This is a genomic window from Pandoraea anhela, from assembly GCF_902459655.1.
GTDB lineage: Bacteria > Pseudomonadota > Gammaproteobacteria > Burkholderiales > Burkholderiaceae > Pandoraea > Pandoraea anhela.
Map to the genome: position 1 here is coordinate 1 of NZ_CABPSB010000013.1, position 171,229 is coordinate 171,229.

Here is a 171,229-nt window from a genome sequence, read left to right on the forward strand (position 1 = left end):
TGATGTCTTCTTCCATCGCCTTGCTCATCGTCTTTTCCTCGATTATGACTTGAGCAGGTTTTCACTGGGTCAATACACATCTTCCTTGCGGAACTCAAAAAAGGAGCGCCACGGCCCCCCAGCGCGTGGCGCCCCACACCGGATATCAGAACTTCAGGCCAACGCCGACCCCGACGATCAGCGGGTCGATGTGAAGCGTGCCGAGATCGGTGCCGGCGAGCGACGTATCCGTCTTCATCCAGAGCTTCTTGATGTCGATGTTGAAGAACAGGTTCTTGGTCATCTGAATATCCACGCCGGCTTGCAGTGCCGGACCGACGCTGTGGTTCTTGATCTCGATGGGCGTGCCGCCCGCATTCAGATTGCTATTCCAGAAGCGCGTGTAATTGATGCCCGCGCCCACATAGGGGCGCACTTTGCCTGCGTGATTGAAGTGATACTGCAACAACAGCGTCGGCGGCAGAACGTTGACGCCGCCGAGATGTCCGAGGCTCGACGTGAGCTGGTGGCGCGACATGCCGAGAATGAGTTCGACGCCGACGTTGTCGAGGATCATGTACGTGAAGTCGAGCTCCGGCACGATGGCGTTGTTCACGCTCACGCCGAGCGTGGGCAGCACGCTCCCGCTGGCATGCGAGTCCGGCAGGATGCCGATAGCGCGCACGCGCGCCAGAATGTCCCCGGCATAGATGCCTTGCGAACTGTCCTTGATGAAACCGAACGTCTTCGGGGCTTCGGGGGCGGCGCTCTGCGCGTTGGCGGGGGCGCTGAGCGAGGCGGCGCCGGTGATCAGCGCGGCTGCGAGGGCCGCGGCGCCGAGTGAGTGCTTCATGATGGTTTCCAAAGTCGTGAGTGAGCAGGAGCGATGGTAGAAGCACGGGGCGCTGCCGAATTTGACGCGCGTCAAGCACGTGAAAACGCGAGCGGCGTGTGCGACAAACTGTCGCGAACGCCCTCGGATTCAATGTCGGCACGCAATGTCGAGTCGGAAGACGGTGCCGCGGCCGTCATCGCATGCGACGCTCGACGAATCGGCTGCGTCGGTGTTTCTCGTGCGGCGGCCGTCCCGGCAGCCAGGGGAATGCCCGACGGTTTTGGTAGGATGCGGACTTTGCCACGCTGTCCCTCATCGTGAAGCGCCCGATTTCGTCGCTGTATTCATCGTTGTTGCATGCCGTCGCCCAGGTGGGCCGGCAAGGTCTGCGCCTTTTGCAGCCGCTGCATCCGTATGTCACCCGCGGTTGGTACCACCTGCGTCATCCCACGCGTCGCGGCGTGCTCATCGCCATCGCTGCGTTGCCTTGTCTGCTCATCGCGTACACGCTGGTCCTGATTCCCTTTACGCCGGGCATCCGGGATATCCGACGAGCGAAGATCGACCAGCCCGCACAAGTGTTGTCCGCCGACGGCAAGCTGCTCGCAGAATTCCGGCCCTCGAATCGCGAATGGGTGTCGCTTAACGACGTGTCGCCCAACGTGGTCAAGGCGCTGGTGTCGACCGAAGATCACCGCTTCTACGAGCACCACGGTATCGATCTGAAACGCACGGCCGGCGCAGCGCTTCGTACCTTCTCGGGGGATCGCCAGGGCGGCTCGACCATCACGCAGCAACTCGCACGCAATCTGTATCCGGACGATATCGGCCGCGCGCCCACGCTCACCCGCAAGATCAAAGAGGCCATCACCGCGCTCAAAATCGAAGCGCTGTACACCAAGCCCGAGATTCTCGAGACGTACCTGAACACCGTGCCATTCCTGTACAACGCGTACGGCATCGAAATGGCGGCGCGTACGTATTTCGATAAATCGGCCGATCAGTTGGATGTCGTCGAGGCGGCCACACTTGTGGGCATGCTCAAGGGCAACAGCTATTACAACCCGGTGATCAATCCCGAGCGGGCGCTGCAACGCCGTAACACCGTGCTCGCACAAATGGTCAAATTCGGCGATCTCGATGCGTCGAAACTCGCCACGTTGCAAAAGCGTCCGTTGCGCATCGACTTCGAAAGGCAGACCGAGGAGCCCGGCCCGGCGCCGCATTTCGCGCAGCAACTGCGCAAGTGGTTGATCGGCTGGGCGGATCGCAACGGCTACAACATTTACTCGGACGGCCTGGTGGTGCACACCACTATCGATTCACGTTTGCAGACCATGGCGACGCAGGCCCTCACGCGTCAGGCGAACCAGTTGCAGGCGATTGCCGACGCGAACTGGTCGGCGCGCGGCGGTTGGCGCGACAGTGCTGCGCTGGTGCAAGCGTTTGTGCGGGAATCGACGGAGTATCGCAATGCCATCGCGGGCGGCGAGGCACCGGAGGCGGCGATGAAGCGTCTGCTCGCGGACAAGACGTTCATGCAGACCTTGCGTGCGACGAAGACCCGTTTGCAGGCCGGTTTCCTCGCTGTCGACCCGCGCACGGGCGGCATTCGCGCGTGGGTCGGCAGCCGCGACTTTACGACCGACCCGTTCGATCACGTTCAGCAGGCGCGCCGCCAGCCGGGGTCCACCTTCAAGCCGTTCGTCTACGGGGCGGCCTTTATCAAGGGGCGCTCACCTGACGACACCATCGTCGACCAAGCCGTCGAAATCCCGCTTGCCGGCGGAGAAATCTGGCGGCCCAGCGACGACACCGCTCCGACCAACAAGCCTATGAAGTTGAGCGACGCGCTCGCGCAGTCGCGCAACACCGTCACCGCACAGTTGATGCAGGATGTCGGGCCGTCTCGCGTGGTTGGGCTCGCGCGAGCGATGGGCGTGAGAGACAGCAAACTCGATCCGGTGCCCTCCCTGGCGCTCGGCACCAGCCCCGTTTCGCTCAAGGAGATGGTGGCCGCCTACGGCACGATCGCGGATGGCGGAGAGTATCGGGAACCGACGATGGTGACGGAGATTACGAATGGCGAGGGCGAGGTGCTGGCGACGTTCTCGCCGGCGCGTCCGGAGCGGGCGCTCTCGAGAAACGACGACTACACGTTGCTCGATACGATGCGCGGCGTCGTCAATCGCGGTACGGGGAACGCCATTCGCACGCGCTTCGGCATTCGTGCCGACGTCGCCGGCAAGACCGGGACGACGCAGAACAACACCGACGGATGGTTCATCCTCATGCAGCCGCAGTTGGTCGGGGGGGCGTGGGTCGGATTCAACGACAGCCGAATCACGCTGCGCAGCGACTACTGGGGCCAAGGCGCGCATAGCGCATTACCGATCGTCGGCGATGTGTTCTCGCGCGCGTTGCGTGCCAGGATCATCGACGCGAATGCGAAGTTTGAGGCGCCGGACAACCGCCATTGGTATAGCGAGCTTTGGACGAAAGCTTCCGACTGGGTGAGCGGTCTGTTCGCGAAGCCGCAGGAGCCGAAACCCAAAGCGCCCGTGAAGCGTCCGGTCGCACCTGCGCCGACGTCGTCCGACGCTACGGTGCCGTTACCGGACGCCGCCAGCGACGGCGGGCCGCTGCCGGTGCCGGTCGCTTCGGCCGTACTGGCGCAGCCGGAGTACCAGCCACCCGCCAGCGCGCCGCATGGCGCCACGATTCCCGGTGTACCGGGGGAATGGAACGGGCCGGGGGGGAGTTCGACATCGCCGTCGGCGCTCCCTTCGACGCCGTCCTCCGCGTCGTCCTCCGCGTCGTCCTCCGCGCCGGTGCCGGCCGGCAGCGCGCCGGTCTCGCCTTCCGGTATGCCCCCGCCGGGCGCGTCCTCCACCACGCCCGGCGCAAATTAGCCATAACAGTTATGCGATATTCTCATGACTGATGCGTGATGACTTGCGCTATATTTCAAAAAATATAGCGATGGCGGTACGGGGCTGCCGCAGTCTCGGCCTCTTCGATGTCGCCGGGGCACAAGGGGGAGACACCAGCCATGTTCATTCGGCAGTTGAGCTATCTCGTGGCGCTTTCTCAGGCGCAGCATTTTCGGCGTGCCGCCGAGTTATGCAATGTGTCGCAGCCTACGCTGTCGGGCGCGATCCGAAGCATCGAGGAAGAGTTCGGCTTACCGATCGTGCGGCGAGGCCGTCGTTTCGAAGGCTTTACCCCTGAGGGGGAGCGAGTGCTCGCGTGGGCGCGTCAGGTGCTGGCCGATTGCGAGGGACTGCGTCAGGAGGCAAGCGCCATTCGTCGCGAAGTCAACGGATGTCTGCGTATCGGCGCGATCCCCACCGCCTTGCCACTGGTGCCGCTGCTCACCGATGCGTGCCTGCGTGAATTCCCCGGCATGCGCCACGAGGTCTACACATTGTCTGCGACGCAGGCGCTGCGGCAACTCTCGGAACTCGATCTGGATGTCGGGCTCAGCTATCTCGACGATCCGCGTCTGCGTGAATTCGAGACGCTCCCTCTTTTTCGCGAGCGCTATGTGCTGATTGCCCGTGACGAGTCTGCGCTGGCCGGGCGCTCGTCACTGTCGTGGCATGAGGCGGCAAAGCTGCCGTTATGTCTGCTCACGGACAATATGCAGTGCCGTCAAGGGATCGACGCAGCGCTCGCGAGTGCGGGCACGGCGGCGTTGCCGCGAGTCGAGACGGATTCGCTCATGGCGTTGTACGCGCATGTGCGATGTGCCGGGCTTTTCAGCATCGTGCCCCACAGCGTGCTGTGTCTGGCCGAGATGCGCGACGAATTGCACGCGGTGCCGCTGCAACCGGCGTTGCATCGCGAGATCGGCCTGATCCTGCGCGAACGGCAGCCGCGTCCGCCCTTGCTCGAAGCGGCGGTCGCCGCCTTCCGGGCGGTGGACCTGCAAACGCGGCTGGACGCCCTCCTGCCGCTCTGACACATCCACCACACCCGCCACCAACAACGCGCCCTGCGTGTTCATCGTGCGGGTGAACCGCCGGCCTCACCATGCGCCGGGGCAGTTCGCTCGTGCCGACCACGAGTGCGTCACCGATATTTCGACACCACCGGATCACGGTGCCGCATTGATAGGGCGCACCGATCAACCGATCAGCCGGAACGATTTTCCACGCGAGCCCCCTACACGGATCATTGGCCTCAATGCAGCGGCGCTGGCATGCGCCGCCAGCAGACATCTTGCAGATAACCCTTCAGGAGCGAGACACCATGGCCAAGATTGTTTGTGTGCTGTACGACGACCCCATTGCCGGATACCCGGAGCGCTACGCCCGTGACGATCTGCCGAAGATCGAGTGCTACCCCGACGGTCAGACGCTACCCACGCCGCGCGCCATCGATTTTCAGCCGGGCGCACTGCTCGGGAGCGTGTCGGGCGAACTCGGCTTGCGCAAGTATCTCGAATCGAACGGCCATCAACTTGTCGTGACGTCGAGCAAGGATGGCGACGACAGCGTGCTGGATCGCGAACTGGCCGACGCCGAAATCGTGATCTCGCAGCCGTTCTGGCCCGCTTACATGACGGCTGAGCGTATCAAGCGTGCGAAGAAGCTCAGGATGATCGTGACCGCCGGCATCGGTTCGGATCACACCGATCTGCAAGCTGCGATGGCACACGGCATCACCGTTGCGGAGGTCACGTATTGCAACAGCAACAGCGTTGCCGAACACGTGATGATGACGACGCTCGCGCTCGTACGTAACTATCTGCCGTCCTACCAATGGGTGCTCAAGGGCGGTTGGAACATCGCAGACTGCGTGGAGCGCTCGTACGATCTGGAAGGGATGCATATCGGTACGGTGGCCGCAGGGCGTATCGGCCTGCGTGTGCTGCGACTGATGAAGCCGTTCGGCACACATCTGCACTACCTCGATCGTCACCGCCTGCCGGAATCGGTTGAGAAGGAACTGAACCTCACGCACCACACGAGTCTGGAAAGCCTCGCCAAAGTGTGCGACGTGGTCACACTGAACTGTCCCTTGCACCCGGAGACGGAGCACATGATCAACGCCGACAGCCTGAAGCATTTCAAGCGCGGCGCGTATCTGATCAACACGGCGCGCGGAAAACTGTGCGATCGTGACGCCGTCGCCGCCGCACTCGAAAGTGGTCGACTCGCGGGCTACGGCGGCGACGTCTGGTTCCCGCAACCGGCGCCGGCCGATCATCCGTGGCGTCATATGCCGCATCACGGCATGACCCCGCACATCTCCGGCACAAGCCTCTCGGCGCAAACGCGTTACGCGGCGGGGACGCGCGAAATTCTGGAGTGCTATTTCGAAAATCGCCCGATCCGAAACGAGTATCTGATCGTGCAGGACGGCAAGCTCGCCGGCGTGGGCGCGCACTCGTACAGTGCCGGCAATGCCACAGGCGGCTCGGAAGAAGCGGCGCGCTTCAGGAAGTCGGCCTGACGTCCCTGTAGTTCCTGTGAAGTGCGCCGAACGGTCAGGTTCGCCCGGCAGCGTCTCCCAACCGGAGTGGTCTCACGTCGCAACGCCGCGACGCCGCATTTGTCGTGCGCGTCTTGCGATTCCTGTCGTACCCGTCGGGTCGTCGTTCCGACTCCCGGCGGGGTAGTACCTCCTCGTGCAACATCGCGACCTCAGGCCGGTGCCTCTCGCCGATGCACCGGCCATTTTTCCAGACCTTCGGACTTTGCGATGTCGAAATGCGGCAATGCCGCAATGCTTGCCGCTCAGGCAGGGCGCTTCGGAATATCCAGACCGCGGATCACCGCAGGACGTGCGACGAACGCGCTCAACGCACGCTGCACGTGCTTGAACTGATCGAAGCCGATCAGGTCGCCCGCCTCATAGAAGCCCACGAGATTGCGAATCCACGGGAACGTGGCGATGTCCGCAATCGTGTACTCGTCGCCCATGATCCAGCGATGGTCGGCCAGCCGCGCATCGAGCACGCCGAGCAGACGCTTCGACTCGGCAACGTAACGGTCGCGCGGACGCTTGTCTTCGTATTCCTTGCCGGCGAATTTGTGGAAGAACCCGAGTTGGCCGAACATCGGGCCGACGCCGCCCATCTGGAACATCACCCATTGCAGCGTTTCGTAACGGGCTGCCGGATCGACGGGCAGCAACTTGCCGGTCTTCTCCGCGAGGTACCAGAGGATCGCCCCCGACTCGAACAGCGGCAACGGCTTACCGCCGGGACCGTTCGGGTCGAGAATCGCGGGAATCTTGTTGTTGGGGTTGAGCGACAGGAATTCCGGCGAAAGCTGATCGTCGGTCTGGAAGCTCACGAGGTGCACTTCATACGGCAGCCCGATTTCCTCGAGCATGATCGACACCTTCACACCGTTGGGCGTGGGCAGCGAATACAGTTGCAGTATTTCCGGATGCACAGCGGGCCACTTGCGCGTGATCGGAAACTGGGACAAATCGGTGGACGGATGGGACATGGGAGTCGGCGCATTCGAGATAAGCGGCCATCAACGCCGCGGGACGCCCAATATAACGCCAAGCGCGCAGACCTGCTGACGAGCCGATCGGGCCGACGCGTGCCGGATGTGGTGAACGTGCGTCGAACATCAGGCTGCCTTGCATGGCGGATGCGGGATGGTTTCGTGAATGTCACTCATTTGCGCGTCAAAAATTCTCACCTTGCAACGGGGCTCATCGACGCCTTAAATTGAAAGCCTTCGCTGACGTTGACCAACATGCCGACGTGCGAAGTCCCGTCACACTGGCCGGCCGTTGATTTCGCTGCTGCGCTCAGATCGTGCGAGTCGTTTGAGCAGTTATTTCAATTACGCTGCGCCTTCAGTCGTGTCGTGACGTGGCATCCCCCGCCGTTTGCCGTTACAGGCGCCACGTCGCGACGCCCCTCGCTATCGTTCTTAGGTTCTATCGCGCTTTGCGCAAGGATGACACCATGAGCACGTTCAAGACGAAGGATGGCACCTCGATTTTCTACAAAGACTGGGGCAAGGGTCGCCCGGTCGTGTTCTCCCACGGTTGGCCGCTCTGCGCCGACGCCTGGGACGCACAAATGCTGTTTCTGGTACAGCACGGCTTTCGCGTCATCGCTCATGACCGTCGCGGTCATGGCCGCTCGGATCAGCCGGGCATCGGAAACGATATGGACACCTACGCAGACGACCTCGCGGCCCTCGTCGAGCATCTCGATCTGAAGGACGCCACATTCGTTGGCCATTCGACCGGTGGCGGAGAAGTTGCCCACTATCTCGGACGCCACGGCACGCGGCGCGCCGCACAGGCGGTGCTCATCGGCGCCGTACCGCCGGTCATGGCCAAGTCGGAGAAGAACCCGGGCGGTCTGCCCATTAGCGTTTTCGACGAGATTCGCGCGAACGTCGCGGCCAATCGTTCGCAGTTCTATCAGGAACTGGCTTTGCCGTTTTACGGCTACAACCGTCCGAACGCCAAGAAGTCGCAGGGCGTGATCGATTCGTTCTGGTTGCAGGGGATTTGGGGCTCGCACCTCGGCCACTATTTGTGCGTGAAGGAGTTTTCCGAGGTCGATTACACCGAGGATCTGAAGAAGATCGACGTGCCGATGCTCGTACTCCATGGGGACGACGATCAGATCGTGCCGATCGACGCCGCCGGCAAGCTCACCGCGCAGATCGTCAAGAATGCGACGCTCAAGGTGTATCCGGGCGGCTCGCATGGCATGTGCACCGTCGAAGCGGACAAGGTGAACGCCGACCTGCTGGCGTTCCTGCGCAAGGCGTCATGATTCGCCTGAATTCGCGTGAACGCATGACGTACGACGCATGAAAAAGGGACGGCGCTTGCCGTCCCTTTCTCTTCCGGGGTCTCGGTCATTAGCCCTGGGGCACTCAGCCCTCGGGCATTCGCCGATCTTCAGCCGTTCAGCACCTTGGCGATGCTCTCTGCCACCACGGCGACGTTGCTTTCGTTCAGACCGGCGACGCACATACGGCCCGAGCGAATGAGGTAGACGCCGTGGGTCTCGCGCAGCACATCGACCTGTGCGGCCGTCAGACCCGTGTACGTGAACATGCCGCGCTGTTCCAGATAACGCGTGAGCATGGTCTCCGGCACGTGGCCGCGCAGACCTTCGTGGATCGCGCCGCGCATGCGGGTGATGCGCTGGCACATCGCCGAGAGTTCGTCTTCCCACGACTTGCGCAGCGCCGGCGTGCTCAGCACCTTGGCGACGATCTTCGCGCCATGCGTCGGCGGGTTGCTGTAGTTCGAGCGCACGGCGCTCGTCAACTGTCCCAGCACACGGTCGGCGGCGTCCGGCGATTCGCAGATGACCGACAGGCCGCCACAGCGCTCGCCGTACAGCGAGAAGTTCTTCGAGAACGAGTTGGCGACGAATGCCGGCAGGTCCTGACGCGCAAGCTCGCGGATCACGAAGGCGTCCGCGTCGATGCCCGAGCCGAAGCCCTGATACGCCATGTCGACGAAGGGCAGCAGTTCGCGCTGCTTGATCACCTCGATCAGTTGCACCCACTGCGCGTCGTTCAGATCGACGCCGGTCGGGTTATGGCAGCACGCGTGCAGCAGCACCACGCTGCGTGCCGGCAACTGGTCGATGGCGTCGACCATCGCTTCGAATTGCAGGCCGCCGGTGGCTTCGTCGTAATACGGATACGTATTCACGGTAAAACCGGCGCGCTCGAAAATGAAGCGGTGGTTGTCCCACGTCGGGTCGCTGACCCACACCTGCGAGTCCGGGAAGTAGCGCTTGATGAAGTCGGCGCCGACCTTGAGCGCGCCCGAGCCGCCGAGCGTCTGCACCGTGGCGATGCTGCCGTTCCGGCGCGCCGGCGAGTCTTCACCGAACACGAGGCCCTGCACGGCGTCGCGGTAATTCGCGAAACCGGCCATCGGCAGATACGGCTTCGGACCGACTTCGGCGAGCAGCAGGGCTTCGGCCTGACGCACCGCGTTCATGACCGGCAGACGGCCGGCGTCATCGTAGTAAATGCCGATGCTCAGGTTGACCTTGTTGGCACGCGGGTCCTTTGCGAAATTCTCGTTCAGCGAGAGGATCGGGTCGCCGGGATAAGCATCGATGTGTTCGAACATGGCAGGTCCTGAAAAAACGAAAGAAAATCGGTGATGCGCACGCCGGGGCGCCCCGTCGGCACATGCCGGATCGATCGGGCGGGGCGCGTGCCGACGCCGGAGCCAGAGCGTCGGCGGTGCTTCAAACGACCGATGATACCGCTAGTGCGGCACTGCCGGGTGCGCTCCGGGCGACAGACCCCCGGAGCGGCATGGGGTGACGCGTTGACTTATTTAACGCGTTGCGCCCGCCGGAACCGGGGCGGCGCTGTTTTTCTGGCGCAGGCGATAACCGATAGCCAGCAAGACCAGCCATACCGGGATCAGGTACACGGAGATGCGCAGGTCGGGAATCAGGTACATCACGACCAGAATACCGGCGAGGAACGCGAGACACAGATAGTTGGTGAGCGGATAGCCGAGGCTCTTGAAGATCGTGGTCTGACCCGTGCGCGCTTTGGCACGACGGAACGCGAGGTGGATCACGCTGATCATGGCCCAGTTGATGATGAGGGCGGAGACGACCAATCCCATCAGCAGTTCGAACGCCTTACCCGGCATGAAGTAGTTGATCACCACGCATACGGCGGTCGCCGCGGCCGAGACGCCGAGCGCTGCCAGCGGAATGCCGCGGGCGTTGACTTTGAGCAGTGCGCGCGGCGCATTGCCCTGACCGGCCAGACCGTAGAGCATGCGGCTGTTGCAGTACACGCAACTGTTGTAGACGGACAGGGCGGCGGTAAGCACTACGGCATTGAGCACGTGTGCGACGAAGTTGCTGTTCAGCTCATGGAAGATCAGCACAAACGGGCTGCCGCCGGTCACGACTTTTTCCCACGGGTACAGCGAGAGCAACACGCCGAGCGCCCCCACGTAGAAGATCAGAATGCGATAGATGACCTGATTGGTGGCGCGCGGAATGGTGCGCGACGGATCGTCGGCTTCCGCCGCTGTAATGCCGACGAGTTCGAGTCCGCCGAAGGAGAACATGATGACGGCCATTGCCATCACGAGACCGGAAACGCCGTTGGGAAAGAAGCCGCCGTGTTGCCACAGATTGGCCACCCCGGCTTCGGGGCCGGCCTGGCCGGAGAAGAGCAGATAGCCGCCGAATCCGATCATGCCGACGATGGCGGCGACCTTGACGATGGCGAACCAGAATTCCATCTCACCATACGATTTCACGCTGGAGAGATTGATGGCGTTGATGAGGCCGAAGCACACGAGCGCCGAGACCCACGTGGGAATCGCCGGCCACCAGTACTGTACGTAGATCCCGACGGCAGAGAGCTCGGCCATCGAAACCAGCACGTAAAGCACCCAGTAATTCCAGCCGGACACGAAGCCCGCGAACTGGCCGCAATACTTGTTGGCAAAGTAACTGAACGAACCGGCGACCGGCTCGTCGACGACCATCTCGCCGAGTTGTCGCATGATGAAGAACGCGACAATGCCAGCGATGGCGTAGCCCAGCAAAACGGACGGGCCGGCAGTCTTGATGGTTTGAGCGATGCCTAGAAAGAGGCCGGTGCCGATCGCGCCACCGAGCGCGATCAATTGGATGTGACGATTCTTCAGGCCGCGGTGAAGCGAGCCGTCTTGTGCTGCGTTGGCGGACATGTTGTTCCTTACCCTATCGTTGCCTCGCGGCGCGGTGCTCTGTTTTCGTTCGGTAAGAACGAACCGGAACCGTTGAGCCGCCACGGCGCGACGCTTATGGCGCCGTCGCCGTGTCCTTTGGGATCATCTGCCCGATGGCACGGGCAGATGACCGCGTCTCCCCCGGAACTCAGACCTTGAGCGTGCCGCGCTCGATCTGGTCGCGTTCGAGCGATTCGAACAGCGCCTTGAAGTTGCCTTCGCCGAAGCCGTCGTCGCCTTCGCGCTGAATGAACTCGAAGAACACCGGGCCGAGCAGCGTCTTCGAGAAGATCTGCAACAGCAGGCGCGGCTTGCCGCCTTCGGTCGTGCCGTCGAGCAGAATGCCGCGCGACTTCAGTTCGCCGACCGGCTGACCATGACCCGGCAACCGCGTTTCGAGCGCATCGTAGTAGAAGTCGTTCGGGGCGGTCATCAGATCGACGCCCGCCATTTGCAGGTTGTCGATGACCTGGATCAGATTGTCGGTGAGGAAGGCGATATGCTGAATGCCTTCACCGTTGAAGGCCATCAGGAATTCCTCGATCTGGCCGCTGCCCTTGGCCGATTCCTCGTTCAGGGGAATGCGAATTTTACCATCGGGCGCCGTCATGGCCTTGGACGTCAGGCCGGTGTATTCGCCCGAAATGTCGAAGTAGCGGATCTCGCGGAAGTTGAACAGCTTCTCGTAGAAATTCGCCCAATAGGCCATGCGGCCGCGGTACACGTTGTGCGTCAGGTGATCGATGAGCCGCAGGCCGTGGCCGACCGGATGACGCTCGACACCTTCGAGGTATTCGAAATCGATGTCATAGATCGACTTGCCTTCTTCGAAACGGTCGATCAGATAGAGCGGGGCCCCGCCGATGCCCTTGATCGCAGGCAGACGCAGTTCCATCGGACCGGTTTCGATCTCGACGGGCTGCGCGCCGAGTGCCAGCGCACGGGCGTAGGCTTTGTGCGAGTCCTTCACACGGAACGCCATGCCGCACGCACTGGGGCCATGCTCGGCGGCGAAATAGGCCGCTTCGCTGTTGGGCTCGCGGTTCACAATGAAGTTGATGTCGCCCTGGCGGTAGAGCAGCACGTCCTTCGAGCGGTGACGTGCCACGAGCGAGAAGCCCATTTGCTCGAAAATGGGTTCGAGCACGTTCGGTGTGGGCGAAGCGAATTCCACGAATTCGAAGCCCATCAGTTGCATCGGATTGTCAAACAGGTCGGCCATGATCGTCTCGGCTTGATGAGGTGATTTGCAGGGATGACAGCGTTCTGGGACGCGCGCACTGACCGGGGAGTGTCTACGGGCAAGCCGTCGTGACGTCGAATATGAAACAAAATTGTGTATCTCGGACCCGTGAGTCGGGATATCAGAATCCGTTCGTTCCGTTCGTCAGAACCCTTGCCGTTTCTCGCATCGTGCGTGAATTTGCGTCATTTCACGAGGGGCAGTGTAAGTGCGGGAGGACAAAATAGGATTTCGTAAGCATGCTAGGGAAACCCTAGGTTATGCACTAATATTTCATAATGTGTATTCGATAGGAAATAAAAGTGCACAACATTGAGATCGATCGAATTGACGTACGCCTGCTGGGGATACTGCAGTCCAACGGGCGGATTTCGAATCTGGAACTCGCCGAGGCGATCAAGCTTTCACCGGCGCAGACGCTGCGGCGTCATCGCCGTCTCGAAGAGATGGGCGTGATCAGGGGCTACGACACCCGGCTCGACGCCCAGCGGCTCGGATTCAGCGTCGTGGCGTTCGTCCATGTGACGATGGAGCGCGGCCATATTCGCGACCTGTCGAATTTCAAGGGGCTGGTCGCGGAACTGGCGCAGATTCAGGAGTGCTTCTCCGTGACGGGCGACATCGACTACGTGCTCAAGGTCGTCGCCCGCGATTTGAAGGCGTTGTCGGACTTTCTGCTCGATACGCTGATGCGCATTCCTGGCGTGAGCGCCGTGAAATCGAGCGTGTGCCTCGATGAGATCAAGTGCACCTCTGCCGTGCCGCTCGATGTGCGCTGAGCGCGCGCGATGGAAGCCGGGGCGGCGCGACGCCGTCAGCAACGACGCGTCGCGCCCCAAGCGCACACAATGGCCAGTGCCACCAGCGCACAGCCGGCCCACGGCGTGAACGCCAGCGCACCGGCATCGACGAGCGCGCCGCCGGCGCCCGCGCCCAGCGCCACACCGACGTGCATGGCTGCGACATTCACGCCGACGTTGGCATCGGCGTCCTGCGGCGCGGTGCGAATCAGGAAGTTCTGCACCACGGGCGAGATCGACCACGACAGTGAGCCCCACACCATCATCGCAACGAGAAAGACGACGACCTGCCACACGTCGCCGCCCTCGCCCATCGCCGCGAGCGGCACCCCCGTCATCGCAACGAGAAACAACGCGGGACAACCGCGCAACGATGTTGCCGCACCGGCGCGATCGGCCGCCCATCCCCCAAGCCATGCGCCTGCGACGCCCGCCACGCCGAATGCGAGAAACAGCAGGCTCAGGGCATTGGAAGATGGCGCGAAGCGCGACTGGAGGTAAGGCACAAGATAGGCGAACAACGTGAAGTGCCCGCCGAGCATGGCGATCGTTACGCCTTGCGCCGCGAGCCGTCGGGGGTGGGCCAGCGCACGCAGGTACGCGCGCAGGGTCAGCCCTACAGGTGGCGTGCCCGACGGCAAGGCGCGCCAGAGAACGAGGACAAGCGGCGCGCTGGCGAGCCCGATGCCCGCGAAGACGGCGCGCCATCCGGCGCGGTGTTCGAGCAACATGCCGAGCGGCACACCCAGCACCAGCGATGCGCTGATGCCCATGAAGATGATGCCGACGGCGCGTCCGTGATAGTCGGGGGGCGTGATTTCCGTGGCGAGGCGCGAGCACAGCAGCACGATGGTCGCGCAACTTGCCGCCATGGCGATGCGCATGACGAACAGTGCGGTGTAGTCGGGCGCGAAGGCTGCCGCGAGATTGCTGAGCGTGAATGCCGCGAGTGCGGCGACGAGCGCTCGCCGTCGCGAGTAACGCGAGAGCCACGCCGCCATCGTGAAAGCCCACAAGGCGAACACTGCCGAGAAGACGGTCGTGAGTTGTCCTGCGGACGCCACGGAAACGTTCAGGCCACGGGCGATCGCCGGGAGAATGCCGGTGCAGATGTTCTCGTCGATGCCGACGAGGAACACCGTCAACGCAAGCAGCCAGACGTGTCCGGTGCGCGGGCGTTCGCGTGCGGTAGCGCAGTCCGCATGGGTCGCTTGGGCCGGCGAGGACACCGTCGAGGATGCCGCAGGAACTGGTGCCGTAGAGGAAGGCGAAGCCGACGAGGGTGACGCAGAACGGTGGGGAACGGGCGCCAAGGCGATCTCCGATGTCGAGACATGCGCCGTACGACACCGGGATTGGCGCCGACAGACGAGCATGTCGATCCGTCGGGTTTCGGGACTGGCCCTTGGTTATCCCAAGCCGGCACGATATCGGAAACACCGCCGCCGGACAAGCCGCTACGGCCTCTGATGAGACGGGACGCCCCCGCATCTCACCCGCCGCGCCGTGACATCCCGCATCATGGAAACGTCGCGAGGCCACACATCATGGTTGACAGCGTTTCAAATTGTGTGATTTCATGTGGCACATGATCACCGCGCAATTCACCCTCTCGCTACGACTACTAGCCCGCTCCACCGGGCTTGGTCCGTTGCTGCGCGCGTGCATCGTCTGAATTTCTCACTGAAGCACCGCTGATTTTCCCCAGTTACGCCGACCTGAGCCCCGGTTCATCCAACCGGAGGTCGTAGCTTATCTGCGTCTGTGCGTCGTCCGGTTGACACTTTTGCTGACAATCGAGACACCGCCATGTTGAAGAACCCCGCTACGAAGTACCGTCCGTTCACCCCGGTCGACATCCCTGACCGACAGTGGCCGAGCCGCACCATCACGCGCGCCCCGATCTGGATGAGCACCGATCTGCGCGACGGCAATCAGGCGCTGTTCGAGCCGATGGACGCACAGCGCAAGATGCGCATGTTCAAGACGCTCGTGGCGATCGGCTTCAAGGAAATCGAAGTCGCGTTTCCGTCGGCCTCCGACACCGATTTCAACTTCGTACGCGAGCTGATCGAAGGCGGTCACATCCCCGACGACGTGACCATCGAAGTGCTCACGCAAGCCCGCGACGATCTCATTGAACGCACGTTTGCGGCTCTCAAAGGCGCGCCGCGCGCCATCGTTCACCTCTACAACGCCACCGCGCCGGAATTCCGTCGCATCGTGTTCAACCTCGATCAGCCGGGCGTGAAGGCGCTCGCCGTGTCGGCGGCGAAGACGATCAAGCGCTGTGCCGAGGCCGCACCGCAAACGCAATGGACGTTGCAGTACAGCCCGGAAACCTTCACGGGTACCGAACTCGAATTCGCCAAGGAAGTCTGCGACGCAGTGTTCGACGTATGGCAGCCGACGCCCGAGCGCAAGTGCATCGTCAACTTGCCGGCGACCGTCGAAATCGGCACACCGAATTACTACGCCGACCAGATCGAGTGGATGCACCGCAACCTCGCGCGTCGCGATTCGCTGATTCTCTCCGTGCACCCGCACAACGACCGCGGCACCGCCGTGGCCGCTGCCGAACTGGCCGTGATGGCCGGCGCCGACCGCATCGAAGGCTGCCTGTTCGGTAACGGTGAGCGCACGGGTAACGTCGACCTCGTCACGCTCGGTCTGAATCTGTACACGCAGGGCGTGGATCCGGGGCTCGACTTCTCGAATATCAACGAAATCGCCCGCACGTCGGAAGAATGCACGCAATTGCCGGTGCACCCGCGTCATCCGTATGTCGGCGACCTCGTGTTCACTGCGTTCTCGGGCTCGCATCAGGACGCCATCAAGAAAGGCTTCGCCGCGCAGCAGCCGGACACCGTATGGGAAGTGCCGTATCTGCCCATCGATCCGAGCGATCTCGGCCGCACGTACGACTCGATCATTCGTGTGAACAGCCAGTCTGGCAAGGGCGGCATCGCTTACTTGCTGGAGCAGACGTATGGCGTGCAGATGCCGCGTCGCCTGCAAGTCGATTTCAGCTCGGCGGTGCAGCGTTACACCGACGAGACGGGCGCGGAAGTGACCGCCTCGCAGATCTGGCAGTTGTTTCAGAAGGAATACGTGGCGTCGAGCGCACCGCTCGCCTACGTCGGTCACACGCTCTCGGAGCGCGACGGCCGTCAGCACATCGCCGTGACGATCGACATCCATGGTCAGCGCACGACGGTATCGGGCGCCGGCAACGGCCCGCTCGACGCGTTGATGAACGCCATGCGTACGCCGGTTCGCGTGCAGCACTACGAAGAGCGCGCATTGACCCAGGGCGCGGATGCTCGCGCCATTGCGATCGCGGAAATGGCGGGCGACACGATCGTGGGCAGCGCGTTCGGTGTGGGCATCGACGCCAATCTGACGACGGCGTCGATTCGCGCCGTGATCAGCGGCATCAACCGTGCGTACGGGCGCAGCGATGCCGATGCGCAGGCGAAGTTCTTCGACGCCGTGATGCGCGACGTTGCGCAGGCTGTCTAAGCGTCTCGCGCGTCTCGCGTGTCAGGAAACATCGAAAGCAACAGGCAGGATGGAAGGAGACGTAGGGCAGAGGCGTCCCGTCGGGCACTGATCGTGCCCACGGGGCGTCGGGAGCGACGTGGCGAGATTTACCGGATCCCGCACGCGCTCCCGGCCCTCAGACATCGGCGGGGTAGCTGTCTTACACCGCTTCGATGGCGATAGCGATGCCTTGGCCGACCCCAATGCACATCGTACACAGCGCGAAGCGCCCACCCGTGCGCTTGAGTTGATACATCGCCGTCGTGACCAGACGTGCGCCGCTCATGCCGAGCGGGTGGCCCAGCGCAATGGCGCCGCCGTTCGGATTGACGCGCAGATCGTCGTCGGCCACACCGAGTTGTCGCAACACGGCCAGGCCCTGGCTCGCAAACGCTTCGTTGAGTTCGATGACGTCGAACTGATCGAGCGACATGCCGAGCCGCGCGAGCAGTTTTTGCGTTGCGGGAGCCGGACCGATGCCCATGATGCGCGGTGCCACCCCTGACGTCGCCATGCCCAGGATCCGGGCACGCGGCGTCAGGCCAAAGCGCGCCGCACTCGCCTCGTCTGCCAGCAGCAGTGCGCAGGCGCCGTCGTTGACGCCAGAAGCGTTACCGGCGGTCACGGTGCCATCAGGGCGTACCACGCCCTTCAGTCTGGCGAGCGCTTCCATGCTCGTCGCACGCGGGTGTTCGTCGCGATCGACAATGATCGCTTCGCCTTTCTTCTGGGCGATGGACACCGGCGTGATTTCCTCGGCCAGCGTGCCGTTCGCCTTAGCGCGTGCCGCCTTCTCCTGCGAGCGCACCGCGAAGCGGTCCTGATCTTCACGGCTGATGCCGAAATCCGTGGCAACGTTCTCGCCCGTCTCGGGCATCGAATCCACACCGTACTGCGCCTTCATCAGCGGATTGACGAAACGCCAGCCGATGGTCGTGTCGTAAATCTCCGCCTGACGCGAAAACGCGCTCGCCGCCTTACCCATCACGAACGGCGCACGGCTCATGCTTTCCACGCCGCCCGCAATCATCAGACCCGCTTCGCCTGCCTTGATGGCGCGTGCGGCGGTGCCGATGGCGTCCATGCCCGAACCGCACAGGCGGTTGATCGTCGCGCCGGGCACATCTTGCGGCAGGCCGGCCAGCAGGGACGACATGCGCGCCACGTTGCGGTTGTCTTCGCCGGCCTGATTGGCGCAGCCGTAGATCACGTCGGCCACCTGCGTCCAGTCGATGTTGCGGTTGCGCGCCATGAGCGCTTTGAGAGGAATGGCGCCGAGATCGTCGGCACGCACCGACGACAGGGCGCCGCCGTAGCGACCGATGGGGGTGCGGATTGCGTCGCAGATAAAGACTTCACTCATTTGTCTACCTCACCGAAGGGGGCGTAGGGAGATTCGCGGGCGAACCTCTCACATCAAAAAAATCGCCGGGTGACATCAACGGATGTCCCGGCGGGAGTGTCTGGCCTGTGGCGTGTGCGTCAGGCAACCGCCGGTGAGGGCAGCAGCGTCACACCGGTCAGGCGTTGCAGTTCGTCGAACGACAGACCGTCGACCATGTCGATGACGCGCAGTCCCTCGGGCGTGACATCGATGACCGCGAGATCGGTGTAGATACGCGTGACGCACCCCACGCCGGTGAGCGGATACGTGCACTGCTCGACGATCTTGCTGTCGCCCTGCTTGGTCTGGTGCTCCATCATCACGAACACCTGCTTCGCGCCGCTCGCGAGGTCCATCGCGCCGCCGACGGCCGGAATGGCATCGGGGGCGCCGGTGTGCCAGTTGGCGAGATCGCCCGTCTTCGAGACCTGGAAGGCGCCGAGCACGCAGAAATCGAGGTGTCCGCCGCGCATCATCGCGAACGAATCGGCGTGATGGAAGAACGCGCCTCCCGGTTTGAGCGTGACCGGTTGCTTGCCGGCGTTGATGAGGTCGTCGTCCTCTTCGCCCTTGGCGGGCGCCGGGCCCATGCCGATCACACCGTTCTCGCTCTGGAGAATGATTTCCTTTTCGGCGGGAAGATGATTGGCGACGGCCGTGGGCAGGCCGATGCCGAGGTTCACATAAGCGCCGTCGGGAATGTCCTGGGCAACGCGGGCGGCCATCTGGTCGCGGGTCAGTCGGTTCATGTCTTGCTCCGGTTCAGATGGGGATCAGGCGCGCGCCGCGCGCGGCACCGCAACGACGCGCTGCACGAAGATGCCGGGCGTGACCACGGCCTCCGGATCGAGGTCGCCGAGCGCCACGACTTCATCCACCTGAACGATGGCGCACTTCGCCGCCGTGGCCATGATCGGGCCGAAGTTGCGGGCGGTCTTGCGGTACACGAGGTTGCCCCAGCGGTCTCCCCTGAGCGCCTTGATGAGCGCGAAGTCGGCGTGAATCGGCGATTCGAGCACGTACGACTTGCCGTCGATCACGCGCGTTTCCTTGCCCTCGGCGAGCAGCGTGCCGAAGCCGGTCGGCGTGAAGAAACCGCCGATGCCTGCGCCCGCCGCGCGAATGCGCTCGGCGAGGTTGCCTTGCGGCACCAGTTCCAGCTCGATCTTGCCCGCGCGGTAGAGGCCGTCGAACACCTGCGAATCGGTCTGACGCGGGAACGAGCAGATGATCTTGCGCACGCGGCCAGCCTTGAGCAAGGCCGCGAGACCGGTTTCACCGTTTCCGGCGTTGTTGTTGACGATGGTCAGATCGCGCGCCCCCTGTTCGATCAGCGCGTCGATGAGCGCCGAGGGCATCCCGGCGTTGCCGAAGCCGCCAATCATGATCGTCGCGCCGTCGTGAACGTCCGCGACCGCGCTGGCGAGCGAGTCGTAAATCTTGTTGATCACACGTGCCTCCTGGGCAATTCCGTCACTTCCCTCGGGCTGACGGGCTTGGACCCGCGCCCCTGTTGGCTGTCTCCCGGGCGATGGCCTCTTGTGCGGCGGCATCGTCTGGTTCACAATGTTCTTATAGCAAACAAATATTCGCTATAAGAACAGCGTAAGCGTTCCCTTGTCGGGCGTCAAGCGAGGGGTGCCCCGGGGCGCGGGAGACGGGCGCATGGCGAGACTGCCTGTCTCGTGCGGTAGAACAGGTGACGCAAATCCATTACGCTTGCCGTTCACGCGAAGATAGCCAACCACCCGATACATGACCTCTGTGACGAACGACCCTACCGAACCGACCGACAAGAAGCCGGGCGACTCTTATGTGCAGTCGTTTGCGCGTGGGCTGGCTGTGGTCAAGGCGTTCAATGCGGCGCGTCCGGCGCAGACGCTCTCGGAAGTCGCGCAGGCGTCCGGTCTCACGCGCGCGGGCGCGCGTCGCATTCTGCTCACGCTCGAAGCGCTGGGTTACGTGCGCAGTGAAGGGCGGCTGTTCCGGCTCACGCCGCGCATTCTCGACCTTGGGTTTTCCTATCTCACGTCCATGCCGCTGTGGAATCTGGCCGAGCCGTTCATGGAGGCGCTGGTGCAGGAGGTGCAGGAGAGCAGTTCGGCTTCGGTGCTCGATGGCGACGACATCGTCTACGTGCTGCGGGTGCCGGTGCGCAAAGTCATGTCGATCAACCTGTCGATCGGCAGTCGCCTGCCGGCATGGTGCACGTCGATGGGGCGGGTGATGCTCTCGGCGCTGCCCGACGGCGAACTCGACGCCGTGTTGCGCCGCGCCGACCTGCGTCAACACACGGGGCGCACCGTCACGGACATCGATACCCTGCGCGCGCGGATTGTCGACGTGCGCGCCAGGGGATGGGCGCTCGTGGATCAGGAACTGGAGGAGGGGCTGATTTCGATTGCCGCGCCGATCCGCAATCGCGCGGGGCAGGTGATTGCCGCGATGAACGTGAGCGGTCAGGCCAACCGAACGTCTGCCGCCGAAATGGAAGCGAAGTTTCTGGCGCCGCTTCAACAGGCGGCCCAGAAGATTTCACAGATGGTGGTCGTGTAACGCCTGCCTGCGACGGCGGTGGCGCGCCGTTGCGCAAACGAAGAAGGGACGCCCGAAATGGCGCGCCCCTTTTTTGCGCTATCTGCCCGACAGACGGCGATTTGCCGCAGCCTTCCGCCGTCTACCGCCCACCGCCTACCGCCTACTGCCTACTGCGTGCTGGTATCCCGATGGCCAAGTGCCCCGGCGCGTGCGAGCCGTATCGCCGAGAGCAGCGTGTCGTGATCGCCGACCTGATTGGCGAGCAACAGAATGAGTTGTGCGTTGGCGGCCTGACTCTGTGCCTCGTCGAGATCGCGATGCATGTCGATCAGCGCTTCGTAGAAATCGTCGGGGCGCGTCAGACGCGGTTGTGTGTCCAGTGCCATGAAGTGTCTCCTTCCTGCCCAATACGGGGGATTCAGTGAGTCGTCGCGCGATCTCTCGTCACGCCGCACATTGCAGCGGTGCGACCTGCGGCACCGTGCGACCCAGCGCGCGTTCGCGTGCCGCAGCGATCGCGCTGGCGTCGACAGTGCGCCACCGTGCGCACACGTGCTGATCCGGACGAATCAGATACACCGTGCCGGGCGCGGCGTCGTAACGCTGTGCCGCCAGGCCTTCCGTGTCGTGCCACACGCTGTGGGTGTCATGTGCATCGAGGGCGGCTTCGGCGTCCGGTGTGACGAACACGGGCATGACGGGCACGCTGTCGCCTGCGAGCGACTCAAGCGCCGCGAGCACCGGGGCGTCGAGCGACGACGGCGAGCCGAACACCAGTGCGACAAAGCGTCCGCCCAGGCGTGGCAGCAGCCAGCCGCTTTGTCCGTGGCGTGAGAGCGGCGCATCGACGCACGCGGCACCCGGCGTCATGCGTCCGGCGAACGTATCGGACGCTGCCGTGTTCAACGTCGACGCATGCAAGACGGCCGGTACGGACAATCGTCCGCTGTTGACGAGTTGACGCGCAAACGCATGATCGCGGGCGAGCGTGAGCACGGCATCGCGAAAGACCCGCGACACCGGGCTCTTGGGCGTGATGAAATCGGTCGAGCGCGTCGAGTTGCGAATGTTCTCGTCGGCGGCGTATTCGCGCTCGCGGGCATAGGTGTCGAGCAGTGCGTCGGGCGCATGGCCCGACAGCACGAATGCGAGTTTCCACGCGAGATTTTCGGCGTCCTGCACGCCGCTGTTCGCGCCGCGCGCACCGAACGGCGACACCCCATGCGCGGCATCCCCGGCGAAGAGCACATGGCCGTGACGGAAGTCGTCCATGCGCAGACAGGAGAACGTGTAGACGCTGACCCACTCCAGCGTGAACTTGGCGTCGGGGCCGAGCAGCGCCTGTACGCGCGGAATCACCCGCTCGGGCGCTTTCTCGGCGACAGGGTCGGCGTCCCATCCCAACTGGAAATCGATGCGCCAGACATCGTCAGGCTGACGATGCAGCAACACCGATTGATTCGGATGAAATGGCGGATCGAACCAGAACCAGCGTTCGGCCGGGAAGTCCGCCGTCATTTTCACGTCGGCGATCAGGAAACGATCCTTGAACGTGCGTCCGTGGCTGTCCACACCGATGAGCTTGCGCACGGGGCTGCGCGAACCGTCGGCGGCCACGACATAGCGGGCGGTGGTCCGATATTCGCCATCGGGCGTCTCGACGGTGAGCGTGACGCTGGCGTCGGCCGTGCCCGGTGTGCCCTGCTGCGTGAGGCCGACGACTTTGTTCTTCCAGCGAATCTCGATGTTCGGCAACTCGCATGCGCGCTCGAACAGATAGCCTTCGACGTAATACTGCTGAAGATTGATGAACGCCGGGCGGTGATGCCCTGCCTCGGGCAGCAGATCGAAGTTGTAGACCTCCTGATCGCGCAGGAACACCCGGCCGACATTCCACCGCACGCCTTTTTCCACCATGCGCTCGCCGCAGCCGAGACGGTCGAAGATATCGAGCGTGCGCTTGGCGAAACAGATGGCGCGCGAGCCGGTCGAGAGCGTGCAGTCGTCGTCGAGCACGATCACGCGCACGCCCTGCTGCGCGAGATCGATGGCGGTGGCGAGGCCAATCGGGCCGGCGCCGACCACGATGACCGGATGTATTGCGTTCGCGCCGTCGCCCGACTGTTCCGCGCACGGCCGGTAATCGAACGTGAGGCGCTGGTAATCGATACTGCTCATGCAAAGTCTCCGTCGTCGGCACCGCACCGGCGTGCTTACTCCGGTGGGTGACGTTTTTCTACTTCTGCTTTTGCTTTGTGCTTCTCGTTGCCGGCGCGACATTTCATGCCGCGCCGATGTTCGTTCTGACGAACTCAGTCTTGCAAGGCGGCCCACATTTCCTTGTCGCGCTGCGCCGTCCAGATGCGCGGATGCGTGATGCCCGCCGCTTCGTCGAACGCGCGCGTTACGTCGAACGGCAGGCAGTGTTCGTAGATGAACACGTGGCCGAACTTCGGATCCATTTTGCTGCGCGTGAGCGCCATCGCGCCCTTGAGGTCGAGCTTCTGCTCGACGGCTTGCTTGCCGGCGTCGAACAGCGTCGTCACGAAATCCTTGGTGTACGCGAGTCCCTTGGCCACTTCGTCGGGCGTGGTGAGTGCCGGACCGCGTCCCGGCACGAGCTTCTCTGCGCCGAGGGCGGCGAGGGCGTCGAGCGTGGCGGGCCACTCGGCCAGTTGGGCGTCGCCGGTGTAGCAGGCGGCGTCGTACTCCACGAGGTCACCCGAGAACAGCACCTTCTGCGACGGCAGCCATACCACCGTGTCGCCCTTTGTGTGACCCGAACCGAGGTGCGCGATCTTCACCTCCAGCTTGCCGAGGAACAGCGTGATTTCCTTCTCGAAGACGAGCGTCGGCCACGTGAGGCCCGGCACCGTCTCGACGCCTGCGAACAGACGCGGGAAGCGCTCGATTTCCGACTTCATATCGGCTTCGCCGCGCTCGACGATCATCTCGTACGTGCCACGGCTGGCGATGATCTGCTGTGCGCCTTCGGCGAAGTAGGCCGAGGCGCCGAGCACGCGCACCGCATGATAGTGCGAGAGCACCACGTACTTGATCGGCTTGTCGGTGACGGTGCGGATCTTGGCGATCAGGTCCTGCGCCATGGCGGGCGTGGCCGTCGTGTCGACGATCATCACGCCGTCGTCGCCGATGATGACGCCGGAGTTGGGGTCGCCTTCGGCGGTGTAGGCCCAGGCGTTTTCCGACAGTTGCGTGAACGTGACCTTCTTGGCGTCCAGGTCGGCTTGCGAGGCGAATGCTTTGGCCATGCTTGTCTCTCTCTCTTGTCTCGTCTGCGGGGAGGTGCTGCGGGATGAGGGCATCTTACGAAACGCCCTGAATATTTGTCAATGACAAATGTTATTGTTATTTGCTAATGTTGCGGCGTGCACGACCAATGAGGGGTTTCGCTGCGCGTTAGCCCGCCGCCGATGGACCGATGCGGGAGAATCCGCGCGTCGACTTGTATAAAATCTAGGCCATTTTTCTGACGGAGCCGGTCTCCCGGCATTGCATGAACCGAATTCCGATGGACGGTGCGGCCGATGCCGCCAGCCAGCCCGGGCGCGCCTCGCGAGGGGTGCAAAGCGTAGATGTGGCCGCGCGCGTGCTTCAGGCGCTCGCACAAGCCCGCTGCCCGCTGGGGCCGGGCGATCTCGCCGCGCTCGCCGGATTGCCGCCGGCGCAGGCGCACCCGTATCTGGTGAGCCTGACGCGCCTGGGGCTGCTCAAACGCGACCCGATGTCGGGGGATTACGCGCCGGGTCCCATGACGCTGCGCCTCGCCCTGCTGCATCTCGAAAACGATCCCGCGTATCGCGCGGCGGTGCCGCGCGTGGTGACGTTCGCGCGCGAGACGGGCTTTTGCGTGGCGATCTGCACCACCGCGCCCCAGGGGCCGGTCATCGTTCATGTCGAGCGCGCCGCGTTCCCCTTGCACGTGAACCTGCACGTCGGCTCGGTGATGTCGCTCACGACGACGACGACCGGACGCGCGTTCTGCGCCTTCACCCCGGCCGACCGATGGCCGCAGGCATGGCGCGAGCAAATGCCTGACCTGCCCGCCGATCGCCGGCGTTTCGACACGTTGCTCGATGAGACGCGCGAACACGGCATGTCGCGCAGCGTCAACACGCCGAGTCCGTCGGTGAGCAGCCTGTGCGCGCCGGTCTTCGATGCGAGCGGACGGCTGCGACTGGCGCTCACCGCCATCGGGCCGACGGCGGCGCTCGACGTCGCATGGGACGGCGAGGCGGCCAATGCGCTGCGTGCGACGGCGATGGAGGTCGCGTCGCGAATCGAGGTGTCGGGCGGTGGCATGGAGACGGCGTCATGAGCGCAACGCGAAACCGTAGCGAGCCGGAAGTGGGGCGTGACGATACCGCGACTGCGAAGCCGCAGCGCGGCATTCAGGCGCTGGAGAGCACGGGGGTGTTGCTCGAGGCGTTAGTGACGGCCGGGCGTCCGCTGCCGCTCAACGCCTTGGCACGCGAGGCCGGTATGGCGCCGGCGAAGGCGCACCCGCATCTGGTGAGCTTGCAACGCGCGGGGTTGCTGTCGCGCGATGCAAACGGCAATTTCGAGGCGGGCGGACTGAGTCTGGATCTCGGACTGATGGCGTTGCAGCGACTCTCGCCCACGGGGGAGGCCGAGCCGGAGGTGCTAGCGCTTGCGCAGGCCACGGGACTGTCGGCCGCGATGGCCGTGCTCGGACCGCTGGGGCCGACGGTCGTTCGCCTGGAAGAGGCGATGCGTCCGCAGCACGTGAGCTTGCGTATCGGCACGGTGCTTTCCCTGGTGAACACCGCCATCGGGCGGACCTTTGCCGCCTTCCTGCCGGCGCGCGTGCTTGACGGCCTGCTCGTGCAGGAGCCGGTTCGCATGGCGGGTTTGGGGGCCGAATCCAGGGCGGAAGGTCACACGGCGAAGCCATCCGCCGATTATGTCGGCCAGCTCTCGACGATCCGCCACCGACGTTTCGATACGGCCCTGAGCAACCCGGTGCCGGGCATCGACACGATGGCGGTCCCGGTGTTCGACCATACGGGCGAAGTCACGCTGGTCCTCGCACTGATGGGATCGACGGGCAGCTTCGAGGTGTCGTTCGACGCCGCGCCGTCGCAGGCGCTTCGCGCCGCCGCGCATCGGCTGTCGTGGCGGTTCGGCGCGGTGGGGCGGGCAGACGGCGCGGCGTGCGAAGGGCGTTGAGCGACGCCACGGCCGGGGGATCGATCGCACCGGCGAGCACGGCCCGGGCAGCGACGTATTTCCGCCACGATCGTCAGACGGTTTCGGTGATGCCGAGGCACGCACGGTAAGATGGACGCCAGCGCTGTCCCCATCACCCCGACCTGTTGCCATGACCGCCGCCATGCCCCGCGTGATGACTCGTGATCCCGTTCGATCTTCCGAAGTGCCAAGTCATGGCGATAACGCTGCGGCCCGCAGGCTGCGTACACGGCGTGGGGGCCGGTGGCAGGCCCGCATGGCAGGCGTCGCCGCGTTGGCTGCCGTTGTGGCGCTGAGCGCCTGTACGACGCCGAGTCCGCCGCCGTCGGGGCCTGCGAAACCGCCCGAATCGGCGGCCCGCATCGACGGCATGCCCGCAGACTGGACGCTCGTGTCCACCGTGATCGTGAGCCGCCACGGCGTTCGCTCCCCGACCCACGCGCATCCCCCGTTGGACAAACTGAGTCCGGACGCCTGGCCGGGCTGGCCGGTCCCCGCGGGTTATCTGACGGCACGCGGCGGTTCCTTGGCCGAGCGCATGGGGCGCTATTACGGCGACTGGCTGCGCGCCCGGCGCGTGTTGCCGGACGATGCGTGTCCCGCGCCCGGCACCGTGTACGGATGGGCCGACATCGATCAGCGCACGCGCGAGTCGGGCAATGCGCTGCTGCAAGGCATCGCGCCGGGCTGCGATATGCGAACGTCCCATCAGGCCGATCTCACGACCTACGACGCCGTCTTCCAACCGGTCGCCGCAGGCGACTGTCCGCTCGATCCGGGCGCGGCGCGCGGGGCGATCGAGGCGCGTCTGGCCCCGGACGGTGTTGCCGGGCTGAACAAGCGCTACGCCGCAACGATTGCCCGCGTGGGCGAGGTGCTGGACTACGCCCACAGCCCCGCCTGCGGCGCACCGGGCGGCTGCAAGCTGGAGGATGTGCCCACGCGTTTGCGGGTGGAAGGCGACGGCAGCGGCGTGACGTTGCGCGGTGCGCTGGGCAGCGCGGCGACGGCATCGGAAGTCTTCCTGTTGCAGTACGGCGAGGGGCTGCCGGAGAACGCGGTCGCGTGGGGACGGATTCGCGACGAAAAGGATTGGGCGCTTCTGCTCGAAGCCCACAACGCCCGGCGCGACCTGCTGAACAAGACCCCGTATCTCGCAACGACGAACGGCACGCCGCTGCTGGCAAGCGTGCTCGATGCGCTCACGCGCGCGCAGACGGCCGACGCACCGCCGGCGGCGTCGGTGCGAGGGCCTGTCGTGCCCGCCGGCAATCGTGTCTACGTCCTCACGGGGCACGACACGAATATCGCCAACCTCGCGGGCATGCTCAAGCTCGATTGGCAACTGTCAGATCAACCGGACAACACGCCGCCCGACGGCGCGCTCGTCTTCTCGCTATGGCGCAACCCGGCAGGAGAGCCGTTCGTGCGCGTGGAGTTCGTGTATCAGTCGATGCATCAGTTGCGTCATCTCACGGCGCTCTCGCTGGACGAGCCTGCGAAACGCGAAACGCTGGCGATTTCCGATTGCGCCGAGGGGCCGGACGCGAAGTCATGCAAATGGTCGACGTTCGCACAGCGGGTGAAGACATCGTTGTCACCCGCCTGTCTTGAGGGAGTGAAGTAACACACCTGGAGGGGGAGTCGGCGATGCACAAAACGATTCGAATTACGCTTGCTGCCGTCATGTCGTTTGCCGCTGTGGTCTCACTGCCGGGGTACGCCGATACGACGATCGGTTCGACGGCCGAATTGGTGAAGAGCGAAAAGGCGATGCAATATGTGTTCTCGGAGAGGGCGATGCTGGTGATGTATCAGCTCGGCGTAGAAGAGGACAAGAAATTCAATCTGCAAACCGACTGCAAATCGAAGTATCAAGTCCGGCCTGTCGGGGCGGTGTTGCTCAAGCCGATGACGTTGCCCGACGGCGCACAGAACCCGAAGTCGGGTGTCTGGCTCACGCGTTATCGGCTGGAGCGCTGCGGCGACGCCAAGACTTACAACGCGGTATTCGTCGCGGACCCGAATGGCGGCTATCCGGCGCCGACGCCCTTCTATCCGGGCAGTCCTCTGGGTGGGCCTGTCCTGGTTCAGGACGCGGTGATGTCGGCGGTCACGACGGCGCTGGCGAAGTCGGGACAGTCCGGCTGCCGCAAAGTGGAAGCCTTCGATATGCGCGTGAAGCAGCCACCTCACGATCGGATCGATGGCGGCACGACCGTCAAAGGCGTCTGGCGTGAAGTCTGGACGTTCCGGGTCTGCGGCCAGATGGTCGACGTCGATATGGTCTTCACACCGGATGCCGACGGCGGTGGTACGTCTTTCAAGACGGACGGCGTGAAGGCCACGCCGGGCATCGCGCGGTGACCCGGCGCGCGCCGGCTCGAAGCCAACCATTCGCTGCCCCGTATGTGTCGGGGCTGCCTACGCGTATTGCGCAATCCCCTTGCCGAGCGACCAGTTTTCCTTCTCGACCTCGACGAGGCTCACGAACACGTCCTCCTGCCGGATGCCGGGGCTTTCGCTGAGCAGCGCCGCGATTCGTCGAAACAGCGCTTTCTTTTGCGCCACGGTGCGCGTGTTGTTCGCGGTGATCTGAATGAACACGAGATCGTCGCTTCGACTGACATCGAGATACGACTTGCCGTAGCGGAAGTTGGCCGCGTCGTGCTCGGTTAGCACCATGAACTGGTCGTCTTCCGGAACGTTGAACGTTTCGCGCAGGGCGTCGTACACGCCGTCGAAGATGGCCTGCCGATAAGCATCCGTCTTTCCCGTGCGCATTGCGATATGAACGAGCGGCATCGTGGGTTCTCCTCTTGTTGACGCGCTTCATCTTAACTATTCTGTTTGCTTATTAACGATTATTTCAAAGATAAGCATCGAAAATGATCGCGCGCCCTCTCGACCTGGATGCCGTCAAAGCGTTCGTCTGCGTTGCCGAACTCGGCAGTTTCACGCGTGCTGCGCAAGCCATGCAGACCACACAGGCCGCCGTCAGTCTGAAGCTCAAGCGTCTCGAAGACAGGCTCGGTCTTCGACTTGTCGAGCGAACGCCCCGCTACGTGGAGCTTTCCGCTCACGGGGTGACGTTTCTTGAACACGCGCGCGAACTGCTGGCGGCCCACGATCGCGCACTCGGCGCATTTGCCGGAACCCGGCAGCGGCTGACGATCGGTATCAGCGATCACGTGGCCGGGCCCGAGCTGCCCGCACTGATCGCGCGAATGAATGCGCAAGATCCGGAGTTGCTGATCGAAGTGCGGATCGGCTCGTCGGGCGACCTGCTGCAAAGCTTCGACCGGCGTGAGCTGGATACGGTCATTGCCCGTTTGGATGTCGGACGCAGCGACGGGGAAGTGCTGACCGAAGAACACCTCGGCTGGTTCGCTGCGCCGCACTGGCAACACCGGGCGGACGAACCGCTACCGCTGGCGACGCTCGCGCTGCCTTGCGGTGTGCGTGCCCTGGCCGGCAGGCTTCTCGATGCGGCGGGCGTGCCGTGGCGAGAGGTCTTCGTCGGTGGCGGTGTCGCTTCGGTGGCGTCGGCCGTCATGGCCGGCCTCGGCGTCGCGGCGCTGGCGCCGCGAATGTTGCCTTTCGGCGCCGTCGACGTCGGCGTCAGACTCGGGCTTCCCGACATTCCCCGGCTGCCCGTCTTGCTTCACACCCGGGTCAAAGAGGGGCGTGCGCATGACGCGCTGGTCGCACTGTCGGCGGCGTTCCGCAGTGTGGCGCGGGGGTAGGGGCGAGGCGGCAGGGGCGAGGCGGCGTGGGTGACGTGGGTGACGTGGGTGGCGAGGGGCATCAACGTGCGCGTCGGCGAGCGATCGTACGTTTCCTCTAATTTAGTTCGTTAGCGAAATAAAAATAAAAATATACTTCGTGAACAAACTAAATTTCTCGTTGGAACATTCCACCGCAAGGCGCTGCATTCCCCCGGGCATGTGCGTGCCGGGGAGTTGCGTCATGTTGTCGCTCGCTGTCGAAATTCCTGCCGTCGACGGGTATCCGCTCGGCGCGCACGTCTGGTATCCGGACGATCTGCCCGCACGGGGCCTCGTTCTCATCCATCCGGCAACCGCAGTGCCGGAGCGGTTGTATTTCGCGTTCGCGCAGTTTGTCGCGCAGCGTGGGTTGATTGCCGTCACGTACAGTTATCGGGGGATCGACGGGTCGCGCCCCCGTTCGTTACGTGGCTTCAAGGCGCGCATGCGCGACTGGGCCGATCTGGACGTCGAGGGGGTCACGCGCTGGGCGGCGGCGCATTACCCTGCGTTGCCCCGCTATGCCGTGGGGCATAGCTTCGGCGGACATGCCATCGGGCTATGCGAAAGCTCGAATCTGCTGCGCGCCGCCGTTCAGGTCGCGTCGCACGCCGGTTCGATGCGCGTTGTGACGAACCGGCGGGAGCGGGCGCGCATCACCTTGCTGCTTCATGGGATCGCGCCGCCGCTCGCGCGCGTGGTAGGGTTCATGCCGGGCAAACGGCTGGGCATCGGCGAAGACCTTCCGAGGGACGTATTGCTCGAATGGAGTGCGTGGACGCGGCTGCCGAACTACTTCTTCGACGATCCGACACTGGACGCCGAATCCCGCTTTGCCCGTGTCCGAACCCCGATCCTCTCGCTCGGCTTCGACGACGACCTCTGGGCGACGCGCCCCGGTATCGACATGCTCGTCGCACGCTTTCATCACGCGCCTGTGACACGTCGCGAAATTTCGGCGACTCTTTCGGATTCCGGAGCGATCGGGCATATGGGATACTTTCGCCAACGTTCCGGCGCGTTTCTCTGGCCGGAAACCGTCGACTGGCTGTTGTCGGCGGGCACGGTGAATGGCGTGAATGGCGTGAATGGCGTGAATGGCGGCATTGCAACGGACATGCCCCCGCACGACGCGTCTGCCGACGCCGTTGCATTGACATCGAACCCCTCAGACTGACAAGACGGAATGCCAAAAAGCCAAGCGTCCCTTGCTGCCAAGGCCGCTAACAAGACAACGTCCACCACGAAGCCGGCGAAGGCCGGAACGTCGAGATCGGGCGCGACGAAGCCCGGCGCAACGAAACGCAAGACGGGCCAGCCGGCGTCGGTGAAGTCGGAAGCCGCCGACCGTCGCCTGTTCTTTCTGCTCAACGTCGGTCAGCGTCGCGTTCAGCAATGGATCGATGCCCGGGCCGCCGAAGGGGCCGGCGTGAGCGCGGCGCAGGCGGGTGTGCTGTTCTATTTGCTGCATCATGACGATGCGCTCGTGGGCGAAGTCGGCACGGCGCTGCAACTGTCGCCCTCGTCGATGACGGGACTGGCGAACCGTATGGTGGGGGCGGGGCTGCTCACGCGCCTGGCCGATGCCACCGATGGCCGCGCCACGCGACTACGTGTCACGCCGGCCGGACACAAGGCCATCGCTCGGGCGCGCAGCGTCCTTGCCGAACTCAACGACCTGTTACACGACGACTTCACGCAAGCCGAATTGCGCGTTGTGGCACGTTGGCTCGGCAATCTGCAAAAGCAGTTCCCGGCCGAGAACTGATCAATGAATCGCCAGCGCGTTGGCTTGCGCGTTGGCGACACCTGCGGCCACGTTCACACCGATGTTGCCCGAGGCGCCCATCAGCGCGCGATCGCCCAGCGAGGCGTTCATCGCGCCCGTCACCGTCGCGGCATTGCGAATCGTCTGACGCGTATCGACGGCAACGTTCGAGGCGTTTGCGAGCACGATCTGATTCGACTGCACGTTGTGCGCGCCAGCGGCGAGGTTCACGCCGAAGTTGCCATGGGCTTCGCGCAAGGCATCGGTGCCCAACGTCGCGACGCCGGCGACAGTGTCCGAGCGCGCGTTGAACACGGTGTCGGTCGCGATGGTTTGGCGGGTGGAGAGGTGGACGACGTTGACGTCGTCCGTGGGAGCGGCGAAGGCCGGTGCGCAGACGACGGCCAGCACTAAAGCACTCAGCAAAGCGAGACGCGGCATGTTGGTCTTCCCCAGATCGTCCGTTGGGACGGATATCTGGATAACGGCGCCTGAGGCGCTCGGGTTGAATGATTTTCGTGCGTTGCATGCGCGTCGGCCAATCATGCATGTGCCCCTGCACCGACGCGTGCTTCACCGAAAGCCGCAGTCGTTCCCGTGACCGCTGCGGCGCGCATTTTCGCATGGCGGCACGCCGCTGTGCCGCCATGCTGTCGCGCGTCGGATTCCCATGCCGGCGGGCTTGACGCGCGAGATCAGGCCGGTTCTCCCGCGCCGTTCGCCAATTCTGCCGAAGGGTTTCTCGATTGTGCTGCGGCCTGTTGCTGCACGGACGCCGATTTCCTGTGGTCGATGAGCAACACGGCGATCACGGCAATCACGGCGGGAATGGCGATCGCCATAAAGTTTTGGTGCAACGGCAGCGACATGCTCACCAGCACGCCGATCACGATGGGCGCGAGAATGGCGCCGCTGCGTCCCACACCGGAGGCCCAGCCGATGCCCGTGCCGCGCGCGGCCATCGGATAGAACTGACCCGCGTAGGCGTACGTCACGATCTGCGTGCCGATGGTCGACGCCCCGGCGAGTCCGACGAGCACGAACAGCACTGGCGTCGGCACTTTTACGCCGAGCAGGGTGATCGAGACGGCGGCGAGCGCGTACATGCCCACGAGCACGTACTTGATATTGAAGCGATCCGCGAGCCAGCCGCCGCCGATGGCGCCGAGCATCGCACCGAAGTTCAGCACCAACACGAAGGTGAGCGCGGAGCCGAGGCTGTAACCGGCGTTCGCCATGAGCTTCGCGAGCCACGAACTGAGCGCATACACCATGAACAGGCACATGAAGAACGCCACCCACAGCATGACCGTGCTCAAGCCCCGACCGTCCTGAAACAGACGCGAGAGCGGCGCGGCCTGCTTGCGATCCGCACCCGGCAGCGCGAACTGATCGCCCGCTTGCGCGACGTAGTCGGGCGTGAGGCGACCGAGCACTTGCCTGAGCACGTCGAGGCGTCCGGTGCGGATGAGGAACGGCATCGACTCCGGCAGCGCTTTCATCGCGAACGGCACAAGCAGCGCGGGCAGACTCGCGGCGAGAAAGACCGATTGCCACCCATAAGATTCGATCAGCCCCTTGCCGAGCAGCGCTGCGAGCATGCCACCGACCGAATAGCCGGAGAACATCAGTGTAACGAGCGTGCCTCGCAGACGACGCGGCGAATATTCCGTCATCTGCGCGACGACGATGGGCATCACGCCGCCGATGCCGACGCCCGCGAGAAAGCGTGTGACGGAGAAGCTGATCGGTTCATGGGTGAGGCCGGCCGCCGCGGTGAAGAGCGAGAACATCAGCACGCAGATGGCGATGGCTTTACGACGTCCGAGACTGTCGGCCACCATGCCCATCACAATGGCGCCGAACATCATGCCGAACAGCGCCGAGCTGACCATGAAACCGGCGCTGGTCGCGTCGACGTTCATGGCTTTCATGATCGACGGCAGCGCAATGCCCGCGACTGCGAGATCGTAGCCGTCGAAGATGATGATGAGGGCGCACCAGAGCAGAATGCGTCCGTGATAGCCGTTAAAGCGTGCCTCGTCGGCCAGATGATGTACGTCGATGTGTCGCATGCGGGTGTCTCCATAACGAATCCGCCCTCCGTCGAAACGCGGAGGGTTCTTTGGAATCTTTTGATGACCGACGCAAGCGGCACCGAGGCCGGACCCCATCGACGCGGCCAGTGGCCACCGTCAATGAAGCAAACCACCTCTATGCACAACGAAGGGTGGTTATTTATGCAATATTGTGCATGCAGTAAACGCGAAATGTCCGGCGACTGCAAGGCAAATTTGCAGGGGCTAGGGTTTTACATGAGAAAGCGCTATTCGTAAGTGCCTGTTTAATTAAGGCTGATGGCGGCGGTGGTGGGGGAAGATGTGCGGCGACAGACCGCCGCCGCACGAATCAGACGAATCGCATTCATGCAACTTATTGCCTGGCGACCGAGAATGGCGGGAGCTGATAGCTCCACGTTTCGCTGATCGGCTTGCCGCCGGCGACGAGCGCCGCGCGCAGTTCCACAACCTTGGCCGGGTCCTTGACCATCACGCGCAGGTTCAGGCGCATGCCGCGCGTGACCGGGTTCGGTTGCAGCGTCTGCTCGATGATGGTGGCGTTGTCGCTCACGCTGACCTGCGGCGTGACCGACCCGGCGGGCAACGTGGCGAGCGGGCCGCCGTCGAAGTCCACGATCAGGCCGGTGCTGCCGTCGAAGTGACGAATCAGGTTGGCCTGCGTGATTTCGCCGGCGGTACGGAGCGTCTGCTTCACCCAGGCCAGATTGCGGTCGATGATGCCGCGCTCGTTCATGGTCCAGCGAATCGTGTAGTCGGCCTGCAACGGCTGGCCCTTGGGCGGCAACTGGTCGGGCGTCCAGAACGCGCCGATGTTGTCGTTGGTCTCGTCCGGCGACGGAATCTCGACCAGTTCGACATGGCCCTTGCCCCAGTCGCCCTGCGGCTCGACCCATGCGCTCGGGCGCAGATCGTAGCGATCCTTCAGGTCTTCGTATTGCGAGAAATCGCGCCCGCGCTGGAGCAGACCGAAGCCACGCGGATTCGTCACCTGGAACTGGCTGATGGCGAGATTGCGCGGGTTGTTCAGCGGACGCCAGATCCATTCGCCGTTGCCGGCATGGATCGCCAGGCCGTTGGAGTCGTGCAGTGCGGGACGGAAGTTGTACGGATCGCGCTGCTGATTCGGCCCGAACAGGAACATGCTGGTGAGCGGCGCAATGCCGAGCTTCGTCACCTTGTCGCGCATGAACACGCGCGCCTGCACCTTCAGCACGGAATCGTCGCCCGGCGTCAGATCGAAGCGATAGGCGCCGGTGGCGCGCTTCGAGTCGAGCAACGCGTAGAACACGAGGTGCTTGTCGCCCGCATTCGGCCGCTCGATCCAGAACTCGCGAAACGCCGGGAATTCCTCGGCGATGGGCAGACCGGTGTCGATGGCGAGTCCGCGTGCGGAGAGGCCGTAAATCTGTCCCTTGCCGATCACACGGAAGTAGCTTGCGCCGAGCACGCTCATGATCTCGTCGAGCTTGCCGGGTTCGTTGATGGGATACAGCACGCGAAAGCCGGCGTAGCCGAGGTTTTGCGTGGCGCTGCGGTCGAGCTTGAGATCGCCGAAGTCGAAACGGTTGCTGTCGTATCTGATCTCGTCGATCTTCGCGTTGCTACCGGCGCCGACGATCTCGTTGATTTTCACCGGCGTGCTGAACTGCATGCCCTGATGATAGAAACCGAGCTTGAACGCAGTGGGCTGGTCGTTCCATTCGAACGTTTCGCGACGCGGCTGGATTTTGATGTAGTCGCCGAACTGCATTTTAGCGAAAGCCGGCGTGAGGTTGCTCACGGGGGCCGTGTAAGGCTTGTCGGCGAGCGCTTTCGCGCGAGCGGTCACATCGTCGAGGGAGAACGCATGGGCATGCGCGGCGCCCAGCAGGGCAGCACCGGCCAGGAGCGTGGGCATGAGCGCACGCGCGCGTCGATGCCAGGACATGGCGGGGGAAAACAGGACCACGAATCTCTCCAGTCGTAAGGGGCCGGGCGGCCACGCGATCCGATGCGCGCCGGTTCGGCTCGGTTTGGGACAGGCGAACACCGCCGGTACGTCACGGTTTTCGCCGAAAACGAAGCGAAATCTCTCAGAAAATACCAATTGTGGCAAAGTATCGCACTTCGCGTTATGCATCCCGGCAGGTTTCGGTTTCGACACGCCGCATCGCATAACTCCAGTTGATACGGCGGGGGACGAGGATCGATGCGACGGGACATGACGTCATGTCGATAGCATCGCGGGTCACGCCCCGTCGCGCCACATTGGATCGCCATCAGATGAGAATGTTCTCCGCACTGGCCCTCGCGGCCAGTCTCGCCGCCGGCGCCGCAGTCGTCACGTCGGTGCCGGCCTTTGCCAGCAGCGCTCAAGCCTCCGACAACGCCGACAAGGGCGGCGTTCCCGTCGCCATGCCCTCGGCGTCGGACAAGTCACGATTCATCGACGACCTCATCGCGCGCATGACGCTCGAAGAGAAGATCGGTCAGTTGCGACTGATCAGCATCGGCGCCGACATGCCGCAGCCGCAACTCATCAAGGAAATCGCTGCCGGCCGCGTCGGCGGCACCTTCAATTCGGTCACGCGCAGCGAGAACCGGCCGTTGCAGGACGCGGCCGTCAGGCAAAGCCGTCTCAAGATCCCCATCTTCTTCGCCTACGACATCGTGCACGGCCATCGCACCGTGTTTCCGATCAGCCTCGGCCTCGCGTCGAGCTGGGACATGTCGGCGGTGCAACAGGCGGCGCGCGTGTCGGCGGTAGAAGCCAGCGCCGACGGCCTCGACGCCACCTTCGCCCCGATGGTCGACATTTCGCGCGACCCGCGCTGGGGACGCACCTCGGAAGGCTTCGGTGAGGACCCCTATCTGGTTTCGCAAAGCGCACGGGCCAGCGTCGCGGGCTTTCAGGGTGCGTCGCCGGCCAACCCGGACAGCCTTATGGCCTTTGTGAAGCACTTCGCGCTGTATGGCGCGGTCGAGGGCGGACGCGACTACAACGTCGTCGACATGAGCCCGATGCGCATGTATCAGGACTATCTGCCGCCCTATCGCGCCGGCATCGACGCCGGGGCGGGCGGCGTGATGATCGCACTGAACTCCGTGAACGGCACGCCGGCGACATCGAACCAATGGCTGTTGCGCGACCTGCTGCGCGGCGAGTGGGGTTTCAAGGGCGTGACGGTGAGCGATCACGGCGCGATCGAGGAACTGATGCGTCATGGTGTCGCGAAGGACGGTCGCGAGGCCGCGAAGCTGGCCATCGAAGCCGGCGTCGACATGAGCATGGCCGATCAGCAGTATCTCAAGCAGTTGCCGGACCTCGTGAAGTCGGGCGACGTGCCGATCCGCTACATCGATAGCGCCGTGCGCGAAGTGCTCGGCGCGAAGTACGACATGGGGCTTTTCGCCGATCCTTATCGCCGCATCGGCAACGCCGCCCAGGATCCGCAGGATGTGAACGCCGCGAGCCGTCTGCACCGGGACGTGGCACGCGACATCGCCCGCAAGTCCATCGTTTTGCTGGAGAACCGGCACGATACGCTGCCGCTCGGGAAAACGGGCAAGGTTGCCGTGATCGGGCCGCTCGCGGATTCGAAGCTCGACATGATGGGGAGCTGGTCGGCGGCGGGCAAGCCCGCCCAGGCGGTTTCGCTGTTGCAAGGCGTGCGCGATGCGCTGGCCGATGTGCCGGGGGGTAGCGCGCAAGTGACCTATGCGCGAGGCGCGAACATCACCGACGATCCGCGCGTGGTCGAATACCTCAACTTCCTCGACTGGGACAATCCGGAGGTCGTGCAGGACAAGCGCACGCCGCAGCAGATGATCGACGAAGCCGTGCAGGTTGCCCGCAACGCCGACACGCTGATCGTGGCGGTGGGCGAATCGCGCGGCATGTCGCACGAGGCATCGAGCCGTACGAGCCTGATGTTGCCGGGCAGCCAACTGGCGCTGTTGCAGGCGCTCAAGGCGACAGGCAAGCCGCTGGTGGTCGTGCTGATGAACGGTCGTCCGCTCGATCTGAACGGGACGAAGGCGAACGCAGACGCCGTGCTCGAAACCTGGTACGCCGGCACCGAAGGTGGCCATGCGATCGCGGATGTGCTCTTCGGCGACTACAACCCTTCGGGCAAACTGCCGATCTCGTTCCCGCGCTCGATCGGCCAGATTCCGACGTATTACAACCAGTTGCGCATCGGCCGTCCGTTCACGCCGGGCAAGCCCGCGAACTACACGTCCCAGTACTTCGAGGAAGACGCCGGTCCGCTGTACGCGTTCGGCTACGGCCTGAGCTACACGACGTTCGACGTCTCGAAGGTCCGGCTCTCGGCGAAGACGCTCGCAAGCGGTGGCAAGCTCGACGCGAGCGTGACCGTGCGCAACACCGGCAAGCGCGAGGGCGAGACCGTCGTGCAGTTGTACTTGCAGGATGTGGCGGCATCGATCGTGCGTCCGGTAAAGGAACTGAAGGGCTTCCGGAAGGTGAGCCTGAAGCCGGGCGAAGCCCGCACCGTGCATTTCTCCATCGATGACAGCCTGCTGAAGTTCTACAACGCGAAGCTGCAATACGTGGCCGAACCGGGCGACTTCAACGTGCAGATCGGGCTCGATTCGCAGCACGTCGAACAGGCGACGTTCACGCTTCAGTAAGTTCAGTAAGTTCAGTAAGCGCGCCCGGCAGGGCGGGGCGCAGGCAAGCCGCAGGTAAGCCGCAGGTAAGCCGCAGGCAAGCCGCGAAGGGGCTCACGTCTCGAAGGTCGACGTCGCAACGCCCCGCCTCACGCCTGCGTCTGGAACTCTCCCGCGAGAAATTCCACGCAGGCGCGCACCTTGGCCGACGACGCCACGCGCGACGGATACACCGCCCAGACATTGGCCGGCTGCGTGACGTCCGGCAGCACCTGCACCAGCTCCCCGCGCGCGATGAGCCCCCCCACATCCCACATCGACCGCAGCACGATGCCCTGACCGTCCAGCGCCCACTGCACGGCGACTTCGCCGTGGTTCGTCGAGAGCGGCCCCGTCACCTTGAGCGAGACCGCTTCGCCGCGCTGCTGCAATCGCCACATGCCGAACGGGTGATCGCGCTCCTTGATGACGATGCACGCGTGGCCCGCCAGATCGCTCAGCTGACGTGGTGTGCCATGCGTTTCGAGATACGCGGCAGACGCACACAGCACACGATGGTTATCCGCGAGCTTGCGGGCGATGAGATGCGGCGCGATCTCGTCGCCGATGCGAACGTCGAGGTCGTAACCTTCGGCTGCCACGTCGACGATCCGGTCGAACAGATCCAGACGCACATTGAGTTGCGGATGCAGCGCACGGAGTCGCGACATGGCCGGCGCCACGACGTGCCGTCCGAAACCGAAACTGCTCGACACGCGCAGCGTGCCGCGTGGTACCTGACGCGTGCTCGACACGTCCTCCATCAGGTGATGCACATCGTCGAGTATCTTCTCCGCCCAAGCGTAGACGCGTTCGCCCGCATCCGTAATCGCCACGCGTCGCGTCGAGCGGTGCAGCAGCCGTGTGCCAAGATCGGCTTCCAGCATGCCGACGCGCTTGCTCACATAGGCGGGCGACACACCCAGCGCCTCGGCAGCGGCGGAGAAGCTGGCGCGGCGTGCGACCTGACAGAACACGCGCAGATCGTCGAGATTCGGATTGACGGGCAGGGGTTTATTCACGATTCATGGATAGTGGATTAACCGATTGAGGGATTTTATCCGTCTTGGAATGGAATAACCTAGCGGCATCCATCAAACGTTCAGGAGACAGACATGACCGAAACGTCCCAACGCCCTCAGCGTCCGTTCAAGATCGCCGTGATCCCGGGCGACGGCATCGGTAAAGAGGTGATGCCCGAAGGCCTGCGCGTGCTCGACGCCGCCTGCAAGCGCTTCGGCATTCCGATCGAATATCAGCACATCGAGTGGGCGAGCTGCGATTACTACGTCGCGCATGGTCAGATGATGCCGGACGACTGGAAGCAGCAGCTCGACGGTGTGGATGCGATTCTCTTCGGCGCGGTGGGCTGGCCCGAGACGGTGCCCGATCACATCTCGCTGTGGGGCTCGTTGCTGAAATTCCGTCGCGAGTTCGACCAGTACATCAACCTGCGTCCGGCGCGGCTGTTCGATGGCGTGCCGTCACCGCTGGCGAACCGCAAGCCGGGCGACATCGATTTCATGATCGTGCGTGAGAACACCGAAGGCGAGTATTCGTCGGTCGGCGGCGTGATGTTCGAAGGTACGGAGCGCGAGTTCGTCGTGCAGGAGTCGGTGTTCACGCGTCACGGCACGGAGCGCGTGCTGAAGTTCGCGTTCGATCTCGCGCAGCAGCGTGAGCGCAAGCATGTGACGGTCGCGACCAAGAGCAACGGCATTTCGATTTCCATGCCGTGGTGGGACAAGCGGGCGGCCGAAACCGCCGCGAAATACCCCGACATCACGTGGGACAAGCAGCACATCGACATTCTGTGCGCGCGCTTCGTGTTGAATCCGGATCGTTTCGATGTGGTCGTCGCGTCGAACCTGTTTGGCGACATCCTCTCGGATCTTGGCCCCGCGTGCACCGGCACGATCGGCATCGCGCCGTCGGGCAACCTGAATCCGGAAGGCAAATTCCCGTCGCTGTTCGAACCGGTGCACGGCTCGGCGCCCGACATCGCGGGCAAGAATATCGCCAACCCGATCGGTATGATCTGGACCGCGGCGATGATGCTCGATTTCATCGGCCGTGGCGATCCGCGTACGCGCGGCGCGCACGACGCGATCCTCGCCGCCGTCACGCAGGTCATCAAGGACGGTCCGCGCACCGGCGACATGGGCGGTCGCGCGAACACGACCGAAGTCGGTCAGGCGATTGCGACCGTGGTGTCCGCCGGCTGATCGCGCGATGTCGTGACCTCCGGTACCCCTAGTGCCCCCGCTCCCCCCGCCGCCGCAACGTCGCGCGGCGGGAAGTGCCGGTTCGGCACCGCGGGTACGCCGAGGTTCTCGCGGAAGGTGCGGCCTTCGTACTGTGTGCGGAACAGGCCGCGCCGCTGCAGCTCCGGCACGACCAGATCGACGAAGAACGTGATGCCCACGGGCGCGCTCGGGAACATGATGTTGAAGCCGTCGGCGGCGCCCGTCTCGAACCAGTGCTGGAAGTCGTCGGCAATCGATTGCGGCGTGCCGACCAGCACCCGGTGTCCGCCGCCCGTGAAGCGCGTGTAAAGCTCCCGCACCGTCGGTTGCTCGCGTCGTATCCAGTCCACCAGCAGCTTTTGACGGCTCTTGTGCGAGTTCGTCTCCGGCACGTGGTCGGGCAGCGGCACTTTCGCGTCGAACGGCAGGCTGCCGAGATCGATGCCGAGGCTCGCGTAATTCGTGAGGGCGTTCAGCACGACCGCCGGGTCGCGATGCGAGAGCAGGCTGTCGTAAATTGCTTCGGCTTCGGCCTGGGTGCGTCCGACGATGGGCGAGACGCCCGGCAGAATGAAGATGTGTTCCTGTCGTCGGCCGTACTTCAGCGCACGCGTTTTCACATCCGTATAAAACGCGCGGGCGTCTTCGATGTCCTGCGCCGCCGTGTAGAGCAGTTCGCCCGCACGCGCGGCCAGTTCGCGTCCCGCTTCGCTCGACCCCGCTTGTGCGATGACCGGCCAGCCCTGCACGGGGCGCGGTGCGCTGAGCGGCCCACGCACACGGAAGTGCTTGCCGCGATGGTCGAGCGTGCGAATGCGCGAGGGATCGGCCCATTGGCCGGTCGCTTTGTCGCGAGGAAAGGCGTCGTCGGCATGGCTGTCCCACAGGCCGGTCACGACATCGTAGAACTCGTTGGCGCGCTCGTAACGCACCGCATGATCGACGTGATCGTCGCGGTTGAAGTTTTCGCCGCCCCCCGTAGACGTCACCAGATTCCAGCCGGCACGACCGCCTGACAGATGGTCGAGCGACGCAAATGCGCGCGCCACGTTGTACGGCTCGCTATAAGTGGTGCTCACGGAGGCGACGAGGCCGATGTGCTTCGTCGCGCCCGCCAGCCCGGCGAGCAGCACGACCGGGTCCCAGCGCGGCGCGCCGGGGCTGTGGGCGAGCGCTACCGGGTTCGTCGATACGAAGAGGTTGTCGAAGAAGAACAGCGCATCGAAAAGGCCGCGTTCGAGTTCTTGCGCGTAATGCCGATAGCGCGCGAATTGCGAATAGGCGTCGGTGTCGGTATCGGGATGACGCCAGCTATCGCCCTGCACGCCGGAACCCGACATGTAGGCGCCCAGCCGGAGTTTGCGGGCAGGTTGACTCATGAGCTTGCTCTCGTTCGGTTCGGTAGACGATCACGATACGGGAGCCGTGCGGCAGGTCGCAAACAACGAAAGTCGATAAGCAAACTCACATAAGCAAACCCACATAAGCAAACCCACATAAGCAAACTCGCGGGCGACGCGCTATGGATCGCATCAATCGATGGTTGGGGATGCGCGCGGACGTGCCTAGACTGGCGCATCCTCCACTCTTTCGGCCGCGTTTGTGCGTGGCGACATGACATGACGACATCTGCCTTCCATGCCGCCGAGCCGGTCAACCCGGTGCTCGACGCATTCATTGCGGCGTCCGCCATCGCATTCGGTCTTTACATATCGCCGCCGTCTCGCGCCGCGATGGTGCGGGCCACGCTGGCGCGTTCGGCCAAGCGTGACCTGCGCACACGGGCGCGCAAGGCGTGGCCGCTATGGCGCACCCGCTTGCGTCGCGCCACGGCGGCAGCGCTGAGCGTGGCGGCCATTCTGCCGTTTGCCGGCAAGGCCGCGGACAAACCGGTGCTGGTCGTGGGCGATCAGGCCTACAACGCACAGAGTCTTTTCGAAGCGTCCGGCGCGTTGCAGGACGCGCCTTACACCGTCTCGTGGAAGCAGTTTCCGGCAGGCACGCCCGTGATCGAAGCGGTCAATGCCGGCGCGCTCGACATCGGTCTGCAAGGCGACGGGCCGGTGCTGTTCCTCGCGGCGCAGGGCGCGCCGGTCAAGGTCATCGGCATCTATCGCGATAGTCCCGACAGCGTGGTGCTGCTTGCCGGACCGCACACGCAAATCAAGACGGTTGCCGATCTGAAGGGGAAGACGGTCGCGGTCACGCGCGGCGGCTGGTCGCAGCAGTTGGTGCAGGCGGCGCTGACGTCCGCCGGGTTGCCGCTCGACGCCGTGAAGTATTCGTATCTCGCCTCCGTCGACTCGGCGGCGGCATTGCAGGCCGGCAAGGTCGACGCGACGGCGACGTGGGAGCCGTACGTCACGCGCTTGCGTCAGGCGGGTGCCCGCACGGTGGTCACAGCGCGCGGGCTGATCGCGGCGCAGAGTTATCTGTCGACGACGCAGAAGGTCATCGACAGCAAGCGCGAGTTGCTGGGGGATTTCGTGCAACGCTATCAACGCGCACGCGAATGGTCGTTGGCGGATCCGCGTCACATCGAACGTTACGCCGACGTCTGGGCGGGCAAATCGCGCGTCGACCCGAAGCTCGCGCATCAGTGGTTCAGCACGTCGCGAATTCGCTATGAGCCGCTCACGGATGCGGCCATTGCCGAAGCGCAAAAGAGCGTGGACGACTTCGTGAAGACCGGCACGCTCACCAAGGGCTTCGACGTGCGCGGTCTGTTCGATACGTCGTTCAACAAGTTCACGCAGGCTGCGCGCTGACACGCGGTACACGCTGCACGCGCTCGCCGCCGAAGGCGCGCGGGCGCGGTGCATCGACCCGCTCGCGCAGCAGCGCTACCGCGCGCTGCGCGCGCGCCGAGAGTGGCCATTCCGCGCGATGAATCAGCCACAGGGTGTCGACGACGGGCGGGCCGCAGTCGACAACACGAATGGCGTCCTGCGACGCGAACGCCTGCCGCGCGTACTGCGGAATGACGGTGAAACCCAGCCCCCGCGCGACATATTCCAGAATCAGACTGATCTGGTTGGTGCAGCCCTTGCACGGCAGACTCTGCACGCCCGGATTGCCCGGGAAGCGACGGCTCAGCAAGCGCGTGGACATCGCTTCGCCGTCGGGATGTTCGATGAAACCGATACGCTTGAGGTCGTCCCACGTGTGAACGTCTTCCCCGGCCGGCACCACGAGTTCGAGCGGTTCCTGCGTGAACGGTGTCGCGGTGAGTCGGGGATCGTCGGGACGTAGCGTCACCAGCCCCAGTTCGAAGTGGTTCTGCAACACGCCTTCGAGCACTTCACGGTCGGGCGCGAAGCGATGACGCACGGCCATCGCCGGATTCGCCTGCTGCATGTCCAGCAGGATCGGGCATAGATACAACCCGATACTGCCCGGCGTGATGAGCGTGACGTTGCCGCATTCCTCGTTGGCGTCCTCCAGACTGGAGCGCAGATGCCGCGCCGCGCACTCCACCTGTTCACAGTAGACGAGCAGCGCCTGCCCCGCCGGCGTGAGTTCGATCGCACGCGGGCGTCGCACGAGCAACGTTCCGAATTCCTCTTCCAGATGCTTGATGTGCTGGCTCACGGCCGCCTGCGTGAGGCCGAGATGGTCGGCCGTGCGCGTGAAGTTGCCCAGCTCGGCAAGCGTGGCGAAGGATTTTAGCCACTGAGGATTCACCATAATGAAGTGTTATCGAATCGATAATTTGTGGATAGTTTCCATTATAGCGATGTGAGACTACCATTGCTGACGTCGACCCCCTGAGACGGTCGAGGTGCCGGAAAACCGTCGTGAGCCGCAGGCTCCGCCGTTGCGCACTGCTTTTCCCGACAACACCCCCGAATAGAGAAATCTCATGTCTGCCCTGTTTTCCCCGTTTGAACTCAAAAGCGTGAAGCTGCGCAACCGCGTGGCGATTCCGCCGATGTGCCAGTACAGCGCCGTCGATGGCGTGACCAACGACTGGCATCTCGCCCACTACGCAAGCCTTGCGCGCGGTGGCGCGGGTCTGGTGATCGTGGAGGCGACCGCCGTTTCGCCCGAAGGCCGTATCTCGCCGGGATGCACCGGTCTGTGGAACGACGAGCAGGCGCAGGGCATGGCGCGCATTGCGGCCGCCATCAAGTCGCACGGCGCGGTGCCGGGCATCCAGATCGCACATGCCGGCCGCAAGGCCAGCGCGAACCGTCCGTGGGAAGGCGACGATCACATTGCCGAAGACGATCCGCGCGGCTGGCCGACGATCTCGCCGTCTGCCGTGGCGTTCGGCAAGCATCTCGGCAAGGTGCCCAGAGCCATGACGCTCGACGACATCGCGCGCGTGAAGGCCGACTTCGTGGCTGCGGCACGTCGCGCGCTGGCGGCCGGTTTCGAGTGGCTGGAACTGCACTTTGCGCACGGCTATCTGGCGCAGAGCTTCTTCTCGCTGCATTCGAATCATCGCGACGACGCGTACGGCGGCGATCTGGCCGGCCGTAGCCGGTTCCTGCTCGAAACATTGGCTGCCGTGCGGGAAGTGTGGCCGGAGCATCTGCCGCTGACGGCCCGTTTCGGCGTGCTGGAATACGATGGTCGCGACGAGCAGACGCTCACGGAATCGATCGAAGTGACGCGTCGGATGCGCGAGGGCGGCCTCGATCTGCTCAACGTGAGCGTGGGCTTTTCGACGTATGAGGCGAATATTCCATGGGGTTCGGCGTTCCTCGCCCCCATCGCCGAGCGCGTGAAACAGGAAGCGGGCATCGCGGTGGCGTCCTCGTGGGGGATCGACGATCCGCACGCGGCTAACCGCGTGGTCGCGCATGGACAGATGGATCTCGTGATGATCGGCCGCGCGCTGCTGGCCAATCCGCACTGGCCGTACTACGCCGCTCGCGAACTCGGCGTGGACCGCTCGTCGTGGGTGCTGCCCGCGCCGTATGCGCACTGGCTGGAGCGGTATGCGGTGCAGCGCGCGGCATGATCCGTGCCGATAAGCGCGATCCGTATCGGCGGCATCCGCCGGCGCAGGTCGGCATGACGGCACGCCCGTGCGAAAGCACGCGCGCATGAAGTGCAACGCCCCCGGACGTTGGAAGACGCCGGGGGCGTTGTCGTCTCTTGCGACGCAGACCGAGGGATCATGAGTCCCCTGGGCCGATCCTCGTCACCAGTTGATATCCACGCAAAGCACATGCAACCCTTGCTTCGCAGGGGTGGCGATGGAGGCCGTCACGCAAAGGTGCGCTTCATTGATCGACAGATACGGCGGCGTGAAGTGCACTTCGCCCGGCGTGCGCATGGCTTCGATGAAATACGGACGTCGCGCCCAGTTCGCCCCCTCCGAATGCAGCAGCGGACGAAAGCGCTTGGCGCGCTGCGACGAGTGGCTGTGCGGCAGCACGTTATCGCCGATCTGACGCCCTGCGGCGTCGAGCAGGAAGCAACGGGCGGCGTCGGGCAGCGCCAGCAGGTCGTGCGTCGCCTGGCGGACGTCCTGCCCCTGCGCGATGCGCGCCGCTGCCGACTCGATGCCCGCGACATAAGGCGCGAGGCGCGCGTGCTCGGCCCGCTCACGCTCGACGAGCTGTGTGCGAAGGGCGGACGACAGCGCGTCCATGCGCTCTGCGGCCACCTTGGGCGGCACGGGATCGAAATCGGGCGCGGCGAAGTATTGCCCCTGCACGAAGTCGACGTTGCACTCCAGCGCGATCAACGCTTCGCGATCCGTCGTGAGGCCCCCCATCATCACCAGTTGCCCCGATTCGTGCAGCAATGACACGAGCCCCGGCAGCACGCGCGCCAGATGCGACTGCTCCGTCGCCTGCGCGAGAATGCCGCGATCGAGCACTACGATGTCGGGCCGCAGATCCCACACGCGGTCGATGTTCGAATGCTTGGCGCCGAAGCCACCCAGCGCGATCAGGAAACCGGCCTTGCGCAGACTGCCGACGATCGCGCCGAAGCGCGGTGTGTCACCCCCCGCTTGCTCCGGCACTTCAAGCACCACGCGTTGCGGCGACAGGCCGGACGCCTTGAGCGTGGCGATGAGCGCGTCGCCATACACCGTGTCCATCAACGCGGCGGGGTGCAGATTCAGAAAGAGCCACGCGTCGCGGCTGTCGAACTCATGGAAGTTGCCCAGATGCAGCGACTCGGCGAGTCGCCCCAGTTCCAGCATGTCGCCGTGACGCGCGGCCATCGTGAAGACCTCGTGCGACGGTACGTGACGGCCTTGCGCGTCATGCGCGCGCAGCGACGCGTGATAGCCGATCGCGCGCCGGTGCGAGACCGAGAACACCGGCTGGAAGACGCTGGAGATCGTGAAATCGCCGTAAATGACGATGCGCCGGCCGTCTTCGGCCGCCGTCAGTCGGGGCGGCAGGAGTCCGGGGGCGTCGAGATCGGTCATGGTCATGGTCGTGACAGGCGCGGGGGCGGCAAGGATATGTACAGAATAGGAGAGCAAGAAGCGTGCTCAAAGGCGCGCGCTATTGTCCCCGATTTTTCCCTCGTTTTCCGCCCGTGTTGTGACGCGTCGCACCAGAGCACGCCGTTGTCGCACCAAAATGGGGCGGGGTGGCGCGATCCGGCGATCCGTGCACCCGCCGCATGCCCTTCCACGTACCCTACGCAGCATGGCAGGGCTTGCGCTCCGTCAGGGCGCCTGTACCTGCGCCCGACGCGCCACGCGCGCGAGCGCCAGCGCGCACACGACGTTGAAGACATGCAGCCCGCTGGGACCGAGCACTGTCACGACCACGGAGGCGATCATCGGCCCGAGCAGGCCACCGACCGAGAACAGGATGAGCAGGGTGGCGCTCACGCCGACGCGCCGTTCCGGCTTCGTGCGGTCGTTCACGTGGGAGACGATCAGGCCGTACTGCGTGAAGTTCGCGGCGGAGAACAGGAACATCAGCACGAAGACGAGCCAATGCGCCTGAATGAAAATCAACGGGGCACAGAACACCGCCGAGGCGAGCGCCAGACGCCGCGACACCGTGCGACGGTCCATGCGGTCCGACAGGCGCCCCACAGGCCATTGCATGAGCAGCGCACCAAACAGCGCCACGCCCATCAACGTCGACAGGCTGCCGATGGAGAAGCCGATGCGCGTCAGGTAGACGGGCATCATCGCGTAGAACGCGCTGTACAGAAAGCCCGCGAGAATGCATCCCGGAATGGCGATGGGTGTGGCGCGCGCCATTTCCGTGATGCTGTCGAACAGGCTCATCGCCGGCTGCTTGAGGAGGCGCTCGTCGGCCACGCGCGTCGGCCAGCCCTGCATGAGCGTGATCGGCAAAATGGCGGCCACGAACAACCCCGCGACGAGCAGCAACTGGCCCTCGCTGCCGGCGTCACCGATATTGAGCAGAAATTGCCCGGCACTGACGGCGAGGTAGTTGATGGTGAGATACGAGCCGAAGACACGCCCGCGCATCGTATTCGGCACCGAGCCGTTCAGCCAGCTCTCCACGGTGGTGTACATGCCCATGAGCGCCAGCCCGGTGCCCACGCGCAGCAGACACAGCAGGAGCATCGATTCGCTCACGGCGAAGCCCATCACGAACAACGCCGCGAGCGCGGTGAACGCCACGAATGCGCGGTGCTGGCCGATGCGCTCGATCAGGGAGCGGTTGTAGAACGCGCCGAGCAGGAAGCCTGCGTAGTAGCACGACTGAATCACGCCGATGGTGAACGTCGACGCGCCGTACTTCAGTGCGTGAAAAGGGACGGCCGTGACGAACAGCCCGTTGCCCACGACCAGCACGCCGTAGCCCAGCAGAATGCCCATGAGCGCGGGGTAGACGCTGAGGGGCAGCGGGACGGCGTCTGCCGGTGCGGGGCCGGGCGGCGTCGAGGGCGCGCCCAGCAAGGAGGCTTCGGACAGCGGGCCGGGACGATCGGGCTCGTCTTCGGCAATAGCGGTATCTAGCGACGGATCGCGCTGCATTCAGGATAGGGTGAGCCGGAGAGTGGGTGGCAAATGGGGCAAGCGAGGCAGGCAGCGCAAGCGGCGCAAATGGAGCCTGCACGGCCAACGGAGCCAGTGTAGCCAATGAGGCGAACGCGGCAACGGCTTGCACATGCCTTCATCATCTCACGAGATGACGCCAGCGCATATGAGAGCACTGCCACCGTCCGGGCGATCGACCGTTCAGAACGTCTGCGCCAGTTCCCGTGCCGCTTCCTGAAGACGTGGCACGAACTCCATCGCCTTGGACAGCGACGTGCGCGATACCGGCGCATGTACGGCCACCGCCGCGATACAGGTGCCGTCTTCCCTGAGTACGGGCGCGGCCACGCAGGCGATGCCCAGCATGAATTCCTCGTTATCGACGGCAATGCCCTTGTGCGCAATGCGGTCGAGTTCGCTTTCCAGCAACTCGGGATCGGTCAGTGTGTTCGGCGTAAAGCGTTGCAGCGTCATCGCGCGCAGCAATGCGGCGCGCGGCTCGCGGGGCATCATCGCCAGCAGCAGCTTGCCGCTCGCGCTGCTGTGCGCCGGCACGTGCGAGCCCGGTTTCAGATCGAGACGCAGCGGCCACGGAGCTTCCATGCGATCGAGGTAGAGCACCTCGGTGTCGTGCAGCATCGTGAGATTGCACGTCTCGCCGAGATCGGCGACGAGACGGCCGAGAATCGCGTGACGCATTCGTCGTGCCCCCGATTGCATCATCACGCCGAGGCTTAATTGCGCAAGACGCGGACCGATCACATAAGCGTTCTTCTGCCCCGGCTCGCGAATCACCAGACCGCCGGCTTCCAGCGAGCCGAGCATGCGGTGCAGCGACGCCTTGGGCATCCGGATGTCGTGCGCCATGTCGGCGAGCGAGACGGGGGCGTTTGCAGCGACGAGATATTCGAGCAGCGCGAAGGCCCGCAGGGTCGGCGTATCCGCCTTGCTGTCGGAGGGGGCGTCGTGCGGAATCGCTTCGTCGTTCATATGCAACGTTCCGGAAAATGGATGAGCGTCATTGTACTCAAGCCGGTTCTCGGCCGGCATCGGCACGCGCCAGATGCGTTTGGGTGCCGCTTGATCCGGATGGACCCACGGGTATCGCTGATCTTCTGTCTCACTATTCGTCAAATTATCCGAAACGAATTGTTTCTGAAAATGGTTTCGTCGTGATACGCCCGCCGTCTTCGGCATCGGGTCGGGCAGGCCGCCGGAGGCCGCGCGCATTGAGTCACCGCCCAGTGCCGGGTGGCCGAATTTCACAAGGAGTGGGCGGTGTGGCGTTCTAGTCTGAATCGACGACACCCAGAGCGCTTACCCCCAAAGCGCTTACCCCCAAAGCGCCGACGATCATGCCCTCGATTTCTCCCGCCAGCGGTAACAATTTCCCCATCACCGGCTATCCCGATGGGAACCTGAGTCGACGGCGACTGAACGCGCTTCGCTGGTTCGATGCGGAGATGGCGCGCACAGAGGACGGGGCGAACGAAGTGTTCCGGCGATTTCAGGCCGATTTCACGAGCATGGGTGTGTTCGACAGTCTGTACGACGTGTTCGCGAATCAAAGCGCCAAGCGCGACGCGCTGAGCGCGGCGATGCTCGGGCATATCGGTGCTTATCGGGCAGGGCGAAAATTCCTGAAATCGCTGGATGCGCAGCGCGCGTGTTCCTGGGGCCACGCTTCGTACTACCTGCTCAGCGAGATGGAACCGCCGGCGCGGCGTCGAATGCTTGCGACGCCTTCGCTCTCCACCGACGGACACATCATCCTGACGATTCCGAACAGCGAAGTGCGCTTTCCGCTGTCCGAAAATTGCATCACGGAACGTCATGGTCAACTTCAACCGGAGGAGTGCCGTTCGCTGCTGCTTTGTAAGGACGTCTATGGGCGGACGTTGCTGCGTCGCGTGCTCACGCTGAACTCCCCGACAATCGTGGGCGCCGTCAACGCGGCTCACCTCAACGTCTGGCGTCTGCTGATCGACGTCGCCCTCGACACGGATGCTTTCAGCCACGTCGCGAGCGACGAGGATTATTGGGACGTCGCCAAGATTTGCCAAAAGGCTGTCGTGTACACCAACGACGTGCGCGACCGGGAACGGCTCTGGCTCTGTATTGCCGATGCGTTCTGCCGTGCCGGGCTCAGGTATGAAGCGGCAAGCGCATGGAATACGCTGGGCGGCATTTATCAGGCGTGGGTGGCCGATCGCGCTGCGCCGGCTGCTTCGGCAACGTCTCAGGAGCCATCGGCATTTTCCAGCGAAAGGTGGCAATTGCAATTCGAAGGCGTCAGTGCGTATCTGGAGGCTGCGGAACGGTTCAAACGCAATGGCGACATGCCCTTGGCGGCGGCGTGCCTCGACAGTGCGCGCGTCGGATTCGATGCACTGGCCAGCGCCGGGCGGCATCGGCACGTGATGGATATCGGCGAGCGGATCTACAAGAACTACATGGGCATGGCGCGTGCCGCGCACGCCTGCGCGCTGGCCGCGACCGTGTTGCGCTCGGCGCGGGCGATCGGCCTGCCGCATACGATTGCCGAATGGAGGGACCGGGCGAAGGCGCCTCGATGGATGGCGCGCGGATGGGAAGATGGCGTCGCCGACCCCAGCGAAAAATGATAGTTGACATGAGGTGCCGGGGCGCAGACTGGTCTCACCGTTTCTCCGATGAGGCAGCGCTCATGCCAATGACGAACGTGCCGGAAAACATCAATTTTCCGCTTCACAGGTACCCGGACTACACCCTCAGCGACGCTCGCGTCGCACGATTGGAGGACTTCAACACGCAGGTGTCGTTGGGCGCCTATCCGATGGACTCGCTGTTCAAAGATTTCCTGGCGCATTTCAAATACATGGGCCTATGCGACGCCATCCGGAATTCGCTGTCGGGCGGCGTCAAATCGAGGCTGCTGTCTTGCGCGGCGCTTTGTCATATCGCATCGATCGGCAAAGGGCGCGATTTCCTGGCGACGCAGGGCATGCTGGAGTATGCCGATCGCGATGCTCTGACCTTGCTCAACGAGATACCGCTCAGCGAACGTAAGGCAATGCTCGGGAGCGCGCGTCTGGGCGAGCGCTATCAGATCGTCATCAAGTTTGAAAAGATCGATCTGAATATCCCGCTGGGAAGCCTGTGCTTCGGCAACGGGCAAGGGGCCCTGACGGTGGAGGAAACCAGAACCCTTCTGCTCGATCGCGGATCACGCGAGTGTTCGCTGTTGCAGCAGTTCGCGCGTGAGATGACGCAGACCCGCACACCGGGTTTCGATGCGCAGATCGGCCACGCATGGATGAGCGCGATCGAGCGTTGCGTCGATGGTGGCGACATGGCGAACTTCAGCCGGGAGCGCCTCGACATGCTGTCGTTGGGCACGGCATTGCGGGCGCTGGCGACCAAGGAAGCCGGGTACATGCCGCGCAACGACGGGCGGCTCGCCAACATGCTGAACCAGACCCGGGCGGCGTTTCAGCGCGCCGGGAATCCGAAGGAATGTGCGCTCGCATACGCCGATATCGGCACCTATCTTTTGCATTCGGGTGAGATCAACCGCGCACGCGAGGCCTACCGTTATGCGGGCGAAGCGTTCGACGAGGCCATGTGCGCGTTGCTGGCCGTGAAACGGGTGGCGGACGCCAAGGGCTGTCGCGACCTTGCCCTGCAGGCGTACGGCAACGCAAGAGACGATGAGGCTGCCGCTTCCGTGCTCGACAGATTCAACAGCGTAGCGGGTCGCCAATCGCTGGAAATCGGCGGCGGCGATGCACCGTTGACGCCTCGGGAAGTCGAGGGACACCGGGCGGACTGGCGGCCGGCGCTTTCCCCATTTCATTTGAGTCTTCCCGGTGCGATCGCATCGCAGCTCGCGAGCGCGGAGAGCGCTTCGCGTTCTGCGGCGCTGCGCAAGCGGCTCTCGATCGATTCACCGGCATCGGAAACCCCGAAGGGACCGTCCACGCCGATCACCGTGCCGGGATCCAGACGCGGTAGCCCGCAGGGCGACGTGAACTGACTTCATCAACGACTTGACGAGGCAATGCCTATGCTACGCGCCCCTGCTTCTACCGCTCTGAACTTTCAGGTGCACCGCTATCCGGACCAGACACTGAGCGCACGACGCCTGCATGATCTGGCGGAATTCAACGCGCAGATGGACGCCCGTAGCGGGCCTGCGGAGAGCGTGATTCATCGCTTTCTGACGAACTTCCGGTACATGGGGCTTTGGGACCGGATGTGCTGCTCGGTGTCGGATACCGACAAGGAACGCATTCTGGCCAGCGCGTCGCGTTGCCATGTCGCGACATTCACCGCAGGCCGGGACTATCTGGAGCGCCGGAATCTGCTCTATCAGGTCGACGACGATGCCGCCAGACTGTTGGCCTCGCTCGCCTCGGATACCCGGGCGGCGATGATCCGTCATGCCCGGATCGGGGCATGCGGTCTGATCGTCCTGACGTTTCCGGATGTACAACTGCAATTTCCGCTGGCGCGGTGCGCGCTCGAGACCGGCAACTATGCGATGCGCAACTTCGAGATGCGCACGATGTTCTCGGGGCAGAGCGGCTGCCCCTCGCTGCTGGAAGCCTTCGTGAAGCGCATCAGAGATCCCGAGCCTCGGGATTTCGATGTCGACGTGTGTCATCTCTGGAGCGCGCTGATCGAGCGCAGTCTCAACGACGAACCGGTGGAAAGGTTCAGCCGGGATCCGTTCGAGCTGCAAATGCTGGGCACCGCCTTGAACGAACTCGCAATGCGAGTGGAAGGCGGCGCACATGCCGGTGAGTTTCCGTTGCTGTGGATGTACGGCAGTGGCGCGAGAGCGTTCGAGATGTCGGGGGATCGTAAGTCGTACGGCATCGCGTTGACGAACGTCGCGAGGGCTCATCAACGCGCAGGCGACACGAAACAGGCGAGTGCGGCCAACACCCTTGCGGGGAGCGTGCTCGCCGAGCTGGCGATCGAATGCCTGCGCGATGGTTATCACAGCGAAGCGCAAGCCTGTTATGGCCTGGCGATGACGGCCTACATTCGCGCGGGGACGTTCAACGTATCGGACCTGTCGGCGGTGCTGCCGGCAGGCTTCGGCAGGAGCAGTGCCTACCCGGTCGCCAATCTTCGCGAGACCTTCAGCCGGGCGCGTCTCGAAAAAGCGTGGGCGGGGTTGATTCAGCAGATGACCGACGGGGCGCCGGTCAATGCAAGCGAGCATCGGCGTTCGCCTGCCGATGCGTCGGATACCACGCGTGCGTCGCCGATTCTCGAGGAGGAGCTCGGCGAGGATGCCGTCCTGTCAGCGCTCAACGATGTGAAAGACGCGCATGCGAACGGCGCGCGGGCTTGAGTGATCCGCCGCCCGATCCGGCGCTCGCGACGCCCGCTACGAAGTCGCGCGCCGGCCCGGGCAACGCCGGGTCGGCCGCACGCCCGTTCGTGTCAGGCGTGCGTCGAGATGCCGACCGTCTGTCCCTGAAGACGTGTCATGATGTCGAGCGCGTGTTGCAGACGTTTCGCATTTTCCGGGTCGTGCAATGCGAGCGCACCGGCGATGCCCTGACGCGCCCGTTCCGCGAAATCGATCCGCTCTGGGTCGTTCTCCGCCGCGATCTCGGGGCTGCCGTCGACGGGTACCTTCATCGTCATGGCCATGAACGGCGAGCTGTCGTCCAGCGACATCTGTGCGCTGCGAATCTGTCCGTTGACCCAGTCGCGCATCTGTTGACGTGTCATGCTGTGAAAGTCGATCTGGCGCGTCGCCGGCTGCGTGCTTGAGGCGTCGCCGGCCGGCTGCGTCTTTTGCGCGAGCACCGCCCGAAACGCGCCGATGTCGGTTCGGCCGTTGCCTGTGCCCGTCTGAGCGCGATTCGTGAGCGCTTGTGGGATGCTGCTATCGATTTTCATAGGCGGTATAGGTCAGTTATCCTAACGATGATGAACGTATGCGATTTCCCCGAGAAGGTAGGGGTTTACATGTCGTTCGTCAACGCCTTTCACGACCGACCCGGACTCGATGCGGCGCCCGCAGGTGGCGACGCCGCATTACGGCGTGCCATTGCGCCCGTAGCGGCGAAAGCCGTCGCGTTCGGACAGGCGCTCGTAGTATGCGACGACGCCGTCCAGCCGGGGGCGCTCGATCGGCACGCTGAACCAGCGGTGCACCGACAACCCGATCGGAATGTCTGCCAGCGTGAACGTATCGCCGCTCACGAACGCCTGCGTTTGCTGCAACTGCCGGTCGAGTACGCGCATGAAGTCGTTCCACCGCGCCGCGTTCGTGGCGAGGGCTTGCGGATCGTCGTATCCGGGGGCGTGTCGCACCAGCGAGAGAAACGCATATTTCCATGCCGGGTTCAGATCCGACGACTGCCAGTCGATCCATTGATCGACGCGGGCCCGCTCACGCGCGGCGACCGGGTAGAGGTCGCTGCGCTCGCGCGACGTGGCGAGGTAGCGCAGAATGCTGTTCGACTCCCACAGGACGAAGCCGTCGTCCTCGATGACGGGCACCATCAGGTTCGGGTTGAGCGAGGCGAAGGCCGGATCGTCGAGCTTGCGCGACGCATCGCCATCGCCCCAGGGTTCGTTGACGAACGGCGTGCCGAGTTCATGCGCGAGCCACAGCACTTTGCGCACGTTGATGGAGGAGGGTCTGCCGAGAATGCGAAGCATGGAGCGCCTTGAAGTGGGGAGGGTCGGCTCGATTCTAGGCCGGTCGGCCGGACACCAACAGATACAGATTCCGCTGTCGTCGGGCGGAACAGTTGCGCAGCCGGCAGACGTTGCGGTGCGCAAGGCGGCGGTAGCTGCAAAAACCGCCGAAGCCCGCAAAAGCCGCCAGAGGCTCAAAGACGGCAAATGCGGCAAATGCGGTAAAGGGGCCATAGCGATCCACCCTGCGCACATCGCCTGAGCATCGAAAAGATCGAAAGTAGCGAAACCATCGAAAGCGACCTCAGCGCTTCACCGATCCACCCCGATCCACATCCATATCGACGGCAAGATTCGCGTGGAATTGCGTGGACTTACATGAACTTGCGTGGACCGCAGCGGTTGCCGAGGCCGTCATTTTTTTGTAATTTCTGCGTCAGTTCGCTGACGCCCCCCGCGCCTTAGACTGGCTTCGCGTTGTGCATCGCAACGTCCGTATTCGGATGAACGAAGTCAATTCAAGGAGCTCACATGCCCACTCGTCAACTGCGCGCCATCGCGGCGCGTACTGCCACTGCCGGCACGCTGCTTGCCGCCGCCGTCTTCCCCGCTTTGTCTGCCCATGCCGCACCGGCAGTCACGTCGGCAACCGGGCCGATCCGGAACATCGTGCTCGTGCACGGCGCGTTCGTCGGCGGGGCCGGCTGGCGTCCCGTCTATGACCTGCTGGTCAAGGACGGCTATCACGTTACGCTGGTGCAAGAGCCGCTGACGTCGTTCCAGGAAGACGTGATCGCCACCAAGCGCGTGCTCGACAGCCTCGACGGTCCGGCCGTGCTGGTCGGCCACAGCTACGGTGGCGCGATCATCACCGAAGCCGGCAACGACGAACATGTCAAGGCGCTCGTGTACATCGCGGCGCACGCCCTGGATGTCGGGGAAACCGAAGCCAGCAACGGCAAGAAGTTTCCGAATCTGACCAAGGCTGTCGTGAAGACGCCGGACAACTATCTGTATCTGAATCCGAAGGACTACCCGGCTGACTTCGCGGCCGACCTGCCGCTTGCGCAGGCCGAGTTCGAAGCCAACGCACAGATGCCGACGGCCGCTTCGGTGTTTACCGCCCTGATCCCCGATCCGGCGTGGAAGACGAAGCCGTCGTGGTACATGGTTGCGAAGGCCGACCGTATCATCAACCCGGATCTGGAACGGATGTATGCTGCACGTGCGCACGCGAAAACCGTCGAAATCGAAGGCGCCAGCCACTCGGTGTACGAGTCGCATCCGCAGGCCGTGGTGCGTCTGATCGAAGAAGCGGCAAACGCGGCAGGCAAGTAAGTTTGTCAGTCAGGCGGTTGACCGAGCGTCGACCGCCGCCCGATGGCGGCCCGCGAGGCCGCCGTCGCCATTGGTTTTTGGAGAGCGTGCTCACACCATGCGCATTCTGGTCATAGAAGACGAAGCGAAGACCGGCGAGTATTTGCAGAACGGGCTGACGGAGGCCGGGTATGTCGTGGACGTCGCGTCCAACGGGATCGACGGTCTGCACATGGCGCAGGAGCTTGCCTACGACCTGATTCTGCTCGACGTCATGATGCCGGGCATGGACGGCTGGACCGTCATGCGCAAGCTGGGCGACCGCACGCGTACCCCCGTTTTGTTCCTTAGTGCCCGTGGCACCCTGGAAGACCGGCTCAAGGGCCTCGATCTCGGCGCCGACGACTATCTCGTCAAGCCGTTTTCCTTCGCGGAGTTGCTCGCGCGCATCCGCATCATTCTGCGGCGCGGTCAGCCTCAGCCGGCCGACGACGTGTTGCGCGTCGGCGATCTGTGCGTCGACGTGACCAAGCGCCGCGTCGAGCGGGGCGGCACGCGCATCGCGCTGACCAACAAGGAATTCAATCTGCTGCATTTCTTCGTGCAGCATCCGGGCGAAGTGTTGTCGCGCGCGTTGATTGCATCGCGCGTGTGGGACATGAATTTCGACAGCGATACGAACGTGGTCGACGTGGCGGTGCGGCGTTTGCGGCAGAAGATCGACGAACCGTTCGCCACGCGCCTGATTCACACCGTGCATGGCGTGGGCTATCGCTGCGAGGAGGTCGCATGACGGCCCGCGGCGCGACGGGAACGACGCAAGCCAGGCGCGTGTCGCTCAGCACGCGCCTGGCGCTCGGCTTCGCGCTGATGGCGTTCGTGGCGATGGCGGTGGTCGGCTTCGCGCTGTATTGGAAGCTGGAGGCCCAACTGGTCGTACGTGACGACGGCGCGCTGGTCACGCGTGTCGATCAGTTGCGCACGTTGATGCAGGACGTCGACGCGCACGATCTCATTCGCGACAAGCCGCATCTGTTCGCCAACATGCTCGGGAACACCGAATCGCTGCTGGTCGTCGGCTACCCCGGCGAGCCGCCGCTCATCGAGGTGAATCCGGGGCATGCGAGTGTGCCGGCGGTTCAGTCCGTCGCACCCGTCGCGCCCGACAAGCCGCTCACGCTCGACGCCGTGCATCACACGCAGGCGAGCGACGGCACGCCGTTCATCTATGTCGCCGCGACTGCACATGGCATTGCCGGCCAGCGCGATCTTCAGATCATGTCGGGACGCCTGATGACCGAGCGCACGCGCATGCTGGGCGATTACCGCACGCAGATCTTCGTGTTCGCGACGACGGCTGCCTGTCTGGCGGCGCTGTTCGCGTTCTGGCTCGCACGGCGTGGCATGCGGCCGTTGCGTCGGCTGGCGGCGCAAACGGCATCGATCGGGGTCGGCACACTCTCCACGCGCTTGCCGCAACGCGACACGCCCGCCGAACTCGACGCGCTCGTCGTGTCGATCAACGCGATGCTCGGCCGGCTTGAGCGTGGCTTCACGCAGTTGCAGCAAGTCTCGGCGGATATGGCGCATGACTTGCGCACGCCCATCGGCAATTTGCTGGGGCAGACGGAAGTGGGGCTGAGTCATTCGCGAGATCCGGTGTATTACCAACGTCTGCTGGGATCGAATTTCGAGGAGTTGCAACGGCTCTCGAAGATGATCGACAACATGCTGTTCCTCGCGCGTGCTGAGCATGCCGATCACGCCATCGAGCGTCGTTCCCTGAGCGTAGAAGACGAGTTCGAGCGCATTGCGGACTACTTCGAAGGGCTGGCGGATGAGCGGGGGCTGCGCATCGAGCGCGAGGGCGACGGCGAGGTGCTGGCCGATGCGCAACTGCTGCGCCGTGCCATGGCGAACCTGCTGGCCAATGCCGTTCGTCATGCGCATGAGGGCAGCGCGATTCGCCTGATCGCCGAACAACAGCGCGACGCGATGCTGCTGCATGTGGAGAACCTCGGTGCGACGATAGACGCGGCGCATCGCGAGCGGTTGTTCGACCGGTTTTATCGGGCGGATGCATCACGTCAACGGTCATCGGAGTCCAGCGGCCTCGGGTTGTCCATCGTGCGAAGCATCATGCAACTGCACGGGGGCGCATGGCGCGTGTCGAGCGAGGACGGTGTGACACGCTTCACGCTGGTGTTTCCGAGGCGGTGACGGGCAAGGGGCAGGCGCGGCGACGGGCAGGTGCAGGCCTCCCGTCCCAATCCTCCAATTCGTCGCACTCGCGCACTCTCGCACTCGTCTCACTCTCGCACTTCGAGCGTTTTGTACGTTTCGTATGTTTCGTACGTTCTTTATCGTTTGCCCGTTTCGTATAATCCCGCGCTGGCCCCTCTTCCCCTCCACGCAGGAATCCGCATGAACAGCAGGAACAAGGCGACACTCATTGGTCTGAGCGCGGTGGTGCTATGGGCGTCCATCGTGGCGCTGATTCGCGGGGTGAGCGAAAGTCTCGGCGCGACGGGCGGGGCGGCAGCGATCTACACGGTGGCGTCGTTGATTCTCGTGATGACCGTGGGGTTTCCGAGACTGCGCACGTTCCCGCGCCGTTATCTGCTGTGGGGCAGCGCGCTGTTCGTCTCGTACGAGTTGTGCCTGTCGCTGTCCATCGGCTATGCGAACACGGCGCGTCAGGCGATCGAGGTCGGCATGGTCAACTATTTGTGGCCGACGTTCACGCTCGTCAGTGCGATCCTCTTCAACAAGCAACGGGCCAACTGGCTCGTCGTGCCCGGGTTCGTACTGTCGATGCTCGGGATTTGCCGGGTGCTCGGCGGCGATCAGGGGTTCGACTTGCCGGGCATGCTGGCCAACGTGGCGGACAACCCGCTGAGCTACGGTCTGGCGTTCGTCGGCGCAATTCTCTGGGCTGCCTACTGTACCGTGACGGCCAGAATCGCCGACGGCAAGAATGGCGTGACGCCGTTCTTCATGCTCGTTGCCGTGGCGCTGTGGATCAAGTATTTCGCCGGCGGCGGGGGCACAATGACGCTCGACCTGCATGCCGGCACGTACCTCGTACTCGCCGCCGCCGCGATGGGCTTCGGATACGCCGCGTGGAACGTCGGGATTTTGCGTGGCAACGTGACGATCCTCGTCGGCGCCTCGTATTTCATTCCCGTTCTGTCCGCCGCGCTCGCCGCGCTCCTGCTGCATGCGCCGTTGTCCGCCTCGTTCTGGTGGGGCGCCTGCATGGTCTGCGGCGGGTCGATGCTTTGCTGGGTCGCCACGCGTGCAGGGCGAGGCCGCCGTACGGCGGCCATGCCCACGGGCGACGGCGTCTGACGACGAGGTAAGAAGCGGCGCGCCTAAACGGGCGATGCATTGCCCGGACGCCCGATAGGGTTGCCGGTTCGGCGCCTTCGTATGGCGCATGGCGCATGGCGCATGGTTTTTGCCTTCAGCCGGTCGGGCGGCGCGACGCCGTCCAACACTGTCCAGTCGTGCGAGACCCTATGTGACGCTACGTGACATGGCGGGTCGCCCGTTCGACCGCCGCCAGCAAATCGCTGCCGAGAAATGGCTTCGCCAGCAGTTCGTTGGCGCCGATGGCCCGTATGGTGTCGCGCACCGAGGACGTGTCTTGCGCCGTGATGAACACCACAGGGGGGCGTGGCCAGGGTATCGACGCATAGAATGCCGGTCCGCTTACGCCGGGCAGATGGACGTCCGCCACGAGACACCGGGCATGCGCCATGCACGCAACGATACCGTCGTCCGTGGTGCTGGAGAACGTGCTCGTGCGGTAGCCGGCAATGGTCAGAAGCCGCGCGATGGCGCGGCGCAAGCCTTCGTCATCTTCGAGAATCGCGACGAAAGGTTCCGACGGTAGCGGGCGGCGGGCAGGTTCCATATGACGTCATTCTTCTGCGGAACAGGCGTGGCCTTCTATCGGGACTTCGGGCAATGACGCTTCCCCCAGGGGCAATTCAGGACAGTGCGCTTCGCTCGATCAGATCGCCGCGTGCCGGCGATTCGCCCTTGGATGCGGTGCACGCCAGCGGCAACCGGAGTACGAATTCGGTTCCCCGAACCGCCTTTCGTCGCGCGATGACCGTGCCCCGGTGCGCGTCGGCGATCGAGCGCACGATGGACAATCCAAGGCCTGTGCCGCGCGACTTCGTCGTGTAGAACGTCTCGAACAGCCGCTCGACGTTGTCGTCGGGAATCCCGACGCCGTTGTCTCCCACGATCAACTCGACACCGTGCTCCCATGTCGTCGTCCCGATGGACAGCACGCGCTCATGTTGCGCCACGTGCTCCATCGCGTCCATGGCGTTGATGGCGAGATTGAGCAACACTTGCTGTAACTGCACCTGATCGGCGAGCACCTTCGCGCCATGAGTGCCGAGCGAGACGTCGACCACGATACCGCGCCGTCGCGCTTCCGGCCGCACGAGCGACGTGGCGCGTTCGAGCACGGCGTCGAAATCCACCGGCGTGAAGGTAATCGATTGTTTCTGAAGCAGCGCCCGCAACCGCGCGATGACGTCGTTGGCACGTAAGGCGTCGCGCCTGATATCGGCCAGGATGTCGCGAAGCTCGCCTGGCGTCGACGCACTGCCACTCGCGTCGCGCATCATGAGCTCGGCAGCGTCGACGTTGCTGAGGATGGCGCCGAGCGGCTGGCCGACCTCATGGGCGATCGATGCGCTCAACTCGCCTACGGTCGCGATACGCGCGGCGCGTGTGAGGTCGGCGCGCCGTGTCGCGGCCTCGCGTTCCGCATGCTTGCGTTTGCGATGTTGCCTGAACAAGGCGAAAAGGGTCATCGACTGTGCGGCGACGACGAGCAGCACAAGGAGCGCCTCCTCCCAGTATTCGTCGAGCGGCGAAATGACTGTCCCGATCGCACGACTGTCGTGGGACAGCGCATCGCCGGAGGCGGGCTCGGCGGCTGCCGCAGTTGGCATGGCAAGCGAACACGCCGCGAGCAGCGCGGGCAACGCCCAATGCCGGATTGCCGCTTCCACGGCGCTCACGACGCTTGCAAGTTCGCCTCGGGGACTCGCCGCTCGGCCTTGCGTAGCAATTCGGGAAGCGACGACGCGCCCATTTTGCGCATAAGATCGGCCCGGCAACTCTTGATGGTCCGCTCGCACAGGCCGAGTTCGGCTGCGATCTGTTTGTTGCGAAGTCCTTTCGATATGCCTTGCAAAACGACACGCTCACGGCCGTTGAGCATCGAATCGGTGTTGTCGTTGTCCATCTCCGACGACGGGACTCTCGGGTGCGCCAGACCGATTGCCGTCTCCACCGCGCCGACCAGCGCATCACGTCCAAAGGGTTTGATCAGAAAATCCACTGCACCGCCTTTCATGGCTTCGACCGAGCGTGCCACGTCGCTGTAGCCGCTCATGAAAACGATCGGCAGCGACGATTCCTGACGCCGCAGCGCGCGCTGAAGGTCGAGCCCGCTCGGGCCGCCAAGTTCGAGGTCGAGCAGCACGCAGCCGGGACGGGTGTCGGGTTCGCTCACAAGAAATTCTCCCGCAGACGCATACTCCTTCGTCTGATAACCCGACGCCGTCAGCAGCCGCGAGAGGGCCGCTCGCATGGAAGCGTCGTCGTCGACGACGTGCACTACCGAATCACGACTCTCGTTCATGGCATCCCGCGTCATACGCGACTCCGTAAGATCCACCGGATCGGATATGCCTTCATCCGTTGACGGTGTTGTTCCGGCGGAAGTTATTTAAATTATCGAAAGCAGGTATTTGAATAATTTTTAATTAATAGATTATGAATTCGATTTGGAAATTTTTAGGATATCGAGCGGTTTTTAATTGATAGCATCTCTGAATAATTTCGTAAAGCCTGTTTTTTGATGCGCTGCGGATGCCCGTCTGAGTGAGCCCTCCGGTTATCCGGGAAGTCGGGCTTGCTTCTCGATTTTTTAGTTCATATGAGACGCTATTCTCGTGGCGTAAAAACTCGATGATCCTGAGTCGTTTCGATTGACCGAAGGGTATTGGGGGTTTTGCAAAACCCCCATTTCTGAGTCGAGCGCCGACGCAGAGCATGACACGTGCAGACGCCCGATACCAAAGCGACACCGCCGAAATGCCGGGCCTTTACGACAAGTTCGACGTCTGGTTCACGATCGCGGAGCTGTGATCCCTTGGATGTGAGGCCGTCATGACAATGCCCGCATGTCGGAGGACATGCGGGCATTGCGTATTGGGGCGACGGCGAGAACGGCCGACGGCCACCGAGCAGGCTCGTGTCTCAGACGCCCCACGTGCCAAGGTTGCGCAAGGATGTGGTCATTGGCGGCGGGCAAGGCGTTTGTGACCGTGCGCCATGCCGCGCCCGATCAGTCGTCCCAGCGCGCGGCCAGACCCTCGGGGCTGACTTCGCGGCCATTGCGCTCGAGCGCGGCGATTTGCGCCATGTCGTCTTCCGTGAGGTGCAGCGTTTGCGCCAGCAGATTGCTCGCGAGGTTCTCGCGCCTGGTCGACGACGGGATCACCGAGAAGCCGCGTTGCAGCGCCCAGGCGAGGGCCACTTGCGCGGGGGTTGCCTGATGACGTTGTGCAATCGCGCCGAGGGTCGCGTCGCCGAGCACCTTGCCGTAGGCGAGCGTCATGTACGACGTGACGTGAATGCCCTGCGCTTGCAGGAAGGCGACGAGCTTCGGATTTTGCAGATAGGGGCTCAGCTCGATCTGGTTGGTGGCGATGGCGTCACGGCCGACGGCGGCGATGGCCTGCGTCGTCAGATCGATGTTGAAATTCGAGATCCCGATCTGCCGCGTGAGGCCCTTGGCCCTGGCGTCGGCCAGTGCTGTCATGAATTCGTCGAGCGATATGCCGTTGCCCGGGGCCGGCCAGTGAATCAGCGTGAGGTCCACGTAATCCGTGCGCAGCTTTCTGAGGCTGTCTGCAAGACTTGCCGCCAGTTTGTCCTTGCCGTAGTGCTCGACCCAGATTTTCGTCGTGAGGAACAGATCGTTGCGGGCCACGCCGGACTCGGCGATCGCCTGACCGACCTCGGCTTCGTTGCCGTAGATCTGGGCGGTGTCGATGGCGCGGTAGCCAAGTTCGAGGCCGGTTCGCACCGAGTCGATGACCACTTGTCCCTGAAGACGGAACGTACCGAGACCGAAGGCGGGAATGTTGCTCATCGTGAGCTCCTGAATGAATGAGGTAGAGGAAAACGTGTGGCTGTGACGACCATGCCGTCGACGTCGACAGATGAGATAAACGCCGTTACAGGTCCATCATTTTTGAATCTGAATCAACGATTTCAACGATTCAAGCGTTAGCGCCGGCGGGGCAGGCAGTCCGGTCATTGACCGGCCGGTTGCCTCGGCGAGCGCTGCACGGCGATCTGGAGCAGCACCAGCACGAGCCCCGAACCGGCGATCAGCGCGCCGACGATGGGCACCGCCGTATAGCCGTAGCCCGCCGAAATCGCGGCCCCGCCGGCGGCGGCGCCGACGGCATTGCCGAGGTTGAACGCGCCGACGTTGACCGATGAGGCAAGGCCCGGCGCTTCGGCCGCGGCGCGCATTACCCGCATTTGCAGCGGTGGCACGAGGGCGAACGTTGCCAGCCCCCAGACGAGCACCGCCAGCGCCGTGCCCAGGTGCGTGCGGGCCAGTAACGGGAACGCCAGCATGACGGCGACGAGCAGGGTCAGGAAGACGATCAGGCTGACGTTGATCGAGCGGTCCGCGAGCTTGCCGCCGGCAACGTTGCCCACGGAAAAGCCCACGCCGACGAGCACGAGCATGGCCGTCACGAAACCGGGCGAGGCGCCGGTAATCGCTTCGAGCGTCGGTGCGATGTACGTGTACAGGGTGAACATCGCGCCGGCGCCGAGCACGGTGGTGGCCATCGCCATCAGCACGACGGGACGTGTGAGAACCGACAACTCACGACGAATGTCCGGCATTCGCCCGGCTTCGCCGCTGGGCAGCGCGAAACGCAGCGTCAGCATCGTGACGACACCGAGCCCGGCAGTCGCCGCGAAGGACATCCGCCAGCCGATGGTCTGACCGAGCCACGTGGCCGCAGGTACACCGCCGATGTTGGCGATCGTCAAGCCCATAAACATGGTGGCGACGGCGCTCGCCTGCTTGTCGCGCGGCACCACGCTCGCCGCCACGATGGCGCCCAGCCCGAAGAACGCGCCGTGGTTCAGGCTTGTCACCAAACGGGCGAGCAACAGCGTGGTGTAGTTCGCCGAGGCGGCCGAGAGCAGGTTGCCGATGGTAAAAATGGCCATGAGCGCAATCAGTGCCGTGCGGCGCGACCAGCGCGACATGATGAGCGTCATGACGGGGGCGCACCGATCATCACGCCCAGGGCGTAGGTCGTGATCAGCATGCCCGCCGTCGGAATCGAGACGTGGACGCCTTCGGCAATCACCGGCAACAACCCCATCGGGGAGAACTCGGTCGTGCCTATGCTGAATGCCCCGATCGCGAGGGCAAGTAGCGACAGCGTGGCGTGCGCCGACGAGGTCTGCGTGGATGAGACGGATAACTGGTTCATGAGGGAAATACCCGGAGGGATCGAGATGGACGGCAGTGTGCGCCCTTTACTTTTGCGGAAAAAGTCGTCTATAAACGAAATTATTTTGATTTAAAATCAACAATGAAGATTACCCTCGACGAACTGCAAGCCTTCGTGGCCGTGGTGGACACCGGGTCGATCACGGCGGCGGCACAGCAACTGGACCTCACGGTGTCGGCCACGAGCCGCACGCTCGGTCGGCTCGAGGAGAAGCTGAAGACGACGCTGCTGCGCCGCACGACCCGTCGTCTGGCGCTGACGGAGGAGGGCAAAGCGTTCTTGCAGAACGCGCGGGCCATCATCGAATCGGTGGAGAGCGCGCAAGAGCAGATGCTCACGCGCCGGGAGAAGCCGTCGGGCCGTTTGCGTATCGATGCGGCTACGCCATTCATGCTGCACGTGATCGTGCCGCTGGTGCCGGGTTATCGGGCGCGGTATCCGGAAGTGGAACTGGAGTTGAACAGCAACGAGGGCATCATCGATTTGCTGGAGCGGCGCACCGATGTTGCGATCCGTATTGGCCGGCTCAAGGATTCGACGCTGCACAGCCGCCTGATCGGCAACAGCCGGGTGCGCATGTTCGCGAGTCCGGCGTATCTGGCAGCGCACGGTCAGCCGCGCAAGGTCGAGGATCTGGCCCGGCATACGCTGCTGGGGTTCACGCAGCCGGACTCGCTCAATGTCTGGCCGATTCTCGGCGTGGACGGCGAGCCGCATCGGATCGAACCCGATGTGATGTCGTCGAGCGGCGAAACGCTTCGTCAACTGGCACTGGAAGGCGCAGGGATCGTCTGTCTCTCGGATTTCATGACGGTGCGTGATCGCGAGTCCGGGCGACTGGTACCGGTGCTTGCGCGCCAGACGCAGGACGTCCGTCAGCCGATTCATGCCGTGTATTACCGCAATACGGCGATTTCGGCGCGCATCGCGTCGTTCGTCGACTATCTGGTGGCGGCGCTGCGCGAGCCCGCGCAGAAAGGGCAAGGACTGGGTTGGGTGGCGCAGTGACGGAACGGGACTGCGCGCTGAAACGCCGGACGACGTGCGCGCGGCGTATGCCGTCATGAAGGTATTGCGCCCGCATCTGGCAAGCGCGGAGGCGTTTGTCGAACAGATCGGAGCCCAGCGAAACGAGGGGTACCGGTTGCTGGGCGCGTTCGACGGCGAACGGTTGCTGGGGCTGGCGGGCTAGGCCGTGCAGGCGTGTCGTCGCGATCCGGCGCGCTATCTGACCCGCTGACGGGGCGGCAAACGCGCTGTCGAAGCGCGAGGACGGGGCGACGCGCACTCGGACATCGCATCCGGAGTACGATGCCGCTGTCATGTCACACGCTATGCTTGTTTGGCGTGTATCGTTATGCGAGCCGCACGACGGCATGGCTCGTCGCTTCGCAGCGCTTTCCCGGAAACGCCCATTCGTATGACCAAGATTATCCATATCACCGATACTCATCTCGTCCCCCCCGGCGAGAAGCTTTACGGACTCGATCCTTACGCGCGGCTCATCGCGTGTGTCGACGACATTCTCGAACATCACGCAAACGCCGCGTGCGCCGTCATCACGGGCGACCTGACGCATCGTGGCGAAGCGCCCGGCTATGCGGCCCTGCGCGAGCAACTCGACCGGCTGCCCTTTCCGTGTTTTGCGCTGATGGGCAACCACGATCTGCGTTCGGTCTTTACCGGCGCGTTTCCCGAGCGGCTGAGCGACGACAACGGTTTCGTGCAAGGGCGGTTCGATGTGGGCGATGCGTCGCTGTTGATGCTCGATACGCTCGACGAAGGCCAGCACGGTGGCCTGTTCTGCGAGGCGCGACTGGATTGGATCGAGCGCGAGTTCGACCGCCTGGGCGATCGTCCGGTGTATCTGTTCATGCATCATCCGCCGTTCGATATCGGCATTCCGAGTCTCGACAACATCGGTCTCGCGAATCCCGAGGCGTTTCTCCAGCGGGTCGGCGGCCGCAAGAACGTGCGTCATCTCTTCTTCGGTCACGTGCATCGCCCGGTGTGCGGTAGCTGGCACGGGATTCCCTATTCGACGATGCGCGGCCTGAATCATCAGGTGCCGTTCGATATGCACACGGTGTTTCCGGTGCGTCAGAGTCATGAGCCGCCGGCGTACGCCGTGGCGTTGCTCGCGAAGGATCAGGTCACGGTGCATTTTCACGACTATCTGGACAAGTCGTGGCTCCCGGACGACATGGACGAGCGCAGCATGTGAGCGTGGACCGGAAGCGGGGGCGCGGTGTCGCGTCGTCCCGAGTCTGACGCGACGCTCGTGCAGGGACGGATTCGCCGGGATTTCGTTAGAATCTGTCGCATATCGGTTCACACAACTATTACCGGAGACAGACATGCCAGGACTACTCCCCGACGTCGACCGTGACGGACTGCTCGAATATTCGGTCGTGTACACCGACCGATCGGTCAATCACATGTCACAGCGCTTTCAGAGCGTGATGCGCGATATCTCCGATGGCCTGAAGACGGTCTACAACGCGAAATCGGTCGTCGTGGTGCCTGGCAGCGGCACGTTCGGTATGGAGGCCGTCGCTCGGCAATTCGCCACGAACAAGAAGTGCCTGGTGATTCGCAACGGCTGGTTCAGCTTCCGCTGGTCGCAAATCTTCGAGATGGGCGGCATTCCGTCGGAATCGATCGTGCTCAAGGCGCGTCCCGTCGCATCGGAGCGGCAAGCCGCGTATGCGCCCGCCCCCATCGAGGAAGTCGTTGCGGCCATCAAGGAGCGCAAACCCGATCTGGTCTTCGCACCGCACGTCGAAACGGCATCGGGCATGATGTTGCCCGATGCGTATCTGCGTGCCGTCGCCGACGCCGTTCACTCGGTGGGTGGCATGTTCGTGCTGGACTGCATCGCGTCCGGCACGGTGTGGGTCGACATGCAGGCGTGCGGGGTCGACATTCTGATCAGCGCGCCGCAGAAGGGCTGGAGCGCGTCGCCGTGCTGCGCGCTGGTCATGCTCGGCGCGCTCGCACGCGAGCGCATCGAAACGACGACGAGCACCAGCTTCGCCTGCGATCTTCGTCAGTGGCTTCAGATCATGGAAGCCTATGAAAAGGGCGGTTTCGCCTATCACGCCACGATGCCCACCGACAGTCTCGCGACGTTGCGCGACGTCATCAAGGAAACCGAGGCCTATGGCCTCGAGAAGGTGCGCGAGGAACAGCTCGAACTCGGTCGGCGCGTTCGTGCGTTGCTCATGGAGAAGGGTTTCCGAAGCGTGGCGGCCGAAGGCTTCGAAGCGCCGGGCGTCGTGGTCAGCTATACCGACGACGACGGCATTCGCTCGGGCAGGAAGTTCGCCGATGTCGGCGTGCAGACTGCTGCCGGTGTGCCGCTTCGCTGCGACGAGCCGGAAGACTTCAAGACGTTTCGCATCGGTCTGTTCGGACTCGACAAGCTCAACGACGTGGACGGTGCGGTGGCGCGATTCGCCAAGGCGCTCGACCAAGTGTTGTGAGGCAGTCCGGCGACACATTCCGGCGATAACTGTAGGCGCTACCTCCCGGCCGTGCCTTGCGCCGGCCATCCCCAAAAGCGAAGCGGCCCGATCGGGCCGCTTTTCACTTTTCACGTTGTGCGTTGCAATCACACGCGCGTGGTGAGCGCCCGGGCGCCCGGGCGGGCCCACGCGGATCGCCGGGCTTAACGAAGCACGCTATCGGGCGCTGTCGTGACCGGCGCGTCGTCGTGGACAGGCGTGCCGCCCGCAGGGAAATGCATGTCGCGGTACTTCACGAAACTCGACCCGCGCACGAGGCGGTAGCCTGCCCAGATCAGCAGGAACAGCGGAATGCCGATGTACGTCGCCACCACGCCGCCCCAGTCGATCTTGTCCTGAAGAAAGGCCTGATAGTTCTGACCGAGCGTGATGATCATGCACAGCACGAAGGCGAAGATCGGGCCGAACGGGAAGAAGGGCGAAACATACGGCAGCTTCGCCAGATCGAGGCCCTGCCTGAGATAACCGCGACGGAAGCGGTAATGGCTGATGGCAATGCCCAGCCACGCGATGAAGCCCGTCATGCCGGACGTGTTGAGCAGCCAGATGTAGACCGCGTTGGGGCTGAACACGAACGTGAAGAAGCACAGCGCGGCGACGGCGGCCGTGGCGACCAACGCCCACATCGGCACGCCGTTGCGCGAGATCTGGCCGAACACGCGCGGCGCCTTGCCGTCGCGGGCGAGGCTGTAGAGCATGCGTGTCGCCGCGTACATTCCGGAATTCCCGGCCGAGAGCACCGACGTGAGCACGACGGCATTCATGACCGACGCCGCGCCGAGCAATCCGGCACGCTCGAAGATCAGGGCGAACGGACTCACGCTGATGTCGGTGACGTCGTTGCGCAGCAAATGCGGATCGGTGTAGGGAATCAGCAGGCCAATGACCAGAATCGCCGCCACATAGAACAGCAGGATGCGCCAGAACACCTGACGTACGGCGCGCGGCAGATTGCGCGCCGGGTCCTTGGATTCGCCCGCGGCGATGCCGATGAGTTCGGTGCCCTGAAACGAGAAGCCCACCACCATCGCAACACCGATCAACGCCGCGAAGCCGCCGGCGAACGGTGCGTTGCCGATCGTCCAGTTGGCGACACCGCCGGTCTCGCCGCCACGGATGATGCCGAGCAGCATCATCACACCCATCGCCACGAAGGCCAGTACCGCAATCACCTTGATGAGTGCGAACCAGAATTCCGCTTCGCCGAAACCACGCGCCGAGAGCGCGTTGAGCCCGAAGGTGATGGCGAGGAAGAGGGCGCTCCAGTAGACGCCGGGCACGTCCGGGAACCAGTACGCCATGACCAGTTGTGCGGCCACGAGGTCCACCGCGACGGTGACGGCCCAGTTGTACCAATAGTTCCAGCCCAGCGCGAAGCCGAAACCTTCGTCGACATAGCGCGCGCCATATGTGGAGAACGAACCGGACACGGGCATGGCGGCCGCCAGTTCGCCCAGACTGGTCATCAGGAAGTAGACCATGAGGCCGATCAGGACATAACCCAGCAGTGCGCCGCCCGGGCCGGCCTGTGCGATGGTGGCCCCGGAGGCCACGAACAGGCCGGTCCCGATGGAGCCACCGACCGCGATCATCGTCAGGTGCCGGGCGGACAGGGAGCGGCGCAGTTCCGACGGGGCAGACGCCTCCGCCTCGATGCGCTCGCGCAGCGGGTCATGTTCCGATGTTGCCAAAGTCGTGTTCCTCAAGAGCCTTTTGAGCGAATAGGAGCCCCCCCGGCCGCCGTCGGACCGGCGAGCATCGAGCACGATGGTGCGTCGCTCATCTCCCGGACACCGACCATCGACTTCTAGTTATGGCTCCCGGGGAAACGGATGCCCGGTGCGCAGACAGGGCACCGGCCGAGGGGAGGTATTTCAGAGTGGGGTGGACTGTACTGCGGGACTTCCCGGTTGGGCTACTTTCTGCTCAGCCGGGCTGATTTCTCGCATCAAATCGCTCTTCGGTGCGGATTTTCGTCAGCGTTTCCTCACCCCGCCGAGCCCGGTCCCCCGTCGTCGTTCGATGCGGGCGCGGTGGCGCTCGGTGTGTCGCAGGGGGCGCCCGATCACGAGAGCATTGCGGCATGAATCGTTCCGCAAACCCGCAGCACCACGTAGAATGCGCGCTACCGACGGCCGGAAGCTGGTGAGAATCCAGCGCGGTCGCGCCACTGTGACCCGTCACCCGCACGGGAAGTCAGACCTGGCCGTCGGACTCATCGACCTTGTTTTTGGGGCGCGAAACCCCAGGAGACCTTGCATGACCCGTACGCGTTGTTTGCCGCGAGCCGCCTCGCCGGCTTCCTTCCCCCTCGGTGACTTCCCCGTTGATGGCTCCCCTCGTTCGTGGTGCGCAAGGCCGGCGTGCTGCCGCCCGGCTTCGCTTCGGTTCGCCTGACCCGGCAGCGCGGCAAGACACGACGTGGGACCTGCCTGATTCGGCGCAAAGCGCCGATGTCTGGCCGCGTCTGCACGGATAAGCACACTATCGATAAGTCGTCGCCTCAGACGACAGGGGAAGTCTCATGTATCACGCTCGTCCGACGGCCTTCGCGAAGGTCCCGGCTACGCGCGGCTTCGCGCTCACGCAAACCGCATTCATCGCTTTCTCACTGCTCGGCGGCGCCTGCGCGCCCGCGTTTGCTGCCGAAGACGCCCATCTGCCGCTCGTCACGATCCACGCCGGGCCCATGCGCGACGACGCGCCGCTCTCCACACCGACATCCACCGGCTCGCGCCTGAACCTGTCGAGCCTCGACACGCCCGCGAGCGTGGAGACGATCACGGCAACCCAGATCGAAGCGCGCGGCGACCAGACCGTGACCGATGCCGTCACGCGCGCCACCGGCTTCACCAGCAACGCGGCACCCGGCAACGGCGGCACGGCGCTTGCCGTGCGCGGCTTCTCCGGGCAGGAGTCGGTGATGACGCTCTACGACGGCACGCGCCTGTATCCCGGCGCCGGCACGATGACGTTCCCGTTCGATACCTGGCAGGTCGAGCGCATCGACGTGCTGCGCGGACCGGCGTCGGTGCTGTACGGTGAGGGCGCCATCGGCGGTGTGGTGAATGTCGTGCCGAAACGTGCGCAACGCGAGTACGCGACCACCGTGCAGGCGGGCCTCGGCACCGATGGACAGAAGCGTTTCGCGCTCGACACGACCGGCGCGCTCGGGCCGATGCTGTCGTATCGCTTCTACGTGAGCGACAACCGCAGCAACGGCTGGGTCGAGCGTGGCGAATCGCACACGACGTCTTTCGGTGGGGAGGTGAAGCTCGATGTCTCCCCGGCGCTGTCGTTCACGCTGGACTATGACTACGGACGTCAGATGCCGGCGACGTACTTCGGCGTTCCGCTGAACAACGGCACGATCGATTCGACCCTGCGGTACAAAAACTTCAACGTCGGCAATGCGCTGATTTCGTACTTCGATCAGTCGACGCGCCTCACGAGCGTCTATCGCATGGCGCCGGGCATTACGATCCGCGACCAGTTGTACTACCTGAACACCAACCGGCACTGGCGCAACAGCGAAACGTATGAAATGGATCCGTCGACGCGGCTTATCACGCGCATCGACTACATCGAGATCCTTCAGCACGAGCATCAGGTCGGCAACCGGCTCGACGCGAGCATCGAGCGTAGCATCGCCGGTCATGCGAACCGCTTCGTGGTCGGCGCCGAGGCGAACCAGATTTCGTTCCAGCGCGACAGCAACACGCCCTTCGGTGGTTCCTCCGTGGTGAGCGCGGACGGGTTCGACCCGGGTGTTTTCGCCAGTCCCGATCCGACCGTCCCCGAATTCCGCACACTCACGCGGCAGTTCGCGCTGTTCGCGGAAGATCGTTTCGACATCACGTCGCGACTGTCGGCCGTAGGGGGCATGCGTTACGACTACCTCGACTATTCACGTCGGCAACTGGCGACCGGCACCGAGTTCGGCAAGACGTTCTCGAACGTCGGCTGGCGTCTGGGCCTCGTGTATCAACTCAGTCCCTCGGCGTCGGTGTACGGCCAGTACACGCGCGGCGCGGACAGCATCGGGTCCCTCGTCACGCTGTCGCAATCGCAGACGCGGTTCGATCTGGCGACGGGCCAGCAGTGGGAGGCCGGCATCAAGCACGAGCTGCCGGACGGGCGCGGCTTCTGGACGCTGGCCGTCTATCAGATCGTGAAGAACAACCTGCTCACGACCGATCCGCTCAATCCGACGTTGACGCAGCAGGTCGGTCAGCAGTCGTCGCGCGGTATCGAACTGTCGGGGGCACTGAAGCTCGGCTATGGGGTCTCGGTCGAGGCGAACGCCTCGCTGCTGCGCGCGCGTTTCGACCGTTTCGACGAGCGCGTTGGCGGTGTGGCCGTCTCGCGCAACGGCAATGTGCCGAACAATGTGCCGCAGCAGACCGCCAATCTGTGGCTGACTTACTCGCCGATCCATGACGTGGTGATCGGCACGGGGTTGCGCTACGTCGGGCGTCGCTACAGCGATAACGCGAATACGGCGCCGATGCCGTCCTACACGGTGTTCGATGCATCGGCGTCGTGGCAGGCGACAAAGCGTGTGAATCTCGCGCTCTATGCCCGCAATCTGACGAACCGCGCGTATGCGGTCACGTCCGAGTCGCCGGCGGCGTGGCTGCTGGGCCCGTCGCGGTCGGCGCAAGTCGTTGCGACGATGAAGTTCTGAGGCGCGCCGACGATGCCTGGCGACTTCCACATCGCACACCTTCGCTGGTCGCCTGCGGATCTTGCCCGTGCGCAAGCCGCGCCGCTGCTCCAGTCCATCACGCTGAACGTTGCGCAGGGCGAGTTCGTCGGGCTGATCGGGCCGAACGGCAGCGGCAAGACGAGTCTGCTGCGCTGCGCATTCCGCTATGCAAGGCCGCAAGCCGGTACGGTGACGCTCGACGGGACGGACCTGTGGCGCGTGTCGCCTCGCTGGTCGGCGCAGCACGTTGCGGTGCTGTTGCAGGAGTTGCCGGACGATTTCGGATTGAGCGTCGAGCAGGTGGTATGGATGGGGCGCACGCCCCACAAACGCCTGCTCGATGCCGATACGCCCGCCGATGCCGCAATCGTTGCGAATGCGTTGCGCGACGTCGATATGACGAGCGCACGCGATCGCGCATTCGCCACGTTGTCCGGCGGCGAGAAACAGCGCGTGCTGCTCGCGCGGGCGCTCGCTCAACAGCCCGACGTATTGATGCTCGATGAGCCGACCAGCTTTCTCGATCTGCATCATCAGGTCGAGTTGATGCGGCGGATCCGTTCGTTGAACGTCACCACGCTCGCGACGATTCACGACCTCAATCTCGCTGCCGCGTATTGCGACCGGCTGTACGTGCTGGCCGGGGGCGAGATCGTCGCGCACGGCACGCCCGCCGACGTGCTCACGGCCGAACTGCTCGCACGCGTATTCAAGGTCGACGCGCTCGTCGATGCGCATCCCGTTACCCACCGTCCACGAATCACACTCGTTCATCCCCTATGAAACGCTCTGTCTTGCTTGGCGCGATGGTGCTCGGCTTCGCGTTGCCGACCGTCGCGTATGTCTCGCACGCCGCGCCGGCCATCGTGCAGGCTACCGCGCGAGCCGCGACACCCGTCGCGCACTATCCCGTGACCGTGCAAAGCTGCAATCGCACCGTGACCTTCGAGCGCGCGCCGAAACGCGCGGTCAGCAACGACGCGAATCTCACCGAAATGATGATCTCGCTCGGCCTGAAGTCGCGCATGGTCGGCTTTACGGGCATCAGCGGATGGCAAACCGCTAACGCCGCGCTACGCCAGCAGCTCGCAGGACTGCCGGAACTTGCGCAGCGCTATCCGTCGGTGGAAGTGCTGGTGCAGGCCGGCGCCGACTTCTACTTCGCCGGATGGAACTACGGCATGCATGTGGGCGGGCCGGTGACGCCCGCACTGCTCGCGCCGCTGGGCATCCGCACATATGAACTGAGCGAGTCGTGCGCTCATGTGATGCCGCGCGGGGCAGCGTCGTTCGACGACGTTTACAACGATCTGCGTAACCTGGGACGCATTTTCGACGTCGAGCCTGCCGCAAACACCCTCATCGAGCGGATGAAGACACAGCTTGAGGCATTGAAGCGCCGTGTGGCGGGCAAGTCCGCGCCGGTGAGCACATTCGTCTACGACAGCGGTGAGGACAGCCCTTTCACGGCGGGACGTCTCGCCATGCCGACCGCGCTCATCGAGGCGGCGGGCGGACGCAACGTGATGGACGACGTCGCTCAAAGCTGGACGCGGGTGAGTTGGGAAACCGTCGTCGCGCGCAACCCGCAGGCCATCGTGATCGTCGATTACGGCGCGGTCACGGCCGCGCAGAAGATCGCTTTCTTGCTGAACCAACCGGCGCTGCGTCAGGTCGACGCGATCCGCGCGCGTCGCTTTATCGTGGTGCCATACGATGACGCGACGCCGGGCATTCACAACGTTCGGGCGGCGCAGACGATTGCACGCGGTCTGCATCCGCAGGCGTTCGCCAGATGACGCGCGGGAACGCATGTGCGGCGCGCGTCGCCATGGTCGTGCTCGCGGTCGCGTTGATCGTCTCCGTCGTGCTGGCGACCGGCATCGGGCCGACGTCCATCGCGCCGGCGTTGACGATGCGGATCGTCGTGGCGCATCTGACGGGCGGTGTGCCGGGGATGGACGCTGGCGCGCACGGGGGGAGCGCGGCGCAGGACGCCGTGGTGTGGCTGATCCGGTTGCCGCGCGTGTTGCTCGCGGGCATTGTGGGGGCGGCGCTGGCGATGGTCGGCGTGGCGTTGCAGGCGGTGACGGCTAACCGGCTGGCGGATCCGCATTTGCTCGGCGTAAGCGCGGGCGCGACCCTCGGTGCGGTGTTCGCGACGCTCTTTCTCGGTGCCGTCTTCGGGCCGTTCACGTTGTCGCTGATGGCGTTCGCGGGGGCTGCTTGCGCGACGCTCGCGGTGATCGTGCTGGCGCACCGGCATGGACGGCTCGAACGGGATCGTCTGTTGCTTGCGGGCATCGCGGTGTCGTTCGTGATGTTGGCGGGGGCGAATCTGCTGCTGTATCTCGGCGATCAGCGTGCGGCATCGTCCGTGCTGTTCTGGACGCTTGGCGGCCTCGGCCTCGCTCGCTGGGACCTGCTGGCGATACCGGGGGCGATTGCGTTTGCGGGTGCCGTTGTGCTGATCGGTCGCCGTCGCGCGCTGAACGCGCTCATGACGGGCGATCTTGCCGCCGTGACGCTCGGCGTGAATGTGCCGCGCGTGCGCGCCGAGGTGTTCCTGACCAGTGCGCTCGTCACGGGCGCGATGGTGGCCGTAAGTGGCGCCATCGGGTTCGTCGGCCTGGTCACGCCGCACGCCTGCCGCCCATTCGTTGGCGCGGAGCATGGCCGCTTGCTGCCGGTCTCGGCATTGCTCGGCGCCGTGTTGCTGATATGGGGCGACGTGCTCGCCCGCACGCTGATCGCGCCGGAGGATTTGCCCATCGGCGTTGTGACGGCGTTGGTCGGGGGCGGGTGCTTTGTGGCGTTGTTGCGGTTTCAGGGGCGAGGGTAGGAAGCGCGGCTAGCGCACTTCCCGTGACGCTCGAACCCGCCGCCCGATGGCCGCGACGATCGTGGCCATCGATGCGAAGCTGCTACCTCAGAAGCGGCCGCGCACGCCCACGAACACTTCGTTCGACGCTAATCGTCCCTTCAACTGTTCGTCGCGCGCGCCGATACGGTTCTGGAACGTGTTGAAGCTGGTCTCGACATTGCCCATGTCGACGTAGCGATAGCCGACGTCGAGCGTGAAACGCTTGTCGATGGCGTAGCTGACGCCGGCACCGGCGGAATACGTCAGGTTCGTCTGCGTGCGAGACGCGAAACGTCTCGACGGGTTGCCCTGCCAGCCGTCGGCCGAGATGATCGCTACGCCCAGGCCGAGCGTGCCGTAGACCGAGAATCCGTGACCCAGATCGAAGTCGCGGTAGCCGTTGAGCATGAGTCGCTGCGACGAGACCTTGAAGCGGTTGGCGTTCGCGTTGAACGGCGCCCAGTAGCTGTCGAACTCGCCGCTTCGTTTGAACACGTATTCGCCTTCCGCACGCCAGCCACCGCCGAACTGATAGCCCAGCGCGAGCGAGCCGGTCATGCGAGCCTTGGCTTTCGGACCGGCGATCATGCCGGAGACGCGCGGACTCGTGAGTTCCATGCTGTTGATCTTGTCGAATGCGCCGATCAGACGCGCCGCGCCGTAGTAGCCGGTCGATTCCGCCGCTTGCTGCGGCATGCCGTCGGCGAACGCGGCGCCCGGGAACCCCAGCGCAACCCATGATGCGATGACGAGTTTCTGTTTCCTCATAGACTTTCTCTCATACGTAACGATGTGAACCGCTATCGTAGGAAGTCCAACGTCCGCGAGGTATCCGCCGGGCTACTGAACACGCTTCCGTAGCGCTACGGAGACCCGCGCGGAAGGAGCGGCGCGAAATCCCGGACCAGCGCCACGAGGGACGTCACGTCAAGCTTGTCGAACAGCGTGGCCCGATAGGTCTCCACCGTGCGGGGAGAGAGTCCCAGCACTCGCGCTATTTCCTTGTTGCTTGCGCCCTTGACGATCCAGTCGAGCACCTCCCGCTCGCGTCCGCTCAGTGACGCCAGTCCCGCTCGCCGGTGCTGTCGCGCACGCTCCAGATCGCGCAGCGCCAGATGCGTTCGCAAGGCTTGCTGCACCGTCGCGATCAGTTCGTGGTCGTCGACCGGTTTGCGCAGAAAGTCGATGGCGCCTCGCTTGAACGCCTGACGACAGGTATCGATGCTGCCGTGGCCGGTAAGTACGATGACCGGCACGTCCGCTGGCTTGCCCAGTCGCTCCAACGCGTCCAGCCCGTTCATGCCCGGCATGCGGATGTCCAGCAACACGCAGCCGATGCCGGGCGACGCCGCGATCGCATCGAACAAGGCCCCGGCGTCGCAGAATTGTCGGCTGGGTACGCCCACCGTGCGTAACAACAGCGCGATGCCGTCGCGCACGGCGCTGTCGTCGTCCACGATGGCCACGTCCGGCACGTGCGTTTTGTGGGGGGCGAGGCTCACGAATGGCCGTCCGCCAGCGGCAGGCATAGCGAGGCTTCGGCGCCGCCGGCGGGCCGGTTGCGCAGGGTCAGGCTGCCGTTCTGGCGATAGGTCAGCGTCTGGCAAAGCGGCAGGCCGAGTCCGAGGCCATGCGGGCGTGTGGTGAAGAATGGCGTGAATACCTTCGGCATGTCGGCATCGTCGATGCCGGTGCCGTTGTCGATGACGCTGAATCGGTAGCTGTGCCCGAATCGCTCGCCGAGCACCATGACGTGCGCTTGCGGCACGCCGGCGACGGCGTCGCACGCGTTCTGGATCAGATTGTGGAGAATTTGCTCGACGGCGGCCTGATCGGCCAGCGGACGTGCGCCCGGTGTGATGTCGTGCCAGTCCAGACGCACCTGCGCACGTGCTGCACTGCTTTGGAACAGGGGCAGCAGATTCAAAACCGTCGCCCCGGGATCGAATGCCTGCGCGGCGAGTCCGCCGTGCGAGCCGACGGCCGAGCGCAGGCGTTCGATGATTCGCGCGGCGCGTTTCGCCTGCGCCACGCTCGTTTGCAAGGCGGCGCGCACGTTGTCGCGCTCGTCCGGCAGGTCGAGCAATCGCTCGGCAGCGCGCACATGCGACACGATCGCCATCAACGGCTGGTTCAACTCGTGCGCTAGGCCTGCCGCCATTTCGCCGAAGGTGTCGAGGTTGGTGAAGCGTTCGAGTCGGGCGCGTGTGCGCTCGCGCGCCCGCGCCAGCCGCAGACGTCTGCCGCCGAGCAGCGCGAGTACCGCGAGCAGAACGACGGCATTCCAGAGCGTGATCGACAGCCATGGCAGATGCGACAGCGTGACGATCCGGGACGTCCGCAACGTCAGGGCGCGTGAGGAGATCGGCAGGCGCTTTTCCACGGTCAGAACCCAGACCACCGGCAGGGCGTCCGGTTCGCGATGCAGTAACGCGAAGATGCTGCCGTCGATCCGGACTTCGGCGGATGACAGCGACGACGGCCAGTCCCGGGCGGAGAGCATGGCGAAGGGATCGATGCGGATGGCCCACGGTGCGTCCGTAAACATCCAGTAAGACGCTTCCTCGAATTCGAACTCGACCTGATGCGGATGCACGGACGGCGGCCGGGCGGGCGGCAGCGACCCGTCTGCAACGATCCAACCGATATCGCTTCGCCAATGCGCCAGATCGATGAGTTGAGGCATGCGCTTGCGTAGCGTCTCATGGAGCGACTGCGGTATGACGGAAGGACTCGCGGCATCCAGCGTGGTGAGCACCGCGGCATGCTGCGCCCCTTTTTCCGCAATCAGACGCAGTGCGATGCCGGAGTCCTGGAAGAGGCGGTCATGCGCTTCGGTGTAGGCGCGGGCAAGAATCAGGGCGGTACCGGTGGCGCTTAGAACCAGTCCAGCCACCAATGCCATCAGACAAGCGGAACGACGCATGCAGAGATCACCTCGGCGCCGCCAATACTCAATCGGCGACGACGCGTGGGTGTAAGTCAATAAAGCCGAGAGTCTTATGCACGGCGAGCGAAGCTGTAAATCGGATTGATCCCAAAGTTGATTGGGAAATAGCCCATTGACGATGGCGCATACGGCAGCAGGGCCTCACGTCATAGCGACGCCTCAAAACTGAATGGTCGCCGTGATGGTGTCCTGATAGGTATCCGGGGCCGGCGTCGAGGGTTGGGGGAGGATGCGGCCGTAGATGGGGATCGTCGTGGTGGCGCCTGTGCCGGTGCCGAGATAAGGCGACGTGCCGCTCGTGCCGTCGCCCCACGCCGTGGCATGGTTCGAGTCCGTATAGAGCTGGTACGGGATGGTGGCACCGTGCACCTGACCTTTCAGCGTGCGCGCACCGACCAGGCCGCTCACGCCACCGTTGAGCAGAATCCGGTAAGCGTCGTTGTTCGTGCATTGCACGGCGAGCGAGCCTTGGGCCGTCAAGGCATTGCGCAGGGTGGACGATTGCGGGAAGGTGAGACCCGTCGCGTTGATCGTGCAGTTGTTCGTCACGGTCACGTTCACCGTGAAGGGGGTCGTCGTGCCCGTCGAGAATCCTGCCGAGCCGCACGCCGGCGCGAACAGCGTATAGAACTGATAGGACAGCGTGACGCTGCTCGCGGGATAGGTCGTCGAGTAGACGGTGCTGCTGTTGTTGGCCGTCGGTACGGTCGTCTGATTGGGCGCGATTCGGGCGTAAATGCTGATGTTGGTGCTGCTCGTGGAACCGAGGATCGAATTGCTGTAAGTGGTCGTCAACACGCTGGCCGGCGTGGTGCCCCAAGGGGTCCCGTGTCCGCTGTCAACGTAAAGGTCGTACGCGATGGTGTTGGCGCCGTTGGACAGCACACGGGGCGACGTCGCCGACAAGCTCAGGCAAATCTTCACGTTAGGTACCAGATTGAGCGAGGGCCACGTGCAGGTGACTTGCACCGTCCCCGACGTCGTCAAGGCGGTGCCCGAGATCGGACTGAACGGGGTGAACGCAATGCTCGGCGCACCTAATGAGCATGTTTGCGCCTGTGCCGACGGTGTGACAAACCACGCCGCCAGGAACAGAAACGAGAGCAGGCGCCATCGCTTCATCGGATTCGCCTCGGTAATGTCGGGGACTTCGGTGCGGAATGCGGCGTGCACACCAGCGGACCGATACGGGCCATCGCGCCTTGCGACACGGGATCGTAAGCAAACGTCACCTCGCAGGTACCGGTGTCCTGCGTGACCACGAGCGTGTTTTCGGGCTGCAATCCGTCGATGAATGTCTGGCCGTCGTAGCCGACGACCATCTGCGCGCCGCTCTCGCGGTGCGTCACGCGCGCGCCCACCTGCAAGGGCGCGCCGTCGGACGTCACCAGCGTGATCAGCGCGGCACGGTAGCGATGCACCGGGAACGAGACCAGCACCCCGGAGCCCGCTTCAGGGATCACCGTGCGCGCCGCGGGCATGATGCGCATGTCCGCCGGCAGATCCGTTGCATCGACGGTGAGACGATTGACCTGATAGCCGTTGAGATCGGGAATGACGAGATGGCCGCCGTCGCTCGTGCGTCCGACCGGCAACTGCTCGCGCAGCACGGGCACGTGGGCCTCGGCATCCGTCTTCACCAGCGCAAAGCTGTCGAAGATGCGTCGCGCCGGGTACACACCGCCGTCCATGGCGACGACGGCACCCGTGAGTCCGACGCCGACACGCGTCTGCCCGTCCCAGGTCTGCGCCTGCGCCGACGCTTGCCCGTAGCGGCCGAGATACTGCGCCTGCGCCTGACCGATGCGCACGCTGTCGTTCACGCCGCCCAGCACGTTCCACCCCCAGCCGCCGCTGTAATCGGGGGTGCGCGTGACGCCGGCGAGCGCCTGCGTCGAGCCTTGCTGGCGAGCCAGCGAGACGGACGCCACGGTCGTCGGCCCCAGCGTGAAGCTGAACATCGCGAACACGCCGTAACTACGCGAATTTGCCATGTCCTTGAAGGCGCCGAGATTGAGCGACCCTGCCGCGCGCACGGGCCACGAGACGTTCGCCGAGATGACTCGCGACGGCGGGAAGTCGGGCCCGCGCATGCCGATATAGCTCAACGAGAGCGTGCGATTTTCCCAGAACGGCGTGGATACCGTGATGCGATCCATCGCGCTCGGTACGCCCGAGCCGCTCAGGGTGGCGAGATCGCGGAAGTCGCCGATCGTGCGCTGGAACAGCGAGTCGAACGAGAAGTTGCGCGACAGATATTGATAGCCGATGCCGATCTGCGCGCCGTTGCGTCGTCCCGTGGAACCCGACAGCGAACCGCTCGCCACGCCGTAGCCCGACAGCGAGACCAATGCGCCCGCACCGGCATTCATGAGGCCGGACGAGCCCTCCGCGTGGTACTCGGTCGTGAGCCGGTCCGAAATGCCGTAACGGTAGACGGCCGACGCGGCAACTCGCCGCTCGTAGCCCCACGAGCGAAATCCGTAGTCGGTACGCGGCATACCCGCCTCGAACGAGTAGCTCGACAGGCCCGCCGACAACATGCGCGTATCGATGTAGAGCGGCACGTTGACGACGCTCTCGCGTCCGAGCGCATCGTGCGTGACGACGCTCGCCTGAAGATTGCCGATAAGGCCCGGCGTTTCGCGGATCACGAAGGGGCCTGCCGGCACGTTGCCGCCGAAGCGTCGGATGCCGTCGAGATAAACGTCGACCGACGACGGCACCGCCGCCGATCCGCCAAGGGCCGGCACCGGGAACGTGACGAGGTCCGGGCGCAAGGCGAAGTTTTTGCGCCACTGCACACCGGCCATGCGGATCGAGCGGGACCATGCCAGCGAACCGGAGATCGTGTCGCCTAACTGCAAGGTCGTCATCTCGGCGGGATTGTCGTGACGCCAGAACGTGTCGTAGCGCAGATAGGCGGGGCTTTGCGACCACGTGTCGAAAACCCCCGTTTGGCTGAATACCCCGCCCGGATGGAAATATCGCAATTCCGTCCAGCTCGATGCGCGGGTTATCCGGTCGTGTTCGACCAGTGCGTCGTAGTTCAGCAGGAAGCCGCGCGACGTCATGGCATTGGCCGCGCGCGGAATGACGCGTCCGATCTGAAACGGCACGCGCAAGGTGTCGGGCACGGCGATGTCGATGCTCTGTCGTGCGGCGTCGTAGCGGTACTGAACGCCTCCGATCGTGTCGAGCGGGACCTGTGTTTCGCCGGACATGCTGAGCTGGCCGACGTCGATGCCGAGGGACTGCAAGTCCTCGGCGCTCGCGCTGAAACGTCCGTCGCGCATGAAGAAGTGCGCAATCGCGCCGGTGGCGGCGCCGTTGACCGACACGTCGAGATAGTAGTCGCCGGTGGGGTTGTCTGCGGCGCTCGCCTGCGAGAGCGGCGCGAGCGTGCCCGCGAGCAGGCTCGCCGCCCACAGGGCGCACAGTGCACGCAGCGCATGCGTGGCACGCAGGGCACGCAGGACGGATTGGCGGCGGTGGCGGCGCAAGACGGCGCGCGCTCGAGCGGCATGTCTTGCGCCGGGACGCGACGCGGCCTCCCGAGTCGACGACGCAGGGGCAGGGGCGAGGGTGAGAGCGTTCGCACCGGTGCGTGCGCGCTCACCGACCGCCATCGATATCGACGACGAAGCGGGTGGGCGCAGTATTGATCGCAGCGTCTATCGCGAGCGGTGCCGACGGCGGTTTGCCTGCGGGCCACGTGACCTTGAACAGACGCCGCTGCCCCGCCAGCGCATAACCGAGCAGGCCGTTGGTTAGCGGCACGGTTTTTCCGGCCGCATCCACGAACCGGGCCGCGCCGATCTGCGCGCGGCTGCCGCCCCGATTTTCGGCTTCGAGTTGCCAGTCGCCATCTACGCGCTTGAGCGTAAAACGCAGGTCGGGCTTCGGGGGCACTGTCGCGGGAACCACGAATACCGGAATCGAATATCGCATGCGGATCGAAATGCCGCTCTGCACCGGTTGTCCGGGTTCCGGCAGTTCGTCGACGAGCAGACGGTAGCTTTGCTCGACGGCAGGGGGCGTGTTCGCCACGCGCACCAGCCGGATGATCTGCGAGCCGCCGCCGTCGATGCGCAGAATGGGCGGGCTGGCGGCAATCGCGTCGGTCGGCGTGAGTTTGTCGTCGCCGTCTTCCTGCGTCCATGTGTAGACCCGGACCTGGCCGTAGACAGGCGTATCTCCGGGGTTGCTCATTGTCAGGCCGATGGCGTTCTGCTTTGCCGCGAACTCCACGTTGACGGGGGAAATTTGCAGGGTGGCTGCGCCGGCGGAAACACAGATCAGGCAAACCGAAGCCACAAGATATCCGCTTGCACGACGTGCGACGCAGCGCTCCGCCTGCTGGCGGAAACCTCTCATAGGCCGCGCCCCGCTAGAAGTAGACGGTCGCGGTGATCGTCGAGGAATACGTGTCCGGCTGCGGGATGGCGGCGGCCGAGGTCGGCACCTGACCGTACACGGTAAATGCCTGAGCACTGCCGTTACCGGTCCCCGCTTGCGTATTGGTGCCCTGCGTCGTACCCCAAACCGTCGAGTGGTTGGCGTCCGTATAGAGCCCGTATCCGATCGTTGCACTGTTACCGCTGGCCGCGCCCGCCAGCACACGTGCCGTGACGGTCGAACTGCCGGCGGTACCGGCACTCAGCCCGACGTTGTAGGGCGTGGTGTTCGTGCAGGTCACGGAGACAGTCGACGTGGCGGTCAGCGCGGTTGCAAGGGTCGACGTCGAGCCGAAGTTCATCGGCGTGGCAGTCACCGTGCAGCCTGCGGTAATGACCAGCGTGACGGTGAATGTCGTGGTGCCGGTGCCGTTGCTGTAGACGGCCGCCTGCGCAGGCATCGGCGGGACAAGCAACAAGCTTGCCATCAGGAGGGTAATGCGCGCAGCTGGTTTATTCATCGTCGGTTTCTCGCAAAACGTCGGAAGGACCTCGCGGGCACAAGGCGATGCCGCCGCCGTTGCCACACACCACTTGTCACACAAAGTACGTCGCACTACGTAAGTCACAGTGTACATCGCACTCCTGAATTTGTGTCACGCGTGCGTGGCTGCTATGTTTATTCCAAATGATCGTTTGAAGTGCGGTGTCACCGTTCGCGCGACGGTGTCGAACCGTCGCGCGAAATAGTGGCGGCGTCGCCGCTCGGGCAGGTCAACCCCGCCGACGTGCTGATTGCCACTGGGGCGCAGCAAGCGGCTGGATCTGCCGGTCAGGATTCTGATCGACGAAGGGAGTCGGGCGCGGGGCGAGACATCTGCCTATCTCGGCGCGTTGCGGGCGTTCGCCCCGATGGAAGCGGAGGTGATGGGCGTGAGGCGCGACGCGATGCTGGCCGCGCGTGTGGCATGAGGTCGATGTTAGCAATAACAAGGGTTACGGGGGGCTTGCGACGCGTTGCACGCGCTCACGCAGTGGGGATCGTGCCGCCGTCGATCACATACTCCACGCCTGTGATGGCGCTGGCGCGAGGGGAGACGAGAAAGGCGATCAGATCGGCGACTTCCTGAGGCTTTGCCGGGCGCCCAAGAGGAATTCCTCCGAGTGCCTTCATGATGATTTGTTTGCCACCTTCGTAATCCGTACCGGCTTCATCGGCCAATCGCTGAGCCAAATGGACTGCCGCTTCGGTTTCGATCCAACCTGGTGAGACCCGGACCACACGCACGCCTTTGGGAGACACTTCTTTGGAGAGGCTTTTGCTGTATGTCGAGAGCGCCGCTTTTGCCGCAGCGTATGCCGTCGTGGACTCGGGCAGCGGCAGCCTGTTCTGAATCGACGTCACGTGAACGATGACCCCGGACTGCTGTGCGAGCATCAACGGTAACAATGCCCGATCGATACGAACTGCCGACATCAGATTCAGGTTAAGTTCCTCCATCCAATGTGCGTCGCTGAGTGCCGCAAACCCGCCTGCGGGAGCGCTCGACCCCCCCAGCACGTTGACGACGATATCGATGCCGCCAAGCTGCTGCTCGACCGCACCGGCGAATGTTTGGCAGCCCGATGCGGTCGTGAGGTCGGCGGCGACGTAAATTACCCCATCGACCGATTCGGCGGGGAGGGTGCGTGCGGAAGTCACCACGCGTGCGCCGGCTTCGCGCAGCGCCGCCACAACGGCTGCCCCGACACCTCTCGTGCCGCCGGTGACCAATGCGCGCTTGCCATCCAGTCTGAAGTCGAGACTCATGATGCGACCTCCGACGTTGCGAGCGTCCGAGCGCTGAGCGAGTTCGCGTAGCCGGACGCGGCGTTGTTCGTCTCGAGCCGAGACAAGTCGGCTGCTGATATCGATAAGTTAAGCATGTTGTGGTCCCTCAAATCGTCCGCACGACGGTTCACAAACGGCCTCGTCGAAGTCCCTTACCCAAGATCGATAGATCGCGCCGTCGGTCATTTTGCTTGCGCAAGACCGCACATGATGCCCGGCGGTAACGACGAGTTGTTGCCGGTAAATTCTCCTCATAAACTAACTATTCGACAAGAACGCACTGAAAGGTAAGTGACTTACTTATGTCTGTGACCTATACCCCGGACTCGGCGGCCGCCGGCGTGGAAAATGTGTTGAGACTATTGGAGGGGCGATGGAAGCTGATCATCCTGTTCCATCTGTTTGACGGCAAGGTTCAGCGATACTCGGATTTCGAGCGTCTCATTCCAGGTATCTCTCAGAAGATGCTCGCGCAACAGCTGCGGCAATTGGAGGCCGACGGGATTGTGTCCCGAAAGCTATACCCGCAGGTTCCCCCTAAAGTCGAGTATCGATTGACGGATTGGGGGCAGGCGTTGTGCCCGGCGCTGGACGCCATGTTGAAGTGGGCGGAAATGCGTGATCGCTCGGCTGGCGCGTAGACAAATGTCGCGCAATGAGCGGGGGCAGGCATCCGGGCTGCCAGACGAAAATCGTCGATCGAGAGGTTGCCGTCACGTCATGACAACGGCACCTGAGGCATGCATGACCCTCGCTGGCAAGCGCATGGAACACATGCGTTGCCGGCGGCGTGCTTCAGGGCATGGGCGCCGCGCAGAAATGTCGTCGGCTAGTGTCCGACTTCCTGGGGCGGCCGCGAGCGAGGGAATCCCCTGTCTGTACTCGGGATCTAGTGCGTGAACGAATCGAGATCGCTGCGCGACGGCGAATGCATCTTGCCGCTGGACGAGCGCGTGTTGTTCGTATCCAACCGCGCATCGGACGTCAGGCTCATCTTGGGATCGGACAGACGGTAGCCGCCCGCGCCCCACGGTCCAATCGGCGTCACGCGAGCGATGTTGAGGTCGGTTCCGGTGGTGCCTTGCGGTGCCGGGGTCAGCGCCATCTTCGCCATGTTCTTGTAGCGAATCTCGCAACTATTCGTGACCGGATTGCGCACGTATTCGAGATAAACGGCGCCCGTTCCTTCGGCATCGGACGGCGCGTGAGACGCTTTGGAAAGGTCGAGCCCGCTGATCGGCCCACGGAAGCCGATCGCGTCGGCGATGGCCTTCATCTCTTCCTGCCAGCGTTGGGTGTTGTTCGCATCACCGGCCCAGCGTCGTCCACGACGGCAACTACCGTAGAGGTGCACGGGCGTATCGCTGCCCGACTGATTCATCTGATGCTCAATGAAGTCGCGAAACGCGCTCGCCTGCGCGGCGTTGCCTGGCGTGAAGTGGAAGCCGTAAAGACCGGTACGGGTTTGCAGCGCCACGGCCATACAGTCGCCCAGATTCGGAAAGCCGATATGCGACGGATGGAAGCCGACCTGGTGCTCGTTCAGGCAGATCAGGGGTGTCGGCGGCGCTTTGCTCGGTCGCCGCGATGACGATTCACCCGTCACCTGGCGGGCGCCGGGTGCCTGACCGAGCGTCGCGAACTGAGGTGCGCGCTGCATCGACTTTGCCGTGCCTGACGAGGACGTCGAGGTATTCGCGCTGGGCAGGGTTGGATTGCTGTCGGTGTTCGACGCGTAGTGGGACGACTTATGGAAATTGGACCGTGAGAAATCTGGCATGATGAGCGGCCTGCTGGGGGGAATCCGTGTGTCCATATTTTATGGCAGGCACCAGCACACGAATCCGGCCTGACAGCGCAGACATGAGCGGGATTCCGAAGGCTGTGCATCGAATGCTCGCGCTGATGCGATGGCCCGTTTCGCCCGGCAAATCAACGATCGACAATCCGGTCAATTGTGTTCGCGACATCGTGTATTAGCCCCTTCACGGTGCCGTCGTGGGATCCACTGATTCGGATCCCCTTAAATCGGATGCCGCGGGCGTCGCCGCTGTTTCTCTATTTGCGCTAACGGGCTTGGGTAAGGCTACGTGGATGCGATCCGTATATAACGCGAACATTGACTTCAGTTTGCACCGTCACCGACGGGCTTGGTATGAGCGTGTCCTGTGCGTCCTGAGCGCAGAGGGATTTCTGGACAATTGAAGCGTGATACCGGAAGCATTCTTGTCGCCCCCATCTTTTGGCAGACTCAGGTTGCAAATTGTCAGCGATTGCACCGAGGGCGTCGACCGGTTGAATCCACCGCCGATTGCCGTCGTCCGCCCGCAGGCGTCATTTCCGACCCGCAGCGAACCTTCGGCATTCTCGATAACGGACATTCCTGCGCTTCGCAATGCGGTGCGAAGCGGCAGTCGCGATTGCCATCGACATTTCACTTCGCGCTGACGTGCTCGGTTCTGCGGAACTTGCATAATTCCCTCGCGGGCCTGCGACGAGCCGCATCGATCTTAATCCGGCAACGGCGAGACGAATTGTCCCAAACGTCAACGTCGAAGGGCGGGCCGCGAGCCGCCATTGACCTGCTTCTTCTGCTAGCGCTATCCACCCCGTGGGGATAAGCAGCGTGTTTCTCGGAGAATCGCTGTCTACATCGGCGTGGCTGGAAATGGGATACGTTGTCGCAGGCGTAACAGCGATGACTATCCTGTCGCGCAACCGAACGTTCTAGTGATGATTGCGGACGATCGTCGACAGCGCGTCGAAGGTCTCAAGCTGGCCGAAAACGGTCACGCGCGAGGGGCAGTTTTCGACCCGTTGCGGACAATCCAGGCCCGTGCCCGAATATGTCCGCTTACAGATTTCCTTCGGCCAGTCAAGTCAAACGGCGCTGCGTTTCAAGAAGCCTTCGATAAGAGTTGCGAAATATGGCGGACACTCCTGCATTGGGTAATGACCGCAGTTGGGGATGACTTTCAGTTCTGCGTTCGGATGCCATGCGAGAAAAGTGCGCGCCATTGCCTCCGAATCCAGTCCGGGATCCTTATCACCGACGATGACCAAATACGGTGTTTCAAGACCCCGAACGTCATCGACGAAATTTGCCGTAACGAACATGTCGAGGTATCTGGCCCGGCAGGCAGGTGAGACTGTGTCGCGGCTTTGTCGGACCTTACGTTCAGCCCACGAATCGGAAAGTCCTCCGGTGACGAAGCGAAACAACCGGCGAAGGGCATCGTCGTCTTTTATGGTGCTGACAAAGAAAGCCCGTGCATCAGGACTCAACCGATTTCCAGCTGCGGAAACGGGACACACTGCGATCGCGCTCGTGACGCGGGATGGTGCGTCCGCCGCGATACGTTGCGTGACCATTCCCGTCATCGAGTGGCCGACGATATGAAAGTGCCTCCAACCAAGGCGGTCAGCGAGCATGAGGCAATCGGCTGCGGTCTCCTCGACCGTGAATTCACCGTCAAGGTTGATGGATTGCCCGTAGCCGCGCAAATCGGCGAAAACGTAGGTAAACGAATGGCCATCGAGCCAAGGCATAACTGCCTCATAGCTGGAATGGTCGCCGAGCCAGTCGTGCATGACCAGCACGCGAATTGGACCATTGCCATACTGCACATATCCGAGACCGGCGTCAGAGCCGGAACGGGTTTCAAGAGAGACTTTCATTGCAGGGTTCCATTATGGTTGCAGGAACCAAAACGAAACGCCCTCCCGGCGGACCGGGAGGGCGTTTTGAAAGTAAAGTCATCCTATCAATCTCCCGAGCATGGGTCAATAGGCGAGCGCGCGACGGGCACGTGACCGAAGCACGGACATCGAGCGCCGCTCGTGCATACGCGTTTACGCCGGTCGAACGACCGCAATTGGCCGAAAGCGGTCGTAACACTTTGACCGCTACATGACCCGTGCCCGGCAGCATGGCCTACTGGTCACCCCTACCCCGCTACGCCGTTACCGTTTTTATTACTAATAACAAAAGCAACCCGACGCACGCTTCCCCAGCATGTTAGAATCTTTGACTGATCAAACATTGATCCGTCCAAAAATGGCTCCCAGTCCTAACACCCCGCATTCGGCGGGGCAGGTGTTGCCGTTCCGGCAGTCGCTCGTGGCGATGCTCGGCCTTTGTTTCTGCACGATGTTGGTGGCGCTCGACCAGACGGTCGTCGGTACTGCGCTGCCGACCATCGTCGCGGAACTCAAGGGGTTCGAGTATTACGCCTGGGTCGCGACGTCGTATCTCCTCACCTCCGTCATTACCGTCCCCATCTTCGGGCGACTCGGCGATTTCTACGGTCGCAAGCGCTTCGTGATGGCCGCGATCATCGTCTTCACCGCGGCATCCGTGCTCTGTGGCGCGGCGAACAGCATGCCGTTCCTCGTGATTGCGCGCGCGCTGCAAGGCATCGGCGGCGGCATGCTCGTCGGCACCGCCTTCGCCTGTGTGCCCGAACTGTTTCCCGATCCGCATGTGCGCCTGCGCTGGCAAGTCATGCTCAGTTCCGCCTTCGGTATCGCAAATGCCATCGGGCCGTCGCTCGGCGGTTTCCTCACGGAAGCCTACGGCTGGCGCTCGGTCTTCTACGTCAATTTGCCCGTCGGTCTGCTCGGCGTCTGGTTCGTCGGACGTCACCTGCCGCAAATGCGCGCCGACGAACACAGCAAGGCAAGCATCGACTGGCTCGGCGCCGCGCTCATTACCGCCGCGCTGGGCAGCTTGCAGATGCTCGTCGAATGGCTCCCCGCCGACGGTATCTCGCGCGGTGTCGTCACGCTTTTCGTCGTGCTCGTCGTCTCGTCTTTCGCCCTCTATTGGTGGGAGCGCCGCGTCTCGCACCCGATCCTGCCGTTCGAGATGTTTCGCGACAAGAGCCTTGCGCCACTCTTCGTGCTGTCGGTGTTCGCCGGCTTCGCCATGTTCGGACTGCTGTTCTACGCACCTCTCCTGCTGCAAGGCGGCTTCGGGCTCTCGCCGCGTGAAACCGGCTTGCTGATCACGCCGCTGGTCGTCTGCATTACCGTGGGCAGCATCGTGAACGGGCGTCTGATTACCCGGCTGCCGAACCCGAACGTGATGCTCTACGGCGGCTTTTTGCTGCTCGCCCTCGCCTGCGCCGGCGTGATCACCACGCATCGCGGTACCCCCCACGCGCTGATCGCCTCGTACATGTTCCTCGCCGGGCTGGGCCTCGGTTTCGTCATGCCGAATCTCACCGTCTTCGCACAGGAAGTCGCGGGCCGCGTGCATCTGGGCATCGCGACTGCACTCATGCAATCGCTGCGTATGATCGGCGGGATGCTGGGTACGGCCATCGTCGGCACGCTCGTCAATCACAGCTACACCGCACGCGTGAGCGACGCCCTCGCCGCCAACGATGGCACGCGCTGGACATCGCAACTCTCCGATCCGCAAATGCTCGTCAATGCACAAGCGCAAAACGACTTCCTCATGACGCTTGCCCACATGGGCCAGAATGGCGCACTGTTTATCGAGTCGGCCCGATCGTCGCTCGTCGCGGCGATTCACAACGGACAGATGGTGTCGCTCGCGGCGGCGCTGGCCGGGTTGTGGTGCGTCAGGCGGGTGCCCCTCATTCGGCTCACGCGCGGTGCGAAACCGCAGCCGCCTGCCGGGGAGTGATGCGATGCCGACGCCTCAAAAACGTAACGTCATCCAGCAACTGAGCCAGACGTATCGCTCGATGATGCTGGCATTCGACGCGCAGGTCGGACACCCCTTGCCGCGCTGGCGCATCATCCTCGCGCTGGCCGAGCGCGGCACCTGCTCGCAAAAGTTTCTTGCCGAGCATTGCCGGCTCGATCCGGCGTCGCTCACGCGTCAGCTTCAGTCGATGGAGGCGTTGGGCTGGCTGTCGCGTGCGACCGATCCCGACGATAACCGCCTGACGAATGTCACCCTGACGCAGGCCGGTATGGCCGTGCACGACGACGCCACGCCGCGCCGTCAGGCTTTCTTCGACAACGCGCTCGAAGGCATGACGCCCGAAGAAATCGCGACACTGGAAAGCGCGCTCACACACCTCGAAGCGCAGTTCAAGGCGATGGTGTCGCGTGCGAAAGTGGGAACCTCCCTTGACGCCGGGCCAAGTGCGAACGGCGACACGAAGCGGCGGGCCTCGCGCGCGCCGCAAGCGCAAGCGTCCGATCCGCCTACTGTGCCGAGCGCATCCCCCGCGCCTGCGGTGCGCAAGCGCGCGTCGCGCAGTCGGACATAGCGTGAAAAAAAAGCCGCTTCAACCATTGAAGCGGCTTTTTTTGCGCGGCGAGGCGCGGCGTTTGGGGCACGCGCTCGTGCGGGCGATGGTGCGGGCGATAGCGCATGCGTCAGCGCAAGCGCCCAAGTCGATCCGCCGCGAGATGCCTCGCAGGTCGCCATCAGAAGAACGTCTGCACGATTTCCACGACGTTGTAGTCGCTGTCGACGACGGGCAAGTGACGCCATTTGTCGAACGTCAGACACGGATGCGAGATGTCGAACGCGATCATGTCGCCAACGCGAATATCGTCGCCCGGCGCAATGCGCAAATACGCGTGCTGATCCATCATGCCCGTGATCTCCCAATGCTCCGGCGTCGCCCTCGGCGCCTTGCTCTCGCCGGGACGGAACTGCTGCGCCGGTTCCGGCATGCCGGCATCGAACGCCGCATCGCGCTTGCCCAGGGCAATGATCGCGCGCTCCGGTTCCGGGATCGATTGCACATACGTCCAGAGTTGCAGCGCCGGTTGCAGTTGCGAGCGCATCTGCTTCGCGATCGGGTTGCGCGTGGCGATCTGCGCCTGCGCCGCCTTGTAGATGCCCACGTCGTGCGTGAGATAGCAGCCGGGGCGCAGCACGACGTCCAGCGGTGCGCCCACATCCTTGTGCGCGAATTCGTCGGCCACCACGTCATACCACGCGGAACCCGCGCCCGAGAGCACGGCAGGCGAACGGTCGATGCGACCCGCTGCGACAAGCTCACGCGTAATGGTCACGGCACGTTGCAGGAAAGCGCGGATGTCGGCTTCGGTGCTGAGCACGCCCTCATAGACTTCCACCCCCGCGAGCTTCACGGCGTCCTGATACCGCGTGAGGGCGTCGAGCACGGCTTGCTGTTGCGCGGCGTCGCGAACGCCGGTGCGTCCGCCCGTGACGCCCAACTCGATGAGCACCTGGATTTTCTGACCGCGCGCGCGGAAATACTCGCCCAGATGCTCGACCGCGGCGGCGGAATCCACCAGACAGAAGAATTCGAAATCGTCGTCCTTGAGCAAGTCGGCAATCATCGTCATATTGCGCTTGCCGACGAGCTGGTTGGCCATGAGCACGCGTCGCACACCGTGGTGATACGCCGCGAAGGTCTGCTGCGCCGTGGCCAGTGTGATGCCCCACGCGCCGCCGTCGAGCTGGCGACGGAACAGCTTCGGCGCCATCGTCGTCTTGCCATGCGGAGCAAGCTTCACGCCGTATTCATGGACGAAACGCTGCATCCACGCGAGGTTGTGGCGGATCTTGTCCTCGTATAACACGGCCGTCGGCAGGCTCAGGTCCTCATCGAGCAGATTCCACCCCAAACCGGTCGTCTCGGAAGGGGAGCGCGGGGCGTCCAGCGCACCCAGACCCTTGTTGAGGGTATCGATCATGCCATGTTGATAGTTTGTATCACTCATTGGGATTCCTCCACGGTTCGGTGCGCCGACGATCGCCGGATGGTCCCTATAATAACGTTTAATTACCAGCATTTGACAGATTTGTTATAAAGTAACAAAAGTGCCCTAGAAATTTTCAGAACTAACTTAGGCGACGCCTTGCGCTGCCGCACCGACCCGAGATATGGCCGAAACCTTCGATATCGTGACGCGTGTTGCCGAACGCAGCGACGTGCTGAGTCAGGCAGAACGCAAAGTTGCCCAAGTGGTGCTGGAAGACGTGGCGGGCGCGGCGGCGGCGTCGATCAATGTGCTGGCCGAACGTGCCGGGGTGAGTGAGGCCAGCGTGACCCGCTTTGCCAAGGCGATGGGTTGCCGCGACGTGCGCGATCTCAAGCTGCGGCTCGCGCAGGCGGCGGTCGTCGGTCAGCGTTTTCTCGGGGCGAATGCCGTCAGTGCGCAGGAAGGCGCGGGCGAGACCATCGACCGGATCGCGGACGATATCCAGACGACGCTGCAACTCCATCGCGGACTTATCAAGCCCGAGACGGTGCGTCGCGCGGCCGAGCGTCTGCTCTGCGCACGCATGATCTACGCGTTCGGGATGGGGGGCGGATCGTCGCTCATGGCCGATGAAGCGCGCTACCGGCTGGTGCGGCTCGGCCGTCCGGTGGCGAGCTACCAGGACGCCGTGCTGGCCCGCATGGTCGCCGGCACGCTCGGTCGTGAGGACGTCGTACTCGCGTTTTCGGTGAGCGGCCATACGCCCGAGATGGTGTCGGCGTGCGAAATCGCACGGGAGTACGGCGCGCAGGTGGTGGCGATCACGGCCACGGGGTCGCCGCTTGCGGCGCTGGCCGACGAGGTACTGCCGATCCGCGCGCTGGAAACCGATTTCATTTTCAAACCGTCGTCGTCGCGCTACGCGATGCTGCTCGCCATGGATGTCCTGGCAACGGAGTTGGCGCTGCTCGCCAAACCGCAGAGCCAGGCGCTGTTACGACGGATCAAGTACGTGCTCGACACGCATCGGGGCGGCGGCGATCGTCAGCCTCTCGGAGACTGACATGACTGCCCCCCTCGCTAAACTTGCGAATCCCGCAAGTCTCGCTGATCGCACGGTCGATACCCTCATCACGAATGTTCGTCTGGCGGACGGCTCCGGCGCCCCCATGACGGACGATCGCTTCGACGTCGCCCTGCGCGACGGACGGATTCATGCCATGGCGCCTGCCGGCGATCTCTCCGCCTGGCAGGCCTCGCAACGCATCGACGGCCACGGCAACGTGCTGAGTCCCGGTTTCATCGACGTGCACACGCACGACGACACGAATGTCGTGCGTGCGCCGGAAATGACGCCGAAGCTCTCGCAGGGCGTGACGACCGTCGTCGTCGGCAATTGCGGCATCAGCGCGTCGCCCGTCACGCTCAAGGGGGATCCGCCCGACCCGATGAACCTGCTCGGCGACGCCGGCGCGTTCCGGTATCCGACGTTCAAGGCGTATGTCGATGCCCTTGAAAAGGCGCAACCGGCAATCAATGTCGCCGCGCTGATCGGGCATACGGCGCTGCGCAACAACCACATGGATCGCCTCGACCGTGCGGCGACCGAGGCCGAAATCGAAGGCATGCGCGCGCAACTTCGCGAGGCGCTCGACAACGGTGCGTTGGGACTGTCGACGGGACTGGCCTACGCGAACGCGAATGCTGCGCCGACCGAGGAAGTCCTTGCGCTCGCGGAGCCGCTGGCGCAAGCCGGCGGTCTGTACGCGACGCACTTGCGCACCGAGTTCGCCGAAATTCTCGAAGCGCTCGACGAAGCCTTCCGTATTGGCCGTCATGCGCGCGTGCCGGTGGTCGTCTCGCACCTGAAGTGTGCCGGCGTCGATAACTGGGGGCGCAGCACCGAGATCCTCGACGCGCTCGACAAGGCGCAACGCTTCCAGCCGGTCGGCTGCGACTGCTATCCGTACACGGCCAGTTCGTCGACGCTCGATCTCAAGCAAGTGACCGACGATTTCGACATTCTCGTCACGTGGTCGCAACCGCATCCCGATCAGGGCGGCAAGCTGCTCGCGACGATCGCCGCCGAATGGGATGTCGATCTGATGGAGGCGGCCAGGCGGTTGCAACCGGCAGGGGCCGTCTATCACTGCATGGAAGAGGCCGACGTGCAGCGCATTTTGCGGCACCCGGCGACGGTCGTCGGCTCGGACGGGCTACCCAACGATCCGCTGCCGCATCCGCGTCTGTGGGGGGCGTTCCCGCGTGTGCTGGGTCGCTACAGCCGCGAGCAGGCGCTGTTCCCCCTGGCGGAAGCCGTCCACAAGATGACGGGATTGTCGGCTGAGCGTTTCGGTCTGACCGAGCGGGGTTTCGTGCGCGAAGGGTATTGGGCCGATCTGGTGCTGTTCGATCCGGCGACCGTGGCCGATGCGGCGACGTTTACCGATCCGATGCAGCCCGCCTACGGCATTTCGGCCGTGTGGGTGAACGGCGTGCTGTCGTGGCAGGACCGCGCACCGACGCAGAACGCACGCGCCGGACGTTTCGTGCGTCGCGGCACGCCGCAGCCGGTACTTTGAACCGATGTTGTTGAAAACGATTCGTTGAAAGGAGTGATGATGAGCATCAAACGATATGGCGTGGAAGGCGGGCAGGGCACTGGGGGGCAGCGCATGCCGTTCGCACGCGCTACCGAGGCCGACGGTTTTCTGTTCGTGTCGGGCCAGACCCCGATGAAAGACGGCGAAGTGATCGACGGGGGCATCGTCGCCCAGTCGCATCAGGCCATCCGGAACATGATCGCGATTCTGACGGAAGCCGGCTACGGCACGGAGCATGTGATGCGCATCGGCGTGTGGCTCGACGATCCGCGCGATTTCGCGTCGTTCAACAAGGTCTTCAAGGAATACTTCGGCGATCATCCGCCCGCACGAGCGTGTGTCGTGTCGAGCATGGTCATCGATTGCAAGGTCGAGGTGGATTGCGTCGCCTACAAGAAGCCGGCGGCATAAGGTCAAAAGGTCGCGAGTTCGTAAGGTCGTCAGGGCAAAAGCCGCGCTTACGAAGCGCACTACGCACACTGCGCGGGATCAGGAAAAGCCGACGTCGAACGTCGGCTTTTTTTATGCCGCGATTTTGCGTTGGCGGGCACCTGGGTTTCCGTTTCACAAAGTTTACGGCCCACCTTCGATGGCTGCATTTTTTTGTCGCCCGCAGTCTTCAGCTTCCTTACCCGACAACTGACAGGAGGCCGATGGTGAGAGCCGCACCCTTTGACGGCGCAGGACCGAGCGCGCCGGTGTATCGCGCCGCAATCGAATCGGCGGACGACGCCCGCATCACGATTGACTTCCCGCCAACGCCTGACGATGTCCGCTTGCGTTCGCAGACCATGAGCCGCCTGTCGCAGGCGGGGTGCGTCTCGGGACTGGTCGGTCTGGCCGTCACCGTGTTGGGGGTGGCGGGACTCGCGGGCAGCGCCTACTTCGCTGTGCAGGCGGCGACCGATGTTGAACGCACCCGTGCCGCCGAGCAGGACCGATGGGGCGAACTGGGGCTGAGCGGCGGCCTGTCCGTCTTGTCGTCGCTGGTCGTAACGTTCGGGCTCAGCCAGGTTTGCCTTTGCGTGAAAGCGCGACGTCGGGCCGAGCAGGAATGGGAGACGTTCACCACGCGAGTGCAGTTCGAACCGTCGCGGGCAGGGGAGCGCTCATGATCGGGGGCGAGATGTCATGGGCCGGCGCACCGTCGTCGACATCCGTCGCCAACGATATCGACGCGGTACTGCGCGTGCTCAGCGAGGCCGAGACGCGGCGCGACGCGCTGGGCATGCCGTGCCCCGGCGCGTGGGACGCGAGGCAATGCGACGCTGTCTATCGCTGCGGATACGGGGCGTTCGAGCGCGGCGATTTCGTGCACGCCATCGAATGCTTCGCGCCATTGCTCTCGGCGTGTCCGCTGGAGGCCGACTATGCGGTGGCGCTTGCGCTGTCGGTGCAACGTCACGGCAAACCGAAGGTGGCGCTGCCGCTGTTCATGGCGGCGGCGCTCATGGACGTGCACGCGCCGGGACCGATGTATCGCGTAGGGGAGTGTCTGGCCGAACTCGGGCAATTCGACGCGGCGCGTCGTGCAATGAACGAAACGCTGCATCGTTGCGACGGACAGCCGAAATTCGCAGGGGTGAGAAGCGCAGCGCTGCGGACCATGGCCCGCATGGACGATTCCGCCTGAGGCAGCGCTCCAGCGATATCGGTGCGTGAATTTCCCATGTGTTGGCGACGGGCTTGGGCAACCCGTCGCCTTTTTTTGCTTGCGTGTTACTGACGTGCGGTGCGCGCGTTGTCAGGCATCGGCAACGTGAAGTTGGTGCGGAACGGGTTGATGTCGAGACCGCCGCGCCGCGTGTAGCGTGCATAGACGGCGAGCTGGCTCGGCTTGCACCGGTTCAGAATGTCCATGAAGATGCCTTCCACGCACTGCTCGTGGAACCCGGTGTGACGTCGATACGAAATCACGTACCTGAGCAGACCTGCCTGATCGATCGGCGGGCCGACGTACCGAATCTGCAAGCTGCCCCAGTCGGGCTGGCCGGTGACCGGGCAGTTCGATTTGAGCAGATTGGAGACGAGCGTTTCGTCGACATGCGGTTCGTCGAAGGCGGCGGTGAGCAACGAGGCGTCGGGCACGTAGATGTCGGTGTCGACATCCAGTCGGTCGATGAGCAGGCCGTCGAGTTCATCGAGCTGGAGCTTGCCGAAGCCGCTCGGGTCCGTGAGCCGGACCTGTACGGGCGCGCCCGCCGCTTCGGACAGATCCTGCTGAATGAGCGCGCGTGCCGCCTCCAGATTGGCGAGTTTCGTCTGTGCGAACGAGCCCAGATAAAGCTTGAACGACTTCGACTCGATGATGAACGGCGAGTCGGCCGGCACCACGGCCTTGAGCAGGGCGATCTGCGGCTTGCCCTTTTCATTGAGCCAGGAGAGCTCGTAACCGTTCCAGATGTCCGCGCCGAAGAACGGCAGCGTTTCCGGCACGCCGATCTCGGCGCGCGCCGGTGCGCGAGCGATCGGGAAGAGTTGCGTGGGGTCGTAATGCTCGGTGTAGGCAACTTCCTTGCCGAGCGTGGATTGTTCAGGCGTGGTCATGATTGGCGATACCACTGATGACGTGCCCGGTCGGGCTGACCCGGGCGGCCGATTCGCAGTGGCGTGTCTGATCGTCGAAGAAGAAATCGGGCTCGAACTCGCGCAGGAATGCGCCTTTGTCCAGCCCGCCCAAAAACATCGCCTCGTCGATGTCGATTTTCCAGTCCATCAGCGTGCGGATGGCGCGCTCGTGTGCGGGCGCCGAGCGCGCTGTCACGAGCGCCGTGCGGATTTTCACCGGCACTTCATGGCCCGCGAGGGTTTGCAAACGGTGCAGGGCGAGCAGCAGCGGTTTGAACGGGCCGGGCGGCAGCGGCGTGGCCGCGCGTTCGGTTTCATGTTGCTGGAAGGCGTCGAGCCCGTTGCGCTGGAAGATCTGCTCGGCTTCGTCGGAGAAGAGCACCGCGTCGCCGTCGAAGGCGATGCGGATTTCGTCTGGATGCAGTTCGGCTTTTTTCGCCGAATCGGGATAGACGCGTGCCGCCGGGAAACCCGCCGCGAGCGCGCTGCGCACGTCGCGCTCGTTCGCGGACAGGAACAGGTGCGCGCCGAGCGCGTTGAGGTAGCCGAACGGATCGCGTCCGCGTGTGAAGACGCCGCGCTCGATCTTCAGATCGAACTGACGCGCCGAGCGGAACACGCGCATGCCGCTCACGGGATCGTTACGCGAGAGAACGACGACTTCCACGCGATGGCCGTCGCTCGCACCACCGGCGTCGCCCTCCCGGGTTTCGTTGCCGGTATGGCTGGTATCGCTGCCCCGATTGAATGCGAGCAGCTTTTGCACCAGCGGGAAGGCGACGCCGGCCGGGGCCGGTTTATCGATGCGGTCGAGCTGATACCGCATGTACGACTGGTCGTCGCCGCTCGCCACCCCCGCCTCGTACACGCGGTTCTCTTCTTCGAAGTCGAACAGCGCGCGAGAGGATATCGCGACAACGAGCTTGTTCTCGAGCGTGATCGGCATGGCGGCGGCGAGTTCCTGTGTGGTGGCGAGTGAATAACGTGTGAATGCGGCATCAACGCCACGTCAATGCCACGTCAATCCGGCATCGACGGCGGCGAGTTACCCGAGGAACAGCTTGTAGACCGGGTTGTCGCTTTCGTCCCAGTAAGGATAGCCGAGCGTTGCGAGGAAGTCGCGAAACGCGGCCTTCTCGTTGTCCGGTACCTGCATGCCCACGAGGATGTTGCTGTAATCCGCGCCCTGATTCCGGTAGTGGAACAGGCTGATGTTCCAGTTCGGACTCATTGCCGAGAGGAATTTCATCAGCGCGCCCGGACGCTCCGGAAACTCGAAGCGGAACAGCACTTCGTTGCTCGCGAGCGCCGAACGTCCGCCGACCATATAGCGGATGTGCTGCTTGGACAGTTCGTCGTTGGACAGATCGAGCGTGGGGAAACCGTGACGCTCGAAACCGGACTTGATGCGCTCGCCCTCGTCGCGGTTATGCATCTGGATGCCCACGAAGATGTGGGCGCTCGACGCTTCGCTAATTCGGTAGTTGAACTCGGTCACATTGCGGCTGCCCACCACTTCGGTGAAGCGCTTGAAGCTGCCGCGCGCTTCGGGAATGGTGACGGCGAAGACCGCTTCGCGCGCTTCGCCGACTTCGGCGCGCTCGGCGACGAAGCGCAGGCGGTCGAAGTTCATGTTCGCGCCCGAGGTGATCGCCACCAGCGTCTCGCCCTTGAGCTTGTCGCGCTCGGCATAGAGCTTGGCGCCCGCGACGGACAACGCGCCCGATGGCTCCAGCACGCTGCGGGTATCCTGGAACACGTCCTTGATGGCGGCGCAAAGCTGGTCGGTGTCCACGCGCACGACTTCATCCAGATACTCGCTGCACAGCCGGAAGGTTTCTTCGCCGACATATTTGACGGCGGTGCCGTCGGCAAAGAGGCCGACATCGTTGAGCAGAATGCGCTCGCCGGCATGGATGGACTGCGCCATCGCATCGGAGTCGACGGATTGCACGCCGATGACCTTGATCTCGGGACGCACCGACTTGACGTAAGCGGCCACGCCCGCGGCCAGTCCGCCGCCGCCGATGGGCACGAAGATGGCATGCAGCGGGCCTTGATGCTGGCGCAGGATTTCCATGCCGATGGTGCCCTGTCCGGCGATGACGTCGGGATCGTCGAACGGCGGCACGAAGGTCAGTCCGCGCTCGGCTTGCAATGTCATGGCGTGCGCGAACGCATCGCTGTACGAGTCGCCGGCGAGCACGACTTCGACGGCGCGCCCGCCGTGGGTCTTTACGGCGTCGATCTTGACCTGAGGGGTGGTCACGGGCATGACGATGACAGCCTTGCAGCCCAGGCGCGCGGCGGAGTAGGCCACCCCTTGCGCGTGGTTGCCGGCGGACGCGGTGAGCACGCCGCGCTCGCGTTCGGCCTCGCTGAGGTTGGCCATCTTGTTGTACGCGCCCCGAATCTTGAAGGAGAACACCGTCTGGTTGTCTTCGCGCTTGAGATAAATTCGATTGTGCAGCCGCATCGAAAGCGTGCGGGCCTGTTCGAGTTCGCTCTCGTGGGCGACGTCGTAGACTTTGGCGGTCAGGATCTTCTTCAGGTAATCGGGAGCTGCGTCGGACATGATTTAAGGCTTCTTCAGGTTAGGCACATCAAGGAACAAAAGGACAATGATAGACCAGCACATCCGCCGGGGCGGTCGCGCTGGGTCTTTCGGGAAAAACGGGAAAGGGGAGTGCGCGCCCTAGCTGAGGTCGTCGGGGGTGTCGATGTCGCGCACGATTCCGGCGTCGTCGACATCGACGATCGTAATGTGCTCGCTAATCAGCAGGTCGCGCGCGCCGACGTCGCCATCGAGGGCGGCCAGACGCGAGGTGTAGGCGGAACCGAAGGCGACCGGGTGGCCGCGCTGTCCCTGGTAACTCGGTGCGACGATAGCTTCGGGCGACGTGAGGCCGTTGGCGACCGCACGCAAGGTGTTCGGATGGATGAACGGCATGTCGGCCAGCGCAACGAGCCAGCCGTCGAGATGTTCGAGACCCGGGGGCGGATCTTCGTCGACGGCGGCCTGAATGCCGGCCGCCAGTGTGGCGCCCATGCCGCGCTTGGTGGCGTGGCTCATGACGACTTCGCAACCCGCCTGCAAGAGCACGTTCTCCAACTCGGCCGAGTCGGGACGCACGACCGCGATGACGCGCGGCAATGCCGCCAGCAGCGCGTGGGCGCTGGCAAGGGCAACGGGTCGGTTCAGGGGATCTCCGGGCAGCGGCGCGAGCAGCTTGTTCCGGCGCCCCGCCGCGTCGAAGCGGGTACCGAGTCCGCCTGCCAGTAGAATGGCCACGGGCGGCGTCGAGGGTCGGGTCATGGGCATGCATTATGCGCCAGACTTTTCGTTTCTGCCAAACGCGTGTGCAAGTGCTCGCGGTGGCATTGGCCGACCGTCTGGTCGGTTTGGGATGGCCGCGCTCGACGCGGTTTTCGATGGATTTTCGCTTTCTTACCGGAGTTGCATGGAGTCGTTCATCACCTGGCTGCTGGGCGTTTTGGCGTTGCCCGGCGTGGGATTGCCCGCGATTTTCCTTGTCTCATTTCTCTCCGCCACGCTGTTGCCGATGGGCTCGGAACCGGCGCTGTTCGGCTACGTGGCGCTCAATCCGCATATGTTCTGGCCCGCGATCGTGGTGGCGAGCGTGGGCAATACGCTGGGCGGCATGCTGGACTGGTGGATGGGGTTCGCGGCGCGCCGCGCTTATGTGCGGCTCAAGGCACGCCGGCGGGCGCACGCGCGCGCTGCCGCGTCTGCCGGGGATGGGACGGTGGCGGTCACGATGCCGGGGATGCAGGGCGGCAAGACTGACGAGGCCGGCAGGATCGACGAGATCAACGAGATCAACGAGATCAACGAGATCAACGAGATCAACGAGATCAACGAGATCAACGAGATCAACGAGATCAACAAGGCCGATGTCGAAGGCCGCGCGCCGATGAACGAACGTTATCGCCGCTGGATGCGCCGCTTCGGCCCGCCATTGCTACTGCTCTCATGGCTGCCCGTCATCGGCGATCCGCTCTGCACACTCGCCGGATGGCTACGCTTGTCCTGGCGCGCATGCCTCGTCTACGTCGCCATCGGCAAAACCCTGCGCTACATCACCATCACTTATCTGATGCTGCGAGTGCCGGCGTCGTTCTGGGAAGGCATCTTCGCGCCATTCAAACATCTGCTCGTGGGGTGATCCCCCGAGGGGACTTCCCACGGCGAGTGCCTTCGCGCAACGCTCTGTCGAATCGCCTCGTGCTGCAATCCCAACGAAGTCCGGGGGACCGGACCGATGCCCCCCTTCAGCGCCTCGGGCACCCACCCAAACCGATGAAGAAGGGGACGCCGGTCCGGCTTGCCGCCCTGGAGTCTCAGGGCCCATCCTCCGATGGGGTCGGAGGATTCGGGCCCCCGGGCTTATGCGCTCGTGACGTCGAATGGCAAGGCGCGTAAACGCTTGCCCGTCAACGCGGCGATGGCATTTGCGTACGCCGGCGCCAACGGCGGCAAGCCCGGCTCCCCCATGCCCGTCGGGGCATCCCCCGAACTCACCACGTGCACGCTGATCGCCGGCATGTCCGTCAGACGCGCCACCGTGTACTGATGGAAGTTGCTCTGCTCGACTTCGCCATCTTTGAGCGTGATCGCAGCGCCCGGCAAGGTCGTTCCCAGTCCCATCAGCGCCGCGCCTTCCACCTGCGCCGCGACCGTCAAAGGATTGACCGCGAAGTTGCAATGCACACCCGCCACCGCACTCACGAGTCGCGGCGCCTTGTTGCGCATCTCCGCCACCACGACATATGCCACCACCGAGTCGAACGATTCATGCACGGCCACGCCCCACGCCTGGCCTTCGGGCAACTTGGTCTTGCCGTAGCCCGAACGCTCGACGGCCAGCGCCAGGGCTTCGCGATGACGCGGATGCTTGTCGCCCAGCAGCGCGTAACGGTAAGCCACCGGGTCCTGGCCCGCGTGCCCGGCCAGTTCGTCGATCAGCGTTTCCATGACGAACGCCGTGTGCGTGTTGCCCACGGAACGCCACCACAACACCGGGACGTTGGCCTTCGGGCTGTGCAGCGTGAGCCGCAGCGGCACGGCGTACGGCGTGCCCGAGACCCCTTCCACGCTGGTGGCGTCGATACCGTTATTGACCAGCATCGGTTCGAACGGCGTGCCTTGCAGGATCGACTGGCCGACGATGGTGTGATTCCACGCCAGCACGTTGCCCTTGGCGTCGAGACCGATCTCGGCGCGGTGAACGTACATCGGACGATAGTAGCCGCCGTGAATGTCGTCTTCGCGGCTCCAGATGACCTTGACCGGCTCGCGATGGCCCGCACCGCGCCACGCTTTCGCGACCTGCGCGGCTTCGACGCCGTAGTCGGACGTGGGCACTGCGCGCCGGCCGAATCCGCCACCCGCCATGAGCGTGTGCAGCTTGACCTGCTCGGGCTTGAGGCCGAGCGTGCGCGCGATGGCCGCCTGATCGACGGTCTGGAACTGGGTGCCGGTCCACACTTCCGCGCCCTTGTCGGAGAGCTGCACGGTGCAGTTCAGCGGCTCCATCGGCGCGTGGGCGAGATACGGGAAGCTGTACTCGGCCACCAGGGTCTTGGGGGCGCCCTTGAGCTTGGAGACGTCGGTGTCGATCGCGACGATACCCGGCGTCCTGGCCATTTCCTTGAATTGGGCCAACTGCCGGGTCGTGTCGACGTGTTCGACGCCGCTGGTGTCCCATTCGGCCTTGAGGGCGTCGCGGCCGGTCTTGGCTTGCCAGTAGCCGTCGGCGACGACGGCGACGGCGGTGCCGCCCCGGTCGTCCGGAATTTCGAGGACGTCGCGCACACCCTTGACGGCTTTCGCGGCCTTCGCGTCGAAGCTTTTCACCTTGGCGCCGAATACCGGAGGACGCGCGACGACCGCCACTTTGAGGTTCGGCAACTTGAAGTCCATGCCGTACATCGGCGTGCCGGTCGACTTGGCTTTGGCGTCGAGCCGGCGGGTCGGCTTGCCGAGCAGGCGGAAGGCCGACGGATCCTTGAGGGCGACGTTGGCGGGCACGGGCAGCGCCTGGGCCTTGGCGGCGAGGCTGCCGTACGTGGCGCGTTTGCCGTTCGGGCCGAGCACGACGCCGTTCTCGGTGCGCAACTGGTCTGCCGGCACTTTCCACTGCTGCGCGGCGGCCGCGATCAGCATGGCGCGCGCCGACGCCCCAATACGACGGTACTGCATCCACGAGTGGGCCATGGTGCCGGAGCCGCCCGTCATCTGGATACCGAACACCGGGTCTTTGTAAGCTTCCCCGGCAGGGGCCAGTTCGCCGCGCACTTTGCCCCAGTCGCAGTCGAGTTCTTCGGCGACGAGCATCGGCAGGGCGGTCTGCACGCCCTGACCGAAGTCGAGACGGTTGACCTGAATGGTGACGGTGTCGTCCGGCGCGATGTGGACGAAGGCGGACGGCACGACGGGGGCAGGGGCCGCGCCCTGAGCGTTCGCCGTGCGCATGAGGCCCGGCAACGACATCTCGAGCATCAGCCCGCCCGCCGCAACGGCGGACGTCTTCAGAAAGCCGCGACGGCTTACGCCCGCGAAGTCGCCCACGGGTACGCCGGGGCGTTGGGAGAAACGAAGTTCACGCATCGGGGTGTCTCCTCGTCTCAGGCCAGCGACGATGCCGCGTCTTTGATGGCCGCACGAATGCGGGCGTAAGTGCCGCAGCGGCAGATGTTGCCGGCCATGGCGGCGTCGATCTGCTCGTCGTTGGGCGTCTTGTTCTCGCGCAGCAATGCGGTGGCCGACATGATCTGGCCGCTCTGGCAGTAGCCGCACTGGGGCACGTCGTGCTTGATCCAGGCGTCCTGCACGGCGCGGCCGACCGGATCGGCGCCGACGTTTTCGATGGTGGTGATCTTCTTGCCTTCGACGGCAGAGACCGGGGTGATGCAGCTTCGGATGGGCGCGCCGTCCATGTGGACAGTGCAGGCCCCGCACAGCGCCATGCCGCAGCCGAACTTCGTGCCGGTCATGTTGAGCGCGTCGCGCAGGGTCCAGAGCAGGGGAGTGGCGGGGTCGACGTCGACCTTCACCGGTTTGCCGTTCAGTTGGAACGAAGCCATAAATACACCTCTTGACGGGTGGATGGAGCGGGGGACGGCTAGACCATACTCCCATTCTTCGGAAATTTCAGTTCAGGAGTGTGTTGCAAGTCGTTGTATCTAAACGGATATAACGGTAGGCTTTTAAGGTGAAAGTCACGCTGGCGGTCGGTAGGTTGGGGGCCCGTGAAGGTGTCGTCAACGCTGCGATGAGGCGATCGCGCTGGCCGCAAAGAGTGGATTCGCGCGCCTGAGCGGCAATTCCGGTGCGGCGCCGACGTGTTGCGGTGCAATGAAGTACAATTCGATCTACATTCCCCTACCAACACTTTCCCAAGCCGGAAGAAAGATCTGGGCATGCGCACCAACTGCCTCACCCCTCTGTGCTTCTGCTCGATGGCGAGACACGATTCTTCATCGTCGCCAGCGACGTCCTCGCACGGCAGTCGTCGATCTCGTTGACCGCAGATCGACCGTTGCCGGCCCGCGCGCACCCCTTGCGCCGGCGGTCGGCATCTTCAGCGCATACCCGATTTTGACTTTCGGCGCGTCCCGCGAGACGAACGCCGACGGCGGATGCACCGCCGCACTGACGAGCCCGACAAGATGAACGCACCCTTGCCTGCCTTCGAGCCGCACGACGCTAAACATGCCGTAGCCGCTCACCCGCCACGTCTGCGTGAAATTCCCTACAACTACACGTCGTTTTCGGATCGCGAAATCGTCATGCGCCTGCTCGGCGCGGACGCATGGGCCATTCTCGACGAACTGCGCGCCGAACGCCGCACCGGCCGCTCGGCGCGCATGCTGTACGAAGTGCTCGGCGACATCTGGGTGGTGCGCCGCAATCCGTATCTGCAAGACGACCTGCTGGACAACCCGAAGCGCCGCAAGCTGCTGATCGACGCGCTCGACCATCGTCTGAACGAAATCGACAAGCGTCGCCGTGCCGACGTGGCCGAACATGCCGACACGCATGGCCGCGAGCGCGCTGCCCGCGTCGAGCAACTGGAAGCGGCCGCCCGCCGCGCCGTGGCGGAGTTCGCCGCCGAGTTCGACAAGATGGCGGAACTGCGCCGTCGCGCAAAGAAGGTGCTCGGGCGCACGACCGCCAGCGACAACATCAAGTTCGACGGCCTGTCGCGCGTGTCGCATGTCACCGACGCGACCGACTGGCGTGTTGAATATCCGTTCGTCGTGCTCACGCCGGACAGCGAAGCGGAAATGGCCTCGCTGGTGAAGGGCTGCTTCGAACTCGGGCTGACGGTGATCCCGCGCGGCGGCGGCACCGGCTATACGGGCGGCGCGATTCCGCTCACGCCGTTCTCGGCCGTCATCAATACGGAAAAGCTCGAACAGCTCGACGAGGTCGAATACCTGCAACTGCCGGGCGTCGACAAGCTCGTCGGCACGATCTTCTCGGGCGCCGGCGTGGTCACGCGTCGCGTGGCGGAAGCCGCCGAGCGTGCCGGGCTGGTCTTTGCGGTGGACCCGACCTCGATCGACGCCTCGTGCATCGGCGGCAACGTCGCCATGAACGCCGGCGGCAAGAAGGCCGTGCTGTGGGGCACCGCGCTCGATAACCTTGCGTGGTGGCGCATGGTCGATCCGCAGGGCAACTGGCTCGAAGTCACGCGTCTCGATCACAACCTCGGCAAGATTCACGACATTCCGGTCGCCCGCTTCGAACTGAAGTGGTACGACGGCAATCAGGCGCCGGGCGCGGCGCTGCTCAAAACGGAACTGCTGGAAATCGAAGGCAAGCGTTTCCGTAAGGAAGGTCTTGGCAAGGATGTCACGGACAAGTTCCTCGCCGGGCTGCCGGGCATCCAGAAGGAAGGCTGCGACGGTCTGATCACGAGCGCGCGCTGGATCTTGCACAAGATGCCGGCGCACACGCGTACCGTGTGTCTGGAGTTCTTCGGTCAGGCCAAGGAAGCGATTCCGAGCATCGTCGAGATCAAGGACTACATGTTCGCGCAGACGGCGGCGGGCGGCGCGATTCTCGCGGGGCTGGAGCATCTGGACGAACGCTATCTGCGCGCCGTGGGCTATGCCACGAAGTCGAAGCGCAACGCGTTCCCGAAGATGGTGCTGATCGGCGATATCGTCGGCGACGACGACAATGCCGTGGCGCAGGCAACGTCGGAAGTGATCCGCATGGCCAACGGCAAGAGCGGCGAAGGCTTCGTCGCCGTGTCGGCCGAGGCGCGCAAGAAGTTCTGGCTCGACCGCTCGCGCACGGCGGCGATCGCGCGCCACACGAACGCCTTCAAGATCAACGAAGACGTGGTGATCCCGCTGCATCGCATGGGCGAGTACACGGATCACATCGAGCGCATCAACATCGAACTGTCGCTCAAGAACAAGCTGCAACTGGTCGACGCGCTCGAAACGTTCTTCGAAGCCGGCAATCTGCCGCTCGGCAAGACGGACGATGCGAACGAGATTCCGTCGGCCGAACTGCTCGAAGACCGCGTGCAGACCGCGCTCACGACGCTGCGCCAGGTGCGCGCGCGCTGGGAATTCCTGCGCGACAACTTCGACATGCCGCTGGCCGAAGCGATTCCGCTGCTCAACCGTCACGGCATTCGCGACATCAACGTCGCGCTGAACGATCGCCTGAACAAGCAACCGCAGACGCGTCTCATCGATCTGCTTCAGGATCGCACGGTGCGCGTGTCGTGGAAGCAGGAGATTCGCGCGGAACTGCGTCAGATCTTCACGGGCGGCGAGTTCAAGCCGATTCTCGACGAGGCGCAGGCCATCCACAAGCGCGTGCTGCACGGCCGTGTCTTCGTCGCGCTGCACATGCACGCCGGTGACGGCAACGTGCACACGAACATCCCGGTGAACTCGGACAACTACGAGATGCTCCAGGATGCGCACAAGGCCGTGGCCCGCATCATGGACATCGCCCGCTCGCTCGACGGCGTGATCTCGGGCGAACACGGTATCGGCATCACCAAGCTGGAGTTTCTGACGGAAGCCGAAATCGGCGAATTCCGCGCGTACAAGCTGCGCGTGGACCCGGAAGGGCGCTTCAACAAGGGCAAGCTGCTCAACCTGCCCGAACTGCCCGCCGATCTGCGCAACGCCTATACCCCGAGCTTCGGGCTGATGGGCTACGAGTCGCTGATCATGCAGCAGTCGGACATCGGCGCGATCGCCGACAGCGTGAAGGACTGCCTGCGCTGCGGCAAGTGCAAGCCGGTGTGCGCCACGCACGTGCCGCGCGCGAACCTGCTCTACAGCCCGCGTAACAAGATTCTCGCGACATCGCTGCTCATCGAAGCCTTCCTGTACGAAGAGCAGACGCGTCGCGGCGTGTCGATCAAGCACTGGGACGAGTTCAACGACGTGGCCGATCATTGCACGGTCTGCCACAAGTGCGCCACGCCCTGCCCGGTGAAGATCGACTTCGGCGACGTGACGATGAACATGCGCAACCTGCTGCGCAAGATGGGCAAGAAGAAGTTCAATCCGGGGGCCGCCGCCGGCATGTTCTTCCTGAACGCGACCAATCCGGAGACCATCAACATCACCCGCAAGGTGATGATCGACTGGGGCTACAAGGCGCAGCGTTTCGGCGCGGACGTCTTCAAGAAGATCGCGAAGAAGCAGACGGCGCATCCGCCCGCGACGGTCGGCAAGCCGCCGCTGCGCGAAGAGGTAATCCACTTCGTCAACAAGAAGATGCCGGGCAACCTGCCGAAGAAAACGGCGCGCGCGCTGCTCGACATCGAAGACAACAAGGTAGTGCCGATCATTCGCAACCCGAAGGCCACGACGGTCGACTCGGAAGCGGTGTTCTACTTCCCGGGCTGCGGCTCGGAGCGTCTGTTCTCGCAGGTCGGTCTCGCCACGCAGGCGATGCTCTGGCACGTGGGGGTGCAGACGGTGCTGCCGCCGGGCTATCTTTGCTGCGGCTATCCGCAACGCGGCTCGGGGCAGGGCGAGAAAGCCGAGAAGATCGTGACGGACAACCGCGTGTTGTTCCACCGCATGGCCAACACGCTGAACTACCTCGATATCAAGACCGTGGTGGTGTCGTGCGGCACTTGCTACGATCAGCTCGCCGGCTATGAATTCGAAAAGATCTTCCCGGGCTGCCGTATCGTGGACATCCACGAATATCTGCTCGAGAAGCACGTGAAGCTCGAAGGTGTGAATGGTACGCGCTACATGTACCACGACCCGTGCCACACGCCGATCAAGACGATGGACCCGGTCAAACTCGTGAATCAGTTGATGGGCAGCGAGAACGACGGGTACAAGATCGAGAAGAACGATCGTTGCTGCGGCGAATCGGGTACGCTGGCGGTCACGCGCCCGGACATCTCGACGCAGATCCGCTTCCGCAAGGAGGAGGAAATGCGCAAGGGCGCGGCGAAGTTGCGCGCCGACGGCAAGGTCGATGACGTCAAGATCCTGACGAGCTGCCCGTCGTGCCTGCAAGGTCTGTCGCGCTACAAGGACGACGCGGACGTCACCGCCGACTACATCGTCGTCGAGATCGCCAAGCACGTGCTGGGCGAGCAGTGGCTGGTGGACTACGTCAATGATGCGAACAACGGCGGTATCGAACGCGTGCTCGTCTGATGCAATGTCTGCCCGGCAAAAACCTCCGGGGAACGCGGCCGATGCCTGACCGACGGACCACGGAGGTGGCATGGAGGTAGTCTACACAGCACTGATCCTGCTGTTCGTGGTGGCGCTGACCGGCGTGCTGGTCAGCTTCGTCAGATTCCTGCCGGTACCGCTCGTGCAGATCGCCGTGGGCGCCGCGCTCGCTTATCCGGGCGCGGGACTGCACATCGATCTCGACCCGGAGATCTTCTTCCTGCTGTTCATTCCGCCGCTGCTTTTCGCCGACGGCTGGCGCATGCCCAAACGCGAGTTCTGGCACTTGCGCGTGCCGATTATCGCGATGGCCCTCGGTCTCGTGATCTTCACCGTGCTCGGCGTGGGGTATTTCATCCACTGGATGATCCCGTCGATTCCGCTCGCCGTGGCGTTCGCGCTCGGCGGGGTGCTCTCGCCGACGGACGCAGTGGCCGTGTCCGCGCTCACCGGCCGCATGCGCATGCCCACGCGGCTCATGCACGTACTGGAAGGCGAGGCGATGATGAACGACGCATCGGGCCTGGTCGCGTTCAAGTTCGCGCTGGTGGCCGCGACGACCGGCATCTTCTCTATCGGCAACGCCACGTTTTCGTTCGTCGTCATCGCCCTGGGCGGCCTGCTCGCCGGATGGGCCGTGACCTGGCTGTTCACGCAGTTCCATCGTCGCGTGATGGACGCCTCCACGGAAGAGCCCGCGACCATCGTGCTGCTTCTGCTGCTCATGCCGTTCGCGGCCTATCTGCTGGCGGAACACTTCGGCTTCTCGGGCATTCTCGCGGCCGTCGCCGCCGGCATGACGGTGAGTTCGACGGATCTGCTCAACACCCGCACCGCCACGCGCATTCTCGGCAACGGCGTATGGTCGATGCTCGAATTCGTCTTCAATGGCGCGGTGTTCGTGCTGCTGGGGCTGCAATTGCCGGATATCGTGCGCGCGGCGTTGCGGCCGAGCGAGCATTTGTGGGGCACGCTCGTCAATCTGAGCGAACTGATGTTCTACGTCGGCGCGATTTCGGCGGTGCTCATCGTGCTGCGCTTCTGCTGGGTGTGGGTGGCGTGGCGCGTGATGTACTTCCTCGGCATGCGCCGCGGCGAAATCACGATGAAGCCGGGCATGCGCTTTACCGGTGTGACAGCGCTCTCGGGTGTGCGCGGCGCGGTGACGCTGGCCGGTGCGCTCTCCGTGCCGCTGGCACTGCCGGGCGGTGCGCCGTTCCCGGGGCGCGATCTGCTGATTTTCCTCGCCGCCGGTGTGATCCTGCTCTCGCTCATCGGCGGCAGCCTCGGCTTGCCCGTCCTGCTGCGCGGTGTGCGCTGGCCGGTCGAAGACCCGCGCAATCGCGAGATGGGCGAGGCGCGGCTCGCGGCGTCGGAGGCGGCGATTCGCGCCGTCGAGTCGTTGCAGAAGGTGATCGCCAAGTCCGGCGACGAGCTGGATACGGCCGTGTGTGCGGAGGCCGCGGCGCGGGTGATGGGGCGCTATCGGCGCACGCTCAATGCGTCGACGGCCTCGGACGAGGTGCGCGAGCGCGCCGTGCGCGAGGTGGAAGTCGAGCGGCGTCTGCGGGCGGCGGCGTTGCAGGCGGAGCGCGTGGAGTTGTCGCGGCTGCGCATTACGCATCGCATCAACGACGAGACGCTGCGCGAATTGCTCAGCGAGATCGATTTCGCCGAACTCGCCCTGGGTCCGGTCGATCCGGCCACAGGCAAGCGCAAGAAGCGCAGCAAGCCCTGATGGCGTGAGCCGCGACGCCGTCGTGGCGGGTGAGCAGTGAGTGCGTGGCGAGGCGGCGCGGGGTATTGCGGCGGAATGCAGCGTGTTGCTGCATATTGCGCGGTGTCGCGCAAGTATTGCGCAGTAATGCGAGTAATGCGAGTAATGCGAGTAATGTGCAGGCGCGTTGGGAAAATGGGGGGAGGAGCGATCATGGAATGTCCGTTTTGCGCCGGAGACGGCGGTGAAGTCGTTTGGCGCGATCCGGTGTTGCGCGTGGTGTTGGCCGACGAGCACGGCTATCCCGGCTTCGCCCGCGTGATCTGGCACGCGCACGTGGCCGAGATGAGCGATTTGCCGCAAGCCGCGCGCGAGCATGTGATGCGCGCCGTGTTTGCCGTCGAGACGGCGCAGCGTACCGTGATGTCGCCGCACAAGGTCAACGTCGCGAGTCTGGGCAACATCGTGCCGCACGTGCACTGGCACGTGATTCCGCGCTATCGCGATGACATCCACTTTCCGGCTTCGGTCTGGAGTGCGCCGCAGCGCGAAGTGCCGCAGGCGGTGCTCGCCGAACGCGCGGCGTGGCTGCCCGCGCTGCGCGAGGCCATCGTGGCAGAATTGGAACGTATTCCCGGTTGGCCGGCCTAGTGCTGGTGTCGTGTCGGCGGGGCAGGCGAGGGGCGCGGTTTCGCGAACCCTGTCGGCATGACCGCTGACGCCCGAGCGGCTATACTGCCCGCCGATGTGCCGCATCGTAACCCCATGTGGGGCGGCGCAAGGCGTTGCACGAGGTTCTCCCGGCAGGCGCCGCGACCGAATTTTCTGGAGCAAGACCATGGCTGGGCTGGAGAAAGACACGCCGATTCCCGTTTCCCTGACGCTGCATCGCGCATCCAAGGTGCTGGAACTCGGTTATGACGACGGCAAAACCTACCGCCTGCCGTTCGAATTGCTGCGCGTGCTCTCGCCCTCGGCGGAAGTGCGCGGTCACGGACCGGGGCAGGAGACGCTGCAAACCGGCAAGCGCGACGTCACGTTGAACGGCCTGGAGCCGATCGGTAACTACGCGGTGCGTCCCGTCTTTTCGGACGGTCACGACACCGGCATTTATTCGTGGGACTTCCTGTATGAACTGTGCGTGCGTCAGGACGCCCTGTGGCAGGAGTATCTGGACAAGCTCGCCGCGGCGGGTGTCGACCGCGACACGCCCATGCCCTCGCCCGCTGCCGGTGGTTGTCACCACCATTGAGTCCATGGCAGTGCGCACGCCCGAGCGTGCGCTCGCTTATCTGATTTTGGAGATGTGCAATGGGTGAACAGACCCACTTCGGTTATGAGACCGTCGACGAGAAGGAAAAGGCCGGCAAGGTCGCCGAAGTGTTCCATTCCGTCGCCAGCAAGTACGACATCATGAACGACCTGATGTCGGGCGGCCTGCACCGTGTCTGGAAGGCCTTCACCATTGGCCGCGCCGCCGTGCGTCCCGGCTTCAAGGTGCTCGACATCGCTGGCGGTACGGGCGACCTCTCGAAGGCGTTCGCCCGCGCGGCCGGCCCGAGCGGGGAGGTGTGGCATACCGACATCAACGAATCGATGCTGCGCGTGGGGCGCGACCGTCTGCTCGACGACGGTATCGTCACGCCGTCGCTGTTGTGCGATGCCGAAAAGCTGCCGTTCCCGTCGAACTATTTCGACGTGGTGACCGTGGCATTCGGTCTGCGCAACATGACCCACAAGGACGCCGCGCTCGCAGAAATGCGTCGTGTGATCAAGCCGGGCGGCAAGGTCATGGTGCTGGAATTCTCGAAGGTCTGGCAGCCGCTGGAGAAGGCGTACGACGCTTACTCGTTCAAAGTGCTGCCGTGGCTCGGCTCGCGTATCGCGGGCGACGCCGACAGCTACCGCTATCTGGCCGAGTCGATTCGCATGCACCCGGATCAGGAAACGCTCAAATCGATGATGGAAGACGCCGGCCTCGAACGCGTGGAGTATCACAACATGACCGCCGGCGTCGTCGCCCTTCACATCGGTCGCAAGTTCTGAGTACACACTCACTTACCTGATGCGGTTTGCCCGATATGGCGCCCCGGATAGCGGACGTTCTCCGCGCCCGGGGCGTTTTGTCTGGAAAGCCCTAAGTACAAGCTAATTTTGCTGTGGCAGAATCGGCCCTCGCCTTATCTGGTTTCAGTACGTAAAAAGCGGCTGAACCATTTGGGTCGACGTCTGTCAGTAGACTGAAACCTATTACTCCACGGAGAGACCAGAACGATGTTCCAGTTCCTGAAAAACAAGCTGTTGTTGGGCGTTGTGGCCGGCGTAGTGGCGGTCGGCATGACGATCGCGGACGCCGACGCCAAGCGCGTTGGCGGCGGCCGGAGCATCGGCAAGCAGTCCAACACCGTGACGCAACGTCAGGCAACGCCGCAACAGCCGGCGCAAGCCGCCCCGGGCGCTGCCCCGAATCAGGCAGCGCCGGCTGCGGCCGGCGCAGGTGCCGCCGGTGCAGGCGCGGCAGCCGCCGCCAAGCCGGCCAACCGATGGCTTGGGCCGATCGCCGGTCTGGCTGCCGGTCTCGGTATTGCAGCGCTGTTGTCGCACTTCGGCATGGGTGGCGCGTTCGCCAGCATGATGGCCAACGTGATCATCATCGCGTTGATCGCTTTCGCCGTGATGTGGCTCATCCGACGTTTCCGCGGCAATAAGTCGCAGTCGCAAACGCCGGCGTATGCCGGCGCAGGTAACGACGCGTCGTCGAACCACTCGCTGCGTCAGTCGTGGGATAACCAGTCGTCGAACCAGCCGTCGGGCCAACCGTCGGGCCAGGCTTACCCGTCGGGCGCCTCGGCCCTGCCGGCCGCCGCCGGCGCAGCGGCCGGCGCCGCCGCCACTGAGTCGTTCGGTGTGCCGGCCGGTTTCGACACGGAAGGCTTCCTGCGCAGCGCCAAGGTGTACTTCAACCGTCTGCAAGCCGCCTGGGACAAGGGCGATCAGGCCGACATCAACGAGTTCACCACGCCGCAGATGTTCGCGGAAATCAAGATGGACCTCGAAGAGCGCGGCAAGTCGACCAACCGTACGGACGTCGTGCAACTGGACGCCGAACTGCTCGGCATCGAGCAATCGACCAGCGAGTACATGGCGAGCGTGCGCTTCTCGGGCCTGATCCGCGAGACCGAAGGCGGTGCCGCCGAGCCGTTCAACGAAGTGTGGAACCTGACCAAGCCGGTGACCGGTAACGGTGGCTGGGTGCTCGCCGGGATTCAGCAGCTCAGCTAAGCTGGCGACGTTTTTCCCGTAACCTGCCTTACAATGAGAGCCCGCGTTTGAAGCGCGGGCTCTTTTGTTTTTTGCCGTCCGAAGGTTGTTGACGGGCGGCGTCTTTCGGTGCGACCGGTGTTCTGCACCGGCCGGCCGCCAAGCTCATGACCGTAGCCGCCAAAGCCTTTGCCGCCACCGTGAACCACTTGCTTGCCCGGGAACCGTGGGCACGCGACCGCCTGCGTCACCACATCGGCGCCTCCGCCCGGCTGGCCATGTCCCCGATCGATCTGCGTGTGCGCGTGGCAGACGACGGCTATCTGGCCGCCGCCGAGGCCGATTTCCCCTGCGATGTCAGCATCTCGGTGCCCCCGGCGGCGCTGGCCGACTTCGCGGGCGGTGGGCAGGCCGCCGTGATGCGTCACGTCAAGATTGAAGGCGACGCCGAATTCGCCAACACCGTCTCGTATCTCGCCCAGCATCTGCGCTGGGAAATCGCCGAAGACCTCAGCAAGATCATCGGCGATGCGGCCGCACATCGTGTGACCGAAACGGGCAAGGCGGCCGTAGCCGGCGCGCGCCGCACGGGCGGCACGCTGGCGCGCTCGCTGGCCGATTTCCTCGTGGAGGAGAATCCGATGCTCGTGGCACGCCCGCGCCTTGACGCGATGCGCAGCGACATCGGGACGCTGCGCGACGATCTGGCGCGACTCGAGAAGCGTATCGAGAAGCTGGAGCGTCAGGCAGCCCCGGCGTCCCGCACTACCGGAGGCCGTTGACCGATGCGTCTTCTGCGTCTCATCAAGATTGTCCTCGTCTGCTATCGATACGGCCTCGACGAACTGGTGCTCTCGAGCATCCCTCATCCCATCGCGCGCGCGCTGCTGCGCGTACTCTCGTTCGGACGCAGCGGTCTGAGGGCGCCGCGTGGCGAGCGCCTGCGACTGGCGCTCGAGTCGCTCGGGCCGATCTTCGTGAAGTTCGGCCAGGTGCTCTCCACGCGTCGCGATCTGATGCCGCCGGACATCGCACAGGAACTCGCCCGGTTGCAGGATCAGGTGCCGCCGTTCGATCCGCAGGTGGCGCATGCGAGCATCGAGAAGTCGCTCGGGCGTCCGCTCGACGAAGTGTTCGTGGAGTTCGAGCGCACGCCCGTGGCCAGCGCCTCGATCGCGCAGGTGCATTTCGCCCGTATTCGCGATGGCGAGCATGCGGGCAAGGAAGTCGCAGTCAAGGTGCTGCGGCCGAACATGCTCGGGGTGATCGACAGCGATCTGGCGCTCATGCGCGATCTGGCCGGCTGGGTGGAGCGTCTGTGGCCGGACGGCAAGCGGCTCAAGCCGCGCGAGGTGGTCGCCGAGTTCGACAAGTATCTGCACGACGAACTCGACCTGATGCGCGAAGCCGCGAATGCGGCGCAGCTTCGCCGCAATTTCATCGACTCCGGCATGCTGATGGTCCCGGAGATTTACTGGGAGTTCAGTTCCAGCTCGGTGCTCGTGATGGAGCGCATGCACGGCGTGCCGATCAGTCAGATCGAGGTGCTGCGCGAAGCCGGCGTCGATCTGAAGAAGCTGGCGCGCGAAGGCGTCGAAATCTTCTTCACGCAGTTCCTGCGCGACGGCTTCTTCCACGCCGACATGCACCCGGGCAACATTCTCGTCAGCCTCGACCCCGCAACGTTCGGCCGTTACATCGCGCTCGATTGCGGCATCGTGGGGGCGTTGTCCGAATTCGACAAGAACTATCTGGCACAGAACTTCCTTGCGTTCTTCCGGCGCGACTATCACCGCGTGGCGTCGCTGCATCTGGAGTCGGGATGGGTGCCGCCGGATACGCGTGTCGAGGAGTTGGAGGGGGCGATTCGCGCGGTGTGCGAGCCGTATTTCGATCGGCCGCTCAAGGAGATTTCGCTGGGGCTGGTGCTCATGCGGCTGTTCCAGACGTCGCGCCGTTTCAACGTCGAGATTCAGCCGCAGCTCGTGCTGCTGCAAAAAACGCTGCTCAATATCGAGGGGCTGGGACGTCAGCTCGATCCCGACCTGGATCTGTGGAAGACCGCCAAGCCGTTCCTGGAGCGCTGGATGGCCGAGCAGATCGGGCCGCGCGGCTGGCTGGAGCGCCTGAAGGCCGAGGCGCCGCAATGGAGCAAGACGATGCCGCAGTTGCCGCGTCTCATCCATCAGGCGCTGGCCGCACATGCACGCCCGCAGGACGACACGCTGCTGCTAGCGTTGCTTCAGGAGCAACGTCGCACGAACCGTCTGCTGACCGGCGCGTTCTGTCTGGTGGGCGGTATCGCCGTCGGCGTGCTGACGGCGTTCGTCTGGCTGTACACCTGACGGCGTCGAAGGCGCGAGCGGATCACGCGGCAGGATGCCGGGCAAACGGGCAGACGGGCAGACGGGCAGACGGGCAAACGGGAAGGCGAGATGAACGATGCAATGAAACGTGACGCCGATGGCGCCGAGCCTCGTGAGCTTCATGAGCGAGAGGAGCATCGTGGTCTCAAGGGGGCGCCGGATGTCCGTCGAGACGCATGATGAGGTACCCGATGATGCGCTGGGGAACATGGTGAAGGACAAGCTAAATCTCGAGACGGGGAATGTGCCGTCGTTCGCCAATCGCGATCCGTCGCGCGCGGAGTTCTGGGACGAGCGTTTTGCCAACGCGTTCATGCCTTGGGATGCTGCCGGCGTGCCGAAAGCGTTGCAGGACTTCGTGGCGGGTGAGGGCGTGCCGCGCGCTACGCTGATCCCGGGCTGCGGCGCCGCACACGAAGCCGCGTGGCTCGACGCGCAGGGCTGGCCGGTGCGGGCCATCGACTTCTCGCCGGTGGCCGTGGAGTCGGCCAAAGCGCAGTTGGGGCCGCGCGCATCGCTTGTCGAACACGCCGATTTTTTCACCTATATGCCGCCGTTCACGCCCGACGTGGTCTACGAACGGGCATTCCTCTGCGCCTTGCCGCGCAACCTCTGGCAGGACTACGCGCAGCGGATGGCGCAATTGCTGCCGTCGGGTGCGCGTCTGGCTGGATTTTTCTTTCTGAGAGAAACGCCGAAGGGGCCGCCGTTCGGCATAGGCCGAGACGGCCTCGACGCGCTGCTCTCGGCGGACTTCGTTTGTGAGGACGCGTGGCCCATCGACGACTCGGTGCCGGTTTTCGCCGGTGCGGAACACTGGATGGTCTGGCGACGTCGCTGAACCGGCGAACTGCTGTCGCGATGGCGGGCAGCGCTCCCGGTGTTGGACGTACGCCACACGCGGGTACGGATACGAACTGTGCGTAACGTCCCGACAGCCGCCGGTATTGACCGGCATCGACGGGCATCTAAGGAGATTCGTCATGACCGCTTGGGGGATTTGTGACTTTTTTCCCCGCGGGTCTCTCACGCCGCTATAATCGGCCCAAAATTTTTTCGCCAGGTGGCAAAAACGGGCGCCCCCGAGCGCTGAATCGCATCAGCCCCGTCATGCACGACCTGATTTTCTGTTGCCCGGAAGGCTGCGGCCCAAGGCTCGGTTTCGTTGGCTTGCGCGGCGGCTCCATGCGGCCGAATCGCGACCGCCACTGACGATTCCGGCCGGCATCCGTCGCCCTGGGGCTTGGCTGGGGCCGCGTTATGCTGATCTGGTTTGTCATTCTGTATTGGGTCATTTCGGTGGCCATCGGGCTGTTGGCCGCCCTCAAGGTCCGCAATACCAAGGATTTCACCGTCGCCGGTCGCCGTCTGCCTTACGGCATGGTCGTGGCCGTGGTGTTCGCCACGTGGTTCGGGTCGGAAGCCGTGCTGGGCATTCCCGCCACCTTCATCGGCGAAGGGCTGCGCGGTGTGGTGGCAGATCCGTTCGGCTCCTCGATGTGTCTGGTTCTCGTGGGCATGTTCTTCGCCCGCAAGCTGTATCGCATGAACCTCATGACGATCGGCGACTTCTACAAGCTCAAGTACAACCGCACCGTCGAAGTGGTGACGTCGATCGCGATCGTGATCTCGTACCTCGGCTGGGTCGGCGCGCAGATCAAAGCGCTGGGGCTGGTCTTCCACACGGTGTCGGGCGGGGCGATGTCGGAGCCGACAGGCATGATCATCGGCGCCGTCTCGGTGCTCGCCTACACGCTGCTGGGCGGCATGATCTCGGTGGCCGTGACCGACTTCATCCAGATGATCATCATCGTCGTGGGGCTGGTGTATATCGCCGTTGTCGTGTCGGGCATGGTGCCGGGCGGGGCGGAAGCCGTGATCGCGCATGCGTCGCAGGCCGGCAAGTTCGTGTTCCTGCCCGAGATGAATCCGGCGGATGTCCTGGCCTTCATCGCGGCGGGCGTGACAATGATGTTCGGGTCGATTCCCCAGCAGGACGTGTTTCAGCGCGTGATGTCGTCGAAGTCGGAGAACATTGCGGTCTCCGGTTCGGTGACGGGCGGCGTGCTGTACTTCTTCTTTACGTTCATTCCGATTTTCCTCGCGTACTCGGCACTGCTGATCGCGCCGTCGATGGTGAACAAGTACATCGGCAGCGATCCGCAGCAGATCTTGCCGCAGTTGGTGCTCACCAGCGTGCCGATCGTCGCGCAGGTAATGTTCTTCGGCGCACTGCTCTCGGCCATCAAGAGCTGCGCGTCGGCCACGTTGCTCGCACCGTCGGTGACGTTCGCGGAGAACATCGTCCGGCCGATGCTCAAGGGACGTATCGACGACAAACACCTGCTGCGTCTGATGCGTATCGTCGTGCTGTGCTTCACCGCGCTGGTGCTGGTGTATGCGCTGAATTCGAAGGCGTCGATTTTCCAGATGGTCGAGAGCGCCTACAAGGTCACGCTGGTGTGCTGCTTCGTGCCGCTGGCGTTCGGTTTGTACTGGAAGCGCTCCAGCTCGCTGGGCGGCACGCTGTCCGTGTTCTTCGGGCTGATCGTGTGGATCGCCTGCGAGGCGTTGGCGCCCGAGGCGCTCGTGCCGCCGCAACTGGCCGGTCTGCTGGCGTCGATTGCGGGCATGGTCCTGGGGTCGCTGCTGCAACCCGCATCGGAGCGTGGTCAGCCGCCGGAGCGGGTCTCGACGATCTGAGTCATCTGAAGGCCCGACCGAGGCAGCCCGGGAGGTGAGCGCTCGCTCGGCTGCTGGAGTCCGTCGGATCGACATCGGGGCCATCGGGCTTGCTGAATCGGGAACGGGCTGAAATGAGGGAAAGGGCGGCGGCGGTCGCCCTTTGCCTTTCGTGGTGGGGCCGGATACGTTGAATGCGGTAATGTCCGGCCTTGATCTTGCGCGCCGCCAACCCCATATATCACCGTACAAATCCCGAAAGCCTTGTGAAGCGGTTATAATTCAAGGCTTTGCGCGCCTTTTTCCGTCGGAAAGAATCATGCCTATCTATGCCTATCGTTGCGAAACATGCGGTTTCGCCAAGGATGTGCTGCAAAAAATGAGCGACGATCCGCTCTCCCAGTGCCCGGAATGCGGCAAGGACACGTTTCGCAAGCAGGTAACGGCGGCCGGGTTCCAGCTCAAGGGCTCGGGGTGGTATGTGACCGACTTCCGTGGCGGTTCCGGCGGCGCGAGCGCAACGGCGTCCGGCCCGGCAGCCTCGTCCGGTGAGAGTGCTTCGGCGGCTTCGTCTGCTGCGCCCGCTTCTTCGTCCGCGGCGTCCGCTGCGTCGGGCGGTGAATCGTCGAGCGCCCCTGCGGCAAGCTGCGGCGGCGGTTGCGCCTGCCACTGAGCCGGATCGCATGACCCGACGTGCCGCACGCGCCCGACACGTCATCATTACCCGATAGCATTCAGTACCGCTTTCACGTTTCGCCCGCTGACCCAGTAGCCGCCCCATATTCGCGAGTCCTGCCATGAGCGTCAAAAAACCCGCGTTGAAGACGATTTTCCTCACCGGCCTGCTGGTGCTGGTGCCCCTCGCCATCACGCTTTGGGTGCTGGGTCTGATCATCGGCACGATGGATCAGACCTTGTTGCTGCTGCCGGACGAGTGGCAGCCGTCGCGCCTGCTCGGCATGCGCGTGCCGGGCTTCGGCGTGGTGGTCACGCTCGCATTCGTGTTCGTGGTCGGCCTTCTGGCGCATAATTTCATTGGCCAGAAGCTGGTCGGCTGGTGGGAAGCCATTCTGACGCGCATTCCCATCGTTGGACCCTTGTACGGCAGCGTCAAGCAGGTCTCCGATACGTTGCTCTCGAGCAACGGCAACGCGTTTCGCAAGGCGTTGCTCGTGCGGTATCCGCACGGAGAGTCGTGGACCATCGCCTTCCTGACCGGCGCGCCGGGCGGCGATGTCGTCAATCACTTGCAGGGCGATTACGTGAGCGTCTATGTCCCGACGACACCGAACCCGACGTCAGGCTTCTTCCTGATGATGAAGGCGAGCGACGTCATCGAACTCGACATGACGGTCGATGCCGCACTGAAGTACATCGTATCGATGGGCGTGGTGGCGCCCGCCCACAACCCGCGCCAGCAACGTCCCGGCCCGCTCCTTTGAGTCACCGGGATCTGTCGACGCCATTTTTTGAAAATCGGAACAGCAAAATGTCCATGCGTACCTCCTACTGCGGTCTGGTGACCGAGCAACAACTGGGCCAAACGGTCAAGCTTTGTGGCTGGGTCAATCGCCGCCGTGATCACGGCGGGGTCATCTTCATCGACCTGCGCGATCGCGAGGGTCTGGTGCAGGTCGTGTGCGATCCGGACCGCGCGGAGATGTTCAAGGCCGCCGAAGGCCTGCGCAATGAATTCTGCGTGCAGATCACGGGCCTGGTGCGCAGCCGTCCGGCCGGCACCGAGAACGCCAACCTGACGAGCGGCAAGATCGAAGTGCTCTGCCACGAACTCCAGGTGCTCAACCCGTCGGTCACGCCCCCGTTCCAGCTCGACGACGAAAACCTGTCGGAAACCACGCGCCTCACGCATCGCGTGCTGGACCTGCGTCGTCCGCAAATGCAATACAACCTGCGCCTGCGTTACAAGGTGGCGATGGAAGTGCGCAAGTATCTCGACGCGCAGGGCTTCATCGACATCGAAACGCCGATGCTCACGAAGAGCACCCCGGAAGGCGCGCGCGACTATCTCGTGCCGTCGCGTGTGAACGCCGGCATGTTCTTCGCGCTGCCGCAGTCGCCACAGTTGTTCAAGCAGTTGCTGATGGTGGCCGGCTTCGACCGTTACTATCAGATCACCAAGTGCTTCCGCGACGAAGACCTGCGTGCCGACCGTCAGCCGGAATTCACGCAGATCGACTGCGAGACTTCGTTCCTCTCGGAGCAGGAAATCCGCGATCTGTTCGAGAACATGGTGCGTCACGTGTTCAAGGAAGCCATCGACGTCGATCTCGACGCGAAGGTGCCGGTGATGGAATACGCCGAAGCGATGCGTCGCTTCGGTTCGGACAAGCCGGATCTGCGCGTGAAGCTCGAATTCACCGAACTGACCGATGTGATGGCCGATGTGGACTTCAAGGTCTTCTCGGTGCCGGCGACGACCGAAGGCGGCCGTGTGGTCGCCCTGCGTGTGCCGGGCGGTGCGGAGATCTCGCGTAGCGAAATCGACGCCTACACCGACTTCGTGAAGATCTACGGCGCGAAGGGTCTGGCCTGGATCAAGGTCAATGAAGTCGCCAAGGGCCGCGACGGTCTGCAAAGCCCGATCGTGAAGAACCTGCACGACGCCGCGATCGCTTCGATCCTCGAGCGCACCGGCGCGCAGGACGGCGACATCATTTTCTTCGGCGCGGACAAGGCCAAGGTCGTCAACGACGGTATCGGCGCGCTGCGTCTGAAGATCGGTCATTCGGAATTCGGCAAGGCTCACGGCCTGTTCGAAGCCGGCTGGCGCCCGCTGTGGGTTGTCGACTTCCCGATGTTCGAGTACGACGAGGAAGACGCTCGCTGGGTCGCTTGCCATCACCCGTTCACGAGCCCGAAGGACGAGCACATCGACTATCTCGAGACCGACCCGGGCAAGTGCCTGGCGAAGGCTTACGATATGGTGCTCAACGGTTGGGAAATCGGCGGCGGTTCGGTGCGTATCTTCCAGGAAGAAGTGCAGAGCAAGGTGTTCCGTGCGCTCAAGCTGGGTGAGGAAGAAGCTCGCGCGAAGTTCGGCTTCCTGCTCGACGCGCTGCAATACGGCGCGCCCCCGCACGGCGGTATCGCCTTCGGTCTGGACCGCGTCATCACGATGATGGCCGGCGCCGACTCGATTCGCGACGTGATCGCCTTCCCGAAGACGCAACGTGCGCAGGATCTGCTCACGCAAGCGCCGTCGGCGGTGGACGAGCGTCAACTGCGCGACCTGCACATCCGCCTGCGTCAGACCGAAGCGCCGAAGGTCTAAGCCGTCGGGTCGATATCGGATCGATATCGGATCGGCGCGCCAACGCCGGAACGACTGTTCCGGCGTCGCGCGCAACGCCGCAGCGAAACCCCCTCTGCCGTCAGGCGAGGGGGGTTTGTTTTATCGTAAGGTTTGAGCGCGCGCGGGGGCGCGCTGGGGCAGTAGGGGCTGGGGCAATGTCGGGCGACGCCACGCGATGGCAGTGCGTGCCGTGATGTTGGGGATAGGGACGCCGCAACGTCGTGCATGCCCGATACAATGCATCATCGTCGACATTGTCGTCATCGCCGCATGAACCCGGTTGCCTGCATGAAGCCCTTCAAAATTCCCGAATCCGTGCTCGTCGTGATTTACACACCGGCGCTCGACGTTCTGCTCATCGAGCGCGCCGACGCCGGGAATTTCTGGCAATCGGTCACCGGCAGCAAGGACCGGCTCGACGAGCCGCTGGCCGAGACGGCCGTGCGCGAAGTGTTCGAGGAGACGGGCATCCGCGTGGCGAACGGCACGCTGGTGCCCGAGACGGCGCTGACCGACTGGCATCATCAGATTCAATACAACATCTACCCGCGCTGGGCGCATCGCTACGCCCCCGGCGTGACGCGCAATACCGAGCATTGGTTCGGGCTTTGCGTGCCGGAAAACACACCGGTGACGCTATCGCCGCGAGAACACGTCAATCACGTCTGGTTGCCCTGGGAGCAGGCCGCCGCGCGTTGTTTCTCTCCCTCGAACGGCGACGCCATCCGGCAATTGCCGTTGCGGGTTCGTCAGCCCTTCGTCAGTAGTTAATTCGTGATCCGAATCATTGACGATGAGCAAGTACCTGCCTTTCTCCCACGATAACCAACTGGCGCTGCTCTATCTCGGCGAGCATTACTTCACTGCGCTCATTGCCGCTATCGACGCCGCGAAGCACGATGTGGCGCTCGAGACGTACATCTTCGAGGCGGACGATGCCGGCGAGAACGTTTCCGCCGCGCTGCGCCGGGCCGCAGAGCGCGGCGTCAAGGTGCGGGTGATTACGGACGGCGTCGGGACGAGCCGGCGATTGCCGTACATCGAGTCGTGGCGCGAGTGCGGCGTGATGCATCGCGTCTACAACCCGCATCTGTTCGGCAAGTTCGGTTTCTCGCGCACGCATCGCAAGATCGCGATCGTCGATCGTGAAGTGGCGTTCGTCGGCGGCATCAACATCATCGACGACCACAACGGCGGTGGCGGCGTGCGCATGGACGATCCGCGCTGGGATTTCGCGGTGCAGTGCCGCGGGCCGATCGTTGCCGAGATCGCGACGGCGTTTCACATTCAGTGGGTGCGTCTGGCGCCGGGGTATCTGGGTACGCCGTTTCGGCATCGGCGTCGGGGGCAACGCGGTCGCCTGCACGCCCCTTACGCCGGGCAAGCGGCCTTCGTCGCCCGTGACAACCTTCACAATCGTCGGGCCGTCGAGAAAGCCTATCTGATGGCGTTGGGACGTGCGCGTCATGAGGTCTGGCTCGCCAACCCTTACTTCGTGCCGGGCCGACGGCTGCGACGTGCGCTGACACAGGCAGCCCGGCGCGGCGTGGCCGTGCATCTGCTCATCGGCCGCAAGGAATTTCGTCTGCTCGATACCGCCGTGCCCTGGCTGTACGCCAAATTGCTCGACGCCGGCGTGCGCATCGCCGAGTACGATATGCGGCAATTGCACGGCAAGGTGGCCGTCGTCGACGATATCTGGGCGACGGTCGGGTCGTCGAATCTCGATGCCCTGTCCCTGTTCTTGAACCACGAAGCCAATGTGGTCGTGCTCGACGATCCAGTCGTCATCCAGTTGCGCGACCACATTCGCGAAGCCTTCACGCAGGCGCGCCAGATCGACCCGGCGCGCTACGGCGAGCGCTCGCGCTGGCGACGCTTTCGCCAGTGGACGGCGTACCGGCTCTATCGTCTCGCCATGAAGGTCCTCACGCGCGGCAAATACGACTGACCGGCGGCGGGCACACGCAGGACCGGCCCGCCATTCGACCGCTTCAGGCGCTCGATACCCCCCGCAACGCCTCCCCGCGGCACGCGCCGCATACGCGTCCGAGATGACACCGTCCCGACGTCCGTCACCCGGCCCAGCCCTTGTCCGGCGGCCCGCGCACGCTCGTCCGTCACCCAATACCGATTAGGTATTCCGATCTAATAAATTCCTTGTGACGCCATGGACGTTTCCCAATAATAGGACGGCCGTTCGATTTTTTGGTTAGCATCGGAGAACGGATAACCAAAGCGATGCAAAACATATGCGTAAGGGTGAACAGACACGTGCCGCGATCCTGAATGCCGCGCTGGAGCTGGCGGGGCGGGATGGACTTGAAGGGCTGACGATCGGCTTGCTGGCCGATCGTATGCAAATGAGCAAGAGCGGCGTCTTCGCGCACTTCGGGTCGCGTGAGGATTTGCAGATCGAGGTGCTGGTGGAATACCACCGGCGCTTCGAAGCGGAAGTGTTCGCTCCGAGCATGGAAGCGCCACGCGGCTTGCCGCGACTCAGAGCGCTGGTGGATCGCTGGATGGACAAACGTATTCGCGAAGTCACGACGGGCTGCATCTATATCAGCGGCGCCGTCGAGTACGACGACCGCGCGGCGAGTCCGGTGCGTGAAGCTTTGGTCAAGAGTGTGCGGTTGTGGCGATCTGCCTTGCTGCGCGCGATTACGCAAGCGAAGGAGGAGGGACATCTGCGTGCGGACACCGATCCGCGTCTGATGCTCTTCGAAATGTACAGCCTGACACTCGGCCTGCATCACGACGCGCGTTTCCTTCGGGAGCCAGGCGCCGTCGAAATGACCCGGGTGGCACTGGAAAAACTGATTTCGTCTTATCAGCGCGGGTGAGGCGCGAGCCGTCCGCGATTCGATTCGATTTGTTCGGAGGAGTAGGTCATGGGACAGTACAACGCGCCGCTGCGCGACATGCAATTCGTGATGCACGAACTGCTGGGCGTGGAAAACGAATTGAAGGCGATGCCGAAACACGCGGACATCGATGCCGACACCATCAATCAGGTGCTCGAAGAAGCCGGCAAGTTCTGTAGCGAAGTGATCTTCCCGCTCAATCAGGTGGGCGATCGCGACGGCTGCAAGTACGAGGGTGACGGTGTCGTCACCACGCCGTCAGGCTTCAAGGCGGCCTACCAGCAATATGTCGAAGCCGGCTGGCCCTCGCTGGCCTGCGATCCGGAATTCGGCGGTCAGGGATTGCCGCAGGTCGTGAACAACGCCCTTTACGAAATGCTGAACTCGGCCAATCAGGCGTGGACGATGTACCCCGGCCTGTCGCACGGCGCATACGAGTGTCTGCACGCCCACGGCACCCCCGAACAACAAGCCACTTATCTGCCGAAGATCGTCTCGGGCGAATGGACGGGCACGATGTGCCTGACCGAGCCGCACTGCGGCACCGACCTGGGCATGCTGCGCACGAAAGCCGAGCCCACCGGCGACGGTGCGTATGCCATCTCCGGCACCAAGATCTTCATCTCGGCCGGCGAGCACGACATGGCCGCCAACATCGTCCACCTCGTGCTGGCGCGTCTGCCGGATGCCCCGCCGGGAACGAAGGGCATCTCGCTGTTCGTCGTGCCGAAGTTCATCCCCGACGCGAACGGCGCACCGGGCGAGCGCAACGGTATCAAGTGCGGCTCCATCGAACACAAGATGGGCATCCACGGTAACGCCACGTGCGTCATGAACCTCGACGGCGCGAAGGGCTGGCTCGTCGGTGAGCCGAACAAGGGCCTGAACGCGATGTTCGTGATGATGAACGCTGCGCGTCAGGGCGTGGGCATGCAGGGCATGGGCCTCACGGAAGTCGCGTATCAGAACTCGCTGGTGTACGCGAAGGAACGCATTCAGATGCGCTCGCTCACCGGCCCGAAGGCGCCGGACAAGCCCGCCGACCCGATCATCGTGCATCCGGATGTGCGTCGCATGCTGCTCACGCAGAAGGCCTACGTCGAAGGCGGCCGCGCGTTCTCCTACTGGACTGCGCTGCACATCGACAAGGAGCTCTCGCACGGCGACGAAGCCGAGCGTAAGGAAGCCGCCGATCTGGTTGCGCTGCTCACGCCGATCATCAAGGCATTCCTGACGGACAACGCCTTCGAGTGTACGAATCACGCCATGCAGATTTACGGCGGCCACGGTTTCATCTCCGAATGGGGAATGGAGCAGTACGTGCGCGACGCGCGTATCAACATGATCTACGAGGGCACCAACTCGATTCAGGCACTCGACCTGCTCGGGCGCAAGGTGCTCGGCGACATGGGCGCGAAGCTCAAGAAGTTCGGCAAGCTCGTGCAGGACTTCGTTGAAGCCGAAGGCACGAAGGAAGACATGCAGGAGTTCATCAATCCGCTCGCGGATATCGGTGACAAGGTTCAGAAGCTGACGATGGAAATCGGCATGAAGGCGATGGCGAATCCGGACGAAGTGGGTGCGGCGTCCGTGCCGTATCAGCGCGTGGTCGGCCATCTGGTGTTCGCCTACTTCTGGGCGCGTATGGCGCGTATCGCGCTCGACAAGCAAGGCAGCGGCGACAAATTCTACGAATCGAAGCTCGCCACGGCGCGTTTCTACTTCGCCAAACTGCTGCCGGAAACCGCGTCGCAAATCCGCATGGCCCGTGCCGGTGCGAAGACGCTGATGGAAATCGACGTCGACCTGTTCTGAGAGCGGAGGAGATCACCGTGAGCCAAACCAACAAACCCCTGGTCGTACGCAAGGTCGCCGTGCTTGGCGCCGGCGTGATGGGCGCGCAGATCGCCGCGCACCTCGTCAACGCGAAAGTGCCTGTCGTGCTGTTCGATCTGCCGGCCAAGGAAGGCCCGAAGAACGGCGTCGTCACGCGCGCCATCGACGGTCTGAAGAAGCTGAGCCCCGCGCCGTTCGCCGACAAGGCCGACGCGCAGTACATCGAGGCGGCGAACTATGAGGACGACCTCGAGAAGCTCGCCGGCTGCGACATCGTGATCGAAGCCATCGCCGAGCGTATGGACTGGAAGCACGATCTGTACAAGAAGGTCTCGCCGCATCTGGCCAAGCATGCGATTTTCGCGTCGAACACGTCGGGCCTGCCGATCACCGAACTCTCGGAAGGCTTCGACGCCGACCTGAAGTCTCGCTTCTGCGGCGTGCACTTCTTCAATCCGCCGCGCTACATGCATCTGGTCGAGCTGATTCCGACCGCGACCACCGAGCCGGCGATTCTCGATCAACTGGAAACGTTCCTCACGTCTACGCTCGGCAAGGGTGTCGTGCGTGCGAAGGACACGCCGAACTTCATCGCCAACCGTGTCGGCGTCTTCTCGATTCTGGCGGTGTTCGCCGAGGCGCAGAAGTACGGCATTGCGTTCGACGTCGTGGACGACCTGACGGGCAGCAAGCTGGGGCGCGCCAAGTCGGCCACGTTCCGCACCGCCGATGTGGTCGGGCTGGACACGATGGCGCACGTCATCAAGACGATGCAGGACGGTCTGAAGGACGATCCGTTCGCGCCGACGTACGCGACGCCGCCCGTGCTCAAGGCACTGGTGGAGAGAGGCGCGCTGGGGCAGAAGACGGGCGCCGGTTTCTACAAGAAGGAAGGCAAGGTCATCAAGGTGCTCGACCCGCAATCGGGCGAGTACGTCGAGTCGGGCAAGAAAGCCGACGACATGATTGTGCGCATTCTGAAGAAGGCGCCGGCCGAGCGGTTGCGTCTGTTGCGCGAATCGACCCATCCGCAGGCGCAGTTCCTGTGGGCCGTGTTCCGCGACGTCTTCCATTACATCGGCGTGTATCTCGAACAGATCGCCGACAATGCCCGCGAAGTCGATTTCGCGATTCGCTGGGGCTTCGGCTGGACGACGGGCCCGTTCGAAGACTGGCAGGCCGCCGGCTGGAAGGACATCGCGCAGTGGGTGCAGGAAGATATCGACGCGGGCAAGGCCCTGTCGAGCACGCCGCTGCCCAAGTGGGTGATGAGCGGCAAGGTAGCCGAGGCCGGCGGCGTGCATACCGCCGAGGGATCCTACAGCCCCGCCAGGGACGCGTTCGTGCCGCGCAGCCAGCTGCCGGTGTACCAGCGCCAGGTGTTCCCGGCATCGCTCGTGGGCGACGCCAGCGCCGATCCGCGCAAATTCGGCAAGACCATCGAAGAGAACGATGCCGTGCGCCTGTGGGTCGACGAGACCCCGGGGCAGGACGATGTGCTGATCGTCTCGTTCAAGACGAAGATGAACACCATCGGGCCGGACGTCATCGACGGGCTGACCCGCGCCATTGATCTGGCCGAGCAGCAGTATCGTGGGGTCGTCGTGTGGCAACCGACGTCGCTCAAACTGGGCGCGCCGGGCGGTCCGTTCTCCGCAGGTGCCGACCTGGAAGCGGCCATGCCCGCCTTCATGATGGGCGGTGCGAAGGGGATCGAGCCGTTCATCAAGAAATTCCAGGACGGCATGATGCGTGTGAAGTACGCGCAGGTCCCGGTCGTCTCTGCGGTGTCGGGCATTGCGTTGGGCGGCGGCTGCGAACTGCTGCTGCATAGCGCCAAGCGTGTCGCTGCGCTGGAGAGCTATATCGGTCTCGTGGAAGTCGGCGTCGGCCTCGTGCCGGGCGGCGGCGGCCTGAAGGAAGCCGCGATCCGCGCCGCCGAAGCGGCGACGGCTGCGGGTAGCGTTCAGTACCTCCAGTTCGTGACGAAGTCGTTCACCAACGCCGCGATGGCGAAGGTCTCGGCCTCGGCGATCGACGCACGTGACATGGGGTATCTGAAGCCGTCGGACACCATCGTCTACAACGTGCACGAACTGCTGTCGGTCGCTCGCAACGAGGCGCGTGCGCTCTCGCTCGCCGGCTACCGTCCGCCGCTCAAGCCGGCCGGCATTCCGGTCGCCGGCCGCTCGGGCGTGTCGACGATCAAGGCATCGCTCGTGAACATGCGCGACGGCAACTTCATCTCGGCGCACGACTTCCTGATCGCCACGCGCATCGCTGAAGCCGTGTGCGGCGGCGACGTGGAGGCGGGCAGCCTCGTGAACGAAGAATGGCTGCTCACACTCGAGCGTCGCGCCTTCATCGAACTGCTGGGCACGTCGAAGACCCAGGAACGCATCATGGGCATGCTGCAAACCGGCAAGCCGGTGCGCAACTAAGCCGATCGGAGACTGACATGAGCAAACAATTGCAAGACGCCTACATCGTTGCCGCCACGCGTGCGCCGATCGGCAAGGCGCCCAAGGGCAGCTACAAGAACACGCGTCCGGACGATCTGCTCGCGACCATCCTCAAGAGCACGCTCGCTCAGGTGCCCGATCTCGATCCGAAGGTCATCGAAGACGCGATCATCGGCTGTGCGATTCCCGAAGCCCAGCAGGGGCTGAACGTCGCCCGTATCGGTGCGCTGCTCTCCGGACTGCCGAATACCGTTGGCGGCGTCACCGTCAACCGTTTCTGCGCCTCGGGTCTGACCGCGCTGGCGATGGCCGCCGACCGCATTCGTGTGGGCGAAGCCGACGCGATGATCGCCGGTGGCATCGAAAGCATGAGCATGGTGCCGATGATGGGCAACACGCCGTCGCTCTCGCCGTCGATTTTCGAGCGCGACGAGAACGTGGGGATCGCTTACGGCATGGGGCTCACCGCCGAGAAGGTCGCGCAGCAGTGGGGGGTGACGCGCGACGCGCAGGACGCGTTCGCGCTGGCTTCGCACCAGAAGGCGATCAAGGCCCAGCAGGCCGGTGAGTTCACGAACGAGATCACGCCGATCGAGATCGTCGAGCGCTTTCCGAATCTGGCGACGGGTGAAGTCTCGGTCAAGACGCGTACGCTCTCACTCGACGAAGGTCCGCGTCCCGATACGTCGATCGAAGGGCTCGCGAAGCTGCGTCCCGTGTTCGCGAACAAGGGCTCGGTGACGGCGGGGAACAGCTCGCAGACGTCGGACGGCGCCGGTGCGCTGCTGGTCGTGAGCGAGAAGATCCTCAAGCAGTTCAATCTCACACCGCTGGCGCGTTTCGTGTCGTTCGCCGTGCGCGGTGTGCCGCCCGAGATCATGGGTATCGGCCCGAAGGAAGCGATTCCGGCGGCGCTGCGTGCCGCAGGGTTGAAGCAGCAGGACATGGACTGGATCGAGTTGAACGAAGCGTTCGCCGCACAGGCGCTCGCCGTCATCAAGGATCTGGATCTGGACACCAGCAAGGTCAACCCGATGGGCGGTGCGATCGCGCTCGGCCACCCGTTGGGCGCCACCGGTGCGATTCGTGCGGCAACCGTGGTGCACGCGCTGCGCCGTCACAACCTGAAGTACGGGATGGTGACGATGTGCGTGGGCACCGGCATGGGTGCTGCGGGCATCATCGAACGCATGTAAGACGGGCGGGCGGCGGGTCGTCGGTGCTTCCCTCGCGGACACCGTCCACGCGCCGCTTCGACACGACGATAGCCGACGGCTCAGGACGCCGGGGTGCGGTTTCGCGAATGCGTGGCTGGCCCCGGCGTTGTCATTTGATTCGGTCATGCTGTCGTCGAACCGGCCGATCGCGCGCATTCGCGCCGCGCGGCCTCGATACCGAGGAGACACAAACGATGGAAGACGTATTGGTACAGCGTCAGGGCGCCGTACAGGTGCTGGCCTTCAACCGCGCTCACAAGAAAAACGCGATCACCGCCGACATGTATCAGGCGCTCGCCGATGGCATCAACGACGCCGAGGCAGACGCATCGCTGCGCGTGATCCTGATTCAGGGGCAGCCCGAAGCCTTCTCGGCCGGCAACGACCTCGAAGACTTCCTGAAGAACCCGCCGAAGGACGAGAGCGCACCCGTGTTCCAGTTCCTGCGCGCGATCAGCCAGGCGAGCAAACCGATCGTGGCTGCCGTGGCGGGCAATGCGGTGGGGGTGGGCACGACGATGCTGTTGCATTGCGATGTGGTCTACGCCGCCGACTCGGCACGTTTTTCGCTGCCATTCTCGCAACTCGCGCTGTGCCCGGAGGCCGCGTCCAGCTGGCTGCTGCCGCGTGTGGCGGGCTATCAGCGCGCCGCCGAAAAGCTGCTCTTCGGCGAGCCGTTCGATGCGAACGAAGCGGTCGCCATGGGGTTCGTCAACCGCGTGCTGCCGGCCGCCGAGCTGTTCGCGTATGCGGCGAAGCGTGCCGCGCAACTGGCGGCCATGCCGGCCGGGTCGTTGCGCGTGACCAAACAGTTGATGAAGGCAGACGGCGCGCGCGACGTGCAGGCGCGCATCGGCGAGGAGGGCGTGGAGTTCGCCAAACGTCTGCTCTCGCCGGAGGCGCGTGAAGCGTTCACGGCGTTCTTCGAGAAACGAAAACCGGATTTCAGCCAGTTTTCCTGATAGTTCTCACCCGCACGCACGCAAAACGCCGCACGCCTCGACTCGCGAGGCGGCGGCGTTTTTTTGCGGCGTGGCGCGTTGCCGGGGGGCGTCGGTGTGCGTCCTGGTGCGCTCGTGTGTGCTCGGGGCGTTGGGGACGCTGGGGGACGCTCGGGTGCGCTTAGGTGGACTTAGATGGGCTTAGGTGGACCTAGATGGACTCAGGTGGACTTAGGGAGGACTTAGGGAGGACTTAGAGAGGAGTTAGCCGGCCACGTCGAGCTTGGGCAACTGGCGCGGGCGGCGGTCTTCGTCCGTCGCCACATAAGTGACCATCGCTTCCGTGACCTTGACGATCTCGTGCGACAGGCGCATGCGTTGTGCGTACGCCTCGACGTAGACGGTAATCGACGTATTGCCTGTCTTCACGATCGTGGCGTAGAAGCTCAGCAGATCGCCGACGAACACCGGTTCCTTGAACAGGAACGAGTTGACGGCGATGGTCGCGACACGGCCGTTGGCGCGTTGGGCGGCCGGAATCGAGCCGGCGATGTCCACCTGCGACATGATCCAGCCGCCGAATACGTCGCCGTGGGCGTTCGCGTCGGCGGGCATCGGCATCACGCGCAACGCCAGTTCTTTTTCTTCGGGCAGGGCCGTGAGGGTGGGGGTCGAGGGACTCATGAGGATCCTTGGTAGAGCGGGAAGACCGTCCGGCGAGTTCTGCGGGGTTCCCGACGCCTGACGCGGCGGCTTTGTGGGAGGCTCAGCAGTCGGCGCCGGGTTCTGCGAAAATACGCCTTCAACGATTCTAGCGGAAAGCCCTCATTCGAGCCGGACGCCGCCACACCCCCATCATGAGACGTTCCACTCCGGCCGAGCCCGCGCCGGCGGCTTCCAGCGGGCCCAATAGCCCCAATGGCCCCAATGGCCCCAATGGCCCCAATGCGACCAGAGCGCCCCGTGGCGACTGGCAGGTCATCAAATCCCTGATCCCGTATCTGCTGGAATTCCGCGGGCGCGTCACGCTGGCGCTCACTTGCCTGATTCTGGCGAAGGTCGCGAATCTCGGCGTGCCGGTCATCATGAAGCATATCGTCGACGCGCTCGGCCCCGTCGCCTCGCTCTCGGCCACGGCGCGCGCTACGAACGACCCCAGCCTGATCGTCGTCGGCGGCCTCGGGCTGCTGGTGATCGCCTACGGGCTGGTGCGCCTGTCGACGTCGCTCTTCACCGAGTTGCGCGAAATCCTGTTCTCGAAAGTGACGGAAAGCGCCGTGCGTCAGATCGCGCTCAAGGTCTTCCGCCACTTGCACGCGCTGTCGCTGCGTTTTCATCTGGAGCGCCAGACGGGCGGGATGAGCCGCGATATCGAGCGCGGCACACGAGGCATCCAGTCGATGATCTCGTACTCGCTCTACAGCATTCTGCCCACGCTTATCGAAGTCGGGCTGGTGCTGGGCTTCTTCGTCGTGCGTTACGACGCGTTTTACGCCATCGTCACGCTCGTGGCGCTTGCGTTCTACATTGTCTTCACGGTGAAGGTGACGGAGTGGCGCACGCATTTTCGTCGCACGATGAATGAACTCGATTCGAAGGCCAACGCGCGCGCCATCGATTCGCTCATCAACTACGAGACGGTGAAGTACTTCGGCAACGAGGCGTTCGAGACACAGCGTTACGACGAAAACCTCAAGCGTTACCGCGCGGCGGCGATTCGCTCGCAGAACTCGCTCTCGGTGCTGAACTTCGGCCAGCAGTTCATCATCGCAGGGGGGCTGATCCTGATTCTGTGGCACGCCACACAGGGCGTGATGAGCGGGCGCATGACGCTCGGCGATCTGGTGCTCGTCAACACGTTCATGTTGCAGTTGTACATTCCGCTGAACTTTCTTGGCGTGATCTATCGCGAACTCAAGCAGGCGATGACGGACATGGATCGCATGTTCACGCTGCTCGACGTCAACCGCGAAGTCGCCGATCCCCCCGGCGCGCAGCCCCTGGTGTGCAACGGCGGGACCGTGCGCTTCGCGCATGTGAATTTCGGCTATGAGCCCTCGCGCCAGATTCTGCATGACGTCGATTTCACGATTGCCGCCGGCACGACCACGGCGGTCGTGGGGCACAGCGGCTCGGGCAAATCGACGCTCTCTCGCCTGCTGTTTCGCTTTTACGACGTTGGTTTCCCCGGGCTCGACGGCGGTCGCATCTGCATCGACGGGCAGGACCTTCGCGACGTCACGCAGGATTCGCTGCGCGCGGCCATCGGCATCGTCCCGCAAGACACGGTACTGTTCAACGACACGATTTACTACAACATCGCGTATGGCAATCCGTCGGCATCGCGCGACCAGGTGATTGCCGCAGCGCGCGCCGCCCATATCCACGACTTCATCGAGAGCCTGCCGGCGGGCTATGAATCGATGGTCGGCGAACGCGGGCTCAAGCTCTCGGGGGGCGAAAAGCAACGAGTGGCGATTGCACGCACGATCCTCAAGAATCCGCACATTCTGATTTTCGACGAAGCGACGTCGGCGCTCGACTCGCGCTCGGAGCAGGCGATTCAGACGGAGTTGCGCAACATCGCCCATGAGCGCACCACGCTCGTGATCGCGCACCGTCTCTCGACGGTGGTCCATGCGGCGCAGATCATCGTGCTCGACAAGGGGCGCATCGTCGAGCGCGGTACGCACGACCAGTTGCTGCGCGCCGAGGGGCTTTACGCGCAGATGTGGGCGTTGCAGCAGCAGCGTCGTGGCGGTGAGGGGGATGCCGAGGCATCGCACTTCGCCACGGTGGTGTCCTGAGCGACGCGCCCCGGCACACGGGGCCGGTGGCGCGTCGGCGCTCGCCGGATGACGGGCGTGGGCCTGTCGTCCCGGCCCGCGATTGAGTAGACTAGCGCGCTGACATTGCCTATCGCCTATCGCCTGCGCGGGAGCACCGCATGGAAATCAAATGGCTTGAAGACTTCGTGTCGCTCGCCAAGACGAACAGTTTCAGCCGCTCGGCCGAATTGCGTCATGTGACGCAGCCGGCGTTTTCGCGACGCATCCAGTCGCTCGAAGGGTGGCTCGGCAGCGAGTTGATCGACCGTTCCAGTTACCCCACCCGTCTGACGCCCGCCGGCGAGGTGTTCTACGAGCAGGCGCTGGCCTTGCTCGCGCAGGCGCAGGAAGCGCGCGCGCTGCTGCGCGAACAGCGCTCGGCCGATCACTCGGTGATCGACTTCGCCGTGCCGCATACGCTGTCGATGACGTTCTTCCCGCGCTGGCTCAAGCTGCTGGAGAAGCGGCTCGGGCTGCTGCGTAGCCGGTTGCGTGCGCTCAACGTGCACGACGCGGCGATGTCGCTCACCGACGGCGGCTGCGATCTGCTGATGTGTTACTACCATCCGAGCCAGCCGCTTCAGCTCGACGCGGCGCGTTACGAAATGATGGTGCTCGGCAGTGAGCGATTCAGTCCCTACAGCGCGCCCACGACGCAAAAGCGCGCGCGCTTCAAGCTGCCGGGCACGGCCGAAGCGCCGGTGCCGTATCTGGCTTATACGTCCAACGCCTACCTCGGACGCATGGCCGATCTGCTCACGGGCGATGCCGCGAGCCGGCCGCATCTGGACAAAGTCTACGAGACGGACATGGCCGAAGCGCTCAAAGCGATGGTGCTCGCCGGACACGGTGTGGCGTTTCTGCCGGAAAGCGCGGTGGTCGACTCGGTGGCGCGCGCAGAACTGATCGATCTGGCGCCGCCGGGCAAGGCGTCGGCGCCGTGGCATCTGGACATGGAGATTCGCCTGTATCGCGACCGGCTCGCCCACACGGACGCCAGCAACCGGCGCGAGCGCACCAAGCGCGATGTCGTCGAGGCGTTCTGGCAGGCCGTGCGGGATCAGGTCAGAGGGTAAGCACGCCGTCAGGACAAAGCGCGCGGGGCGTCAGTTCGATGCGTTAAGTCAGCGTGTACCCCGCACTGCGTCTTTCGGTGGCCGTCGTCAGGCACGCGGTTTCAATAGACCGGATATCCGGGAGGGGCTTCGCCGGCCATGCGGCCTCCCGCCCCCTGCGGGGATGGCGGCTTTGCATGGCGATCACGGCGTATTGCCTGACATAACGACAAAAAGAAGGCGGTGGCATAACTATGCAGGAATTGCATAGATGCATGTTTATTCGGCATTGGATTGTTGTTTGAGGTTCTTTGTAAAGTGCGAGCCATTCGTGTCGCCGGCGCGGTGTGTGCCTGCGGTACAGATTGAAGCCGGAGAATCCAACGATGTCTCAAACGTCACATGCCTTGCCTTCTTACCTCGACGCCGAGCACCTCGGTCCGTGGGGTAACTACCTCCAACAGGTCGACCGTGTCACTCCCTACCTGGGGACACTTTCGCGCTGGGTCGAAACCCTCAAGCGCCCGAAGCGTATCCTCGTCGTCGACTGCCCGATCGAACTCGACAACGGCACCATTGCCCACTTCGAGGGCTATCGCGTCCAGCACAACACGTCGCGCGGCCCCGGCAAGGGCGGTGTGCGTTTTCATCAGGACGTCACGTTGTCCGAAGTGATGGCCCTGTCGGCCTGGATGTCGGTCAAGAACGCTGCGGTGAACGTGCCTTACGGCGGCGCCAAGGGGGGTATCCGTGTCGACCCGCGCAAGCTCTCGCGCGGCGAACTCGAACGCCTGACGCGTCGTTACACCAGCGAAATCAACATCATCATCGGGCCGACGAAGGACATTCCGGCACCGGACGTCAACACCAATGAGCAGATCATGGCGTGGATGATGGACACCTACTCGATGAACGAGGGGTCCACCGCCACCGGCGTCGTGACCGGCAAGCCGATCTCGCTGGGCGGCTCGCTGGGCCGTCGCGAGGCGACCGGCCGCGGCGTGTTCGTGGTGAGCTGCGAAGCCGCCCGCCGTCTGGGCATGGATGTGCGCGGCGCGCGCGTGATCGTGCAGGGCTTCGGTAACGTGGGCGGTATCGCCGCCCGTCTGTTCCATGAAGCCGGCGCGCATGTCATCGGCGTGCAAGATCACACCGGTACGATTTACAAGTCGGACGGCCTCGACGTGCCGAATCTGCTCAAGCACGTGGGCGAGACCGGCGGTGTGGGCGGTTTCCCGGCAGCCGAGACCATTAAGGACGAAGAATTCTGGTCGCTCGACTGCGAATTCCTGATTCCGGCCGCACTGGAAAACCAGATTACCGAGAAAAACGCCGACAAGATTCGTGCGAAGGTCGTGGTGGAGGGCGCGAACGGCCCGACCACGACGGCTGCGGACGATATTCTGCGTAGCAAGAACATTCTCGTGGTGCCGGACGTGGTGGCCAACGCTGGCGGCGTGACGGTCTCCTACTTCGAATGGGTGCAGGACTTCTCGAGCTTTTTCTGGACCGAGGAAGAGATCAACCATCGTCTGGAACGCATCATGCGCGAGGCGTTCGACGGCGTATGGCATGTGGCGCAGGAACATCAGGTTTCCCTGCGTACAGCGGCATTCATCGTGGCGTGCACCCGTATCCTGCAAGCCCGTGAAATGCGCGGTCTGTACCCCTGATCGGGGGCTGCGCAACGCTAAGTAGTAATACGGATTAGTGCGTAAAACAGAATGTTCGGAGCGAGTTGCGTCAAAAAAGACGTTCGTTCCGAACATTCCAGAATAAAAAAACGGGCAAAGGCAGTGCTAAAATGCCTTCGTTTTGTGCCAAGGAGACCAAGGAATGACCCTCTCGAAAATTGCGTTGGCGATGTGCTGTGTCGGCTTGATGGCAGGTGCTGCTCAAGCTCAGGAATCAGGTACTCTCAAGAAGATCAAGGATACGGGCGTCATTACGCTGGGACACCGTGAATCGTCGATCCCGTTCTCGTTTTATGACAACAACCACAACGTCGTCGGCTATGCCAACGATGTTGCGCAGGCAATCGTTGCAGAAGTCAAGAAAGAACTGAAGCTGACGAAGCTGGACGTCAAGCAGATCCCGATCACGTCGCAGAACCGCATTCCGCTGGTTCAGAACGGCACGATCGATATCGAGTGCGGTTCGACCACGAACAACGCCGATCGCCAGAAGCAGGCTGCATTCTCGAACACGTTCTTCATCATCGGCACGCGTTTGCTGGCGAAGAACGATAGCGGTATCAAGGATTTCGCCGACCTGAAGGGCAAGAACGTTGTGACCACGGCAGGCACGACCTCCGAAATTCTCCTGCGCAAGATGAATCAGGAGAACAACATGGGCATGAACATCACCAGCGCCAAGGACCACGGCGAAGCGGCGCTTACGCTGAGCAGCGGCCGTGCTGTCGCGTTCATGATGGACGATGCGCTCCTCGCGGGCGAGCGTGCCAAGTACAAGAATGCCAAGGACTACAACATCGTCGGCAAGGCGCAGTCGTACGAAGCCTATGGTTGCATGATGCGCAAGGACGATCCGGCCTTCAAGAAGGTGGTCGACAAGGCCATCGCCGATTACCAGAAGTCGGGGCAGGCTCAGAAGGACTACGCCAAGTGGTTCCAGCAGCCGATCGCGGCTCTCTCGGGCACGCCGAACATGGATTTCCCGCCGTCGCCTGAAATGGCCGCACTGTGGAAGTCACCGAACGACAGCGCAGACGTGCATGGCGCCAAGTAAGCCCGCAAGGCTTCACGAGTCGCTAAGCGGAGTCAGCAGGTAATGCCGAAGCGGAAGGAGTCGATCCTTCCGCTTCTTTTTAAGTAAGGCAAGCAGAAGAGGGGAGATCATGGCTCTCGGTCTCGATTTCAGTTTTTTCTTTCAGCCGGTGTCGACGGGCGAGAACACCACCTACTTCGGGTGGTTGCTCTCCGGTCTCAAGCTCACGCTTGAAGTCGGCCTCGGCGGCTGGATCATTGCGCTCGTGGTCGGCTCCGTGCTCGGCGTGATGCGCACCGTTCCGAACAAATGGATTTCCGGATTTGCGACGGCCTACGTCGAGTTGTTCCGGAACATCCCGCTGCTGGTGCAGTTGTTCTTCTGGTACTACGTGGCGCCCGACTTCCTGCCGGAAGGGGTTCGTCAGTGGCTGTTCTCGCTCAATCCGTCGAGCGTTTCGCTGCTCACCGGTGTGGTCGGCCTCGGCCTTTTTACGGCGGCCCGCGTGTGCGAACAGGTGCGCTCCGGTATTAATTCGCTGCCCAAGGGACAGAAGAACGCCGGTCTGGCGATGGGCCTCACGCTCCCGCAGACCTATCGTTTCGTGTTGCTGCCGGTGGCCTTCCGTGTCGTGATCCCGCCGATCACGTCGGAATTCGTCAACATCTTCAAGAACTCGGCCGTGATCTCGACCGTGAACTTGCTGGAATTGACGGGCCAGGGCAAACAGCTGATCGATTACACGGCGCATAGCTACGAGTCGTTCATCGCTGTGACGGTCACGTACATGGTCATCAATATCGCGGTGCTGGTGCTCATGCGCTTCATCGAAGCCAAGACCCGCCTGCCGGGCTACATCGGGGGCAAATAATGCTTGAGATCTTCGCATGGGGCAGCGCCGTCGAGGCAATGCCGCTGCTCGTCAAGGGCATGGTCACGACGTTGCAGATCACGGCGCTGGCCGTGGTCGTCGGCATCGTCTGGGGCACGTTGCTCGCGATGATGCGTCTGTCGGGCGTGGCGCCGCTGAAGTGGTTCGCGGATCTGTATGTGAACGTGTTCCGTTCGATTCCGCTGCTGATGGTGCTGCTGTGGTTCTTCCTGATCGTGCCGCAGGTGTTGCGTTCGCTGCTGGACGTGCCGCCGACGTGGGACATCCGGATGGTCTCGGCGCTCGTGGCCTTCTCGCTGTTCGAAGCGGCGTATTATTCGGAAATTATCCGCGCCGGTATCCAGAGCGTATCGCGGGGTCAGATGTCGGCCGCGTTCGCGCTCGGCATGTCGTACTGGCAGGCGATGGGCCTCGTGGTGCTGCCGCAGGCGTTCCGCAACATGGTGCCGTTGCTGCTCACGCAGGGCATCATTCTGTTCCAGGATACCTCGCTCGTGTACGCGATCGCCTTGTCCGACTTCTTCGGCATGGCGTACTCGGTCGGTCAGCGTGACGGCTCGCTGCCTGCCATGATTGTGTTTGCCGGAGCGGTCTACTTTGTGATCTGCTTCACCGTTTCGATGTTGGTTAAACGTCTTCAAAAGAGGTTGGCGAAATGATTACCCTGAAAAACGTCTCCAAGTGGTACGGCCAGTTCCAGGTGCTCACGGACTGTTCCACTGAAGTCAAGAAGGGTGAAGTCGTGGTGGTGTGCGGCCCGTCGGGCTCGGGCAAATCCACGCTCATCAAGACCGTCAACGGCCTGGAGCCGATCCAGCAAGGCGAGATCATCGTCGATGGCACCTCGGTGGCGGACCCGAAGACGAACCTGGCCAAGCTCCGCTCGCGCGTGGGCATGGTGTTCCAGCACTTCGAACTCTTCCCGCATCTGTCGATCACCGAAAACCTGACGCTCGCGCAGGTCAAGGTGCTCGGTCGCAGCAAGGAAGCCGCGCGCGACAAGGGCCTGAAGCTGCTCGAGCGCGTGGGCCTGAAGGCGCATGCTCACAAGTTCCCGGGCCAGCTCTCGGGCGGTCAGCAACAGCGTGTGGCCATCGCCCGTGCCCTGTGCATGGACCCGATCGCCATGCTGTTCGACGAACCGACCTCGGCACTCGACCCGGAAATGATCAATGAAGTGCTCGACGTGATGGTCGAACTGGCGCAGGAAGGCATGACCATGATGGTGGTCACGCACGAAATGGGCTTCGCCAAGAAGGTCGCCAATCGCGTGATCTTCATGGATCAGGGCATCATCGTCGAAGACGATCAGAAGGACGAGTTCTTCGCCAATCCGAAGTCGGATCGCGCCAAGGACTTCCTGGCCAAGATCCTGCACTGATCGCGTTCGGCGCCGGAACAAAAAAAGCGTGCCTTCGGGCACGCTTTTTTTATGGATGTCGCCCGCGTTACTGGCAGGCGGTGTTCTGCGCGTTGCGCAGGCGCACGGCCTCCGGAATCGGCACCACGGTACGCAGCGTCGGCGCGCCCTTCTCGAAGAGGATCAGTTCGCCCGGCTCGAATGTCGTCCAGACTTCGTTATCGGTGAGCGGTGCCGTGGCGATCACCGCGACGCGATCGGCGGGCGTGGTGAACTTGGCGAAGTCAATTTCCCAATCGGCGTCGATCAGATGCGCCTTGGTGAACGGCCACTGGCGTGCGATGAAGTGCAGACGCGTGGAGCAGTGGGCAATCAGTGCCTGACCGTTGGAGAGCACGAAATTGAACACGCCGTGTCGCGTGATCGTGCGCGTAATGTCTTCCACCGCGTGGAAGAGTTCGTCCAGCGGAGGTTGCGAGCCGGGGAAGCGCTTGCGCAGGCCTTGCATGATGTCGCAGAAGGCGCGTTCGCTGTCCGTCGTACCGACCGGTTGGTAGACGCCGGAGAGGAACGGGTCGTAATCGTGCAGATCGCCGTTATGGGCGAAGATCCAGTGACGCCCCCACAACTCGCGTTGAAACGGGTGGCAGTTCTCCAGTTCAACGATGCCTTGCGTGGCTTTGCGGATGTGCGCGATGACGTTTTTGGATTTGATCGGGTATTTCTTCACCAATTCGGCGATCGGTGAGTTGGCTGCGGCCTGATGGTCGATGAAGAGACGGCAAGCCTTGTCCTCGAAAAACGCGATGCCCCAGCCGTCCGCATGGTGATCCGTTCCGCCCCCACGCGCCGCGAAACCGGTAAATGAGAACGTGATGTCGGTCGGTTCCGCGCAATTCATTGCGAGCAGCTGGCACATGGGACGGGCAAATCGAAGATGGGCTGCGCACGTCGTGTCTGAGCGCCGCAGCCGTTACAATATGGGGTTACAGAAGCATAGCACCGGCCTCTGTGCACGTACATTCCCGCCCAGGCACTCCGTAGCGTCGACGCGTCATGACTTCGCACTTCGCACTTCGCACCCGCGGTCGCATGGGCGAGCCGTCCCCCAGCCCCCGGAAAACGCCCATGACCACCGAACTGACTATCACCCGTCCCGATGACTGGCACTTGCACGTGCGCGATGGCGCCGTGCTCAGGAGCGTGCTGCCCGACAGCGCCCGCCAGTTTGGCCGGGCAATCATCATGCCGAACCTCAAGCCGCCGGTCACCACGACCGAACACGCGGCAGCGTATCGCGAGCGCATTCTCGCGGCGCGCCCGGCCGGCAATACGTTCGAGCCGCTCATGACGCTGTACTTGACCGACAATACGCCGGCCGAGGAGATTCGCCGCGCGAAGGCGTCGGGTTTCGTTCACGGCGTGAAGCTGTATCCGGCCGGGGCAACGACGAACTCCGATGCGGGCGTGACCGACCTGGCCAAGTGCCGCAGTGCGCTCGAGGCGATGCAGGAGGTCGGCATGCCGCTGCTCGTACACGGTGAAGTGACGAGCGCCGACATCGACCTCTTCGATCGTGAAAAAGTGTTCATCGACCAGGTGATGACGCCGTTGCGCCGCGATTTTCCGGCGTTGAAGGTCGTGTTCGAGCACATCACGACAAGGGATGCCGCCGAGTACGTCGCCCAGGCCGAAGGCCCCATTGCCGCCACGATTACGCCGCATCACCTGCTCTACAACCGTAACGCGATCTTCACCGGCGGGATTCGTCCGCATTACTATTGCCTGCCGGTGCTCAAGCGCGAGACCCATCGCGAAGCGCTCGTGAAGGCCGCGACGTCGGGCAGCCCGCGCTTCTTCCTCGGCACCGACAGCGCCCCGCACGCGCGCGGCGTGAAGGAAGCCGCTTGCGGATGCGCCGGTTGCTACACGGCGTTGCATGCCGTGGAACTGTACGCGGAAGCGTTCGACAAGGCCGGCGCGCTCGACAAGTTCGAAGCGTTCGCCAGCTTCTACGGCCCGGACTTCTATGAACTGCCGCGTAACACCGACAAGGTCACGCTGGTTCGCGAGGACTGGGAACTGCCGGCCGAACTGCCGATGGGCGACACCACCGTGGTGCCGCTGCGCGCCGGTGAAGTGATGGGCTGGAAGCTCAAGGGCTGAGGCAGTACCGCCGGACGCGGTCGGCTGCCCGCGGGTTTGCTTCGTCCCGGTCTTCGGACGAAGCAACGGGAAGGCCGATAGCGCTGGCGGCGTTGCCGTCGGCGGCGGTCCGGAAATCGCAGTGGAAGCGTCGACCGATGATGCATTCGAAGCCGCAAATGATCGTTCAAACAACGGAGACGCCGGTATCGCGTACCACGCCGGCATTCGATTTCGTGGACATCGACTGGCAGGCGCCGTGGTGGTCGGCGGTCGCGGCTCGCGGCCAAGCGGCACTGGCGTGTGAGGACTGGCGTCAAGCACTCTCCGCACAGGCCGTGCAGGCCGCGCTGGTGAGTGGCCAGGGTCGTGCGCTGTGCTTCGTGGCGCAGGAGGAACTGCCCGCAGAAACGGCCTACGAGGCGTTCATTGCGGCGACCGGCAGGGTGCCGACGCGGCGCAACCTCCACGATTTTTTCAATGCACTGATCTGGCTGACCTATCCGCGCGGCAAGGCGGCGCTCAATGCGCGTCAGGCCGCTGCGATTGCCGCCGACGGCGTGCGCGCCACCCGTGGCGCGACGCAGCCACGCTGTTCGACGAGAACGCCGTGCTCTTCGCATGCAGCGATCCCTCGCTCGGGGCCGCGCTGCGGGCGTTCGACTGGCAGACGCTGTTCCTGGCACGCCGCGCCGAGTGGGGGCACGCCTGCGAGGTTCAGCCATTCGGGCACGCGCTACTGGAAAAGCTTGTCGCCCCCTATAATTCGGTGACATCTCACGCATGGATCGTCGACGTTCCCGCGGCCTATTTCGGCTTGCCACCCGAAGCGCGCCGCGCCTGGCTGGACGCGCGGATCGCGCCGACGCTGGCGGCGGCAACGCTGACGACGCGGGACTTCGCGCCGTTGCCGGTGCTGGGTATTCCGGGCTGGTGGCCTGAGAACGAAGATCCGTCGTTCTATCGTGACGAATCGGTCTTCCGGCCGGGGCGACGGGAAAAGCGCCGAGCCGGCTGAGCGAGCGATGCCATGTGCGGACATACGCGGACATACGCGGACATACGCACGGAAGAACGACGTCCTTCCAGGCATGGGCAGCAAGGATGGTCCGGGAACCTCGACGTCCAGGGAGAAGGGCCCGTGATACACTTCGGCCCGCAGAGTCGGCCAGACAATCGCCGCCTCCTTTCGGGGAGGGGGAGGAAAGTCCGGACTCCATAGGGCAGGGTGATGGCTAACGGCCATCCGTCGCGAGACGCGGAACAGGGCAACAGAGAACAGACCGCCGATGGCCTCTGGCGCAAGTCAGGGGATCAGGTAAGGGTGAAACGGTGCGGTAAGAGCGCACCGCGGCGTGCGGCAACGCACACGGCACGGTAACCTCCACCCGGAGCAATTCCAAATAGGCAGGTGAGCGGCATGCGCCTCGTGCGCTGCCGGCAACGGGGCCCCCGGGAGCCTGCGGGTAGGAAGCTTGAGCGGCGCAGTGATGTGTCGCCTAGAGGAATGATTGTCAGGCGCGGCGCGAGTCGCGTTCACAGAATCCGGCTTATCGGCCGGCTCTGCATCCCAACAAGAAACAAAAGGCTCCCTCCCGGGAGCCTTTTGTCTTTCTGGCGTCGCCGCGCTGAGCGATGGCCGCTCAGCCTTCGACGATTTCGACGCTGTGCGTGAGCTCCGCCGTCTTGGCGAGCATGATCGATGCCGAGCAGTATTTGTCGTGCGACAGGTTCACCGCACGTTCCACGGCGCTCGGGTTCAGATTGCGGCCCGTCACGGTGAAGTGAAAGTGAATCTTGGTAAAGACCTTCGGATCTTCGCTGGCGCGCTCCGCCTTGAGCGTGACGCTGCAATCCTTGACGTCGGCACGGCTCTTCTTAAGGATCATCACCACGTCATACGCGGTGCACCCCCCCGTGCCGACCAGCACCATCTCCATCGGACGTGGCGCCAGGTTGTTGCCGCCGCCTTCCGGGGCACCATCCATCGCGACAATGTGTCCGCTGCCTGTCTGTGCGACGAAGGACATGCCGCCCGGGCCCATCCAGCTAACCTTGCATTCCATATGTTGAAACCCCGATATCCCATTCAAGCGAAAATTGTAGCGGCTTCCGCGAACCTGCGTACGATGCCGCCGCGAACCTGCGTGCTCGCAATTTACGCACCAGGTTGCTGCATCGCAATATTGGCTTTTTTTGATCGGGTTTTGAGCGGGATAAACCCTACATTGAGGTTGTCGGCTCGAAAGTGCTGACGAATCTCAAAGGATTTTAAGCGGCAAAGTATTGATTTTTAAGGTATTTAACTGATATCGCTCAATTTTCAGTCATTTCATATCGTGGTGCTTGATTTCGCACTATAAATTTTCTTGCGTTGCAGCAATCCGTTTGCTACACTGCAGTCATTGGTTGTTGTGCTTCACAGCAACGCTGCAAGTGTCTCCTCCACCCTCCTCCTTTGGTGGATTTAACCCGGACCCATTGAGGTTCGGGTTTTTTTTTGTGCCGCCGGAAACGCCGTTTACCGGAGGGGCGATTTTTCTGTATAATCAAAGGCTTTTCCGGAAATGCCCACGGAAAAAGCATCAGGGAGAGCCTGCAAGCACAGGACTGCGCCATGTGACCTCGAGTCGCCAGGACGCGGCCGGCAGACAAGCAGGAAGTTGGTGTTAATGGGGCAAACGCATTTTATTTGGATCGATCATGAAGACGTTTTCCGCTAAGCCGGCAGAGGTGACGCGCGAATGGTTTGTGATTGACGCGACGGACAAAGTCCTCGGCCGTGTCGCCAGCGAAGTGGCACGCCGTCTGCGCGGCAAGCACAAGCCTGAATTCACGCCGCACGTTGATACTGGTGACTACATCATCATCGTCAATGCTGCCAAGCTGAAAGTCACGGGCGCAAAGCAAACTGACAAGAAGTACTACCGTCACACGGGTTACCCGGGCGGTATCTACGAAACCACGTTTGGCAAGATGCAAGAGCGTTTCCCGGGCCGCGCGCTCGAGAAGGCGGTCAAGGGCATGCTGCCGAAGGGTCCGCTGGGCTATGCGATGATCAAGAAGCTGAAGGTTTACGCCGACGGCAATCATCCGCACGAAGCGCAGCAACCGAAGTCGCTCGAGATCTAAGGGCCACGCCATGTACAAAAACGATTGGAATTACGGCACCGGCCGTCGCAAGAGCGCTGTCGCTCGTGTGTTCATCAAGGCTGGCAAGGGCGACATCATCGTCAATGGCAAGCCGATCAAAGAGTACTTTGCTCGTGAAACGTCGCTGATGATCGTTCGTCAGCCGCTCGAGCTGACCAACCACGCCGAAACGTTCGACATCAAGGTCAACGTGTCGGGCGGCGGTGAAACGGGTCAGGCCGGTGCGGTTCGCCACGGCATCACCCGCGCACTGATCGACTACGATGCGACGCTCAAGCCGTCGCTGTCGAACGCTGGCTTCGTGACGCGCGATGCCCGTGAAGTCGAACGTAAGAAGGTTGGCTTCCACAAAGCCCGCCGTCGCAAGCAATTCTCGAAGCGTTAATCGCCCGAGTGCTTGTGGACATCCACTTCGGTGGATGCAGAAAAGGCCGCCTCGCGCGGCCTTTTTTCATTTTGGGTTGCCGTGAAAACGCTTGTGTGCGTAAGGCGTTCTTCCGCGTCACCGTCCCACAAGTGTCGTTGAAGCTTGATAGAATCGCGGTTCCGATTGAAAGGGGTAGGACATGGTCAAGGTAGGTATCGTAGGCGGCACCGGCTATACCGGTGTGGAGCTGCTTCGTTTGCTGGCGCAGCATCCCGAAGTGAAGTTGACGGCAATTACCTCGCGCAAGGAAGCGGGTACGCCGGTCGCCGATATGTATCCGAACCTTCGCGGCCGTGTCGACCTGGCGTTCTGCACGCCCGACGACGCTCGTCTCACCGATTGCGATGTGGTGTTCTTTGCGACCCCGCATGGCGTGGCGATGGCGCAGGCCCGCGAATTGCTGGCCGCTGGTGTGCGCGTGATCGATCTGGCGGCGGACTTTCGTCTGAAGGACACGGCCACGTTCGAGAAGTGGTACGGCATGCCGCACGCCTGCCCGGATATTCTCGAAGAAGCCGTGTACGGCCTGCCCGAAATCAATCGCGACAAGATCAAGAGCGCGCGCGTGATCGGTTTGCCGGGTTGCTACCCGACGTCCGTGCAACTGGGCTATGCGCCACTGTTCGCCGGTGGTCGTAAGCTGGTCGATCCGAAGCATTTGATCGCCGACGCCAAGTCGGGCGCGAGCGGCGCCGGTCGCAAGGGCGAGACGTCGCTGATCCTCGCGGAGACGGCGGACAACTTCAAGGCGTACGGCGTGAAGGGCCATCGCCACCATCCGGAAATCAAACAGGGTCTGGAAGCCATTGCCGGTTACGACGTGGGTCTGACGTTTGTGCCGCATTTGCTGCCGACGATTCGCGGCATTCATTCGACGCTGTACGCGACGATCCTGCCCGAAGCGCGCGATACCGATTTTCAGGCGCTGTTCGAAACGTATTACGCGGGCGAGCCGTTCGTGGACGTGCTGCCGGCAGGCTCGATGCCGGAAACGCGCTGGGTGCGCGCGTCGAACTATGTGCGCATGGCCGTGCATCGTCCGAACAACGAAGACACGCTGGTCATCCTCGTGGTGGAAGACAATCTGGTCAAGGGCGCATCCGGCCAGGGCGTGCAATGTATGAATCTGATGTTCGGCTTGCCGGAGAATATGGGCCTGACCCATATTCCCGTACTGCCGTAACGGTATTTATCGTCACTAAGTCCTTGATTTTTCGGCCATCGGCACGATTTTAGGAATAGGGCTAGAATGACACCAAACCGATTTATGGAGATTTGCGATGAGCGCACTGCTTGAGGACGCCGTCACGGAAATGCCCGCATTCCTGGTCTTTACCGACAGCGCTGCGGACAAGGTCAAGCAACTGATCGACGAAGAAGGCAATCCCGACCTGAAACTGCGCGTTTTCGTGCAGGGTGGCGGTTGCTCGGGCTTCCAGTATGGTTTCACCTTCGATGAGGACGTCAACGAAGACGATACCGTGCTCGACAAGAACGGCGTGTCGCTGCTGATCGACTCGATGAGCTATCAATACCTCGTCGGCGCCGAGATCGACTACAAGGAAGACATCAACGGCGCACAGTTCGTGATCAAGAACCCGAACGCAACCACCACCTGTGGTTGCGGTTCCTCGTTCTCGGTCTGAGCGACGCGAAGTCAGCCGGATCGCGGTAAGAGAAAGGACCCGGAAGGGTCCTTTCTTCTTTTCCTTTTCATCTTTTCCATTTTTGTCCCGCGTCGACGTTCCCACGCTTGCGCGTTGCGCCAACGTCGCCATGACAGCTTGGCGCCTTCCGTGCCGCGGGGGCACGGATCTGTCGTTCAACGCGGATAGATTGCGCCCAGAATGCGAGGCCCCTTGGCACCGGTGACGGAGGGCAGATTGCCCGGCTGTCGTGCCACGCAACGCTCGGCGAGCCATGCAAAGGCACGCGCCTCCACCTGATGCGGTGCAATGCCCAGCGCGTCGGTCGTCGCCACTCTCACGCCCGGCAGGCGGGCCGCAATAGCTTGCATGAGCGTGCGATTGCGGGTGCCACCGCCACACGCATAGAAGGCCCGGCAGTCCGGGGCGTAACGCAGAACATCGTGGGCGACGCACTGCGCCGTGAGCGCGACGAGGGTGGCCTGCACGTCTGCCGGCGAAATCGTTGGGAAAGCGGCCAGATGCGCGTCGAGCCACGCAGCGTGGAACAGGTCGCGGCCAGTGCTTTTCGGCGGCGTCTGGCGGAAATAGGGCTCACCGAGCAGGGCGGCGAGCAGCGCGTCGTCGACACGGCCGGTGGCGGCCCATGCGCCGCCGTCGTCATACGATTGACCGATGTGGCGGGCGGCCCAGCCGTCGAGCAGCGCATTGCCCGGCCCACAATCGAAACCGTACACCGGCTGACCTAACGACGTGGCAGGCAGAATCGTCACGTTGCTGATGCCACCGAGGTTGCATACGACGCGTGTCTCGCCGGCATCGGAAAACATTGCCTGATGGTAGGCCGGCACGAGCGGTGCACCTTGCCCGCCGGCGGCCACATCGCGACTGCGAAGGTCCGCCACCACATCGATGCCGGTCAGTTCGGCGAGCAGCGCGGGAGCGTTGAGCTGGCGCGTGTAACCCACACCGTCGAATTCGCCCGGGCGATGACGGATCGTCTGTCCATGCGCACCGATCGCCGTCACGTCGGCAGACGACAGCCCGGCGGCGGCGAGCAGATCGCGCACGCACGCCGCGTAGACAACTGCCAACGCATTCGCCGCGAGCGCTTCGCGATGCAACTCGTTTTCGGACGGGGCTTGTAGCGCCATCAGCGTTTCACGCAGGTCGCTCGGGAACGGCAGATAAGCCTCGGCGAGCACGCGGCCGTCGGCGGACGCGACGAGCACGCCGTCAACGCCATCCAGACTCGTGCCGGACATCAGGCCGATGAAGTGAGCGGACGAGGGGGAGGCCGGAGAAGCCGGGGAAGCGAGAGAAGTGCGGGGAGGGCGGGCGTCGGTCATGTGCGCAGCGCGATCGTACTAAGAGCCGGAGGGGGAATCTGCGCTGCGCGGGAGTGTGCGTGAATCGCACGCTATCCCGCGCAGTGCGGCCTCCAGCATACCTTAATCGCGCTCGGCGACTTGCACGGTGCGCATCAGATCGATGCGCTTGAGCAGGTTTTCGGCGTACATGTCGAACAGCTTCAGGCGATTGCCCGACAACGGTGCGACGGCGGCCACATCCGTCGCGAACGGATTGCGGGGCACGCCCTTGAAACGCAGTTCGTAGTGCAGGTGCGGGCCCGTGGCCCAGCCCGTCTGGCCGACGAAGCCGATGACCTGACCTTGCGTGACACGTGTGCCGGCCTTCATGCCCGGACCGAAGCCGGAGAGATGGGCGTAGCGCGTCTCGTAATTGCCCGCATGTTCGATCCTGACCAGATTGCCGTAACCGCCCTGCGTGCCGACGAACGAGACCACGCCGTCGCCCGCCGCAAACACGCGCGTGCCGATGGGGGCCGCCAGGTCCACGCCTTCGTGCATTTTCCACTGGCGCTGGAACGGATGTTCGCGGCCGCCGAAGGCCGACGAAATACGCGAAAACTCGACCGGCGTGCGCAGGAAAGCCTGCTTCAGGTTACGACCGTCGAAGCCGTAGTAAGCGCCATCGGGCGAGCCCTGCGGATCGGCGTACCAGATGGCCTGATGCGTCTTGCCCTGATTGATGAACTCGATGGCGAGCACCCGGCCGGTACGCACAGTGCGGTCCTGCTGCTTGACCACTTCGTACACGAGGCGGAAGCGATCGCCCCGGCGCACGTCGCGCTGGAAGTTGATCACGCCGGAGAAGATGTTCACCATCTGCGCGACGACGGCGTCGGGCACGCCCGCATCGTCCATCGCGGTGAAGAAGTTGCCGGCAATTGCCCCGGAGCGCATGGCCCATTCGGTGTCGTTCGCCAACTGCTCCATACGGGCATGCAGACGGCCGGCGTCGTTACGCTCGATCACCAGTTGCTGGGCAGCGGCGCTGCCCGTGGACAGCACGGTGGAGAGCGAGACGAGCTTGCCGTCATCGTCGGTTTCCGCCTGCACGACCTGCCCTGCGGGTACGCCGATCAGACGTCGGGCGACGGCATTGTCACGAATGAACTTCTCGGCAGCGGGATCCTGTATCGACAGCCGCGAGAGCATGTCGCCGAGGGTTTCGCCGCGCCGCAGCGCCACTTGGTGAATGAAGGTCTGGGAGTGCGCGTCGAGCTGCTGGATCTGTTTGGCCAGGTCGGGGAAGGTGAGCGGCAACGTCACGCTCGCACCGTTACGTGCCGAATCCGGCACCATCGGCGCCACGCCGAAAGCGGTCACCATTCCCAACGTCAGGGCCGAACCGACCGTCGCCACGATTTGCACCTTTCTGCGACGGTGCTTTGGCTGCGTGGGATCGATCAGGGTCAGCAGTTCACGCGCAAAAAAATCACGGAGTCTTGGCCACATCACGTAAAATTCTGCGCAACTTACGAAAATAGCCCGGGCGGAGCGACACGCTTCGAGATTGCCTGCCGGAATTTCCGGGGCAACCCGGCGCCGCTTCGGCCCGAGCCGAGAATTGAGCGGCAATTATAGCAGACCCGCCGCTGCCTCCGCCTTTACTGACGGGATAAGGGAATCCCCTGAAGCCGTCTGGACAATGATGTTATGACAAGTGAACACGCACTCACCTCGGAAAAGCAGTACCCCGTGACCGATGCCGCCCGCGCTGCCCTGGCCATTGCCAAGCGCGGTTGCGACGAACTGCTCGTCGAAGAAGAGTTTCTGCAGAAGCTGGCTCGCAGCGAAGCGACGGGTAAGCCGCTGCGCATCAAACTGGGTCTCGATCCGACCGCGCCCGACATTCACATCGGCCACACGGTGGTGCTCAACAAGATGCGCCAGTTGCAGGATCTGGGGCATACCGTCATTTTCCTGATCGGCGATTTCACGTCGCTGATCGGCGATCCGTCGGGGCGTAACAGCACGCGTCCGCCGCTCACCCGCGAGCAGATCGAGGCGAACGCCAAGACCTACTTCGAACAGGCCGCACTGGTGCTCGACCGCGAGAAGACCGAAATCCGCTACAACAGCGAATGGTCGATGAAGCTGGGGGCGGACGGCATGATCAAGCTCGCATCGCGCTACACCATGGCGCGCATGCTCGAGCGAGAAGACTTCACGAAGCGTTTCCAGGGCGGCGTGCCCATCGCCATCCACGAATTCCTTTACCCGCTGATGCAGGGTTACGACTCGGTCGCACTGGAGTCGGATCTCGAACTCGGCGGCACCGACCAGAAGTTCAACCTGCTCGTGGGCCGCGAATTGCAGAAGCAGTACGGCCAGGAGCCCCAGTGCATTCTGACGATGCCGCTGCTCGAAGGGTTGGACGGCGTCGAGAAGATGTCGAAGTCCAAGAACAACTACATCGGCATCAGCGAGAAGCCCAGCGAAATGTTCGGCAAGCTGATGAGCATTTCGGACGACCTGATGTGGCGCTACTACGAGCTGCTGTCGTTCCGCACGCTCGAAGCGATTGCGCAACTGCGCAAAGATGTCGAAGGCGGCCGTAACCCGCGCGACGTGAAGGTGCTGCTCGGTCAGGAGATCGTGGCGCGCTTTCACTCGCAGGCGGACGCCGAGCGCGCGCTCGAGGACTTCAACGCGCGCGCCAAGGGCGGCGTGCCGGACGATATTCCGGAAGTTTCCCTCGAAGGCGCACCGCTGGGCATTGCCCAACTCCTCAAGCAGGCGGGTCTCGTGCCCTCGACGTCCGAAGCCAACCGCAACATCGAGCAGGGTGGCGTGCGTATCGATGGCGAGGTCGTGTCCGACAAGGGGGCGAAGATCGACGCCGGTACCTATGTCGTGCAAGTGGGCAAGCGCCGCTTCGCCCGCGTGACGCTCGCCTGAGCGCCGGCATCGACTGAACGAACGGGATGATTGCGCTCATTCAACGTGTCCTCGAAGCGGCGGTGACGGTCGATGGCCGCACCGTCGGCGCGATCGGTCCGGGCCTGCTCGCCCTCGTGTGCGCCGAGCGTGGCGACACCGAGGCAAGTGCGGACAAGCTGCTCACGAAGCTGCTCGGTTATCGCGTGTTTTCCGACGAAGCGGGCAAGATGAACCGCAGCGTGTCCAGTCTCGACGGCAAGACCGACGGCACGGGCACGGCCGGCGCTCTGCTCCTCGTCTCGCAGTTCACGCTCGCCGCCGATACCAACAGCGGCACGCGCCCGAGCTTCACGCCCGCGGCCAGTCCGGCAGACGGCAAGCGTCTCTTCGATCACTTCGTGACGCAGGCGCGAGCGCGTCATCCCATCGTGCAAACCGGTGAGTTCGGGGCGCATATGCGCGTCTCGCTCGTCAATGACGGACCGGTGACGTTCTGGTTGCAGACGAAGCCCGAAGCGGTCTGAATTCGCCCGGCGTCCGCCTGCTGCCCGAGGGATGTCGATCCGATATTGAACCGATATCGGCGTCGGTCTGCGCAGGCAAGGCGCCGCCGTCGCTGCCTGCCGTCGGTTGACGGCGGCCGAGGCCGCACACCGAGGCTTCGCGGTGGCGCGGCTCGACGGCTTCCCCCCGATCTCTCGTCATCCCGAAAATCGCTCGGAATCGTCCTGAAGCCCATGGCTGAGCGCACGCGATTCGCAGTGGTGTGATACCGTCGTCGGGTACGAATTCTCACATTCACAGCTTGGGAGTATCTGATGAAAGTCTGGAGTGACTCGTTTGCCGAAAACGCCGCGATCGACGCGCAATTCGCCTTCGGCAAACCGGACGCACAGTCGCACGTCGCGCTGTCGCAGAACAAGAACCCCCATCTCGCCTGGTCCGACGTGCCCGCCGGTACGCGCTCGTTCGTCGTCGTCTGCACCGATAGCGACGTGCCGAGCCGGGGCGACGACGTCAACAAGGAAGGCCGCGAGGTGCCGGCGGACCTGCCGCGCGTCGACTTTTTCCACTGGGTGCTCGTCGATGTGCCGGCGTCTGCGAGCGAGATCCCGGCAGCGAGCCACAGCAATCACGTCACACCGCGTGGCAAGTTCGGCCCGGATGCGCTCGACGGCATGCGCCATGGGGTGAACGACTACACCGCCTGGTTCGCGGGCGACGACTCGATGAAGGGCGATTACTACGGCTATGACGGCCCGTGCCCGCCGTGGAACGACACGATCGTCCACCACTATCATTTCACCGTGTATGCGCTGGATGTGGCCCGCGTGCCGCTCGACGGCCGCTTCGACGGCAACGACGTGCTGGCGGCCATCCAGCCGCACGTGCTGGGCAGCGCCAGCGTGACCGGCACCTACACGCTCAATCCGAAGGCGCGCTGAAGGCGAGCCGCCGGCGTCTTATCCTTCACTACGCGATTGCATCGATGACCCGCACGACCACCACGCTGACCCTGATTCGCCACGGCGAGACCGACTGGAACCGCGTCAAGCGGATTCAGGGGCACACCGACATTCCGCTCTCTGCCGAGGGTGAACGTCAGGCGGTCTTGCTCGGTGCGCGGATCGAACGCGAGGTCTCGACGCATGGCAGCGTGTTCGATCACCTGCTGACAAGCGACTTGCAGCGCGCCGTGCAGACGGCGCAGCCCGTGGCGCGCGCATGCGGTTTGCCGCTCGTGCGCACGGCGCGGCTTCGGGAGCGCCACTACGGGGCTTTCGAGACGCGCGTGCCCGATGAGATTCAGGCGGACTTTGCGCAGGACTACGCGCGTTGGCAGACGCGCGATCCGGACTTTGTCATTCCCGGTGGCGAATCGATGCGTGGCTTCTATACGCGCGTCACCGATTTCGTCACGCAATTGCTCGGCGATTACGCGGGGCAGCGCGTGGGGCTGGTCGCGCACGGCGGTGTGCTGGACTGCTGCTACCGGCTTGCGACGGGGCTCGCGCTGACCGAACCGCGTGCGTATCCGTTGCTCAATGCTAGCGTGAACCGTCTGGCTTACGACGGCGAGCGATGGCAGGTGCTGAGCTGGGGAGATGTGACCCATCTGGACGACGCCGTACGCGACGAAAGCAACGACAAGCCGGTGCATGCCGCCGCCGACGACCGCGTCGACCCGCGTGTGGTGTGAGGCGTGGAACGGTAGCGTGCGAGCGCGCGTCGGCGCCTAGCGTTCCCACGACGGCTTGGTGATCTCGACGGCCGGTGGGGCGAGCGCGCGTCGCCGTGCGCGATGCGCCACGCTGTTGCGCATCGACCAGCGCGCCACCTGCGCCATGTGACGTACGGCAGGCCGCACCGTGAGACGGCGAAGTGCCGCCCGTTCATCGAAGCCGAGCATCGCCTGCGACCAGTCCGGCAGCAGATCGATGCCCGCGCGAAACAACAGTCCGCTGAATACGCGAGCGCCGGCAAACGGTGCGGGCAGGTTACGCAGTACGCGCACGACTTCTTCCGTGCGATTGCTCGCGGTGAGCGAAGGCCGCACCGATTCGAGATAGTCGTCGATTTGCGTCACGCTCGTCGGCACGTCGTGCGCGCCGAGCGCCGTCGCAATGCGCGCCACTTCCGCGTAATAGCGGTCCTGATCGCCGCGCGAGAACGCCGGATTCTTGTAGACGAGGTAGCTTCGCAGGAAGCTCGACGTTTCGGCGACATGCACCCACGTCAGCAGCGCCGGATCGTCAGCCGCGTAAGGCCGGCCATCGGGCGCGGTCCCCTTGACCTGAAGATGGATGCGTCGCACGCGTTCGAGCAGCGCTTCGGCGTCGGCGGTATTGCCGAAGGTCGTGCCGCCGATGAACGTCGCCGTGCGGCGCAGGCGTCCCATCACATCCTCCCGGAACGTCGAGTGGTCCCACACTCCGGCCATGGCCAGCGGGTGCAGCGATTGCAGCAGCAGTGCGCTGACGCCGCCGATCATCATCGACGTGAAATCGCCGTGCACGTGCCAGCACGCGGCGTCCGGGCCGAAGAGGCCGGGATCGCCGTCGGGGGTGTCGTAGTTCAGGCGGGGGGCGCCGGGGCCGGATGTCAGGCTCACGAGGCGCATGGCGATGGCGTGCCGCAAGCGTCCCGACACGCCCACGACCGGCCCGGCGGGACGCAGGGGCGTCGCGGGCGGCGGGGTGGGCAGGTCATCGTGCGAGGCCATATCGAGCGGTGGTCGGTGGGACGATGTGACGTCGCGGCGTGCCGGGCGAATGACGGGGGGGCAGGACGGGGCGGTGTGCGCCGCTACTTGCCTGTCGTCGGGTCTGGCGACCAGAGCGAGCCGCTCTCCGGTGCGCTGCCGGGGGCGGCCAGTCCGAAATGACGGTAGGCGGCGAGCGTGGCGACGCGTCCGCGCGGGGTGCGTTGCAGGAAGCCCTGCTGGATCAGATACGGTTCGATGACGTCTTCGATCGTGTCGCGCTCTTCACCGATGGCGGCGGCCAGGTTATCGACGCCCACCGGGCCGCCGTCGAACTTGTGCAGCACGGCTTCGAGCAGCTTGCGATCCATTACGTCGAAACCGACGGCGTCGACGTCGAGCATCGACAGCGCGGCATCGGCGACCGCCGCGGTGATACGGCCGTCGGCTCTCACTTCCGCAAAGTCGCGCACGCGGCGCAGCAGTCGGTTCGCGATACGCGGCGTGCCACGCGCGCGGCGGGCGATTTCATACGCGCCGTCGTCGGCGATCACCGCGCCGAGCAGCCCGGCCGAGCGTCGCACGATGCCGGCGAGTTCTTCGGCCGAATAGAATTCCAGACGCGCCACGATCCCGAAGCGATCGCGCAGCGGATTCGTGAGCATGCCGGCGCGGGTCGTCGCGCCCACGAGCGTGAACGGTTGGAGGTCGAGCTTGACGCTGCGCGCCGCCGGCCCCTCGCCGATCATGATGTCGATCTGGTAGTCCTCGAGCGCCGGGTACAGAATTTCCTCGACGACCGGCGATAGCCGGTGAATTTCGTCGATGAACAGCACGTCGTTGGCTTCGAGATTGGTCAGCAGGGCGGCGAGGTCGCCCGGACGCTCCAGCACGGGACCCGACGTCTGGCGCAGATGCACGCCCATTTCGCGGGCGATGATGTGCGCGAGTGTCGTTTTACCCAGACCGGGCGGGCCGAAGAGCAGCACGTGGTCGAGCGGTTCCGAGCGCTTGCGGGCCGCCTCGATGAAGATTTCGAGCTGGTCGCGCACTTTGCGCTGGCCGACGTATTCGTCGAGCAGCTTGGGGCGCAGCGCGCGCTCGAAGGCTTCTTCGTTGGGCGAGGCCGGGGTCGGCGCGATGATGCGCTCGGCGGCGAGTTTGTCGGTTTCGATCATGGCTGCATTGTAGCGCTTCGGACGCTCGCCCGATCAGCCGACCAGCCGCCCGCGCTTGACGCGCAAGCCCTTGGCGGCGAGCGCCGGGGCGACCTCGGCCAGCGCGGCGTAGGTGTCGCCGTTATGTGCATGGCAGATGGCCACGCCGAGCGCGTCGGAGGCGTCCTTGCCCGGCGTGCCGGTCAGCGTGAGCAGCCGGGTGACCATCTCCTGCACCTGTTCCTTGCGGGCGCGCCCGTAACCGACGACCGCCTGCTTCAACTGCATTGGCGTGTATTCGAAGACTTCCAGCCCCCCGACCGACAGCGCCGTGATCGCCGCACCGCGCGCCTGACCGAGCAGCAGCGTGGATTGGGGATTGACGTTGACGAACACCTTTTCGATGGCGGCCTGATCGGGCTGGTAGGTGTCGACCAGTTCCGCCACGCTCTCGAAGATGATGCGCAGGCGGGCGGCCAGCGTGCCGTCGCCGGTGCGGATAACGCCGCTCGTCACATATTGCAGACGGTTGCCGTGCTTTTCGAGCACGCCGAAACCGGTGACGCGCAGGCCGGGGTCGATGCCAAGAATTCTCATGCGGGGGCCGATGATCGGCGGACTGCGCCGATGTGGGCAAAAAAGCCAGTATGGCCCGTATTCTGGCACAGCCGCTCCGGGGCATGGCGCGAAGTCGTCGATGGACGTCGATGGATTCACTGGTTGCAGTCTGTTTCGCCATGCAAGACGGTGGGGCCGTGATGGGGGCACGACTGACGGCGCGCGCACGACGCAGCGCAACAGGGCAGCTACCACCCTCCCCGAGAGGAGGTGTTCTCGTTGGCCATGGCCGGGGGTGAGCGAGCATGGGCGGGCATGGGAGGGCATGGGAGGGCCTGGGCAGGCGTGCCTACGGGCCGCGTCCGGGCGGTTGTGCGGCGGGGCTCGCCGGCACCTGCGGGTCGCGTCGATATGCCGCAGGGCCGGGAGGGGGTGACGAGGCCCGTTGAACGTCGCGAGGCGGCAGATTGTTGTACATTGCTTCCTGTTCAATATTATTCGACGGCCTGCCCCGGGCCACTTGCCCCGATGCTCTGGATCAAAGCGCTTCACATCGTTTTCGTCGCTTCGTGGTTTGCCGGTCTGTTCTACCTGCCGCGCATTTTCGTCAATCTCGCGATGGAGAGCGATCCGGCGGCGACGCAGCGTCTGTTGCTCATGGCGCGCAAGCTGTATCGCTTCATGACGATCCTGGCCGTGCCCGCGCTCGCTTTCGGACTGATCCTCTGGCTGTACTACGGCATCGGCCGCTCCGGCGGCTGGCTGCACGCCAAGCTTCTCATCGTGGTGTTGCTGATCGGCTATCACCACGCCTGCGGCAGTTTGCTGCGCAAGTTCGAAACGGGGCGCAATACGCGCTCGCATCGCTGGTATCGCTATTTCAACGAGATTCCGGTGATGGGCTTGCTGGGCGCTGTGATTCTCGCCGTCGTCAAGCCGTTCTGAGCGGCGCGCCTGCCTGTCGGCCCGCTACCGTGTGATGCCGTGACCGTTCAGGCAAGCGCCGTCATGGGCATCGCACCCATCACACACGTCGTCATACCGCAACAGCGCTAACCATAAGCGCCAACCATCCATAGGAAGAGGAGTTTGCCGTGAGTCTGACCTGCGAGTATTTTCTGGCGACGCAGTCGCCCTATGTCTATCTCGGACATGCGCGTTTCGTGGCGCTGGCGCGTCGATACGACGTGCAGATCCAACTCAAGCCGATGGATCTCGGACGCGTCTTCGACGGGTCGGGTGGCCTGCCGCTCGCCAAGCGCGCACCGCAGCGTCAGGCGTATCGTCTGGTGGAACTGGCGCGCTGGTCGAAGTATCTGGGCGTGCCGCTTAATCTTCAGCCCCGGTTTTTCCCGGTGTCGGGCGATCCGTCCGCCCGCCTCGTGATTGCGACGCAGCTCGCGCACGGCACGGACAAGGCGCTCGAACTGATCGGCGCCGTCTCGAAGGCGCTGTGGGTCGACGAACGCAACATTGCCGACGACGACACGCTGCAAGCCATCGCCGATAGCCTGTCGCTCGACGGCAAGTCGCTGCTCGCGGCGTCGAACGGCGCGAGCGTTCAGGCGGCGTACGACGCCAACACCAATGACGCCGCGAGCGCCGGCGTGTACGGCGCGCCGTGGTTCGTTTTCGAAGGCGAGCCCTATTGGGGCCAGGACCGCCTCGATTTTCTCGAGCGCGCCTTTGCGCAAGCCGGTGAGGTCGACGGTAAGACGGCCTGAGTTCGCATCGATCCGATCGCCGGACGTTGCAACCGTCACCGTCCGGGCAGCGCAGTTGCAGGCCGGGCGATCGGCCTGAGCCTGCGCCGATCCGATCGCCAGATATTTCGACCGCTGCCCTTCGGCGAACCTGCGCGGAGGCGGCGGTCGTCGCCCAAGGAGCGCGCCCCATGAGCCGTCCCGAAGTCGTGTTGTACAAGGGCGTGCCGCCGGACGTGCGCGCACGGTTGGCCGAGCACTTCTCGCTCACGGAGTTCGACGGCGTGAACGACGGTAATCGCGCCGCGTTCGCGGCGGCGCTCGGCCGTGCGGACGGCGCCATCGGCGTGGGCGTGAACGCCACCCCGGCACTGCTCGACGGCGCCCCGAAACTCAAGGCATGGGCCACGATCTCGGTGGGATACGACCAGTTCGATGTGCCCGATCTCACGCGTCGCGGCATCGTGCTCATGAACACGCCCGACGTGCTCACGGAAACCACGGCCGATACCGTGTTCGCACTGGTGCTCGCCAGCGCCCGGCGCGTTGTGGAACTGGCCGAACTCGTCAAGGCCGGCGGCTGGAGGGGGAGTCTCGGCGAAGCCCACTTCGGCACCGACGTGCATGGTAAGACGATCGGTATCGTCGGCATGGGCCGTATCGGCGGTGCGGTGGCGCGTCGTGCGGCGTTGGGCTTCGGCATGAAGGTGCTGTACAGCAATCGCTCGCGCAACGAGGCGGCGGAGACGGCCTACGGCGCCGAGCACCGCACGCTGCCCGAATTGCTGGCCCAGTCCGATTTCGTCGTGACGCTCGTCCCGCTCTCGCCTGCGACAGAACGCCTGATCGGCGCCAACGAGTTCGCGCAGATGAAGCGCGGTGCGATCTTCATCAACGCCGCACGCGGCAAGGTGATCGACGAAGCCGCGCTGATCGACGCGTTGGCGCGCGGTCATCTGCGCGCGGCCGGTCTCGACGTCTTCGAGCGTGAGCCGGTCTCTGTCGACTCGCCGCTACTGAAGATGCAGCACGTGGTGGCGTTGCCCCACATCGGCTCGGCCACGCACGAGACTCGTTATGCCATGGCGTCGTGCGCTGCCGACAACCTGATCGCGGCGCTGACCGGCCAGCCGCTGCATAATGTGGTTAATCCGGTGGTTAATCCGGTGGTGAAGCCGCAAGCGCGGCAGCCGTGAACCGATGTGCTTGACGTGGGGACGGTGCGCGGACGAGGTACGGCGTACGTCACGCCGCGCTTTCGTTACGCCCTCGCGCCCCCGCTCCGTCTCGCCCGGCGTTCAGCCGTGTTCAGCCGTGTTCAGTCGTTGCACAGTCGCTTTGCACTTCTCGCGGCAACGCGCACTACTTCGCGTCGTTGGCCGTGCGCCGACGATTGATGACTTCCTTCGCGCGGGCGAGCTGCGACGGCAACCGGTCGCCGAGCCGCAGCGCCATCCCCACGGCGAGCACGTCGCCGATGGCCAGATGCGCAATGCGCGACGTCAACGGCGAATACACGTCCGTGTCTTCGTCGACGTCGGCAAACAGCGCCACTGACGCCTGCCGCGCCAGCGGCGAATTGCTGTGCGTGATGGCGATCACGCTGGCCCCTGCGGTGCGGGCGAGCGCCGCAGCTTCGAGCAGGTCCTGCGTGCGTCCCGTATTCGAGATCGCGACGACCACATCCCCTTGCCCCAGGAGCGCGGCCGACATGCCGTAGACGTGCGGATCGCTATACGCCACGGCGGGCACGCCTAGCCGGAAGAACTTGTGCTGCATGTCCTGCGCGGCGATGCCCGACGCGCCCGCGCCGTAGAACTCGATGCGTCGCGCGGTGGCGAGCAGCGCGATGGCTTGTCCGACGCTGTCGGGCGAGAGGTTGTTGCGGACCTGCATGAGGCTGCCGATGGTGCGATCGAGCACCTTGCTCGCGATGCCCGGCACCGGTTCGTCCGGCCGCACGTCGCGGTGCACGAAAGGCACACCCTGCGCGATACCCTGCGCCAGACGAATCTTGAATTCGCGGTAGCCGCTGCATCCGACGGCCTGGCAGAAGCGGGCGATGGTCGGCTGGCTGACGCTGGCGCGCTCGGCGAGTTCGTTCATCGACAGGTCGACGACTTCGCGCGGGGCGTCCAGCACATAGGTCGCGAGCTTGCGCTCGGAGGGGCGCAACTGGGTCAGCGTGGCTTTGATTCGGTTAAGCATGGCAGGCAAGCACCAACAAAAGCAGACGCGCAGCGCAGGGGCCGATCGGGGCCGTTGCGCGTCATTCCCCCCGTTCCCCCGTTCCCCCGTTTCAACAGTATGGCGCCGGCGTGGCGTCACGGGCCGAATACGGCGAATCCGTGACGGAACCGGCTTGTCAGGCGCCCACTATAGCACCCGCAAGCGCCGCAGCATCCGCTCGTGTACACGCTGATCGTCCCTTGATGACGTATGAAAATGTACAAAAACTACAGAAATACGACATTCCACATTATGAATTGATGTTTCTCGATACGGCAAAAAATGCCGTAAGTGTTGGATGTGACTCAGTAAAACCCCGAATAGGGCGGTCTTTCGATTGATGGGATGTAGAATTTCTACTAAACTCCGCTCCCAATTGCCCCCGACCCGCCCGGATCCCGGCTGAACGCCGCCGGCACCCGGCCCGTGCTTCGGGGCATCGCAATGCCGTTCCCGGCGTGAACCTTTTCGCATGATGTCCGAGCAAACGAAGCCCCTGCACCCGACCGTAATGGCAGTCACTGCGCGCATTGCCGCGCGCAGCCGCGACACGCGTGCCGCATATCTGGCCCGCATCGACGCCAGCGCCGGCCGCTTCCCGCAGCGCGGGGCGCTGTCCTGTGCCAATCTCGCACACGGTTTCGCCGCCATGCCCGCCAACGACAAGCTGATCCTGCGCGAGCAGCGTCGCCCGAACGTCGGCATCGTCACCGCTTACAACGACATGCTCTCGGCGCATCAGCCTTACGAGCAATATCCGGCGCGTCTGCGCGAGGCTGCGCGCAAGCTCGGCGCAACGGCGCAGGTCGCCGGCGGCGTGCCCGCGATGTGCGATGGCGTCACGCAAGGCAACGCCGGCATGGAGTTGTCGCTGTTCTCGCGCGAAATCATCGCGATGAGCACGGCGGTCGCCCTCTCGCACAACATGTTCGACGCGGCGCTCATGCTCGGCGTGTGCGACAAGATCGTGCCGGGTCTCGTGATCGGGGCCTTGCAGTTCGGTCATCTGCCGACGATCTTCGTGCCCGCCGGTCCGATGGCGAGTGGCTTGTCGAACGACGAAAAGGCCAAGATCCGCCAGTGGTACGCCACGGGGCAAGTCGGCCGCGACGCACTGCTCGAATCCGAATCGCAGGCATACCACAGCGCCGGCACGTGCACGTTCTACGGCACGGCCAACAGCAATCAGTTGCTCATGGAAATCATGGGGCTGCATCTGCCGGGCGCCGCCTTCGTGCATCCGCACACCTCGCTGCGCGATGCGCTGACCGATGCCACGCTCGCGCGCGTGCTGGCCATCGGCGCCGACACCCCTGACTACACCCCCATCGGCCATGTGGTCGACGAGCGCGCCGTGGTCAATGGCATCGTCGGCCTGCTCGCCACGGGCGGCTCGACCAATCACACGCTGCATCTGGTGGCGATGGCGCGCGCGGCCGGGGTCGTCATCGACTGGGACGATTTCGACGCGCTGTCGGCCATCGTGCCGCTCATGGCGCGCGTCTACCCGAACGGCAAGGCCGACGTGAACCACTTCCACGCGGCGGGCGGCATGGGCTTCCTGATCGGTGAATTGATCGACGCCGGCCTGCTGCACGACGACGTGAAGACCGTGGCCGGGCCGGGCTTGTCGCGCTACCGCGCCGAGCCGTGGCTGTCGCCTGAAGGGCTGGCATGGCGTGCGGGGAGCGCCTACAGTGGTGATCGTGACGTCTTGCGCGGCCATGCCGAGCCGTTCGCCCCCGATGGCGGATTGCGGCTCATGCACGGCAATCTCGGGCGGGGCGTCATCAAGGTGTCGGCGGTCAAGCCGGAACATCGGCGCGTGGCCGCAACGGCACGCGTATTTACTTCGCAGGAAGCGGTCCAGGCCGCGTTCGACGCGGGCGAGCTGCGTCGCGACGTGGTCGTGGTGTTGCGTGGCCAGGGGCCGCGCGCCAATGGCATGCCGGAGCTGCATCGTCTCACGCCTCTGCTCGGTGTCTTGCAGGACGAAGGGTTCGCGGTGGCGCTCGTGACGGACGGCCGCATGTCGGGCGCCTCGGGCAAGGTGCCCGCCGTGATTCACGTGTCGCCCGAGGCGGCCGGCGGCGGACCGCTCGCCCGGGTGCGCGACGGCGACCTGATCGTGCTCGACGCGAACGCCGGCATGCTGCACGCCGAGGTCGCGCCGCAGGAATGGGCCGCGCGCGAAATCGCGCCGGTACCGGTTTCGGGCGACGACACCGGACGTCTGCTCTTCGGCCACATGCGTGCGGCCGTGGGCGCGGCGGAGACCGGCGCTTCCGTGTTCTTCGGTACCGAGTGACGAGTCGCGACAAGGCTCGACGTGCGCAGGTGGCGCTAGACGGGCAACATGCAAGACGTCACAGCATTCAAGGAAAACGTAATGGACATCAATGACATCGTTCGTGCCGGCCCCGTGGTTCCGGTGCTCCAGTTCGATAACGTCGAGCAGGGCGAGCAGGTCTCGCGTGCGCTGCTCGCGGGCGGCGTGCGAGTTCTCGAAATCACGCTGCGCACCCCGGCGGCGATGGACGTCATTCGTCACGTGGCGGCCCTGTCCGACGACCTGATCGTCGGCGTGGGCACGCTCACGCGCCCTGAGGAAATGGCGCAGGCCGTGGCCGCCGGTGCGCGCTTCGGCGTGTCGCCGGGGTACACGCCCGCGCTGGGCGCGGCGGCTCGGGCTGCCGGTCTGCCGCTGCTGCCGGGCGTGGTGACGCCCTCGGACATTCTGGCGGCGCTGGCCGACGGCTACGAGACGGTGAAGTTCTTCCCGGCCGAGCCCTCTGGAGGCGTGCCCATGCTCAAGGCGCTGTACGGCCCGTTCCGCGACGTGCGTTTCTGCCCGACCGGCGGCATCAGCGCCGAGTCGGCGCCGTCGTATCTGGCGCAGCCGAACGTGGTGTGTGTTGGCGGTTCGTGGTTGACGCCCAAGGCGCTGGTCGACGCGAAGGACTGGGACGGCGTAACGCGTCTGGCGCGCGCGGCGAGCGCCCTGCCGCGTGGCTGACGCGTCAGGCTTGCGGGCGGTCGATCGAGGTCGTCACGCGGTGGAGATGTAACGAAGGCGATGTAACAACGGCGAGCTAACAACGACGAGGTACGCCGGCGTTATCGAAGCGCAGGATTTCAAGATTCCAAGAGGATTCCACGAGGATTCCAATAAGCGGGCGCGAGCCCAACGGGCATCCGCCCATCTAGCCAAACGAGGAGACCCCCCATGGTCGCGGTGCAAGGCAACTTGCTGCTGGTGTACGCGCTTGTCGCGGTAATCGCGCTGATTCTGATGATCGCGCGCTTCAAACTGAATCCGTTCATTACGCTGATCGTCGTCTCGCTCGTGCTTGGGCTGGCGGTCGGCATGCCCATGGGCGGGATCGTCAAGGCATTCGAAACGGGCGTGGGCAACACGCTGGGGCACATCGCGCTCGTGGTCGGTCTCGGGACGATGCTCGGCAAGATGATGGCCGAGTCCGGCGGGGCGGAGCGCATTGCGCGCACGCTGATCGGCTTCTTCGGTGAGAAGAACGTGCACTGGGCGATGGTCGTGATCGCGTTCATCGTCGGTCTGCCGGTGTTCTTCGAAGTCGGCTTCGTGCTGCTGATTCCGATTGCGTTCAACGTTGCGAAGCGCACCGGTACCTCGATGGTGCTCGTGGGCATTCCGATGGTGGCCGGTCTGTCGGTCGTGCACGGCCTGATCCCGCCGCACCCGGCGGCGCTGCTGGCGGTCACGGCATACAACGCGGACATCGGTCACACCATCATGTACGCCCTGATCGTCGGCATTCCCACAGCGGCGATTGCCGGTCCGCTGTTCGCGAAGCTGATGGCGCGTTATGTGGTGCCCAACCCGGATAACCCGCTGCTCGCGCAGTTCGTCGACGAAGACCGTCCGATGCATCAATTGCCGGGCTTCGGCATCACGTTGTTCACGATCCTGTTGCCGGTCATTCTGATGCTTATCGGCAGCTGGGCCGATCTGTTCTTCGCACCGAAGACATTCGCCAACGATTTCCTGCGTCTGATCGGCAATTCGGTGATGGCGCTGCTCATCGCCACGCTCGTGAGCTTCTTCACGTTCGGTAAGCAACGCGGTTTCAATCGCGACCAGATCCTGAAGTTCACCAACGAGTGTCTGGCGCCGATCGCAACGATTACGCTGGTCGTGGGCGCAGGTGGCGGTTTCGGGCGTATCCTGATGGACAGCGGCGTGTCGAAGGCGATCGTCGACGTGGCGACGAACGCCCACCTCTCGCCGCTGCTGCTGGGCTGGCTGGTGGCCGTGCTCATTCGTATCGCGACCGGCTCGGCCACGGTGGCCATGACGACCGCCTGCGGTATCGTCGCCCCGATCGCGGCGGCCGCCGGCTCGACCGTCAAGCCGGAACTGATGGTGCTGGCCACGGGCGCGGGTTCGCTGATCCTGTCGCACGTGAACGACGGCGGTTTCTGGCTGGTCAAGGAGTACTTCAACATGACCGTGCCGCAGACCTTCAAGACGTGGACGGTTTGCGAGACGATCATCTCTGTCGTGGCGCTTCTGTTGACGCTCGGCCTCGCAACGGTGATCTGAGGTGGCGATGCCGGGCATGCAGCAAGAGCAACACGCCGACGCGAGTCGGCACGGAACAAGGAGACGAGCCATGATCGTCGTGGTAATGGGCGTATCGGGCAGCGGCAAGAGTACGGTCGGGCAGAAGCTTGCCGACCGGCTGGGCTGCGGGTTTTCCGACGCGGATTCGTTTCACAGCGCCGCGAACATCGAGAAGATGCGTCGTGGCGAGGCGCTCAACGACGAGGACCGCGCACCGTGGCTCGCTGCGATTCGCGAGGCGATCGTCGCGCGCCGGGTGGCGGGGCGTCATCATGTGTTCGCATGCTCGGCGTTGCGTGCCCGTTACCGCGATGTGCTCGGCGAGCACGATGGCGACGTCGTGTTCGTCTACCTCAAGGGCGCACCCGAGGTGATCGGCGAGCGTCTGGCCTCGCGCTCGGGCCATTTCTTCGATCCGGCGTTGCTGCAAAGCCAGTTCAACACGTTGGAGGAGCCGCGCGACGCGCTGATCATCGACATCCGCGAGTCGCCCGACGCCATTGTGGAAACGCTGCTGCACAAGCTCGCCGCCTGCCCCGGCGGCGCACCGCTGACGTCGGCCGGTTCCGCGCGCGTACAATAGCGGTTTATTCCCCCAACCGGCGCTTCGCGCGCCGGTCGTACGCATCCACATGGCTTCCTTCGAATTCTTTGCGCCCTGTCCTCGCGGACTGGAAGAGGCGCTTGCCGCCGAACTGGCAGAACTGGGGCGTCTCGCCCCGATTTCGGTGGGCAAACAGGTGCCCGGTGGCGTGCACTTCGCAGGCCCTTGGGCGGCTGGCATGGCCGCCAACCTGCATTCGCGCATCGCCAGCCGGGTGCTGCTGCGTGTGGCGCAGCAGGGCTATCGCACCGAACAGGACATCTACGAATTCGCACTGCGTCAGCGCTGGGAGGACTGGTTCGGCTATCAGCAGACGTTGCGGGTGGACGTCACCGGCATCAAGGCGCCGGTGCGCAGTCTCGAATTCGTCACGCTGCGCGTCAAGGACGCCGTGTGCGATCGCCTGCGCGAGAAGACCGGTGCGCGTCCGAACATCGACACCGCGCAGCCTGACGTGCGCGTGTTCGCGTTCCTGACCGCGACCGACGCAACGCTCTATCTCGATACGTCGGGCGAGCCGTTGTTCAAGCGCGGCTGGCGTCTGGACAAGGGCGCGGCGCCCCTGCGCGAGAACCTTGCCGCCGGCATTCTGCGGCTCGCGGGCTGGCGCACCGACACGGCGGCCGACATGGTGTTGTACGACCCGATGTGCGGCAGCGGCACGTTCCTGGCGGAAGCCGCGCAGATCGCGCTCGGCGTGCCGGCGGGCGCCGGGCGTCGCTTCGGTTTCGAGAAGCTCAAGGGTTACGACATCACTGCATGGCAATCGCTCAAGGTGCAGGCGTCCGACGCCCAGCGCGACGCCCGCGTGCGTGGCGCGCCTGCGACGATCTTCGGCAGCGATATTTCCGGCGACATGCTGCTCAAGTCTCGCGCCAATCTGGAGTGCGCCGGCGTGGGCGACATCGGCCTGAAGCAGGTGGACGCTCGCGATATGTCGCCGCCGGTGGATCGTCCCGGGATCATTGTCGCCAACCCGCCATATGGCGAACGTATCGAAGTGCGCGGCCGTCGTGCGCCGCGCGATGCCGACGACGGCGATTCGCTCGACATGCACGGCAATCGCGGCGGCGCTTTCCAGCGCAATCAGCCGGACGGTGTCGATGCGGCGTTCTTCCGCGCCTTCGGCGATGTACTCAAGCAGCGTTTCACCGGCTGGAGTGCATTCCTGCTCACGGCGGACATGAGCCTGCCGGGGCAGATGCGTCTGCGCGAATCGCGTCGTACGCCGCTCTATAACGGCGCGCTCGAATGCCGTCTGTTCCGCTTCGATCTGATCGCGGGTTCCGTGCGCAAGCGAGTCGAGCGGGGCGAGGGCGATAGCGAGGCGCAGCGCGAGGGCGGCGACGCGTAAGCCGTCACGCTCATCTTTGGGTTCCACGAAAAAGACCGGCCATGCGCCGGTCTTTTGCCTTGGGGCGGTATGCGTGGGCGGCAACGATGCACTCCCTCACCGATCCGTGGCGGCAGGGGCCGAGTGTGAGCGATGCGCGGGCGGCGGCGGCGGGGGCGGCAAGGCCGCGCGTTGCGCTGCGCGCCGGTGCGCCGGCGTGACGGCCAGACGCTCGCGCAGGTCGCTCGGTGCGATCCGTGCCCGACGCGCGTCGCACGCCACGTTTTCCGGATCGGACAAATCGCTCTCGTAGTCGGCGCCGGTACGCGGCGAGTACCCGGACACATCGAGACAGCCCACGGTCGTCACATTGCGCAGCCACCGCTCCGTGTCACATGTGATCGCGTTGTGGCTCACGATGTCGTCGATGACGATACCTTCGCGCTGATCGGGGTGAATCTGCCAGATGTCGCGCGTGGCTTCCCAGTGCGGCCAGATTTGCCCGCCTGCGCCGTAATGGCAGTAGGCCAGCGCCTGATACGCCTTGCGGCATGCGTCGCGCATCGCGTAGCAGTTCGGCCGATCCAGCGTGGCAATGTCGAGCACGCGCGCGAGATGACTATTCGCATCGCCCGCGGCGCTGTAGAAGTACACCCACTTGTTGGTCGTGTCGAGCGACCATGGCACGGCGATATCGTGACCGAACGTCTGGAGGATGCGCAGCGTGACGATATCGTCTGCGACGTGGACATTCTCGTCACGCGTGAGCACCGAGTGCGCCCACGTGTCGAGCGTCGGCGTGCCGGCGAGCCGCTCGAAGATCGTCCAGCCGGTCGGGCGCGGGATCAGGCGACGCAGCAGATCGACGGCGAGATCGGTCGGCAGTCCGGTATCTCTGAGTGCATCGAGCGTGATCTCATGATCTTCGAGAACCGAGAGGCGTCGCAGCGCGGTGGCCTGTTCTGCGTTGCGTGCCGGCTGGCCGACCGTCGTCTTGCCGATGTAGCGCTCGACCTCTCGCCCGAAGACGCTGTCCGGATGCACGGCGGCGGCGGCCATCGCGGCTTTCGTCGGATTGCATTTCGGGTTGAGCGCCCGGATGTTGACGACGTCCACCCAACAGAGCGACCGGTAGATCGGTTCCAGAACCGGTGTGCTGAGATTCAGCGGCTGTGCGCCGGCCGCCGGTTGATGGTCTACGTTCATCGGATGTCTCCTGCGGACAATGTGGGAGGCGACATTGTCCGAAAGGAATTCGACAGGCGATGTCGAGTTCGCCCGCCGGAGTATCCAAACGGGGGCGACGGCGTGGCGCGTGCGGACGAACTATGCGGGGCGCGACGTCAGGAAACGCCGCAGAATGCCGTGCGAATAGTGGCTGGCGACATCGCGCAGAAAGCGCGGGAAGTCGACATGCGCGGTGTCGTCGGCGGCGTCGGAGAGCGTGCGCATCACGGCAAACGGAATGCCGTACTCGTGGCACACCTGCGCGACGGCAGCGCCCTCCATCTCGACGGCCAGCGCTTGCGGCAGATGGTCGCGCAGTCGCGTGACTTCACTGGCGCTGGAGACGAAGCGGTCGCCGCTGGCGATCTGTCCGACGTGCACACGCGGCGCGGTCATCCGCAACGCCTCGCGAAGCCCGGCGCTCACCCGGGCGGCCATTTCCTCGGCGAGCCAGTCGCGCGCGGCTTGTGCGAGGGCGTCGCGCAATGCGGACTCGGCGTCGAACGAGGCGCGTCCGAGCAGCGGGATCTCGAAGCGCGGGAAGAGGGGGCTCGCGTCCATATCGTGCTGCGTGAGCGTGTCGGCGACGACCACGTCGCCGACCGACAGGCCATGTGCGAGGCCGCCGGCGACGCCCGTGAAGACGATTTCGCTTACGTCGAAGCGATGAATCAGCGCAGCCGTCGTCGCCGCAGCCGCGACTTTGCCGATACGGGCGAGCACGATGACGCAGTCGTGACCGTGCAATCTGCCCACGTGATAGTCGCGCATGCCGATGTGTTCGACGCGCGCGCCGGGAGCCATTTCCGCGAGCAGATCGGCGATTTCTTCGTGAAGGGCGGCGACGATGCCTAGCGTCATGATGCGGGACTCGGAAGCGGTGATGAGCGCGCATTGTAGCGCGGGGCTGCACCCCGTGATGGCGTGCAGCCCCGCTTCGGGGGGGGGCGACGAAAATTCGTCGCCCCGAGACTACGGACCGCCTTGACAGTCTTGACCGTGCTAATGCACCGACGGCGGCATCGGTGGTGGCGCCATTCGTGCTTCAAGGGGGCGCAATCTGCCGCAATGCTTCGTTCAGTGGCGCGTTTCGATGTCGTCGGCGACGACTTCCCGTCATTCCACCGCCTTCACCATCTCCTCGACGACCTTCTTTGCGTCGCCAAACACCATCATGGTCTTGTCGAGGTAGAAGAGTTCGTTGTCCAGCCCGGCGTAACCCGCCGCCATCGAACGCTTGTTGACGATGATTGTCTTGGCCTTGTACGCCTCGAGAATCGGCATGCCGGCAATCGGCGATTGCGGATCGTTCTTCGCCGCCGGGTTCACCACGTCGTTCGCGCCGAGCACCAGCACCACGTCCGTCTGGCCGAACTCGC

General features: G+C 63.9%; 145 protein-coding genes, 1 other RNA gene, 4 pseudogenes and 1 riboswitch. Of the genes and pseudogenes, 91 read left to right on the forward strand and 59 right to left on the reverse strand.

Going from position 1 to position 171,229, the window contains the following annotated elements; translation table 11 throughout:
* Positions 1 to 145: 145 nt before the first annotated feature.
* Positions 146 to 832, reverse strand: a complete 687-nt coding sequence (locus tag PAN31108_RS17015) for an OmpW/AlkL family protein (protein WP_150670014.1) — start codon at positions 830 to 832, stop codon at positions 146 to 148.
* Between the two features lie 299 nt (positions 833 to 1,131).
* On the opposite strand from PAN31108_RS17015, the gene PAN31108_RS17020 reads away from it, so the two are divergent.
* The 3 genes from PAN31108_RS17020 (at position 1,132) to PAN31108_RS17030 (ending at position 6,274) form a co-directional block, all read left to right on the forward strand.
* Positions 1,132 to 3,726 carry a penicillin-binding protein 1A gene (locus PAN31108_RS17020; protein ID WP_370819679.1) on the forward strand — a complete coding sequence of 865 codons (2,595 nt, stop codon included), beginning with the start codon at positions 1,132 to 1,134 and terminating at the stop codon, positions 3,724 to 3,726.
* A 140-nt stretch (positions 3,727 to 3,866) separates the two neighbouring features.
* A complete protein-coding gene (locus PAN31108_RS17025) occupies positions 3,867 to 4,778 on the forward strand; it encodes a LysR family transcriptional regulator (RefSeq protein ID WP_150670016.1) in 912 nt (303 codons plus the stop codon).
* 290 nt (positions 4,779 to 5,068) lie between these two features.
* On the forward strand, positions 5,069 to 6,274 hold the full coding sequence (locus PAN31108_RS17030; protein WP_150670017.1) for an NAD-dependent formate dehydrogenase: 1,206 nt from the start codon (positions 5,069 to 5,071) through the stop codon (positions 6,272 to 6,274).
* 284 nt (positions 6,275 to 6,558) lie between these two features.
* Here the strand turns inward: PAN31108_RS17030 and PAN31108_RS17035 are convergent, their stop codons facing one another.
* Positions 6,559 to 7,278: a glutathione S-transferase N-terminal domain-containing protein gene (locus PAN31108_RS17035; protein WP_150670018.1), complete on the reverse strand. Its 720-nt coding sequence runs from the start codon at positions 7,276 to 7,278 to the stop codon at positions 6,559 to 6,561.
* A gap of 473 nt (positions 7,279 to 7,751) precedes the next feature.
* Here PAN31108_RS17035 and PAN31108_RS17040 point away from each other — a divergent pair, with 473 nt between their 5' ends.
* Positions 7,752 to 8,579 (forward strand): alpha/beta fold hydrolase, encoded by an 828-nt coding sequence (locus tag PAN31108_RS17040; protein WP_150670019.1) that lies wholly within the window; start codon positions 7,752 to 7,754, stop codon positions 8,577 to 8,579.
* A 128-nt stretch (positions 8,580 to 8,707) separates the two neighbouring features.
* Here the strand turns inward: PAN31108_RS17040 and PAN31108_RS17045 are convergent, their stop codons facing one another.
* From PAN31108_RS17045 to hppD, 3 genes are all read right to left on the reverse strand, one after another.
* On the reverse strand, positions 8,708 to 9,904 hold the full coding sequence (locus tag PAN31108_RS17045; RefSeq protein WP_150670020.1) for an amino acid aminotransferase: 1,197 nt from the start codon (positions 9,902 to 9,904) through the stop codon (positions 8,708 to 8,710).
* A 213-nt stretch (positions 9,905 to 10,117) separates the two neighbouring features.
* Positions 10,118 to 11,503: an amino acid permease gene (locus tag PAN31108_RS17050; RefSeq protein WP_150670021.1), complete on the reverse strand. Its 1,386-nt coding sequence runs from the start codon at positions 11,501 to 11,503 to the stop codon at positions 10,118 to 10,120.
* Positions 11,504 to 11,672: 169 nt separating this feature from the next.
* On the reverse strand, positions 11,673 to 12,746 hold the full coding sequence (gene hppD / locus PAN31108_RS17055) for a 4-hydroxyphenylpyruvate dioxygenase (protein WP_150670022.1): 1,074 nt from the start codon (positions 12,744 to 12,746) through the stop codon (positions 11,673 to 11,675).
* Positions 12,747 to 13,069: 323 nt separating this feature from the next.
* Between hppD and PAN31108_RS17060 the strand changes: the two genes are divergently transcribed.
* Positions 13,070 to 13,546 carry an Lrp/AsnC family transcriptional regulator gene (locus PAN31108_RS17060; RefSeq protein ID WP_150670023.1) on the forward strand — a complete coding sequence of 159 codons (477 nt, stop codon included), beginning with the start codon at positions 13,070 to 13,072 and terminating at the stop codon, positions 13,544 to 13,546.
* Between the two features lie 35 nt (positions 13,547 to 13,581).
* On the opposite strand, the gene PAN31108_RS17065 is transcribed toward PAN31108_RS17060, so the two are convergent.
* Complete coding sequence (locus PAN31108_RS17065) at positions 13,582 to 14,796, reverse strand: MFS transporter (protein ID WP_246184014.1); 1,215 nt, start codon at positions 14,794 to 14,796, stop codon at positions 13,582 to 13,584.
* A gap of 580 nt (positions 14,797 to 15,376) precedes the next feature.
* On the opposite strand from PAN31108_RS17065, the gene leuA reads away from it, so the two are divergent.
* The gene (gene leuA / locus PAN31108_RS17070) at positions 15,377 to 17,089 is read left to right on the forward strand and encodes a 2-isopropylmalate synthase (RefSeq protein ID WP_150670025.1); all 1,713 of its coding nucleotides are present in this window, start codon (positions 15,377 to 15,379) and stop codon (positions 17,087 to 17,089) included.
* A 181-nt stretch (positions 17,090 to 17,270) separates the two neighbouring features.
* Here leuA and pcaF read toward each other — a convergent pair whose 3' ends face one another.
* The 3 genes from pcaF to PAN31108_RS17085 all read right to left on the reverse strand — a co-directional run bounded on the left by pcaF (position 17,271) and on the right by PAN31108_RS17085 (position 19,945).
* The gene (pcaF, locus tag PAN31108_RS17075) at positions 17,271 to 18,473 is read right to left on the reverse strand and encodes a 3-oxoadipyl-CoA thiolase (protein WP_150670026.1); all 1,203 of its coding nucleotides are present in this window, start codon (positions 18,471 to 18,473) and stop codon (positions 17,271 to 17,273) included.
* A 119-nt stretch (positions 18,474 to 18,592) separates the two neighbouring features.
* Entirely contained in the window at positions 18,593 to 19,243 is a 651-nt protein-coding gene (locus PAN31108_RS17080; RefSeq protein ID WP_150670027.1) for a CoA transferase subunit B, read from the reverse strand.
* A gap of 24 nt (positions 19,244 to 19,267) precedes the next feature.
* Positions 19,268 to 19,945 (reverse strand): 3-oxoacid CoA-transferase subunit A, encoded by a 678-nt coding sequence (locus PAN31108_RS17085; protein ID WP_150670028.1) that lies wholly within the window; start codon positions 19,943 to 19,945, stop codon positions 19,268 to 19,270.
* 304 nt (positions 19,946 to 20,249) lie between these two features.
* On the opposite strand from PAN31108_RS17085, the gene PAN31108_RS17090 reads away from it, so the two are divergent.
* On the forward strand, positions 20,250 to 21,050 hold the full coding sequence (locus tag PAN31108_RS17090; protein ID WP_150670029.1) for an IclR family transcriptional regulator: 801 nt from the start codon (positions 20,250 to 20,252) through the stop codon (positions 21,048 to 21,050).
* Positions 21,051 to 21,199: 149 nt separating this feature from the next.
* Here the strand turns inward: PAN31108_RS17090 and PAN31108_RS17095 are convergent, their stop codons facing one another.
* The 3 genes from PAN31108_RS17095 to PAN31108_RS17105 all read right to left on the reverse strand — a co-directional run bounded on the left by PAN31108_RS17095 (position 21,200) and on the right by PAN31108_RS17105 (position 24,304).
* Complete coding sequence (locus PAN31108_RS17095) at positions 21,200 to 21,418, reverse strand: DUF2783 domain-containing protein (RefSeq protein WP_150670030.1); 219 nt, start codon at positions 21,416 to 21,418, stop codon at positions 21,200 to 21,202.
* 58 nt (positions 21,419 to 21,476) lie between these two features.
* Positions 21,477 to 23,210: an FAD-dependent oxidoreductase gene (locus tag PAN31108_RS17100; protein WP_150670031.1), complete on the reverse strand. Its 1,734-nt coding sequence runs from the start codon at positions 23,208 to 23,210 to the stop codon at positions 21,477 to 21,479.
* A gap of 134 nt (positions 23,211 to 23,344) precedes the next feature.
* Positions 23,345 to 24,304: an MBL fold metallo-hydrolase gene (locus PAN31108_RS17105; RefSeq protein ID WP_150670032.1), complete on the reverse strand. Its 960-nt coding sequence runs from the start codon at positions 24,302 to 24,304 to the stop codon at positions 23,345 to 23,347.
* Positions 24,305 to 24,549: 245 nt separating this feature from the next.
* On the opposite strand from PAN31108_RS17105, the gene PAN31108_RS17110 reads away from it, so the two are divergent.
* From PAN31108_RS17110 to PAN31108_RS17125, 4 genes are all read left to right on the forward strand, one after another.
* A complete protein-coding gene (locus tag PAN31108_RS17110) occupies positions 24,550 to 25,371 on the forward strand; it encodes an IclR family transcriptional regulator (protein WP_246184015.1) in 822 nt (273 codons plus the stop codon).
* Positions 25,368 to 26,243, forward strand: a complete 876-nt coding sequence (locus PAN31108_RS17115; RefSeq protein ID WP_150670033.1) for an IclR family transcriptional regulator — start codon at positions 25,368 to 25,370, stop codon at positions 26,241 to 26,243. The genes PAN31108_RS17110 and PAN31108_RS17115 overlap by 4 nt, the downstream gene beginning before the upstream one ends.
* Positions 26,244 to 26,520: 277 nt before the next feature.
* Entirely contained in the window at positions 26,521 to 27,891 is a 1,371-nt protein-coding gene (locus PAN31108_RS17120) for a histidine-type phosphatase (RefSeq protein ID WP_150670034.1), read from the forward strand.
* Between the two features lie 23 nt (positions 27,892 to 27,914).
* Entirely contained in the window at positions 27,915 to 28,631 is a 717-nt protein-coding gene (locus tag PAN31108_RS17125; RefSeq protein WP_150670035.1) for a hypothetical protein, read from the forward strand.
* 57 nt (positions 28,632 to 28,688) lie between these two features.
* Here PAN31108_RS17125 and PAN31108_RS17130 read toward each other — a convergent pair whose 3' ends face one another.
* Positions 28,689 to 29,069 (reverse strand): tautomerase family protein, encoded by a 381-nt coding sequence (locus PAN31108_RS17130; protein WP_150670036.1) that lies wholly within the window; start codon positions 29,067 to 29,069, stop codon positions 28,689 to 28,691.
* Positions 29,070 to 29,152: 83 nt separating this feature from the next.
* On the opposite strand from PAN31108_RS17130, the gene PAN31108_RS17135 reads away from it, so the two are divergent.
* From PAN31108_RS17135 to PAN31108_RS17145, 3 genes are all read left to right on the forward strand, one after another.
* A complete protein-coding gene (locus tag PAN31108_RS17135) occupies positions 29,153 to 30,010 on the forward strand; it encodes a LysR substrate-binding domain-containing protein (protein ID WP_150670037.1) in 858 nt (285 codons plus the stop codon).
* Positions 30,011 to 30,233: 223 nt separating this feature from the next.
* The gene (locus tag PAN31108_RS17140; RefSeq protein ID WP_150670038.1) at positions 30,234 to 31,208 is read left to right on the forward strand and encodes an alpha/beta hydrolase family protein; all 975 of its coding nucleotides are present in this window, start codon (positions 30,234 to 30,236) and stop codon (positions 31,206 to 31,208) included.
* 150 nt (positions 31,209 to 31,358) lie between these two features.
* Positions 31,359 to 31,799, forward strand: a complete 441-nt coding sequence (locus PAN31108_RS17145; protein ID WP_246184019.1) for a MarR family winged helix-turn-helix transcriptional regulator — start codon at positions 31,359 to 31,361, stop codon at positions 31,797 to 31,799.
* On the opposite strand, the gene PAN31108_RS17150 is transcribed toward PAN31108_RS17145, so the two are convergent.
* From PAN31108_RS17150 to PAN31108_RS17160, 3 genes are all read right to left on the reverse strand, one after another.
* Positions 31,800 to 32,240, reverse strand: a complete 441-nt coding sequence (locus PAN31108_RS17150; protein WP_150670040.1) for a FapB/FapC family functional amyloid domain-containing protein — start codon at positions 32,238 to 32,240, stop codon at positions 31,800 to 31,802.
* Positions 32,241 to 32,494: 254 nt separating this feature from the next.
* Positions 32,495 to 33,874 (reverse strand): MFS transporter, encoded by a 1,380-nt coding sequence (locus PAN31108_RS17155; RefSeq protein ID WP_150670041.1) that lies wholly within the window; start codon positions 33,872 to 33,874, stop codon positions 32,495 to 32,497.
* 358 nt (positions 33,875 to 34,232) lie between these two features.
* On the reverse strand, positions 34,233 to 35,807 hold the full coding sequence (locus tag PAN31108_RS17160; RefSeq protein ID WP_370819683.1) for a glucan biosynthesis protein G: 1,575 nt from the start codon (positions 35,805 to 35,807) through the stop codon (positions 34,233 to 34,235).
* A gap of 341 nt (positions 35,808 to 36,148) precedes the next feature.
* Between PAN31108_RS17160 and bglX the strand changes: the two genes are divergently transcribed.
* The gene (bglX, locus tag PAN31108_RS17165; protein ID WP_150670147.1) at positions 36,149 to 38,512 is read left to right on the forward strand and encodes a beta-glucosidase BglX; all 2,364 of its coding nucleotides are present in this window, start codon (positions 36,149 to 36,151) and stop codon (positions 38,510 to 38,512) included.
* A 128-nt stretch (positions 38,513 to 38,640) separates the two neighbouring features.
* Here bglX and PAN31108_RS17170 read toward each other — a convergent pair whose 3' ends face one another.
* Positions 38,641 to 39,540: a LysR family transcriptional regulator gene (locus PAN31108_RS17170; protein ID WP_150670148.1), complete on the reverse strand. Its 900-nt coding sequence runs from the start codon at positions 39,538 to 39,540 to the stop codon at positions 38,641 to 38,643.
* 105 nt (positions 39,541 to 39,645) lie between these two features.
* On the opposite strand from PAN31108_RS17170, the gene PAN31108_RS17175 reads away from it, so the two are divergent.
* Positions 39,646 to 40,755: a tartrate dehydrogenase gene (locus PAN31108_RS17175; RefSeq protein WP_150670042.1), complete on the forward strand. Its 1,110-nt coding sequence runs from the start codon at positions 39,646 to 39,648 to the stop codon at positions 40,753 to 40,755.
* On the opposite strand, the gene PAN31108_RS17180 is transcribed toward PAN31108_RS17175, so the two are convergent.
* Positions 40,722 to 42,155, reverse strand: a complete 1,434-nt coding sequence (locus PAN31108_RS17180; RefSeq protein ID WP_150670043.1) for an LLM class flavin-dependent oxidoreductase — start codon at positions 42,153 to 42,155, stop codon at positions 40,722 to 40,724. The genes PAN31108_RS17175 and PAN31108_RS17180 overlap by 34 nt on opposite strands.
* 240 nt (positions 42,156 to 42,395) lie before the next feature.
* On the opposite strand from PAN31108_RS17180, the gene PAN31108_RS17185 reads away from it, so the two are divergent.
* Positions 42,396 to 43,544 (forward strand): ABC transporter substrate-binding protein, encoded by a 1,149-nt coding sequence (locus PAN31108_RS17185; RefSeq protein ID WP_150670044.1) that lies wholly within the window; start codon positions 42,396 to 42,398, stop codon positions 43,542 to 43,544.
* Here the strand turns inward: PAN31108_RS17185 and PAN31108_RS17190 are convergent.
* Positions 43,525 to 44,463 (reverse strand): LysR family transcriptional regulator, encoded by a 939-nt coding sequence (locus PAN31108_RS17190; RefSeq protein WP_150670045.1) that lies wholly within the window; start codon positions 44,461 to 44,463, stop codon positions 43,525 to 43,527. The genes PAN31108_RS17185 and PAN31108_RS17190 overlap by 20 nt on opposite strands.
* 175 nt (positions 44,464 to 44,638) lie before the next feature.
* Between PAN31108_RS17190 and PAN31108_RS17195 the strand changes: the two genes are divergently transcribed.
* A complete protein-coding gene (locus PAN31108_RS17195) occupies positions 44,639 to 45,745 on the forward strand; it encodes an NADH:flavin oxidoreductase/NADH oxidase (RefSeq protein ID WP_150670046.1) in 1,107 nt (368 codons plus the stop codon).
* Positions 45,746 to 45,928: 183 nt separating this feature from the next.
* On the opposite strand, the gene PAN31108_RS17200 is transcribed toward PAN31108_RS17195, so the two are convergent.
* From PAN31108_RS17200 to PAN31108_RS17210, 3 genes are all read right to left on the reverse strand, one after another.
* Complete coding sequence (locus PAN31108_RS17200) at positions 45,929 to 47,179, reverse strand: sensor domain-containing phosphodiesterase (protein WP_150670047.1); 1,251 nt, start codon at positions 47,177 to 47,179, stop codon at positions 45,929 to 45,931.
* Between the two features lie 240 nt (positions 47,180 to 47,419).
* Positions 47,420 to 48,715 carry an MFS transporter gene (locus PAN31108_RS17205; RefSeq protein ID WP_150670048.1) on the reverse strand — a complete coding sequence of 432 codons (1,296 nt, stop codon included), beginning with the start codon at positions 48,713 to 48,715 and terminating at the stop codon, positions 47,420 to 47,422.
* 204 nt (positions 48,716 to 48,919) lie between these two features.
* Positions 48,920 to 49,708 carry an IclR family transcriptional regulator gene (locus PAN31108_RS17210; RefSeq protein ID WP_150670049.1) on the reverse strand — a complete coding sequence of 263 codons (789 nt, stop codon included), beginning with the start codon at positions 49,706 to 49,708 and terminating at the stop codon, positions 48,920 to 48,922.
* A 365-nt stretch (positions 49,709 to 50,073) separates the two neighbouring features.
* Between PAN31108_RS17210 and PAN31108_RS17215 the strand changes: the two genes are divergently transcribed.
* From PAN31108_RS17215 to PAN31108_RS17225, 3 genes are all read left to right on the forward strand, one after another.
* Positions 50,074 to 51,342, forward strand: a complete 1,269-nt coding sequence (locus PAN31108_RS17215; protein ID WP_150670050.1) for a hypothetical protein — start codon at positions 50,074 to 50,076, stop codon at positions 51,340 to 51,342.
* Positions 51,343 to 51,404: 62 nt separating this feature from the next.
* The gene (locus PAN31108_RS17220; RefSeq protein ID WP_150670051.1) at positions 51,405 to 52,733 is read left to right on the forward strand and encodes a hypothetical protein; all 1,329 of its coding nucleotides are present in this window, start codon (positions 51,405 to 51,407) and stop codon (positions 52,731 to 52,733) included.
* Positions 52,734 to 52,763: 30 nt separating this feature from the next.
* A complete protein-coding gene (locus tag PAN31108_RS17225) occupies positions 52,764 to 54,062 on the forward strand; it encodes a hypothetical protein (RefSeq protein WP_150670052.1) in 1,299 nt (432 codons plus the stop codon).
* 92 nt (positions 54,063 to 54,154) lie between these two features.
* Here the strand turns inward: PAN31108_RS17225 and PAN31108_RS17230 are convergent, their stop codons facing one another.
* A complete protein-coding gene (locus PAN31108_RS17230; protein ID WP_150670053.1) occupies positions 54,155 to 54,619 on the reverse strand; it encodes a hypothetical protein in 465 nt (154 codons plus the stop codon).
* Between the two features lie 138 nt (positions 54,620 to 54,757).
* A complete protein-coding gene (locus tag PAN31108_RS17235; RefSeq protein WP_150670054.1) occupies positions 54,758 to 55,387 on the reverse strand; it encodes a glutathione S-transferase family protein in 630 nt (209 codons plus the stop codon).
* Here PAN31108_RS17235 and PAN31108_RS17240 point away from each other — a divergent pair.
* The 5 genes from PAN31108_RS17240 (at position 55,386) to yddG (ending at position 60,034) form a co-directional block, all read left to right on the forward strand.
* Positions 55,386 to 55,628 carry a hypothetical protein gene (locus tag PAN31108_RS17240; protein WP_150670055.1) on the forward strand — a complete coding sequence of 81 codons (243 nt, stop codon included), beginning with the start codon at positions 55,386 to 55,388 and terminating at the stop codon, positions 55,626 to 55,628. The two genes, PAN31108_RS17235 and PAN31108_RS17240, sit on opposite strands and share 2 nt — an antisense overlap.
* A 269-nt stretch (positions 55,629 to 55,897) precedes the next feature.
* Complete coding sequence (locus tag PAN31108_RS17245) at positions 55,898 to 56,704, forward strand: alpha/beta fold hydrolase (protein WP_150670056.1); 807 nt, start codon at positions 55,898 to 55,900, stop codon at positions 56,702 to 56,704.
* 97 nt (positions 56,705 to 56,801) lie between these two features.
* Complete coding sequence (locus PAN31108_RS17250) at positions 56,802 to 57,476, forward strand: heavy metal response regulator transcription factor (RefSeq protein ID WP_150670057.1); 675 nt, start codon at positions 56,802 to 56,804, stop codon at positions 57,474 to 57,476.
* A complete protein-coding gene (locus PAN31108_RS17255) occupies positions 57,473 to 58,903 on the forward strand; it encodes a heavy metal sensor histidine kinase (RefSeq protein ID WP_150670058.1) in 1,431 nt (476 codons plus the stop codon). The genes PAN31108_RS17250 and PAN31108_RS17255 overlap by 4 nt, the downstream gene beginning before the upstream one ends.
* A 204-nt stretch (positions 58,904 to 59,107) precedes the next feature.
* Positions 59,108 to 60,034, forward strand: coding sequence for an aromatic amino acid DMT transporter YddG (gene yddG / locus PAN31108_RS17260; RefSeq protein WP_150670059.1), 927 nt, complete (start codon positions 59,108 to 59,110; stop codon positions 60,032 to 60,034).
* A 178-nt stretch (positions 60,035 to 60,212) separates the two neighbouring features.
* Here yddG and PAN31108_RS17265 read toward each other — a convergent pair whose 3' ends face one another.
* The 5 genes and pseudogenes from PAN31108_RS17265 to PAN31108_RS17285 form a co-directional block, all read right to left on the reverse strand.
* Positions 60,213 to 60,602, reverse strand: coding sequence for a response regulator (locus PAN31108_RS17265; protein WP_150670060.1), 390 nt, complete (start codon positions 60,600 to 60,602; stop codon positions 60,213 to 60,215).
* Positions 60,603 to 60,678: 76 nt separating this feature from the next.
* The gene (locus PAN31108_RS17270) at positions 60,679 to 61,731 is read right to left on the reverse strand and encodes a sensor histidine kinase (protein WP_150670061.1); all 1,053 of its coding nucleotides are present in this window, start codon (positions 61,729 to 61,731) and stop codon (positions 60,679 to 60,681) included.
* Positions 61,728 to 62,357 carry a response regulator transcription factor gene (locus PAN31108_RS17275; protein WP_150670062.1) on the reverse strand — a complete coding sequence of 210 codons (630 nt, stop codon included), beginning with the start codon at positions 62,355 to 62,357 and terminating at the stop codon, positions 61,728 to 61,730. The genes PAN31108_RS17270 and PAN31108_RS17275 overlap by 4 nt, the downstream gene beginning before the upstream one ends.
* A 708-nt stretch (positions 62,358 to 63,065) precedes the next feature.
* Positions 63,066 to 63,875, reverse strand: a complete 810-nt coding sequence (gene dkgB, locus PAN31108_RS17280) for a 2,5-didehydrogluconate reductase DkgB (protein ID WP_150670063.1) — start codon at positions 63,873 to 63,875, stop codon at positions 63,066 to 63,068.
* Between the two features lie 164 nt (positions 63,876 to 64,039).
* A pseudogene (locus PAN31108_RS17285) lies at positions 64,040 to 65,250 on the reverse strand (MFS transporter).
* 102 nt (positions 65,251 to 65,352) lie between these two features.
* Here PAN31108_RS17285 and PAN31108_RS17290 point away from each other — a divergent pair.
* The 4 genes from PAN31108_RS17290 (at position 65,353) to PAN31108_RS17300 (ending at position 68,756) form a co-directional block, all read left to right on the forward strand.
* On the forward strand, positions 65,353 to 66,279 hold the full coding sequence (locus PAN31108_RS17290; RefSeq protein WP_150670064.1) for a LysR family transcriptional regulator: 927 nt from the start codon (positions 65,353 to 65,355) through the stop codon (positions 66,277 to 66,279).
* A 55-nt stretch (positions 66,280 to 66,334) separates the two neighbouring features.
* Complete coding sequence (locus PAN31108_RS27030; protein WP_281350103.1) at positions 66,335 to 66,463, forward strand: hypothetical protein; 129 nt, start codon at positions 66,335 to 66,337, stop codon at positions 66,461 to 66,463.
* A 228-nt stretch (positions 66,464 to 66,691) separates the two neighbouring features.
* Positions 66,692 to 67,495, forward strand: coding sequence for a phosphodiesterase (locus tag PAN31108_RS17295; RefSeq protein ID WP_150670065.1), 804 nt, complete (start codon positions 66,692 to 66,694; stop codon positions 67,493 to 67,495).
* A 133-nt stretch (positions 67,496 to 67,628) separates the two neighbouring features.
* Complete coding sequence (locus tag PAN31108_RS17300) at positions 67,629 to 68,756, forward strand: aminotransferase class V-fold PLP-dependent enzyme (RefSeq protein WP_150670066.1); 1,128 nt, start codon at positions 67,629 to 67,631, stop codon at positions 68,754 to 68,756.
* Positions 68,757 to 68,941: 185 nt separating this feature from the next.
* Here the strand turns inward: PAN31108_RS17300 and PAN31108_RS17305 are convergent, their stop codons facing one another.
* Complete coding sequence (locus tag PAN31108_RS17305) at positions 68,942 to 70,489, reverse strand: amino acid permease (protein ID WP_370819681.1); 1,548 nt, start codon at positions 70,487 to 70,489, stop codon at positions 68,942 to 68,944.
* 419 nt (positions 70,490 to 70,908) lie between these two features.
* Positions 70,909 to 71,057: riboswitch (adenosylcobalamin (AdoCbl) riboswitch) on the forward strand.
* Between the two features lie 265 nt (positions 71,058 to 71,322).
* On the opposite strand from PAN31108_RS17305, the gene PAN31108_RS17310 reads away from it, so the two are divergent.
* From PAN31108_RS17310 to PAN31108_RS17325, 4 genes are read left to right on the forward strand one after another with little or no spacing between them, the layout of a single operon-like run.
* Complete coding sequence (locus tag PAN31108_RS17310; protein ID WP_150670067.1) at positions 71,323 to 73,485, forward strand: TonB-dependent receptor; 2,163 nt, start codon at positions 71,323 to 71,325, stop codon at positions 73,483 to 73,485.
* A gap of 12 nt (positions 73,486 to 73,497) precedes the next feature.
* A complete protein-coding gene (locus PAN31108_RS17315; protein ID WP_150670068.1) occupies positions 73,498 to 74,289 on the forward strand; it encodes an ABC transporter ATP-binding protein in 792 nt (263 codons plus the stop codon).
* A 23-nt stretch (positions 74,290 to 74,312) separates the two neighbouring features.
* The gene (locus PAN31108_RS17320) at positions 74,313 to 75,305 is read left to right on the forward strand and encodes an ABC transporter substrate-binding protein (RefSeq protein ID WP_246184021.1); all 993 of its coding nucleotides are present in this window, start codon (positions 74,313 to 74,315) and stop codon (positions 75,303 to 75,305) included.
* Positions 75,302 to 76,348: a FecCD family ABC transporter permease gene (locus PAN31108_RS17325; protein WP_150670070.1), complete on the forward strand. Its 1,047-nt coding sequence runs from the start codon at positions 75,302 to 75,304 to the stop codon at positions 76,346 to 76,348. Before PAN31108_RS17320 ends, PAN31108_RS17325 begins: the two co-directional genes overlap by 4 nt.
* Positions 76,349 to 76,435: 87 nt before the next feature.
* On the opposite strand, the gene PAN31108_RS17330 is transcribed toward PAN31108_RS17325, so the two are convergent.
* The 7 genes from PAN31108_RS17330 to PAN31108_RS17360 form a co-directional block, all read right to left on the reverse strand.
* Complete coding sequence (locus tag PAN31108_RS17330; protein ID WP_150670071.1) at positions 76,436 to 77,137, reverse strand: outer membrane protein; 702 nt, start codon at positions 77,135 to 77,137, stop codon at positions 76,436 to 76,438.
* A gap of 95 nt (positions 77,138 to 77,232) precedes the next feature.
* Positions 77,233 to 77,871, reverse strand: a complete 639-nt coding sequence (locus tag PAN31108_RS17335; protein ID WP_246184016.1) for a response regulator transcription factor — start codon at positions 77,869 to 77,871, stop codon at positions 77,233 to 77,235.
* Positions 77,868 to 79,295 carry a sensor histidine kinase gene (locus PAN31108_RS17340; RefSeq protein WP_150670073.1) on the reverse strand — a complete coding sequence of 476 codons (1,428 nt, stop codon included), beginning with the start codon at positions 79,293 to 79,295 and terminating at the stop codon, positions 77,868 to 77,870. The genes PAN31108_RS17335 and PAN31108_RS17340 overlap by 4 nt, the downstream gene beginning before the upstream one ends.
* 183 nt (positions 79,296 to 79,478) lie before the next feature.
* Positions 79,479 to 80,441: a Csu type fimbrial protein gene (locus tag PAN31108_RS17345; protein ID WP_150670074.1), complete on the reverse strand. Its 963-nt coding sequence runs from the start codon at positions 80,439 to 80,441 to the stop codon at positions 79,479 to 79,481.
* Positions 80,438 to 82,822 carry a fimbria/pilus outer membrane usher protein gene (locus tag PAN31108_RS17350; RefSeq protein WP_174995034.1) on the reverse strand — a complete coding sequence of 795 codons (2,385 nt, stop codon included), beginning with the start codon at positions 82,820 to 82,822 and terminating at the stop codon, positions 80,438 to 80,440. Before PAN31108_RS17350 ends, PAN31108_RS17345 begins: the two co-directional genes overlap by 4 nt.
* 112 nt (positions 82,823 to 82,934) lie before the next feature.
* Positions 82,935 to 83,696 (reverse strand): fimbrial biogenesis chaperone, encoded by a 762-nt coding sequence (locus PAN31108_RS17355; RefSeq protein ID WP_150670076.1) that lies wholly within the window; start codon positions 83,694 to 83,696, stop codon positions 82,935 to 82,937.
* Between the two features lie 13 nt (positions 83,697 to 83,709).
* Entirely contained in the window at positions 83,710 to 84,237 is a 528-nt protein-coding gene (locus tag PAN31108_RS17360) for a Csu type fimbrial protein (RefSeq protein WP_150670077.1), read from the reverse strand.
* A 274-nt stretch (positions 84,238 to 84,511) separates the two neighbouring features.
* Between PAN31108_RS17360 and PAN31108_RS26425 the strand changes: the two genes are divergently transcribed.
* Positions 84,512 to 84,688, forward strand: a complete 177-nt coding sequence (locus PAN31108_RS26425; protein WP_174995035.1) for a hypothetical protein — start codon at positions 84,512 to 84,514, stop codon at positions 84,686 to 84,688.
* Positions 84,689 to 84,743: 55 nt separating this feature from the next.
* Here PAN31108_RS26425 and PAN31108_RS17365 read toward each other — a convergent pair whose 3' ends face one another.
* Positions 84,744 to 85,526 (reverse strand): SDR family oxidoreductase, encoded by a 783-nt coding sequence (locus tag PAN31108_RS17365; protein WP_150670078.1) that lies wholly within the window; start codon positions 85,524 to 85,526, stop codon positions 84,744 to 84,746.
* Positions 85,527 to 85,849: 323 nt separating this feature from the next.
* Here PAN31108_RS17365 and PAN31108_RS17370 point away from each other — a divergent pair, with 323 nt between their 5' ends.
* Positions 85,850 to 86,188 carry a winged helix-turn-helix transcriptional regulator gene (locus PAN31108_RS17370; protein ID WP_150670079.1) on the forward strand — a complete coding sequence of 113 codons (339 nt, stop codon included), beginning with the start codon at positions 85,850 to 85,852 and terminating at the stop codon, positions 86,186 to 86,188.
* A 248-nt stretch (positions 86,189 to 86,436) separates the two neighbouring features.
* Here the strand turns inward: PAN31108_RS17370 and PAN31108_RS17375 are convergent, their stop codons facing one another.
* Entirely contained in the window at positions 86,437 to 87,207 is a 771-nt protein-coding gene (locus PAN31108_RS17375) for a hypothetical protein (protein ID WP_150670080.1), read from the reverse strand.
* 383 nt (positions 87,208 to 87,590) lie between these two features.
* Between PAN31108_RS17375 and PAN31108_RS26845 the strand changes: the two are divergent.
* Positions 87,591 to 87,752: pseudogene (locus PAN31108_RS26845) on the forward strand (glutathione S-transferase); the annotation flags it as partial.
* 675 nt (positions 87,753 to 88,427) lie between these two features.
* Here PAN31108_RS26845 and PAN31108_RS17390 read toward each other — a convergent pair.
* Positions 88,428 to 89,225 (reverse strand): alpha/beta fold hydrolase, encoded by a 798-nt coding sequence (locus tag PAN31108_RS17390; RefSeq protein WP_150670081.1) that lies wholly within the window; start codon positions 89,223 to 89,225, stop codon positions 88,428 to 88,430.
* A gap of 379 nt (positions 89,226 to 89,604) precedes the next feature.
* Between PAN31108_RS17390 and PAN31108_RS17395 the strand changes: the two genes are divergently transcribed.
* Together PAN31108_RS17395 and PAN31108_RS17400 are read left to right on the forward strand one after the other, a co-directional pair.
* A complete protein-coding gene (locus tag PAN31108_RS17395) occupies positions 89,605 to 91,200 on the forward strand; it encodes an MDR family MFS transporter (RefSeq protein WP_150670082.1) in 1,596 nt (531 codons plus the stop codon).
* 4 nt (positions 91,201 to 91,204) lie between these two features.
* Positions 91,205 to 91,795, forward strand: a complete 591-nt coding sequence (locus PAN31108_RS17400) for a MarR family winged helix-turn-helix transcriptional regulator (protein ID WP_150670083.1) — start codon at positions 91,205 to 91,207, stop codon at positions 91,793 to 91,795.
* 160 nt (positions 91,796 to 91,955) lie between these two features.
* Here the strand turns inward: PAN31108_RS17400 and PAN31108_RS17405 are convergent, their stop codons facing one another.
* On the reverse strand, positions 91,956 to 93,227 hold the full coding sequence (locus tag PAN31108_RS17405) for an amino acid deaminase (RefSeq protein ID WP_150670084.1): 1,272 nt from the start codon (positions 93,225 to 93,227) through the stop codon (positions 91,956 to 91,958).
* A 163-nt stretch (positions 93,228 to 93,390) separates the two neighbouring features.
* Here PAN31108_RS17405 and PAN31108_RS17410 point away from each other — a divergent pair, with 163 nt between their 5' ends.
* From PAN31108_RS17410 to PAN31108_RS17430, 5 genes are all read left to right on the forward strand, one after another.
* A complete protein-coding gene (locus tag PAN31108_RS17410; RefSeq protein ID WP_150670085.1) occupies positions 93,391 to 94,272 on the forward strand; it encodes a MurR/RpiR family transcriptional regulator in 882 nt (293 codons plus the stop codon).
* Between the two features lies 1 nt (position 94,273).
* Positions 94,274 to 95,791: an N-acyl-D-amino-acid deacylase family protein gene (locus PAN31108_RS17415; protein WP_150670086.1), complete on the forward strand. Its 1,518-nt coding sequence runs from the start codon at positions 94,274 to 94,276 to the stop codon at positions 95,789 to 95,791.
* A gap of 45 nt (positions 95,792 to 95,836) precedes the next feature.
* Positions 95,837 to 96,223 (forward strand): RidA family protein, encoded by a 387-nt coding sequence (locus PAN31108_RS17420; RefSeq protein WP_150670149.1) that lies wholly within the window; start codon positions 95,837 to 95,839, stop codon positions 96,221 to 96,223.
* A 242-nt stretch (positions 96,224 to 96,465) separates the two neighbouring features.
* A complete protein-coding gene (locus PAN31108_RS17425; protein WP_150670087.1) occupies positions 96,466 to 96,927 on the forward strand; it encodes a hypothetical protein in 462 nt (153 codons plus the stop codon).
* Entirely contained in the window at positions 96,924 to 97,445 is a 522-nt protein-coding gene (locus tag PAN31108_RS17430; RefSeq protein ID WP_150670088.1) for a hypothetical protein, read from the forward strand. Before PAN31108_RS17425 ends, PAN31108_RS17430 begins: the two co-directional genes overlap by 4 nt.
* An 86-nt stretch (positions 97,446 to 97,531) precedes the next feature.
* Here PAN31108_RS17430 and queF read toward each other — a convergent pair whose 3' ends face one another.
* The 4 genes from queF to PAN31108_RS17450 form a co-directional block, all read right to left on the reverse strand.
* Entirely contained in the window at positions 97,532 to 98,359 is an 828-nt protein-coding gene (queF, locus tag PAN31108_RS17435; RefSeq protein ID WP_150670089.1) for an NADPH-dependent 7-cyano-7-deazaguanine reductase QueF, read from the reverse strand.
* Positions 98,346 to 99,326 carry a 5'-nucleotidase gene (locus PAN31108_RS17440; protein WP_150670090.1) on the reverse strand — a complete coding sequence of 327 codons (981 nt, stop codon included), beginning with the start codon at positions 99,324 to 99,326 and terminating at the stop codon, positions 98,346 to 98,348. The genes queF and PAN31108_RS17440 overlap by 14 nt, the downstream gene beginning before the upstream one ends.
* 99 nt (positions 99,327 to 99,425) lie before the next feature.
* On the reverse strand, positions 99,426 to 100,955 hold the full coding sequence (ilvA, locus tag PAN31108_RS17445; RefSeq protein WP_150670091.1) for a threonine ammonia-lyase, biosynthetic: 1,530 nt from the start codon (positions 100,953 to 100,955) through the stop codon (positions 99,426 to 99,428).
* Between the two features lie 120 nt (positions 100,956 to 101,075).
* Positions 101,076 to 101,696, reverse strand: a complete 621-nt coding sequence (locus PAN31108_RS17450; RefSeq protein ID WP_150670092.1) for a nucleotidyltransferase family protein — start codon at positions 101,694 to 101,696, stop codon at positions 101,076 to 101,078.
* Positions 101,697 to 101,841: 145 nt separating this feature from the next.
* On the opposite strand from PAN31108_RS17450, the pseudogene PAN31108_RS17455 reads away from it, so the two are divergent.
* Positions 101,842 to 102,114 (forward strand): annotated as a pseudogene (locus PAN31108_RS17455) (YqaA family protein); the annotation flags it as partial.
* 674 nt (positions 102,115 to 102,788) lie between these two features.
* On the opposite strand, the gene PAN31108_RS17465 reads toward PAN31108_RS17455, so the two are convergent.
* Entirely contained in the window at positions 102,789 to 105,011 is a 2,223-nt protein-coding gene (locus PAN31108_RS17465) for a xanthine dehydrogenase family protein molybdopterin-binding subunit (protein WP_150670093.1), read from the reverse strand.
* Between the two features lie 17 nt (positions 105,012 to 105,028).
* Positions 105,029 to 105,487 carry a (2Fe-2S)-binding protein gene (locus tag PAN31108_RS17470; RefSeq protein ID WP_150670094.1) on the reverse strand — a complete coding sequence of 153 codons (459 nt, stop codon included), beginning with the start codon at positions 105,485 to 105,487 and terminating at the stop codon, positions 105,029 to 105,031.
* Positions 105,488 to 106,072: 585 nt separating this feature from the next.
* Between PAN31108_RS17470 and PAN31108_RS17475 the strand changes: the two genes are divergently transcribed.
* The 20 genes from PAN31108_RS17475 (at position 106,073) to PAN31108_RS17570 (ending at position 132,772) form a co-directional block, all read left to right on the forward strand.
* Positions 106,073 to 110,068, forward strand: coding sequence for a DUF3683 domain-containing protein (locus tag PAN31108_RS17475; RefSeq protein ID WP_150670095.1), 3,996 nt, complete (start codon positions 106,073 to 106,075; stop codon positions 110,066 to 110,068).
* Between the two features lie 70 nt (positions 110,069 to 110,138).
* Positions 110,139 to 111,827 (forward strand): Na+/H+ antiporter, encoded by a 1,689-nt coding sequence (locus PAN31108_RS17480; protein WP_150670096.1) that lies wholly within the window; start codon positions 110,139 to 110,141, stop codon positions 111,825 to 111,827.
* A 192-nt stretch (positions 111,828 to 112,019) separates the two neighbouring features.
* A complete protein-coding gene (locus PAN31108_RS17485; RefSeq protein ID WP_150670097.1) occupies positions 112,020 to 112,457 on the forward strand; it encodes an HIT family protein in 438 nt (145 codons plus the stop codon).
* A 187-nt stretch (positions 112,458 to 112,644) separates the two neighbouring features.
* Positions 112,645 to 113,058, forward strand: a complete 414-nt coding sequence (locus PAN31108_RS17490) for a gamma-butyrobetaine hydroxylase family protein (protein ID WP_150670098.1) — start codon at positions 112,645 to 112,647, stop codon at positions 113,056 to 113,058.
* A gap of 59 nt (positions 113,059 to 113,117) precedes the next feature.
* Positions 113,118 to 113,852 (forward strand): bifunctional demethylmenaquinone methyltransferase/2-methoxy-6-polyprenyl-1,4-benzoquinol methylase UbiE, encoded by a 735-nt coding sequence (ubiE, locus tag PAN31108_RS17495; protein ID WP_150670099.1) that lies wholly within the window; start codon positions 113,118 to 113,120, stop codon positions 113,850 to 113,852.
* Positions 113,853 to 114,080: 228 nt separating this feature from the next.
* Entirely contained in the window at positions 114,081 to 115,088 is a 1,008-nt protein-coding gene (locus PAN31108_RS17500) for a Tim44 domain-containing protein (RefSeq protein ID WP_150670100.1), read from the forward strand.
* Positions 115,089 to 115,234: 146 nt separating this feature from the next.
* A complete protein-coding gene (locus tag PAN31108_RS17505; protein WP_150670101.1) occupies positions 115,235 to 115,849 on the forward strand; it encodes a ubiquinone biosynthesis accessory factor UbiJ in 615 nt (204 codons plus the stop codon).
* A 3-nt stretch (positions 115,850 to 115,852) separates the two neighbouring features.
* Positions 115,853 to 117,412, forward strand: coding sequence for a ubiquinone biosynthesis regulatory protein kinase UbiB (gene ubiB, locus PAN31108_RS17510; RefSeq protein ID WP_150670102.1), 1,560 nt, complete (start codon positions 115,853 to 115,855; stop codon positions 117,410 to 117,412).
* A 229-nt stretch (positions 117,413 to 117,641) separates the two neighbouring features.
* Complete coding sequence (locus tag PAN31108_RS17515) at positions 117,642 to 118,274, forward strand: methyltransferase domain-containing protein (protein WP_150670150.1); 633 nt, start codon at positions 117,642 to 117,644, stop codon at positions 118,272 to 118,274.
* 419 nt (positions 118,275 to 118,693) lie between these two features.
* Positions 118,694 to 120,136, forward strand: a complete 1,443-nt coding sequence (locus PAN31108_RS17520; protein ID WP_150670103.1) for a high affinity choline transporter 1 — start codon at positions 118,694 to 118,696, stop codon at positions 120,134 to 120,136.
* A 298-nt stretch (positions 120,137 to 120,434) separates the two neighbouring features.
* Positions 120,435 to 120,788, forward strand: coding sequence for an FmdB family zinc ribbon protein (locus PAN31108_RS17525; protein WP_150670104.1), 354 nt, complete (start codon positions 120,435 to 120,437; stop codon positions 120,786 to 120,788).
* Positions 120,789 to 120,912: 124 nt separating this feature from the next.
* Complete coding sequence (locus tag PAN31108_RS17530) at positions 120,913 to 121,557, forward strand: DUF502 domain-containing protein (protein ID WP_150670105.1); 645 nt, start codon at positions 120,913 to 120,915, stop codon at positions 121,555 to 121,557.
* A gap of 47 nt (positions 121,558 to 121,604) precedes the next feature.
* A complete protein-coding gene (gene aspS, locus PAN31108_RS17535; protein WP_150670106.1) occupies positions 121,605 to 123,407 on the forward strand; it encodes an aspartate--tRNA ligase in 1,803 nt (600 codons plus the stop codon).
* A gap of 309 nt (positions 123,408 to 123,716) precedes the next feature.
* A complete protein-coding gene (gene nudB, locus PAN31108_RS17540; protein ID WP_150670107.1) occupies positions 123,717 to 124,199 on the forward strand; it encodes a dihydroneopterin triphosphate diphosphatase in 483 nt (160 codons plus the stop codon).
* Positions 124,200 to 124,221: 22 nt separating this feature from the next.
* Complete coding sequence (clsB, locus tag PAN31108_RS17545; RefSeq protein WP_150670108.1) at positions 124,222 to 125,379, forward strand: cardiolipin synthase ClsB; 1,158 nt, start codon at positions 124,222 to 124,224, stop codon at positions 125,377 to 125,379.
* Between the two features lie 301 nt (positions 125,380 to 125,680).
* Positions 125,681 to 126,274 (forward strand): TetR/AcrR family transcriptional regulator, encoded by a 594-nt coding sequence (locus PAN31108_RS17550; RefSeq protein WP_150670109.1) that lies wholly within the window; start codon positions 125,681 to 125,683, stop codon positions 126,272 to 126,274.
* A 48-nt stretch (positions 126,275 to 126,322) separates the two neighbouring features.
* Positions 126,323 to 128,110, forward strand: a complete 1,788-nt coding sequence (locus PAN31108_RS17555; RefSeq protein WP_150670110.1) for an acyl-CoA dehydrogenase C-terminal domain-containing protein — start codon at positions 126,323 to 126,325, stop codon at positions 128,108 to 128,110.
* 17 nt (positions 128,111 to 128,127) lie between these two features.
* Positions 128,128 to 130,572 (forward strand): 3-hydroxyacyl-CoA dehydrogenase/enoyl-CoA hydratase family protein, encoded by a 2,445-nt coding sequence (locus PAN31108_RS17560; RefSeq protein WP_150670111.1) that lies wholly within the window; start codon positions 128,128 to 128,130, stop codon positions 130,570 to 130,572.
* Positions 130,573 to 130,589: 17 nt separating this feature from the next.
* Entirely contained in the window at positions 130,590 to 131,789 is a 1,200-nt protein-coding gene (locus PAN31108_RS17565) for an acetyl-CoA C-acyltransferase (protein ID WP_150670112.1), read from the forward strand.
* 215 nt (positions 131,790 to 132,004) lie between these two features.
* Positions 132,005 to 132,772: an enoyl-CoA hydratase gene (locus PAN31108_RS17570; protein ID WP_150670113.1), complete on the forward strand. Its 768-nt coding sequence runs from the start codon at positions 132,005 to 132,007 to the stop codon at positions 132,770 to 132,772.
* Positions 132,773 to 133,015: 243 nt separating this feature from the next.
* Here PAN31108_RS17570 and PAN31108_RS17575 read toward each other — a convergent pair whose 3' ends face one another.
* On the reverse strand, positions 133,016 to 133,435 hold the full coding sequence (locus PAN31108_RS17575; RefSeq protein ID WP_150670114.1) for an acyl-CoA thioesterase: 420 nt from the start codon (positions 133,433 to 133,435) through the stop codon (positions 133,016 to 133,018).
* Between the two features lie 173 nt (positions 133,436 to 133,608).
* On the opposite strand from PAN31108_RS17575, the gene PAN31108_RS17580 reads away from it, so the two are divergent.
* From PAN31108_RS17580 to PAN31108_RS17610, 7 genes are all read left to right on the forward strand, one after another.
* A complete protein-coding gene (locus tag PAN31108_RS17580) occupies positions 133,609 to 135,558 on the forward strand; it encodes an ABCB family ABC transporter ATP-binding protein/permease (RefSeq protein WP_150670115.1) in 1,950 nt (649 codons plus the stop codon).
* Between the two features lie 140 nt (positions 135,559 to 135,698).
* The gene (locus PAN31108_RS17585) at positions 135,699 to 136,655 is read left to right on the forward strand and encodes a LysR family transcriptional regulator (RefSeq protein WP_150670116.1); all 957 of its coding nucleotides are present in this window, start codon (positions 135,699 to 135,701) and stop codon (positions 136,653 to 136,655) included.
* 365 nt (positions 136,656 to 137,020) lie between these two features.
* Positions 137,021 to 138,307 carry a Glu/Leu/Phe/Val family dehydrogenase gene (locus PAN31108_RS17590; protein WP_150670117.1) on the forward strand — a complete coding sequence of 429 codons (1,287 nt, stop codon included), beginning with the start codon at positions 137,021 to 137,023 and terminating at the stop codon, positions 138,305 to 138,307.
* Between the two features lie 163 nt (positions 138,308 to 138,470).
* Positions 138,471 to 139,382 carry a glutamate/aspartate ABC transporter substrate-binding protein gene (locus PAN31108_RS17595; protein WP_150670118.1) on the forward strand — a complete coding sequence of 304 codons (912 nt, stop codon included), beginning with the start codon at positions 138,471 to 138,473 and terminating at the stop codon, positions 139,380 to 139,382.
* Positions 139,383 to 139,491: 109 nt separating this feature from the next.
* Positions 139,492 to 140,232 carry an amino acid ABC transporter permease gene (locus PAN31108_RS17600; RefSeq protein WP_150670119.1) on the forward strand — a complete coding sequence of 247 codons (741 nt, stop codon included), beginning with the start codon at positions 139,492 to 139,494 and terminating at the stop codon, positions 140,230 to 140,232.
* Complete coding sequence (gene gltK / locus PAN31108_RS17605) at positions 140,232 to 140,912, forward strand: glutamate/aspartate ABC transporter permease GltK (protein ID WP_150670120.1); 681 nt, start codon at positions 140,232 to 140,234, stop codon at positions 140,910 to 140,912. Before PAN31108_RS17600 ends, gltK begins: the two co-directional genes overlap by 1 nt.
* The gene (locus PAN31108_RS17610) at positions 140,909 to 141,634 is read left to right on the forward strand and encodes an amino acid ABC transporter ATP-binding protein (protein WP_039396149.1); all 726 of its coding nucleotides are present in this window, start codon (positions 140,909 to 140,911) and stop codon (positions 141,632 to 141,634) included. The genes gltK and PAN31108_RS17610 overlap by 4 nt, the downstream gene beginning before the upstream one ends.
* A gap of 67 nt (positions 141,635 to 141,701) precedes the next feature.
* On the opposite strand, the gene PAN31108_RS17615 is transcribed toward PAN31108_RS17610, so the two are convergent.
* Positions 141,702 to 142,532, reverse strand: a complete 831-nt coding sequence (locus tag PAN31108_RS17615) for a class II glutamine amidotransferase (RefSeq protein WP_039396153.1) — start codon at positions 142,530 to 142,532, stop codon at positions 141,702 to 141,704.
* Between the two features lie 209 nt (positions 142,533 to 142,741).
* Here PAN31108_RS17615 and pyrC point away from each other — a divergent pair, with 209 nt between their 5' ends.
* From pyrC to rnpB, 3 genes and pseudogenes are all read left to right on the forward strand, one after another.
* Positions 142,742 to 143,779, forward strand: coding sequence for a dihydroorotase (gene pyrC / locus PAN31108_RS17620; RefSeq protein WP_150670121.1), 1,038 nt, complete (start codon positions 142,742 to 142,744; stop codon positions 143,777 to 143,779).
* Positions 143,780 to 143,937: 158 nt separating this feature from the next.
* Positions 143,938 to 144,776, forward strand: a pseudogene (locus PAN31108_RS17625) (DUF3025 domain-containing protein).
* Between the two features lie 142 nt (positions 144,777 to 144,918).
* An RNA gene (gene rnpB, locus PAN31108_RS17630) (RNase P RNA component class A) lies at positions 144,919 to 145,327 on the forward strand.
* Positions 145,328 to 145,401: 74 nt separating this feature from the next.
* Here rnpB and PAN31108_RS17635 read toward each other — a convergent pair.
* A complete protein-coding gene (locus tag PAN31108_RS17635; RefSeq protein WP_150670122.1) occupies positions 145,402 to 145,824 on the reverse strand; it encodes an OsmC family protein in 423 nt (140 codons plus the stop codon).
* A gap of 637 nt (positions 145,825 to 146,461) precedes the next feature.
* Here PAN31108_RS17635 and rplM point away from each other — a divergent pair.
* The 4 genes from rplM to erpA all read left to right on the forward strand — a co-directional run bounded on the left by rplM (position 146,462) and on the right by erpA (position 148,984).
* Complete coding sequence (gene rplM, locus PAN31108_RS17640; protein ID WP_010805091.1) at positions 146,462 to 146,890, forward strand: 50S ribosomal protein L13; 429 nt, start codon at positions 146,462 to 146,464, stop codon at positions 146,888 to 146,890.
* 10 nt (positions 146,891 to 146,900) lie between these two features.
* Positions 146,901 to 147,296 (forward strand): 30S ribosomal protein S9, encoded by a 396-nt coding sequence (gene rpsI, locus PAN31108_RS17645; RefSeq protein WP_069340027.1) that lies wholly within the window; start codon positions 146,901 to 146,903, stop codon positions 147,294 to 147,296.
* A gap of 181 nt (positions 147,297 to 147,477) precedes the next feature.
* Entirely contained in the window at positions 147,478 to 148,521 is a 1,044-nt protein-coding gene (argC, locus tag PAN31108_RS17650; RefSeq protein WP_150670123.1) for an N-acetyl-gamma-glutamyl-phosphate reductase, read from the forward strand.
* A 97-nt stretch (positions 148,522 to 148,618) separates the two neighbouring features.
* Positions 148,619 to 148,984 (forward strand): iron-sulfur cluster insertion protein ErpA, encoded by a 366-nt coding sequence (erpA, locus tag PAN31108_RS17655; protein ID WP_044454229.1) that lies wholly within the window; start codon positions 148,619 to 148,621, stop codon positions 148,982 to 148,984.
* A 176-nt stretch (positions 148,985 to 149,160) separates the two neighbouring features.
* On the opposite strand, the gene PAN31108_RS17660 is transcribed toward erpA, so the two are convergent.
* A complete protein-coding gene (locus PAN31108_RS17660) occupies positions 149,161 to 150,333 on the reverse strand; it encodes an anhydro-N-acetylmuramic acid kinase (protein WP_150670124.1) in 1,173 nt (390 codons plus the stop codon).
* 102 nt (positions 150,334 to 150,435) lie between these two features.
* Entirely contained in the window at positions 150,436 to 151,806 is a 1,371-nt protein-coding gene (locus PAN31108_RS17665) for a M23 family metallopeptidase (RefSeq protein ID WP_150670125.1), read from the reverse strand.
* Between the two features lie 201 nt (positions 151,807 to 152,007).
* On the opposite strand from PAN31108_RS17665, the gene tyrS reads away from it, so the two are divergent.
* The 4 genes from tyrS to PAN31108_RS17685 all read left to right on the forward strand — a co-directional run bounded on the left by tyrS (position 152,008) and on the right by PAN31108_RS17685 (position 155,434).
* Positions 152,008 to 153,252, forward strand: a complete 1,245-nt coding sequence (gene tyrS, locus PAN31108_RS17670; protein WP_150670126.1) for a tyrosine--tRNA ligase — start codon at positions 152,008 to 152,010, stop codon at positions 153,250 to 153,252.
* A 26-nt stretch (positions 153,253 to 153,278) separates the two neighbouring features.
* Entirely contained in the window at positions 153,279 to 153,758 is a 480-nt protein-coding gene (dtd, locus tag PAN31108_RS17675) for a D-aminoacyl-tRNA deacylase (protein ID WP_150670127.1), read from the forward strand.
* Positions 153,759 to 154,052: 294 nt separating this feature from the next.
* Entirely contained in the window at positions 154,053 to 154,679 is a 627-nt protein-coding gene (locus PAN31108_RS17680) for a YbhB/YbcL family Raf kinase inhibitor-like protein (RefSeq protein ID WP_150670128.1), read from the forward strand.
* Between the two features lie 44 nt (positions 154,680 to 154,723).
* Positions 154,724 to 155,434 (forward strand): histidine phosphatase family protein, encoded by a 711-nt coding sequence (locus PAN31108_RS17685; protein WP_150670129.1) that lies wholly within the window; start codon positions 154,724 to 154,726, stop codon positions 155,432 to 155,434.
* A 36-nt stretch (positions 155,435 to 155,470) separates the two neighbouring features.
* Here the strand turns inward: PAN31108_RS17685 and PAN31108_RS17690 are convergent, their stop codons facing one another.
* From PAN31108_RS17690 to ruvC, 3 genes are all read right to left on the reverse strand, one after another.
* Positions 155,471 to 156,457 carry an oxygenase MpaB family protein gene (locus tag PAN31108_RS17690; RefSeq protein ID WP_150670130.1) on the reverse strand — a complete coding sequence of 329 codons (987 nt, stop codon included), beginning with the start codon at positions 156,455 to 156,457 and terminating at the stop codon, positions 155,471 to 155,473.
* Between the two features lie 83 nt (positions 156,458 to 156,540).
* A complete protein-coding gene (gene ruvB / locus PAN31108_RS17695) occupies positions 156,541 to 157,614 on the reverse strand; it encodes a Holliday junction branch migration DNA helicase RuvB (protein ID WP_150670131.1) in 1,074 nt (357 codons plus the stop codon).
* 33 nt (positions 157,615 to 157,647) lie between these two features.
* The gene (ruvC, locus tag PAN31108_RS17700; RefSeq protein WP_150670132.1) at positions 157,648 to 158,190 is read right to left on the reverse strand and encodes a crossover junction endodeoxyribonuclease RuvC; all 543 of its coding nucleotides are present in this window, start codon (positions 158,188 to 158,190) and stop codon (positions 157,648 to 157,650) included.
* A gap of 489 nt (positions 158,191 to 158,679) precedes the next feature.
* Here ruvC and PAN31108_RS17705 point away from each other — a divergent pair, with 489 nt between their 5' ends.
* The 3 genes from PAN31108_RS17705 (at position 158,680) to PAN31108_RS17715 (ending at position 161,050) form a co-directional block, all read left to right on the forward strand.
* Positions 158,680 to 159,096 carry a CopD family protein gene (locus PAN31108_RS17705; protein ID WP_150670133.1) on the forward strand — a complete coding sequence of 139 codons (417 nt, stop codon included), beginning with the start codon at positions 158,680 to 158,682 and terminating at the stop codon, positions 159,094 to 159,096.
* Positions 159,097 to 159,245: 149 nt separating this feature from the next.
* Positions 159,246 to 159,875 (forward strand): 2-hydroxychromene-2-carboxylate isomerase, encoded by a 630-nt coding sequence (locus PAN31108_RS17710; protein WP_150670134.1) that lies wholly within the window; start codon positions 159,246 to 159,248, stop codon positions 159,873 to 159,875.
* Between the two features lie 170 nt (positions 159,876 to 160,045).
* Entirely contained in the window at positions 160,046 to 161,050 is a 1,005-nt protein-coding gene (locus tag PAN31108_RS17715) for an NAD(P)-dependent oxidoreductase (RefSeq protein ID WP_150670135.1), read from the forward strand.
* A 166-nt stretch (positions 161,051 to 161,216) separates the two neighbouring features.
* Here PAN31108_RS17715 and PAN31108_RS17720 read toward each other — a convergent pair whose 3' ends face one another.
* Positions 161,217 to 162,062, reverse strand: a complete 846-nt coding sequence (locus PAN31108_RS17720) for an SIS domain-containing protein (protein WP_150670136.1) — start codon at positions 162,060 to 162,062, stop codon at positions 161,217 to 161,219.
* A 496-nt stretch (positions 162,063 to 162,558) separates the two neighbouring features.
* Between PAN31108_RS17720 and edd the strand changes: the two genes are divergently transcribed.
* From edd to PAN31108_RS17745, 5 genes are all read left to right on the forward strand, one after another.
* Positions 162,559 to 164,391, forward strand: a complete 1,833-nt coding sequence (gene edd / locus PAN31108_RS17725) for a phosphogluconate dehydratase (protein WP_174995037.1) — start codon at positions 162,559 to 162,561, stop codon at positions 164,389 to 164,391.
* 81 nt (positions 164,392 to 164,472) lie between these two features.
* A complete protein-coding gene (gene eda / locus PAN31108_RS17730) occupies positions 164,473 to 165,099 on the forward strand; it encodes a bifunctional 4-hydroxy-2-oxoglutarate aldolase/2-dehydro-3-deoxy-phosphogluconate aldolase (RefSeq protein WP_150670138.1) in 627 nt (208 codons plus the stop codon).
* Between the two features lie 210 nt (positions 165,100 to 165,309).
* The gene (locus tag PAN31108_RS17735; RefSeq protein WP_150670139.1) at positions 165,310 to 166,665 is read left to right on the forward strand and encodes a GntP family permease; all 1,356 of its coding nucleotides are present in this window, start codon (positions 165,310 to 165,312) and stop codon (positions 166,663 to 166,665) included.
* Positions 166,666 to 166,735: 70 nt separating this feature from the next.
* Positions 166,736 to 167,269 (forward strand): gluconokinase, encoded by a 534-nt coding sequence (locus tag PAN31108_RS17740; protein ID WP_150670140.1) that lies wholly within the window; start codon positions 166,736 to 166,738, stop codon positions 167,267 to 167,269.
* Positions 167,270 to 167,318: 49 nt separating this feature from the next.
* A complete protein-coding gene (locus PAN31108_RS17745; protein WP_150670141.1) occupies positions 167,319 to 168,644 on the forward strand; it encodes a THUMP domain-containing class I SAM-dependent RNA methyltransferase in 1,326 nt (441 codons plus the stop codon).
* A gap of 96 nt (positions 168,645 to 168,740) precedes the next feature.
* Here PAN31108_RS17745 and PAN31108_RS17750 read toward each other — a convergent pair whose 3' ends face one another.
* From PAN31108_RS17750 to PAN31108_RS17760, 3 genes are all read right to left on the reverse strand, one after another.
* The gene (locus PAN31108_RS17750) at positions 168,741 to 169,829 is read right to left on the reverse strand and encodes a hypothetical protein (protein WP_150670142.1); all 1,089 of its coding nucleotides are present in this window, start codon (positions 169,827 to 169,829) and stop codon (positions 168,741 to 168,743) included.
* Positions 169,830 to 169,949: 120 nt separating this feature from the next.
* Positions 169,950 to 170,711, reverse strand: a complete 762-nt coding sequence (locus PAN31108_RS17755) for a 5'-methylthioadenosine/adenosylhomocysteine nucleosidase (RefSeq protein ID WP_150670143.1) — start codon at positions 170,709 to 170,711, stop codon at positions 169,950 to 169,952.
* A gap of 255 nt (positions 170,712 to 170,966) precedes the next feature.
* A partial coding sequence (locus PAN31108_RS17760; protein WP_150670144.1) for an NAD(P)(+) transhydrogenase (Re/Si-specific) subunit beta occupies positions 170,967 to 171,229 on the reverse strand: 263 nt, incomplete at its 5' end.

Bases quoted from the DNA above. Each gene is read 5' to 3' on its own strand.
- PAN31108_RS17015 (WP_150670014.1), bottom strand. From the start codon at position 832: ATGAAGCACTCACTCGGCGCCGCGGCCCTCGCAGCCGCGCTGATCACC.
- PAN31108_RS17295 (WP_150670065.1), top strand. From the start codon at position 66,692: ATGACCAAGATTATCCATATCACCGATACTCATCTCGTCCCCCCCGGC.
- PAN31108_RS17215 (WP_150670050.1), top strand. From the start codon at position 50,074: ATGCCCTCGATTTCTCCCGCCAGCGGTAACAATTTCCCCATCACCGGC.
- PAN31108_RS17430 (WP_150670088.1), top strand. From the start codon at position 96,924: ATGATCGGGGGCGAGATGTCATGGGCCGGCGCACCGTCGTCGACATCC.
- PAN31108_RS17125 (WP_150670035.1), top strand. From the start codon at position 27,915: ATGCACAAAACGATTCGAATTACGCTTGCTGCCGTCATGTCGTTTGCC.
- PAN31108_RS17485 (WP_150670097.1), top strand. From the start codon at position 112,020: ATGGAATGTCCGTTTTGCGCCGGAGACGGCGGTGAAGTCGTTTGGCGC.
- PAN31108_RS17240 (WP_150670055.1), top strand. From the start codon at position 55,386: ATGGAGCGCCTTGAAGTGGGGAGGGTCGGCTCGATTCTAGGCCGGTCG.
- PAN31108_RS17740 (WP_150670140.1), top strand. From the start codon at position 166,736: ATGATCGTCGTGGTAATGGGCGTATCGGGCAGCGGCAAGAGTACGGTC.
- PAN31108_RS17550 (WP_150670109.1), top strand. From the start codon at position 125,681: ATGCGTAAGGGTGAACAGACACGTGCCGCGATCCTGAATGCCGCGCTG.
- PAN31108_RS17690 (WP_150670130.1), bottom strand. From the start codon at position 156,457: ATGGCCTCGCACGATGACCTGCCCACCCCGCCGCCCGCGACGCCCCTG.
- PAN31108_RS17275 (WP_150670062.1), bottom strand. From the start codon at position 62,357: ATGAACGAGAGTCGTGATTCGGTAGTGCACGTCGTCGACGACGACGCT.
- PAN31108_RS17150 (WP_150670040.1), bottom strand. From the start codon at position 32,240: ATGCCGCGTCTCGCTTTGCTGAGTGCTTTAGTGCTGGCCGTCGTCTGC.
- PAN31108_RS17720 (WP_150670136.1), bottom strand. From the start codon at position 162,062: ATGCTTAACCGAATCAAAGCCACGCTGACCCAGTTGCGCCCCTCCGAG.
- PAN31108_RS17045 (WP_150670020.1), bottom strand. From the start codon at position 9,904: ATGTTCGAACACATCGATGCTTATCCCGGCGACCCGATCCTCTCGCTG.
- PAN31108_RS17505 (WP_150670101.1), top strand. From the start codon at position 115,235: ATGACCGTAGCCGCCAAAGCCTTTGCCGCCACCGTGAACCACTTGCTT.
- ubiB (WP_150670102.1), top strand. From the start codon at position 115,853: ATGCGTCTTCTGCGTCTCATCAAGATTGTCCTCGTCTGCTATCGATAC.
- PAN31108_RS17025 (WP_150670016.1), top strand. From the start codon at position 3,867: ATGTTCATTCGGCAGTTGAGCTATCTCGTGGCGCTTTCTCAGGCGCAG.
- PAN31108_RS17370 (WP_150670079.1), top strand. From the start codon at position 85,850: ATGTCTGTGACCTATACCCCGGACTCGGCGGCCGCCGGCGTGGAAAAT.
- PAN31108_RS17610 (WP_039396149.1), top strand. From the start codon at position 140,909: ATGATTACCCTGAAAAACGTCTCCAAGTGGTACGGCCAGTTCCAGGTG.
- PAN31108_RS17590 (WP_150670117.1), top strand. From the start codon at position 137,021: ATGTCTCAAACGTCACATGCCTTGCCTTCTTACCTCGACGCCGAGCAC.
- PAN31108_RS17735 (WP_150670139.1), top strand. From the start codon at position 165,310: ATGGTCGCGGTGCAAGGCAACTTGCTGCTGGTGTACGCGCTTGTCGCG.
- aspS (WP_150670106.1), top strand. From the start codon at position 121,605: ATGTCCATGCGTACCTCCTACTGCGGTCTGGTGACCGAGCAACAACTG.
- nudB (WP_150670107.1), top strand. From the start codon at position 123,717: ATGAAGCCCTTCAAAATTCCCGAATCCGTGCTCGTCGTGATTTACACA.
- PAN31108_RS17355 (WP_150670076.1), bottom strand. From the start codon at position 83,696: ATGAGAGGTTTCCGCCAGCAGGCGGAGCGCTGCGTCGCACGTCGTGCA.
- queF (WP_150670089.1), bottom strand. From the start codon at position 98,359: ATGACCACGCCTGAACAATCCACGCTCGGCAAGGAAGTTGCCTACACC.
- PAN31108_RS17320 (WP_246184021.1), top strand. From the start codon at position 74,313: ATGGTGCTCGGCTTCGCGTTGCCGACCGTCGCGTATGTCTCGCACGCC.
- PAN31108_RS17595 (WP_150670118.1), top strand. From the start codon at position 138,471: ATGACCCTCTCGAAAATTGCGTTGGCGATGTGCTGTGTCGGCTTGATG.
- PAN31108_RS17175 (WP_150670042.1), top strand. From the start codon at position 39,646: ATGACCGAAACGTCCCAACGCCCTCAGCGTCCGTTCAAGATCGCCGTG.
- PAN31108_RS17190 (WP_150670045.1), bottom strand. From the start codon at position 44,463: ATGGTGAATCCTCAGTGGCTAAAATCCTTCGCCACGCTTGCCGAGCTG.
- tyrS (WP_150670126.1), top strand. From the start codon at position 152,008: ATGACAAGTGAACACGCACTCACCTCGGAAAAGCAGTACCCCGTGACC.
- PAN31108_RS17565 (WP_150670112.1), top strand. From the start codon at position 130,590: ATGAGCAAACAATTGCAAGACGCCTACATCGTTGCCGCCACGCGTGCG.
- PAN31108_RS17245 (WP_150670056.1), top strand. From the start codon at position 55,898: ATGCCCACTCGTCAACTGCGCGCCATCGCGGCGCGTACTGCCACTGCC.
- PAN31108_RS17135 (WP_150670037.1), top strand. From the start codon at position 29,153: ATGATCGCGCGCCCTCTCGACCTGGATGCCGTCAAAGCGTTCGTCTGC.
- PAN31108_RS17300 (WP_150670066.1), top strand. From the start codon at position 67,629: ATGCCAGGACTACTCCCCGACGTCGACCGTGACGGACTGCTCGAATAT.
- PAN31108_RS17750 (WP_150670142.1), bottom strand. From the start codon at position 169,829: ATGAACGTAGACCATCAACCGGCGGCCGGCGCACAGCCGCTGAATCTC.
- dkgB (WP_150670063.1), bottom strand. From the start codon at position 63,875: ATGAGCAACATTCCCGCCTTCGGTCTCGGTACGTTCCGTCTTCAGGGA.
- ilvA (WP_150670091.1), bottom strand. From the start codon at position 100,955: ATGTCCGACGCAGCTCCCGATTACCTGAAGAAGATCCTGACCGCCAAA.
- PAN31108_RS17180 (WP_150670043.1), bottom strand. From the start codon at position 42,155: ATGAGTCAACCTGCCCGCAAACTCCGGCTGGGCGCCTACATGTCGGGT.
- yddG (WP_150670059.1), top strand. From the start codon at position 59,108: ATGAACAGCAGGAACAAGGCGACACTCATTGGTCTGAGCGCGGTGGTG.
- PAN31108_RS17315 (WP_150670068.1), top strand. From the start codon at position 73,498: ATGCCTGGCGACTTCCACATCGCACACCTTCGCTGGTCGCCTGCGGAT.
- PAN31108_RS17230 (WP_150670053.1), bottom strand. From the start codon at position 54,619: ATGAAAATCGATAGCAGCATCCCACAAGCGCTCACGAATCGCGCTCAG.
- PAN31108_RS17255 (WP_150670058.1), top strand. From the start codon at position 57,473: ATGACGGCCCGCGGCGCGACGGGAACGACGCAAGCCAGGCGCGTGTCG.
- edd (WP_174995037.1), top strand. From the start codon at position 162,559: ATGTCCGAGCAAACGAAGCCCCTGCACCCGACCGTAATGGCAGTCACT.
- PAN31108_RS17110 (WP_246184015.1), top strand. From the start codon at position 24,550: ATGAACCGAATTCCGATGGACGGTGCGGCCGATGCCGCCAGCCAGCCC.
- PAN31108_RS17290 (WP_150670064.1), top strand. From the start codon at position 65,353: ATGAAGATTACCCTCGACGAACTGCAAGCCTTCGTGGCCGTGGTGGAC.
- PAN31108_RS17100 (WP_150670031.1), bottom strand. From the start codon at position 23,210: ATGAGCAGTATCGATTACCAGCGCCTCACGTTCGATTACCGGCCGTGC.
- PAN31108_RS17390 (WP_150670081.1), bottom strand. From the start codon at position 89,225: ATGAAAGTCTCTCTTGAAACCCGTTCCGGCTCTGACGCCGGTCTCGGA.
- PAN31108_RS17360 (WP_150670077.1), bottom strand. From the start codon at position 84,237: ATGAATAAACCAGCTGCGCGCATTACCCTCCTGATGGCAAGCTTGTTG.
- pcaF (WP_150670026.1), bottom strand. From the start codon at position 18,473: ATGAGTGAAGTCTTTATCTGCGACGCAATCCGCACCCCCATCGGTCGC.
- PAN31108_RS17265 (WP_150670060.1), bottom strand. From the start codon at position 60,602: ATGGAACCTGCCCGCCGCCCGCTACCGTCGGAACCTTTCGTCGCGATT.
- rplM (WP_010805091.1), top strand. From the start codon at position 146,462: ATGAAGACGTTTTCCGCTAAGCCGGCAGAGGTGACGCGCGAATGGTTT.
- PAN31108_RS17105 (WP_150670032.1), bottom strand. From the start codon at position 24,304: ATGGCCAAAGCATTCGCCTCGCAAGCCGACCTGGACGCCAAGAAGGTC.
- PAN31108_RS17205 (WP_150670048.1), bottom strand. From the start codon at position 48,715: ATGCAGCGCGATCCGTCGCTAGATACCGCTATTGCCGAAGACGAGCCC.
- PAN31108_RS17340 (WP_150670073.1), bottom strand. From the start codon at position 79,295: ATGCGTCGTTCCGCTTGTCTGATGGCATTGGTGGCTGGACTGGTTCTA.
- gltK (WP_150670120.1), top strand. From the start codon at position 140,232: ATGCTTGAGATCTTCGCATGGGGCAGCGCCGTCGAGGCAATGCCGCTG.
- PAN31108_RS17325 (WP_150670070.1), top strand. From the start codon at position 75,302: ATGACGCGCGGGAACGCATGTGCGGCGCGCGTCGCCATGGTCGTGCTC.
- ruvC (WP_150670132.1), bottom strand. From the start codon at position 158,190: ATGAGAATTCTTGGCATCGACCCCGGCCTGCGCGTCACCGGTTTCGGC.
- PAN31108_RS17465 (WP_150670093.1), bottom strand. From the start codon at position 105,011: ATGCGTGAACTTCGTTTCTCCCAACGCCCCGGCGTACCCGTGGGCGAC.
- PAN31108_RS17375 (WP_150670080.1), bottom strand. From the start codon at position 87,207: ATGCAGCGCGCACCTCAGTTCGCGACGCTCGGTCAGGCACCCGGCGCC.
- PAN31108_RS17475 (WP_150670095.1), top strand. From the start codon at position 106,073: ATGAACGCACCCTTGCCTGCCTTCGAGCCGCACGACGCTAAACATGCC.
- PAN31108_RS17220 (WP_150670051.1), top strand. From the start codon at position 51,405: ATGCCAATGACGAACGTGCCGGAAAACATCAATTTTCCGCTTCACAGG.
- argC (WP_150670123.1), top strand. From the start codon at position 147,478: ATGGTCAAGGTAGGTATCGTAGGCGGCACCGGCTATACCGGTGTGGAG.
- PAN31108_RS17555 (WP_150670110.1), top strand. From the start codon at position 126,323: ATGGGACAGTACAACGCGCCGCTGCGCGACATGCAATTCGTGATGCAC.
- PAN31108_RS17500 (WP_150670100.1), top strand. From the start codon at position 114,081: ATGTTCCAGTTCCTGAAAAACAAGCTGTTGTTGGGCGTTGTGGCCGGC.
- PAN31108_RS17615 (WP_039396153.1), bottom strand. From the start codon at position 142,532: ATGTGCCAGCTGCTCGCAATGAATTGCGCGGAACCGACCGACATCACG.
- PAN31108_RS17210 (WP_150670049.1), bottom strand. From the start codon at position 49,708: ATGAACGACGAAGCGATTCCGCACGACGCCCCCTCCGACAGCAAGGCG.
- PAN31108_RS17235 (WP_150670054.1), bottom strand. From the start codon at position 55,387: ATGCTTCGCATTCTCGGCAGACCCTCCTCCATCAACGTGCGCAAAGTG.
- PAN31108_RS17095 (WP_150670030.1), bottom strand. From the start codon at position 21,418: ATGGCACTGGACACACAACCGCGTCTGACGCGCCCCGACGATTTCTAC.
- hppD (WP_150670022.1), bottom strand. From the start codon at position 12,746: ATGGCCGACCTGTTTGACAATCCGATGCAACTGATGGGCTTCGAATTC.
- PAN31108_RS17715 (WP_150670135.1), top strand. From the start codon at position 160,046: ATGAGCCGTCCCGAAGTCGTGTTGTACAAGGGCGTGCCGCCGGACGTG.
- erpA (WP_044454229.1), top strand. From the start codon at position 148,619: ATGAGCGCACTGCTTGAGGACGCCGTCACGGAAATGCCCGCATTCCTG.
- PAN31108_RS17530 (WP_150670105.1), top strand. From the start codon at position 120,913: ATGAGCGTCAAAAAACCCGCGTTGAAGACGATTTTCCTCACCGGCCTG.
- PAN31108_RS17155 (WP_150670041.1), bottom strand. From the start codon at position 33,874: ATGCGACACATCGACGTACATCATCTGGCCGACGAGGCACGCTTTAAC.
- PAN31108_RS17580 (WP_150670115.1), top strand. From the start codon at position 133,609: ATGAGACGTTCCACTCCGGCCGAGCCCGCGCCGGCGGCTTCCAGCGGG.
- PAN31108_RS17425 (WP_150670087.1), top strand. From the start codon at position 96,466: ATGGTGAGAGCCGCACCCTTTGACGGCGCAGGACCGAGCGCGCCGGTG.
- PAN31108_RS17635 (WP_150670122.1), bottom strand. From the start codon at position 145,824: ATGGAATGCAAGGTTAGCTGGATGGGCCCGGGCGGCATGTCCTTCGTC.
- PAN31108_RS17140 (WP_150670038.1), top strand. From the start codon at position 30,234: ATGTTGTCGCTCGCTGTCGAAATTCCTGCCGTCGACGGGTATCCGCTC.
- pyrC (WP_150670121.1), top strand. From the start codon at position 142,742: ATGACCACCGAACTGACTATCACCCGTCCCGATGACTGGCACTTGCAC.
- PAN31108_RS17395 (WP_150670082.1), top strand. From the start codon at position 89,605: ATGGCTCCCAGTCCTAACACCCCGCATTCGGCGGGGCAGGTGTTGCCG.
- bglX (WP_150670147.1), top strand. From the start codon at position 36,149: ATGTTCTCCGCACTGGCCCTCGCGGCCAGTCTCGCCGCCGGCGCCGCA.
- PAN31108_RS17310 (WP_150670067.1), top strand. From the start codon at position 71,323: ATGTATCACGCTCGTCCGACGGCCTTCGCGAAGGTCCCGGCTACGCGC.
- PAN31108_RS17600 (WP_150670119.1), top strand. From the start codon at position 139,492: ATGGCTCTCGGTCTCGATTTCAGTTTTTTCTTTCAGCCGGTGTCGACG.
- PAN31108_RS17440 (WP_150670090.1), bottom strand. From the start codon at position 99,326: ATGCCGATCACGCTCGAGAACAAGCTCGTTGTCGCGATATCCTCTCGC.
- PAN31108_RS17405 (WP_150670084.1), bottom strand. From the start codon at position 93,227: ATGAGTGATACAAACTATCAACATGGCATGATCGATACCCTCAACAAG.
- PAN31108_RS17090 (WP_150670029.1), top strand. From the start codon at position 20,250: ATGACCTCTGTGACGAACGACCCTACCGAACCGACCGACAAGAAGCCG.
- leuA (WP_150670025.1), top strand. From the start codon at position 15,377: ATGTTGAAGAACCCCGCTACGAAGTACCGTCCGTTCACCCCGGTCGAC.
- PAN31108_RS17665 (WP_150670125.1), bottom strand. From the start codon at position 151,806: ATGTGGCCAAGACTCCGTGATTTTTTTGCGCGTGAACTGCTGACCCTG.
- PAN31108_RS17705 (WP_150670133.1), top strand. From the start codon at position 158,680: ATGCTCTGGATCAAAGCGCTTCACATCGTTTTCGTCGCTTCGTGGTTT.
- PAN31108_RS27030 (WP_281350103.1), top strand. From the start codon at position 66,335: ATGAAGGTATTGCGCCCGCATCTGGCAAGCGCGGAGGCGTTTGTCGAA.
- PAN31108_RS17130 (WP_150670036.1), bottom strand. From the start codon at position 29,069: ATGCCGCTCGTTCATATCGCAATGCGCACGGGAAAGACGGATGCTTAT.
- PAN31108_RS17200 (WP_150670047.1), bottom strand. From the start codon at position 47,179: ATGACCATGACCGATCTCGACGCCCCCGGACTCCTGCCGCCCCGACTG.
- PAN31108_RS17415 (WP_150670086.1), top strand. From the start codon at position 94,274: ATGACTGCCCCCCTCGCTAAACTTGCGAATCCCGCAAGTCTCGCTGAT.
- PAN31108_RS17410 (WP_150670085.1), top strand. From the start codon at position 93,391: ATGGCCGAAACCTTCGATATCGTGACGCGTGTTGCCGAACGCAGCGAC.
- PAN31108_RS17400 (WP_150670083.1), top strand. From the start codon at position 91,205: ATGCCGACGCCTCAAAAACGTAACGTCATCCAGCAACTGAGCCAGACG.
- PAN31108_RS17035 (WP_150670018.1), bottom strand. From the start codon at position 7,278: ATGTCCCATCCGTCCACCGATTTGTCCCAGTTTCCGATCACGCGCAAG.
- ubiE (WP_150670099.1), top strand. From the start codon at position 113,118: ATGGGTGAACAGACCCACTTCGGTTATGAGACCGTCGACGAGAAGGAA.
- PAN31108_RS17680 (WP_150670128.1), top strand. From the start codon at position 154,053: ATGAAAGTCTGGAGTGACTCGTTTGCCGAAAACGCCGCGATCGACGCG.
- PAN31108_RS17520 (WP_150670103.1), top strand. From the start codon at position 118,694: ATGCTGATCTGGTTTGTCATTCTGTATTGGGTCATTTCGGTGGCCATC.
- PAN31108_RS17030 (WP_150670017.1), top strand. From the start codon at position 5,069: ATGGCCAAGATTGTTTGTGTGCTGTACGACGACCCCATTGCCGGATAC.
- PAN31108_RS17525 (WP_150670104.1), top strand. From the start codon at position 120,435: ATGCCTATCTATGCCTATCGTTGCGAAACATGCGGTTTCGCCAAGGAT.
- dtd (WP_150670127.1), top strand. From the start codon at position 153,279: ATGATTGCGCTCATTCAACGTGTCCTCGAAGCGGCGGTGACGGTCGAT.
- PAN31108_RS17570 (WP_150670113.1), top strand. From the start codon at position 132,005: ATGGAAGACGTATTGGTACAGCGTCAGGGCGCCGTACAGGTGCTGGCC.
- PAN31108_RS17160 (WP_370819683.1), bottom strand. From the start codon at position 35,807: ATGTCCTGGCATCGACGCGCGCGTGCGCTCATGCCCACGCTCCTGGCC.
- PAN31108_RS17585 (WP_150670116.1), top strand. From the start codon at position 135,699: ATGGAAATCAAATGGCTTGAAGACTTCGTGTCGCTCGCCAAGACGAAC.
- ruvB (WP_150670131.1), bottom strand. From the start codon at position 157,614: ATGATCGAAACCGACAAACTCGCCGCCGAGCGCATCATCGCGCCGACC.
- PAN31108_RS17685 (WP_150670129.1), top strand. From the start codon at position 154,724: ATGACCCGCACGACCACCACGCTGACCCTGATTCGCCACGGCGAGACC.
- PAN31108_RS17755 (WP_150670143.1), bottom strand. From the start codon at position 170,711: ATGACGCTAGGCATCGTCGCCGCCCTTCACGAAGAAATCGCCGATCTG.
- PAN31108_RS17365 (WP_150670078.1), bottom strand. From the start codon at position 85,526: ATGAGTCTCGACTTCAGACTGGATGGCAAGCGCGCATTGGTCACCGGC.
- PAN31108_RS17250 (WP_150670057.1), top strand. From the start codon at position 56,802: ATGCGCATTCTGGTCATAGAAGACGAAGCGAAGACCGGCGAGTATTTG.
- PAN31108_RS17490 (WP_150670098.1), top strand. From the start codon at position 112,645: ATGGCTGGGCTGGAGAAAGACACGCCGATTCCCGTTTCCCTGACGCTG.
- eda (WP_150670138.1), top strand. From the start codon at position 164,473: ATGGACATCAATGACATCGTTCGTGCCGGCCCCGTGGTTCCGGTGCTC.
- PAN31108_RS17050 (WP_150670021.1), bottom strand. From the start codon at position 11,503: ATGTCCGCCAACGCAGCACAAGACGGCTCGCTTCACCGCGGCCTGAAG.
- PAN31108_RS17120 (WP_150670034.1), top strand. From the start codon at position 26,521: ATGGCAGGCGTCGCCGCGTTGGCTGCCGTTGTGGCGCTGAGCGCCTGT.
- PAN31108_RS17345 (WP_150670074.1), bottom strand. From the start codon at position 80,441: ATGAAGCGATGGCGCCTGCTCTCGTTTCTGTTCCTGGCGGCGTGGTTT.
- PAN31108_RS17660 (WP_150670124.1), bottom strand. From the start codon at position 150,333: ATGACCGACGCCCGCCCTCCCCGCACTTCTCTCGCTTCCCCGGCTTCT.
- rpsI (WP_069340027.1), top strand. From the start codon at position 146,901: ATGTACAAAAACGATTGGAATTACGGCACCGGCCGTCGCAAGAGCGCT.
- PAN31108_RS17515 (WP_150670150.1), top strand. From the start codon at position 117,642: ATGGTGAAGGACAAGCTAAATCTCGAGACGGGGAATGTGCCGTCGTTC.
- PAN31108_RS17040 (WP_150670019.1), top strand. From the start codon at position 7,752: ATGAGCACGTTCAAGACGAAGGATGGCACCTCGATTTTCTACAAAGAC.
- PAN31108_RS17225 (WP_150670052.1), top strand. From the start codon at position 52,764: ATGCTACGCGCCCCTGCTTCTACCGCTCTGAACTTTCAGGTGCACCGC.
- PAN31108_RS17330 (WP_150670071.1), bottom strand. From the start codon at position 77,137: ATGAGGAAACAGAAACTCGTCATCGCATCATGGGTTGCGCTGGGGTTC.
- PAN31108_RS17195 (WP_150670046.1), top strand. From the start codon at position 44,639: ATGTCTGCCCTGTTTTCCCCGTTTGAACTCAAAAGCGTGAAGCTGCGC.
- PAN31108_RS17450 (WP_150670092.1), bottom strand. From the start codon at position 101,696: ATGACCCGACCCTCGACGCCGCCCGTGGCCATTCTACTGGCAGGCGGA.
- PAN31108_RS17185 (WP_150670044.1), top strand. From the start codon at position 42,396: ATGACGACATCTGCCTTCCATGCCGCCGAGCCGGTCAACCCGGTGCTC.
- PAN31108_RS17575 (WP_150670114.1), bottom strand. From the start codon at position 133,435: ATGAGTCCCTCGACCCCCACCCTCACGGCCCTGCCCGAAGAAAAAGAA.
- PAN31108_RS17745 (WP_150670141.1), top strand. From the start codon at position 167,319: ATGGCTTCCTTCGAATTCTTTGCGCCCTGTCCTCGCGGACTGGAAGAG.
- clsB (WP_150670108.1), top strand. From the start codon at position 124,222: ATGAGCAAGTACCTGCCTTTCTCCCACGATAACCAACTGGCGCTGCTC.
- PAN31108_RS17115 (WP_150670033.1), top strand. From the start codon at position 25,368: ATGAGCGCAACGCGAAACCGTAGCGAGCCGGAAGTGGGGCGTGACGAT.
- PAN31108_RS17470 (WP_150670094.1), bottom strand. From the start codon at position 105,487: ATGGCTTCGTTCCAACTGAACGGCAAACCGGTGAAGGTCGACGTCGAC.
- PAN31108_RS17080 (WP_150670027.1), bottom strand. From the start codon at position 19,243: ATGAACCGACTGACCCGCGACCAGATGGCCGCCCGCGTTGCCCAGGAC.
- PAN31108_RS17480 (WP_150670096.1), top strand. From the start codon at position 110,139: ATGGAGGTAGTCTACACAGCACTGATCCTGCTGTTCGTGGTGGCGCTG.